This window comes from Methylobacterium sp. E-025, from assembly GCF_022829705.1.
Taxonomy (GTDB): Bacteria; Pseudomonadota; Alphaproteobacteria; order Rhizobiales; family Beijerinckiaceae; genus Methylobacterium.
Map to the genome: position 1 here is coordinate 1 of NZ_JAKSYR010000081.1, position 223,720 is coordinate 223,720.

Below are 223,720 nucleotides of genomic sequence, written 5' to 3' on the forward strand. Positions count from 1 at the left end.
CCTGACCGCCGTGTTCGACCTCGTCGAGGAGGTGGCCTTCGCACCGCTGGAACAGAGGCTTGCGCGACGCCTGCTGGTCGAAGCCGATGCGGACGGCATCGTCTGGAAGACGCACCAGCAACTCGCGTCCGACGTCGGGAGCGTTCGCGAGGTCGTCAGCCGCCTGCTCGGGGAATGGGCCGATACCGGTCTGGTCGAGATCCGCCGCGGGCAAGTCCAGGTCATGGACCGGGCCGGCCTGGCCGCCGGAAGGTCGAACTGACGGCTCTCCGGGCGCAGCCATCGACGGCGCCGAGGCCGACGTTCACCCCGTGAACAGGACTTGGTCGTCGCTGCAGACGGCCAGGAGCGTCGTGACGACATCGTTGGCGGACCGGCACCACCAGTATCCCTCCTCGGCGTTGAAGCCGTGGATCGGGAACGTCGCGACGAATTCCTCGACGTAACCGGCGGCCTCCTCGCGGCTAGCGAAGCCACCCTTGTGGACGCCCGCCCAAGAGACGGGCTGTCCGGGTCCCAAGGGTCGCTCGAAACGATGCACGCACGCCATCGGTCACCTCTGCGTTCCGGGCGAGCCAGACCTTAGACGATCCCCCGACCGTCGCCAGCGACCGAACGGGGCATCTTAAGTGCCATCCACCACGGCAGTACCCCGCGTCGCACACCGCCCCTGCCGGTTCCGGATGCAGGCGACGAGCGCGTCGTGGCCGGGCCGCCCCCGGTGCTGCAGGCGCGATGCGACGTCATCGAGGATCAGGATGAGGTCCCCTCTCCGGCACACCGTGGCTTCCAACCTGTCCATCAGGTCGTCGAGCTTGTCCGCATGGCCAGGCTCGCCCGGCTTGAGGCTTTCGAGCTTGTCCGCCCAAGCCTTCACTATCGCGTCCATCGTTCACCTGCGGTCCCATGACCGAAAAACGCGATCACCGACGACCTGAACGGAAGCTCCCCGGAGACGATTGACCGAAGGGGATCATTCCCTCCCTCGGTTCGGTTGCAAGCACAGGGTCTGATCCCGGGAGCGAACGTCATGGGCTGGACGACATCGTCACTGAATCGCCGCGGGTTCGCGAGCCTGATCGGTTCCGCCGCCAGCCTGGTCGCCTGCGCCTGCGGATGCGCCCAGGCGCAGCAGCCGGCGGAACACGGAGGGCACATCCCCGGCGACGCCAAGTCGACGAAGAGCACGATGCTCGGCGCGGGCGCCGACCTCCTTCAGAGCAAGGGGCCGGTGAACGACATCGACATGTACCTGAACGGGTTCCACTTCTACGCCGACGACATGGGGCGCCAGATCGAGGCGCATCACTACTGCACCCACGTCAACGAGGATTTCTTCCAGTGCGTGATCTATGACGGCAACCAGTCCGGCGCGCGTCTCATCGGCATCGAGTACATCGTCTCCGAAAAGCTCTTCAAGACGCTGCCCGAGGACGAGAAGCCCCTCTGGCATAGCCACCGGCACGAGACCACGTCCGGCGAGCTGATCCTGCCGCGCATTCCCGGAGCCGTGGAGCATACCGCCATGGCCACGTTGGCGACGACCTACGGCAAGACGTGGCACACCTGGCAGGTCGACGTGCATTCGAGCCTGCCCCTCGGCATTCCGCAACTGATGATGGGCTTCACCCAGGACGGGCAGCTCAGGCCCGAGATAGTGGCGGACCGCGACAAGCGGCTCGGCCTCTCCACGGCGGACGTCAAGAAATCGCGGGAGGACCTCGCCGCTTCGGCACCACCCGTCCAGCCCGGCGCCGACGGCTGGCTCGGGGGTGAGCCGAGCCAACTCGTCCTCCAGAAGACGACCCTGAGGAACAGGCGCGGTTGAGGCCCCGGGGCGGAACCGGGCCCCGATCGCCGACGCGTCCTACGGATGGACGTAGGTGAAGCCCATCCCCTGGAGCCTGACCAGCTCGGCGACCCCGCTCGGGACGATGTCTTCCTCCGTCACGCCGTGGAGTTCGTGCCAGTCGATCTTCCGCTGGGTCAGGGTGTTCCTGCAGATCAGGAACTTGACGCCCTGGGCCTTCAGGGCGTCGATCTGGCCCGCGAGCTTGGGGTCGTTCGAGGCCATCTTGAACAGGTCGACGCCATCGCCGAAGTCGACCACGCGGACCTGGATGTGGTCCTTGCCCACGGCCTCGATGTGGTTTTTCATGTTGCCGAGGATATGCTTGAAGTACGTGGCGTTGTCCGGCGCGCCGCCGTCGTTCTGGTAGACGACCTTCTGGTCTGGGTAGTACCCCGCGGGCACCTCGCTTGCCGCCATGGCAGGGGCCGCCATCAAGGCGAGAAGGGACAGGGCCGCGGCGAACGTCCGGCGTCTCATGGGCATCTTCCTTCCGATGGTCATGGTGTGGTGGATCAGGCGGCGGCCTTCGGCTTGGCCATCCACTCCCGCCCCTTGAGCATCCCGTTCCAGTAGATGGGCGGAAGCATCCGTTCCTTGAGGAACCAGGCCGCGGGACTCGGTTTCGTGCCGTCGATGAACCAGGACGGGAAGCTCGGGAGGAGCTTGCCGCCGTAGCCGAACTCGGCGAGCAGGATCTTGCCCCGCTCGACCGTCAGCGGGCACGAGCCGTAGCCGTCATAGACGGCCTCGGGCTCCTTCACGAACCCCATCTCGCCCAACAGATTGTGAGCGACGACCGGAGCCTGCATGCGCGCGGCCGCGGCGGTCTTAGCGTTGCGCGCGCTGCACCAAGCTCACCCGAAGCCCGTTCCGAGAGCGACAAAGGTCAACCTCGCAGGAGGCTGACCTTTGTGAACTCTAGGTTGATTGAGCACGGATCTTTGGGTGCGAAAAACGTATCTTTGGGTCGGCTATCAACTCACGCATGCGCCAGGATCGCCAGCAGCAGCAATGCGATGATGTTGGTGATCTTGATTGCCGGGTTCACCGCGGGGCCGGCGGTGTCCTTGTAGGGGTCGCCGACGGTATCGCCGGTGACGGCCGCCTTGTGCGCGTCCGAGCCCTTGCCGCCGTGATGGCCGTCCTCGATGTACTTCTTCGCGTTGTCCCAGGCGCCGCCGCCCGAGGTCATCGAGATCGCCACGTAGAGGCCGGTGAGGATCACGCCGAGCAGGCTCGCGCCGACCGTGGCGAAGGCCTGGGACTTGCCCGCGACGAGCTGGATCGCGAAGAACAGCACGATCGGCATCAGCACCGGCAGCAGCGAGGGCACGATCATCTCGCGGATCGCCGCCCGCGTCAGCATGTCGACGGCGCGGCCGTAATCCGGCCGGTCAGTGCCGGCCATGATCCCCGGCTTCTCCCGGAACTGGCGGCGGACCTCCTCGACCACGGCGCCGGCCGCCCGGCCCACGGCCGTCATCGCCATGCCGGCGAACAGGAACGGGATCAGCCCCCCGATCAGCAGGCCGACGACGACGTAGGGGTTGGACAGCGAGAAATCGACCGTGACGCCCTTGAAGAAGCGGTACTGCGTGTCGCTGGCGTTGGCGATGAAGTAGTCGAGGTCCGAGGTGTAGGCGGCGAACAGCACCAGCGCCCCGAGGCCGGCCGAGCCGATCGCGTAGCCCTTGGTGACCGCCTTGGTGGTGTTGCCGACGGCGTCGAGGGCGTCGGTGGACTTGCGGACCTCGGAGGGCAGGCCCGCCATCTCGGCGATGCCGCCGGCGTTGTCGGTGACCGGGCCGAAGGCGTCGAGCGCCACGATGAAGCCGGCGAGCGCCAGCATCGCCGTGACCGCGATGGCGATGCCGAACAGCCCCGCCAGCGCATAGGTGGAGATGATGCCGCCGACGATCACGAGGGCCGGAAGCGCGGTCGATTCGAGCGAGACCGCGAGGCCCTGGATCACGTTGGTGCCGTGCCCGGTGACCGAGGCGTCGGCGATCGACTTCACCGGGCGGAAGTTCGTGCCGGTGTAGTACTCGGTGATGACCACGATCAGCGCGGTGATCGCGAGGCCGATCACCGCGCAGCCGAGCAGGCCGCCCGACGTGAAGCTGACGCCGGTGGAGGTGGTGAAGCGCGTCGCGAAACCACCGAACAGGGCGAGGTTGACGGCGGCGATGGCCCCGACCGAGAGCACGCCCGCGGTGATCAGGCCCTTGTACAGCGCCCCCATGATCGACTGGTTCGATCCGAGCCGCACGGCGTAGGTGCCGGCGATCGAGGTGAGGATGCAGGCCGAGCCAATGGCCAGCGGATAGATCATCATCGCCTCGAGCACGTTGCGGCCCGCGACGTCGACCTGCCCGCCGAAGAAGATCGCCGCGAGCACCATCGTGGCGACGACGGTGACGGCGTAGGTCTCGAACAGGTCGGCCGCCATGCCGGCGCAATCGCCGACGTTGTCGCCGACGTTGTCGGCGATGGTGGCGGGGTTGCGCGGGTCGTCCTCCGGGATCCCCGCCTCGACCTTGCCGACGAGGTCGCCGCCGACGTCGGCGCCCTTGGTGAAGATGCCGCCGCCGAGGCGGGCGAAGATCGAGATCAGAGAGGCGCCGAAGCCGAGCGCGACGAGCGCGTCGATGACCTCGCGGCTGGCCGGCGGCAGGCCGGCCCCGCGGGTGAGATAGAGGTAGTAGAAGGCGACGCCGAGCAGCGCGAGCCCCGCGACCAGCATGCCGGTGACGGCGCCCGACTTGAACGCGACCTCGAGGCCGCCGCCGAGCGACGTCGAGGCCGCCTGCGCCGTGCGCACGTTGGCACGCACCGAGACGTTCATGCCGATGAAGCCGGCCGCCCCGGACAGGACCGCGCCGATGAGGAAGCCGATGGCGACCTTGATCCCGAGGAAGAAGGCCAAAGCCGCGAACAGCACGACGCCGACGAGGCCGATGGTGGCGTATTGGCGCTTGAGGTAGGCCTGCGCGCCCTCGGCGATCGCGGCGGCGATCTCCTGCATGCGCTGCGTGCCGGCGTCCCGTCTCATCACGTCGTTGATCGTCACGATGCCGTAGGCGACGGCGCACAGCCCGCCCAGGATGATCAGCAGCAAAGCGGTCATGCACCCGTCCCTTGTTCTCGTGATGCCTGGCGTCGGCTTGATGTTGTCGAGCTTGGCCCTTGGGCCCGGACGAACGGCTCGGATTCGGCATTCCTTCCCAGAAGTGCGAGACTTGATTGCCAAACTTCGCGGTCGAGCGCAAACGCCACTTTTGTATTTCGACACGAGATCTTGCTGCAACGCAGCAATGAGCATTGAATTCTGATTTGCGGCCGGACCGCTCATCGTTGGCCGGGTTTTGCGCGTGGTCCGATCCGGACCCCGCGACGCGCCGCGGGATGCACGTTTACCGGCCGTTAACGATGACGAACACTACCTTAGGTTGCATCAACGAAGGGTGCTCGACGATGAGTGGCGATCAGGTGGCGAAGCTCGCAGCGACGATCGAGGTGCTGACGAACGCGGTGCAGTTCCTGGTGGCGGAACGCGTCAGCATGCAGCCGCCGTCCGTGCACGGCGCGCTGCTTCAGGTCCTCCAGCGCTCGCTCTCCGCCCCGGCGGAGCGGGACGATGCGCATCCCGGCGGCACGGCGGTGCAGCGGGCCGACCTCGCCCATTGGACGCCGGTCATCGCCGCCACCCTGATCGACGACGTCCGGCGCCAGCTCGGCCGCGAGCCCGAGGGGTTGCCGCACGACGCGGCGCCTCAGGTTCGGACGGTCTCCGAGACCTTCTCAGAAATGGCTGAACGCGCCCGCCGCGAAAACGCGCGTGGCTCCGTCGACACCCTGAAAGCCGGGCCGTCCGCTGCCTGAGGCGACGGTGCCGAGGACCGCGACCGGCACGCCCGCGAGCGAGGCCGCCTGGCGGAACGCGTCGAGGTCGTCGGGCGCCACGGTGCAGAGGATCTCATAATCGTCGCCGCCGGTGAGGGCGACGTCGAGGAGGTCGGGCCTCCCATCGACGACGCGGGCGGCGGCTTGCGAGAGCGGGACCGTCGCGGTGTCGATCGTCGCCGTCGCGCCGGCACCGGCCAGCATCTTGGCGAGGTCGCCGGCGAGCCCGTCGGACACGTCCATCGCCGCGGTCGCGAAGCGCAGCACCGCGTTGGCGAGGGCCAGCCGCGGCCGCGGGTGCAGGTAGCGGTCGGCCAGATGGCTGCGCGATGCGCCATCGAGCGCCCGGACCCATTCGGCATCCGGCTCGAGCCGCATCCGCAGGCCGAGCGCCGCGTCGCCGATGGTGCCGCTGACGCAGATCCGGTCGCCGACCCGCGCCGTGGTACGGCGCACGATGCGCCCCGCGGGGACTTCGCCGATCGCGGTGACGCCGATCAGCGCCGGACCGCCCGACCGCACCGTGTCGCCGCCGAGCAGCGGGCAGCCGGACGCCCGGCTCGCCTGCCCGAGCCCTTCGGCGAAGGCGGCGAGCCACGCCTCGGTCCAGTCCGCCGGCAAAGCCAGCGTGAGCAGGAAGCCGCGCGGCGCGGCGCCCTTGGCGGCGATGTCGGAGAGGTTCACCCCGAGCGCCTTGCGCGCGAGCGAGCCGGGCGGGTCGTCGGGAAAGTAGTGGACGCCGGAGACGATCGCGTCGGCGGTGAGCACGAGGTCGTGGCCGGGGCTCGGCGCGAGGCTCGCCGCATCGTCGCGCAGGCCGTCGGCGCCGGGACCGGCGAGCGGCGCGAAGTAGCGCGCGATCAGCGCATCCTCGGTCGGGCGCGATGCGCTCACCGGACGCTCACCCCTGCTTGGCGCCGGCCAGTTCCGCCGCGCGGGTCTGGCGCGCGACCTTGTCGAGGACGGCGTTGACCATGCCCGGCTCGTCGCCGGTGTAGAAGCTGTGGGCGACGTCGACGTATTCCGAGATGGCGGCACGGGCCGGAACGTCGCGGCGGAACATCAGCTCGTAGGTGCCGGCGCGCAGGATGGCGCGCAGCACCACCTCGATGCGCTTGAGCGGCCAGCCCTGGCTCAGCGCCTGGTCGATCTGCGGATCGATCGCGCGCTGCTCCTCCACCACGCCGCGCAGCAGGTCGCGGAAGAAGGCCGGCTCGGCCGCCGGGTGCAGCACGCCGTCGATCTCCTTGCCGAGCCAGAAGGTCTCGAACTCGGCGAGCGCGTCGAGCACGCCCTTGCCGGAGATCTCCATGTCGTAGAGCGCCTGCACCACGGAGAGCCGGGCGCCGCTGCGCGGATTGATCTTGGTCATGATCGTCAGGCTCTCATGCAGCGGCGGCCGCGCGCTTGAGCGCCAGCACCGCGAGTGCCGCCTCGGCCGCGCCGCCGCCCTTGTTCATCTCGGAGACGCGGGCACGGGCCTGGGCCTGAGCCTCGTTCTCCACCGTCAGGATGCCGTTGCCGAGCGGCAGGCGCAGGTCGACGGACAGGTCCATCAGCGCGCGCGCGCTCTCGCCGGCGACGATGTCGTAATGCCCGGTCTCGCCGCGGATGACGCAGCCCAGAGCCACCACGGCGTCGTAGGGCGTGCCGGCCGTCTCGGCCGCTGCGAGCAGGATCGCCACCGTCGCCGGGATCTCGAGCGCGCCCGGCACCGTCACGACCGTCGCCTCGGCCTCGGCCGCCGCGATGGCGGCGCGGGCGCCTTCGAGCAGGTCGTCGGACAGGCCGTCGTAGAAGCGCGCCTCGACCACGAGGACCCGGGCGCCGGGCGTTTTCGGGGACGCGGGCGCGTCCTTGCGTTCGATGTACATGGGACTCGTGGGACTCCGGCGGACCCGCCGCGCGGGCGGCGGGCGCTGACCGACGCGCCGTCTCCGGCCGTCTCGCATCCAGGGTGTTCGGGGCAGCGAGGGTTAGACCGAAGCGGCCGCCGCCACAAGCGCGCCCGCACGGGGCCGCCTGCGGGCAGGGCATCGCTTCCATGCGCCCGGGTCCATGCGACCGAGTGCATATGCCCGATTCCCCGGGCCCGAGCGCGACGCGGCAGGCGGCGCATCGTTTTCCCGGCATCGGCGTGGCCGGGATGGCCCGCGGCTTGCTCCCCGGTTTCGCCGCAGGGGTGCCGGGCGAAGGAACCGCATGAACGTCGAGCTGATCGGGCTGACCAAGCGCTACGGCGCGACCCTCGCCGTCGATGCGATCGACCTGAAAATCCCGTCGGGCGCCTATTGCTGCCTGCTCGGCCCGTCGGGCTGCGGCAAGACCACGACGCTGCGGATGATCGGCGGCCACGAGGCGGTCAGCGCCGGCGAGGTCGTGATCGGCCCGCGCGCCGTCGGTGACGCGCCGCCCGCGGAGCGCGGCACGGCGATGATGTTCCAGAGCTACGCGCTGTTCCCGCACCTGACCTGCCGGGACAACGTCGCGTTCTCGCTCAGGATGCGCGGCGTCGCGAAGGCCGAGCGCCGCGCCAAGGCCGACGCGATGCTCGACCTCGTGCAGATGGGGCACCTCGCCGACCGGCTTCCGGCGCAGCTCTCGGGCGGGCAGCAGCAGCGCGTGGCGCTCGCCCGCGCGCTGGTCACCGGACCGAAGGTGCTGCTCCTCGACGAGCCGCTTTCGGCCCTCGACCCGTTCCTCCGGGTGCGGATGCGGGTGGAGCTCAAGCGCATCCAGGCCGAGCTCGGCCTCACCTTCATCCACGTCACCCACAGCCAGGAGGAGGCGATGGCGCTCTCCGACCTCGTCGTGGTGATGAACGGCGGCAAGATCGAGCAGGCCGGCGACCCGCGCACGGTGTTCGAGCGGCCGGCCTCGGCCTTCGTCGCCCGCTTCATCGGCGGCCACAACGTCATCGCCCTGCCCGAGGGCAAGGTCGCGGTGCGCGCCGACCGGATGCGGCTCGGGGCCGAGGCCGGCGACGGCGCCGTGCAGGCCCGCGTCCTCGCGGTCGAGTACCAGGGCGCCAACGTGCAGGTAGCGCTCGAGGCGGACGGGATGACCGAGCCGGGCGGGCTGAGCGCGGTCGTGGACGACGCGACCTTCGCCGGCCGTCCGCTGGCGCCGGGCGACCGCGTGGCGCTCGGCTGGGACCCCGCCGCCGCGCACCGCCTCGACGCCTGACGCGACCGGCATCAAGAAAAGAAAGGGACGACGATGACCAACGGCATCAGATTCACGCGGCGCACGCTGCTCCAGGGAGCCGGCACCGCCCTCGCGGCCGGGCCGATCACCGGGTTTCCCGCCGTCCACGCGGCCGAGCCGGTGACGCTGCGCTACCTCGGCACCGCCGTGAACCAGTCCGGCGACATCGCCCGTAAGGTGAAGGAGGATCTCGGGATCACGATCGAGTACATCCCGGTCGTCACCGACGAGGTGACGAAGCGCGCGGTGACGCAGCCGAACTCCTTCGACCTGATCGACACCGAGTTCTTCAGCCTGAGGAAGATCGTCCCCTCGGGCAACATCCTCGGTATGGATGCGCGCCGGATCAAGAACGCCGACAAGATCACCCCGATTTTCACCAAGGGCGAGATCGCCGGCAAGGCGATCGGCGACCAGGGCACCGCGCCGAAGAAGGTGTTCTACCTCGAAGGCCAGACGGGCAAGACCTTCGCGTCGTCGCCGACCGAGTGGATCACCCTGATCCCGACAACCTACAACGCCGACACGCTCGGCATCCGCCCGGACCTGATCAAGCGCCCGATCACCAGCTGGAAGGAGCTGCTGAACCCGGAGTTCAAGGGCCGCGCCTCGATTCTCAACATCCCCTCCATCGGCATCATGGACGCGGCGATGGTGGTGGAGGCCACCGGCGACTACACCTACGCCGACAAGGGCAACATGACGAAGGCGGAGATCGACCGCACGATCAAGCTGCTGATCGAGGCCAAGCGCGCCGGCCAGTTCCGCGCCTTTTGGCAGGACTTCAACGAATCCGTGAACCTGATGGCGTCCGGCGAGACGGTGATCCAGTCGATGTGGTCGCCCGCCGTCACCAAGGTGCGCACGCAGGGGGTCGCCTGCACCTATCAGCCGCTGAAGGAAGGCTACCGCGCCTGGGCCACGGGCTTCGGCCTGCCGAAGACGCTGACCGGCCGCAAGCTCGACGCGGCCTACGACTTCGTCAACTGGTTCCTCTCCGGCTGGGCCGGCGCCTACCTCAACCGCCAGGGCTACTATTCCGCCGTGCCCGAGACCGCCAAGACCCAGATGGAGCCCTACGAGTGGGCCTACTGGATGGAGGGCAAGCCCGCCGAGAAGGACATCCACGGCCCCGACGGCGGCCTGCTCGAGAAGGCCGGCGCCACCCGCGACGGCGGCTCCTTCGAGGCCCGCATGGGCGCGGTCGCCTGCTGGAACGCGGTCATGGACGAGAACACCTACATGGTCCGCAAGTGGAACGAGTTCATCGCGGCGTGAGGACGATGGCTGCGCCGCGCCCTTCGTTCGCCGAGGCCATGGTGCTCACGCACTTCGGCATGTCGTCTATGCACGGATCGTTCGAAGCACCGCCCTGCCCCCTCTCCCGAACGGGAGAGGGAACCCGCGATTCGAGGACAGGCGCCGTGGAACCGGTCGCCCGCGGACGCGGAAGGGAACGGCGCCCGCTGCATCGGTCGGAGGGCTCGCGATGAGCGACGTTGCGCTTCCTGCCCTCGCCGACGTGCCGGCGGATTCGGTTCGGGCCGAGGCCGCCCCGGCCCGCCGCCGGCGGCCCCTCGCCTATTTTCAGGCCGCGCCGATGGCGCTGGTGTTCCTGGTCTTCCTCGCGATCCCGCTCCTGCTGACGCTGATGGTCAGCTTCTGGGAGTACAACGAGTACGAGATCATCCCGGCCTTCACGCTGCAGAACTACCGCGACGTGTTCGAGGGCTGCGGCAACCTCGCCGACCCGTGCACCACGGCGCGGACCTATCTCTCGACCCTCAAGTTCTGCGCGCTGACGCTGGCCTTCACGCTGCTGATCGGGTTCCCGGTCGCGTACTTCCTCGCCTTCCACGTCCGCTCGCGCACCGTGCAGATGGGGCTGTTCCTGCTGTGCACGATCCCGTTCTGGACCTCGAACGTGATCCGCATGATCTCGTGGATTCCGCTGCTCGGGCGCAACGGCCTCGTCAACGACACCCTGCAGGGGATGGGCGTGATCGGGAGCCCGATCGAGGGTCTGCTGTACTCGGACTTCTCGGTGACCTTGGCTTTCGTGCACCTCTACACGGTCTTCATGATCGTGCCGATCTTCAACAGCATGGCGCGGATCGACCGGTCGCTGATCGAGGCGGCCTACGATGCCGGGGCCACGGGGTGGCAGACGCTGTGGAGCGTGATCGTTCCCCTGTGCAAGCCGGGCATCGCCATCGGGACGATCTTCGTGCTCACCCTCGTGATGGGCGACTTCGTCACCGTCGGCGTGATGGGCGGCCAGCAGATCGCGTCGGTCGGCAAGGTGATCCAGGTGCAGATGTCGTACCTGCAGTTCCCGGCCGCGGCCGCCAACGCCGTGGTGCTGCTCGCCGCCGTGCTGATGATGATCCTCGGGCTCACTCGGGTGATCGACCTGCGGCGGGAACTCTGACCATGACGGAGCCTTCGGCGTGAGCGATCGTCCCCGAGGCCTGGCCTTCGCCGCGCTGGCCGCGTTCTTCGCGCTCTACGTGCTGTTCCTCTACGGCCCGACCCTGACGATCCTGGCGCTGAGCTTCCAGGGTCCGCAGGGCGGCCTGACGTTTCCGATGAACGGCGTCTCGACGCACTGGTTCGCTAAGCTCTGGGCCGGCGGCGGCATCGTCGACATCTGGGCGGCGTTCGGGCGCTCGCTCCGCCTCGGCTTCGTGGTGATGGCGCTCACCGTCGTCCTGGCGTTCTTCGCGGGCCTCGCCTTCCGCAAGGGCTTTCGCGGCGCCAACGCCCTGTTCGCCATCGCGGTCGCCAGCCTGATCGTGCCCTCGATCGTGGTCTCCCTCGGGATCGGCCTCGAGTTCCGTCTGGTCGACGACGCGATCAACGCTTCGGCGGCCGCCACCGGCTGGGGATGGCTGCAGGACCACGGCACCGCCATGGGGCTCTACACCTCGGCGCTCGGGGCGCACCTGACCTGGACGCTGCCCTTCGGCCTTCTCATCATGTTCGCGGTCTTCAACCGGTTCGATCCGGCCTACGAGGAGGCCGCCCGCGACCTCGGCGCGACCGGAGCGCAGACGCTGCGCCACGTCGTGGTCCCGATCCTGGCGCCGGCCCTGGTCGGCGTCGCCCTGTTCGGCTTCACCCTGTCCTTCGACGAGCTCGCCCGCACCAGCCAGGCGATCGGCGGGCGCAACACCCTGCCGCTCGAGCTCCAGGGTCTCACCACCACGGTGACGACGCCGGAGATCTACGCGCTGGGAAGCCTGACGACGGCGGTGTCGGCCGTGGTGATCGGCACGGCGCTCGCGGCGAGCCTGTGGCTGCAGCGCCGCCGGGCCCGCCGCAGCCTGGCGCTGCCGTAGCGGCTCGTCCGCGATCGCGCGATGCCTTCGGGATCGTACGTTCAGCCCCCGCGAACGCGACGCGCGGGCTTGCTGATACGTCCGGCCGCTCCGATCGCGCCAAGGGCCGATCAGTCGGTGCCGGCCGGCTCCTCGCCGGAGCCGACGAGCGTCAGGCGCGGGGTCGAGGCCTTGCGCTCGGCGGTCTCGATCAGGCGAAGGCTCGTCGCCTGGCGGCTCTTCTTCAGGTCCTCGGCGATCTCGCTCGTGTTTCCGGAGATCCGCTTGGCGCGCTTGTCGTATTCCGCCATCGAAACGACGGAGGAGTCACCGGTCTCGGGGATGCGCGCCATGTCCACCTCGAAGGAAGAGACCGTCCGCACGAGCGCGTGGCGGGCATGACCCGAGCCTAGCACGCTTTCCCGCATTCCCGCCGAACGATTTGCCGTCGACCCACCGTGCGGTTCTCGGATCGAGACGCACGCTTTCGTGTTTGTCGCACGCGGTGTTTGCTAAATGTCGCCGAGTGTGCAAAAAGTACAACATCGATCTCTGGCCAGATATCCGGCCGTTCCGTCCGTAATGGACGTGCGCTGATTTTCTCCCACATTTCGACGACCCGCGACCTGGCGCGTGATTCACATGCGCCGGTCGAATTATGACGACTGATAAGATACGGAATTTTCTATGAGCACCGGCACCGTCAAGTGGTTCAACGATCAGAAGGGCTTCGGCTTCATCCAGCCGGATGACGGCGGCAAGGACGTCTTCGTGCACATCTCGGCTGTGGAGCGCGCCGGAATGCGCGGCCTGACCGAAGGCCAGAAGATCTCCTACGAGATGGAGACCGATCGTCGTAGCGGCAAGCAGTCCGCCGGCAGCCTCCAGGCCGCCTGAGCACCGAGTTCGCCTCGGATCGTCGTCGAAGCCGTCCCACCCGGGACGGCTTCGCGCGTTTTCGGAGCGTTGCGACCGAAGCGCGATGAGCGAGTCTCATCGCCGACCGCGTCCCGCCACGGCGGGGCGGCCGCCATCCGCCGAGCGTCATGGGCCGCGAGCCTTGCGATTCGGTCCGACCTGTCTGACCGCAGCCGGCATGGGGCCGGTGGCGCATAAGGATCTTGTGTGAATCAATCCAAGGACAACCAGTTCTCCGACCGGCTCGAGACCGCTGCGAAGGCGCGGGAAGCGATGCTGGCGCGCTATCGTTCGCGGCCGGCCGCCGATGATCCCGCCGTCGTCGCCCGCCAGGCCGAGCGTCAGGCCGTGATCGAGGCCCGCGAGGAGCGCAACAAGGAGCGCGAGGCCGCCCGGATCGCCGCCGAGATCCAGCGCGTCGCCGAGGCGAAGGCCCAGCGCGAGTTCGAGGCCGCCGAGGTGCTGCGCATCGCCGCCGAGAAGGCCGAGCGTCAGGCCGCCCTGGCCGCCGAGCAGAAAGAGGCGCGCGACGCCCGCTTCGCGGCGCGCAAGCTGCGCGCGCGCAAGTAGGCCCGCAGCCGAGCCCCGGCGACGATCCGACCGACGCGGCTCAGGCCGCGGCGGGCGGGCCGGCGCCACCCGACCCAGCCGAATCCGTCACTTCGAACGTCGCACCCGCCCCGGGTCCGGCAGCCGGCGTCGCGGCGATCAGGAGTGATGTACGATGTCCCACAAGTTCAAGCTCGGCCAGCGTGTCCGTCAGTCGCGCGGCGGCTTCGGCTCCGTCAAGGACGATGCCTCGGGCCTGCTGTGCGAGATCGTCCGCCTGATGCCCGAGGACCGGACCGGCGAGCCTTGCTACAGGATCAAGTCCTCGGCCGGCGAGCGCGCCGCCAACGAGAGCGAGCTCTCCCTCGCCGGCTGATGCGCCACGGCGGCTGCGAACGGTCGCCGCACACCGCCCCAACGCCTTCGGCGTCTCGCGCGCGGACGTCTGCAAGGCGCGCGGACGTGCCGTGCGTTGCCAAACGCGCGGACCTGCGCCATCTCAACCTCGATGCCGGCCGTGGCCCTTCTCGCCAGCCGCATGCGGCTCCCGCTGACGGGCCGGGTGGCGTCTCCCGCCCCGGTCCGCCCATCGATCGGGAGCCGTTCCATCCCTGGGCGGCGTTTCACGTCGACCCCAACCCCAAGCAGGCAATGAGTAAGCGCACCAGGCAAAGGCCGCAGGAGCGAGGCTCCGTGCTGTTCGACGTCGTCTACGAGGACGGTTCGCAAGCCTCGAACCGCCGCGTCCCGATGGAGATCCTCGGTGGTCTCGACGGCGACGAGCCAGCCCGCGAGGTGATCTCGGCGCAGGACGAGGAGATCGCCCAGAAGTCGGGGCGTCCGCAGCGGACGATCCTCAGTCTCTCGCGTTCGCCGATCCCCGAAGCGAAACCGAAGCCGCCCCGCGTCGCGTAAGGGAGCGCGACAGTGGGAGAGCACGACATGGGCCACAAGTTTCATCTCGGGCAGCTCGTGCGTCGCCGCGACCTCGCGGCGGCGCGAAACGGCAACCGCATCTTCGAGGTGATCGGCCTGTTGCCGGCCGAGGCGGGCGCGCCGAATTATCGGATCCGCAGCACCGAGGCCGGTACGCACGAGGTGCGCGAGGACGGCCTGACGGCCGCCTCGTGCTGCTCGGCGCCGGCATCCTGATCGGCGTCGGACCGAGCGCGCGTTGGAGCGGCGCGTCGGCAGTGGCATAAGACGGACGTCCCGCTTCCGGGGCCTCCGCCCGGACCTTCGCCCGATGCGCCGCCTCCCGCCGGCCCCGACATTCCCCGGCACGATAGCACCCCGCCCCGCACGGTGCCCGGCATGACCGCGCCGGACCTCGCGGCCGTGCGTCGCCCGGCCCAGCGCCGGCTGGGCGGCCCGCGCACCCTGTGGAAGCGGCTTGCCCGCGCCATCGGCGACCTGCTGCCGAAGGGGCTCTATGCCCGCTCGCTGATCATCATCATCGCCCCGGTGGTGCTGCTGCAATCGGTGATCGCCTACACTTTCATGGAGCGGCACTGGCAGCTGGTGACCAAGCGCCTGTCCTCGGCCGTCACCGCCGACGTCGCGGCCCTGATCGACATCTACGAGGTCTATCCCCAGGACAAGGACGCCGAGACGCTCTCGCGCATCGCCGGCGAGCGGCTGAACCTCGACCTCGACATCCTGAAGGGGGCCAAGATCCCGCCGCCGGGGCCGCGGCCGTTCTTCTCGATCCTCGACGAGGCGCTGTCGGACGAGTTGAAGCGGCAGATCGGCCGGCCGTTCTGGATCGACACCGTCGGGCGCTCGAACCTGATCGAGATCCGTGTCGCGATCCCCGACGGGGTGATGCGCATCACCGCCCGCCGCTCGCAGGCCTACGCCTCGAACTCGCACATCTTCCTGGTCTGGATGATCGGCTCGTCGATGGTGCTGCTCGGCGTGGCGATCCTGTTCCTGCGCAACCAGATCAAGCCGATCCTGCGGCTGGCCGCGGTGGCGGAGGGCTTCGGCAAGGGCCGCGAGATCGAGTTCCGCCCCCGCGGCGCCCGCGAGGTCCGCCAGGCCGGCCACGCCTTCATCGAGATGAAGCGCCGCATCGAGCGGGCGATGGAGCAGCGCACGACGATGCTCAACGGCGTAAGCCACGACCTGCGCACCATCATCACCCGGTTCCGCCTCTCGCTCGCCCTGATCGAGCAGACCCCGGAGATCGACGAGCTCTCGCGCGACGTCGACGAGATGAGCCGGATGCTGGAAGGCTACCTCGCCTTCGCCCGCGGTGATTCGGCCGAGAACGCGGCGCCGACCGACATGCGCGCCCTGCTGGAGGACCTGCGCACCGACGTCGAGCGCCTGGGCGCCCAGGTCTCGGATTTCGAGCTGGCCGGGTCGCCCTCGGTCACCGTCCGGCCGGACGCGTTCCGGCGCTGCCTGTTCAACCTCGCCGCCAACGCCGCGCGCTACGGCGAGACGGTGGCGATCTCCGGCCGGGCCGAGGCGCGGGCGTTCTTCGTCTCGATCGACGACGACGGCCCGGGCATCGCGCTCGAGAGCCGCGAGGAGGTGTTCAAGCCGTTCGTGCGCCTCGACGATGCGCGGCAGGATGCCGGCGGCTCGGGCCTCGGCCTGTCGATCGCCCGCGACATCGCCCGTGCCCATGGCGGCGACGTCTCGCTCCACGACAGCCCGCTCGGCGGCCTGCGGGCGACGGTGCGGGTGCCGGCGTGACGGCGGCGCCGCCCGAGGCTCGTCAGCGGGCGCGTTCCTGGATGTGCGTGATCTCGAGACGGGCGCTCGTGAGGAGGTATTCCAGGGTCTTCAGGTCCAGGCCGGCCTCGTGGAAACGGACCTGCAATCCTGCCTCGCCCCTCCAGTCGTACCCGGCGTCGGAGGGAAGATATTTGAGCAGCATCGCGCTGGCGACGTTCTTACGGACGTAGCCGCGATGACGGACCAGCCTGCCGATCTGCAGCACCAGCGCGTCAATCTGCGCGCGATCCGACATGATCGAGCGCGGCTTCGACACAGGTGAGCGCATCAATTCGGTTTCCCCTTGTTAGGGGCGAACATAGACGCCGAGACTTGCGTCTTTCTTAGCAACGCCAATCGATCTCGTAAAAATGTCCGCGTTGCTACCCCGCCGATATTTGTCGATCTCAGCTGCGGCCAGGCTCGATCGCGCGGCAAAAAAACGGTGCGCCGGGTGTCCCCACGGCCACGTCGGGATGCTAAGGACGAGCGATCCGTCCAAGCGCGAGGGCTGCGCCGCCGCCCCGCACGACCTGAGTGCCGTTCATGAACCCGCTCGTTCCGCTCTTCATCCTGATCTCGCTGCCGCTCGCTGCGATCGGCCTCGTGCTCTACACCGACACCGGCATCGAGCCGGCCCTGTTCTACGCGTCGGTGAAGACCTTCGTGATCCTGGCCGTCATCGCCGTGGCGCTGTCGTTCGGCGCGAGCAAGCTGGCCGAGCGCTCCAAGAACTGAGCGCTGCGTCCCTCCCGGCACGCGGCGTGCAGGGAGCAGGCTTCGTTCCGGGCAGGACGGCGCGTCGGGCACTCGCGAGGCTCGGCTGCGCGAATCACGAGGGCGTTTCCATGATGCAGATCGTTCCGGCCTTCGGACGCATCGGCGAGGAGAACGCCTTCGCCGTTCTCGCGCGGGCCAACGCGCTAGCGGCCCAGGGGCGCGACGTCATCAATCTCGGCATCGGCCAGCCCGACATGCCGACCCCGGCCCACATCGTCGAGGCCGGCATCCAGGCGTTGCGCGACGGCCATCACGGCTACACGCCGGCCACCGGCATCCTTCCCTTGCGCGAGGCGGTCGCCCGCGACATCCACCGGCGCCACGGCGTCGAGGTCTCACCCGAAAGCGTGATGATCGTGCCCGGCGGCAAGGTCACCATGTTCATGGCGATCCTGATGTTCGGCGAGCCCGGCGCCGAGATCCTCTATCCCGACCCCGGCTTCCCGATCTACCGCTCGATGATCGAGTTCACCGGCGCGACGCCGGTCCCGGTGCCGATCCGCGAGGGCAACGGCTTCGCCTTCTCGGCCGAGGAGACCCTGGCGCTGATCACGCCGAGGACGCGGCTGCTCATCGTCAACTCGCCGGCCAACCCGACCGGCGGCGTGACCCCGAAGGCCGAGATCGACGCCCTCGTGAAGGGGCTCGCCGACCACCCCGGCGTGGCGGTGATGTCGGACGAGATCTACGGCACCATGACCTACGACGGGCAGGCGCATCACTCGCTGCTCAAGTACGAAGCGATCCGCGACCGGCTGATCTATCTCGACGGCGCCTCGAAGACCTACGCGATGACCGGTTGGCGGCTCGGCTGGTCGGTCTGGCCGAAGCCGCTCTACGAGGCGGCGCGCAAGCTCGCGGTCAACGCCCATTCCTGCGTCAACGCGGCGACGCAGTGGGCCGGCATCGCCGCCCTCGACGGGTCGCAGGATTGCGTGGCCGAGATGGTCGCCGAGTTCGACCGGCGGCGGACGATCGTGGTCGACGGGCTCAACGACCTGCCCGGCGTCTCCTGCATCGTGCCGAAGGGCGCGTTCTACGCGTTCTCGAACGTCGGCCGCACCGGCTGGAAGGCCAAGGCCCTGGCCTCGACCCTGCTTGAGGAGGCCGGCGTCGCCGTCATCGGCGGCCCGGATTTCGGCGTGCACGGCGAGGGCTACATCCGCCTGTCCTACGCCAACTCGGCCGAGAACATCCTGCGCGCGCTCGAGCGAATGAAGACGTTCCTCAGCGAGCGCAAGCCGGGCTGAGGCGACGGTCGGACGCGTACCCTTCCCTCCCCCGCAAGGGGGAGGGAAGACCAGAGCCCCTCAGGCCGCCATCGCCTGCGCGTTCGGCTCGGCCGCGCGCACGTCCGCGTCGACGTGCTGCTCGAAGCGCTTGAAGTTCTCCTTGAACATGCCGACGAGCCGGTTCGCCGTCTCGGCGAAGGCGGCCTTGTTGGCCCAGGTCTTCACCGGCTGGAGGATGTGCGGCTCGACGCCGGGCACCGAGACCGGCACCGCGAAGCCGAAATACGGGTCGCGCCGGAACTCGGTCTTCGACAGCGAGCCGTCGAGCGCCGCCGTGAGCAGCCGGCGGGTGACGCGGATCGGCATCCGCCGCCCGGTCCCGACGCCGCCGCCGGTCCAGCCGGTGTTGACGAGCCAGCAATCGACGTCGTGCCGGGCGATGAGGTCGCGCAGCAGGTTGCCGTAGGTGCTCGGGTGGCGCGGCATGAACGGCGCGCCGAAGCAGGTCGAGAACGTCGCCTCGGGCCCGGTCAGCCCGCGCTCGGTGCCGGCGACCTTGGCGGTGTAGCCGGAGAGGAAGTGGTACATCGCCTCCGCACCGGTGAGCTTGGCGATCGGCGGCATCACGCCGAACGCGTCGCAGGTCAGCATCACGATGTTCTTCGGGTGCCCGGCCCGGCCGGTGTCGCTGGCGTTGGCGATGAAGTCGAGCGGGTAGGCGCAGCGGGTGTTCTCGGTGAGCGAGGCGTCGTCGAAATCCGGGATCCGGGTCTCGGGGTCGATCACCACGTTCTCCATCACCGTGCCGAAGCGCTCGGTTGTGGCGTAGATCTCGGGCTCGGCGTTGCGCGAGAGCCGGATGGTCTTGGCGTAGCAGCCGCCCTCGAAGTTGAAGATCCCGTCCGAACTCCAGCCGTGCTCGTCGTCGCCGAGCAGCTTGCGCGAGGAATCGTTGGAGAGCGTGGTCTTGCCGGTGCCCGACAGCCCGAAGAAGATCGCCGAGCCGCCTTCGGCGTCGAGGGCGGCGTTGGCCGAGCAGTGCATCGGCATCACCCCGGCGCCCGGCAGGATGTAGTTCAGGTAGGTGAAGACCGACTTCTTCATCTCGCCGGCATAGGCCGAGCCGCCGATCAGCACGATCCTGCGGGTGAAGTCGATGGCGATGACGGTCTTCGACCGGCAGCCGTGGCGGGCCGGGTCGGCCTGGAAGCTCGGCAGGTCGATGATCGTCATGTCCGGGACGTAGGCCGCGATCTCGGCGCGCGGCGGCCGGATCAGCAGGTTGCGGATGAAGAGCGAGTGCCAGGCGAATTCCGAGAACACCCGCGCCTTCACCCGGTGCGCCGGGTCGGCACCGCCGTAGAGGTCCTGCGCGAACAGCTCGCGGCCTTCGGCGTGGGCCTGGAAGTCGGCGAGCAGGGCGGCGAACTGGTCGGGCGTGATCGCGCCGTTGTTCTCCCACCAGATCTCGTTCTCGGTGCTCGCGTCGCGCACCACGAACTTGTCCTTGGGCGAGCGCCCGGTATGGCTGCCGGTGGTGGCCACCAGCGCGCCGCCGCGCGCCAGGCGGCTCTCGCCGCGGGCGAGGGATTCCTCGTAGAGGCGCGGGGCCTCGAGGTTCCAGTGCACGGCCTTCAGGTTGCGCAGGCCGATCGCCTCCGCGCCGTGGGCCGCGTTATGATCGCCGATGTTGCTCAAGGTCTCTCTCCCGGGCCCCTGCTCGCGCCGCGTCGCTGCTCCGGGCGCGCCAGGCGCCGGATCATGGGAGCGTCCGTGCGGTCGTACAGGACCGCCGCACGCAGGTTCGCCGCTCCCGGCTCGTCTTGGATAGGCGGCAAGCTTTCGCCGTCAACTTGGACGAAGGGCGGTGGGGGACAGACGAGGGCCGCTTGTCAGGGCCCCGGAAACCGTTCACCCGAGCGCATCGCATCGCCGCCGCGTGGGACCCCACGCCGCCTTCATCCCGGCCGCGTTCGGCGGTATCGCATGGGCGCTCCCGCCCCGACCCGGCCCCGCCCAGGCCCCGCCCAGGCCCCGCCCAGGAAAACGAACCGTTCATGCCGCAAGCCGTCGCCGGCCCCGAGATCGAGCGCCTGATCCAGCTGCTCGCGCGGATGCCGGGCCTAGGGCCCCGCTCCGCCCGGCGGGCGGCCCTGCAGCTCATCAAGAAGCGGGACACGCTGCTCGCGCCGCTGGCCGACGCGATGCGGGTCGCGGTCGAGCGCATCGTCGTCTGCCGCGAATGCGGAAACGTCGACACCTGCGATCCGTGCACGATCTGCAGCGACCCGTCGCGCGACCCGACGCTGCTGGTCGTGGTCGAGGACGTGTCCGATCTCTGGGCGCTGGAACGCTCGGGCGCGGTGCAGGCGCGCTACCACGTGCTCGGCGGCGTGCTCTCGGCCCTCGACGGGGTCCGGCCCGAGCACCTCAACATCGCCAGCCTCGTGGAGCGGGCGGCCCGACCGGAGGTGAAGGAGATCATCATCGCGCTGAACGCCACGGTCGACGGGCAGACCACGGCCCACTACGTCACCGACGCGATCAAGGACCTCGGCCTGACGGTGACGCGGCTCGCCCACGGCGTGCCGGTCGGCGGCGAGCTCGACTATCTCGACGAGGGCACGCTGACGGCGGCGATCCGCAGCCGCACGGCGTTCTAGGACCTGCCGCGGCGGCGGCGGCGCGGGCATTTGACCGCCCTCCCCCCGCATCCTATTCCGGCGACACGCCCGCCCCGCCACCTGCCCCGTCACCCGGTCGAGCCATGACGATCCGTCCCCTCGTGATCCTGCCCGATGCGCGCCTGCGCCTGCCGTCGGAGCCGGTCGGCCCCGTGACGAAGGAGATCCGCACCCTCGCCGACGACATGCTCGAGACGATGTACGACGCGCCCGGCGTCGGCCTCGCGGCGATCCAGATCGGCGTGACGAAGCGGATGGTGACCATCGACACCTCCAAGGAGGAGGGCGTGCGCAACCCGCAGATCTTCCTCGATCCCGAGATCGTCTGGGCTTCCGAGGAGACGCGGGTCTACGACGAGGGCTGCCTCTCGATCCCGGAGGTCTACGGCGAGGTCACGCGGCCGGACAAGGTGCGGGTGCGGTTCCGCGACCTCGACGGGGCGGTGCAGGAGATCGAGGCGTCCGGCCTGCTCGCCACCTGCATCCAGCACGAGATCGACCACCTCAACGGCGTGCTGTTCATCGATCACCTGTCAAAGCTCAAGCGCGACCGGATCGTGAAGAAGTTCACCAAGGCGGCCAAGCGCGACGCGGCCTGATCGGACACCGGACATGCGCGTCGTCTTCATGGGCACCCCGGATTTCGCGGTGCCGACGCTCGCGCGTCTTTCGGAGGACGGCCACGCCATCGCGGCGGTCTACACCCGCGCGCCGGCGAAGGCCGGGCGCGGCATGGCGCTGCGCCCCTCCCCCGTCCATGCGCTCGCGGACCGGCTCGGCCTGCCGGTCCTGACCCCGTCGACCCTCAAGGACGCCGAGGCCGCCGAGGCCGCCGAGACCTTCGCGCGCCACCGGGCCGACGTCGCCGTCGTCGTCGCCTACGGCATGCTTCTGCCGCAGGCGATCCTCGACTCGCCGCGCCACGGCTGCCTCAACCTGCACGGCTCGCTGCTGCCGCGCTGGCGCGGGGCGGCGCCGATCCACCGCGCGGTGATGGCGGGCGACGGGATGAGCGGCGTCGGCGTGATGCGGATGGAAGCCGGCCTCGACACCGGGCCGGTGGCGCTGGAAGCCCGCATCCCGATCCGCCCCGGCATGACCACGGGCGACCTGCACGACGCGCTGATGCCGGCGGGCGCCGACCTGATGGCGCAAGCTCTGCGGGAGCTCGACGCCGGCACCCTGACCTTCCGGCCGCAGGCCGAGGACGGCGTGCTCTACGCCAGGAAGATCACCAACGACGAGGCGCGGATCGACTGGGCCCGGGATGCCGCCGCGGTCGCGGCGCAGATCAACGGGCTGAGCCCGTTCCCGGGCGCCTACTTCGAGGTGGACCTCGGGAAGGGCGCCGAGCGGGTGAAGGTGCTCCGGGCTCTGCCCGCCACCGGATCGGGCGTCGCCGGAACGCTCCTCGACGCCGACGCCACGGTCGCCTGCGGCTCGGGCGCCGTGCGGATCCTGGAGGTCCGACGCGCCGGGAAGGGCGGCAGCGCCAGCGGCGCGGAGTTCCTGCGCGGGGCGCGGGTGATTGCCGGCGCGCGTTTCGGATGAGGGAAATCGACAACCGCCCCTTCCCTCCCCCCTCTGCGGGGGAAGGTACCCTGCGCCGCAGGGGGGGAGGGAAAGGCGCGTCCTCCGCTCGCCTGCAGAGCCCACCCTGATGCCGCGTTACAAGCTCGTCATCGAGTACGACGGCGGGCCCTTCTGCGGTTGGCAGCGGCAGGCCGACGCGCCGAGCGTGCAGGGCGCGATCGAGACGGCGGTGACGCGGTTCTCGGGCGAGACGCAGGGGCTGACCTGCGCCGGGCGCACCGATTCCGGCGTGCATGCGACGCATCAGGTCGCCCATCTCGATCTCGCCAAGGACTGGCGGACGGACGTGGTGCGCGACGCGCTGAACGCGCATCTGCGCCGGGTGCCGGTCTCGATCCTCTCGGCGGAGATCGTCCCCCCCGACTTCAACGCGCGGCATTGGGCGATCCGGCGGCACTATCGCTACCGCATCCTCGACCGGCGCAGCCCGCCGACCTTCACCGGCGGCCAAGTCTGGCACGTGCCCTGGGCGCTCGATGCGGCGGCGATGCACGCGGCCGGGCAGAGCCTGCTCGGCCTGCACGACTTCACCGCCTTCCGCGCCGCCGAGTGCCAGGCCAACAGCCCGGTGCGAACCCTCGACCGCCTCGACGTCGCCCGCCGTGCGATGGGATCGATGGAGGAGATCGTGGTCGAGACCCACGCCCGCTCCTTCCTGCACCATCAGGTCCGCAGCATGGTCGGCACGCTGATGCTCGCCGGAAGCGGGCGCCTCGATGCGGCCGGCCTCGCCGACATCCTCGCCTCGCGCGACCGCAGCCGCTGCGGACCGATGGCGCTCGCCTGCGGGCTGTGCTTCGTCGGCGTGGATTATCCCGCCGAGGGCCCACCCGTCTGGCCCGACGCCGGAAAGTAGGCGTCGAGCATCCGGCCGTAGATCGCCGTCAGGCGGTCGAGGTCGGCGACCGGCACGCACTCGTCGACCTGATGCATGGTCTCGCCGACGAGGCCGAACTCGATGACCGGGCAGAAATCCTTGATGAAGCGCGCGTCCGAGGTGCCACCGGTGGTCGAGAGCTTCGGACGCAGCCCGGTCTCGGCCTCGATCGCGTCGGAGACGAGCGCGATGAAGGCGTCGGGCTGGGTCAGGAAGGCCGGAGAGTTCGAGGGCGCGAGGTCGAGGGCGTAGCGGACCGTGCCGCCGGCGGCCGCGTCGAGGCGGCGGCGGATCTCGGCGGCGAGCGTCTGCGCGTCCCATCCCTCGTTGAAGCGGATGTTGAACACCGCCCGCGCGTCGGCCGGGATGACGTTGGTCGCGGGGTTGCCGACGTCGATCGTCGTGAACTCGAGGTTCGAGGCGTCGAAATGCGCGGTGCCGCCGTCAAGCGGGTCCGCGGCCAGCGCCGAGGCGAGGCGCAGCATGCCCGGGATCGGGTTCTCGGCCCGGTGCGGGTAGGCGACGTGGCCCTGCCGCCCGTGGACGGTGAGCTTGCCGGTGAGCGAGCCGCGCCGCCCGATCTTGATCATCTCGCCTAGGGTGCTCGGGTTCGTCGGCTCGCCGAGCAGGCAATGGTCGAAGCGCTCGCCCCGGGCCTTCGCCCAGTCGAGCAGCTTGACGGTCCCGTTGACCGCCGGTCCCTCCTCGTCGCCGGTGATCAGGAAGGCGATCGAGCCGGGAAGACCCGGGCCGCGCGCCTGCAGGAACCGGAGCGTGGCGGCGAGCATGCAGGCGATGCCGCCCTTCATGTCCACGGCGCCGCGCCCGTAGAGAACGCCGTCGGCGACCGCGCCCGCGAACGGGCCGCTCCGCCACGCGGCGGCGTCTCCCGGCGGCACCACGTCGGTATGGCCGGCAAACAGCAGGCAGGGCGCGCCGGTGCCGATCCGGGCATAGAGGTTCTCGACGTCCGGCGTGCCGGACTCGGAAAAGACCGGCCGCGAGACGGCAAACCCGGCCGCGGTGAGGATCCGGTCGAGCAGCGCAAGCGCCCCGCCCTCCTCCGGGGTCACCGAGGGGCAGCGCAGCAGCGCCTGCGCCAGGTCGAGCGGGCTCGCCTCCGCGCTCACGCCGACATCCTGACGATCACCGAGGCCTCGCCCGCGGAGCTACCGTGGCGGTGTGGATCCGTCGGCGCGATGGCGGAGGACGGCGGCTGCATCTTCAACCCTTCTTGAGAAACCGAGCTTACGACAACCCGGAGCAGGAACAGGCACCGCACCGCAAGGGCCGCGGAAGGATAGGAGCATCGCGGCATGGTTGCGAAGGCGTGGTCCGAGCTCGCCGCTTCCCGCAACCATCTCAGCCTGATGGAGCCTCCGCCGGAGAAGCGATCGGGCGGGGGCCGCCACACGGTGATGATCCCGGCGACGATCACCTGTCCCGACGGGACGACCCATGCCTGCGTGATCCGCGACATGTCGGTCGCGGGCGCGAAGCTCGCGATCTCGCGCCGCCATCGCCTGCCGCCGGGCTTCGCCCTCACCGTGCCCGGGTACGACCATGCCTATCCGGTCGCACGCAAGTGGCAGCGCGGAGACTTCGCCGGCGTGGTGCTGACGCTTCCGAAGCCCGACGGCGAGCCGCATCCGGAGTGATGCGCGGCTGCGCGAGGCGACCGCCGCCTCGCGCTCCGAGACCCGCGCGCGGCGGCTACTTCAGCACCGCCACCTGTGCGTCGCCGAGGCGACGCGTGACGCTGACGGTGACGTCGCCGCCGTGGCGTTGGAACCGCAGGTCGACCCGCGAATCGCCCAGGCGCACGTTGTAGAGCGAGACCCCGTCGAGGAACGCCGGCAGGATCGGGTTGCGCAGGCGGACGCGGTTGCGCGCGTGATCGAGCTCCAGCCCGAGGCAGGCCGAGAGGAAGGCGAACGGCGCCGCCGCGGCCCAGGCCTGCGGGCTGCACGCCACCGGGTAGGAGACCGGCCCGCGCTGGCGCCGGCGCATGAAGCCGCAGAACAGCTCCGGCAGGCGCTTCTGGTCCTGGTACAAGGCGGTCTCGAACATGCCCTGGAAGATGCGCGCGGCCTCGTGCTTGAGGTCGTAGCGGGCGAGCCCCATCGCGATGATCGCGTTGTCGTGCGGCCAGATCGAGCCGTTGTGGTACGACATCGGGTTGTAGCGCGCCTCGCCGCGGGCGATCGTGCGCACGCCCCAGCCGTTGAAGCCGTCCTTCGACAGCAGCGTCGCAGCCACCTGCGCCGCCCGCTCGGGCTTGGCGATGCCGGTGAACAGGGCGTGGCCCGCATTGGACGAGCGCACGGCGCATTGACGCTTCTCGCCGTCGAGCGCCAGCGCGTAGGTGCCGATCTCGGCGTTCCAGAACGCGGCGTCGAACTTTTCGCGCAGGTCGTTCGCCTCGAGCGTCAGGCTCTCGGCCATGGCGTCGTGACCGAGCATCGCAGCGAGCTTGGCCATGCCGTTCTTGGCGGCGTAGACGTAGCCCTGGACCTCGCACAGCGCGATCGGGCCCTTGGCCAGATGCCCGTCGGTGTGGAAGATCGAATCGTGGCTGTCCTTCCAGCCCTGGTTCTCCAGCCCCTTGTCGGTGTCGCGGGCGTACTCGACGAAGCCGTCGCCGTCGCGGTCGCCGTACTCGTTCATCCAGGCCAGCGCGAGCTCGAGCGCGGGCCAGATCCGGGTGATGGTCTCGCGGTCGCCGGTGACGGCGTAATAGTCCCAGGCCAACATCACGAAGAGCGGCGTGCCGTCGATGGTGCCGTAATAGTGCCGGAACGGCACCTCGCCGAGCATCGCCATCTCGCCGCGGCGGGTCTCGTGCAGCACCTTGCCCGGCTGCGCGTCGGCGGCCGGATCGACGGTCTTGGCCTGCGTCACCGCGAGGTAGCGCAGCACGCCCTTGGCGAACTTCGGATCGATCCACAGCGCCATCATCGCGGTGATGATGCCGTCGCGCCCGAACACCGTGGAGTACCAGGGGATGCCGGCGAACGGGTAGATGCCCTCGGGCGTCCGGCTCGCCAGCATGTAGAGGTCGGCGGTGGCGCGGCAGGCGGCCTCGTTGAATTGGTCGTTCGACGAGATGATCGTGGTGATGCCGGCGGTCAGCTCGCGCAGGTCGCGCCGCGCGTCGCGGTAGGCGCGGGCGAAGACCATGCCTTCGTAGAGGCCCTTCGGCGGCCGCACCGCGGTGCTGCCCGAGGCGAGCGAGAGCGCGGCGGCGGCATCCTCGCCGGTCTTCTCGGCGGACGGCGCGCTGGTGAAGGCGCGATGCGCCTCGCACACCACGCGGACGAACAGCGAGGCACGGCCCTCGGGCGCCAGAGTCACCTCGAAGACGGCACGGCCGGGCTCGAGCAGCTTGGGCTTGGGCCCGAAATGCAGCGCGGTGGTGCGCACGATCTCGTCGAGGCCGACGTAGCGGAACTGCACCTCCTGGTCGCTCGCGACCTGCACTGCGCGCTTGCCGCGGCTGGTGCGCGCGGTGCCGCGGACCTCGAACAGGTCGCGGTAATCGGCATCGAACGTCACTTCGATGCGCAGGGTGCGCTGGCGGGAATCGTAGGAGCGCAGGCCGATCCGGTCGTAGCAGGCGCCGCGGAACAGGAATTTCGTGCGCTCGATCGCGATGATCTCGCGCGCCAGCGTGATCTCGTCGCCGCCGTCGAGGCGGATGTCGGGGGTCGTCATGTCGACCGAGAGTGCGCCGTTGTCGTCCTGCATCACCGAGGACAGCATCAGCGGGCGCTGGCCCTCGATGGTGAAGTGCAGGCGCGACAGGTAGCGCGTATCCTGAAAGTACAGGCCTTCCGGGCCGGGCTGCACGCCGATGTCGCCGAACGAATCCAGCACGGCGAAGGCCTCGCCGAACTTGAGCGAGCGCAGCGGCCGGTCCACCAGCGAGGTCTGCGCCTCGATGTGGTACTGCGGAAGCACCTCGTCGGCATCCTGGAAGCCGCGCGGAATCTTCTGCTGCGCCTCGCTGCCGGGCTGCGCCTTTGCCGTCATCGTGTCCGCCATGCGTGACCTGCTCCGCGCATCCTGGAGTGCGAATCGAAAGGGCCGCCGGATCGCGCCTTTGCGATGCGGCGGCCCTGGTGACCGTCTGATTGAGCCGTTTGTACGACGGGGCGAGGACGGAGAAAACCCTGCCCGCGCCGCTTCGACGGCTCTTGGACGGCCCTTGCAAGCCGAATGCCGGATGCGGCGGCGGGCGAGGCCCGCCGCGACCGGATCAGGCCGGCATCGCGGCGATCGAGATCGCCGGGCGGGCCGAGCCGTTCATCTCTCCGTAATGCGGGGCGAAGGCGGAGGCGGTCGGCAGGGCGATCACCGACTCGCGGGCGGCGAGCAGTTCCTCGTAGGCCGCGACGTACTTCTTGACCATGCACTCGGCGGTGAACGCGGTCTCGAAGTGGCGGCGGACGCCGGCGCGGCTCATGGCCTTGACCTTGGCCACCGCAGCGACCGCGTCGTCCATGGTCTCGCACAGCACGCCGCTGACGCCGTCGGCGATCACCTCCGGCACGGAGCCGTTGCGGAAGGCAATCACCGGAGTACCGGCCGACATCGCCTCGATCATCACCAGGCCGAAGGGCTCCGGCCAGTCGATCGGGAAGGCGAGCGCCAGGGCGTTGCCGAGGAATTCCTTCTTCTGCTCCTCGTTGATCTCGCCGATATATTCGATCAGCGGGTGGTGGATCATCGGCTCGATGACCTCGTCCCAGTAATCCTGATCGGCCTTGTCGACCTTGGCGGCGATCTTCAGCGGCGTGCCGGAGCGGATCGCCATCTCGATGGCGCGGTCCGGGCGCTTCTCCGGCGAGATGCGGCCGAGAAAGGCGAGGTAGCCACCCTTGGCCTCGGGGGAATACGGGCAGTTCTGGGCCGGCAGGCCGTGATGGATCGTCGACAGCCAGTTGACGTTCGGCGGCATCGGCTCGCGCTGGTTGTCGGAGATCGACACCAGCGGCATCCCGGTGAAGGTCCTGTAGACGGGCATGAAGTCCGGCACGTCGAGGCGGCCGTGCATCGTGGTGATGCACTTGTGGTTCAGATCCTCAAACATGGGATACTGCAGCAGATCGATGTGAAAATGCAGGATGTCGAACTCGTGCGCCCGTCGATGAACCTGGTGCAGCATCGCGAGATGGCTCGCGGTATGATCGCGATAGCCCAGAAGACGCAGACCTTCGGGCGTGCAGGCCGCGAGCTTGGCGGACGTCTCGGAATCGCCGCTCGCGAACAAGGTGACGTCGTGGCCCTGGCGGACCAGTTCTTCGGTGATCCAGCTGACGACGCGCTCTGTGCCGCCGTAGAACTTGGGCGGTACGGCTTCCGAGAGCGGGGCGATCTGGGCAATGCGCACGAAAGGTCTCCTGAGTAGCCTGCGTTTCGGGGATCTAACCCGACCCGGGCTGAGTGGGACATGAACGAAACCCACGGCCAAGGTTATGGTTCCTTGTGCGGTGCAAAGGCAGCGCTTCGTCGTCTTCACCGGGACTTGTCCCCGGTATCCTCGACGACCGGTCGGCCCGCGATGCCCGATCGAGCCGCGAGCCCCGTGGACCGGGACGCCGGCGGACATGGCGATCCGCGGCGCGCACTAGAATCGAAATCGTAACGAGCAGCTTTGAAGTATTACAAATCAATGTTGTGGCCTTTCGGCGACGCCTCCGGAAGGATCATATCCGTCGGCCGCTTTCCGCGTTGAGATCATTGCAAGCACCGCACGCTATCGCTCAAGGATTGCGCGGAGCCGATCAGCTTCGAATATGCGAGCGCGAGCGAAAACCATGGTCGGTGATGGTGGAGATGCGAGACGGCCCCGTCATGAAACCATCGGTTGCTTTCTCGCCGCGGTGGCCTGCCTGCTGGCGGGTGTCGCATCCCCGGTCCCAGCACTGGCCGGCCCGGCCACGGACGAGGTCGTCCTGTCGGAGCTGAGCGTGACCGGCACGGGCGGCGAGCGGGCGGGCGGACCGGTGGTCGGCTATCGCGCCACGCGCTCGGCGACGGCCACGCGCACCGATACGCCGCTGGCCGATACGCCGCAATCCGTCCAGGTGGTGCCGCGCGACGTGTTGGTGGATCAGCAGGACGTTCGGCTCGGCGACGCGCTGCAGAACGTCAGCAACGTGCAGCCGGGCGGCACCCTGCAGGGCCGCAGCGAGACCTTCATCATCCGCGGCTTCGCCACGCAGACCTACGCCATCGACGGCATCCTGTTGAACCAGGCGAGCAACTTCTACACCGTCCAGCGCGACCTCGCCGACGTGGAGCGCATCGAGGTGCTGAAGGGACCGGCCTCGGTGCTGTACGGCCGCGGCGAGCCCGGCGGCCTGATCAACATCGTCACCCGGCAGCCGACGCTCGTCCCGTCCGGCGACCTCAGCATCCAGGGCGGCAGCTTCGGCTTCCGGCGCGTGCAGGGCTCGGTGTCGAGCGCTATCCCGGGCGTCGAGGGCCTGGCGGCCCGCATCAGCTTCGCGGGACAGTCCGACCCGACCTTCCGCAACTACGGCGATCGCGACAATGCCCGCACCTTCGTGGCGCCGGCCTTCGCCTGGAACCCGTCTCCCGACACCCGCGTGTCGTTCGTCGGCGAGTTCACCCGCACCGACACCCAGTACGACGAGGGACTGATCGCCCGGAACGGACGCGTCCTCCTCGACGACATCGGCCGCTACTACGGCGAGCCCTTCAGCCGCTACAACGCCACGGCGAATTTCGGCGTGCTCCGCATCGAGCACGACGTGAACGAGTCCATCACCCTACGCGAGGTCTTCAGCGCCCAGGGCGGCGCCTTCGATCTCGTCGCGACCCGTGCGACGGGCCTGACCGACGACAACAGGACCGTGTCACGGCGCGAGACCGCGGTCCGCTCGGCCTATGCCTCGATCGACAGCCAGACCGAGATGGTCGCGAAGTTCGACCTGTTCGGGCTGCGCAACACCGTGCTGGTCGGGTTCGAGTACACCGACGGCTTTCGCCATTCCTACACGACGCAGAGCACCGGCTATCCGTCGGTCAGCTTCCTCACGCCGACCTTCGGCTCGCCCATCGTCGGCACGGCGCTGCAGGGCGACCTCCGCCAGAGTAGCGAACTCTACGGCCTCTACCTCCAGGATCAGGTCGACCTCGGCTACGGCCTGCAGGTGCTGATCGGGGTCCGCTACGACACCGGAACGCAGTTCTACTTCAACCGGACGCCGACCTCGCGCACGATCCCGCCGGACCTGGCGTTGTCCGGGACCTCGCCGCGGGTCGGCCTCGTCTACCGGCCGTTCGATCCGCTGACGCTCTATGCGAGCTACACGACGTCGTTCAAGCCGCAGACCGCCAACGTCCTCAACGTCTCGAACCCGACGCCCGAGACCGGGGACCAGGTCGAGGTCGGAAGCCGCCTCGACCTCACGCCGGACCTGACCCTGAGCGCGGCCGCCTTCCGCATCACCCGCCAGAACGTGGCCGCCGCCGACCCCGTCAACACCGGCTTCTCGGTGATCACCGGCGAGCAGCGCTCGCAGGGCGTCGAGGCGGATCTGGCCGGCCAGATTCTGCCGGGCTGGAAGGTCATCGGCAGCGTCGGCTACCTCGATGCGCGGATCACCAAGGATGACGTCTACGTCGTCGGGAACCGCCTGATCGGCGTGCCGAGCTTCAGCACCAGCCTGTGGTCGACCTACCAGTTCCAGGAGGGCCCGTTGCGCGGCTGGACCGTCGGCGGCGGCATCACCTATGTCGGGCGGCGCACCGGCGACCTGAACAACAGCTACTCCGTCGGCGGCTTTGCGCGCCTCGACGCGGCCGTGTTCTACGATATCGACGAGCACGCCCGCTTCTCGCTGAATGCCCGCAACCTCACCGACCGGCGCTACATCGAGCAGCCGTTCAACCAGTTCAACAACGCCCCGGGCGCGCCGCTCTCGGTGCTCGCCACGATCACGGCCAAGCTGTGAGCCGAGCCCCGGACGCGTCGCTCGGGACGGCGGGGCCGATCGGGCATCCGCGAAGGCATTGAAGCGGCGCGCGGTTTCTGCCATAAGCCGCTCCGCGTGGAACCGCCCGGCCGGTTAGGGCTGCCGTGGCGGTTCATGCTGCTCCACCAGAAGCATCCATCGAGCGCACCCCTCCGGCCATCGTCGGACGGCTGGGGTTTCGCGCAGCGGAGAGCCAAATGCCCAAGCTGAAGACCAAATCGGGCGCCAAGAAGCGCTTCAAGATCACCGGGACCGGCAAGGTCATGTACGCCCAGGCCGGCAAGCGCCACGGGATGATCAAGCGGACGACGAAGCAGATCCGCAACCTGCGCGGCACCACCACCCTGTTCGAGGGCGATGCCGCCAACGTGAAGAAGTACTTCCTGCCCAACAGCCGGTAAGCCCTTCACGACCGCCGAGACTGCTTTTTTCGATCCAGGAGATACACCATGGCCCGCGTCAAACGCGGCGTGACCAGTCACGCCAAGCACAAGAAAGTCCTCAAGGCCGCCCGTGGCTATTACGGCCGGCGCAAGAACACGATCCGCATCGCCAAGCAGGCGGTCGAGAAGGGCATGCAGTATGCCTACCGCGACCGCAAGAACAAGAAGCGCACGTTCCGCGCCCTCTGGATCCAGCGCCTGAACGCTGCCGTCCGCGAGCACGGCCTGACCTATTCGCGCTTCATCGACGGCCTGGCGAAGTCCGGCATCGCGGTCGACCGCAAGGCCCTGTCCGACCTCGCGATCCACGAGCCGGCGAGCTTCGCCGTCGTGGTCGAGAAGGCCAAGGCCGCCCTGCCCGCTCAGTCCGCCAAGGCCGCCTGAGCCTCATCCGAGCGACGAACCGGCGAAAGGCGCGGGGCTCCCTCGGGGAGCGCCGCGCCTTCGTCATGTTCGCACACCCTGTGACCACGAGCCTGCGCGCCGACGGCGCCGGGCGGTGAACCGCACGCGATGGGACAGCGATGACCGATCTCGACACCCTCGAACGCGACCTGCTCGCCCAGGTCGCGGCCGCCGCCGACGAGGCGTCGCTCGAGGCCCTGCGCGTCGCGGCGCTCGGCAAGAAGGGCAGCGTCTCCGAGTTGCTGAAGACGCTGGGCGCGATGAGCCCGGAGGAGCGCAAGCAGCGCGGCCCGCTCATCAACGGCCTGCGCGACCGGGTGCAGGGCGCGATCGCCCAGTGCCGCGACGCGCTCGCCGAGGCGGCCCTCGAAGCGCGGCTCGCGGCCGAGCGCATCGACGTAACCCTGCCGCTGCGCGAGGCGCCCGAGTCCCGCGGCCGCATCCACCCGATCAGCCAGGTCATCGACGAGATCACCGCGATCTTCGCCGACATGGGGTTCTCGGTCGCCGAAGGCCCGGACATCGAGACCGACGAGCTGAACTTCACCGCGCTGAACTTCCCGCCCGGGCATCCGGCGCGGGAGATGCACGACACCTTCTTCCTGGCGCCCGACGCCGAGGGCAAGCGCAAGGTGCTGCGCACGCACACCTCGCCGGTCCAGATCCGCACCATGCGGTCGCAGACGCCGCCGATCCGGGTGATCATCCCGGGCCGGACCTACCGGCACGATTCCGACCAGACCCACACGCCGATGTTCCATCAGGTCGAGGGGCTGGTGATCGACAAGGCGGCCAACATTGCCAACCTAAAATGGGTGCTCGAGGCGTTCTGCAAGGCGTTCTTCGAGGTCGACGCCGTCAAGATGCGCTTCCGACCCTCGTTCTTCCCCTTCACCGAGCCCTCGGCGGAGGTCGATATCCAGTGCTCGCGCAAGGGCGGCGAGATCCGCTTCGGCGAGGGCACCGACTGGCTCGAGATCCTCGGCTGCGGCATGGTGCACCCGAACGTGCTGCGGAATTGCGGCCTCGACCCGAGCGAGGTCCAGGGCTTCGCCTTCGGCGTCGGCATCGATCGCATCGCCATGCTCAAGTACGGCATGCCGGACCTGCGGCCCTTCTTCGAGGCCGACCTGCGCTGGATCGAGCATTACGGCTTCCGCCCGCTCGACGTGCCGAGCCTGATCGGCGGCCTGACGGGGTGACAACGCACGAGGTCGAAGCAATGACCGAACAGGAATTGACGACGCTCGCCAACGACATCCTTCGCGACGTTCTGGCGCCGCACGGCTTCGAGCACGCGGACATGATCGCCGGGTCCGATCACGACGGAGAACCGTCGCTCGTGGTGATCGCGCATTTCAAGTCGGATGCGGGCGTCACCGACGGTGCCGTATCGACGAAGGCCCTATCGCGGCTCCGGCAGGGATTGCTGGATCGCGGAGAAACCCGTTTTCCCTACATCCGCTACGACTATCCCGGAGACGAAGTCCTCGGCGACGATGTTTCCGACGAGGACCACCACGACGTCGGGATTGCCGGCAAAGGTGCGCCGGACCGACTGCCGGGACACGGCTGATGCCGCGGCTGGGCAACCCGATCGTCTACGATCTGTTGGACGTCGCTTTCGGGCTTGCCGAGACGCGCGGTCGGCCCAACCTGCGCAAGGCTGCGCATCGGCGAGCGGTCAGCAGTGCCTACTACGCCGTGTTCCATGCGTTGTGCTTCGTCTGCGCGAGCGAGCTGCTCGGGTGGACGCAGCCGAACACCTTGGTGGAGCCCGTCTACCGCCTGCTCGACCACGGTGCTGCCAAGCAGCGCCTGAAAGGCCGAGGCGCCTTGGCAATCGGCCCGCAGATCGTCGATATCGGCAACAATTTCATCGACCTGCAGGAAGCGCGAAACCTCGCCGATTATAGTCCGCCCGGACTCCTGGTCCGTCACGACGAGACGCTGCGATTGATCGCTCTCGCCGCTCAGACCGTCACGCTCATCGAGCAATTGCCCACAACCGATCGCAAGCAGCTTGCGGTTCTCCTCATCGCGAAGCCCCGCCTGGCTTGAGCGGAAGCATTCAAACATGAAATTCACCCTCTCCTGGCTCAAGGACCACCTCGACACCGAGGCGTCCCTCGACGTGATCGCCGAGACGCTCACCCGCATCGGGCTCGAGGTCGAGGGCATCGAGGACAAGGCGGCGGCGCTGAAGCCCTACGTGGTGGCGAAGATCCTCACCGCCGAGCAGCATCCCAACGCCGACCGGCTCAGGGTCTGCAGCGTCGACGCCGGGGACGGGCAGCCGCTCCAGGTGGTCTGCGGCGCGCCGAACGCGCGCGCCGGCCTGCTCAGCGTGTTCGCGCCGCCGGGCACCTACGTGCCGGGCAAGAACATGACCCTCTCGGTGGGCAACATCCGCGGCGTCGAGAGCCGCGGCATGCTGTGCTCAGGGGCCGAGCTCGGCCTCGGGGACGACCACGACGGCATCCTCGAGCTGCCGGCCGACGCGCCGGTGGGCACGCCCTACGCGCTGTGGGCCGGGCTCGACGATCCGGTGATCGAGATCAACCTGACGCCGAACCGCCCGGACTGCGCCTCGGTCCACGGCATCGCCCGCGACCTCGCCGCCACCGGCATCGGTGCCCTGAAGCCCCTGGCCGAGCCGCCGATCCGCGGCGAAGACCCCTGCCCGGTCGCCGTCGCCCTCGACATTCCCGAGGCGGCGCGCGACCTCGCCCCGCACTTCGCCCTCCGCCGCGTGCGCGGCGTGCGCAACGGGTCCTCGCCGGACTGGATGCAGGCGCGGCTGCGTGCGATGGGCCTTCGCCCGATCAACGCGCTGGTCGACATCACCAACTACATGACCTTCGACCAGGGCCGGCCGCTGCACGTGTTCGACGCCGCCAAGGTGGCCGGCGGCCTGACCGTCCGGCTCGCCCGCGAGGGCGAGACCCTGAAGGGCCTCGATGGGCGCGAGCACGCGCTCGGCGGCGAGATGGTCGTCATCGCCGACGACAACGGCGTCGAATCCATCGCCGGCATCATCGGCGGGGCGGCCTCGGGCTGCGACGCCTCCACCACCGACGTGCTGATCGAATCGGCGCTGTGGAACCCGGCCAACATCGCGCAGACCGGACGGCGGCTCGGCGTGATCACCGATGCGCGCTACCGCTTCGAGCGCGGCGTCGACCCGGCCTCGACGCTGCCCGGGCTCGACCGCGCGACGCAGCTCGTCCTCGACCTCTGCGGCGGGATCCCGTCCGAGGCGACGATCGCCGGCGCGATGCCCGAGACCGACCGCGTCGTCGACTTCCCCTGGACCGAAGTGCGGCGTCTGGCCGGGATCGAGCTGTCCCGCGCCGAGATGACCGTCACGTTGGAGGCGCTCGGCTTCCAGGTCTCCGGCACCGGCGACCGGGCGAAGGTGCTGCCGCCGTCGTGGCGGCCCGACATCGAGGGCGAGGCCGACCTCGTCGAGGAGATCATCCGCATCGCGGGCCTCGACCGGATCGAGCCGAAGCCGCTGGCGCCGCTGGCCGGCCTCGCGCGCCCGACGCTGACGCTGATCCAGAAGCGCACCCGCCGCGCCAAGCGCGCGCTGGCGAGCCGCGGCCTGATGGAAGCGGTGACGTGGTCGTTCATCCCGCACGACGACGCGGTGCTGTTCGGCGGCGGCGGCGCCGACCTGGTGCTGGCCAACCCGATCGCCTCGGAACTCTCCGACATGCGGCCGAGCCTGGTGCCGGGCCTGCTGCGCGCGGCGCAGCGCAACGCCGACCGCGGCTATCCCGATGCCGCCCTGTTCGAGGTCGGGCAGTGCTTCGCCGACGACACGCCGGAGGGACAGACCATCCGCGCCGCGGCCGTGCGCCGGGGAACGGCCAACCTCGCGGGCGGCGGGCGCCACTGGGACGGCACCGCGCCGACCGTGGACGCCTTCCAGGTCAAGGCCGACGCGATGGCGATGCTGGCCGCCCTCGGCGTTCCGACGGGCGGGCTCCAGGTCGTGGCGGGCGGCCCGGACTGGCTGCATCCCGGCCGCTCGGGCACGCTCCAGTTCGGCCCGAAGAACCCGGTCGGCTTCTTCGGCGAGGTGCATCCGCGGGTGATGAAGGCGCTGAATCTCAAGGGCACCCTGGTGGCGTTCGAGATCGTCCTCGACGCGATCCCGGCCCCGAAGCTGAAGCCGACCAAGACCAAGGGCGCGGCGACGCTCTCGGACTTCCAGCCGCTGTCGCGCGACTTCGCCTTCGTCGTCGGCCGCGACGTCGCCGCCGGCGAGATCGTCAAGGCGGCGGCCGGCGCCGAGCGCAAGCTCGTCACCGGCGTCGACGTGTTCGACGTCTACGAGGGCACCGGCATCCCGGACGGCTCGAAATCGGTGGCGATCGCGGTGCGGCTGCAGCCGCTGGAGCGGACGCTGACCGATGCGGAGATCGAGGCGGTGAGCGCCCGGATCGTCGCCGAGGTCGGCCGCAAGACCGGCGCGACGTTGCGCGGCTGAACCCCGCGCCCCGACGACCATACCGGCGCGCGACCTGCACGCGACGCGATCGGCACGCAACGAGGGCGACCCGACCATGACCGACGCCGAAGCGCTCAACCAGGCACTGTCCCTTGCCGAGACCCTGCCCGAGCCGCTGCTGCGTCGCGCCCTGGCCGAGCCGGATCTCGTCGCGGACGAGACCCTTCGCCTCCTCGCGGGGGCGGCCGAGGGCGCCGAGCTGACGCCGGAGCAGGAGAACCTGCTGTTCTGGGGGCTGCACGTGCTCGCCCATGCCCGCGATCCGCGGCTGCTCGCCCCGCTCCTGCGCTTCCTGCGCCAGGACGAGGAGAGCGTGGACGCGGTGCTCGGCGACGCCGTCACCACGACGCTCGCCCGCATGATCGCGAGCCTGTTCGACGGGCGGACCGACGGGATCTTCGCGCTGATCCTCGACAGCACGGTCGACGATGCGGTGCGCCAGGCGCTGCTGTCCGCCTGCGTCTTCCTGGCGATCGAGGGTCGGATTCCGCGCCAGACCCTGCGCGACCTGCTGGTCCGCTTCGACGACGCGAAGGCCGCCGTCGAGGAGGCGGTCGGCTGGATCGCCTGGGAGGAGGCGATCGCCTATCTCGGCCTGCGCGAGCTCGCCCCGCGGGCCGAGGCGGCCCGGCGCGACAAGCGCATCACCGACGAGTTCAGCGATGCCGCGTGGTTCAAGGAGACCCTGCGCGAGGCCGAGCGCAAGCCCAACGACCAGTCGCGCCTCGACGCGTGGAACCACGGCTACCTCGACGACCCGATCGTTCAGCTCGCCTGGACCAAGGCCGGCTACGGCCTGCCGACGGTCAACCCGTTCAAGGACGTCGGCCGCAACGATCCCTGCCCGTGCGGCAGCGGCAAAAAGTTCAAGAAGTGCTGCCTCGGCAAGGTGGATGCCGAAGCGGAATGGACCCCGCCATCAGGCTTGTGACGGCACCGCGCCGCTGAGCGGGTTCGCCTCGTCCCAGGCGTAGCCCAAGGTCTCGAACCGCATCGCGCGGGCATCGACCATCAGCAGCCGCCCGACCAGCGGCTCGCCGAAGCCGGTCACCGCGCGGATCACCTCCATCGCCATCAGCGAGCCCATCACGCCGGCGAGCGCCCCGAGCACGCCGGCTTCCGCGCAGGGCGGCACGGTGCCGGGCGGCGGCGGGTTCGGGAACAGGCAGCGGTAGGTCGGGTTCGGGTCGCCGTCCGGCCCGGTCTCGTGGGCGCGGATCGTCGTCAGCGTGCCGTCGAAACGGCCGAGGGCGGCGGTGACCAAGGGGCGGCGCGCCCAATAGCAGGCGTCGGACACGGCGTAGCGGGTCGCGAAGTTGTCCGAGCCGTCGGCGACGACGTCGTACGCGGCGGCCAAGGCTTCGGCGGATGCGGCATCGATCCGGATCGGATGGGCGACCACCGTTACGTTCGGGTTGAGGCGGGCGACGGCGTCCGCGGCGCTTTCGACCTTCGGGCGGCCGAGATCAAGTGTGCCGTGGATGATCTGGCGCTGCAGGTTCGAGAGCGAGACCGTGTCGTCGTCGACGATGCCGATCGTGCCGATGCCGGCGGCGGCTAGGTACTGGATCAGCGGGGCGCCGAGCCCGCCGGCACCGATCACGAGCACGCGCGCCGCCTTCAGCCTGCCCTGCCCGGGGCCGCCGATCTCCGGCAGCACGAGGTGGCGGGCGTAGCGTTCGATCTCGTCGGATGTCAGGGCCATGCGCAGCAGATAATCCGCGCGACCGGCCGGTGAAAGCGCGACGGCCCGTGAAAGGCGCATAGTCTGGGAATGGCGACGCGCGACCGCATCATGAAAAACGCTGCCTCGCGGAGCGAGACGGCGTTTTGAAATTTCACGGGCCTCGGCGGAGCGATCAGCGCGGCGCCAGGATCATGATCATCTGGCGGCCTTCGAGCATCGGCTCGCTTTCCACCTTGGCGATCTCGGCGGTCTCGGTCTTCACCCGCTCGAGCAGGCGTAGGCCGATATCCTGGTGCGCCATCTCGCGGCCGCGGAAGCGCAGGGTCACCTTGACCTTGTCGCCCTCCTCGAAGAAGCGCTGCACCGACTTCATCTTGGTGTCGTAGTCGTGCTTGTCGATGCCGGGGCGGAGCTTGATCTCCTTGACCTCGACCGTCTTCTGCCGCTTGCGGGCCTCGTTCTGCTTCTTCTGTTCGTTGAAGCGGAAGCGGCCGTAATCGAGCAGCTTGCAGACGGGAGGAACGGAGTTCGGTGCGATCTCGACGAGGTCGAGGCCGGCCTCTTCGGCCAGGGCCAGAGCATCGAAGAAGGCGACGACGCCCCGGTTCTGGCCGGTGTCGTCGATGAGCTGCACTTCGCGCACGCCGCGGATATCCCGGTTGGCGCGAGGCCCGTCCTTCTGCGGGGCCGGCATGGCTCTCATGGGTCTACGAATGGCGGTGTTCTCCTGATGCAACGACGAAACGGCGGCCCCTGGCATCCCGTTCCAGGCTGCCCAGACCACCGATCGCTCCGGCCTATCCCGGACAGCTTACCTTGGCCGAACCGTGCGGCAAGTCAACACATGCCGCCGTTTCGACGCAAAACCATACCGGCTCCCGCGATGCGAAAACCTTTTCCCCGATGTGAAGCCTGCAGGCCAAAAGAACAAGCCCCCATCGCGACGCGGGGTCAGGCGGGCTCCGATCGGCCGAGCAGCTTGGCGTAGATCGCCAGCGTGTCGCCGACCATGCGCTCCAGGGAGAAGTTCGCCTCCACATGGGCGCGCTCGCGGCGGGCCAGCGCGTCGCGCGCGCTGGCGCCGAGCGACAGCGCCTCCGTGAGTGCCGCCGCGAGCGCCGCCGCATCGCCGGCGGGAACGCGCCAGCCGGTGCGCTGGCCGGCCGACACTTCGGGCGGGCTCAAAACGGTTTCGGGGACCGCGCCGAGATCGGACACCACCACCGGCGTGCCGAGCGCCTGGGCCTCGACGGCGGAACGGCCGAACGCCTCCGGCTCGACGGAGGGCACGGCGACGACCGAGGCGGCCCGGAAGGCCGCCGGCATATCGGTGCAATGCCCGACGCGGCGGACGACGCCCTCGAGCCCGCGCGCCACGACCAGCGCGTCGAGCTCGCGCTCGTAGGCGACCCTGCCCTGGGGGTCGCCCGCGAGCACGATGGCGAAATCGGCGACGCCCTGCGCGCGCATCAGCGCCGCCGCCTCGATCAGGATGCGCTGGCCCTTCCACGCGGTGAGGCGGGCCGCCAGCAGGACGACGCGCTCGTGCGGGGCGACGCCCCAGACGCGGCGCAACGCCTCGACCCGCGCGGCGCCGACCGCGACGGGAGTGAAGGCGGAGAGGTCGGTTCCGCGGTGGATCACCTGAACCCGGTCGCCCGCCTGCTCGGCATGCAGGCGACGGATCAGGTCGGCGGTGTAGTGCGAGTTGGCGATCACCACGTCGCCGCGTGCCATCACCGAGTTGTACAGCACCTTCACGCCGGTACGGCCGGAATAGCTGCCGTGATAGGTCGTGACGAAGGGCAGCTTCAGCCGTCGCGCGGCGCCGAGCGCGACCCAGGCCGGGGCGCGGGACCGCGCATGGATGATCTGCACGCCCTCGCGCCGGCACAGGCGCGCCAGGCGGCCGACGTTGAGGGCCATCTGGACGGGGTTCTTCGACGCCGCCGGGAACGGCAGGCAGATGCCGCCCTTGGCCTGAAGCTCGCCGACGAGGCGCCCGCCTTCCGTCGCGACCAGCGCACGCGCACCTGCTGCCGCGAGGCCGGCCGCGATGTCGACGGTGGTGCGCTCGGCACCGCCGGCGTCGAGCTCGGGAATGATCTGGAGGACGCAGGCACCGGCCAGCGGCGACGCGTCGCCGGGGAAGCCGACCGACGGACGGGAATCGCCGTTCATCGGCGGCTGCGCGGCGAGAGGGCGCAGGCGGGCCGCGGCCGCAGGGAAGCGTTCATTGTCATAGGATCACGGGTACGCTTTACGGTCTGGTAAACGGCGGCTGAAGACGCGGCGTTCAGGTCGGGAACGCGCGGGCCGGGCGAATCGGGAGAGCGGGATGCGGGACGGGACGACGTTGGAGCACGTCGACGTCGGCGAAGGAGCGGACCGACGCCGGATCGCCGTGCGCGTGCGCGACGGGGCGGGTCCGGCGATCGTCTGGCTCGGAGGCTTCCGCTCGGACATGGGCGCCACCAAGGCGATGGCGGTCGACGCCTGGGCCGCCGCCGAGGGGCGGCGCTTCGTGCGGTTCGATTATTCCGGCCACGGCGAATCCGAGGGCGAGTTCTCGGCCTGCACGATCTCGACCTGGCTCGCCGACGCCGAGGGCGTGCTCGCCGCGCACGCGCCGGAAGCGCCGGTGCTGATCGGATCCTCGATGGGCGGATGGATCGCCTGCCTCGCGGCGCGAAACCTCGCGGCGCGCGGGGCGTCGGCGCCGACCGGCCTCGTGCTGATCGCGCCGGCCCTCGACTTCACCGAGGACCTGATGTGGGATCGGTTCCCGCCGGAGGTGCGCAGCACGCTGGAGCAGGACGGCGTCTGGCTGCGCCAGAGCGCCTACGCGCCCGAGCCCGACGCGATCACCATGGCGCTAATCGAGGATGGCCGGCGCAACCGCCTGCTGACCGGTGCCCTCGACCTGCGCTGCCCGGTCCACATCCTCCAGGGGATGAACGATCCGGACGTGCCGCACGCCCACGCCTTCCGCATCCTGGACCGGCTGCCGTCGGCGGGCACGGTCCTCACGCTGATCGCGGACGGCGACCACCGCCTGTCGCGGCCGCAGGATATCGCGCGGCTGCTCTCGGCGGTGGCGGAGATGGCGAGACCGGCTAGTGCAGGCTGAGCGGGAAGAGGTCGTGCTCGGCGGCGTTGGCGAGGATCACCTCGCGCGAGTCCGCGAGCAGGATCGGCGCGCCGCTGGCCGACAGGAGCGCGAACAGGTCGAGGCCGGGCGTCAGCTGCGGCGCCTGCGGGAACAGCCGCATCACCTCGTCGGAGCGGATCGAGCGGACGTAGGCGATGTGCCCTTCGCCCAGGGCCGCGAGGTCGGCGGCGTTGAATTCGGCCGGATCGAGGTCGGCGGCCGTCAGCGGGGAGGTGTTGAGGTCGGTCATGTCGTGCCCTCCTTTCGAGGCAGAGCAATCGGCCCGGAAACGATCCCGTCTTGATCGAACCGATCCGGCGATCGTGGGCCTGATCCTGATGTGGGGTGCTTTTCCCGCGGATCAATCGCGCTCGAGGATGGCGATGCGGCGCACCACCCGCTCGGGCTCGGGCCGGGCCAGATCGATCGAGAGCAGCCCGTTCGACAGGTCGGCGCCGAGCACCTCCATCCCGTCGGCCAGCAGGAACGCGCGCTGGAACTGCCGCGCCGCGATGCCGCGGTGGAGGAACAGCCGCTCCTTGTCGTCGACCTGACGGCCGCGGACGATCAGCTGGTTCTCCTCCAGCATCACGTCGAGCTGGTCGCGCGTGAAGCCGGCCACCGCCAGGGTGATCCGCAGGCGGTCCGGCTCCCGGTCGGTGCGGGCCAGACGCTCGATGTTGTAGGGCGGGTAGCCGTCGTTGGCGGCCTTGGAGACCCGGTCGAGGGCCTGCTCGATCTCGTCGAACCCGAGCAGGAACGGGTGTCCGAACGGAGATGGACGGGTCATCGGCGGCAACACCCCTGTGGAGGCCCCGTGCCCGAATGCCGGTGGGCGCCTCGTCGCGGGGCCCGCTGGCGGCAGCGCCCCTTCCGGCCCAGCGGCCCGGCACGTCAAGATATGGACGAGGCGACCCGGCCCATCAAGGGACGCCGCGCCGCGCCGAAGGCGGGACGCACGGGCAGAAGCGGCAACGGACGGCGGGATCTTTCGGCAACAGACGACGGCCGAGAACAGGGATGTATTCGTAACAGTTTGGAACGGCTCTGATTTTCGGCCGTGCTCTTGATCCTTGCCCTCCACCTCGGATACTTCCGCCCCGCAGGCACAGTGCGGTCCGTTTCAGCGTGACGAGGCGGTGCGGCAGGCACTTTCCGGAGGCCGAATGTCCGCACCGATCCTGTCGAAGCATGCGCCGATGCCGCGGGTGGCGGAGGTCTGCGGCGACGACGCGGAGGTGCTGGCGCTCTCGGTCGCCCGGTTCGTGGCCGCGGGCTACATGACGCGGGACATCGCGTGCTGGGATGCGGCGTTCGACGGTGGGAGACGCTCCTCGGCGCCGAGGCCGTCGGCCGCTTCGTCTCCGGGATCGTCGGGGTCGTCCGCGCGTTGCGCGCCGAGCGGGCGGATGACGGGCCGTTCATGCCGGCGACCTGCTGCCGGCTGACCGGGCACGAATGCGCGCTGGTCGGCCTGATCGGGCGCGGCCGGCGCAGGCTCTGGGGCGAGGTCGAGCGCGGCGCGGCCGCGATCACCGGCCGGCCCGAAGCGCCGCGCCTCGTCGCCGCGCTGCGTGCGGCGGTCGGACCGATCGACGAGGCCGCGGGGCGTCTCGGAGCCTCGAAGCGCCGGCCGGTTGGTGCGGCCCTGCACTGACCGGACGGAGCCGGACCCGACCGGATCCTTCCGGGGCGAACGAGATCGATGCGGCGCAGGGCGCCGGGAGACCGCCGCGGGGCGGAGGATGGAAAGCGAGTCGATGGCTGAACAGATGCTCGGGCGAGGCGTCCCGCTCTACCGGCGCCGGATCGGGCGCCTCGCGCTCGACACGGCGGCCAGTTCCGGGCTGTCGCTCGTGCTGGCGGCCTCGCTCGTCGTGTCGGCGACGGCGCAGGACGCCGGATCCGCCGACAAGGTCGCGCCGATCAAGCTCCAGCTCAACCGGCTCGAGCCCGCCGACGATTCGTGCCGCGCGACCATCGTCGTCGACAACAGCCGTGGGACGGCCCTGAAATCCTACAAGCTCGACCTGTTCGCCTTCGACACCGACGGGATCGCGCAGAAGCGGGTCGCCGCCGAGCTCGGCCCGATCCCCGCCCGCAAGACCACCGTCAAGATCTTCAACTTCCCCGGGATCGCGTGCCCGAAGCTGAGCCGCGTGCTGCTCAGCGACGTGCTCGCCTGCGAGGGCGGGGACGCCACCCGCGAATCCTGCCTGGAGCGCACCGAGACCGAGACCAAGGCGAACGTCCCGTTCGATCGCTGAGCCGACCTCGCCGGCGGGCACGCCGGCGAGACCTCGTGAGAACCGACCCGTCCGACGGCCCCGCGCCGCCGGGCGGCCCGCGGCCGTTGCCGCATCCGAATGACACCCGAGGGAACCCGCAATGGATCCGACTTCCGCCCCGATCGACGCCGGTCACGACTTCTCGTTCGTGGGCCTGTTCCTGCAGGCCGACCCGATCGTGAAGGGGGTGATGATCCTGCTGGTGGTCGCCTCCCTCGCGTGCTGGACCGTGGTGTTCGAGAAGATCGTCCGGCTCGCAGCCGCCCGGCGGCAGGCCAAGGCGTTCGATGCGCTGGTGCGCTCGGGCGGCAACCTCGAGACCGGGATGAAGGGCATCGCCGGCCACGTGGTGAAGGCGGCCCTCGACGCCTGGCGCGACCAGGACGCCTCGGAGACCCGCGCCGAGCGGCGCGACCGGATCGAGCGGGCCATGCGCGCCGCGCTGACGCTGGAGGTCAAGCGCCTGCAGAACGGCCTCGCGCTCCTGGCGACCTCCGGCTCGACGGCGCCGTTCGTCGGCCTGTTCGGCACGGTCTGGGGCATCATGAACTCCTTCTCGTCGATCGCCCGCAGCCAGGACACCTCGCTCGCGGTGGTGGCGCCGGGCATCGCCGAGGCGCTGTTCGCCACCGCGATCGGCCTCGTCGTCGCGATCCCGGCGGTGATGGCCTACAACAAGCTCGCCAACGACGTCGGGCGGATCCAGAGCACCTTCGTCTCCGGCATCGGCGTGCTCGGCAACCGCCTCGCCCGCGACCGCGGCGTCCAGCACCGCGCTGCCGCCGAGTAGCGCCCCCCGGCGATCTCACGATGCGCGAGCCCGGCCCCACGAAGGGCGGCCGGGCCTTCCATTCCCGCAGCGGCCGCCCTCGAGGGCCGGGCCGCCGATCCCGGAGGACGCCGCATGGCGATGGGTTCGATCCGCGCGAGCGGTTCCGACGACGACGATCTCGACACCGCACCGATGTCGGAGATCAACGTGACGCCGATGGTCGACGTCATGCTGGTGCTGCTGATCATCTTCATGGTCGCGGCGCCGCTGATGACGACGGGCGTGCCGGTGCAGCTGCCGAAGACCTCGGCCGCCAAGGTCGCGCAGTCGCAGAAGCCGGTCGAGGTGACGATTGACAAGGACGGCAAGCCGTCGATCGCCAAGGAGATCTTCACGAACGAGACGCTGATGCCGCGCCTCCGCGCCATGGCGGCCGAGAACAAGGACCAGGTGTTGCTGGTCCGCGGCGACAAGGACGTGCCCTACGGCAAGATCATGGAAGTGATGGGCCTCGTCGGACAGGCGGGCTTCACCAAGGTCTCGCTGATCGCCCAGTCGCCCGGCGGTGCCGCGCCCGGCGCGTCTCCGGCGGCGCCCTCAGGTGGGGCGGCCAACGGGGCGGCTCGGTAAGCCATGTCCGTCATCTCCGACACCGGGGCTCCCGAATCCCGCACGTCCGGGCTCGTGCCCGCCTTCCTCGTCGCGCTCGTGCTGCATCTCGGCGCGCTGGCCGGCCTCGCCCTGTTCAAGCTGACCCCGCCGGCTCCCCCCGGCGAGCAGCAGATCTCGATCGACCTTGCCCCGCTGATGACCGACGCGGACACGCAGGCGCCGAGCGAGACCCAGGCGAGCGAAGCCGCTCCGCCGGAAACCAAGCCGGTCGAGGACCCGGCCGAGGCGGAGCCGACCAAGCCGCCGCCGGAGGTGGCCGAAGCGAAGCCCGACGAGGCCGTGGTCGCGCCGCCGCCGCCCGCGTCCGTCGCGGAGGTCCCGCCCGACGCCGTCGCGGTCGAGCCCGAGAGCCAGATCATCACCTCCCAGGCCGAGCAGGCCGAGCCGCTGGCGCCCCCGCCGCCGGTGGTCGCGCAGGCGCCGGAGCCCGAGAAGCCGGCCGAGCCGCAAAAGCCGAAGGTCGACCTCGCCAAGCTCAAGGCCGAGCGCGAGGCGAAGCTCCGGGCGCAGAAGCGCCGGGAAGAGCTCGAGGAGGCCCGCCGCGAGGCCATCGAGGAGCGCAAGGAGGCGGTCCGCGAGGCGAAGGCCAAGGCCGCCCGCGAGGCCAAGGCGAAGCAGGCCCAGGCCCGCGCGGGCGCGGAGAGCCGGAGTTCCGCATCGTCCTCCCGCGAGAACGCGTCGGGCCGGGCCTCGGCCGGGAGCGATCCGAGCGCCATGCGGCAATGGACCGGGGCGATCAGCTCGGCGATCCATGGCCGGATGAACCCCGGTGCCGCGAGCGGCACGGCCGGCGGCACGGCGATGGTGCGCTTCACCGTGCTGCGGTCCGGCCAGGTGACGAGCGCCGGCCTCGCGCGCAGCAGCGGCGTCAGCCAGATCGACAGCGCGGCGCTCGGCGCCGTGCGCGGGAGCCTGCCGGCGGCGCCCGCCGGCGTGACCCAGTCGAGCCTGTCGGTGACGATCCCGCTCAATTATCGCGTGCGCTGAACCGACGTCCGAGCCGCCGGCGGAAGGTGCCGCCGGCGGTCATACGTTCGTTCGTCGAAGGTTAGGCTACGGCTGCACGGGAAAAGTCGCCGTGACTTGCCTTCGACCAGGCCGCGGCATTCGCCATCGGGGCCTCCGGCGTGCTACACAATCACTCGTTCCGCACGCCGCGACGTGTTCGCGGTGGATCGGCGGAGACGATGCGAACCGGCCGCCCACCTGTCCTCGGGTTGCGCCGAGCCTGCCCATCCCGACGCAACGGCGCGCTCCTGCGGAGCGTGGAGCGCCCTTGTCGTGACGGGACCCGGACGGGACGAAAGGAATATGATGAGCGACGAGATCGATACGGGCGCGGACGCCGAGGACGAAGTCCGGACGCCGGAAGAGGAAGCCAAGCACAAGGCCGAGGAGCGGGCCGAGCGCGCGGAACGGGCCGAGCGCATGCAGCGCGAGGGCGCCCAGGCCATGGCGGAGCACATCGCCTCGATCAAGGCCGTCGACGAGCGCACGGTCCGCCTGCGGGCGCTGCGGCTCGCCAAGGAGGCCGCCGACGCGCAGGCCAAGGCCGCCGAGGTGAAGCCGCTGACGAAGGCGGCCGCCGCGAAGGCCAAGGCTGCGGAGAAGGCCGCAGACAAGGCGGCCGACAAGGCCGTGGCGGAGAAGGCGGCCGCGAAGAAGAGTGCGGCCAAAGCCGCCAAGAAGGCCTGAGGCGCGACCATGGCCTTCGACCGCACGCGCCGCATCACCGATCCGCGTCAGGCGGCCGAGGCCGCCTTCAAGGCGGCCACCACCGCCAAGCCCGCCCCGGCGGCCGCACCGCCGGCCCCGCGCCAGCCGCAGGCCGCCCCGGGGGCGCGGGAATCGGTGACGCTCCGCCTCGACAGCGCCGTGCTCGCGCATTTCCAGAAGGACGGCCCGGGCTGGCAGGACCGCCTCAACGACGCGCTCAAGGCGCTCGTCGCCGGCTGACGCGCCACGCCGTCAGGTCGAGCCGCGCCGGATGCGGTTCACCGCACGGTCGAGGGCGCCGAGGAACTCGGACCGGTCGCGCGCCGAGAACGGGCGCGGCCCGCCGGTGATCGCGCCGGCCTCGCGCAGGTCCTGCATCAGGTTGCGCGTCGCCAGCGCCATGCCGATCGACGCGTCCGAGAACGGCTTGCCGTTCGGCCCGATCACCGTCGCGCCCGCCTTCACGCAGCGGCTGGCCAGCGGCACATCGGCCGTGACGACGATGCTGCCCGGCCCGGCACGTTCGGCGATCCAGTCGTCGGCGGCATCCATCGCGTCGCCGACCACCACGCGCTCGATCCAGGGCTCGCGCGGCACGTTCAGGAAGCTGTTGGCGACGACGTAGACGTGCAGCCCGTAGCGGGCGGCGACGCGATAGGTCTCGTCCTTCACCGGGCAGGCGTCGGCGTCGACGTAGATCGCCGTCGAGCCGGTCATGACGGCCGCCTCGCGGCGGCGCGCCGCTCCGCCGTCGCTCTCGGCCGACGGGCCTTCGGCACCAGGCGCGCCGAGAATCCCGCGACCATCAGGAGCACGCCAAGGGCGAACTGCGCCTTCGAGATCTCGCCGCCGATCGACAGCACGATCGCCCGGCCGACCACGACGATGCCGGCGAGCGGCAGGCCGTAGCGCAGCAGCATGCGCAGGGCGGTGAGCCAGCGTCCGCTCATCGCGCGACCCGAAGCGCCGGCCGCTCCGCCTGGATCGGCTGGGGCATCTCGGGGGCCGGCCGCTCCAAGGTCGCCACCGAGAGCGGCTGGCCGCGCCCGCGCAGGGCGTGGGCTCCGAGGGACCGCGCCGCGATCCCGGGCGGCAACCCGCCGAGGCGGGTGAGCAGGTCCTGCGAGATCAGGATGTTCACGCCGAGCGGCCGGCACAGCGCCTCGATCCGCGAGGTGACGTTCACCGCGTCTCCGAAATAGGCGATCTTGTGCCGGTCGACGCCGACTTCCGCCGTGACCACCGATCCGCCGTGCAGGGCCGCGCGCAGCCGCGGCACCGTGCCGAAGCGCGCGGTCCACGCCGGCGCATCCGCCTCGATCCGGTCGAGCACGTCGAACACGCAGGCGACGCAGCGCGCATCCTTGAGGCCGCGCGCCATCGGCCAGGTGATCATGGCGAGGTCGCCGATGTAATCGTCGGTGGAGCCGGCGTTGCGCCGCACCGGCTCGGCCAGCGTCGCGAAGATCGCGCCGAGATATTCCTGCGCCCGGAGGTCGCCGTGGGTCTCGGCGAAGGCGGTGGAGCCGACCACGTCGAGGAACAGGAAGATGCGCTCCTCCCGCACCGGCTTGTGGTAGCGCCCGACGAGAAAGTTCACGAACACCTCGCCGCCGATCAGGTCGCGCATCCGCACGACGAAGACTAGCAGCGCCGAGACCGCGAGCGAGTAGGCCAGCACCCGCGGCGTGATCCGGACCGCCGCCGACAGGCTGTCGGCGGTGAGCCCGAGCGACCAGACCACAAGGCCGCCGAGCGCGCAGCCGAGCGCGATCATCAGCACGTAGAGCAGCTCGGCCGAGGGCACGTACAGCATCGCCGGGAGGCGGCGCAGGCGCGTCTGAAGCCCGGAGAGAATCAGCCCGCGATCGAACGACAGCACCGTCACGCCGACGGCGAGACCGTAGATCAGGCCGGCGGCGAGCGAGGTGCCGCCGACGAACAGGAGGTTGTAGAGAAGGCCGGCCCCGCCCGATGCGACGACGATCAGGGCCCAGAACCAGCGATGCTGCGGCAGCATTCAGCGATCCGCCTGGGCGGGGAGCGGGACGGGAGGCGGACAGGCAGCGTGCACGAAACCGATCCTGAAGCGTTCTCGAACCGGAGAAGGACGTAGCCCGCGGGACGGCGCCCCGTTTCGGAAACGGGACATCGTCCAAAGTCTAGGTCCGGACCCCGTGCCGAGCCATTGCTCAACGTCCCATGATGGCGCGATTAAGGCGCGGGCGCCATCCGTTCGCCGATCGGGCGGCCGCGCCGCAGACATCGGACCTTCGGGGCGCGCCGCGCGCCCCAGCGAGACAGGATCCACGCGATGCACGCCAGACCCTTCGGCTCGACCGGCCTCAACGTCCCGGTCATCGGGCAGGGCACGTGGCACATCGATGCCACGGCCCGCGACGGCGCGGTCGCCGCCCTGCGGGCGGGCATCGATGCCGGCATGACCCACATCGACACGGCCGAGATGTACGGCGACGGCGAGGCCATCGTCGGCGAGGCGATCCGCGGCGTGCGCGAGGAGGTCTTCCTCGTCTCCAAGGTGGTTCCGGGCAACGCGACGCGGCGCGGGGTGGCGCGGGCCTGCGAGCAGTCGCTGCGGCGGCTCGGGACAGACCGGCTCGACGCCTACCTGCTGCACTGGCCCGGCAGCCATCCGCTGGAGGAGACCATCGCCGGGTTCGAGGACCTGCGGCAGGCGGGCAAGATCCTGGCCTGGGGCCTGAGCAACTTCGACGTCGACGACCTCGACCGGGCGCTGCGCATCGCCGGCCCCTACCGCATCGCCTGCAACCAGGTGCTGTACCATCTCGGCGAGCGGGCGATCGAGCACGCGGTGCTGCCATGGTGCGCCGCGAACGGGGTCGCGCTCGTCGGCTACTCGCCCTTCGGCAGCGGCGACTTCCCGAACCCGTCGAGCGCCGGCGGCCGCGTGCTCGCCGGCATCGCCGCGGCGCACGGGACGACGCCCTACGCCGTGGCCTTGGCGTTCCTGACGCGGATCGAGAACACCTTCACCATCCCGAAGACCGGCCGCGCATCGCGGGCGATCGAGAATGCGGGCGCGGCGAAGCTTCATCTCAACGCGGCCGAGATCGCGATGATCGAGGCGCAGTTTCCGCGCGGGCCGCGGCCGCGAACCCTGCCGATGCTGTGAATCGCGTGCGGTCGGCGCCGCCCTGTCGCGCTACCGTCAGCGATCCCGGGCTATCGGTCGTCCTGGGCACGGGCGGGGAGCTCTCGGAGACGATGATGGCGAAGCGGTCGATCGCGCGGCGATGCCTGGCCGCCATGCTGGCCGGTGGTGCGGCTGTCGCCGCCGGCGGCGTCGCGGCCGCGCCGCTGGCCGGACCCTACGGCGAGACGCTGACGATCGACGACAAGGGCATCACGCTGCGCTTCCCGGACGACGCGGCCCAGCTTCGGATCGGCGGCAAGCTGCAGCTCGATTTCGGGGCGGCCGGCATCCGCCAGCCGGGGTTTGCCGAGCCGTTCTCCGACAACGTCGGCGTCCGGCGCTCGTGGATCGAGAGCTACCTGACGCTCGGCAAATCCATCGAGATCGCGTTCCAGTACGATTTCGCCGACCCGATGCGGCCGATCAACGATGCGGCGATCGCCTGGAAAGGCATCCCGGATATGATCCTCACGGTCGGCAACATGAAGGAGCCGTTCAGCCTCGATCAGCTGATCAGCGACAACAACACCGTCTTCACCGAACGCTCGCTCGCCGACGCGTTCGCGCCGGCCCGCAACTTCGGCTTCGCGATCGGCCGGAGCGGGGCGGACTGGAGCGTCGTCACCGGCGTCTTCGGCGGCAACGCCAACACCGGCATCCGCAGCGAGGGCGTGGCCTCGACCACCCGCGCCACCTTCGCGCCCATCCACACCGACGACGCGGTGCTGCATCTCGGCATCGCCGGGAGCTATCGCAGCCTGCCGCGGGACGAGACGCCGCTCGCCCTGTCGAGCCGCTCCGAGGCCTTCCTGTTCGCCCGCCCGTTCGTGAACACCGGCGACATCCGCGATGCGGCGAGCATCGGCCGGATCGGGCTCGAGGCGGCCTACCGCACCGGACCGCTGCTGATCCAGGCCGAGTACATCCGCACCGAGGTGTCGCGCTTCGACGGGGCGCGATCGGTCGCGTTCCAGGGCGGCTACGTCGAGGCGAGCTACGTGCTCAACGGCGCCGGCCGCGCCTACGCCGTGACGCCGAAATACGGCACGACCTACGCGATCTTCGAGGGCGTCAAGGTCGGCGAGGACGCGCGGGTGAGCCGCGGCGGGATCGGCGTGTTCGAGGTCGCCGCCCGCGTCAGCGCGATCGACCTCGACGACGGCACGGTCCGCGGCGGGATCGAGCGCGACGTCAGCGTCGGGGTGAACTGGTACCCGGACCGCAACGTGCGGATCATGGCCGACTACGTCCGCTCGCGGACCGCGCCGTCGGCGCTCCAGGGCGGCCGCGCCGTCGACGCCGACGTCTTCATCGGGCGGTTCCAGCTTTACTGGTGACGCCGACGCCGCGCGGCCGGTGCGCGCGCTCAGCCGGCGAAGAACGCGCCGATGCTGTCGACCATGTAGGCGATCGCGTCCGGCGAGATCCCGGGATAGACGCCGATCCAGAAGGTGTCGTTCATCACCCGATCGCTCGCCGAGAGGTATCCGACCGTCCTGAAGCGCCGCTCCAGCATATAGGGCTGGCGAGTGAGGTTGCCGCCGAACAGCAGCCGCGTGCCGATCCGGTGACGGTTGAGGTGCTTCAAGAGGTCGTTGCGCCGGCCGCTCTCGCGCAGCGTCAGGGGGAAGCCGAACCAGGACGGCTCGCTCAGCGGCGTCGCCTCGGGGAGGATCAATCGGTCCTCGAACCGGCGCAGCCCGTCCCTCAGCAGCGCGTAGTTGCGCTTGCGCAGCGCGATGAAGCCGTCGAGCCGGTCGAGCTGGGCGACCCCGACCGCGGCCTGCATGTCGGTGATCTTCAGATTGTAGCCGAGATGCGAGTACGTGTATTTGTGATCGTAGCCGTGCGGCAGGTCGCCGAGCTTCCAGTCGAAGCGCTTCTTGCAGGTGTCGTCCTGGCCCGGCGCGCAGTAGCAATCCCGGCCCCAGTCACGCAGGGATTCCAGCGCGCGCTTGAGCCGGCTCGACCCGGCGAAGACCGCCCCGCCCTCCCCCATGGTGATGTGGTGGGCCGGATAGAAGCTGAGCGTGCCGACATCGCCGAAGGTGCCGACCATGCGGCCGTCATAGGTGGCCCCTAGCGCGTCGCAGCAATCCTCGACGAGGAACAGGTCGTGCGCCTTGGCGAAGGCCGTGACGGCGCCGAGGTCGAACGGGTTGCCGAGCGTATGGGCGACGACGATCGCCCGCGTCCGCGGCGAGAGCGCAGCCTCGAGCGCGCGGACATCGAGATTGTAGGTCGGGATCTCGACGTCGAGGAAGACCGGGACGAGGCCGTTCTGCAGGATCGGGTTGACGGTGGTCGGAAAGCCGGTGGCGCAGGTGATCACCTCGTCGCCGGGCACGAGCCGCCGGTCGCCGAGCAGATGCGAGGTCAGCGCGGTCACCGCGAGGAGGTTGGCCGAGGACCCGGAATTGCAGGTCAGGCAGTAGCGGGCGCCGATGAAGCGCGCGAGGCGCCCCTCGAACGCCGCGTTGAAGCGGCCGGTGGTCAGCCAGAATTCGAGCGCGGAATCGACGAGCAGCCGCATCTCCGGGGCGCCGTAGACGCGGCCCGAGACCGGAACCGGCGATGCGCCGGCCTCGAACGGGCGCGGTGCATGGGCCTTCGACGCGTAGAGATCGACGAGGCGCAGGATCTCGTCGCGGATCCGGTCCGCGCTGGCCGTGGCGTCGAGAGTGGGCGCTTCCGTCCCGTCACCGTCCGCCATGCACCGACATTCCCCATTCCTGTCGCACGGGCGGCTGTTCGAGGCCCCTGCATCGCGCGAGAGCCGCGCGCGAGCTATCGTCCGGTATGGTTAACGGAATGGAAACGCCCTGACACTACGGGGTACCGTCGAACCGGTGCGGGCAGGGTGGGAGCACGGCACTCATGAAGGTCGTCATTTTGGCCGGCGGCCGCGGCACACGGCTCGGCGAGGAGACCATGATCCGGCCCAAGCCGATGGTCGAGCTCGGCAACAAGCCGATCCTTTGGCACATTATGAAGTACTACTCGTCCTTCGGGCTGACGGAATTCGTGATCTGCCTCGGGTATAAGGGGTACATGATCAAGGAGTTCTTCTCGAACTATTTCCTGCACACATCCGACGTGACGATCAACCTGAAGAACAATTCGACCGTCATCCACAACAGCGTCGCCGAGCCCTGGCAGATCACGCTGGTCGAGACCGGCGAATCGACGATGACCGGCGGCCGCCTGCGCCGCGTGCGCAACTACGTCGGCGACGAGGACTTCTGCATGACCTACGGCGACGGGCTGTCGGACGTCGATCTCGACGCGCTGCTCGCCTTCCATCGCGCGCACGGGAAGCGCGCGACGGTGACGGCCGTGTCGCCGGCGGCACGCTTCGGGGCCATGGCGCTCGACGGCGAGCGCGTGGCGGTGTTCCAGGAGAAGCCGGCCGAGACGAACGACTTCATCAACGGCGGCTTCTTCGTGCTGTCGCCGCAGGTGCTCGACCTCGTCGAGGGCGACGACGTGATGTGGGAGCAGGAACCGATGGAGGCGCTTGCCGCGCAGGGCGAGCTCGCCGCGTTCCGGCACCACGGCTTCTGGCATCCGATGGACATGCTGCGCGACAAGATCCATCTCGACGGGCTCTGGGCCGACGGCACCGCGCCGTGGAAGCGGTGGTGATCGCCGGCGCCCTGCCGAGCCCCGCCTTCTGGCGCGGGCGCCGCGTGCTGCTGACCGGCCATACCGGCTTCAAGGGCGCGTGGCTCGCGCACTGGCTCGGCGCTCTCGGCGCCGTCGTGACGGGCTTCTCGCGCGATCGCCTCGAAGGCCGGAGCCTGTTTCGAGACGCCGGGCTCGGCGACGGTCTCCTCGACCGCAGGGGCGACGTGCGCGACCTCGCGGCGGTCCATGCCGTGATGGCCGAGGCGGAGCCGGAGATCGTCCTCCATCTCGCCGCGCAATCCCTGGTGCGGCGCTCCTACGCGGATCCGGTCGAGACCTACGCGACCAACGTCATGGGCACGGTCCACGTGCTCGAATCGGCCCGCCGGCGCGGGAACGGCTGCCTCGTCCTCGTGGTCACCAGCGACAAGTGCTACGAGAATCGCGAATGGCCCTGGGGCTACCGCGAGAACGAGGCGCTCGGCGGCCACGATCCCTACAGCGCGAGCAAGGCCTGCGCCGAGCACGTCGCTTCCGCCTACGCCCGGTCGTACGGACCCGGGGCCGGCCTGCGCACCCTGACCGCGCGCGCCGGCAACGTCTTCGGCGGCGGCGACTGGGCGCCGGACCGGTTGATCCCGGATCTGGTGCGGGGCTTCCGCGATGCGCGGTCTGTGGCGATCCGGAACCCGGATGCGGTCCGTCCGTGGCAGCACGTGCTGGAACCGCTCTGCGGCTACCTGGTGCTGTGCGAGCGCGCCCACGACGCGCCGGACCTGCTCGGCCAGGGCTGGAACTTCGGCCCGACGGCGGGAGGCGAGGTGTCGGTCCGCCACGTCGCCGATGCGGTCGCCAGGCTGTGGGCGGCCGACGCGCGCTGGCACGAAGCCGGTGTGCCGGGGCAGCTCCACGAAGCCGGCTTGCTGCGCCTGGATTCGACGCGGGCCCATCGGATCCTCGGCTGGCATCCGCGCTGGAGCCTGGAGCAGGGCCTGGCGGCGAGCGTCGCGCTGTATCGCTCGGACCTGACCGGCGCGCCGCTGCGCCGGCTCCTGTCGAGCCAGATCGCGCGCTACACGGGGATGCCGGCATGAAGATCGCGAAAAGCTGCGTCTGCTGCGATGGGACGGCGCTGCGCCGCGTCCCGGCGGTGCTGATGCCGTTCCTCGCACATCGGATCTTCGGCTGGGACAGCGTCGAGATCACGCCGGACTGGGCGATGCGCGATTTGACGCTCGGCCGCGCCTACAGCGTCTGCAACACGCTGGCCTGCGAGGGCTGCGGCCTGCTCTTTCTCGACATGCGCTTCGACGACGCGGAGATGGCCGCGCTCTACGCCGACTATCGCGGCCCCGCCTATCGTGCCCAGCGCGAGCGCTACGAGCCGGGATACGGCGCCCGCAACGACATCCTGCTCGGCGGCAGCGCCTACATCCCGGCGATCGAGGCGATCCTCGCCGATCACGTCGCGGCGGCGCCGCGCGTGTTGGATTGGGGCGGCGATACCGGTGTGAACACGCCGTTCAAGGACCGAGCCTCGCTCCACCACGTCTACGACATCTCCGACAAACCGGTCGTTTCCGGCGCCGAGCGGGTGACCCTCGATCAGGCTCGGACCGGACCCTACGACCTCGTCGTCTCGAGCAACGTGCTCGAACACGTGCCCTTTCCGCGCGAGCAGCTTCGCGAGATCGCGGCCGCGATGAATCCGAAGACGATCTTGTACCTCGAGGTCCCGCACGAGGACATCGTCCGCCTCGTTCCCGCCTCCGGGGATCGGGCGGCGGCGAAGCGGCACTGGCACGAGCACGTCAACTTCTTCACGGAGGAAGCGATCGACGCGATGATGGAGCAGGCCGGCCTCGAGACGCTGACGCGGATCTCCCATCCGGTCTCGGCCGGCGGCAAGGGCAGCCATGTCTTCTCGATCGTCGCCCGCTCGCGTCGCCCGCTTGAGACACCCACCCGACCACCCCTATGATCGCCGGGAAGATTCGCGGTGATCGCCAGACCCGCGCCGGACGACGCCCCGGAGGCGAGCACCGGCGCGTCCGCGGCGTCCGCTCGAGCGTCGCGGACGTGCCGGCGCAGCGAACGACACACCGAAGCGCCCTGCTGAACGAGACCAACCCCATGTCACTGTCGCGGACGTCGCCTGTCGCCTCTCTGATCCCGGAGCGCCTGTTCATCTTCGAGCTCGCCAACAACCACATGGGCGACGTCGAGCATGGGCTCCGCATCATCGACGAATTCGCAGCCCTGGCCCGCGGCTACGATTTCGCCTTCGCGATCAAGCTCCAGTTCCGCGAGCTCGACACCTTCATCCACCCGGATTTTCAGGGTCGGACCGACATCAAGTACATCAAGCGGTTCTCCGAAACCCGCCTGGACCGCGCGCAGACGCGCCGCCTGGTCGCGCGGATCAAGGAGCACGGGCTGATCGCCATGTGCACGCCCTTCGACGAGGCCTCCGTCGATCGCATCGTCGCGGACGGCTTCGACATCCTGAAGATCGCGAGCTGCTCGTTCACCGACTGGCCGCTGATCGAGGCGATCGGGCGGACCGATCTGCCCGTCGTCGGCTCGACCGCCGGGATCGAGCTGCTCGACATCGATAACATCGTGTCCTTCATGCGCCACCGCGAGCGCGATTTCGCGCTGATGACCTGCGTCGCGCAGTATCCGACGCCCGCAAGCGACCTGCAGCTCAACCAGATCGATCTCCTGCGCGCGCGCTATCCCCACCTGCGCATCGGATACTCGACGCACGAGGACCCGAACGAGACGCTGCCCGTCGCGATGGCGATCGCGAAGGGCGCTACGCTGTTCGAGAAGCATGTTGGCGTCCCGACCGAAACCTACGCGCTCAACGCCTACTCCGCATCGCCCGCCCAGGCGCGGGCCTGGCTGGATTCGGCCCGGAAGGCCTATGCCTGCGCCGGGGTGACGGGAGAGCGGGTCGAGCCGTCGCGGGAGGAACGCGACGCCCTGCGCGACCTGCGCCGGGGCGTGTTCGCGAAGCGGCCGATCGCCAAGGGACAGCGGCTCAAGGCCGAGGACGTGTTCTTCGCGATCCCCGCGCAGCCGGGCCAGGTCACCGCCAACGACTGGTCGAAGTACACGCACTACACCGCGACCGACGACATCCCCGCCGCGGCCCCGGTCACGTCCGCCGCCACGCGGCGAGAGGAGGTCCGGGCACGGATCCTGTCGATCGTCGAGCGCGTGAAGGCCCTGCTCAGCGAGAGCCGCGGGGTGGTGCCGGGCGAGGCCGAGCTCGAGATCTCGCACCATTACGGTCTCGACCGGTTCGATCGGGTCGGCATCACGATGGTGACCGTGGTCAACCGCGGCTATTGCAAGAAGCTCATCGTCGTCCTGCCGGGGCAGTCGCATCCCGAGCAGTACCACGCGCGCAAGGAGGAGACCTTCCACATGCTGCACGGCGATCTCGTCCTGCGGCTCGACGGCGAGGATCAGGTCTGCCGGCCGGGCTCGGTGGTGACGATCACGCCGGGCACGCGGCACGCCTTCGAGAGCCGGACAGGGGCGGTGTTCGAGGAGATCTCCTCCACCCACGCGATCGACGACTCGTTCTACACTGATCCGGCGATCGGGCAGAACCCGGATCGCAAGACCTTCCTGCGCTACTGGCTCGCCTGACCGACGCCCCCGGCCGATCTCCGAGCCTGCCGCACCACCGAGAGACCCACCCGCGATGACCACCCATCTCCGGCGCCTGGCCGATTACGTCGCGGAGTTCGTGGCCGCCCAAGGGGTCGGCTGCGTCTTCCTCGTGCCCGGCGGCGGCGCGATGTACCTCGTCGATGCCGTCGGCGCCTGCCCCGCCCTGACCTACGTCCCGAACCATCACGAGCAGGCCTCGGCCATCGCGGCCGAAGCCTATGCGCGGGTGAACGGGCGCCTCGGCTGCGCCCTGGTGACGACGGGCCCGGGGGCGACGAACGCCATCACCGGATGCGCCGGCGCCTGGATCGAGTCCGTGCCGCTGCTGATCATCTCGGGCCAGGTGAAGCGCGACGACCTCATCGGCGCGAGCGGCGTCCGGCAGATGGGGCCGCAGGAGGTCGACATCGTCTCGATCGTGCGGCCGATCACCAAATACGCCGCGACGGTGATGGAGCCGGCGGCGATCCGCCGGCATCTCGAGGAGGCGGTGCATCGCGCGACGACGGGGCGGCGCGGGCCGGTCTGGCTCGACATTCCGCTGGACGTGCAGAACGCGACGATCGACGTCGCCGCGCTCGCCGGCTTCGCGCCGCCGTCGCCCGACGCGAGCACCGGCCCGACCGAGGCGCAGCTGGATGCTGTAATGGGCATGGTGGCGCGGGCGGAGCGGCCGATCATCCTGGCGGGGCACGGCATCCGCCTGGCGGAGGCGGCGGGCGCGTTCCGCGAGCTCTACGAGACGTTGCAGATCCCGGTGGTGACGACGTGGAACGCCGCCGACCTGATCCCGGCGGCCCATCCCCTGAGCGTCGGCAAGCCCGGCACGGTGGCGCTGCGCGCGCCGAACTTCGCGGTCCAGAACGCCGACCTCGTGATCGCGATCGGCGCGCGCCTCGACAACGTCGTCACCGCGCACAACCCGGCCAAGTTCGGCCGCCACGCGCAGAAGGTCGTCGTCGACGTCGATGCCGCCGAGCTGGCCAAGTTCTCGGAGAATGCCGGCTTCTCCTTGAGGATCGAGGCCGACGCGCGCGACTTCATCGAACGGCTCCTGCCGCGGGCGCGCGAGGCCGCGCCGGTCGACCGGTCCGGCTGGCTCGCGCGCTGCGCCGACTGGAAGCGGCGCTATCCGATCAACGACGGCGCGCCCTTCCCGACAGAAGGGCCGATCGGCCATTTCCACCTGACCCAGATGCTGTCCGAGGAACTGCCGGAGGACGGCCTGATCGTCACCGGAAGCTCCGGCCTGGCGGTCGAGTTCTTCCACACCGGCTTCCAGAACAAGCCGGGCCAGCGGGTGTTCCTGACCTCGGGCCTCGGCGCGATGGGCTACGGCCTGCCGGCGATGATCGGCGCCTACATGGCGTCCGACCGCCGGCCCTTCGTCGGGATCGAGAGCGACGGCTCGCTGATGATGAACGTGCAGGAACTGCAGACGATTGCCAGCCTCGGGATGCCGGTTCGGATGTTCGTGTTCAACAACAACGGCTACGCCTCGATCCGCACGACGCAGCGTACCTACTTCGAGGGCCGCTACGTCGGCAGCGGGCCGCAGGCCAAGCTCGACATCCCCGATCTCGTCGCGCTGGCCAAGACCTTCGGCTGGGACGCGTTCGCGATCTCGGACGTCGCCGACCTGCGCGACGGCATCCGGCGCGCGCTCGATCACCCGGGGCCGCTCCTCGTCGACGTGCGCGTGATCGAGACCGAGGCGCTGTTCCCGAAATCGGCGGCCCTGCCCCAGGCCGACGGATCGATGCGCTCGATGCCGCTGGAGGACATGTCGCCGCTGCTGCCGCGCGACGAGTTCCGCGCCAACATGATCGTTCCCCTCGATCCGGCCTCGGAGACCGTGCCCGAGCACCTGATCGTCTGGCGCGCACCCGCGTGAGCGACGACTTCGGCGGCATCGCCTCGGGCGATCTCGATGCGGTGATCGCCCGCGTGGCCCCGGCGCTCGCCGAACTCGATCGTGCCTCGATCTTCCTCACCGGCGGGACCGGCTTCTTCGGGCGAGGGTTGCTCGCGCTGCTGGCGCGCGCGCGAACCACGTTGCCGATCGATCTCACGGTCACCGTCCTCTCGCGCGATCCCGGCGGGTTCCTTCGCGCCTCGCCCGATCTCGCGCAACTCGACTGCGTCCGGCTGATCGCCGGCGACGTGCGATCCTTCGCCTTCCCGGCCGGACGCTTCACCCATGTGATCCACGCGGCGACGGACACGAGCGCGGCGGCGGATCGCGATCCGATGACGCTGATCGCGTCGATCACCGAGGGCACGCGGCGCGTCCTCGACTTCGCGACCGCTGCGGAGGTGGGCCGCTTCCTCTACGTCAGCTCCGGCGCAGTCTACGGCCGCCAACCGCCGGACCTCGCGGCGATTCCGGACGATCATCCCGGCGCCTGCGATCCGCTCGATCCACGCTCGGCCTACGGGCAGGCCAAGCGGCTCGCCGAGCAGATGTGCGCGATCGTCTCCGCCCGGACGGCGACGGCCGCCGTGATCGCGCGGGCCTTCGCCTTCGTCGGGCCGGGATTGCCGCTCGACGGGCATTTCGCCATCGGCAACTTCATCCGCGACGCCCTGGATGGGCGGACGATCGTCGTCTCGGGCGATGGGCAGCCGGTCCGCTCCTACCTCTACGCGGCGGATCTGGCGGGCTGGCTGACGACGCTCCTCGTGCGCGGCATGCCCGGCACGGCCTACAACGTCGGCTCGGACCAGCCGATCAGCATCGCCGACCTGGCGGCCGCGGTCGCCGCAGAAATTCCGTCGAGCCGCGGCATCGCGATCCGAGGCCTCCCCAGCGCCGGCGCCGACCGCAACCGCTACGTCCCGTCGATCGCCAAGGCCCGGCGCGACCTCGGCCTGGACGTCTGGACCCCCCTCGACCAGGCGATCCGCCGGACCGCCGATGCCGCACGCCGAACAGGATAGGCCGTGATGAGCGGAACCGCGTTTGCCGACCTTCGCCGGCGCCTCGCCGTCCCCGAGCAGGATTTCGCGGGTGTCGGGCGGGGCTGTCACATCTACGGCGCCGGCGGCTTCGGCAGGCGGATCGCGCGCGAACTCGTGCGGCTCGACGTACCGGTCCTGGGCTTCGTCGACCGGACCGGGCACGAGCGATCGACCGTCGACGGTCTACCGTGCCGCCATCCCGACGATCTCGGCGATGCCGAGATCGAAGGATCGGCCTACGTGCATGAGTTGATGAACCATTACGTGCCGTCGCGCTCCCTAGCAGAATGGGCCATTGCGCGCGGTTTCACCCAAGTCCTCTTCCCGACAGATCTGTATACGATACCCGGATTCTCGCTCGACAACTATTGGCTCGCACCACCCGCTGCGACGCTCGATCGGCTCGACGATATCGAAGCGCTCCACGATCGGCTGGGCGACGCCGAGAGCCAGGCTCTCTTGCTCGCCCTGCTCGACTATCGGCTTTCGACCGACCCACGGCGCCATCCCGAACTCTGCGCATCGGACGCATACGTTCCCGACTTCCTACCCATCTTCGATCGACCCATCACCTTCGTCGATGGCGGAGCCTATACGGGAGACACGCTGGAGACGCTGCTCGCGCACGACGTCTCCGTATCCGACTGGATCGCTTTCGAACCGGACGAGCGGAACATGGCAGCACTCGTCGAGACCGCCCGAAGGCATCGCGCAACGCTCGGCCGCTACACCTTGATCAAGGCGGGGCTTTCCAATGCGAACGAGACCGTTCAATTCACCGACGGCGACGGCGAAGCGTCGCGAGTCTTGGGCCCGCAGGACTTCGTTGCGGCAAGCACCTCTACGACGGACATCCAAGTGGTCAGATTGGACGACGCCGTCAGTTGCACCGGCGACGTCTACGTGAAGCTCGATATCGAGGGGGCGGAACGCGACGCCCTGCAGGGCATGGAAGAGCTTCTGGCGCGGCGGCCGACGATCGCCGTCAGCATCTACCATCGTCCCTCGGACCTATGGGACATCCCGCAAATCGTCGCCAACCTCTACCATCGCCCACGGTTCCGCCTGCGGCAGCATGGCCACCACGGCTTCGACACAGTCCTCTACGTCACGCCGAATTAAGACTCTAGGTTGCCGATCGGATCGGCGGGGGCAGGCGTTGAAGCGACCCAGCGCCGCCACATCATGCGCCAAGCCGCGACGACGTCGTCCGCCAGAAGACGATGATCCATGTGCGGACTCGCTGCGAAGCGGCCGCGAAGATCGTGGCGGATGGACCGCAACCACCCCGCATCCTCGGCCAAACGGCTGGCAAGATCCACATACGCGTCGACGGTCGGAGCGCTGAGTTCCAGAAGACCCGCATTCGTCAGGATCGAATGGCCCATCCGGGCCACGAAGTGGCTCCCTTCCAGGGCGATGAACGGCACGCCCATCCAGAGCGTATCGAGGCTCGATGTGCCGCCATTGTAGGGAAACGGGTCGAGGGCGATGTCGATCTGATTGTAGAGAACGTAGCGGTTGCTCGGCGAACGCGCCTTCAGGATCGTGCGGTCGAGCGGGACGCCGAGGCGCTCGAGCCGCGCCGCGACGTGGCGCGCGGTCGCCGGCTCGTCCACGTCGGCGATCTCGAGGAGCAGCTTCGAGCCCGGGACCCGGTGGAGGATGCGGCCCCAGGCTTCGAGCGCGGCGTCGCTGACCTTGGTGAAGCGGTTGAAGCAGCCGAAGGTGACGTAGCCGTTGTCTTCCGAGGGCGGATGATCGGCCAGCGGCAGCGAGGCCGCGGGGGCCTGGTAGCACGCGCCGGCGCGCGGGAGGCGCCAAAGCGCCTCGACGCTGAGGTCGTCGCCGACGCCGGGGGGTTCGGCGTGGAGATCGGTGAAGCGATAATCGATCGCCGACATGCCGGTCGTTCCGGGATAGCCGATCCAGCCGACCTGGATCGGGGCGGGCTTGCGGGCGAAGACGAGGATGCGGTTCTCGGCCGTGTGGCCGGACAGGTCGACGAGGATGTCGATCGCCTCCGCCTCGATCAGGTCTGCCGCCTCGTCGTCGGTGAGGCCGCACAGGCAGTGCCAGTGGGCGAAGCTCGCCTTGAGGCGCTCCGTCGCCGCATCCTCGTTCACCGTGTTGGAGAAGGCGAAGGTCTCGATCTGCGTCGTATCGAACCGGTGCAGCGCAGGCTCGAAGAAGTAGTTGACCGCGTGCTCGCGGAAATCGCCCGAGACGAAACCGACCCGCAGGCGGCGCTCGGGATCGCGATCGTTCGCGAACGGGCGGCGGCGCAGCAGCGGATCAGCGAACCGAAGGCCGAAGGCCTGGGCGTCGGCGAAGCGTTCCTCGGCGGTATAGTCGGCAGAGTACAGCTTGGTGAACAGGCGGTTGCTGTGGACGAAGGATAGGCTCGGGTCGATCCGCAGCGCCTCGTCGTAGGCGGCGATGGCCTCGTCGAGCAGGCCCATGTCCATCAGGGCGCTTCCGCGGTTGCTGTGGGCTTGCGCGAAGTCGGGGCACAGCCGAAGCGCCTCGTCGAAGCGGTCGATCGCGTCGCGGAGCCGGCCCTGCTTGCGCAGGGCGACCCCGAAGTTGCTGAAGGTGTTCGGGTTGTTCGGATCGATCTCGATCGATCGGTCGAAGCAGGCATTCGCCTCGCCGTAGCGTCCCTGGCGCGCGAGGATCGTGCCGAGGTTGCCCTTGATCACCGGCGCGTCGTCGTCGAGGGAGACGGCGATCTGCAGGAGGTCGACGGCGAGGGTCAGGCGGTTCGTCTGCGCGGCGATGCTGCCGGCCATGTGGAGCGCTTCGACGTGGCCCTCGTCGAGCATCACGATCATGTCGATCAGCGGCTCGGCGTCCTTGAACAGCCGGTCCTCGTAATGCTGGTGCGCCTCGGTGAACAGGTTGGCGATCAGCGCCGTCAGCGTCGCCTGGGTTTCCGCATCGGCGAAGCGCTTCTCGCGGAAGCGCTCGAGCACGGCGCGGGCGTCGCCGACCCGTCGGGCGCCGAGCAGCGCGGTGGCGAGCGAGAGCCAGAAATGGGGCTGATCCGGTCCGGCTTTCAGGGCCGCCGCGAAATGCGGCACCGCCAGCGCGGCGCGATCGGTCTGGCTCGCGATGATGCCGAGCTTGTAGTTGGCTTCGGCGTTCTGCGGGTCGGCATCCAGCACCCGGCGATACTGCCGCTCGGCCGCCGCAAGCCGCCCGGCGCGCTGCTCGAGCGAGGCATCCTTCAGCAGCCTCGCGGTCGAGGATCGTCGCTGGGACGCGACCGGCAGGTCGCGATGATTCGTGCGTCGGGCCATGATGCCTCCCCCGCGCGACTGTCGCGTTGCGATGGTTAACGAATCGTTCCGGCCTCGCCCCCGATCGCCGCCGGGCCTCACGCATGAAAAAAGGCCGGGGCGATGCCCCGGCCTCGCTCCGAACGCGCGTGGGCGCAGCCTACCGCAGGAGCTGGAGGATGCCCTGCTGCGCGGTGTTGGCCAGCGAGAGGGCCGAGATGCCGAGCGACTGGCGGGTCGACAGGGCCTGGGAGTTCGCGGCCTCCTCGTTCAGGTCGGCATCGGTGAGCTTGGAGGCGCCGGTGTCGAGCACGTTCTGGAGGTTCTTGGTGAAGTCCTGACGGTTCTGCACCACCGACAGGTTCGAGCCGAAGGTCGAGGCCTGCGAGCGCAGGGTCGAGGACGCGTTCGTCAGGCTGGTGAGCGTCGTCTTGACGTCGTTGTCGATCAGGAAGTTGCCCTGCCCATTCGAGGATGCACCGGAGTTGCCGGTGATCGCCGTTAGGCTGAGGCCGACCGAGGTAGCATCGACGCCCTGCACGTCGAGGTTCGAGGTGTCCTTCTCGTTGAACGAGATGTGCAGCTTGTTGGTGGTGGCGCTGCTCGACAGCAGGTTGGTGCCGTTGAAGCTCGAGTCCTTGGCGAGCTGGTCGATCTGCGTCAGCAGGCTGTTGTACTGCTTGGCCAGCGCCGCGCGCTCCTTGACCCCGGTCACCGTCAGGTTCGAGCTCTGACCCGCCGTCGAGGTGGTGCCGTATTGGGGACCGGAGTTGGCGGTGCCGCTGGTGAAGCCGAGCGCGGTCTGGTCGCCGGGCGTCGAGAACTCGAGGTCGGCGCTGGCGCTGACGACGATCTTCGTGCCGGTCGTGTCCTTGCTGAACGCGTTGCCCGCGCCCTGGGGACCGACCACCGCGTTCAGCTTGGCGATGGTCGTGTCGATGGTGTCGCTGGCGGTCAGCGTGGTCGAGACCGCGGTGCCGTTGACCTGCAAATTGATCGTGCCGGCGGCGGCGGAGAAGGCGGCACCGGCTGTTCCGCTCGTGTTGAGCTGCGTGGCGAGTGCCTGGTTGGCGGTCGACTTGGCCGAGTCCACGAGCTTCTGGATCGAGGTCAGGCCCTGGTTGGCCGCCTGGATCGTCTGCACACCGTTGGAGATACTGTCGAGCAGGGTGCCGAGATCCGAGGAGCGGTTCGACAGGCTCTGCGCAGTGAAGAAGTTGACCGGGTTGTCGAGGGCCGAGGAGACCTTCTTGCCGGTGGAAAGACGGTTCTGCGTCGTCGACGAGAGCGCCGCCGTATCCTGCAGCGAGAGCAGGTTCTGGCGCGTGGCGGCAGAGAGCGTGACTTCCGAGGACATGGGATGATCCGTCTTGCTTAGGCGATGTTAGGGTTAACTAAGCACGCCGTTCCTTGCATTCCGGTTAATGAAGTCTGAGATTTCGGTTGGCTGCGCGCGTGATTAGGGAAGATCGACGATCGAAGACGCATCGCGGACAGAAAATGAAAAAGCGGCCGGGGCGATGCCCCAGCCGCTTCGTCGCGTCGTGATGGTGGGCGGTGCTTAGCGGAGGAGCTGAAGCACGCCCTGCTGGGCCTGGTTGGCCAGCGAGAGGGCCGAGATGCCGAGCGATTGGCGGGTCGACAGGGCCTGGGAGTTCGCGGCCTCCTCGTTGAGGTCGGCATCGGTGAGCTTGGAGGCGCCGGTGTCGAGCACGTTCTGCAGGTTCTTGGTGAAGTCCTGGCGGTTCTGCACCACCGACAGGTTCGAGCCGAAGGTCGAGGCCTGCGAGCGCAGGGTCGAGGACGCGTTCGTCAGGCTAGTGAGCGTCGAGGTCACCGTGCTGTCGAGCAGGAAGTTGCCCTTGCCGTCCGCAGTCGCACCGGAGTTGCCGGTGATCGACGTCAGGCTGAGGCCGCCCGAGGTGGCATCGACGCCCTGCACGTCGAGGTTCGAGGTGTCCTTCTCGTTGAACGAGATGTGCAGCTTGTTCGAAGCCGCGCTGCTCGACAGCAGGTTGGTGCCGTTGAAGCTCGAGTCCTTGGCGAGCTGGTCGATCTGCGTCAGCAGGCTGTTGTACTGCTTGGCGAGCGCCGCGCGCTCCTTGACCCCGGTCACCGTCAGGTTCGAGCTCTGACCCGCCGTCGAGGTGGTGCCGTATTGAGGACCCGCGTTCGCGGCGCCGCTGGTGAAGCCGAGCGCGGTCTGGTCGGCGGGCGACGAGAACTCGATATCGGCCGTACCGTTGACGACGATCTTGGTGCCGGTGACGTCCTTGCTGAACGCGTTGCCCGCACCTTGGGCGCTGACGGCGGTGTTCAGCTTGGCGATGGTCGTGTCGATGGTGTCGCTGGCGGTCAGCGTGGTCGAGACCGCGGTGCCGTTGACTTCCAAGTTAACGGATCCGGCAGCGGCCGAGAAGGCAGCGGCGGCCGTTCCGGTGGTGGTGATCTGCGTCGCGAGTGCCTGGTTGGCGGTCGACTTGGCCGAGTCGCCGAGCTTCTGGATCGAGGTCAGGCCCTGGTTGGCCGCCTGGATCGTCTGCACGCCGTTGGAGATACTGTCGAGCAGGGTGCCGAGATCCGAGGAGCGGTTCGACAGGCTCTGCGCGGTGAAGAAGTTGACCGGGTTGTCGAGGGCCGAGGAGACCTTCTTGCCGGTGGAAAGACGGTTCTGGGTGGTCGAGGACAAGGACGCCGTATCCTGCAGCGAAAGCAGGTTCTGGCGGGTAGCAGCGGTGAGAGAGACGCCGGACATGAGGTGAGATCCATATTTGATCAGAAGACCGGCTTTCTGCCGGCCTCACGAAGAAACATGTCGCCACCTACCGACGCGTTAAATCGACCGGTCAAATCCGGCATATCGCGGGTGTGCAGGGTGTATTGCGCCCAATTACGCGATGAGAGTTCAAACAACATTAACAGATCGTGTCGATGGTCGTGGCGTCTCTAGAATGGAGTTGCCGGCATGGCCCTACGCATCGAGCTGAAGCCCGCGGAGCGGCTGATCATCAACGGGGCGCTGATCCGGAACGGCGATCGGCGGTCGGTCTTCCTCGTCGAGACCCAGTGCAAGTTCCTGCGCGAGAGCGAGATCATCCGCGAGGCGGACGCCGACACGCCGTGCAAGAAGCTCTGCGTGACCCTGCAGGTGATCTATCTCGCCGACGATCCGGCGGAGGCGGAGAACCTGTTCGTGATGCAGTCGACCGAGATCCTGAAGACGATCCCGGGCGCGGCCCCGTATCTCGTGGCGATCCACGACGCGGTCGCGGCCAAGCAGTACCACCTGGCGATCAAGACCGGGCGGAAGCTCATCGCCTACGAGGAGGAGCTGGCCGCCTGAGGGCGTCCGCCCGAGCGAGGCGTCGCGCAGCGCGACGCCTCGGGGGCCAAGTCCGCCGCGCGACGCGGGCGCCGGCCGAGCCGTCCGCTCACGTCACTCGCCGATGCCGAACAGCTTCTCGATGAAGTTGCGGTCGTCCGAGTCGCGGGCCGCCGGACGGCGGGCCGCATTCGGGCGGGGCGCCGGCGCCGGGGGCTCGCCGAAGATCTGGCCGAGGATGTTGCCCGGGCTCGGCGCGCTCGCCACCGAGGCGGTCGTCTCGGGCGCCTTGCGCCAGCGGTTGAGGCCGGGCAGCGGCACCGGCGTCTGGCCCTTCAGCGCGACGCTCATGTAGGTCTTCCAGATCTCGACCGGCAGGTTGCCGCCGGACGCCTTCTTGGTCGGCTCGCCGTCGTCGTTGCCGAGCCAGATCCCGGTGACCAGGCTGCCGGAATAGCCGATGAACCAGGCATCGCGGAAATCCTGGCTGGTGCCGGTCTTGCCGGCGAGGTCCCAGCCCGGGATGTCGCCCTTCTTGGCGGTGCCGATCACGAAGGTCTCGTGCATCATCGCGTTCATCATGCCGACGGCGTTCGGATCGATGACGCGGCCGAGGCCGCCCTCCCCGCGCTTGTACAGCACCTTGCCGTCGGCAGCCTTCACGCCGGCGACGACGTAGGGGATCACGCCGGTGCCGCCGTTGGCGAAGGCGCTGTAGGCGCCGACCATCTCCAGCGGCGTCACCTCGGAGGTGCCGAGCGCGATCGAGCCGTTAACCTGCAGCGCCGAGGTGATGCCGAGGCGCTGCGCCGTCTGCACCACCGCCTTGGCGCCGACCTCCTGGCCGAGGCGCACCGCGACGGTGTTGAGCGACAGGGCGAGCGCGGTCCGCAGCGTGACCGGGCCCTCGTACTGGTGCGAGTAGTTCTCCGGCTGCCAGTTGCCGATCTTGATCGGCGCGTCCTCCTTCACCGTGTCCGGCGTCGCGCCGCGCTCGACCGCGGCGAGGTAGACGAACGGCTTGAACGAGGAGCCGGGCTGGCGCTTGGCGGTGGTGGCCCGGTTGAACTGGCTCTGCGCGTAGTCGCGCCCGCCGATCAGCGCGCGGATCGCGCCGTCCGGCCGCATCGAGACCAGCGCGCCCTGGCCGACGTTGTAGCGGCGGCCCTTGGCGTTCAGCTCGTCGACGAGCGCCTTCTCGGCGGTCGCCTGAAGGTTGGTGTCGACCGTGGTCTGCACGACGATGTCGCCCTCGATCGTGCCGACGAAGTCGTCGAGCACGTCCATCACGAGGTCGGCGACGTAGTTCGCTGAGCCGCCGCCGCGGGTGCTCGCCGGCCGGGCCGGCTGGGCGAGCGCCACCTTCGCGTCCTGGGCGGTGATGAAGCCAAGCTCCTGCATCGCCGCGACCACCTGGGCGGCGCGCGCCTGGGCCGCCGGTAGGTTGCGGTTCGGCGCCAGCCGCGAGGGCGCCTGGACGAGGCCGCCGAGCATCGCGGCTTCCGCGACGCTGACGGTCTTGGCGGGCTTGCCGAAGTAGCGCTGCGCCGCCGCCTCGACGCCGTAGGCGCCGGCGCCGAAGTAGACCCGGTTCAGGTAGAGCTCGAGCAGCTCGTTCTTGCTGTACTTGTGCTCGAGCCACAGGGCGAGGATCGCCTCCTGGATCTTGCGCGAGGCCGACCGCTCGGGCGTCAGGAACAGGTTCTTGGCGAGCTGCTGCGTCAGGGTCGAGCCGCCCTGGGCGACGCCGCGGCGCGTCAGGTTCTGGCCGATGGCGCGCAGGATGCCGACCGGGTCGACGCCGAAATGGCTGTAGAAGCGCCGGTCCTCGATCGCCACGAAGGCGCGCGGCAGGTAGCTCGGCAGCTCCTTGATGCCGACGACGCGGCCACCGGTCTCGCCGCGGTTGGCGAGCAGCGAGCCGTCGGAGGCGAGAATCGCGATGTTTGGCGGGCGCTTGGGCACCGCCAGCTGGTCGATCGGCGGAAGCTGGGAGGCATGGTAGGCGATCAGGCCGGCGATCCCGACCACCGCCCACAGGCCGAGCACCCAGCCGGCGTAGACCACGCGCCCGAGCAGCGAGCGCCGCCGGACCTTCTTCGACGAAGCGCCACGCCGCGCGCCGCCCTTGGCGGCCGGCTTCGCCCGGCGGCTGCCCGCGTCCTCGCTGTCTCGGCTTCTGCTGGCCACGCCGCCTCCCGGGCGATCGGCCCGCGACAGGCGGAGGTCCGCGCCGCCCCGACCCGCGCCGCGCCCCTCGGGCACGTCGAAGTTCGGTTCGCCCCGGCCGTCCCGTCCGCGTCCGTTCGCCATGCGTCCCGTCTGTCCTGAGGCCTGTCCGAGATGCCCTGCAAAGGTGGTGCGGCGGCGATCGTTGGAGGCCCGGTTCCGCACGGTAAATGCGGCGGGTTTAAGGGATGTTAACCGCCGATTTTCAGAACCCGTTGACGATCAGGGACTTGGCGTTCGCGCTCCGCGATGCGGCCCGGCGTCGCCGTATCCCCGGGGTTTTTGGCGCCGGACGCGGCTTTTGCTAAGCGATTGCGGGCAAGATGCGCTCCGCCTTCGACCTTCGGGTGATGCCATGAGCGACAATCGACGCAGTACCCCGCGCAAGGACGCCTTCCAGGTCGCGAGCCTGATCGCGGACGAATGCGGGGAGCCCTGCGAATGCCTGGTCTGGGACGTCTCGGAGACCGGCGCGCAGATCGAGGTCGCGGCCGAGATCGTCGCCCCCGATCGGTTCACGCTGCGGGTGACCGCCTACGAGCCGCCGCGGCGCTGTCGCGTCGTCCGGCGCGAGGGTCGGCGGCTGGGAGTACGGTTCGAAGGCTGAGACGGACCGCGAAACCGGCGCGCGCCGGCTCAGGCCGGCTGCAGCGCCGGAGCGGGGGCCTGCCGGGCCCTCACGATGCGGAACGCCTTCGGGCGGGCGAACAGGAAGCGGAGGGCGGTGCCGCGCACCGCGCGCTCGAGCGCCAGCGGCACGATCACGGCGACGACCATCACCGTCAGGCTGGCGAGGCCGACATCGTCGATCAGCCCCACCTTGACCAGCAGCGTCCGCGTGACCGCCATCGGCAGGAAGAACGCGAGGTAGATCACGATCGAGCGTTGCCCGCAGGCGCGCAACGCCGCGGTGACCGGCCCCCCGGCCGACGTCAGCAGGGCGGCGCCGGCGACGATGGCGAGCGCGCCGGCGCCGCCGAGGATCAGGCTGACCAGCGGCAGGCTAGCGAGCGTCGGGTACCCCGGCAGTTGCGAGGGCGTGAAGGCGAGCCACGCCTCGATCCCCGCCCAGAGCATCAGCCCGGCACAGGCCGCCCCCGGGTTGCGCGCGACCCGGTCGGCCAAGGCGAAGATGCGCCCGGCGAACAGGTATCCGGCCACGAAGTAGACGTAGCGGGCGCAGAACTCCTCCGCGAGATAGGAAGGGGTCGCGATCGGCACGACCTGCAGCAGGGCGGCGCCGGCCAGGAGCACCGCCGCCGGCACGCGGCGCAGCAGCTTGGTCACCACGGAGAACACCGCGAGCAGGTAGATGAACCACAGCGTCGCGTACGGCTCGATCAGCGCGTGGACGAGATGGGCCGCGAAGGCGTCGGGCCCGGCCTCGCCGACGATCGCCGGATACTTCGCGAGCGACTGGACGACGACCCAGAGCCCGTAGAAGTAGGCGAAGTGGACGACACGCCGGTCGGCGAACAAGCGCCAGTCGCGGTCGATCACCCGGCCGACGAACAGGCCCGACAGCAGGAAGAAGTCCGGGATCCGGAACGGCTTCGCGAAGCTCACCACCGTGTGGAGGAAACCCTCGCCGTCCATCGCCTCGCCGGTGCCGAGGGTGGAATGCATCATCACCACGAGGAGGATGCAGATGCCCTTGGCGACGTCGACCCAGGCGAGACGCATCGCATCCCCCGGCCCCGCCGTGCCCGCCGCCCCCGCCATCACCGCCTCCGCCCGGTCGCCCCGTCGGCGCAACCCTTGGGCGGGATGCGTAAAGGCCGCCTGAGCCCCGCAGCGCCATCGCGCGGCATGGCGAACGCGGGGTGAATCCGCTCCGGGGCCCGGCGTCAGCTCTTGCGCTTGGCCGAGCGACGGTCCCGCGTCATCCGCGTGGCAGCGTGGAAGTCGTCGGGCTTTGTCCGCACCCAGGCGATGAAGCGCGCGATCTCCGGCTCGGCGCGGAGCGCGCCGACGTCGGCGAGGCGCCGGGCGAGCTCAGCTTCGCTGTGCCGGGCATGGATCGCCGAGTGGCAGACCTGGTGCAGCCGCACGGTGGTGCCGTGGGTGCCGCCCTTCAGCTTCGGCACGAGGTGATGCAGGCTCGAGCGGGCGCGGGGCGGGATCGGGCGCTCGCAGAGCGGGCAGATCACCGGCTCGGGGCTGCGCGCCTGCGTCTCGGGATCGTCCTCGCGCCAGCGCCGCTCGCGTCGCCCCACCGCCTCGCCTCCGTTCGCATCGGGTCCGACCGGCGATATGGGATTGCGGGAAAACCGCGGCGCGGCGTCAAGGCGTCGCTGCGGCGAGCGCCGGGCAGCCCGGCCGGACGCGGTCGCCGAACAAGGTTTCGGCCAGGCGATCGCGGGTTCCGAGCACCGAGACGTGGTCGCCGGCGACCGCCTCGAAGCGGGCGCTCGCGCCCGCCGCGGTGGCGAGGCGGCGCCCGAGCTTCACCGGCACGACGCCGTCCGCCGTGCCGTGGACGATGAGCACCGGCCCGCCGGCCCGCGCGATGCGCGCATCAGAGCGCCAGGTATCGCGCAGCAGGGTGGTCGGCGCGTAGGGGAAGGCGAGGCGCACGATGCCGGGCAGCGAATCGAACGGCGCCTCGAGGTAGAGCCCGAGATGCGGCACCCGCTCCGCCACGGCGACCGCGACCGCGGCGCCGAGGGAATGACCGTGCAGCAGGATCGGAGCGCCGGGCGCCCGCCGCGCGGCCTCGGCGACGGCCGCGAGCCCGTCGGCGATCAGCCCCTCCTCCATCGGCGTGCCGGTCGATCCGGGATAGCCGCGATAGGCGATCGCCAGCACGCCCCATCCGGCGCCGGACCAGGGCGCGGCGGCAAAGCGCGCGGCTGCGGGCTCGGGGCGCGAGCCGTTGCCGTGGAAGCTGACCACGACGCCGCAGCCGGGGCGCGGCGCCCGCCACAGGGCATGCAGGCGCTCGTCGTCGGCGGTGACGAGCGAGATCGCTTCGGTGCCCGGCGGCACCGGCAGGCGTGCGCGCGGGCCGGCGATGAAGGCGCCCGGGTAGATGAGGTTGCGCTGGAAGACGGCCAGCGCGGCGATGGGGCCGCCGAAGACGATGGCGGCGGCCGCCAGGACGAGCAGGATGCGCATGGGTCTCCGCCGGGTCTCGCGGCCGGACCCTAACCGTTCCGCGGCGACGCCAGCAGCCGTCCGTCCCAGCATGGTCTGCCGCACGCATTGACAAAGTCCGGCGGCACGCGGAGATTCGAACCATTCCGAGGGGGGCCCCGCAACCGGGGGCTGAGAGTGGACGCGACGTCCTGACCCTTGAACCTGATCCGGCTCGTACCGGCGGAGGGACGGGAACCTGCGGCGCCGATCCCGGCGTCTGCCGCTTCATCGCATCTCCATCGACGCGTGCCGGGTCGCCCCAAAGCCGGGAGACCCACTCGATGAACGCGCCCGTCCTGTCCAAAGACGTCAAGGGAAGTCCCGAGACCGTGACCACGGGTCCGGTGACCGGCTCGCGCAAGGTCTACGCGAGCGTGGCCGGCCGGGAGGACATCCGGGTGCCGTTCCGCGAGATCGTGCTGACCGACCCGAACGAGCCGGCGGTGCGGGTCTACGACCCGTCCGGCCCCTACACCGAGACCGACGCCCGCATCGACCTCGCCAAGGGCCTGCCGACCCTGCGCGACCCGTGGATCGCCAAGCGCGACTACGCCGCCGTGCAGCCGCGCATCGTGAAGCCCGAGGACAACGGCTTCGTGCCGGCCGACAAGCTGGTGGCCCCCTGCCCCGCCGAGCGGACGATTCGCAAGGCCGGACCGGGCCAGATGGTGACGCAGTACGAGTTCGCCCGCGCCGGGATCGTCACCGAGGAGATGATCTACGTCGCCCACCGCGAGAATCTGTGCCGCGAGCAGATGCTCGACCGGGCGCACGCGGCGCTCGCCGATGGCGAGAGCTTCGGCGCCTCGGTGCCGCCGTTCATCACGCCCGAGTTCGTGCGCGACGAGGTCGCCCGCGGCCGGGCGATCATCCCGGCCAACATCAACCACACCGAGCTGGAGCCGATGGCGATCGGCCGGAACTTCCTGGTGAAGATCAACGCCAACATCGGCAACTCGGCCGTCACCTCGTCGGCGGCGGAAGAGGTGGAGAAGCTGGTCTGGTCGATCCGCTGGGGCGCCGACACGGTGATGGACCTGTCGACCGGCCGCAACATCCACAACATCCGCTCGTGGATCATCCGCAACTCGCCGGTGCCGATCGGCACGGTGCCGATCTACCAGGCGCTCGAGAAGGTCGGCGGCGATCCGCTCAAGCTCGACTGGGAGGTGTTCAAGGACACGCTCATCGAGCAGGCTGAGCAGGGCATCGACTACTTCACGATCCATGCCGGCGTCCGCCTCGCCCACGTGCCGCTCACCGCGCGGCGCGTCACCGGCATCGTGTCGCGCGGCGGCTCGATCATGGCGCGCTGGTGCCTGGCCGGGCACCGCGAATCGTTCCTCTACGAGCGCTTCGAGGAGATCTGCGACATCTGCCGCGCCTACGACGTCTCGTTCTCGCTCGGCGACGGCCTCCGCCCCGGCTCGATCGCCGACGCGAACGACGCGGCGCAGTTCGCCGAGCTCGAGACGCTGGGCGAGCTGACCAAGATCGCCTGGAACAAGGGCTGCCAGACGATGATCGAGGGGCCGGGCCACGTGCCGATGCACAAGGTCAAGGTCAACATGGAGAAGCAGCTCGCCGAGTGCGGCGAGGCGCCGTTCTACACCCTCGGCCCGCTGACCACCGACATCGCGCCGGGCTACGACCACATCACCTCCGGCATCGGCGCGGCGATGATCGGCTGGTTCGGCTGCGCGATGCTCTGCTACGTCACGCCCAAGGAGCATCTCGGGCTGCCCAACCGCGACGACGTGAAGACCGGCGTCATCACCTACAAGATCGCCGCCCACGCCGCGGATCTGGCCAAGGGCCACCCGGCGGCGCAGCTGCGCGACGACGCCCTGTCGAAGGCCCGCTTCGACTTCCGGTGGGAGGACCAGTTCAACCTCGGCCTCGACCCGGACACGGCGCGCGCCTACCACGACGAGACCCTGCCCAAGGACGCCCACAAGGTCGCGCATTTCTGCTCGATGTGCGGGCCGAAGTTCTGCTCGATGAAGATCACGCAGGACCTGCGCGCCGAGGTGCTGGCGATGGAGGCCGCCGGCGAGGTGCTCAACACCGCGCCGATCCTCACCAGCGCCGAGCGCGAGGCCGGGATGGCGGAGAAGTCGCGCGAGTTCCTGGCCGAGGGCGGCAAGCTCTACGTCGACGCCGCCGAGTGACGGCGCCACTCCGGGACGCATGACCGAGCGCTCCGCCCCCGCCCGCCGACAGGCGCGCGGGGGCGGATCGCTTCCGAGGCCTCGCATCCGCTCGACCGGGCCCCGGGGACGCGGCGCATGCCGGGGCGAACCGTTAAAATTCGATCCGCGTCGTTGCCTGATTCTTCAGGATGATCCCGCTCAGTCGGGTACCGGGGCGGAGTCTTAAGAGACGATTCACGCGCCGCACGGCTTCTGGTCTCATGCCGCAACGGGACCCGTAGAGGTGCGCGATGAGTACCTTCGAAGTGACACCCCCGACGCCGACGCGCCTGAGCGCACCGCCCGTCGTCCAGCCTGCCAGACCCATCGAGGCGGCGGCTCCGGTGGCGCTCGATCCGGCCGTTCGCGTCGACATCGGCAGAAGCGATCGCAGCGGCGCTGCGGTCTCCGATGACGGACGGTCGCGCGGCGACGCCGCGTCGGATCGGACCAACGACGAGCGGCGCATCACCATCGACCGGGATACGAAGAGCGTCGTGTATCAGGTGCTCGATCCCGGCACCGGTGCGGTGCTGGTCCAGCTTCCGGACGTGTCGGTGCTGCGGTCGCGCGCCTACGCCGAGGCTCAGGCGGAGCGCAGGACGGCCGATAAGCCCGTCGATCGCGAAGCGTGAGCGGCGCCTCCGCCGGTCGTGACGCCGAGCGGAACGAAAGGGCCGGGGCTGTGCGCCTCGGCCCTTTTTCGCGTCGCCATGCCTGTCGAGACCGGGTCGCCGAAGCCGAGGCGACGGGACGCGCCGCGTCCCGTGCCCGGTCGCGTCCGCCGGTCCGGCGCGGCCTACGAGGAGCGCAGGCCGGCGGCGATCTGCTGGTTGATGTTGATCAGCGCCGAGAGCTTGTCGGCGCCCGGCTCGATCAGCGTGTCGATGATCCGCCGGAACACGAAGACCGAGAGCTGGCCGATGTTGTTCTTGATCGCGATCGGAAGCGGGCTCTCGGGCGCCGTCGCGGCGCCTGCCAGGAGCGTCCAGACCTTCTGATTGAAGTTCAGCGCCTTGTTCAGGTTGGCGGACTGGTTGGTCCAGTCGTCCTTGACCATCTGAAGCTGCTGCGCCGCCTTGATCAGCACGGCGGCTTCCGCCTCGCGCGGGCTGAGGACGCTGTTCGCGGTTCTCGTGTAGGCGTTGGCGGCGAAACTCATCGGTCTGACGCTCCACCCGCAGGCCGGCGGGCACGGGGTGGGGTTATGGCAGCGCGCGCCTTAACATAGGGTAAGCGCCGCGGACGAGAATTGCATCGGCCGCCCGAGCGATTGTTCAAGCACAGCGTCGGCCGGACGGCGCCGCGGCGGAACGATCGACTGTATTCGATCGTCCCTATCATGATCCCGCCTAAGGATCACGCAGCCCGCTTCTTGCCCTTCTTCTCGCGCCCCTGCCCCGGGGCGCTCTTGCCGGCGCGGGAGCGGTCGAGGACGAACTTCGCGTAGTCGTCCATGTCGCCGGGAAACGGCTTCACGGTGTTGTCCGCCGCGAGCCAGAGGCGGTCGGCCACGAGCTCCATCAGCGAGCGGTCGTGGGTGATGAGGATGACGGCGCCCTCGTAGTCGTTCAGCGCGTCGAGCAGCGCCCGGCGACTGTCGATGTCCAAGTGGTTGGTGGGCTCGTCGAGGATCAGCAGGTGGGGCGCCCGCATCGCCACGAGGTTCAGCAGCAGCCGCGCCCGCTCGCCGCCCGACAGCGCATCGACCGTCGTCTCCTGCTTCTCGTAGGCGAGGCCGAAGCTCGCGAGCTTGCCTCGGCGGGCCGACTCGCCGTCCTCGGGCCGCTCGCGGCGGATGATGGCCAGCGGCGTATCCTTCGGGTCCATCGCCTCGATCTGGTGCTGGTGGAACCAGCCGACCTGCACCCGCCCTTCGCGCGTCATCCGCCCCGAGCGGATGTCGAGCGCGCCGGCCGCCATCTTCGCGAAGGTCGACTTGCCGGCGCCGTTGACGCCGAGCAGGCCGATGCGATCGTCGATGTCGAGCGTCAGGTTCAGGCCGCGCAGGATCGCGGGATCGTCGCCGTAGCCGACCTCGACGTCGGTGAGGTGCATCAGCGGCGGCGCCAGCGGGCGCTTCGGCGACGGCAGATGGAACGGCGCGACGTGCTCCTCGATCGTGGTGGCGATCGGCTCGAGCTTGGCCAGGCGCTTGACCCGCGACTGCGCCTGCGCGGCCTTCGAGGCCTTGGCCTTGAAGCGGTCGATGAAGCTCTGCAGGTGGGCGCGCTCGGCGTCCTGCTTGGCCTTGGCTGAGAGCTGGAGCCTCGCCTTCTCGGCGCGGCGCCGCTCGAAGTCGTCGTAGCCGCCGGTGTAGAGCTCGAGCTGCCCGTTGGCGACGTGCAGGATCGCGTCGACGGAGTTGTTCAACAGCTCGCGGTCGTGGCTAATGATCAGCGCCGAGTGCGGGTAGCGCTTGAGCCGCGCCTCGAGCCAGAGCGCGCCTTCGAGGTCGAGATAGTTCGTCGGCTCGTCGAGCAGCAGCATCTCGGGGGCGGCGAACAGGGCGGCGGCGAGCGCCACCCGCATCCGCCAGCCGCCGGAGAACTCCGACATCGGCCGCTCGAGGTCGGCCACCGAGAAGCCGAGGCCGGCCAGGATCTCGCCGGCGCGGGCGGGCGCCCGGTCGGCGTCGATCTCGATCAGCCGGCCGTAGATCTCGCCCATGCGCTCGGGCTCGGCGGTCTCCAGCTCGGCATAGAGGCCGTCGCGCTCGACGTCGGCCGCGAGGATCGTGTCGATCAGGCTGACCGGCGTCGCCGGGTGCTCCTGGTCGACCGAGCCGATGCGCGCCGTCTTCGGCAGGAACACCGTTCCGGAATCCGGCTGGAACGCACCGAGGATGATCTTGAACAGCGTCGACTTGCCGACGCCGTTGCGGCCGACGATGCCGACCTTGGCCCCCGGCGGGATCGCCACGCTGGCCTTCGTGAAGAAGCGCCGCCCCCACATGTTGAAGGTGAGGTCTTCGATCTGCAGCATGATGGGGGGTCACGGGCCGGGAGCGGGGGCGCTCTCCCACTCCCTACCGCACTGCAGCACGATGTGCGAGCGCGCCGAGGCCTACCGGGTCGCCGCGCTGGCGATCGCCTTGGTCAGCGGCGCGGCCGGCACGGTGCTCTCCCAGAACCGCCCGGTCTTGGCGCGCTCGAAGCCGGCCTCGTAAAGGTTGCGCATGTAGGTGGTGTCGAAGCCGTCCGGCGTCGTCAGCTTGGGGCCGTCCTCGGGAATGTAGGTGAGGTTGAAGCCGACGCCGTTCTCGCGGGCGAAGGCGTAGGTCGCCGCCAGCGTCTGGCGGCTGCGGGCGCGGCTCGCCGTGGTGAACGAGCGCCCGACGATCGCCAGGGTGTTGTTCTGCGCCACGTCGAACTCGGGCTCGAGGCGGCCGTTGATGATCACGTAGATCCGGCCCTTCTGACCGGTCGCGAGGCGCTTGTCGCGCAGCAGCAGCGCCTGCGGCAGGGTGAAGACCGGCGTCACCACCGAGCCGTCGACGTGCAGCTCCTGGAAGGCGCGTCCCTCGGCCTGCACGTCGATGAGCTGGGGCGGGAACACCGCCGGGATGCTGGCCGAGGCGGTGAGCACGTCGCGGAACAGGTCGAGCGCGTTGGGCGCGCCGCTCGCGGCGATGGCGCCCATGTTCCAGATCGTGGCGCGCTGGCTGTCGAGGTTCGTCGTCACCACCAGCAGGCGTCGGCCCTTGGCGTGCTCGGCGGCGATGGCGGCGAGCAGGTCGGCGTTGACGTAGCGCCCGACGAGGTTGCGCAGGCGGCCGTCGCCGAACAGGCCGGAGCCGAACAGCACGTTCACGACGCTCGGGCTCTGCACCAGGGTGCTGGCGATGCCGCTGGTGTAGATGTCGGTGAGGTAGGAATCGTAGGACGAGCCGAGGAAGGCGAACGGCGCGATCAGCGACCCGGTGCTGACGCCGGAGACGAGCGAAAATTCCGGCCGCGTGCCCGAGGCCGACCAGCCGTTCAGCACGCCCGCGCCGTAGGCGCCGTCGCCGCCGCCGCCGGACAGGGCGAGGTAGCTGAAGCCCTGGCGCTTGTTCTGCGGCGTCGACGCCATCTCGGTGAAGGTCTCGACCGAGGCGTCCGAGAATACGCGGGCGCCGGGAATGCCCGGCACGCCCGCGACCGCCGCCTCGGCGGCGGTGTACGGGATCCTCGGCACCGAGGAGCAGGCGGCAAGCTGGGCCGCAACAGCGAGGGCGAGGCACCCGCGCAGCCAACCGTATCGACGCGACATCGTCAAAAAATCCCACGCCCGATCCGGGCCGTCACGGCATGCGAACGAGCTTGACCATACTAGCGTTCCGGCCGGGCGACCGCAACGCGGCCTTGCGGCCGGCGGTGATGCGGCTGGGTCACACCCGGCACGCGGGAACCGCGGTCGTCGCCGCCCGGACAATGGGCGGTGGACAGCCACGGCTCCGCTTCCGCCGGCCTTGCATCGGCGGAGAACGGTCCTGTAGGTTGCCCTCGTCGCCGGATGCCTCAGGGGGGGTATGGCGGCTATGACCAGCGGCGCGCACGACGGGCTTCGGACCGGCCTCGTCCCGACTTTCGGGACCAGCCGGTCAGCGGGGACAGGTCGCGCCCGATCCGCGCCTTGACTGCGGGGGACCGGGGCAGTCCGCGGGTCTAGATCGGGAGGGGCGAGACCATGGACACAATCTTGAGTTGGACGGACGAGCGCGTGACGCTGCTGCGCCAGCTGTGGGAAGACGGCCAGAGCGCGAGCAAGATCGCGGCGCAGCTCGGCGGCGTCACCCGCAATGCGGTGATCGGCAAGGTGCACCGGCTCGGCCTCTCGGGCCGCGTGATCAAGCCGGCCGAGGACGTCGCGGCCGCTCGGCGCAAGCCGGCGGAGGAAGTCGAGATCGAGACGGCGATCGCCGTGGTCGAGGCCGAGGCTCCCGAGCCGGTGGCGATCCTCGCGCACCGGCCCGCGCCGGACTTCCCGGTTCCGGCGGCCGCGCACGAGCCGGTGGCGCTCGCCGCCTCGCAGCGCGTGACGATCATGGATCTGCGCGAATCGATGTGCCGCTGGCCCATCGGCGACCCGACCACGCCGGAATTCGGGTTCTGCGGCGCCCGCTCAATCACCGGGCTGCCCTACTGCACGCATCACGCCCAGATCGCCTACCAGCCGGCGGCCGAGCGCAAGCGCGACCGCCGCGTGGCCGGCTTCCGCTAAGGTTTTCAAGGGCCGAGCAGGTCGATCAGGTAGGGGATCAGCGGTTCGTCGGCCGGCGGCATCGCGAGCTCGCGCAGGTCGCGCGGGCGCACCCACTTGATCGCCTGGCCCTCGAGCGGGCGCGGCGTGCCGTTCCAGCGCCGGCAGACGTAGAGCGGCATCAGCAGGTGGAAGTCCGGATAGGCGTGGCTCGCGAAGGTGAGCGGCGCCAGGCACGGCTCCTCCACGCGGATGTCGATCTCCTCGGCCAGCTCGCGGATCAGCGTCGCCTCGGGGCGCTCGCCCGCCTCCACCTTGCCGCCGGGAAACTCCCACAGGCCGGCCAGCTGCTTGCCGGGCGGCCGCTCGCTGACGAGCACGCGGCCGTCGTGATCGACCAAGGCCACGGCGACCACGAGCAGCAGGCGCACCGGCGCCGTCATGGTTCCACCGCGAACGATGCCGTGGCTTCGGCCTGACTCGCGATCAGCCCGGCCTCGATCGGCACACGCTTGGCGTCAAACCGCGATCCTGCGGAAAAGCGAAAGGCCTGCGCCGCATCCGGCAGCTGCCCATGGCCGACGGTGAGCTGGCAGAGGCCGCCGATCTTGGCGCCTGCCGCTTCCGCCAACGCCTGGGCCTGGGACCGCGCGTCGCGCGTCGCCTCCACCCGAAGGCGGTTCTCGACGGCCAGGGGATCCTTCAGCCCGAAGGTGATCGCATCGATCCTGTTCGCCCCCGTATCGAGAGCCTGTCGCAGCAGGTCGCCGAGGCGGCCCAGATCGGCGAGCTGCACGCTGACGCGGTTCGTCGCGCGGTAACCGTCCGGCTGCTCCTGCCGCGTACCGTCCGGTCGCGTCGCGGTCCGCGTCGCCGGTTCCAGCACGACGGCCGCGGTGCCGACGTCGCCCGTCGGCACGCCGAGTCGCCCGGCCAGCGCCACGACGCCGCCGACCGCCTGTGACGACGCATCAAGTGCCGCCGCGGCGTTGGGCGCCTTGGCCTCGACGCCGATGACGACGGTCGCGAAGTCGGGTGCCTGAGTGGCCTGCGCGCGCCCGGTCACGGTGATCCGGCGCGCGCAGGCATCGTCGGCGCGAGCCGGCGACCCCAGGAGGCAGAAGCCGGAAGTCAGGGCGATCGCGAGGCGCCTCACGAGCGGTAATCCCCGTTGATCTCGATGTAGCCCTTGGTCAGGTCGCAGGTCCAGACCCGCGCCTTGCCCGTTCCGAGCCCGAGATCGACGCGGACGGTGACGTCGGATTCGCGCATCACGGCGCTCGCGGCATCCTCGCTGTAATCCGGGTCGCGGGCGCCGGCCACCGCCACGCGCACGTCGCCGAACCAGATCGCGAGGCGGTCGCGGTCGGCGGGCTCGCCGGCCTTGCCGACGGCCATCACCACGCGGCCCCAATTGGCGTCCTCGCCCGCGACCGCCGTCTTCACCAGCGGCGAGTTGGCAATCGACATCGCGATGCGATGGGCGGAGGCGTCGCTCTCGGCACCGCCGACCTCGACGGTGACGAACTTGCGGGCGCCCTCCCCGTCCTTGGCCACGAGCTGCGCCAGCTCGATCAGGAGGTCGTCCAGCGCCGCGCGGAAACCCGCGAGCCGCGGGTCGGCGGCGTCCGCGACCGGCGCGGTCGCGGCCTTGCCGGTGGCGAACAGCATCAGCGTGTCGGAGGTCGAGGTGTCGCCGTCGACCGTGACGCAGTTGAAGCTCTTGCCCGTGCCCTCCGCCAGCATCGCCTGCAGCACCGGCTGCGGCAGCGCCGCGTCGGTGAAGACGAAGGCCAGCATCGTCGCCATGTCCGGCGCGATCATCCCGGCGCCCTTGGCGATGCCGTTGATCGTGACCGCGACCCCGTCGATCTCGGCGGTCCGCGTCGCGCATTTCGGGAAGGTGTCGGTGGTCATGATCGCGCGGGCGGCGGCCTCCCAGGCCTCGGCGCCCGGCACCGTGCGCCCGGCGCAATCGGCGAGCACGCCCTCGAACTTGGTAGCGTCCAGCGGCTCGCCGATGACGCCGGTGGAGGCGATGAACACCTCGGTCTCGGCGCAGCCGGCCGCAGCGGCCGCGATCCGTGCCGTGAGCGCGACCGCATCCCGGCCGCGCGATCCCGTGAACGCATTGGCGTTTCCGGAGTTCACGACCAGCACGCGCGCCGCGCCACCGGCGAGCGCCTCGCGGCACCAGTCGACCGGCGCCGACGGGCAGCGCGAGCGGGTGAACACGCCGGCGGCGGCGGTGCCGGCGTCGAGGCCGACATAGAGCACGTCGGTGCGGCCGGAATAGCGGATCCCGGCCTGCGCGGTGGCGAGGGCGACGCCGCGGATCGGGGGCAGCGCCGGCGTCGAGGCCGGCGCGAGGGGGGAGACGGGGGGCGATTTTGCGGACGACATCGAAACCATCTCCGTGCGCTCGCGGCGTCGCCCGCGACGCGGCCCTGTTGCCCCGCCGGCCCGGCCTCGGTCAACCGCCTGCCCGATCCCGGCGCATGCCTGCTTCCTGGGCGGGTGCGCTCAGAAATACGGCGCAAACGCGGCGTGGGGCTTGCGCGAACGCTGCTTCCCGGCCTAGCATGCTGCGATGCAACGCGAACGCCGAGTCGAACGCGGAATGCCGCAACCCACCAGCGGAACGACGCTCGTGAGCCCGACCCAGCCCGCAGGGGGCTGCTACGGGATCCAGGTTCTCGTCGCCGGCCGGCAGAAGCGCTGGCGTGACGAGGTCTCCAATCAGGTCCGCCGCGCGGGCTTCCAGGCGACGGCCTGCGACAGCGGCGTCGACGCCCTCACCGTCCTCGTCCTCGGCCTTCCGGTCGACGTGCTGGTCGCCGATGTCGGGCTCGAAGGCGCGCTCTGCTGCTCGCGGCTCGCGGTCGAGGCCCGCGCCCTGCGACCGGGCCTGCGCATCGTCCTGGCCAGCGATCTCTACGAGGAGATGTCGGGCGACGCCTCGCACCTCCTCCCCGACGCGATCCTGATCCCGCGCGACCTGCGCAACGGCTCCGTGGCGAGCACCGTGCGCGAAGCCCTGGCGAACCGGCCCGCCTGACGCGCCGTCACGGCCACAGCACGTAGGCGATCAGCGCGAGGTTGCTCCAGCCGTGGAGCGCGATGCACGGCCAGAGCCGGCCGGTGCGCCAGCGCAGCCAGCCCAGCATCAGCGCCAGCGGCGCCAGCGAGACCGGGCGGGCCAATCCCCAGGCCGAGACGTGCGCCATCGCGAACAGCAATGCCGTGACGAGGATCGTCGCGGCCGGCGGCAGGAAGCGGCGGGCGGCGGCGAAGCCCTCCCCGCGCATCAGCATCTCCTCGGCGGCGGGCGCCAGCACCACGACGTAGCCGAGCCACGCCGCTACGGCGGCCGGGCTCAGCATCGGCGACAGGCGCACGCCGTTGCCGAAGGCCGCGCCGAACGCCTCCGCGGTGCCGGTGACCCAGGCGATGTGCACGGCCGGCCACAGCAGCAGGATCAGCAGCAGCGTGCGCGGCCGCATCCCGTTCGGCCGCTCGCGATCGAGGGCGAGCCGTCTGCGCCACCCGGTGCCGTCGCGGCGCAGGGCGACCGCGACGACGAGGCCGGCGAGGAAGACCTGCCGCAGCACGTCGACGGCGAGTTCGCGGCGGGCGAGCTCGGTGGCGCCGAGATAGGGCCGCCGCGCCGCGTCGAGGAACGGATCGATCCCGGCGAGCAGGTCGGCGCCGACCCGGACCGCGGCCAGCGACATCAGGCTCGCCGCCGCGAGGTAGAGCAGGAGCATCCCGGCCAGCACGACCAGGTTCACGCCGAGGCGGCCGGCCGCGACCCATCGCCGGTCCGGTTCGGACGGTGCGGCGGCTTCGATGGGCGGGACACCATGATCGGGCTTCAAAACCGCGGCGATCCCCACTATGTTCTTCTCACCGGTCGAAAGGCCGGAACGGCGACGAACGGTCTTCGCGACGCGCCGGTCACTTCGAACCTATCGGATCCGTTCCGTTCGCCGTAGCCCCCCGCCCTCGGACACGATGGCGCTGCCGGGCGGGACGGCCGGACGGGTCCGCCGGCGCGGTGGTCGGCAGCCTGACGCGGTTCCGCGCGTCGGCCGCTCGATACCCGGCCTCCGGCGACGGAAGCCGCCTTCCTTCCTCATCCGATTTGGTGCGCGTCCCGCGCGACAGGTCGTCGGGCAGACCGCACAGAGCGACCGCAGATGGCAGACGACCTGATCCGCTACGATCTCCTGGTTCAGGACGCCCTCCGCGGCGTCGTGCGCAAGGTGCTCGCCGACGCCGCCCGCGAGGGCTTGGCGGGGGAGCACCACTTTTACGTCTCCTTCCGCACCGAAGCCCCGGGCGTGCGGATGTCCCAGGCCCTGCGCGAGAAGTACCCGCAGGACATGACGATCGTCCTGCAGCACCAGTTCTGGGACCTCGGCGTGACCGAGCACAGCTTCGAGGTCGGGCTGTCCTTCTCCGGCGTTCCCGAGCGGCTGCTGGTGCCGTTCGATGCGCTGTCGGGGTTCTTCGATCCGTCCGTGCAGTTCGGCCTGAAGTTCGACCTCAACGAGACGGCGGAGGCCTCCGGCGAGGAGCCCGCCCCGAGCAACGCGAAGGCCGGCCCGCGCGGCGCGGCCTCCGAGCCGACCGAGATGAAGCCAAAATCGGTGACGCCCGGCACCGGCCTGGCGGCGATCGGCAGCACCGCGCCGAAGACTATCCCCGCCCTCCCCGCTGCGCAGAACGGCGGCAAGGCGGACGAGAAGGAGCCGCGCGTCGCGGCCAAGGCGGCGAAGAAGGACGCCGACGGCAACGAGGCCAGCGCCGAGGTCGTCAGCCTCGACGCGTTCCGAAAGAAGAGCTGAGGCTCGACGCTTCGGGAGTCAGCCCTCGTCCGGAGGCGTCCGCGCGATCGGGCCTCGGACGGGGTGTCTGGAAAATCACGCGGCCTCCGGCGGGCGCCTTCGAGGCTTCCGCGTCCCCAAGGCCTCTCGGAACGCGGACCCGAACGGCCGGCCCCACGACCACGAAAAAAGGCCGGGGCCTGCTCGGCCCCGGCCTTTCCTCAGAGCGGCGACATCGATCCTTCGACCGACGTCCCGTTTTGTTGGTCGGAGTAGCAGGACTTGAACCTGCGACCCCCTGTCCCCCAGACAGGTGCGCTACCGGGCTGCGCTATACTCCGTCACGTCCGCTCTCGCGTCGGCATGCCGTTGGGCCGCCGACACCCCGAAGGGTCCGCGGGTCTTAGCTTTCCGCTCCGGGGCACGCAAGCCCCGTTCCGGCGCTTCGCCGAAACAGGGTGGGGTGTCGCACCGATCCCGACGCCCCTTGCGCGAGGCGGGCCGGATCGGACACGAGACCGCGTGCGGTCTGGCGCAGCGAGGCGGGCGGTGGCGGTCTATTTCACGAGCGATACGCATTTCGGCGACCCGCGCATCCTGCGGCTCGACCGCCGGCCGTTTCCCGACCTCGCCGCGCACGATGCCGCGCTGATCGCGACGTGGAATCGCGTCGTCGCGCCCGACGACACCGTCTGGCATCTCGGAGACTTCGCCCTCGGGCCGCCGCGGGAGCGGGTCCACGCGATCCTCGCCGGCCTGAACGGAGAGAAGCACCTGATCGTCGGCAACAACGACGGGCCCGATACGCTCGATGCGCCGGGTTGGGCCTCGATCGCGCATTATGCCGAGATCGCGGTGGACGGCCGCGGCCTGGTGCTGTGCCACTACGCCTTCCGCACCTGGAACGGCATCGGCCGCGGCGTTCTCAATCTGCACGGCCATTCGCACGGGCAGCTCCGTGCCGCGCCCAAGCAGTACGACGTCGGCGTCGACGCGCAGGGCTTCGCGCCGGTCGACCTCGCCGCGATCCTGGTTTCGCGCCGCGGCCGCAGCGCAGCAAAAGCGGAACCATCGGCCTAGCTCCGCCGTTGAGCGCACGTGACTGGGGGTTGAACGACACCGGTCGAATACTTTGCCTCTTCCAGCGTACCGCTCGCGTGATTGTCTTCACGGTGGCCCATGACCCGAACCAAGACCACGATACTGGCCGCGTTCGGCCTCGTTCTCTGCCTCGGCCCGGCATTCGCCGCGCCCTCCTGCTTCGAAGGCCGCGCCAAGGTCGATGAGGCGTCCGCCCTCCGCTACCAGGCCCGTCAGGAAGCCCGCCTCGGCAACCACGATCGGGTCTGCGACACCCTCGACGAGATCGGGGACCGCTACAACGAGGCCCGCGACGCCTTCGAGGATTGCGGTGCCGGCGTCGTCGCGATCGATCTTCGCACCGAGCTGCGAAACCTTCGCATCGCCAAGCAAGTCAACCGCTGCGACTGACCGGGTGCGCGTTCGCACCGCAAAGCTTCTCCGTTCCGAGCATCGTCCCATCGAACGCGACGCAGCACGTCGCCGACAAGGCCAGCCGTCATGACCACCGAAACCCAGACCTTCACCACCGCCACCGGCCCGTCCTTCGCCGCCGCCCTGTGCGGCTTCCTCAGCACCACGGCGGCCACGACGATCCTGATGTTCCTGCTGAGCAGCGTCTGAGCCGAGGCTCGCTAGCGAATGCGCACCGCCGGCCATCGCCGTTGGGTCAGGGCGCGACCGACCAGAACCGACGCTTGTTGAACAGCATGTCCTGCGTTCCGATGGTCGGCCCCACCGCGGGCGGAGGCGGGCAAATCGGCTCCGGCCGCTGAGGGGCCGCCATCAGCGTGATCGGCGCGGCCGGAAACAGGCCGAGCCGCTGCTGGATCTCCGGGTTCCGCGCCGCCGCGATCGCCGCGATGCCGACGATCAGCGCCCCGGCCACGGCTCCCAGAACGAAGTTCATCATCCCATCAGCTTTCAGCGGTCAGGCCGGCCTGCCGCCCACGGCTCGCGTGTGATCGCGCAAGCCGGCGGCATTGCGGCGGACGACCCCAGCCGTTGATAGCGGCGAACGGTTTATGAGCCCCTGGTATCGGGGCGGGATGCCGGCAGCGACCGTCGGGCCTCTTCCGTCCGGCCCAGGGCCGCGCCATATTTGGCACATGGCAATTCCCAAGAAGCCCCGGCACGTCTCAGCGACCGGGAAGGCCGACCGGCCGGACGTGCAGCCGCTCGATCCGTTCCTGGCGCAGCTGCTGAGCCCCGCCCTCGCCCGCACGCCGCAGGTCAAATCCGAGCGGCCGGCCGAGCTGCCGCGGCCGGGCCAGCGCAAGCCGGCGAAGGCCAAGGCGAAACCGCCGGCCAAAGGCGCGACGACCGAGCCCGCCGGCTTCGGCGAGGCGCCGCAGCGCGGCTTCACCATCGCACCGGGCGCCGAGGTCGATCCGGCGCTGGCCCAGGCCCTCGGGATGACCCCACCCGAGGACGGCCCCGCCCCCGAGGGCGAGCCGGACCAGGCCCCGCTCGCCGCCGACGGCGTCTCCGCCACGGTCGACGCCCTGCAGCGCCTGCTCGAGGAAGGAAACCCGCTGTTCCGCGACGGGCAGACCTGGGTGCCGCATCGGCCGGACCGCCCGGCGAAGTCCGAGGGCGGCAAGCCGTTCCGCCTCGAATCCGAGTTCACGCCGGCCGGCGACCAGCCCACCGCCATCGCCGAGCTGGTCAAGGGCGTGAACGCGGCCGAGCGCGACCAGGTGCTGCTCGGCGTCACCGGCTCGGGCAAGACCTTCACGATGGCCAAGATCATCGAGGAGACGCAGCGCCCGGCCCTGATCCTGGCGCCGAACAAGACCCTGGCGGCGCAGCTCTACGGCGAGTTCAAGAGCTTCTTTCCCGACAACGCGGTCGAGTATTTCGTCTCGTATTACGATTACTACCAGCCCGAGGCCTACGTGCCGCGCTCGGACACCTTCATCGAGAAGGAATCCTCGATCAACGAGCAGATCGACCGGATGCGGCACTCGGCGACCCGCGCCCTGCTGGAGCGCGACGACGTCATCATCATCGCCTCGGTCTCGTGCATCTACGGCATCGGCTCGGTCGAGACCTACACCGCGATGTCGTTCACGGTGACGCTCGGCGAGAAGATCGAGCAGCGCCAGCTCGTCGCCGACCTGGTGGCGCTGCAGTACAAGCGCATCCAGGCGGACTTCGCCCGCGGCACCTTCCGGGTGCGCGGCGACGTGATCGAGCTGTGGCCGGCCCACTTGGAGGACCGCGGCTGGCGCATCGGCCTGTTCGGCGACGAGATCGAGAGCATCGTCGAGTTCGATCCGCTGACCGGCAAGAAGATCAACGAGCTGAAGTTCGTGAAGGTCTACGCCAACTCGCACTACGTCACGCCGCGGCCGACGCTGCAGCAGGCGATCAAGGGTATCAAGCACGAGCTCAACGGCCGCGTCGAAGAGCTGACCCGGATGGGTCGGCTGATCGAGGCCCAGCGGATCGAGCAGCGCTGCACCTTCGACATCGAGATGATCGAGGCGACGGGCGCCTGCAACGGCATCGAGAACTATTCGCGCTACCTCACCGGCCGCAAGCCGGGCGAGCCGCCGCCGACGCTGTTCGAGTACCTGCCCGACAACGCGCTGGTCTTCACCGACGAGAGCCACGTCACGGTTCCGCAGATCGGCGGCATGTACCGGGGCGACTTCCGGCGGAAGGCGACGCTCGCGGAGTACGGCTTCCGCCTGCCCTCCTGCCTCGACAACCGCCCGCTGCGCTTCGAGGAATGGGACGCGATGCGGCCGCAGACGGTCAACGTCTCGGCCACCCCCGGCAAGTGGGAGATGGAGCAGACCGGCGGCGTCTTCGCCGAGCAGGTGATCCGCCCGACCGGCCTCGTCGACCCGGTGATCGAGATCCGCCCGGCCCGCTCCCAGGTCGACGACCTGCTCGGCGAGGTCCGCGAGGTGGCGCAGGCCGGCTACCGCACCCTGGTCACCACCCTGACCAAGCGCATGGCCGAGGACCTGACCGAGTACCTGCACGAGAACTCGGTGCGCGTGCGCTACATGCACTCCGACATCGACACCTTGGAGCGCATCGAGATCATCCGCGACCTGCGGCTCGGCGCCTTCGACGTGCTGATCGGCATCAACCTGCTGCGCGAGGGCCTCGACATCCCGGAATGCGCGCTGGTCGCGATCCTCGACGCCGACAAGGAGGGCTTCCTGCGCTCCGAGACCTCGCTGGTCCAGACCATCGGCCGCGCCGCCCGCAACGCCGATGCGCGCTGCATCCTCTACGCCGACCAGATCACCGGCTCGATGGAGCGGGCGATGGCGGAGACCGAGCGCCGGCGCCAGAAGCAGCTCGCCTACAATCTCGAGCACGGCATCACCCCGCAGAGCGTCAAGCGCGGGATCAGCGACATCCTCAGCAGCGTGTTCGAGCGCGATCACGTCCAGGTCGATACCGGGATGGCGGAGATCACCGTCGGCCACAACCTCAAGGCGGTGATGTCCGATCTCGAGAAGCGGATGCGCACCGCCGCCGCCGATCTCGACTTCGAGGAGGCCGCGCGCCTGCGCGACGAGCTGAAGCGGCTCCAGGCGACCGAGCTGATGATCTCCGACGACCCGATGGCGCGCCAGGCCGACGTCGAGCGCGATGCCGGCAAGTACGGCCGCAAGGCCCCGCGCGGCTCGGGCACGCGGATTTCGAAGCCGACCCTCGACAACATGGGGCCGGGCACCGACCGCGAGTTGCCGGCGAGCGCCGTCGCCTGGGTGGAGCGGCCGAAGCCACGCTCGACGCAAGGGCTCGGCGGCCAGAAGCCGAAATACAAGGGCGGCGGCGGCCGGCGCTGAGATCGGCCTCCTGCGTCGGACGGTTGCCGCGAGCGGGATCACGTCCCGCGCAGGGCGGCAGCGTCTGCTCGGCCGCCACGGCTCGCTCCCCGTCATCCCATCTCGTCCCGAAGCTCCTGCGCGCAAGCGGTCGCCGCGCCGAATGCGGACGGTCGGGCGCGCGCTGAACCCCCGCGAAGAAAAGCAACTCTCGGTTGTAACTTCAAACCCTCGTTAAGCATTCCCGCTCAGATTGCATGAGCCATGCAATGGATCTCGTGCGTTGTGTTCTCGGCACGATGCAGCCTCCCGGCGTGGTTCCCTGTCGGAGTGCCCCCATGTCTCGTCGCCAGAACCGCGCCTCCGCGCGCACGTCCCCCCCTGCGCCACGTCGCGAAGCGGCCCGCTCGCGCAGCTCGATCGCGATCCCGCTGCTCGGAGGCGTTCTGCTCCTCGGCACTTCGGGCCTGGCCGAGGCCCAGGTCCTGCGTGGGGCGCTCGATCCGGTGACCACGGCCGTGAACAGCACCGCCGGAAGCCTGGCGACGGTCGATGCGACCCTCGGCGGCGGCAACCTCGCGACCGTCGGCGCGACGGTCGGCGGCGGATCGGTCGCGAATGTCGGTGCAACCGTCGGTGGCGGATCGGTCGCGGATGTCGGCGCCACCGTCGGCGGCGGCACCGTCGCCAACGTCGGAGCGACGGTCGGCGGCGGATCGGTCGCGACGGTCGGTGCCACGGTCGGCGGCGGCACGATCGCCGGGGTCGGCGCGACCGTCGGCGGCGGCACCGTGGCCAATGTCGGCGCCACGGTCGGCGGCGGCACGATCGGATCCGTCGGCGTGTCGGTCGGCGGCGGAACCGGGACCACCGCCGGCACCGGAACCGGAACCGGCACGACGGGCGGCACCGCCTGCAATCCCTGCACGGGCGGCGGAGCCGGACCCGGCGGCGGCGGCGGCAGCACCCTGTACGACCCGGCCCGCATCGCGGCGATCGAGCTGCGGCTGTCGAACGCCGAGAACCTGCCGATCCGCGGCAACAACGTCAGCCAGTTCCCACTCCCGGTCGCCGGCGGCGCTGACGCGCTCGCGGCCGGCTACGGCGCCACGGCGGGCGGCGTGAGCGCGACGGCCCTCGGGACCGAGGCGAACGCGGCCGGCGACGGGTCCATCGCGATCGGCCGCAGCGCCTCGGCGACGCAGGCCAACACCATCGCGATCGGTCCCGGCGCGCAGACCACCCGCACGAACCAGGTCGCGATCGGCAACGGTTCGAACACCTATACGCTCGGCGGGATCACGTCGGCGCAGAGCGCCGCGGCCCAGAACGGCGCGACGCAGTTCGTGACCACCGACGCGGCGGGCAACCTCGCGACCTCCGGCTACGGCCCGAGCACCATCGCAGGCCTCGGCTCCCGCCTCGACTCGGCGGAAGGGCGGATCGGCGGCGTCGAGTCCCGCGTCGGCGCGCTGGAATCGCGCACGAACGCCCTGTCGCAATACACCACCGAGACCCGGCGCGAGGCACGCCAGGGCGTCGCCACGGCGCTGGCGATGCCGACCGCGTCGATGCCCTCGGCACCCGGCCGCACCACCTGGGTCCTCAACAGCGCGACCTATCGCGGCGAGTGGGCCGGCGGCGCGGCACTCTCGCACCGCCTGCCGACCGCCGTGCCGCTGGCGATCAACGTCGGCTACGCCTATGGCGGCGACGGCGGCCACGGGGTGCGGGCCGGGCTCGGCGGCGAGTTCTGAGCGCGCCTCCCGCCCGGCTCGGGCCGGGCGGGCTCGGGCCATCGCGCAAGTCCTGAGGCAGCCGACACGGCAGGCCAGGCCTCTGGGTGTCGGGCGTGCCCGTCATCCAGGGGTCGTGTTCGTCGGACCCCCATGCGATCGGACGCTGGGGCTCGTCTCCCGCATCGACTTGCGGACGGGTCGAATGTCGCCGAGCGGGGCGGCTCGTTCGCCAAACCCGACCCGTCATTCCGGGGCACCGAAGGCGAGCCCGGAATCCCGAACCGCCGAGCCGGCCCGAAAGGGCGTCGACGGTCGATTCGGACAGCTTCGCTGGCGGTTCTGGGTTCCGGGCTCGGCTGCGCGGCCCCGGACTGACGGGTCGGGTTTCAGGACGGTCGCGGTCAGGTCGTCGAACCGTGCTTCGCCGTTCGGGCACGTCGGCCGCCCGCGACCCCCTCACCGCGCTCCGCGATGAAGGTCCCCGTCGATCAGCAGCGCGCTCTTGCCGTCGAGGCGGGTGCGGTAGACCTGCAGGTTCTCCATCACCCGCTGGACGTAGTTGCGGGTCTCGGTGAACGGGATGCGCTCGACCCAGTCGATCGCGTCGACCTCGCCCTTGCGCGGATCGCCGTAGGCGTCGATCCACTTCTTCACGTTGCCGCCGCCGGCGTTGTAGGAGGCGAAGGCGAGGATGTAGGAGCCGCGCCAATCCTCCATCAGCTCGCCGAGATGGGCCTGGCCGAGGCGCGCGCTGTAGATCGCGTCGGTGCCGAGCCGGTCCGGGTCGTAGGCGGCCGAGACGCGTCGCGCGGTGCGCTGGGCGGTGGCCGGCATCATCTGCATCAGGCCGCGCGCGCCGACGCCGGACTGCGCCCGCGGGTCGAACTGGCTTTCCTGGCGCGCGATCGCGAAGACCATCGCCTTCTCGACCAGCGGCACCGAGCCGAACGCCTCGTAGGTCGGGATGCCGATGGTGGGGTAGGCGTGCGCGTCGAGCGGCAGGCCGCGCTGCACCGCGAGCTTGCCGACGGCGACGAGGGCGCGGGCGTCCTTCATCTCGACGGCGAGGTCGCCGAGGGCCTGCACCTCGCGCGCATCGGTGAGGCGCTGCGCGGTGTCGATGTAGAGCGGAAGCGCCAGCTCCTTCAGCGAGGCGGCCCCGAGCAGGCGCAGGGCACGGATGCAGAGGCGGTCGTCGAAGGCGGCGCGCGCCGGGCCATCGAGGTCGGCGGGCGCGCGCAGCGCGAGGCTGGTCTGGCCGAGCTTGGCCCGGGCGAGCTGCCCGTAATAGGCGATCGGCTGCAGCGCCGCGGTCTCGTAGAACCCCTTGGCCGCATCGGCCTGCCCGAGGGCTTCGGCCGCCCGGCCCTGCCAGTAGGCGGCGCGGGCGATCGAGATCGGCGTCTCGGCGATGCCGGCGGCCAGCGCGAAGTGGCGGGACGCGGCCTCCGGGTCGCTGCCGAAGCGGAGCGCGATCCAGCCGGCGTGGAACTCGGCCTCGATCCGCTTCTCGACCGTGCGGGCCGGGTTGGCGCTCGCCACCGCGTAGGCGGTCCTGGCGTCGCCGAGGTCGATCAGCTTGCGCGCGACGATGCGGCGCTCGACCCACCATTCGTCGCCGTCGACGAGCACGTCCGGGTTGCTCGGCGCGGTCGCCAGCACGGCCGCCGCCTCGGCCGGCTTGTCGACCCGGCGCAGGAACTGCGCCCGCGACAGGATGTAGGAGCTGTCGCTGCGCAGCGACGGCGGCACCGCGGCGAGGGCGGAGGCGGCCCCGGAGCTCTTGTCCTCGACGGCCCGGCGCGCCCGCACCAGGCTGGCATAGGCGCCGCCGGCATAGGTCGCGGCCCGGCCGGCCGCCTCCCAGTCTTCCTTCAGGAGCGCACGCTCCATGCGGTAGCGGTGATCGATGCGGGTGAGCACGCCCGAGAAGGCGTCGGCGACCCTGGCCTCGAGCGAGCGGCCGAAGGTCTCGGAGCGCCACAGGTCGCGGACGAGGTCGGCGGCGTCCGCATCGAGCCCGTCCGCCTTGAACGCCAGCGCCAGGGCGAACTTGCCCGGCGCGCTCGCCGGCCGGGTCGCACCGAAATAGGCGCGCACCGTCGCCGGATTCCTGCGCTCGGTGAGCAACGCCTCCTCGGCGCGGCGGCGAAGCAGCGGGCCCGCCGGCCAGTCCGGGTTGGCGCGGGTGAAGGCGACGGTGCGCTCGAAGCCGATGCCGGCGCCGGCGCGGATCGCGACCCATTCGAGCAGCGCCCGCGCCGCCGGATCGGAGAAGCCGTCGCGCAGGCGGTCGCCGTCGGCGACCTTGCCCTTGCGGTAGAAGTCGATCGCCTGGCGCAGCTGGGCGACGTCGGTGTCGCCGACGCGGGCGATCGGGCCGAGGCCCGGCACCTCCGGCACGGGGGCGGCCGGCGTCACGGCGGCGTCGGGCAGCGGGAAGGCGACGGGCGCGTCCGGGTCGGCCGAGGCGTAGGCGGCGGCGCCCGCCGGGAGCGCCTGCCCGGGCGGAAGCGGCTTGGCGGCCCCGGCATCGCCGGCGGCCTTCGGATCGAGCTTGAGCGCGTCGGCGGCGACCGGATCGATCGCGGTCCTGGCACCCTCGACCTGGCTGGCCGGCGCCGTGGCGTCGCTCGCCGGCGGCGTCGGCTGCGAGGCGGGCGGGGCCTGGACCCGCGGCAGGTCGACCGCCGGCGCGGCCAGCGCCACGCCCGCGGTCAGCGCGAGGCCGAGGGCAACGATCTGCGAGCGTGTGAGGGACGCCATGGATGCGGTCACTCTCTGCGATCCGGTTTCGACGGATGCCGGCAAAGGACAGCCTCGGCGCCGAGCGTTAAGAACGCATTAACCGCGTGCGCGAAGGGTTTGCGCGGGGGTGGCGGAAGCCCTATGTCTGCGCTGCCCGCAGCGCGGCGCCGGACCACCGGCCCAGGCCGGAGCGGGCAACGAGACCGGCTGGGACGCCCGAGATGACCGAGACCACTGCGCGCCGCCTTCGGGGCTCCATGACCGCCCTGGTGACGCCGTTCCGCGACGGCGCCTTCGACGAGGCGGCGTTCCGAAAGTTCGTGGCCTGGCAGATCGAGCAGGGCAGCCACGGCCTGGTGCCGACCGGCACCACCGGCGAGAGCCCGACGCTGACGCACAGCGAGCACGACCGCGTGGTCGAGGCCTGCATCGACGAGGCCGGCGGCCGCGTGCCGGTGATCGCCGGCGCCGGATCGAACTCCACGGCCGAGGCGGTCGAGCGGGCGCAGCACGCCGAGAAGGCGGGCGCCGACGCGGTGCTCGTGGTCACGCCGTACTACAACAAGCCGACGCAGGGCGGGCTCTACGCCCACTTCAAGGCCGTCAACGACGCGGTCGGCATTCCGATCATCATCTACAACATCCCTCCGCGCTCCGTCGTCGACATGAGCGTCGAGACGATGGCGCGGCTGTTCGAGCTCAAGAACATCGCCGGGGTGAAGGACGCGACCGCCAAGATCGATCGCGTCAGCCTCCAGCGGCAGGCCATGGGCGAGGGTTTCATCCAGCTTTCGGGCGAAGATGCGACCGCGCTCGGCTACAACGCCCATGGCGGCCACGGCTGCATCTCGGTGGTGTCGAACGTGGCGCCGCGGCTCTGCGCCGACCTGCAGGAGGCGACGCTGTCGGGCGACTTCGCCAAGGCGCTGCAGCTGCAGGACCGGTTGCTGCCGCTCCAGGTCGGGCTGTTCGCCGAATCCAACCCCTCGCCGGTGAAGTACGCCCTGGAACGCCTCGGCCACATGAGCGCCGACGTGCGCCTGCCGCTCGTGCCGGTCTCGGACGCGACCAAGGCGATCGTCGACGCCGCCCTGCGCCATGCCGGCCTCCTGGCCGGCTGACGCCAGGCACCGAAGAGACCGATGGCTCCCAAACCCGAACCGAACCGCCGCATCGTCGCCGACAACCGCGCCGCGCGCTTCCACTACGCGATCGAGGACACCCTGGAGGCCGGCATCTCGCTGACTGGAACCGAGGTGAAATCGCTGCGCAGCGGGCGCGCGACCATCGGCGAGGCCTATGCCGGCCCGTCGGGCGGCGACCTGATGCTGTTCAACGCCTACATCCCGGAATACGTCCAGGCGAGCCGCTTCAACCACGAGACCAAGCGCCCGCGGCGCCTACTGATGCACCGCCGCCAGATCGACAAGTGGATCGGCGCGACGCAGCGCCAGGGCTACACGGTGGTGCCGCTGAAGATCTACTTCAACGAGAAGGGCCGCGCGAAGGTCGAGCTCGGCCTCGGCAAGGGCAAGCAGGCCCACGACAAGCGCGAGGCCGCCAAGGAGCGCGACTGGCAGCGCGACCGCGCCCGGATTATGCGCGACCGGGGGTAGCTCCCGGACGGCCGCGCGGGTCGGCGCGACGATGCCCGGCCCGGGTTGCGAGAGTCCGATTGCGCCTTCCCTCCCCCCATTGCGGGGGAGGGTGGGCCTCGCGTGAGCGAGGGTCGGGAGAGGGGTGCGCCGTATCCGGCAGCGTCGCACCCCTCTCCCGACCCGCTTCGCGGGCCACTCTCCCCCGCAGAGGGGGGAGGGAAGCGACGCGCGGATGTTCGTTCAAGAAAGCAGATTTCGAGGCTGGAACGAGAGGTGGCGTGCGCGATGCCCCATCTCGTTGAATCGCCTGCTCGAACCGGAGCCGCGCCATGGACCCGAACCTCGCCCTGCCCGCCGACCTTCCCACCCCGATCGACGACGGTGCGGCGGCGCACCTGACCGGGATGAGGCTGCCGGACGTGTCGCTCGCGGCGACCGACGGCACCCGCGTCTCGCTGGCGAAGCTCGCCGGGCGGACGGTGGTCTTCGCCTATCCGCGAACCGGCGCGCCGGGACACCCGAACCTGGTGGCGGACTGGGACGCGATTCCCGGTGCACGCGGCTGCACGCCGCAAGCGTGCGGCTTCCGCGATCTCCATGACGACCTGAAGGCCCGCGGCGTCGCGCAGGTGCACGGGCTCTCGACGCAGACGGGCGCCTACCAGCGCGAGGCGGCGACGCGCCTGCAGCTGCCGTTCACGCTGCTGTCGGACGCCTCGCGCGCCTTCGCGATGGCGGTGCGGCTGCCGACCTTCGAGGCGGCCGGTACCATCCTGCTGTGCAGGCTCAGCCTCGTCGTCGACGACGGCGTCGTGACGAAGGTGTTCTACCCGGTGTTCCCACCCGATCGCAGCGCGGCCGACATCCTGGCCTGGCTCGATGGGGAGGGAACCGCGAAGGCCTAATCCTCGGCGGGGGCGTCCGGCGCTCCGTTCGCGCCCTGACGGATGCCGTAGCGGCTTTCCAGGCCCGGGTTGGCGCGGGCGGGCCGCTCGGCATAGTCGCGCGTCCGGTCGCCGGCCGGGCGAGCCTGCCGCTCGCTGGGGTCTCGCCCGACCTTGCCGATCAGCTGCACGAGGTCGACGAACTCGTCGGCCTGGCGGCGCAGGTCGTCGGAGATCATCGCCGGCTGGGTCTGGATGGTGGAGACCACCGTGACCTTCACGCCGCGGCGCTGCATCGCCTCGACCAGCGAGCGGAAATCGCCGTCGCCGGAGAACAGCACCATGTGGTCGATGTACTGGCTCAGCTCGAGCGCATCGATCGCAAGCTCGATGTCCATGTTGCCCTTGACCTTGCGGCGGCCGAGCGAGTCGGTGAACTCCTTGGCGGGCTTGGTGACGACGCGGTAGCCGTTGTAGTCGAGCCAGTCGATCAGCGGACGGATCGAGGAATACTCCTGATCCTCGATCATCGCGGTGTAGTAGAACGCCCGAATCATGTTGTCGCGGGACTGGAATTCTTTCAGAAGCCGCTTGTAGTCGATGTCGAAGCCGAGGGCCTTCGTCGTCGCGTAGAGGTTGGCGCCGTCGATGAACAGGGCGCTGCGCTGTAGTGCACTCATGGCACGATCCATTTCTAAAATATAACCAAAACAATCATGGCACGTACCGCCCGCGGAAAAGCAGGTGGACGACACGCATCAAGGTTACGGGTGCAAAGTCGGCCCAACGGAGGACAGTGGACGCTGCTTGTTCCAAAAATCGCCGGCGACGGTGCGCAATAGTGACCGTACGGCATGTGTGAAGCGCACGATGGAATGTGTCAACCTTCGACGGAAAACGTCCTTTCGACGATCGGTCGACACAACCTCGTCGATCTTTTTCTCATTCGCCCCGCAACAACAGCGAAACATCTGCTGCCGGGACGATCAAACGCGCGTGAGCCCGTCGGCCAGCGCTCAGGCCTGCGACATGACACGGCTGCCCGGCTTCACCGGAGGCAATGCGGCCAGCTCGGGCGGCAGCGCGTCGGGGGGATAGGCCGGGATGTCGAGTGTGACGAGCGAGAGCAGCGGCAGGCCGATCTCGCCGCGGCCGCCCGAGCGGTCGATCAGGCAGGCGGCGCCGACGATCTCGCCGGGCTCGCCCCGCAGCGAGGCGAGGCATTCGCGCGCGGACAGCCCGGTCGTGACGATGTCCTCGACGATCACCGCGCGCTGGCCGGCCGGGATGCTGAAGCCGCGCCGCAGGGTGAACGGGCCGCCGGGATCGCGCTCGACGAAGATCGCGCGCGCCCCGAGGTGCCGCGCGGTCTCGTAGCCGGGCACGATGCCGCCGATCGCCGGCGAGACGACGATGTCGATTGGGCCGAAGCGCGCCGTGATCACGGCGGCGAGCGCCCTGCACAGGCGCTCGGTGCGCGGCGGCTCGGAGAAGATCGCCATCTTCTGCAGGAAGACCGCCGAGCGCAGGCCGGAGCTCAGGATGAAGTGGCCTTCGAGCAGCGCGCCCGCATCGCGGAACTCCGCGAGAACCTCATCCGGACTCATGCGCACGGCTCCTCGCGGGGTGATGGCGAACGCTGCGCTTGTGGCAGCGGGAGCAGGTGGAGGCAAGCGGAAGGGGAAGCGTCGCGGCGCACCGCGTCTCGGCCGCTCGACCCTGGTTTCCGGCTCCGCGCCGTCGTTCCCGAGTGCAGAAGGCGAAGCCGGCATCCGGAGCCGCGGGTGCCGATCGAGACGGCGGTCATGGGCGGATCCAGCGTCCGGGCTGCGCTGTGCGGCTTCGGGATGAAGGCCGTGCGTCGATTGCGGGCGCGCCTCGTCCGCCGAGGCAGAAGCACGGATCGGAGGATGTTGCGCCGCCTACCCGTTCACCCGGTCGACCCGGCTCACCGTCCGCTTGCCGCGCAGCTCCGCGATGATCGCGTTCAGATGCTGCAGGTCCCAGACCGAGAGGTCGATGACGATGTCGGTGAAGTCCTGAGTGCGGCGCTTCATCGAGAGGTTGTCAATGTTGCCGTCGTGGTCGGCGATCACCTGTGCGATCTGCGCCAGCACGCCGGGCTCGTTGATCGATTGCGTGGCGAGCCGCGCGGGGAAGCGCTCGGTGGCGTCCGCCTCGATGTCCCAGCGCACGTCGAGCCAGCGCTCGGGCTCGTTGTCGAACGCGGCCAGGGCCGCCGACTGGATCGGGTAGATCGTCACGCCGACGCCGGGCGTCAGGATGCCGACGATGCGGTCGCCGGGCACCGCGCCGCCGTCCGGGGCGAAGCTCACCGGCAGGTCGCCGGCGAGGCCGCGGATCGGGATCGCGTCGGTTCCGTCCGCCGCGCCGCCGCCCGGGAAGGTCAGGCGCATGGTCTGGTCCTTCGACCGGATCAGGCGGCCGGCGCCGTTGACCACCGGTTGCGGCACCCCGGCCGGGCCCGATTTCCGCTCGTCCTTGTAGTCTGGGTAGACGCCGCGCACGACGTCGCCCGAGAACATCTCGCCGCGCCCCACCGCCGCGAACACGTCCTCGGCCGAGGCGCGGGCGAGGCGCGGGAGCGCGCCGCGCAGCTTGTCGTCGGTGAAGCTCTTGCCCGCGCGCTCGAACGCCCGATCGAGGATCTGGCGCCCGAGGCCGGCATATTGTCGACGCACCGCCGAGCGGGTCGCGCGCCGGATCGCAGCGCGGGCCTTGCCGGTGACGACGAGCGATTCCCAGGCGGCCGGCGGCGCGGCGCCGTCCGAGCGCGAGATCTCGACCTCGTCGCCGTTGGCGAGCTCGTGCAGCAGCGGCGCCATCCGGCCGTTGATCTTGGCGCCGACCGCCGAGTTGCCGACGTCGGTGTGCACCGCGTAGGCGAAGTCGATCGGCGTGGCGCCGCGCGGCAGGGCGATGAGCCGGCCCTTCGGCGTGAAGCAGAACACCTGGTCCTGAAACAGCTCGAGCTTGGTGTGCTCGAGGAATTCCTCCGGGCTGTCGCCCTCGGCCAGCAGCTCGATCGTGCGGCGCAGCCACTGGTAGGCGCCGCTCTCGGCCGCCAGCCGCGGGGCGACGCCGCCCTCCGGCTCGCGGCCGGCCGGCAGCTTGCCGGCCTCCTTGTAATGCGCGTGCGCGGCGATGCCGTACTCGGCGATGTCGTCCATCGCCCGGGTGCGGATCTGCAGCTCGACGCGCTGGCTCTTCGGGCCGATCACCGTGGTGTGGATCGAGCGGTAGTCGTTCTGCTTCGGCGTCGAGATGTAGTCCTTGTAGCGCCCCGGCACCATCGGCCAGGTGGTGTGGACGACGCCGAGCGCCGCGTAGCAATCGTCCAGCGTCTCGACGACGACGCGGAAGCCGAACACGTCCGAGAGCTGCTCGAAGGCGACGGACTTGCGCTCCATCTTCGACCAGATCGAGAACGGCCGCTTCTGGCGGCCGGTGACGGCGGCCTCGATCCCGCGGGCGGAGAGTTTTGCGGTGAGGTCGCGCTCGATGGTGTCGACCAGGCTCTCGGTCTTCGCGGTGAGGTCGGAGAGCCGCCGCGTGACGGTGGCGTAGATCTCCGGCTTGAGGTTGCGGAAGGACAGGTCCTCCAGCTCCTCGCGCAGCTCCTGCATGCCCATGCGCCCGGCCAGCGGCGCGTAGATGTCCAGTGTCTCCTGCGCGATCCGCTCGCGCTTGTCCGCGCGCATGTGCTGGAGTGTGCGCATGTTGTGCAGGCGGTCGGCGAGCTTGACCAGCAGCACGCGCACGTCCGCCGCCACGGCGAGCAGCAGCTTGCGGAAGTTCTCGCCCTGCGCCGCGCGCTTCGAGACGAGGTCGAGGCGCTTGAGCTTGGTCAGGCCGTCGACCAGCGCGCCGATCTCGGAGCTGAACAGCTCGCGGATCTCGTCGAGCGTCGCCGCCGTATCCTCGACGGTGTCGTGCAGCACCGCCGCGACGATGGTCGCGTCGTCGAGGCGCAAGTCCGTGAGGATCGCGGCGACCTCGAGGGGATGGGCGAAGAACGGGTCGCCGGACGCCCGCTTCTGCGTGCCGTGCGCGCGCATGGCGTAGACGTAGGCACGGTTGAGCAGCGCCTCGTTCGTCGCGGGGTTGTAGCGCTTCACCCGCTCGACGAGTTCGTACTGGCGCATCATCCGCCGGGAGACCCTTTCCGATCGCGAGGAGGCGCAAGTCTCACGCAAGCCGCGGCCGCGCGCCAGCCCCGAATGCGTCGCAGCCCGAGAAAGCCGAGGCGGCGCGCAAGCAAAAGGCCCGGCGTCTCCGCCGGGCCCGTGAAAGTCCGAAGTCCGGCGACGACGCCGAAGGCTACTCGCCCTCGTCGTCGGTCTCGACCGGCGGCGCCAGGTTCTCGAGGCCGCGGAGCAGGTCCTCCTCGCTCATGCGGTCGAACTGCGGCGCGGAATCGTCGCTCGCGGCGGTCGGCGAGACGGCGGCGGCGGTAGGCGAGCTCGACAGCAACGGCACGGCCTCGGCCTCCGGCTCGTCGACCTCGACGTACTTCTGCATCGAGTGGATCAGCTGTTCCTTGAGGTCGTCGGCGGTGATGGTCTCGTCGCCGATCTCGCGGAGCGCCACGACCGGGTTCTTGTCGCGGTCGCGGTCCACGGTGAGCGGCGCGCCGGCGGCGAGGAGACGCGCGCGGTGGCTCGCGAGCAGGACCAGCTCGAACCGGTTCTCGACCTTCTCGATGCAATCTTCGACGGTGACGCGAGCCATGCGCGGCGGCTCCTTCCAGCGGATACGGGGATGTCGGGCGGTGCCGGCTCATACACCGGTTGCGGTTTGGCAACAAGCACAGCGGTTTATTGCGTCGTGCATCCCCGCGAGACCGTGCCGCCGACGGCACGAATCGCCGAGCCGCGACGGCCCGGGGCGCAGGCCCCGTTTGTGCGCTGCATTGTTGACACCCGCGGCGGGTGGTGCGACTGCGCCGCCCTTTCCGACAATGGGTTAGGCGACGGAGCGACCGTGCGGGCACTCATCTTTCCGGGCCAGGGCAGCCAGGCCGTCGGCATGGGCAAGGCGCTGGCCGAGGCCTTCCCTCAGGCGCGCGCCGTGTTCGCCGAGGTCGACGACGCCCTGGGCCAGCCGCTCTCCCGCCTGATGTTCGAGGGCCCGCTCGACGCGCTGACGCTGACCGCCAACGCGCAGCCGGCGCTGATGGCCGCGAGCCTCGCGGTGCTGCGGGTGCTGGAGGCCGAGCGCGGGCTCGATCTCGCGCGCGACGTCGCCTTCGTCGCCGGGCATTCGCTCGGGGAATATTCCGCCCTCGCCGCCGCCGGCAGCCTCACGATCGCCGACACCGCGCGCCTGCTGCGCATCCGCGGCGAGGCGATGCAGGCGGCGGTCGCCCCCGGCGACGGCGCCATGGCGGCGCTGATCGGCGCCGAGGTCGAGACCGCCGCGGCGATCGCGGGGGAGGCGGCCGAGGGCGCGGTCTGCGACGTCGCCAACGACAACGGCGCCGGCCAGGTCGTTCTCTCGGGCGACCGGGCCGCGGTCGAGCGCGCCGTGGCGCTCGCGCAGGCGCGCGGGATCAAGCGCGCGGTGATGCTCAACGTCTCGGCACCGTTCCACTGCCGCCTGATGCAGCCCGCCGCCGAGGCGATGCGGGCGGCGCTCGACGCGGTCACGCTGAACCCGCCGGCCGTGCCGCTCTACGCCAACGTGCTCGCGGCGCCGGTCTCGGATCCGGATGCGATTCGCCGAAACCTCGTGGCGCAGGTGACCGGAACCGTGCGCTGGCGCGAGAGCATCGCGGCCATGGCGGCGGCGGGCGTCGACGCGTTCTCCGAGATCGGCTCCGGCAAGGTTCTGTCGGGCCTCGTCAAGCGCATCGCGGCCGGTGCCGCGGCGATGCCGGTCGGGACGCCGGACGACGTCGCCGCGTTCTCCGTGGCGTGATCGAGGCCCGCGCGCGCCTTCCTTCTCCCCTCTGCGGGAGAAGGTGGCCCGCGAAGCGGGTCGGATGCGGGGAGCGACGCCTCCGGATACGGCGCTCCCCTCCCCCGACCCCCGCTGACGCTGGGGCCACCCTCCCCCGCAGAGGGGGGGGGAGACGCGCGGAGCCGATACCAAGACTTCGACACCCACAGATGAGGTGATCCCCATGTTCGATCTCACCGGCAAGAAAGCCCTCGTCACCGGTGCCACCGGCGGGCTCGGCGGCGCCATCGCGCGGGCGCTGCATGCGCAGGGGGCGGCGGTGGCCCTGTCGGGCACCCGCGCCGAGGCGCTGGAGGCGCTGGCGGGCGAGCTCGGCGCGCGCGCGCACGTGCTGCCGACGAACCTGTCCGACACGGCCGCCGTCGAGGCGCTGGTGCCGGCGGCGGAGGCCGCGCTCGGCGGCCTCGACATCCTCGTCAACAACGCCGGCATCACCCGGGACAACATCTTCGTGCGGATGAAGGACGAGGAGTGGGACCAGGTCATCGCCGTCAACCTCACCGCCGCGTTCCGCCTGTCGCGGGCGGCGGTGCGGGGGATGATGCGGCGGCGGGCCGGCCGCATCGTCAACATCGGCTCGGTGGTCGGCACCACCGGCAACCCCGGCCAGGGCAACTACGCGGCGGCCAAGGCCGGGCTCGTCGGGCTGACCAAGGCGCTGGCGGCGGAGGTCGCCTCGCGCAACGTCACCGTGAACTGCGTCAGCCCCGGCTTCATCGCCTCGCCGATGACCGACGTGCTCAACGAGAAGCAGCGCGAGGGCATCCTCGGCCGGGTGCCGGCCGGGCGCCTCGGCGAGGGTGCGGAGGTGGCCGCCGCCGTGGTCTACCTCGCCTCGGCGGAAGCGGCCTACGTCACCGGCCAGACGCTGCACGTCAACGGCGGCATGGCGATGGTGTGACGCCGGGGCGCGCAGCCCGGCCATCCCGCGGAAAACGCGGCGGAATCGGCGCCCGGAGCACACCGATGAACGGTTCGTGAACCGGGCCTCGCCAGCGCCGAAACCCTGTGTTAACACCCCGGCTGCCGTGCAAGGGGTTGACGGTTCGGCGGGTTCCGAGTCCAAGGCCAACAGGATTTCAGGACCCAGCGCGTTCGGTCACCAGCCGCTCGAAACAGGACCGGCCCGAAGCAAGGGCCACGGCGGCAACGGCGCCATTCCTTTCACCCACGTAACGTGAAGACCGAGGACCAGCAACGATGAGCGATATCGCTGAGCGCGTGAAGAAGATCGTCATCGAGCACCTGGGCGTCGAGCCCGAGAAGGTGGTCGAGGGCGCCAACTTCATCGACGACCTCGGTGCCGACAGCCTCGACACCGTCGAGCTCGTGATGGCGTTCGAGGAAGAGTTCAACGTCGAGATTCCGGACGACGCCGCCGAGACCATCCAGACGGTCGGCGATGCGGTGAAGTTCCTGGAGAAGAACTCGGCCGCCTGATCGGCCAAAACGTCCTTCGGGTCGACGCGGCGCGGGCGGGGTGGAAACACCCGACGCGCCGCTGTCGTTGTTCAAGCGGAACGGGTTCGGGATAGCGCGATGCGGCGGGTGGTGGTTACGGGTCTGGGGATGGTCACGCCGCTCGGCAGCGGAGTCGAGCACACCTGGAGCCGGCTGATCGCCGGCGACAGCGGCGCCGGGCCGATCACCACCTTCGAGACCTCCGACCTCGCCTGCCGCATCGCCTGCACCGTGCCGCTGGGCGACGGCAGCGACGGCACCTTCGATCCCGACGCGTGGATGGAGCCGAAGGAGCAGCGCAAGGTCGACCCGTTCATCGTCTTCGCGATGGCCGCCGCGGGCCAGGCGCTCGACGATGCCGGCTGGCACCCGACGAGCTACGAGGACCAGTGCGCCACCGGCGTGATGATCGGCTCCGGCATCGGCGGCATCGGCGGCATCTACGACGCCTCGGTGACCCTGAAGGACAAGGGCCCGCGGCGGATCTCGCCGTTCTTCATCCCCGGCCGCATCATCAACATGGCCTCGGGCCAGGTCTCGATCGCGCACGGCCTCAAGGGCCCGAACAGCGCCGTCGTCACCGCCTGCTCCACCGGCACGCACGCGATCGGCGACGCGGCCCGCCTGATCATGCTGGGCGACGCCGACGTGATGGTCGCGGGCGGCGCCGAATCGCCGGTCGACCGGCTGTCGATCGCGGGCTTCGCCGCCTGCCGGGCGCTGTCCACCGGCTTCAACGACACGCCGACCAAGGCCTCGCGCCCCTACGACAAGGCCCGCGACGGCTTCGTGATGGGCGAAGGCGCCGGCGTGGTGGTGCTCGAGGAGTACGACCACGCCAAGGCCCGCGGCGCCAAGATCTACGCCGAGGTAGTCGGCTACGGCATGTCGGGCGACGCCTACCACATCACCTCTCCCTCGCCGGACGGCGACGGCGCCTTCCGCTGCATGACGGCGGCCGTGAAGCGCGCCGGCATCGACCCGGGCGCGATCGACTACATCAACGCCCACGGCACCTCGACGCCGATGGGCGACGAGCTCGAGCTGCGCGCCGTCGAGCGCCTGCTCGGCGCCTCGGCCCAGGGCGTCGCGATGTCCTCGACCAAGTCCGCCGTCGGCCACCTCCTCGGCGCCGCCGGCGCGATCGAGGCGATCTTCTCGATCCTGACCATTCGCGACGGCGTCATCCCCCCAACCCTTAACCTCGACGACCCGAGCGTCGAGACCGCCCTCGACCTCGTCCCGCACGAGGCCAAGCGCCGGCGGGTCGACATCGCGCTGTCGAATTCGTTCGGGTTTGGCGGAACGAATGCGAGCTTGGTGATGCGGCGGGTCTAACGTGCCGCGGCTCTAACCAGCAATTTCGTCCGCACGACCCTGAATTAGGGAAAGATGTGATCTAAAAATAAATGGGACCCAGAAGGTCGGGCTTTCCCTAGATCCTCTTTCTTCAAAAAATCCAAGATCGCGAAGCTTAAGCGCAATCGCTAACGCCTCAAGCTCCGTGACTGTCCAGATCCGGCCGAGAGATGCTGCGTTATGCTCGGACTTCTGGCGCTCTAACCCCTCTATATAAACCCGTAAGTCAGGATATTCCGCATAGAGTACTTTTGTAACTTTATATGCTGAAAGGGCAGGAAGAGCTTCTTTGAATACGAACCGATCGAACAAAATTGTTCCAGCCGGGGGAGATTCCCCACGTTCGAGCTTTTGATTCTGCAACTCGCAAACGCGGTTCAGGAACAGGATTATTTCTCTAGGATTATGCTTACCCGATCCGTCGGTAGTACGCTTCAAAAGCCAATCCAACGTAGTAGACTGATTCTCCCCTCTCTCGACCTGCATAGGAAATATCCGATCAAAAATTTGCTCTTGCTCGACAGAAGATTGGAGCACGCGCTGCTTGTCAATATTATAGAATGAGACGAGACGATCATTACTTAAGAGACGTCTGATAATGAGATTTTGTAGGCTTTGCTTAGTCCAAACCAATTGGAAGTCTCTAGTAATATGATTCGCTTCTCGGAATCCCTCATGTGTGATTCGATCCCAAATATCAGTTCTTAAAAATATTTTCAGCGATACGTTGCTAACATCACGAATATCGCGGTACACGCGAAAAAGTGCGCGCAACGCATTTTTTTCTAACTCCGCCGAGTCATCGAAGGCGACATCGAGACGATCTATAGTGATCCACGCATTGTAGTTTGCACTAGACAATGCCAATGCAGCTTTTCGAAATAACTCATCAACTGAAATCTCTCCCTTCCTAGCTTCCGTAATTGTAGGTTCGTCAAACCTAATTCTGGGCAATAATGTAGGCAGCGAGGTAGTTGGATCGACCGATATCTCCGCTGATATTTCAGTCGGATGAAATATCTTGTAAGCATAGTTTCGAACGGTTCGAAGAATTGAAATAAGTGTTGTTTCAGAGCTTGGTAAAAGTTCATGATCCTCCAACAATTTTATTAAATCTTTTGCTGAAGAACTTGTAATATCGTAGTCGCTTATGGTCCTACCGAGCAGCGTGACAAAGTACAATTTCCAAATTGCAATCTACTCGCGTTCGGTCTGAGGCGGATCGACCAACAATCCTTTAAACGCAGGAGAACTCTGAGGATTTTCCGCAGCTATAAGCAATATACCTTTGTCAAAAAGCGCATCGGCATGATCTTGAATAAGTACATAAATTGCACTCTTTCCTGATCCTTTCGGGCCATATACTACATCAACTTCTCCGGCATATACTCTTTCCCAGGCTTGGGTAACGACGAAATATTCTTGTAAATTTTCCCGTTCCTCTTCCGCAACTTGGTTTCCGAATGATATTTGCCGCACCAAATCTTTCTTTAAATTATTCAAGTCTGTGCTACTGCTCATGCTAAGTTCCCAGCTTGTGATTCCGGGAACTACCACCCCCGCCGTTCCCCCGCATCCGGCATCCGCCCCTGCGGCGTGAGCCCGTGGACCACCTCCGGCAGCACCTGAGACAGCTGCGACAGCAGCGAGTCCCGGTCCATCCCGGTCTGGCTCTGGAGCGCGCCGAGGGTGTCGGGGCCGAGCGCGCGGGCGAGGTCGTGGGGCTCGATGCTGCGGTTGCTGCCGTGACCGATCCACGAGTCGATCACGTCGCCGAGGCCGCCCTGGCGGAAGCGATCGACGAGGCCGTCGATCCCGCCGACCCGGCCCGATGTTTCATGTGAAACATTTCCTGAATGAGGAACATTGGCTCGGTCGCCGGGGCCGTCGAGCATCCCGGAGAGGTCGCTGAAATCGCCGGGCGGCAGTGGCGCGTCGCGGCGGCCGCCGTCCTGGTCGAAGCCGCCGATGTCGCCGGGATCCTGCGCGGAATCGTCGGCGGAGTGGCCCGGATCGCGGCCGTAGGGGCCGGCGCCGCCGGAGCGTTCGGTGTCCGGGCCGGGTTCCGGCCGGCGCTGGCCGCCGCCGAACACGTCGCCGAGGGCGCCGCCCAAGCCGCCGCTCGCGCCCTTGGCGAGCAGCAGCATCAGCAACGCCTTCACGATCGGCGACATCGCGCCGCCGGCCGCGCCCCCTGGGTTGCCGCCGCGTCCGCCGCCGAGCACCTGCCCGAGCACGCCGCCGATCACCGAATCGAGCAGACCCATGGTGGTTTCCTTCAATCAGGATGGACGGAGCGCACGAAAAAGCCCCCGCCGATCAACGGCGGGGGCCGGGCCGAGGTTGCGTCACGCCTAGCGGGCGGAGCGCGTGGCGTCGGGCAGGTGCTCTTTCGGGTTCACCCGCGCGGCGCCGACGGTGCCGGTGTCCATCACGTCGGTGCCGGGCGCGAGGGCGCGGGCCGAGGGGACGGTCCCGTTCGGCCGCCCTTCGGCGTCCGGCAGGGTCGCGGCGGTGGGCTGGTCGATGCGGCTGGCCGCCGACTGCGCGCGCGCCGGCTCGACGAAGTCGCCGCGCATTGCGAGCGCACCGGAGCCGGCGAGGCCGGCAGCGAGGAGCGCGGTGGCGGCGAGGCCGGCGCGCGGGCGCAGGGTGAGGCGACGGCGGGCGGAGCGATCGAGTCTCATGGTTTGGGGTCCGTTGCGTGTCTCCGGTGAGCCCGAAGGCTCTGTCTGGAGGGGCAACGCCGGACCGGGGCGCCTCGGTTCCGCGCCGGCTTCAGGTTGTGGGGGGCTCGCTCGGTCGCACCCCCGCGAGGCGCCGGGGGAGCCCGCCGAGCGCGCAGCCGGCGAGGTAGGGCGCCAGCATCGCGACCGCGCTCTCGAGCCAGAACCCGGCGACGCCGGGCACGATCCCCGCGAGGGCGATGCCGGCCAGCACCAGGGTCGCGATCCCGAGCGCGGCGGGAATCGCGGGGCCGGAAGGCAACCCGGCGAGCCGGCCGACGCCGAGCCCGAGCACCAGGGCGGCGAGCGATCCCGGCCACAGGCCGGCGAGGAGAAGCATCACGGGCGAACGGCCTCTTGACGGTCAGGGCAGCACGGCGAAGGCGATGCCCGGCCGGTCCGAGGGTTTGTCCGCGATGCTGAGCTGATCGACGCCGGCGCCGGCCTGGAGCAGGTACTCGACGACCACACCGGCGCGCAGCCGCGCCAGGTCGGGCTCGGGCGCTTCGGTCGCCTCCCTGGGCTTCGCGTCCTTCGGCTTGGCGTCCTTCGGCTTGGCATCCTTGGCAGGCTTGGCGTCCTTGGACGCCGGCGCGGCCATCTTGTCCGATGCCTTGGCGTCGGGCTTCGCCGCGTCGCTCTTGGCCGGATCGGGCTTAGCCCCTGCCTGCGCCCCGGACGCGTCGGCGACCTTCGCCTCGGGCGGAGCGGGCGCGGGCTTGGCCGGATCGCCGTGGCCGGCGACCGCGATGCGCAGCGCGGGGCAGGTTTTGGCGAGGTCGGCGAGACGATCGAGCACCGGATAGAAGATCGGCGCGAGCGCGCCCGAGCCGGGCGGGAAGCGCAGGCTGGTTCCGCCGACGAGCGCCGTCGCCTCGGCGCGACAGGCCTCGGGATCGCGCGTCGGCACGGGGGTCTTCGGCACCACCGCGACGGTGGCGCTCCAGCCCGGCGGCATCGCGGCCGGCAGTGTCCGGGCGACCCGTCCCGCGGCCTCGCGATACAGGCTCTCGCCCGACAGCGTCAGCGTGCGGTCGGCGACCGCGACCTCGCCGCTCGACAGGCTCGCCAGCACCGGCACCGCGGCGGACAGGGCGGCGGCGAGGTCCGGCGGCGCGCCGTCGGCGATGCGGGTGCGGTCGAGGATGCGCTCGCGGAAGAAGCGCGGCTTCACTACCGCGAGCAACCGGTCGCGCGCTTCCGTATCGGGCAGGTGGCCGGACAGGCTGACGCTGTCGGCCTCGCGCCGGATCGCGACGCGGTAGGGCGAGAGCGGCTTCACCGTGAGCGCCACCGCGCCGGCTCCGACCCCGGCGGGCCTGGCGTCGCGCATCACCGTCTCGATCTCCCCGACGGCCTGGCTGTCGACGGCGTCGCCCGCGACCGACACCCGCGCGCCGTCGAAGCGGGCGCCGCCGCTCTGCATCAGCCCGACGAGGCGGACCAGGAACCGGGCCAGCGCGTCCGGCTCGATGTCCTTGGCGAGGCCGCGGGCGGTGCGCATCCGGTCCTCGACCGCGACGCCGTCGGCGATCTCCGCGGCCAGCCGCCCGATCTCGGCCCGCGCCGCCTCCGAGACCACCGAGCCGGTGAGCACCACCCCGCCGCCGGGGTTTCGCGACACGGCCATGGTGAAGTCGTCGATCCGCGCCGGCAGGACGTCGACCCGGCCGAGCGTGTAGCCCGGCGGCGGCTCGGCGAGCGCGGCGCGCAGCGCGTCGTAGGCGGCGACGTCCACCGCCTCGCCCGAGACGGCGATCGCCATGTCCGTCACCGTGGCGATGGCGCCCGGCGCGAGGTTGCGCAGGCGCGCGACCGCGTAGGCCGCCGCCGCGGGGAAGTCGGGCGGTGCGCCGCGGGCGGCATGGGCCGCGTCGTCGATCGCCGTCTCGTCGGGGATCTCGGCGGCCAGGCGCGTCCGCAGGGCGGCGCGGCCGATCTCCGCCGGGCGGCTGCCGGAGACCGCGATGCGGTCGGGGGCGGTCCGGGTGGCGCTCCAGGCGAAGGGCGCGGCGGTCTCGATCAGCCCGATCTCGGGCACGATCCGGCGCGGCTCGGCCAGCGCCTCCAGCCGCGCGAGCGCCGCCGCGCGCGCGGCCGGCCCCGGCGCCTCGCCCTCGGCGACGATGTCGCGCCCGCGGACTGTGACGCGGAGCCAGGGCTCGGGCGATCCAGCCTCGGTCGCCTGCGCCACCGCCTCGCCGGCCTCGGCGATCCGCGCGCCGATCCCGGGCCCGGCGTACAGCGTGGTGCCGACCCAGATCAGCCCGACCACGGGCAAGCCGAGCAGCCAGCCCCTGGATCGCAGGCGTGGACGTTTCATGGCGGGGGGAAGGCAATGCGGCACGGGCAGCGATCCCGAGGGTTGCAGGGCGACGTGCACCGCCATCGCGGCATCATGAAGGCCGGCGGACGCTCACCCTTCGCGCAGCATCTCCAGCTCGAGCCAGCGCTCCTCGGCGCCGGACAGCTCGACCTCGGCCTGGGCGAGCATCGCCGACGCCTTGTCGAAGCGGGCCGCGTCGCGGGCGTAGAGGCCGGGATCGGCCAGCACCGTGCGCAGCTGCGCGATCGCGCCCTGCAGCTTCTCCATCCGCGCGGGCAGCGTCTTCAGCTCGTGCTGGTCCTTGAAGTTCAGCTTCGCCTTCGACGCGGGCGCCGCCTCGGCCCTTTCGCGAAGGTCCGCCTTTGCGCCGCTCTTGGCTTCGGCTTTTCCCTTGGCGCCGGCGCGCGCCTGCACGCCGATCCCGCGCTGGTTGACCATGTCGGAGTAGCCGCCGGCATACTCGACCCAGCGCCCCTCGCCTTCCGAGACCAGCACGCTGCCGACGACGCGGTCGAGGAAGTCGCGGTCGTGGCTCACCAGGATCAGGGTGCCGGAATAGTCGCCGAGCATCTCCTGCAGCAGGTCGAGGGTCTCCAGATCGAGGTCGTTGGTCGGCTCGTCGAGGACCAGAAGGTTGGCCGGCTGCGCCAGCGCGCGGGCGATCAGCAGCCGGTTGCGCTCGCCGCCCGAGAGCACCGACACCGGCGTGCGCGCCTGCTCGGGGGTGAACAGGAAGTCCTTCAGGTAGCCGACCACGTGGCGGCTGACGCCGTTGACGACGACGGAATCGCCGCTGCCGCCGGTCAGCACCTCGGTCACGGTCATGCTCGGCTCGAGCACCGCGCGGGCCTGGTCGAGCAGCATCATCTTCAGGTTGGTGCCCTGGCGGACGCTGCCGTCGTCGGGCTGCAGCTTGCCGGTGAGCAGGTTGATCAGCGTGGTCTTGCCGGCGCCGTTGGCGCCGACGATGCCGAGGCGGTCGCCGCGCATCACCCGCAGGGACAGGTCGGCGACGATCCGGCGCTCGCCGAAGCTCTTGCTCGCGTTCTTGGCCTCCATCACCAGCGTGCCCGAGGCCTCGGCCTCGCCGGCCTGCATCGTCACGGTGCCGACCGGGCGGCGGTCGTCGCGGCGCTCCTTGCGCAGCGCGTGCAGGTTGCCGAGGCGGCGCACGTTGCGCTTGCGCCGGGCAGTGACGCCGTAGCGGAGCCAGTGCTCCTCGTCGTTGATCTTACGCTCGAGCTTGTGCCGGTCGCGCTCCTCCTCCTCGAAGAACGCGTCGCGCCAGGCCTCGAAGCCGGAAAACCCCTGCTCGATCCGGCGGGTGACCCCGCGGTCGAGCCAGATCGTGGCGCGGGACAGGGCGGAGAGGAAGCGCCGGTCGTGGCTGATCAGCACCATCGCGGCGCGGGTGCCCTTCAGCTCGGCCTCGAGCCACTCGATCGCCGGCAGGTCGAGGTGGTTGGTCGGCTCGTCCAGCAGCAGCACGTCGGGCTCGGGCGCCAGCGCCTGGGCGAGCGCGACGCGGCGGCCCTCGCCGCCCGAGAGCCGCGTCGGGTCCTCGCTGCCGTCGAGGCCGAGGCTCTCGAGCAGGTAGCGGGCGCGATGATGCGCGTCGCCGTCGCCGAGGCCCGCCTCGACGAAGTCGAGGGTGGTGGCGAAGCCGGAGAAATCCGGCTCCTGGGCGAGATAGCGGATCGTGGTGCCGGGCTGGACGAAGCGGACGCCGCGATCCGGCTCGACGTGCCCGGCGGCGATCTTCATCAACGTCGACTTGCCCGATCCGTTGCGCCCGACGAGGCAGGTGCGCTCGCCGGGCGAGACGGAGAACCCCGCTCCCTCGATCAGCGGCGTGCCGCCGAAGGTGAGCGCGATGTCTTGAAGGGTCAGGAGCGGTGGGGCGGCCATGGCCGGGCTTATGGCAGCGCGGCCGCCTCACCACAAATGCCGATGCGCTCAGGCGACCGGGTCGGCGGGGCCGGTCGGCGTCGGCATGCCGGGCGTGGTCACGGGGACCTCGGCCGGGGTGATGCCGGGCGCCTCGCTCGGGGTTTCGCCGGGGATCTCCGGGCCGGGCGCAGGGCTCGGTACGGTCGGCGGGTCGTAGGGCGTGTCGGGGGCCGGCGTCGGGTTCGTCGGCACCTCGGGGATCGCGCCGGGATCGGCCATGGGAAACGCTCCTCGCTGGGGTCGCGGCGCGTCTTGGCGCGCGCCGCGTGACGAGCGTGAACGGCGCGGTCGCGCCGGGTGTTCCGGTGCTACTTCTTGGTCAGCAGCAGGTTGCCTTCCTTGCCGACCATCTTCTTCACCTTGTCGGCGAACAGCGCGAGCAGCAGCGGCAGGTGGCACTCGACACGCACGCTCTCCTGGCCGACGTCGATCTGGCCGTTCATGTTCTGCTTCATCGCCGAGATCGCGAAGTCGAGCCGGTCGCCGCTCCAGGCGAGGTTCTCGATGGTGACGCCGCTCTTGGCGAGCAAGGCGCGCCCCTGCTCGACGCCGGTCTCGATGCGGCGGCGCGCCTCGTCGCGGCCGAGGTCGTGCGGGATGTCGACGATGAGGGGTTTTGCCATGGCTTTTCGCGCTGCGTCTCCGGTTCAGGCTCGGAGATGGGGCCGGCCGGGGTGCAGGGCAACGCCGGCCGGCCTGCCCATCAGTTCACGACGTGCAGCGAGACGTAGGTGGTGCCGCCCATGCCGAGCGCCCGGGCCGAGCCGCGGGACAGATCGATGATGCGGCCATGGACGAACGGGCCGCGATCGTTGATCCGCACCACGACCGACCGGCCGGTGCGCCGGTTCTCGACGCGGACGCGGGTGCCGAAGGGCAGGCTGCGGTGGGCGGCGGTCATTCCGTTCGGGTTGAAGCGCTCGCCGCTCGCGGTGCGATGGCCGCTGCCGTACCAGGATGCGCCTCCGCTCTGGGCGGCGGCCGGCAAGGAGGCGGCGACGAGCGACAGGGCGGTTCCGAGGGTGACGGCGGCGTTTCTGGCGACGGGTCGGAAATGCATGCTTCGGTCCTTGGCTGTTGACGAGGGCGGCGCCAATCGAGACCGAACGGGGCTGAAATGAGACCCCCACATTTTGGGCAGCCGGATCACATTCCGGCCGAATTTCGAAGATGTCGTCCGCATTCGCCGCTGCAAGCAACGCGCAAGCATTGAAGACTTGTCTTTTTCTCGGTGCGAATGCCCGATTACGCTGCGGTATAGTCTTCATGCCCCCGCACAGGGACGCAGGAAGAACCGCCGTCGAGGTCCGAGACGTGCGCTCAGCGAAACCCTGCTGCCCACCCTGCGACTGAGCTTGGCCGTAGCGTGGGGCCGAGCCGGGCTCGTGGGCGCGGCGCCGCGGGCGCCTGCCTGCACCGCCGGGTCGTTCCGGGTCCACGACCGTGTCGGCGCACGACCCGGTCGCTGCGAGGCGCTTGGAGCGATCCATCCGGACATGCGAGCGCGGAACGCGACAATCGCCGCATCGGGTGCGGTGGATGCGGTCCCGGCAAGGCAAATCGCCGTGACGGGAATGGTTAAGGCGACGTGAACGCGACAGGCCGCGACGATCCAGAAAGAGATCGAAAGCAACGCCAGCCCCAAACCGGGACATGAAGTTCCACAAATCGGAAACGCGACCTTTACCTTAACGGGGCCATGGTCTGCCGGTCAGTCGCGTAACCGGTGTTTGCCATGGCTTCCCCGCGTACCGTGGTTGCCGACGCCGCCGCCCGGAAACATGTCTCGCGTACCGGGCGCGCTTCGTCGGCACCACGGATGGGTCTCGTACCCGCCGTCCAGCGCCTTCCCCTCGACGAGATCCTCGTCGGCGACTGCATCGCGGCGATGAACCGCCTGCCGGCGTCGTCGGTCGACTGCGTCTTCGCCGACCCGCCCTACAATCTCCAGCTCGGCGACGCCTCGCTGATGCGGCCGGACCAGAGTCGGGTCGACGCCGTCGACGACGACTGGGACAAGTTCGCGAGCTTCGCCAGCTACGACAGCTTCACCCGCGACTGGCTCACCGCCTGCCGCCGGGTGATGAAGCCGAACGCCACGCTGTGGGTGATCGGGTCGTACCACAACATCTTCCGCGTCGGCAGCGTGCTGCAGGATCTTGGTTTCTGGATCCTCAACGACATCGTCTGGCGCAAGGCCAACCCGATGCCGAACTTCCGCGGCAAGCGCTTCACCAACGCGCACGAGACCCTGATCTGGGCCTCCCGCTCGGCCGAATCGAAGGGCTACACCTTCCATTACGACGCGCTGAAGGGCGGCAACGAAGACCTTCAGATGCGCTCGGACTGGTTCATCCCGCTCTGCACCGGCGACGAGCGCCTGAAGGGCGCCGACGGCAGCAAGGTCCACCCGACCCAGAAGCCGGAGGCGCTGCTCGCCCGCACGCTGCTCTCGGCGACCAATCCCGGCGACGTGGTGCTCGACCCGTTCTTCGGCACCGGCACCACCGGCGCGGTGGCCAAGCTGCTCGGGCGTCGCTTCATCGGGTGCGAGCGCGAGGCGGTCTACGCCGACGCCGCGCGCCGGCGCATCGACGCGGTGGTGCCGCTGTCGCGGGCCGCGCTCCTCGTCGCGCCGACCAAGCGCGCCGAGCCGCGGGTGCCGTTCCTCGGCGTGGTCGAGGCCGGCCATCTCAAGGCCGGCGACGTGCTCACCGACGAGCGCCGCCGCTTCAAGGCGACGGTGCGGCCGGACGGCCAGCTCGACGTCGGCGTCGCCATCGGCTCGATCCACAAGGTCGGCGCCCTGGTCCAGGGCCTGCCCGCCTGCAACGGCTGGACGTTCTGGCACGCCGAGCGCGCCGGCAAGCTGGTGGTGATCGACACCTATCGCGCGAAGCTCCGCGCGGTGATGGGGGCGGCGGGCTAGAACCGCGCCCCCTCCCCCCCGACGGATCGCGGGCTTGCCCGAGATCCGCACCTCGTGTGCCCAAGTCGGGCAGGCCCGACTTGGGTGCGGCGGAGGGAATGCGTGCGCGCCGTCAGCGTTTCCGCGCCGGCTTGCGGGCGGGCGGCACCACCTCCGGCTCCCCTTCGAACATCTCATCCGTCGGCGCCGGCGGCTCGACGATGCGCGGCGTCGGCTTCGGCACCGGGCGGAAGCGCGGCGGGTCCGCGACCGTCTCGGGCGCTTCCCAGACCGCCAGCATCGGCATCGGCGGCGGATCGCGCTTCGGCCGGCCGCGGGGCTTCGCCTCGGATTCCGGCTTCGGATCGAAGGCGTGGGCCAGCACCTTCCTCATCACGCCGGGCAGCGGCTCCGCGTCGAGGTCGCGCCGCGGCGTGAAGCGCATCCCGGCCGGCGCCTGCGTCGACAGCGCGACGCGGGCGAGGAACACGGTCAGCTCCAGCGGGAAATGCGTGAAGCCGTGCCGCACCAGCCCCGGCAGCCGTTTCCAGCGCGCGTCGAGGGGCGCGTCGAGGAGCGCGCCTGCGGGGTCGTAGTCCGGTGCCCAGGCGCTCATCGGCGGCTCGGCCATGCTGCCGAGCAGGCCTTCCGGCGGCCGGGTGCGCAGCAGGACGGCCTCGTCGCCGGAGCGGACGACGACAAAGGCCGCGCCGCGCCGCAGGGGGCCCTTCACGGCCTTGAGCTTGCGCGGGTAGGTCTCCGGGTTGCCGGCCGCGCGGGCGCGGCAGGGCGCCATCCACGGGCAGAGCGCGCAGGCCGGGCGCTTCGGCGTGCAGATGGTGGCGCCGAGATCCATCACGGCCTGCGCGAAATCGCCGGGCCGGTCGAGCGGCACCAGCGCTTGCGTCACGCGCCGGATCTCGGGCCGGGCGCCGGGCAGCGGCGTCTCGATCGCGTAGAGCCGCGTCATCACCCGCTCGACGTTGCCGTCGACCGCCGCTTCCGGGCGGTCGAAGGCGATCGCCGCGACCGCGCCGGCCGTGTAGGCGCCGATGCCGGGGAGCTTGCGCAGCCCGTCGAGGGTGTCGGGGAAGCGCCCGGCCGCGGCCACCGCCTTGGCGCAGGCGTGGAGGTTGCGCGCCCGGGAATAGTAGCCGAGCCCGGCCCAGGCCGACATCACCGCCTCCTCCGGCGCCGCGGCCAGGGCGTCGACGTCGGGGAAGCGGGCGAGGAAGGTCGCGAAGTAGGGCTTCACCGCCGCGATCGTGGTCTGCTGCAGCATCACCTCGGAGAGCCAGACCCGGTAGGGATCGGGCCGCTCGCCGGGCAGCGCCCGCCACGGCAGCACGCGGCGGTGCCGGTCGTACCAGACCAGCAGGTCGGCGGCCTTCGGAAAGGGTTCGGACGCGGGCATCGCCGGCAGGCATAGCGGCCCGGGCTCTCCGCCGAAAGCGCTCCCTTTGCCGCCGGCCTTGCGCTATCCTCGCGCCCGCAACCGGCGGGATGTCCCAAGAACATGGCGCGCGTCAAACCGCTGGCGGAACTGATCGAGGGCTGCATCGGCCCGGCCTTCGCGGCGCAGGGCTTCGCCTCGACCGACATCCTCGCCGCCTGGCCCGACATCGTCGGCGAGCGGCTGGCACGATTCTGCCGGCCCTCGAAGCTCGAATGGCCCAAGCGCAAGCGCCGGACGGACGACGCGCCCGATTCGGGGACGCTGGTGGTGCGGGTCGAGGGCGTGTTCGCGATCGAGCTGCAGCACCTCGCGCCGGTGGTGATCCAGCGCATCAACGCCCATTACGGCTGGGCCTGCGTCGGCCGGATCGTGCTGCAGCAGGACCGGGTCGGCCGCAGCGCCCGGCGCCCGCCGGAGGCGACCGTCGACCCGGCCCGGCGCGGCGAGATCGCGCAGGCGGTCTCGACGATCGAGCACGACGGCCTGCGCGACGCCCTCGACCGGCTCGGGCTCGCCGTCGTCGCGACGTCGGCGAAGCGCTAGGCGCCTTGCCACGATGCGCCCGCGCCGTTACCGCACTCTCAACAAGACGACAGGACGGAACGCGGAGGCAGCCACGGCCATGATCACCCGGCGCGACGCTTTGAAAGCCACGGGCCTCGCCATCGGCGCCGCCCTCATCCTCCCCAGGCTGTCGATGGCCGCGCTCGCCGAGAGCGTGCCGGTCGACGGCCTGATGCAGCCGGGCCCGCTCGGCGACGTCTGGCTCGGGCCGAAGGACGCGAAGGTGACGATCATCGAGTACGCCTCGATGACCTGCTCGCACTGCGCCGCCTTCCACAAGATGACCTATCCGACGCTCAAGGAGCGCTACATCGACACCGGCAAGGTGCGGTTCACGCTGCGCGAGTTCCCGCTCGATCCGCTCGCCACCGCCGCCTTCATGCTGGCGCGCTGCGACGGCGAGGCGAAGTACTACCCGATCACCGACCTGCTGTTCGACCAGCAGCCGGCCTGGGCCTTCACCCCGAAGCCGGTCGACGCCCTGGAGCAGATGCTCAAGCAGGCCGGGTTCTCGAAGGAGAAGTTCGAGGCCTGCCTTAAGGACCAGAAGCTCTACGCGGCGGTCAACGGCGTGAAGCAGCGCGGCCTCGAGACGTTCAAGGTCGATTCGACGCCGACCTTCTTCATCAACGGCGAGCGCTACACCGGCGAGATGACGGTCGACGGAATCGAGAAGATCATCAAGCCGATCCTCGGTGCGTGAGGGTTCCGGGCGGGTCTCGCGCGACGCTGCGCACGCGCACGGCCCCGAGCGTAATTTTCTCAACGCCTGGAATGCCTTAAGCTCGACCTTTCGAGCCTTGACACCCCGGGGCGCCGAAACTAAGGTGCGCCGCGCTCGAAGGAGGCAATCCGCCCGGTTCCGTTCCTCTCGCCGATGTGAGTTCTCGCTGTGAGCGGCAACGACGCAAGGGACGAGGGAGAGACCGGACGGCCCACGCCGCCCGACAGCGAACTCTCAGCGAGGCTCCGACGCCTCGAGACGCAGATCGAACGGAAGCGGCCCCCGGCCCCTCCCGCTCATTCGTCGCGTTCGGGTTCGTCCGGAAGTCCGTCCTCCCTCGGGCAGGCCATGACGCTCTCCACGGAGTTCGTCGCCGGCGTGATCGCGGGAGGGGTGCTCGGCTGGATCTTCGATCGGATGCTCGGGACGAAACCCTGGGGTCTGATCGTACTTCTGATGCTGGGCTTCGTCGCTGGCGTCTTCAACGTGATGCGGGCATCCGGCTTCGCCGGCGCCCGTTCCGGACGGGACACCCCGCGGGATCCGTGAGGGCGACCGGTGTTTTGTGACCATCGATCCGGTTCGGCCATGCGGGCCGCCGGCAACGAGACGTGAGGGCGGAAGACGGCATGGCGGCCAGCATCGACCCGGGGCACTCCGTCGCCTTGCGACCGGATCCGATCCATCAGTTCGAGCTCAAGTCGATCCTGCCCTTCGGGCATCTCGGCCATCAGGAACTCGCGTTCACCCAGTCGGCGCTCTACATGTTCGCCGCCGTCGGCGTCATCGCGCTCCTGACGATCGTCGCCACCTCCAGCCGCTCGGTCGTGCCGGGCCGGATGCAGTCGCTGGCCGAGATCTTCTACGAGTTCATCGCCGACACCCTGCACCAAGCCACCGGCGACGGCGGCAAGCGCTTCATGCCGCTGGTGTTCTCGCTGTTCATGTTCGTGTTGATCCTCAACCTGTTCGGCATGATCCCCTACGCCTTCGCGGTGACCAGCCACCTCGTCATCACCTTCGGCCTCGCCGCCCTGGTGATCTCGGTCGTGGTGATTTACGGCGTGATGAAGCACGGCGCGCACTTCTTCGGCCTGTTCGTGCCGCAGGGCGTGCCCAAGCCGCTGCTGGCCCTCCTCGTGCCGATCGAGGTGATCTCGTTCATCTCGCGGCCGATCAGCCTGTCGGTGCGTCTGTTCGCGAACGTGCTCGCCGGTCACATCGCGATGAAGATCTTCGCGTTCTTCGTCGTCGGGCTGCTTTCCGCAGGCGCATGGAGCGTGCTATCGCCCCTCCCGCTGTTCCTGACGATCGCGTTGACGGCTCTCGAATTCCTCGTTGCGGCGCTTCAGGCCTACGTCTTCGCGACGCTGACGGCGATCTACCTCAACGACGCGCTTCACCCCGGCCACTGAACAGGCCGGCTCCACCCGCGGCAAACGACGCACTCTCAAGACACTTCAGGAGTTTTCTATGGATCCCGTCGCTGCGAAGTACATCGGCGCCGGCCTCGCCTGCCTCGGCATGGCCGGCGCGGGCATCGGCCTCGGCAACCTGTTCGGCCAGTTCCTGGCAGGCGCCCTTCGCAACCCCTCGGCCGCCGACGGCCAGCGCGCCACGCTGCTCCTCGGCTTCGCGCTGACGGAAGCGCTCGGCATCTTCTCGCTGCTGATCGCCCTGCTCCTGCTGTTCGCCGTCTGATCGACGCCGACACCGCCGCCGCGCCGTTCGAGGTCGCGGCGGCCGATCACCAGTGAGCGCTCCGCCCCTCGCGCGAGCGCTCCATCGTCTTTCAAGGTCATACGGACGGGGCCATGGCGCAGCCGAATTCCCTCACCACACCGCCCGCCGGTTCCGACGTCCACATGGTCCCGGCCGGTGCCGCGGAGCCGGCGCACGCCGCCGCGTTCCCGCCCTTCGAGACCCACACCTTCCTGGCGCAGCTGATCTGGCTCGCCCTCGCCTTCGGCCTGCTCTACTGGCTGATGGCCAACATCGCGCTCCCGCGCATCCAGGGCATTCTCCACGACCGCTCCGCGCGCCTCGCCGCCGACCTCGACCAGGCGCAGGCGATGAAGACGGAAGCCGACGCCGCCGGCGAGGCCTACGCCAAATCGCTGCGCGACGCGCAGGGCAAGGCCCGCGAGATCGCGCAGGGCACCCGCACCGAGCTCGCCGCCGCCGCCGAGACCAAGCGCAAGGCGCTCGAGGCCGAGCTCAACCAGAAGATCGCAGCCTCCGAGGCGACGATCCAGAGCCGGACGCAGGAAGCCATGGGCAACGTCCGCGCCATCGCCAGCGAGACCGCCTCCGCGATCGTCGAGCGGCTGACGGGCCAGGCGCCGGACCAGGCCAGCCTCGACCGCGCCCTCGATTCCACCGCGACCGCGCACTGAGACGGAAGAACCGACCATGTTGATGACAGCGGAATTCTGGGTCGCGGTCGCCTTCCTCGTCTTCATGGCGATCGTCTGGAAGGTCGGCGGCTTCGGGATCATGACCAAAGGCCTCGACGGCCGCGCCGTCCGCGTACGCCACGAGCTCGACGAGGCCAAGCGCCTGCGCGAGGAGGCGGCCGCCGTGCTGGCCGACTACAAGCGCCGCCGCGCGGAAGCGGAGCGCGAGGCCGAGACCATCATCGCGAGCGCCCGCGACGAGGCCGAGCGTGCCGCCGCCGAGGGCCGCCAGCGCCTCGACGACTTCATCGCCCGCCGCACTAAGTCGGCCGAGACCAAGATCGCCCAGGCCGAGGCCAAGGCCCAGGCCGAGGTCCGTGCCGCAGCGGCCGACGCCGCGGTGAAGGTCTCCGAGACGATCCTGCGCGAGCGCATGCAGGGCGAGGCCGCCCAGGCGCTGGTGCGTTCGAGCCTCGGCGAGATCCGCACCCGCATGCGGGCCTGACCCTTCCGGGCAGGACCGACCGATCAAGCCGCCTCCGGGCGGCTTTTTCGTGCGCGTGTCTTCGCTCGTCTCGCTCACGTGCCGGAGACCGAAGCGGTCCGGTGCCGATGATGGCGCTGGTGCCCTCTTCCACCCAACGACTGCGTCGATCTATTTCGGAAGAATGTCGGGGACGGCGTGCGCCTCCCCTCTCCCCTCTGCGGGGGGAAGGCACGGTGGGCGACGCTGCCCGAAAGATGGATCCGTCCCACGAAACGGAAGTGACGCGGATCGCCGCTCGCTCGATGTCGCCGCCTCGAGAAACAGAGCTGCAGGAGGTGCCATTCGACACCGCGCGCGTCGGCCGCCCGGTGGGCGGCCTGCTGCTCAACCGACAGATGCTATAGGGCACACCGTCCTCGCCTTGCCGGGCGGGCCATCCTCCACGGACTGCGATGTCGCCGATCATCTCCATCGACAATCTGTCGAAGACCTACGCCTCGGGCCTGTCGGCGCTGAAGACCGTGAACCTCGCGATCGCGCGCGGCGAGATCTTCGCTCTGCTCGGGCCGAACGGCGCCGGCAAGTCGACCCTGATCAACATCGTCTGCGGCATCGTCACGCCGAGCACCGGCACCGTCACGGTCGACGGGCACGACATCGGCTCGGGCTATCGCGGGGCGCGCAAGGCGATCGGGCTGGTGCCGCAGGAACTCACCACCGACGCGTTCGAGAGCGTGTGGAACACGGTGAGCTTCACCCGCGGCCTGTTCGGCCTGAAGAAGGATCCCGGCCATATCGAGCGGGTGCTGCGCGACCTCTCCCTGTGGGAGAAGCGCGATTCACGGCTGATGACCCTGTCGGGCGGCATGAAGCGCCGGGTGCTCATCGCCAAGGCGCTGTCGCACGAGCCCAAGGTCCTGTTCCTCGACGAGCCCTCGGCGGGCGTCGACGTGGAGCTGCGCCAGGACATGTGGCGCATGGTGCGGCGCCTGCGCGAGCAGGGCGTCACCGTGATCCTCACCACGCACTACATCGAGGAGGCCGAGGAGATGGCCGACCGGATCGGCGTGATCCGCAAGGGCGAGATCATCCTCGTGGAGGAGAAGGCCGAGCTGATGCGTAAGCTCGGGCGCAAGCAGCTCACCCTCCAGTTGCTGGCCCCCCTCGCCGCGCTGCCGGCGGATCTCGCCGACCGCGGCCTCGAGCTCGGCCCCGGCGGGCAGGAGCTGGTCTACACCTACGATGCCAAGGGCGAGCGCACCGGCATCACCGGCCTGCTCACCGATCTCGGCGCGGCCGGCATCCGGTTCAGCGACCTGCGCACCAGCCAGTCGTCGCTCGAGGACATCTTCGTCGATCTCGTCAGGGAACGCGCATGACCGCGGCCGCGGCGAGGTCCGAACCATCCATCCCCCGGCTGCCGGCAGGCGCGAACGCGCGTCGCCGCCCGGGGCGTCGGCATCGAGAGGCAAACCGATGAACTGGCCGGCCATCCGCGCGATCTACCGGTTCGAGATGAGCCGCTTCTGGCGCACGGCGATGCAGAGCATCCTGGCGCCGGTGATCTCCACCTCGCTCTACTTCGTGGTGTTCGGCGCGGCGATCGGCTCGCGGATGAGCACCGTGGACGGCGTGCCCTACGGCCTGTTCATCGTGCCGGGACTGGTGATGCTCGCGCTGCTGACCCAGAGCATCGCCAACGCCTCGTTCGGCATCTACTTCCCGCGCTTCGCCGGCACGATCTACGAGATCCTCTCGGCGCCGATCTCGCCGGTCGAGGTGGTGCTCGGCTATGTCGGGGCGGCGGCCTCGAAGTCGATCCTGATCGGGCTGATCATCCTCGCGACCGCCGCGCTGTTCGTGCCGCTGCACATCGAGCACCCGGTGTGGATGATGGCCTTCCTGGTGCTGACGGCGGTGACGTTCAGCCTGTTCGGCTTTGTCATCGGCCTGTGGGCCGACGGCTTCGAGAAGCTGCAGCTGGTGCCGCTCCTCGTCGTGACGCCGCTGACCTTCCTCGGCGGCAGCTTCTACGCGATCGAGATGCTGCCGCCGTTCTGGCGCACCGTCAGCCTGGCGAACCCGGTGGTCTACCTGATCAGCGGGTTTCGCTGGGCCTTCTTCGGCACGGCCGACGTCGCCATCGGCATCAGCCTGGCGATGACCGGCCTGTTCCTGGCGGTCTGCCTCGGACTCGTCGCTTGGATCTTCCGCACCGGCTACCGCCTCAAGAGCTGAGCCGCCGGCCCGGCTGCCTGGAGCCGTTCGAAAACGCATAAAGACATCTTTATGTCTTGATTGCTTCGTATCCGGCGCTCTGCTAGATGCCTCGGCGAGAGGCAACCCGCGACACGGAGCGAAGCGAAATGGCCCAGGATTACATCGTCAAGGACATCGGCCTGGCCGAGTACGGCCGCAAGGAGATCTCGATCGCCGAGACCGAGATGCCGGGCCTGATGGCTACCCGCGAGGAATACGGCCCGTCGCAGCCGCTCAAGGGCGCCAAGATCGCCGGCTCGCTGCACATGACGATCCAGACCGCGGTGCTGATCGAGACGCTCAAGGCTCTCGGCGCCGACATCCGCTGGGTCTCGTGCAACATCTACTCGACCCAGGACCACGCCGCCGCGGCGATCGCCGCCGCCGGCATCCCGGTCTTCGCCATCAAGGGCGAGACCCTCGAGGAGTATTGGGACTACACCTCGAAGCTGTTCGACTGGCATGGCGGCGGAACGCCGAACATGATCCTCGACGACGGCGGCGACGCCACCATGTTCGTCCACCTGGGCCTGCGCGCCGAGAACGGCGACACCGCCTTCCTCGACAAGCCCGAGTCGGAGGAGGAGGAGATCTTCTTCGCGCTCCTGAAGAAGAAGCTCGCCGAGAAGCCGAAGGGCTGGTTCGCCGGTCTCGCCGACGCGATCAAGGGCGTCTCGGAGGAAACCACCACCGGCGTCCACCGCCTCTACAACCTCGCCAAGGAGGGCAAGCTGCTCTTCCCGGCGATCAACGTGAATGACGCGGTCACCAAGTCGAAGTTCGACAACCTCTACGGTTGCCGCGAGTCGCTGGTGGACGGCATCCGCCGCGGCACCGACGTGATGATGGCCGGCAAGGTCGCGATGGTCGCCGGCTTCGGCGACGTCGGCAAGGGTTCGGCCTCCTCGCTGCGCCATGCCGGCTGCCGCGTGCTGGTCTCGGAGGTCGATCCGATCTGCGCGCTCCAGGCCGCGATGGAAGGCTACGAGGTCGTGACGATGGAAGACGCGGCGCCCCGCGCCGACATCTTCGTCACCGCCACCGGCAACAAGGACATCATCACCCTCGACCACATGCGGGCGATGAAGGACCGGGCGATCGTCTGCAACATCGGCCACTTCGACAACGAGATCCAGGTCGCCGGCCTGAAGAACCTCAAGTGGTCGAACATCAAGCCGCAGGTCGACGAGATCACCTTCGCCGACGGCCACCGCATCATCCTGCTGTCGGAAGGCCGCCTGGTGAACCTCGGCAACGCCACCGGCCACCCGTCCTTCGTGATGTCGGCCTCGTTCACCAACCAGACGCTGGCCCAGATCGAGCTCTGGACCAACCCGGGCAAGTACGAGAAGCAGGTCTACACCCTGCCGAAGGCGCTCGACGAGAAGGTCGCGCTGCTCCACCTCGAGAAGATCGGCGTGAAGCTCTCGAAGCTCCGCCCCGACCAGGCCGCCTATATCGGCGTTTCCGAGAACGGCCCGTTCAAGCCCGACCACTACCGCTACTGAGACCCTCGGCGCGGGGACGCGCCGGGCAGGACCGATGCGAGACAGGAGGGCCCGGCGGTTGCGCCGGGCCCTCTTCGTTTGTCAAGGCACCACCGCCCGGCCGGACTGTGTCTTCTGTGTGTCGTTCGCACGCGACCTGCCGACCCACGGTTACGGCCAAGCTAATTCCGCTTCCGGCGCAAATCCCCGACGCGTTAGACTGCCCCCGGTTCGGCAGGTCGTCAGGTCGTCGCGTCTCCCCTCCCCCCGAAACGGGGCGCGGGGAACCGGCGCCGCATGCGCCACGCATTCGTTCGCGTCGGTCCGACCGGCGGTTTTGGGAGACGGGACGGATCATGGAGGTCGATCGGGCGGCACGGCGCATCGCCGGAGCCGGCGCTCTCTTCGCCGTCGCGACCGGCCTCCCGGCTCCGTCCCTCGCGGCGGGCGCCGACCTTCCGGCCTGGGGATTCGGCTCGCACATGCACAACGTCGCGGCCGCCGCGATCTTCGGCGGCCTCGTCGCCTTCGCGACCATCGTCGCCCTGCTCTATTTGAGCGAGCGCTCGCGCTGGACCCGGCGGGAGCGCGAGCAGGCCGCGGCCCTCGACGCGCTCAGCGGCGCCCACGACCGCGCCGAGATGCTGCTCGCCGCCGAGCGCCAGATCATCGTGACCTGGGACGGGCGCAGCGAGCCGGTGGTCGAGGGCGACGTCGGGCTGGCCTTCGACGGCACGCGCCCCGCGATCGGCTCCGCCCGCCGCATCCTCGCCTTCGGCACGTGGCTGGTGCCGACCGACGCCGAGGCGATCGAGACCGCGGTCGAGGCTCTGCGCATCCGGGGCACGAGCTTCCGCACCACACTGCGCAGCCAGTCCGGCCGCAGCATCGAGGCGCAGGGCCAGGCGGTGGCCGGGCGCGTCCTGCTGCGCCTGCGCGAGACCACGGAGGATCGCCGCCAGATCTCGGAGCTGCGCGAGACCCTCGAGGATGCCCGCCGCGGCCTGTCGGCGCTGGCCGGCCTGCTCGATGCGATCCCGCAGCCGGTCTGGCGGCGCAACCGCGAGGGCGGCCTCGCCTGGGTCAACACCGCCTACGTCGCCGCGGTCGAGGCGGCGAACCGCGAATCCGCGATCCAGGCCGGGATCGAGCTGCTCGACCGCCCGGCCCGCGAGATGATCGCCCGCGAGGACGGCCAGCGCCGCCCCGCCGGCCAGCGCGCCGCGTTGCGCCTGTCGGCGGTGGTGGCCGGCGGCCGCCGCATCCTCGACGTCACCGAGACCGCCCTGGAGGGCGGGCGGGTCGGGATCGCGGTCGACGTCTCCGAGCTCGAGAGCGTCCGCGCCGACCTGCAGCGCCAGATGGATGCGAACGTGCGCACCCTCGACCAGCTGCCGACCGCGGTGGCGATGTTCGATGCCGGGCAGCGCCTGATCTTCCACAACGCCGCCTACCGCCAGCTCTGGGAGCTCGACCAGGGCTTCCTCGACGGGCGCCCGCTCGACGGCGAGATCCTCGACCATCTCCGCGCCCAGCGGAAGCTGGAGGAGCATGCCGACTTCCGCAGCTGGAAGCAGGGCGTGCTCGCGGCCTACCGCTCGGCCGAGGCGAACCCCGCCTGGTGGTACCTGCCCGACGGCCGCACGCTGCGCGTGCTGGCCGAGCCGAACCCGCAGGGCGGCCTCACCTACCTGTTCGACGACGTCTCGGACCGGATGAAGCTCGAATCCCGCTACAACGCGCTGATGCGGGTGCAGGCCGAGACGCTGGACACCCTCAAGGAGCCCGTGGCGGTCTTCGGCGCCGACGGCCGCCTGACCTTCGCCAACCGCGCCTTCGCCACCGCTTGGCGCCTCGACCCCGAGACGCTGGAGGCGCGTCCGCACGTCGAGGCGGTGATCGAGGCGTGCCGCGTGCTGGCGCCGGCCGACGAGCCCTGGCTCGACATCCGCGACGCGGTGGTCGGGCTCGAGTCCCGCACCGGCCTCGCCTGCAAGCTCGAGATGGTCGACGGCACCGTGCTCGACTGTGCCGCCCAGCCCCTGCCCGAGGGCGCGACGCTGATCACCCTGATCGACGTGACCGCGAGCGTGAACGTCGAGCGGGCGCTGACCGAGAAGAACGACGCGCTGGAGAAGGCGGCGCAGCTGCGCGACACCTTCGTCCATCACGTCTCCTACGAGCTGCGCTCGCCGCTGACCAACATCATCGGCTTCACCCAGCTGCTCGGCGACGAGACGGTCGGCGCCCTCAACGCGCGCCAGCGCGAGTATTCCGAACACATCATGCGCTCGTCGGGGGCGCTGCTGGTGATCATCAACGACATCCTCGACCTCGCCTCGATCGATGCCGGCTCGCTCGAGCTCCAGCGCGAGACCGTCGACGTCCAGGCGACCGTCGAGGCGGCCCTGCTCGGCATCGAGGACCGCCTCGCAGAATCCGACCTGAACCTCGTCCTCGACGTGCCCGACGACATCGGCAGCGTGTTCGTCGACGGCAAGCGCGTGCGCCAGATCCTGTTCAACCTGATGTCGAACGCGGTCGGCTTCTCCAGCGCGGGCCAGAGCATCACCGTTCGGGCGCGGCGGAATGCGGGCGACCTCGTGCTCAGCGTGCGCGACCAGGGCCGCGGCATGCCGCCGGAGATCGCCGCCCACGTGTTCGACCGCTTCGAGAGCCACACGCTGGGCACCCGCCACCGCGGCGTCGGCCTCGGCCTGTCGATCGTGCGCTCCTTCGTCGAGCTGCACGGCGGCCGAGTGTCGCTCGATTCACGGCCCGGGGCCGGCACCTGCGTCAGCTGCAGCTTCCCGATCGTCGCGCCGACGATGCCGTCGGCGCGCGACTCCGAGGCGGCCGAGTAGGCCGCTTTCCGTCAGCCGAGGGCCCGCGCCGCCTCCGCCACCGCCTGGACGCGGCCGTCCACCGTCCGCGAGGCTTCCGCGATCCCGTCCATGTTCAGCCGGACGCGCTGGACGCTCTCGGCCGCGTTCTGCATGTTGACCGACATGTCGCGCGTCACCGCCGCCTGCTGCGTCACCGCGGAGGAGACGCTGAGCGAGATGTGGCTGACCTGCCCGATCGTCTGCCCGACCAGCTCGATCGCCCGCACCGCCTCCGCGGTCGCCTCCTGGACGGCCGTGACCTGCTTGCCGATCTCCTCGGTCGCGCGCGAGGATTGCGTCGCCAGCGCCTTGACCTCGGCGGCGACGACGGCGAACCCGCGGCCGGCCTGCCCGGCGCGCGCGGCCTCGATCGTCGCGTTGAGCGCCAGCAGGTTGGTCTGGTCGGCGATGGTGCGGATCGTGGTGATCACGCTGCCGATCCGCTCGGCCGAGGCGGTGAGCCCGGAGATGATGGTGCGCGCCTCGTCGGAGCGGCCGACCGCCTCGTCGGAGGCCGTCTTGGCGTCGATCGCGTGCCGCGTCAGCTCCTCGATCGAGGTCGAGAACTCCTCGGCGCCGGCGGCGACCGCCTGGACGTTGCCGGAGGTCTCGGCGGCCGCGCGCGCGGTCTCCGTCGACTGCCGGCTCACCCCCGACATCTCCTGCATGATGTGGCCGAGGTCGACCTCGATCAGGCGCTGGCCTTCGGCGCGGCGGCGGCGCTCGTGCACCTGGGCGGTCACGTCGGTGGCGAACTTCACGACCGCGAAGGGGCGGCCGTCGCGATCGAGGATCGGGTTGTAGGCGCCGTGGATCCAGACCTCGTTGCCGCCCTTGCCCATCCGGCGGAACTCGCCCGCCTGGAAGGTGCCTCCGGCCAGCGCCTTCCAGAACGCGGCGTAGGCCGGGGAATCGGCCTCGGCCGCGTCGACGAAGATCCGATGGTGGCGGCCTTTGATCTCGTCGAGCCGGTAGCCCATCGTCGTGAGGAAGTTCGCGTTCGCGTCGGTGACGGTCCCGTCGAGGGTGAAGTGGATCACGGCCTGGGAGCGGTTGATCGCGTCGATCTGGCCCTGGCTGGTCGCGGCGGCCATGGTCTCGGCGGTGATGTCGGTGGCGAGCTTCACGATCTGCACCGGCTGGCCCCGCCGATCGAGCACGGGATTGTAGGATGCCTGCAGCCAGATCTCGCGACCGTCCTTCGCCACGCGCTTGAACGAGCGGGCCTGGGTCTCGCCGCGGGCCAAGGCTTCCCAGAAGGCGCGGTAGGCCGCGCTCTCGCGCTCGCTGCGTTCCATCAAGATCCCGTGATGCGCGCCTCGGATCTCGGAAAGCGTATACCCGAACAGGGTCAGGAAGTTCGCGTTCGCATCGATGATCCGCCCGTCGAGGCCGAAAACGATCCGCGCCTGAGACCGATCGATCGCATCGATCAGGGCGCTCATCTTCTGGTTGAAAATCGTCATCGTCAGTACCCCGCGGCGCGCGACATGACTTTTAGCTTGGCAGGCGAGGCTTAAAATTTGATCCACCGCGACTTTTAGCAGGACACGACTACGTGCTCGCGCCGCCCATTGACGAACTTCGGGACGCATTGAGGTCGTCGAGCACGCTGCGGTCTTTCTTGTCCGCAACACCTTCCGGTTGTTTCAGGCTGCAAGCTCAGCCGGAATATCGGGATCGGGCGTTCCGGACGCATCCGACCGATCGCTACGGCGACGATGAACATCCTGCGCTCGGTCCGGCCCCAGCTTGACCGGGCCTCGTTCGGCCGCCACGACGCTGGCGATGCCCGAGCACGCGCAATCCGGCTGGACCGTCTTCCGCAACGGCGATTTCCGCCTGTTCGGGATCTCCCGTTTCCTGACCGGTCTCGCCTACCAGATGCAGGCCGTGGCCGTCGGCTGGTTCGTCTATGACCTGACCCGCTCGGCCTGGGCGCTCGGGCTCGTCGGCCTGGCGGGCTTCCTGCCGGCGATGCTCGCCGCGCTGATCACCGGGCACGTCGCCGACACCTACGACCGCCGCCTCGTGGCGGCGGCGGCCTTCGCGGTGCAGGCGGCGACGAGCGCGGCGCTTCTCGCCTATGCCTGGAGCGGCGCGAGCGCGGTGTGGCCGGTCTACGGGCTCGTCGTGCTGATCGGGACGGCGCGCGCCTTCGCCAACCCTGCCCTGCAGGCGCTGCTGCCGACGCTGGTGCCGCGCGACCTCTTCGGCGCCGCGATCGCCTGGAACGCCTCGCTCTGGCAGAGCGCGTCGGTGCTCGGGCCGGCTTTCGGGGGCTTCCTCTACGCGCTCGGGCCGATGGTCGTGTTCGGCTCGGCGTCGGCCAGCTTCGCGCTGGCGGCGCTCGCGACCACGGCGATCCGCTATCGGCCGGCGGCGGTCACGGAGCGGCCGCCGGTGACCTGGGCGACGCTGTCGGCCGGGATCGGCTACATCCGCGCGCACCCGGTGGTGCTCGGCGCGATCAGCCTCGACCTGTTCGCGGTGCTGCTCGGGGGCGCCACCGCCCTGCTGCCGATCTTCGCCGCCGAAGTGCTGCATGTCGGCCCGCTCGGCCTCGGCGCACTGCGCAGCATGCCGGCCGCCGGCGCCGTGCTGATGGCGATCGTGCTCGCCTACCGGCCGCTGCGGCGCCATGCGGGCGTGCGGATGCTGCGCGCCGTGGCGGTGTTCGGCCTCGCCATCATCGTGTTCGGGCTCTCGACCTCGCTGCCGCTGTCGATGGCCTGCCTGTTCGTCACGGGCGCGGCCGACATGATCAGCGTCTACGTCCGCCAGACCTTCGTGCAGGGCGAGACGCCGGACGCGATGCGCGGCCGGGTCTCAGCCGTGAACACCGTCTTCATCGGCGCCTCGAACGAGCTCGGCGAGTTCGAGTCCGGCTCGGTCGCGGCGCTCATCGGCGCGGTGCCGGCGGTGGTCGTCGGCGGCGCCGCGACGGTGCTCGTCGCGGTGCTGTGGGGCCGGATCTTCCCGGCCCTGCGGGCCCGCGACCGCCTGCTGCGCGAGGGGTGAGGCCGGCGACCGACGGCAAACGGCCAAGCTAACCCATTCCGGCCAGGATGCGCTGCTCTACGGACGGCCGCCCGGCTGGTCCGGGTTCGTGGAGGAAGAAGACCTTGCTCGTCCGTACCGTCGTCGCGTTCGCCCTCACCACCACCGCCGCGCTCGCCGCGCCGAACGCGTCGGCCGTGCCCGACCGCGCCGCGCTGAAGCAGAACTGCACCGGCGACTACCTCGCCCTGTGCAGCGAGTTCGCCCCCGACAGCCTCGAGGTGCATGCCTGCTTCAAGCAGAACCGCGCCAGCCTGTCGCCGAACTGCCAGGCCGCGATCGGCAGCTACACGAAGGCGCAGAAGCGGGGCTGAGGCGGACCCGTCGTGCGGCCGTCGACGGATCGGGGTCCTGGAACGGACGACGCCCGTCACGTCGCGTCCTCGACGCTGCCGCGCGACCGATTATCCCTTCTGCATGCGTTCAGGCGCCGCGAAGGGATGATGGCAGGTTGATCAGGCATTCGGCCGTCGATCGAGCCCGTCGGACGGTGATCTGCGAACCGGTCGACCTCGCCTAGCGAGCGCCGCCGCTGACTTTCGATCCGGTCCCGCGGCGGCGCGATGCCGGCCACGCCGAACGCGCCGCGCTGCGCGATCGCGCAGCCGCGCTTGCCCGGGACGCCCCCTCGATGGAGGGTCGGGGCGATGTTCGAGCCCGACCGGTAGGTGGCCCCGGTGCCGAGGCCTACTTCCCCGAGAGCAGCGGCGACCAGGTCGGGTCCGAGGCGTAGGACGGCGTCGGGACCGGCGCCTCCACCTTGCCGGTGATGTCGACCATGTAGAGCTTGCCGCCGCCCTGGCCGCCGGGGTCGCGGAAGAACAGCACGTACTGCCCGTTCGGCGCGAAGGTCGGGCCCTCGTTGTGAAAGCCCTCGGTGAGCACGCGCTCGCCCGAGCCGTCGGGCTTCATCACGCAGATCGCGAAGCCGCCCTTGCGCTGGCGGGTGAAGGCGATCAGGTCCCCGCGCGGCGACCAGGCCGGCTGCGAGGCCGAGCCTTCGCCGAACGAGATCCGGTGCGGATTCGAGCCGTCGGCGCCCATCACGTAGACCTGCTGCGAGCCGCCGCGGTCGGATTCGAACACGATCTGGCCGCCGTCCGGCGAGTAGGTCGGCGAGGTGTCGATGGCGTTGCCGTTGGTGATCGAATGCTGCGCCTTCGAGGCGATGTCCATGGTGACGATGTCGGCGTTGCCGCCCTGCTGCACGCTCATCACGAGGCGGCGGCCGTCGGGCGAGAAGCGCGGGCTCGCGCTCATCGAGTCGAAGTTGCCCATCGCCGTCCGGCTGCCGGTCTCGAGGTTGATCACCTGCACCCGCGGCTGGTGGCCGGTGGCCTGGGCCATGAAGGCGATGTCCTGCGTCGCGGGCGAGTAGCGCGGCGCGACGATGGCGTTCTCGCCGGTGGTGAGCGCGCGGACGTTGGCGCCGTCCTGGTCCATCACCATCAGGCGCTTGCGGCGGTTCTCCTTCGGGCCGGACTCGTCGACGAAGGCGATGCGGCTGTCGAACCACGGACCGAGGCCGGTGATCTTGGTGTAGACGCTGTCCGAGATCAGGTGGCCGGCACGGCGCGCGTTGGCGGCGTCGGTGCCGTATTGCTGGCCTGTGATCTGCTGGCCGGAAGTGACGTCCCACAGGCGGAACTCGACCTTCAGCCGGCCGGAGCCGTCGCGCGAGACGCGGCCGGTGACGAGGCCCTGCACGCCCGCGGCGCGCCACTTCTCGAAGCCGGGGGCGGCATCGAAGTTCGGCGATTCCGGGAAGCGGCCCTTCTCCAGCGGCAGGAAATAGCCCGAGCGGCGCAGATCGTTCGTCACCACGCTCGAGACGAGGCCGCCGAGGTTCGGGTCGCCCGAGAAGTCGGTCACCGCGATCGGCATCGGCTGGAACGCGCCGCCGCCGATGCGGAGCTGAAGCTGGGCCTGCGCCGGCGCGGCGAGGCCGAGCGTCGCCAGCAGCAGCAGCGCGAGGCCATAGAGGGCGGCGGGCACGTGCCGGGCCCGGGTGAGCGATCGATGCAGCATGGGTCTGGTCCGGGAGCGTTGGAACGGGTGCCGGCGAGGTCCTGGCGTCAGGTCGTCAAGGCGGCGTCGGCGGTCAGGTCGCGGTGAACTCGAACTCCGCGTTGATCGCCTTCCAGTCGTTGTAATAGGGCTGGTACTGCGCCGGGATCTTGTAGGGCGCGCAGCGGCGCACCGCACGCAACGCCGCCTGCGCGATCGACTGGTCGACCGAGCTCGATCCGCCGCGCATGATCCGCGGCTCGGTCGAGAGCGAGCCGTCGGCGTTCAGGCGGATGTCGAGCACCGGCAGCACCACCCCCTGGGCGGCGCCCGGGGGCGCCGAGTAGCAGCGCTCGATCTGCTGCTGCAGCATGCCGACGAGCGCGTCGCGCAGCGACGGCGACAGGCGCTGGGCGGTGCCGGTGGCGGCGCCGAGCGAGGCCGTGCGCTGGACCTCGTGGCCGGTGGCGCCGGTGGATTGCGACGGCGCCTTCGAGGCCAGGATCGACTTGATGTCGCCGGCATTGAACTTGGCGGCCAGCTCGGCCTGCTTGCGCGCCTTCGCCTCGGCGTCGGCCTTGGCCTTCGCGTCGGCGACCGCCTTCGCCTTCGCCTTGGCGGCGGCCTCGGCCTTCGCCGCGGCGGCGGCCTCCGCCTTCTCCTTGGCCTCCTCGGCCTTGGCCTCGGCGATCTCCTTCTGGCGCTCGGCCTCGGCTTCCGCCTTCGCCTTGGCTTCGGCCTTGGCGGCCGCCGCCTTCTCGGCGGCCTTCGCGGCTTCCTTGGCCGCGTCCGCCTTGGCCTTCGCTTCGGCCTTCGCCTTGGCTTCCGCGGCCGCCGCCTCGGCCTCCTCGCGCTCGACCAGCTTGGCGAGCTGCTCGCGCTTCACGGCTTCGGCCTTGGCGGCCTCGGCGGCGGCCTTCGCTTCGGCCTTCGCGGCGGCGGCCTTCTCCGCGGCCGCGGCCTTGGCCGCTTCCGCCTTGGCCTCGGCCTTGGCGGCTTCGGCCTTCTCGGCGTCCGCCTTCTCCTTGGCCATCTTGGCGGCCTTCGCCGTCTCGGCGGCGGGATCGGGCTCGTTGACGCGCAGCGGCATCTCGTCGGCGTTGGCGAGCTTCATGTCGCTGGTGCGCGTCGGCGCGGTCGGAGAATCGACCTTGGCGTTCTCCGGCTCCTTCTCCTCGAACTTCTCGGCCTTCTTGTCAGCCCGCGGCTTGGCGTCCGACAGCGGCTTCTCGGCGTTGCGCTCGCCCTTGGTCAGCTCCGAGAACTGGTTCTCGGTGATCACCTCGACGGGCACGCCCTCCTGCGCCTCGGGAAGCGCGGGCGCAGCGACGCTGAACAGGGCGAAGACCAGCAGCCCGACATGGGTGCCGGCCGAGACCCAGAAGCCCGGTTCGCTGCGGAAGGAGGGAAGCCTCACAGGTCTGCTACCGCTGCTCGGGCTCGGTGACGAGCGCCACCTTCTTGAAGCCGCCGCCGGTGACGATCGCCATCACCTGGGCGACGCGGCCGTAATCGACTCGCTTGTCGCCGCGCACGAAGACGCGCTCCTCGAAGCCGGACTTGGCCTCCTGGGTCAGCTTCGGGATTATGGTGTCGTCGGTCAGCTCGTCCTCGCCGAGGAAGACTTGTCCCGATTGGCGGATCGACAGCGTGACCGGCTTGGTGTCCGAGTTCAGCGGCGAGGCCTTGGATTGCGGCAGGTCGAGGGGCACGCCCACCGTCATCATGGGGGCCGCCACCATGAAGATGATCAGCAGCACCAGCACGACGTCGATGAACGGCGTCATGTTGATCTCGTTGATCGGGCCGCCGCCGCGGCGTCCCCGCCGCCGCCGCTTGCCGCCGCCCTGCGCGCCCGCCGCCATGCTCATGTGTCGATCCCTTCGCGGATTTCGGTCAGGCGGCGAGCGACAGGCGCTCGTCGATCTGGCGCGACAGGATGGCGGAGAACTCGTCGGCGAAGCCTTCCAGGCGCGACTGCTGCTTGGCGACCGTGGCCTGGAGCTTGTTGTAGGCGAGCACGGCGGGGATCGCCGCGAACAGGCCGATGGCGGTGGCGAACAGCGCCTCGGCGATGCCCGGCGCCACGACGGCGAGCGAGGTGTTCTTCGAGGCCGCGATCGAGGTGAAAGCGGTCATGATGCCCCAGACCGTGCCGAACAGGCCGATATAGGGGCCGGCCGAGCCGATCGAGGCGAGGAACAGCAGGCGGCCCTCGAGGCGCTCGACCTCGCGCTGGATGGTCACGTCCAGCACCTTGTCGATGCGCTGCGACAGCGACTGGATCTGCCGGCCGGTGCCCTCGAACGAGCGCTTCCACTCGCGCATGGCGGCGACGAACAGCGCGGCGAGGCCGGTGGCCGGGCGGTCGTTGAACGAGCGATACAGCTCCTCGAGGGACCGGCCGGACCAGAACGCGTCCTCGAACGCATCCATCTCGTCCTTGGTGCGCCGGAACAGCAGCGTCTTGTCGACGATGATCGCCCAGCACCAGATCGAGGAGCCGAGCAGCCCGATCATCACGAACTTGACGACGATGTGGGCCTGAAGGAACAGCCCGAGCAGCGTCATGTCGGCGACGGGCGCGGCCTGCATCGCATCTGCGGGGTTCATGGGCTTTGGTCCTCGGACGTCTCGACGGCGGCGGCGCGACGACCCGGCGGGCCAGCGCGCTCCATCCGAAATCATCGAGCGAATTCAAAGGGAATCGCGTTCGAATCTGTCGAAAGTAAGGGCCGGGTGCGGTGCACGCGGGGCGTCGCTTTCCCACCGCATAAGCGGGCGGGTTGGTTAAGGAAGGGTTGCCGGAGCCAGAACGCGACGCAGGGCGTCGGGCAGGCGGATCGCCCGGCCCGCGCGGACGCAGGCGACCACCACCTCGGCGCGGACGAGGACCACGCCGTCCCGGCAGACCTCCTGGTGCAGGTGCATCGAGGCACCGCGCAATTCGCGAGTGCTGGTGACGATGGAGAGCACGTCGTCCATCCGCGCCGGCTTCAGGTAGTCGATCTCCATGCGGCGCACGACGAAGACGAGGCCGTCCGCCTCCCGGTGCAGCTCGGACTGGTCGCCCGCGAGCCCGCGCAGCAGCTCGGTGCGCCCGCGCTCCATGAAGCGCAGGTAGCTCGCGTGGTAGACGAAGCCCGAGAAGTCGGTGTCCTCGTAGTAGACGCGCACCGGCAGCGCTTGGGCATCGATCGATGACGTCACGGGTTCGATGTCCTTCTGCTGCCGCAGGGCGGTGCGGGACGGTGGCAAGGGCCGACGTCCCGTCGGGCACGGATCGGACGAGGGTCCTTCCCCACCCTCCCGTCATCGCGGGGCCGCGCGGCTCCGGGATGACGGGCAGACATGGCGACGGCATGGCGGGCGGAGGGAGTAGACGAGGCCCTCGCGAACGCGAAAAGGCCGCCCCTCGCAGGGCGGCCCTTCCGTCAGTGAATCCGTTTCGACGATGCCGAAGCGGGATCAGCCGCCGATGCGGTTGGCGAGCGAGGCCGAGTGGCCGTGCTCGTTGGCGATGTAGGGCAGCGCCTCGTTGGCGAACTGGCGGCCGGCGGCGTTGTCGCCGTTGCGCGAGTAGGTCTCGTAGAGCTCGAGCGTGCGGGCGTCCGAGCGGGCCTGCTGATCGATATATGTGCGGTCGAAGTCGCGGCCGTTGCGGGCCGACTTCAGGCGCTCGATCCGGTTCTGGCCATTCGGGCCGATCGCGACGCGGCGGCCGGGCTCGGTCGGGCTGTTGTCGATGATGCCGACGCCGCCGAGGACGCCGCCGACGATGCTGGTGCCGAGGTTGGCGGCGATGGTCACCGGGGCGAGCACGAAGCCCACCGGGTTGTCGATGCGGGTGTCGAAGCCCTGGCGATCCGAGACGACGGTGCCGCCGGAGGACAGCGACGTGCCCTCGGGCAGGAGCGCCTTGGTGGTGGCCTCACGCTCGGTGATTACGCGGTTGGCGTAGTTCCGGACCTGCGGGTTGCGCGAACGCTCCAGGGCGATGCGGCTCGACTCGATGCTCACGGCATCCGAGCGAAGGGCCTCGGCGCGGAACTCGGGAGTGTCGGTGCCGGCGGCGCCGACGCCGCGCTCGAACGGCGAGACGCGGATGGGAAGGGCGTTCTGGGCGAAGGCGGGGGCGGTCAGCGCGGCGAGCGAGAGACCGAGAACGGCGAGGGTGGCGGTACGCTTCATAGGAGAACGATCCTTTGTGGTTCGCCGGTGCGTCGAGGCCCCGGGCGATTGCGGGCACAACGGGTCGGATCGCCGCTCGTTCCGCACGTGCGAACTACGTAGCCACGCTTCCGGCACATGCTGAGCCGACGAACCGAGCCATCGCGGCGTTGTGAAGCGGTACGCGGAACATCGATTTTCTGATTATTCGCAATGCCTTGCTTTGTTTATGGCGGTGGCATGTGACAAGTTTCCGAACCGCGTCCTATGCCGACATGGCATAGCTGAACCGGTGGAACGGCATGCGTCGACGGCGTTGCGCCGCGGCGGAACTCGATGAAACGCGACTTCGTGTCCCGTCCTCGGACGGTCGCTTCGGCAATGCGACGGCACGGACTAGGTCTCGGGCTCGTCCTCGACGAAGAGACCGATCTGCGTGATCGGGTCGCGCTTGGGCATCGCGAAACCCATGTGCTTGAAGGCATGCTGCGTCAGCACCCGCCCGCGCGGCGTGCGCATCACGAAACCTTGCTGGATCAGGTAGGGCTCGATGATGTCCTCGATCGCGTCGCGGGGCTCCGAGAGCGCGGCCGCGATGGTCTCGATCCCGACGGGGCCGCCGCCGAAGGATTTCGCGATCATCGTGAGGTACTTTCGGTCCATCACGTCGAGGCCGACGGGATCGACGTCGAGCAGCTTCAGCGCCCGGTCGGCGATCGCCCGCGTCACGGTCGGCGCCTCGGCGACGACGGCGAAGTCGCGCACCCGCCGCAGTAGGCGGCCGGCGATGCGCGGGGTCCCGCGGGCCCGCCGGGCGATCTCGTTCGCGCCGTCGTCGGACATGCCGAGCCCGAGCACCCGCGCGCCGCGGCTGACGATCAGCTGCAGCTCGTCGATGTCGTAGAATTCGAGCCGGATCGGGATGCCGAAGCGATCGCGCAGCGGCGTCGTCAGCAGGCCCGCGCGGGTGGTGGCGCCGACGAGCGTGAACTTCGGCAGCTCGATCTTGACCGAGCGCGCCGCCGGCCCCTCGCCGATGATCAGGTCGAGCTGGTAATCCTCCATCGCCGGATAGAGGATCTCCTCCACCGCCGGGTTGAGGCGGTGGATCTCGTCGATGAAGAGCACGTCGCGCTCTTCGAGGTTGGTGAGCTGGGCCGCTAGATCCCCGGCCTTGGCGATCACCGGCCCGGAGGTCGAGCGGAAGTTCACGCCGAGCTCGCGCGCCACGATCTGCGCCAGGGTGGTCTTGCCGAGGCCAGGCGGCCCGACGAACAGGACGTGGTCGAGCGCCTGGCCGGTCATCTTCGCCGCCTGGATGAAGATCTCCATGTTAGCGCGCGCCGCCCGCTGCCCGATGAACTCGGACAGGCTCAGCGGACGGATGGTCTGATCGACGTCGTCGGCCCGCTTCTCCGGGTCGAGGATCGCGCTGGTCAGGGGTTTCGGCTTGCTCATGGAGCCTCGGCTGGGGATGCGATCCTCCTAACCCGCGCCCGCGGCGATGTCTAAGCGCGCCTCGCCGCCGTCGGATCGTCCGGCCAAGCCCGAAAAACAACCCTCGATTGTTTTTTCTTCGGCATGGTTGAGGTCGCGTTAATCGTTTCCCGGCCTCCTGGCCCCTGTCTTCACCGCCGCCCCGTGCCGTCGTTCCCGGCACCGGACCGACGACCGCGCCGTCGCGCGATCGCCGGATCGTCTCTTCGCGCCTTCGGATGGGCCGCATGCCGCACCTCGTATCCTGCCCGCCGCGCCGTCGCCTCCTCGCCACGACGGCGGTGCTGCCGCTGATCCTCGGGGCAGCGTCGATGGCGGCGCCCGATCCGGCCCGTGCGGCCTGCGTGGCGACCGCGACGGGCCTCGCCTGCGACGGGCCGGACGACGCGACGCTGGCGAGCCCGGTCGTCGGTCCCGGCGGCCTGTCGAAGGCCGGCACCGGCCGCGTCCTGCTCTCGGCCGCCAACACCTATGCCGGCGGCACCAGCCTCTCGGCCGGCACGCTCGCGACTTCCGCGCCCGGAACGCTCGGCGCGACCGACGGCGCCTTGCTGGTCTCGGGCGGGCGGCTCGACCTCGGCGGCACGGCCCAGGCCGTCGGGCTGGTGCGGCTCACCGGCGGCACCATCGCCGACGGGACGCTGCGCGGCTCGGTCTACGACGTGCAGTCCGGCGGCATCGAGGCCGCGCTGACCGGCCCCGGGCCGCTGGTGAAGACCGGCGCCGGCACCGTGACGCTGTCCGGCGCCAACGACTTCTCCGGCGGCACCCGCGTCGATGGCGGCACGCTGCAGCTGACCGGGAGCGGTCGTCTCGGCGCGGCGGACGCGGCCCTCGTGGTCGGGGGCGGAACGCTCGATCTCGGCGGCACCGCCTCCAGCGCCGGCCCGGTGGTGCTCACCGCCGGCACGATCCGCAACGGCACGCTGCGCGGCGCGATCTATGGCCTGCAGAGCGGCACCGTGGACGCGGTGCTGTCGGGCCCCGGGACGCTCGCCAAGAGCGGCGACGGCACCGTCCTGCTGACCCAGGCCAACAGCTACGCCGGAACCACCTCGGTCACCAACGGGACCCTGCGCGCCGGCATCGCGGGCGCCCTCCCCGCGGGCAGCGCGCTCCTCGTCGCCGGTGCCGGGACCTTCGACCTCGCCGGCTACGACCAGAGCGTCGCCGCGCTGAACGGCGACGGTCGGGTCTCGCTGGGCGGAGCCACCCTCACCGCCGGCTCGAACGGCACCGACGCGCTGTTTTCCGGCACGATCGACGGCACCGGCACCATCGTGAAGACCGGCGCCGGCCGCCTCGACCTCACCGGCGACAGCCCGTTCGCCGGCGGCGTGACGGTGGCGGAAGGCCGCCTGCGGGTCGGCGGCGACCTCGGCGCGGCCGATGTCGGCGTCGCCTCCGGCGCGACGATCGAGGGCATCGGCACGCTCGGCGGCCTCAGCGTCCGCAGCGGCGGCCGCGCGGCGCCGGGCTACGACGGGATCGGCACGCTGTCGGCCAACGGCAACGTGCTGTTCGAGGCAGGCTCGATCTTCCAGGTAAAGGCGGATGCGGCCGGCAACAGCGACCGGATCGCGGCGGGCGGCGTCGCGACCCTGCGCGGCGGCCTCGTCGACGTGCAGGCGCAGCCAGGCGCCTACAGCGCCAACACCACCTACACGATCCTCACGGCAGCGGGCGGCGTGCAGGGGCAGTTCGCCGCCGTCACCTCCAACTTCGCCTTCCTGACGCCGTCGCTGACCTACGCGGACGACGCGGTGCAGCTGCACCTGATCCGCAACGACCTCGGCTTCGACACCGCCGGCGCGACGGTGAACGGCGTCGCCGCCGGCCGGCGCGCGCAGTCGCTCGGTGCCGGCCAGGCGGTCTACGACGCGGTCGGCCCGCTTTCCGCCGCCCAGGCCCAGCAGGCCTTCGACGCGCTCTCGGGCGAGGTCCACGCGAGCGCGGTCACCGCGCTCGTCGAGTCCGGCGGGCTGGTGCGCGAGGCGATCCTCGATCAGATGCGCTGGTCGGACGGCGCCGGCCTCACCTGCACGCCGGCCGCGCCCGGCCTGCCGACAGAGCGTGCACCGATCGCCCGGGTGCCGCTGAACTCCTTGCCCGAATGCGGCACGGGCCTCGGCCCCGGCGGCCTCGACCAACGGATCGTCGGCTTGTGGGGCCAGGGCTTCGGCAGCTTCGGGCGCACCGGCTCGGACGGCAACGCCGCCGCCCTCCAGCGCAACACCGGCGGCCTCGTCATCGGCGGCGACGTCGCCGCGAGCGACCTGATCCGCGTCGGCGCCGCCGCCGGCTACACCGACACCGCCCTCGACATCCCGCTGCGCATGTCGAGCGGCAACGTCCAGACCGGGTTCGGGTCGGTCTATGCCGGCATCGGCCTCGGCGCGCTCGACCTGCGGATCGGCGGCCTCTACGGCATCAGCGACACCGAGACCCGGCGCGACGTCGCGTTCGCCGGCTTTCGCGACAGCGCCCGCGCCTCTTACGGCGGCAGCGTCGCGCAGGGCTTCGGCGAAATCGGCTACCGCATGGACCTCGCCGGCCTGACGCTGGAGCCCTTCGCCGGCGGTGCGGTGATCCGCGTCGGGCAGGACGCCTTTTCCGAGACCGGCGGCGCAGCGGCGCTCACCGGCGCGGCGCGCGACGCCACCGTGTCCACCGCGACCGCGGGCGTGCGGGCCGAGGCGCGGATCGACGGCTTCGTCGGCGGCCTGCCGATGCTGCTGCGCGGCCTCGTCGGGTATCGCGGCGCCTTCGGCGACGTCACCCCGAACGCGCTCCTCGCCTTCAATGCCGGCGGCGTCTCGGCGCTGACCCGCGGCGCGCCGGTCGACCGCAGCGCCGTGCTGCTCGAGACCGGGTTGAGCTGGATCGTCCTACCCTCGACCACCGTCGGCCTGTCCTATGCCGGGCAGATCGGCGCCCGCGCCCAGGACCACGGCGCCAAGGGCAACCTGACCTACCGCTTCTGACGCCGCCACCACGCGACGAGGGCGGCCCAGGTCCTCTCGATCCAGCGGGCGGCCTTCTCCAGCGGCACCTTCAGCCAGGGCACGTCCTGCGCCAGAAGCGCGAGGCCGAGCGGCAGCATCCACAGGCCGAGCACCGGCAGGATTGAGAAGATCCCGCCGAGGATGAGCAGCAGCGCGGCCCCCACCCGCAGCCACAGGCGCGACGGCTCGCGCAGCCAGCCGACGGCGCGCTGCAGCGGCGCGGGCAGCTTTTGGGAGAGGTGCGCGACGCGCTGGTCCCAATCGTCGGGTGTCGGGTTCATCCTCCAGGAACGCACCAGCGACGAAAACGTCGCCGGATTTTCTCGGTCCCGGTGTGCGGACGGGGCAGCGTCCGGCGCCGCTCAGTAGCCCAGCGCCAAGCCGGTGTTCCGGCGCGGGTCGTTCGCCCCGTAGAACCGGTTCGCCCCGACCGCCTTGCCGCCGAGCACCGGCGCGCCGATCAGGATCGCGGCGAGGTGGTTGGCCGGCTGCGGCCCGGCGAAATGGTGGCCCATGCCCTCGAGGATCCTGCGGGTGTCGGGCGAGAGCGCGAACCGCTCGACGTTGGTGACGTCGGGCAGCCACTGGTTGTGGATGCGGGGCGCGTCGGCCGCCTCCTGCACGTTCATGCCGTAATCGACGACGTTCAGGATGCTGTGCAGCACCACGGTGAGGATGCGGCTGCCGCCCGGCGTGCCGGTGACGAGGACGGGCTTGCCGTCCTTGGTCACGATGGTCGGGCTCATCGAGCTCAGCGGCGTCTTGCCCGGCGCGATGGCATTGGCCTCGCCCTGCACCAACCCGTAGATGTTCGGGACCCCGACCTTGGCGGTGAAGTCGTCCATCTCGTCGTTGAGCAGCACGCCGGTGCCGGGCACGGTGATGCGCGCGCCGAACCAGTCGTTCAAGGTGTAGGTCACCGAGACCGCGTTGCCGGCGCCGTCGACGATGGAATAATGCGTCGTGTTGCTGCCCTCGTGCGGCGGCACCCCCGGCTTGAGCCGGCTCGACACGCCGGCCTTGCCCGGATCGATCGCGCTCCGGATGGTCGCCGCGTAGGCCTTGTCGGTCAGGCGCGCGGTCGGGTTGTCGACGAAGTCGGGATCGCCGAGGTAGCTGTTGCGGTCGACGTAGGCGTGCCGCATCGCCTCGATCTCGTAGTGGATCGCCTGCGCCGAACCCCAGCCGAGATCGCCGAGGGGGTAGCCTTCAAGGATGTTCAGCATCTCGCAGATGACGACGCCGCCGGAGCTCGGCGGCGGAGCCGAGATCACGCGGTAGCCGCGATAGTCGCACTCGACCGGCTTCAGCTCGCGGGTGCGGTAGCGGTCGAGGTCGGCCTGGACGATCAGGCCCTTGCCGGCCTGGCTGGAGGCGACGATCGCGCTGCCGACTGGGCCGCCGTAGAAGCCGGCCGCGCCGTGCTCGGCGATCGTCCGGAGCGTTCCCGCGAGATCCTTCTGCACGAGCGTCCGGCCGGCCCGGAACGGCGCATCGCCGTCGACGAAGATCGCGGCGGAGGCCGGATCCCTGCGCAGGTCCGGGGTGGCGATGGCGAACATGTCGGCGTCGCCCTGCTCGAGGACGAAACCGCCCTCGGCGTAGGCGATGGCCGGGGCGATCAGCTCGGCGCGGGCCATCGTCCCGTAGGTCTCGCGCGCCGTCTCCAGGCCGGAGACGGTGCCCGGCACCGCCACGGCGAGGGGGCCGCTGACGCTCAGGCCCTTGATGACGTTCCCGTCCCTGTCGAGGTACATGTCGCGCGTCGCGGCCAAGGGCGCCTTCTCGCGAAAATCGAGGAAGGTCCGGCGCCCGTCGGCGAGCTGGACGGTCATGAAGCCGCCGCCGCCGAGGTTGCCCGCGGCCGGGTAGACCACCGCCAGCGCGTAGCCGACGGCCACCGCCGCATCGACGGCATTGCCGCCGCGCTTCAGCACGTCGACGCCGACCTGGGTCGCGAGGTGCTGCGCGGTCACGACCATGCCGTGCTCGGCCACCGCGGGCGCGATCGAGGCCGCTCGGGCCGGCATCGCGAGGGCGAGGATCGCGAGCATCGACGCGACGGCCCGGGCCGGCCTGCGGTGCGACCCAGCCGTCTGCGTCGGGCCAGGGCTGCCGTCCGTTCGATCCAGGCGCATCGTCGCTCCGAGGAAAGTTGGTGAGGCCGCGCTCGCGGCCCGGGCGGTGGAATGGGCCGCCAAGGTCGGCGCCGCGTCAACCGGCGCCGGGCGAAAATCGCGAAGGGCCGCCTCCCGCCCCGCAAGCCGCGTTCCGTGCCCGATCGCGGCGTGCGCCGACGGCGAAAAGCCCCGCCGGCTGGCCTCGGCCCCGGCCCTGCTGTTAAGAGGCCCCTCGACGGGCGGCCCGAAAGAGGCTCGGCCCGACGGAGGAACGATGCCTCGCTTTATTCTCCCCATCGCCGGAGCCGTGCTGATCGCCATGACCGCTGCCGCCAACGCCGACTACACCACCCTGCCCTCCGGCCTGAAGTATCAGGACGAAGTCGTCGGCACCGGGCCCGAGCCGAAGGCCGGCCAGAAGGTGACCGTGCAGTACACCGGCTGGCTCGACGACGCCGGCAAGAAGGGCAAGAAGTTCGACTCCTCGCGGGATCGCAACCAGCCCTTCACCTTCACCCTCGGCGCCGGCCAGGTCATCCAGGGCTGGGACCTCGGCGTCGCCACGATGAAGCAGGGCGGCAAGCGCACCCTGGTGATCCCGGCCGAGCTCGGCTACGGCGCCCGCGGCGCCGGCGGCATCATCCCGCCCGGCGCGACGCTGATCTTCGACGTCGAGCTTCTCGGCGCGAAGTAACGCGGACGGCTGCGCGAGCGGGAGTTCGAGACGATGCTGTTCGCGCAGCTTCCCGACGACCTGTTCCGGCCGCTGGCCTCGCCGAGCCGGGCCTTCAACGCTGCGCTGCTGCTGCACCTGCACCGCAAGGTGATGGGCACCAGCCCCGACCCGGTGCGCAAGGCGGAGCTGCTGGCCGCCATCGGCGACTTCTCCGCCGACTGGGCGCTCGACCAGCAATCCGACGACGAGCCGGTGCCGGTCGATCCGATCGAGCGGCGCTCGGCGCTGTTCCGGCGCTTTCTCGAGACCGGCTGGCTGATCGAGCGGCGCGAGCGCTACGTGCCGGTGGTCGATTTCGACCCCGAGGCGCGGCTGCTGCTCGAGGAGCTGTCGCGGATGGAGCGCGGCGAGACCCGCTCCTACGGCGCCGCGATCCTCGACGTGCTCGGAAGCCTGGAGAGCGCGATCGCCAACCCGGCCGACCGCTCCGAGGCGCTCGGCAACGCGGCCCGCGCGGCGCAGGCCTTCCTCGGGCACGTCCGCGGGCTGGCCGGCGCGATGCGCAAGATCGAGGAGCGCATTCTCCACGAGGAGGACATGCGCGCCGCCTTCCGCCTCTACTTCGAGGACTTCGTCGAGCGCCACCTGATCAGCGACTACCGGACGCTGCACACGCGCTACAACCCGTTCCGCTTCCGCTCGGCGATCGTGCGCGAGGCGGGCCGCGCGCTGCGCGATCCGCTGCTGATCCGCGCGCTCGCCGAGGCGATCCTGCGCGAGGGAAGGGCGGCGGAACTCCGCGTCGCCGAGCGCGGCGTGCGCGCCGACCTCACCCAGATCCTGTCGATCTTCGAAGGACTCGACCGCCACCTCGACGCCGTCGACGACGTGGTCGCGCGGATGGAGCGCCGGATCGCGGCCGCCGTCCGCTACATGGACCGGCCGGATTCGGCCGGGATCGAGCGCACGGCGGCGGCCCTGCGCGCGGTCGGCGCCGCGGCGGCCGCACCGGACGTGGCACCGGCGATCTCGCTGCTGCGCCCGCCGATCGGGACGCCGCACCTCGCGATCCCGCGCGGGCGAAAAGTCCCGATCGAAACCGAGGCGCTGCCGGATTTCGAGATCGATCCCGCGATCGAGGCCTTCGTCGAGGCGAAGGCGGCCTATCGCCGGCGCACCACCGTGACGGCGGAGACGATGACCGCCTTCCTCGACCGCCACCTCGGGCCCGACGGCACCCTGCGCGGCTCGGCGATCGCGGTCGCCGACGTCGACGCCTTCGTCGTGTTCCAGCGCCTGCGCGAGATCGACGTGCTGTTCGAGGGCGCGCTCGGCACGCGCTACACGATCGCCCGCGCGGAGGGCCGGCTCGCGAACGGCTGGCTCGACTGCCCGGACTTCGTCATCCGCCGCATCTCGGGCGACCGGCATGCTTGAGCCGTTCCGCGCCATCGTCGACGGCGAGGAGCCGCCCCCGCCCGGCGCCCGCACGCCCGACGTGGAGGAGCTGACCCGCGCGCTCGCGGTGCTGCTGAAGGGCCAGGTGATCTACGCGAACACCCCCGGCATCGGCCGCAGCTACGAGCTCGCGCGCCACTACGCCCCGTTCTTCACCGACTACTTCGCCTGCCTCGGCTACGCGCTGACCGTGTCGCACCGCGACCAGATGGTGTCGCTCACGCTGGCCCAGGACGGCCCGCGCCACGACATCGTCGCCGAGCGCCTGCGCAAGGACGAGACCCTGGTGCTGCTGGCGCTTCGCCTGATCTACGAGGAAGGCTTGCGCGATCACCGCGTCTCCACCGACGGGCTCGTCGAGTGCACCACCGACGACATCACCGAGCGCATCCGCACCGCCGCCCGCAGCGATCCGCCCGAGGAGACGCGGCTGATCGAGATCCTGCGCCTGATCGCCCGCCGCGGCGGGCTGCGGCTCGGCGAGCGCGACAGGGCCGAGCGCGTCACCCCGGTGAGCGTGCTGCCCGGCATCCTGGTGCTCGCCTCGGACGCCTGGCTCGACCGCCTGCGGGCGTGGTCCGAGGCGGCCGAGGGCTGAGTCAGGGCTTCGCCGCGCGTGGCGCGGGCAGCAGCGTGCGCAACGCCTCGAAATAGCGCCGACCGAGGACGCGCTGCGAGGCCGCGTCGAAATGGATCTTGTCGCCGGGGTTTCCGGTCAGCCCGTCGGCCGAGACGTCGACCGTCCGCGGCACCGTGTCGGCGAGGTGCGCGAGCGCGTCGAGGATCGCGGCCTGCGCGGGCGTCGGCTTCACCCATTCCGGCTCGAAGCGCCCCGTCACGAACGGCGCGTTCCGCGCGCCGCCGATGCGGGCGCGGAACGCGGCGACGGTGCGCGTGAGCCGCGCGGCGTAGTCCGAGCCGGACAGCGCGCCGACGTCGGCCTCGCCCTGGTGCCAGAGGATCGCGGCGAGGCAGGCGTTCGGCGCGGCGGCGAGCGCCGCGTTGGTGCGCTTCACCGCAGCCTCGAACAGGTCGTCGCCGGGGTTCCAGCGCCCGTTGGCGAAGCCGGTGCCGCCGACGGCCGCGGGCACGAGCAGGATCCGGCGGCCCGGCGGCCGCGCGGCGATGTAGGCGCGGGCGAAGCTCAAGCCGAGGCCGACCCGCCCCGCGGCGGGCCCCGGATGCAGGAGCGGATCGATCGCGGCCACGATCCGGCCACGGCCGCCGGCCTGGCTCCACTGCCCGATGCGCGGATCGGGCGTCCCGTCGAGCGCGGCGTCGAAGCCCAGGCCGAACCCGACCATGTTCGACTGCCCGGCGAGCAGCACCACGTCGGTGCCCCGCCCCCGATCGGTCGGCCTGCAGACCCCCGCCGCCGCGGGCGACGCCAGCGCGAAGCCGACGAGGGCCGAAACGCCGAGCCTCCTGGCCCGGCGAGGACCCGTGCGCTGCGTTCTCAAGATCATGGCTGCCGTGCCCGCGCCCCCGGGATCGCGGGGCTTCCGGCCCCCCTCTACACCGAAAACCCGCGGCGCCCCCGCCGTCCGTGCTCTGCGCGCCCTTGCGTCTGCCCGCGCGGTTGGCCAACTGGGCGCCCCCGCCTCACCCGGATCGGACCCGCCCCCGGTGTACCGCCTCACCGACATCGCCCTTTCGAACTGGTACCTCATCCGGCGCGAGCAGATCCGGATTCGGGGCGCGGCGGCGCTCGTCGGGCCGACGGGGGCCGGCAAGTCGACGATCTTCGATGCGGTCGGCACCGTGCTGGCCGGCAACAACGCCAGCCGGCTGGCGCTGAACGCCTCGGCCTCGGGCCGCAGCGCGCGCACCGTGCGCGACTACTGCCTCGGCTGGATCAGCGACCCGGCCGAGGGCGGGCGCCCGACGCGCGAGGCCTGTGAGACCGTCATCGCCCTGGTGTTCGAGAACGCCGAGAGCGGGCGCACGGTCTCCTTCGGGCTGGCGCTCGCCGCGCGGGCGACCGACCAGAAGGAGGAGGTGCTTTCCCGCTTCATCGCCACCGGGCACCGCTTCGAGATCGGCGACTACCTGCGCACCAATGCCGAGGGCAGCTTCACCGCGCCGTGGACCGAGATCGCCAAGGACCTGCGGCTGCGGGCCGAGCGCTTCGAGGAGTTCCGCTCCTCCGGCGAGCGCTTCACGGCGGAAGTGCTGGCGACCCTGCGCGAGGGTGCGCCGGCGCCGGACCCGCGCCACTTCCTGCGCACCTTCTCGAACGCGGTCGCGTTCAAGCCGATCTTCGATTCGAGCGCCTTCGTGCGCAGCTTCGTCCTCGACCCCGAGCCGCTCGACGTCGCCCGCGTCCGGCAATCGGTCGAGAATTGGCGCCGGCTGCTGGAGACGATCGAGGAGCTGGAGGTCAAGCTCGCGCGGCTGAAGCGTCTCGCCGGGCGCTACGAATCCTGGGCCGATGCGGTGCTCGCCTCCGGCATCCACGAGGCCCGGGCGGCCAGCGCCGAGCTGCGCCGCCGCTGCCACGATCTTGTGGCGGTGCGGGCCAAGCTCCGCGCCGGCGCCGAGCCGCTGCGGATCGCCCGCGAGAGCGTCGCCACGAGCCGCGGCTTCGTGCGCGACATCGACGGGGAGATCGCCGAGAAGAAAGCCCTCGTCGTCGGCGGCGCCACGGACGGGCGCCTGGCCGCCTCGACCATCGGCCTGTCGATGCTGGAGCGCGACCGGCGGGACCTGGCGGCCCGGGTCGCCGACCTCGTCGCCCTCGTCGGGCAGATGGGCAAGCTCCAGGCGGTCGCGCCGGTGCTGCGCCAGGTGGCGCCGCAGGCCGCGCGGCTCGCCGAGGCCTGCGCCCGCTCGGGGCTGCGCCGCGAGGCCCCGCCGGAGGAGACCCTGCGCCACGACGGGCCCCTCCCCGACCTGATCGAGGGCCTGCTGCGGCTGCCCGAGTTCGACGAGGCCCTGGACCGGGCCGCCGAGGACACGGCGCTGAAGGCCCGCGCGCAGGAGAGCGAGGCCGAGCGCTCGGCCCCTGCCCCGGCCGCAGGGCACGGCGCGCGGCTCTCCTCCGACACGGTCGCCTTCCGCGCCGAGCTGGCCCGGCGCAACATCGATGCCGTGCCGATCTGCGAGCTCGCCGAGATCGTCGATCCGCATTGGGGGCCGGCGCTCGAGGGCCTGCTCGGCCGGGCGCGCGAAGCCCTCGTGGTCGCGCCCGACCGGCTCGAGGAGGCGCTCGGCGTGCTCCAGAGCAACCGCGACCGCTTCAGCCGCTGCATCCTGGTGAAGACGACCGACACCGCCGGCCAGCGGGCGCGCCGCTTCGACGACGGCCCGCTCTCGGTGATCGAGACCGACGACCCGCACGCCGCCGCCTTCCTCGGCGTGCGGCTCGGCGGCTACGATCTCGCCCGCGACGACGCCGAACTGCGCCGGATGAGCCGCGCCGTGGCGCCGAGCGGGCGCACCACCGCCGGCATGGCCTACTCGGTGACCCGCTCGGTCGACCTGCTGATGACGCACGGCCAGCGCGGCCCCACCGCCGAAGGCCGGCGCAACCACGAGGTCGCGGTGGCGGAGGCCAAGCGCCTGCGCGGCGAGGCCGTGGTCCTGCGCGAGGCCGCGCGGACGGCGGCGGCGATCCGCGCGCGCATCGCCCGCGGCGTCGAGGATTGCGACGCCCTGCGCGAGGAGATCGACGGGATCGAGGGCCGCAAGCGCACGCTCGCCACCGAGCGCGAGGCGATCGAGAAGCGCGACACCGCCGGCCTCGCCGAGGAGATCAAGGCGCTCACCGCCGAGCGCATCGCCTACCTGCGCGAGCTCTCCGAGGTGCTGGAACCGAAGCTTGACGGCCTGCTCGCCGAGGAGGCCGGGTTGAAGGCGCGGCTCGGGGCCGGGCGCGAGGCGGCGCGCGCCGCCTTCGCCGCCCGCCGCAGCGCCCTGCATAGGCTCGCCAGCGGGGATTGCCTGCGCATCCGCATGGTGCGCGGGCAGGTGTTCTCGGCCGCCCCCGTCCACGCGATCCGCGCGGAATTGGCCGGGCTGGAGGCGAAGGCGATCTCGACTGCGGCGTCTGCCGAGCGCAGCCTCGCGCAGGAGGCGGCCGAGAGCGCGCGCTCGCACGGCCGCGCGGCCGAGCGCGACCTCGCCGAGTATTGCGCCCAGTGGCGGATCGACAACCCGCTCGGCCGCGGTGACGGCAACCGCGGCGACCAGCCGGCGACCTTGGGCTATGCCTGGGTCCGGCGCGAGCACGACGAGGTCGAGGGGCACGAGCTGCGCCGCTACCGCGCCCAGGCCGAGCGGGCGACGGACGAGATGCGCCGCCTGATGACGGAGGACCTGCTGACGCGGCTCGCCGACAAGTTCGAGCGGGTGCGCGCGCGGCTCGACGCGCTCAACGAGCGGCTCTCGACCCAGCGCTTCACCGGCCAGACCTACGCCTTCGAGGCCGTGGTCGACCGCCGCTACGCCGCCGTCCACGCGCTGGCGACCGAGGTGGCGCGCTCGCCCGACGCGGCCCAGGCGCTGCTGCCGGACGATGGCGAGGGCCCGATGGCCGCTGCGCTTGCCGAGGTCACCGCCCTGATCTCCGGTGCCGAGGACGCGGCACGCCTGGCCGACTACCGCAACTACTTCGTCTACGAGATCGGGATGCGGGACGGGGCGGGAAACCGCACCACGATGTCGAGCCGGGCGCTGCGCGGATCGGGCGGCGAGGCGCAGGCGCCGTTCTACGTGGCGATCGCGGCCTCGCTCGCCAGCGCCTACTATCCGGGCGACCGGCCGGGCGACGAGAATCCGGGCTTCGGCCTGTGCCTGCTCGACGAGGCGTTCTCAAAGCTCGACGTGCGCAACAGCCAGGCGCTGGTCGATCTCTACGCGGCGTGGGGGCTGCAGCTGCTCATCGCCGCCCCGGAGGACAAGCGCACCACGCTGACCGAGGTGATGGACACCATCGTCACCGTCTACAAGAGCCCGGATCTCGCCTCGGTGCGGATCGAGTCTGAGCACCCGCTGGAGGCGGCCAAGCGTGCGCTGCACGCGATCAATCCGGAGCGATACGACGACGATCGCGATGCGGCCGAGTAGGCGGCGCGATCGCAATTAGGCACCGCCGGCGCGAGAACGATCGGGAGAACGTCCGGCCAGCGGTGCCAGCCAGACGAGAGGGGGGAACTCATCGAGCCGATTACACCCTAGGGTTTGCTCGGCCGATCGCCATTCACATTTGTGAAAGTGCCGACGACAAAACTCCGGCGTGTCGGACTTATGCACCGTCGCGCATCGTGGGCGGCCGGCGGTCGGCAGCGCGACCGCGCCGCCGCATCGGGCCGGGCGCGGTCGCGTCGCGGAAGCGCCGCCCGTCCGGGGGCCGGCGCGACGTTTCAGTTCAGGTAGGTGCGGATCCAGTTCGGGGACAGGATCTCGCCCTCGTCCGTGATGATCCAGGGCTGCTTGGCCGGGTCGGTCAGCGCGCCGGCGGCGGCGGCGATCGCCTCGCGCAGGGTGCCGTAGCGCTTGGGCTGCGCCAGCGGCGAGCTTGCCGGCAGGGTGCGCCAGATCGTCAGATCGGCGGGTCGTTCGAGGGCCTCGGTTTCCATCTCACTCTTTTCCTTCCGAAACGGTATCGTCCGTTCAGGCGTCCACGGCCGGCACCAGGGCTGGCCGATCAGGAACGCAGCGTATTTGCCCAGACATCGAAGCATCTCTAAGGCAGCTTCACGATCATTGCGGCACCCTCGTCAGGAACCGGTCATGATTGCGTCGCAAATCGCCCGCGCCGGATTGCCGACCACCGGTGGCAGATCGGGCGCGAACACCTCAGGACTTCGTTTCGTCTTGTCGAAACTGTGGTCTTGAGGAATGACCATTCCGTTAGCGTCTCCGCCGCAGCGCGACGGTGCGGCGCCGCACCTTGACCATTCCCGTGCGAGAACGTTGAAGCGGGCAGGCTGAATGCCACGTTAAGGGTCGACGGATCGCGGGTCGGCCGCGTCGTCGTGCCCGTCGGTCGGAGATCGCGTCATCGTGCCGGATCGTTTCGCGCGCCTCGTGCTGGCCGCCATCCTGGTGCTGCTGGCGCTGTTCGTCGCACAGCCCTACGTCACCGCGTTCCTGTTCTCGCGGGAGGTCCCGCGCGCGGTGACCGCCCGCGGCGACCTCGCACCGGCGGAGGCGACCACCGTCGCGCTGTTCGAGCGGGCGAGCCCTTCGGTGGTGCACGTCTTCGCGCAAGGGGCGGCGCGCGGCGCCGACCTGATGAGCCTCGACGACGAATCCGAGCAGGGCCAGGAGGGCGGCCGGTCGGGCAACACCCAGACCGGAACCGGCTTCGTCTGGGATGCCGGCGGCCACGTCGTCACCAACAACCACGTCGTCCAGGCGGCGATCCAGTCGGGCGGGTCGATCTCGGTGCGCCTGTCCTCTGGCGAGGTGGTCTCCGCGACCGTGGTCGGCGCCGCGCCGGCCTACGACCTCGCGGTGCTGCGGCTCGGCCGGGTGGCGAAGGCGCCGCCGCCGCTCGCCATCGGCACCTCGGCCGACCTGAAGGTCGGGCAGTCCACCTTCGCCATCGGCAACCCGTTCGGGCTCGACCACACCCTCACCACCGGCGTGATCAGCGCGCTCCAGCGGCGCCTGCCGACGAGCGAGGGCCGCGAATTGTCCGGCGTGATCCAGACCGATGCGGCGATCAACCCCGGCAATTCCGGCGGGCCGCTGCTCGATTCCGCCGGCCGGCTGATCGGCGTCAACACCGCGATCTTCTCGCCGTCCGGGGCGAGCGCCGGCATCGGCTTCGCGGTGCCGGTGGACGTGGTCAACCGCGTGGTGCCCGATCTCATCCGCAACGGGCGCGTGCGCAACCCCGGCATCGGCATCATCGCCGGCCAGGAGGCGACCGCCGCCCGGCTCGGCATCGACGGCGTCGTGGTGCTCCGCGTCCTGCGCGGATCGCCGGCCGCCGGCGCGGGCCTGCGCGGGGTCGACCCGCAGACGGGGGCGATCGGCGACGTCGTCGTCGGCGTCGGCGACCGCCCGGTCCACCGCCTGGCCGACCTCACCGCGGCGCTCGAGGCGGCGGGTCTCGGCCAGCCCATCGACCTCGCGGTCGAGCGGGACGGGCGCACCCGCCGCGTGCGCATCACGACGGCGGACGTCGCGGAGAACCGGCCATGATCCCCACCCTCGCCGTGCTGATCGGCCTCGCCGCCGGCCTCTCGATCGCCGCCCCCCTCCCCGCGCCAGCCGCCGAGAAGCCGGCGCGCCCGCGGCTCTGTCCCGAGGACGCGCCGGAAGGCGTGCGCCTGCCGCCGCAGCCGGGCTGCGGATCGCGCGAGATCCCGACGCCGCGGCGCGATTCCGGGTTCCACGAGATCCTTCCGGGCACGGGCATCCGCATCAGCGGGCGCGCGAGTTCCAGCTTCGACACGCGGCGCTAGGCCGATGCTGCTCGTCCTCGGCTTCGCGGCGTGTTTCGGCCTGTGGTGGCTCGGCCGGAACGGCGGCCGGCTCGGGCCCAGGCTCACCCCGCGGTCGATCCGGCGTGCCGGCGCCTGGATCGCGATCGGGCTCGCCGCCATCCTGCTGCTGCGCGGCCAGCTCGGCCCGGCCCTGGTCGTCGGGCTCGGCGGCGTCTGGCTGCTCGAAGGGCCGGAGACGCTGGGTTCCCGGCTCAAACGGCTGCTGGCGTCGATGAAGCCGTCGCCGAGACGGCACCGGACGGCGCGGGTGGATTTCGTCCTGCGCGACGACGGCAGCGTCGGCGACGGCATCCTGCGCGGCGGCCCGCTCGGCGGCCGGCGTCTCGAGAGCCTCGGGCTCGCCGACCTCCGCGCGGTGCTGGCGGTCTGCCGGACGCAGGACCCCGCGGCGGTGGTGCCGCTAGAGGCGTATCTCGACCGCCGGCACGCCGGCTGGCGTGTAGACGCTGAGCGCGATCGCGACGCGGGGCCGCGCCGTCCGGCGCAGCCAGGGACGATGACGCAGGACGAGGCCTATCAGATCCTGGGGCTTGAGCGCGGGGCGACCCCAGAGGCCGTCCGCACGGCTCACCGGACCTTGATGAAGCGCGCCCACCCCGACCAGGGGGGAAGCGCCGAAGGGGCGGCCCGCGTCAACGCGGCCCGCGACAGGCTGACGAACCGACATCGCTGAGACTCCACGCGCGTTGCCAGGGGTGCAGGACGACGTTCGCCGAGGGCGGCGTCCGCCGTCGGCGTCGATGGCGACCGGGACGGCGAAGGCCGCCGGTCGCTGAAAGCCACGGTCGAACGGACCGCGGCGCGACGTGAGGGGGATCAGCTGCGGGTGGCGAAGCAGCTGAAGCCGCTGCGCTTCAGGGCGGAGCAGGCATCCTGCGCCGCGTCCTGCTCCTGGAAGCCGGAGAAGCGTGCGCGGTAGAGGGTGGCGCCGCTGTGCTCGACCTTCACCGTGTAGGGCGCGGCCTTCGAGAGGCTGCCGCCGCCCTTCGCCTTGGCGTCGGCCAGCATCGCCTTGGCCTTGCCCTCGTCGTCCATGGCGCCGAGCTGGATCACCCAGGCCGTCGGCACGATCTTCGGGCCGGCGATGGGCTTCGGCGCCTCGGCGCGGGCGATCGGGCCGTCGGCCGACGCGATGCGCTGATCGGATTTGCGTGCGCCGCCCGGAAACGCGGCCTGTGCCGTCGCGGGCGCGGCGTAGGCCTGCGCCGCCTTCGGCAGGGGCTGCGCGCCGGCTTTGAAGGCGCCGGCGCTGCCGGGGGTCGCGGTCGAGCGCCGCGGCGCGATGTCGAGGGGCTGGCCGGCATCGGTCGAGTTCGTGGTCTCGACCTCGTCGTCCTCGGCCGAAGCCAGCTGCGTCCGGGTCCGCGAGACCGCGTCGGCGACGACCGCCGGCCGGGCGCGCTCGGCGACCTCGACGGTCGGGGGCGCCTGGCGGGCGCCGGCATAGGCGCGCGGCAGGCTGGCGCGGACGAGGTCGGCCATGATCCGGTCGCGGCTGGCGCCCGACTTGCCGCCGAGCACGATCGCGACGATCTGGCGATCGTCGGACTTGGCCGCCGTCATCAGGTTGAAGCCGGAATCGCGGGTGTAGCCGGTCTTGATGCCGTCGACGCCCTCGACGTTGCCGAGCAGGTGGTTGTGGTTGCCGATCGTCCGGCCGCGGAAGGCGAAGGACCGGGTCTGGAAGTAGCGGTAGTAGCGCGGGAAGCGGTCCTGGATCGCGCGCGCCAGCACGGTGAGGTCGCGGGCCGTCGTCACCTGCTCGGAATCGGGAAGGCCCGAGGCGTTGGCGTAGTGCGTGCGGCTCATGCCGAGCGCGTGCGCCTTGGCGGTCATCAGCTCGGCGAACCGCTCCTCGGAGCCGGCGATGTTCTCGCCGATGGCGCAGGCCACGTCGTTGGCCGACTTGGTGACGATCGCCTTGATCGCGTCCTCGACGGCGATGGTCTGCCCAGGCCGCAGGCCGAGCTTCGACGGCGCCTGGGCTGCGGCATGGGCCGAGATCGTCAGCTCGGAATCGAGGGCGAAGCGCCCCTTCTCCATCTGCTCGAACAGCATGTAGAGGGTCATCACCTTGGTGATCGAGGCCGGGTGCCGGATCGCGTCCTCGTTCACCGCGTGCAGCGTGCGGCCGGACTTCACGTCGACCACCATCGCGGCGTAGGGCGGATTGTAGCCGCCGCCGGGGCGGACGTGGCGCCCGTGGCGGCGCGCCTCGGCGGGAGACGCCAGCGCGGTCAGGACCGCGGCGGCGGCGAGCGCGGCCGAGATCGGGGGCACGGTCCGGGAGCGACGGGAAACGCTACGCATCACGACTCATTGCCCTCGACAGACCGGCCACGGCCGGTTTGCATCGCACCATTCAGCTCGGACATGCCCTGCGGCGTGGCCCGATCACGTCTGTCAAACACGCTACGGCGATGCAGTTACGGCGCGGTTAATGGAGCCGACGACATTCGAGGCATGACTTTCGCGGCGCAGCACGGATTGACGGCGGATGCTGCAGTGCACAAATGTGGCGCGCCGTAGCCGTTCGGGCCGGACGACGGTGGCACCCCGATTATTCGCGGGCGCGCGGTCGAGGCCGTGGCGCCGCAGGAGATCCTTCATGACCCCATCCTACGCCCCGGCCGCCGACGCGGTCCGCAACGGCCTCGAAGGCGCGAAGGCCGGCGCCGCGGCGCTGAGCCAGAGCGTCGGCGCCGCCGCCCGCACCAGCCAGACCATCGGCATCGAGTGGATGGACTTCCTCAAGCAGGTCAGCGCCGAGGTCACCGCGACCACGGAGAAGGTCGTGAAGGCCGGCAGCCCCGCCAAGGCGATCGAGATCCAGAGCGCGTTCGTAAAGACCTCCGGCGAGCTCTGGATGGCGCGCGCGGCGACCTTCCGCGACCTCTACGCCACGCTGGCTCAGGACATGGCGAAGCCGTTCACGACGCTGGCCGGCCGGTCCGCCACGGCGGCGGCGGCGCGAACCCCCGCCTGACCCGTTTGCGGGTGCGGCGGCGCGCTCCCGGACAGTTGCGCGCAGACGACTGGCGAAACCGAATCCCGCCGCCTAGATTGGCTCAGACGCGGCCGGGCCCGTCGCAGCGACGCGACAAGCCCCGGCCGGCACGAAGGAGCCGGTTCCATCACGATGACAGACGTCCCGATGCGGGGCACCGCTCATCCCCACGACTCGACAGGCCGGCCTTCGCTCGAGGCGGTGCGGTTCACGCCGACCGCCTCGGACCCTGGGGACCCGGGCGGCGACGATCGCTCGAATACGGCGATCATCACCCGTACCAAGCCGAAGACCAAGCGGCCGAGCCTGTATCGGGTGCTATTGCTCAACGACGACTACACGCCGCAGGATTTCGTCGTGCTGGTGGTCGAGCGTTTCTTCAACAAGACCCACGAAGACGCCTACCAGATCATGATGCACGTGCATCATAACGGCGTCGGAGAATGCGGGGTGTTCACCTACGAGGTCGCGGAGACCAAGGTGACGCAGGTCATGGACTTTGCGCGCAAACACCAACATCCTCTGCAGTGCGTTATGGAAAAAAAGTAGGCTCACGCAGCACAAAGGCTCGAGCATTGCCCAGCTTCTCACGCAGCCTTGAACAAGCTCTCCACCGCGCCCTGGCGCTGGCCGGCGAGCGCCGGCACGAATACGCCACGCTGGAGCATCTGCTCCTGGCGTTGGTCGACGACCAGGACGCCGCCGCCGTCATGCGGGCCTGCAACGTCGAGATCGACACGCTAAAGCGCAGCCTCGTCGAGTACGTCGACACCGAGCTTTCCAACCTCACCGGCGACGGACGCCAGGACGCCAAGCCCACGGCCGGCTTCCAGCGCGTGATCCAGCGCGCGGTGATCCACGTGCAGTCCTCGGGCCGCGAGGAGGTCACCGGCGCCAACGTGCTCGTGGCGATCTTCGCCGAGCGCGAGAGCCACGCCGCCTACTTCCTGCAGGAGCAGGACATGACCCGTTACGACGCGGTCAACTACATCAGTCACGGCATCGCCAAACGCCCCGGCGCCTCCGAGGCGAAGCCGGTGCGCGGGGCCGACGACGAGGGCTCGAACGAGCGCCCGAGCGACGACGGCGAGAACCGCACGAAGAAGAAGGGCGACGCCCTCGACGCCTACTGCGTCAACCTCAACAAGAAGGCCCGCGACGGCAAGGTCGACCCGCTGATCGGCCGCGAGAGCGAGGTCCAGCGCACGATCCAGGTGCTGTGCCGCCGGCAGAAGAACAACCCGCTGCTGGTCGGCGATCCCGGCGTCGGCAAGACCGCGATCGCCGAAGGGCTCGCCCGCAAGATCGTGCAGAAGGAGGTGCCGGAGGTCCTGGCCGACGCCACCGTGTTCTCGCTCGACATGGGCACGCTGCTCGCCGGCACGCGCTACCGCGGCGACTTCGAGGAGCGCCTGAAGCAGGTGATGAAGGAGATCGAGGCGCACCCGAACGCGGTGCTCTTCATCGACGAGATCCACACCGTGATCGGCGCCGGCGCCACCTCCGGCGGCGCGATGGACGCCTCGAACCTGCTCAAGCCCGCGCTCGCCGCCGGGACCCTGCGCTGCATCGGCTCGACCACCTACAAGGAGTACCGCCAGTACTTCGAGAAGGATCGCGCCCTGGTGCGTCGATTCCAGAAGATCGACGTCGCCGAGCCGTCGATCCCGGACGCGATCGAGATCGTGAAGGGCCTGCGGCCCTATTACGAGGAGTTCCACAAGCTCAAGTTCACCACGGAGGCCGTGAAGGCCGCGGTCGAGCTGTCGGCGCGCTACATCAACGACCGCAAGCTGCCCGACAAGGCGATCGACGTGATCGACGAGACCGGCGCGTCGCAGATGCTGGTGCCGGAGGCGCGCCGCAAGCGCGTGATCGGTATCAAGGAGATTGAGGCGACGATCGCCACGATGGCGCGCATCCCCCCGAAGACCGTGTCGAAGGACGACGCGGTGGTGCTCCAGCACCTCACCGAGAACCTGAAGCGCGTCGTCTACGGCCAGCCCAACGCCATCGATGCGCTGACCTCGGCGATCAAGCTGGCGCGCGCCGGCCTGCGCGACCCGGACAAGCCGATCGGCTCCTACCTGTTCGCGGGACCGACCGGCGTCGGCAAGACCGAGGCCGCCAAGCAGCTGGCGTCGTCGCTCGGCGTCGAGATGCTGCGGTTCGACATGTCGGAATACATGGAGCGCCACACGGTCTCACGCCTGATCGGCGCACCGCCCGGCTATGTCGGCTTCGACCAGGGCGGCCTGCTCACCGACGGGATCGACCAGCACCCGCACTGCGTGCTGCTGCTCGACGAGATCGAGAAGGCGCACCCGGACCTGTTCAACATCCTGTTGCAGGTGATGGACCACGGCAAGCTCACCGACCACAACGGCAAGCAGGTCGATTTCCGCAACGTGATCATTATCATGACCACGAACGCGGGCGCGTCCGACCTTGCGAAGTCGGCCTACGGCTTCACCCAGGCCAAGCGCACGGGCGACGACGTCGAGGCGATCAACAAGCTGTTCGCGCCGGAATTCCGCAACCGGCTCGATGCGATCATCTCGTTCGGCCACCTGCCGAAGGAGGTCGTGGCCAAGGTCGTCGACAAGTTCGTGCTCCAGCTCGAGGCGCAGCTCGCCGATCGCAACGTCACGATCGAGCTGTCGGACGAGGCGCGCGCGTGGCTGGTCGAGCACGGCTACGACGATGCGATGGGCGCCCGCCCGATGGCGCGGCTGATCCAGTCGAGCATCAAGACGCAGCTCGCCGACGAGGTGCTGTTCGGCAAGCTGAAGAACGGCGGCGCGGTCCGCGTCATCGTGCGCAAGCCCGAGGATGCGGAGGCGAAGGCCGGCGGCAAGGAGACGCTGGGCTTCGAGTTCCCGGCCGGCCCCGTGGTGCCGAAGCCCGAAGCGGACGTGACCAACGCGGTCAAGAAGCACAAGCGCGCCAAGCCCCGGGCCGCGGCCCGCAAGAAGACGCCCAAGGACGACAAGGGCGGCAATTCGGGTGGCGGCGGCGTCCGCACGGTGCCGAAAGTCCCCCTCGTCCGGGCTTGACGCCGGAGTGACGTGAGCCCGATCGACCTGGCCCCGGAGCGCGCCTCGCGCTCCGGGGCCTTGCGCATGACGGCGAATGCGGCTTTCAGGTTCGCGGACGATTGCACCATGGACGCGGCGGCCGACCGTCGCCGCGAAGGATCGAGCGGGCGTGACGATGAGCGAACTGCATGAGGGCCCCCTCCTGCCCGTCGATCAGCCCACGGCGGCGCCCGCCCGACCGAAGCCCGTCACCCGACGCGAGGAGCGCCGCCGCCGCCGGACCCGCCGCCGCCGCGGCGAGGAGATCCTGGCCTGGGTGCTGGTGCCGCTGATCTGCCTCGGGATCTACTGGGGCATCAATGCCGGCTTCGAGTTCATGGGAACCTCGCCGGGCCAGGTCTGGGACCAGCTGATGCAGGTCAAGGCGATGATGGAGAAGCGCGCCTGATCGCGCCGCTCCAGTCGCCGCACGCACTCGCGCGAACGGAGCCGTCATTGTCCCTCACCCGTCGCGCCGCGCTGATCGGCGCCCTCCTCGCGGCTCCGGCCGTGAGGGCGGCCGGTCGCGACGGTCCGGTGATCGTCGTCGGCGCCGGCGCGGCCGGGCTCGCGGCCGCCGACATCCTGCGGCAGGCCGGGCGTCCCGTCACCGTGATCGAGGCGCGCGACCGCATCGGCGGTCGCGCCCATACAGAGCTCGGGCTCGGGCCGGACTGTCCCTTCGATGCCGGTGCCGAGTACGTTCACTGGGCCGAGCGCAATCCCTGGCGCGCCGTCGCCGAACGCGAGAACGTGCGGATCGCCGGGCAGGAAGGCTGGGCGCGGATCCTGTTCGTCGACGGGCGCCCGGCGACCGTGACCGAGCGCAACCGACGCCGCGCCGCCTTCTCCGGCCTCGACGCCGCCCTGAAGCCGGTGGACGGCCCCGACCGGTCGCTTGCCGAAGCCGCGGCCGCGGCCGGGCCGGACATGGCGCTGGCGGCGGCGGGCCTTGCCCGGCTGTCGCTCGGCGAAGAGCCCGAGCGCGTCTCGGTGCTCGACTACGACCGGCTGTGGTCCGGCACCGACCTGTGGCTCGACGGCTACGGCAGCCTGGTCCGGCGCCGCTTCGCGACGATGCCGGTCTCCCTCGGCACGGCCGCGACCGCCATCGATTGGACCGGCGAGGGCGTGCGGGTGACGACGCCCGGCGGCACGCTCGACGCCGCGGCGGTGATCCTCACCGTTCCGGTCGGCGTGCTGGCCGCGGGCACGATCCGCTTCACGCCGGACCTGCCGGCCCCGACGCGGGATGCGCTCGGCGGCCTCGGCATGGGCGCCTACAGCAAGGTCGGCCTCCGGCTCGATCCCGCCCGGATCGACCTGAAGGCGGTGGGGGACGCAGTGTCCGTGGCACACCGCGGCGACCAGGACCGGACGATCTACTTCGAGGTCTCGCCGTTCGACCGACCGCTCGCGGTGGCCAACATCGGCGGCGACGGATCCCGTGCCCTGTGCGAGCTCGGCGAAGCGGCGGCCGTCGCCGAGGTCACGGACCGGCTGGTGGCGATCCTCGGCACGCAGGCGCGCGGCGCCGTGACGGCAGGCAAGCTTGCCGGCTGGTGGACCGATCCGCATGCGCGCGGCAGCTACGCGATCGCCCATCCCGGCCATGCCGACGCCCGGACCGCCCTGCAGGCGGCGATCGGCGACCGCATCTTCCTCGCCGGCGAAGCCTATGCGGGCGGCGGCGCCATGACGGTCGGCGGCGCGACCCTCGACGGCGAACGCGCCGCGCGGGCCGTCCTGCGGATGCTGGGCTGAGGGGGATCGGACGCGGATCTCGCGTGCGGATCGGGGTGCAGGCCCTCTCCCATGCGGGAGAGGGGGTCGTGACGTGCGACGCTCTCGCGAGAACCGTCGAGCCGCCCCCTATCCCAAGCGCAGGGCATGCACCGAGAACAACCTCTCGGGATCGGTCCACACCGTGACCGGCGACCACCCGGCCTCCGCCGCCAAGGCGCGAAAACCGTCGAGCGTGTACTTGTAGCTGTTCTCGGTGTGGATCGTCTCGCCCTCGGCGAAGGCGAAGGCGTGTCCGGCCACCGTCACCGTCTGGTCGGCGCGGCTCACGAGATGCATCTCGATCCGCGAGGCCGCGCGGTTGAACACCGCCCGGTGTGCGAACGCGGCGGCGGCGAAGGTGCCGGACAGGTCGCGATCGATCCGGGTCAGCAGATTGAGGTTGAACGCAGCGGTCACGCCAGCCGCGTCGTCGTAGGCCGCCTCGAGCACCGCGGCGTCCTTGACGAGGTCGACGCCGACGACGAGCGTCGCGCCCTCCCCCAGCACGTCGCCGAACTGGCGCAGCAGGCGGGCGGCCTCCGCGGGCTCGAAGTTGCCGATGGTCGAGCCCGGGAAGAACCCGGCGCGCGGGGCGTCGCCGAGGTCGTGCGGAAGGGCGAAGGGCTGGGTGAAGTCGGCGGCGATCGGCGCGATGCGCAGGGCGGGATGATCACCCTGGAGCGCGGCCGCCTCGCTGCGCAGGAACGTCTCCGACACGTCGACCGGGACGTAGGCCGCGAGGTCCGGCATGTGCCGGAGCAGGCGACGGACCTTCACGGTCGAGCCGCTGCCGAACTCCACCAGCGCGGCGCCGCGCGGCAGGGCGGCGGCTATCTCGGCGCCTCGCATGTCGAGGATGCCGAGCTCGGTCCGGGTCGGGTAGTATTCCGGCAGCCGCGTGATCTGCTCGAACAGGTCGGACCCGACGGCGTCGTAGAAGTACTTCGCCGGCAGGGTCTTCTGCGGCTTCGCGAACCCGGCCAGCACGTCTTCGAGGAACGCCCGGTCGTCGGGCAAGTGGGCGAGCGGCGTCGCGTCTGCGAAGACGGGCTTGATGGTCACGCGCGGTACTCCGGGATGCGACGTCAGGCGCGGGACTGCGCGAGGCGCAGGCCCGTGAATTGCCAGCGCTGATGCGGATAGAAGAAGTTGCGGTACGGCAGCCGCGCATGACCCTCCGGCGTCGCCACCGACGAGCCGCGCAGCACGAACTGGTTCGACATGAACTTGCCGTTGTACTCGCCGAGTGCGCCCGGCAGCGGGCGGTATCCCGGGTAGGCGGTGTAGGCGCTGCGGGTCCATTGCCAGACGAGGCCGAACGCGTCGTCGAGCCCGCCGTCGCGGGCGGCGACCTCCCATTCGAACTCGGTCGGCAGGTCGCGCCCGGCCCAGCGGGCGTAGGCATCCGCCTCGTAGTAGCTGATGTGGGTGACGGGCTGCGCCGGATCGATCGAGCGGCGGCCGCCGAGCGTCATGCAGGTCCAGCCCGGCTCGCCCGGCTGCCAATAGCCCGGCGCCTCCCAGCCCTCGGCCTGCGCCGCGAGCCAGCCGTCGGACAACCACAGGTCGGGGCGGGTATAGCCGCCACCCTCCATGAAGCGCAGCCAGTCGCCGGTCGTGACGAGCGCCCGATCGATCGACACGGGCAGGACCAGGCTGTCGTGCCGGGGATGCTCGTTGTCGAACGAGAACCCGTCGCCGGCATGGCCGACCTGATGGATGCCGTGGGCCAGGTCGATCGTGCCGGAACGATTGGCCACCTTCGGAAAACGCCATTCGGCGTCGTAGACTGGATGCAGCGGGTTCTGCGCGAAGGCGTGCAGGATGTCGGTGATCAGCAGTTCCTGGTGCTGCTGCTCGTGGAACAGCCCGATCTCGAGGATCGGCAGGATCGCCTCGAGCGCGCCCGGCGCGGCCTGCGCCAGCAACGTCTCGACCGCGCGGTCGATGTGCGCGCGGTAGCCGGCGATCTCCTCGGTGGTCGGCCGGGTGATCAGCCCGCGCATCACCCGCGGCTGACGTGGGCCGGCGGCGACATAGTACGAGTTGAACAGGTAGTGCAGGCGCTCGTCATGGATGCGGTAGCCCGGCAGGTGCTCGCGCAGCAGGAACTGCTCGAAGAACCATGTCGTGTGCGCGCGATGCCACTTGGTCGGGCTGGCATCGGCCATCGATTGGACCTGCTGATCCTCCGGCGACAGCGGCGCGGCACGGCGCTCGGTCTCGGCACGGACGAAGCGGAAGGCGGCGATCCAGGCGTCCCGGTCCACCGGCCGGGCGGAGACGGGCGGCGGCGGGAAGGCCTGAGCGGGCGCGTCCGTCTCGCGAAGTGTCGCCGTCGCAGCCATGCTGGTCCTCCCGTCGTCCGTTGATCCGCCGGTCGCGGTTGATGGAGATATGGCCGAAGGCGCAGCCGACAACGGCAGCGCGACGATTCAGTTCGCAATAGGCTCACCGACGCCGGCCGACGCGCCGCAAGTCTGTGTAGAGCGGGGCCGCTCGACGCGGTTGATTGATCCCCGAGCCTTTTTGCAGCCGCAGTGAGATGGCCTTAACCCTCTCGTCTAAGACTGCGGGGCTCTGATGCTGGGGTACGCGTTCTGATGCGGATCGATCTGATGGCCGGAGCGAGCCTGTCGGCGGCGGCTTCGCGCGCGGCGCCCGAGCCCACCATCCTGGTGTTCGACTCGGGCCTCGGCGGCCTGACGGTGCTGGAGCAGGTGCGCCGAGCCCGGCCCGACGCGCGCTACGTCTACGCCGCGGACGACGCGGCCTTCCCCTACGGCCGGCTCTCGGAATCGGTCCTGGTCCAGCGCGTGCTCGACGTGATGGCGCGCCTGATCGCGACGCACCGGCCCGACCTCGTCGTCATCGCCTGCAACACCGCCTCGACGCTGGTGCTGCCGGCCCTGCGCCAGCGCTTCCCGACGCCGTTCGTCGGCGTGGTGCCGCCGATCAAGCCGGCGGCCGAGACCAGCCGCTCACGCCTCATCACGCTGCTGGCGACCCCCGGCACCGTCGCGCGCTCCTACACGCGCGACCTGATCATGACCTATGCCGAGGCCTGCTCGGTGACCTCTGTCGGCTCGGCGAACCTCGCCAACTACGCCGAGGCGGAACTCGCCGGCACGCCGGTGGACGACGCGGCGATCGCCGCCGAGATCGCACCGTGCTTCGTCACGGCCGAGGACGGCCGGCGCACCGACGTCGTCTGCCTCGCCTGCACCCATTACCCGCTGCTGCGCGCCCGCTTCGAGCGGCTCGCGCCCTGGCCCGTCACCTGGATCGATCCGGCGCCCGCCATCGCGCGCCGGGTGACGCAGCTTCTCGGCAGCACCCCGCGCGATGCGCGCTCGGACGAGGGCCCGGTGCTCGGCGCCTTCACCGGCGGCGCGACGCTCACGGATGCGCTGCGCGCCTCGCTCGACCGGCGCGGCATCCCGTCGATCGGCGTCGACCCGATGCCGCTGACGCTGCAGTAGCGCCGCGCCGCCGCCTGGCCGGCGAGACCGGCGGGGCGCGCGACCGCAAGTAATCCGTCGATCAGTGCTGCGCCGCCACGGCGCCGGGCCGCGGTCGCTCGGCGAGCGGTCGCCGGCGCAGCCCCGCCGCCTTGTAGGCCGCGAAGGCGAAGGCGGCGCCGAGCCCGAGCAGCGTGAGATCGAACCCGTAGAACGCCGCGTCGCCGGCCCGCATGCTCGCGAGCAGGTGGCGCCCGGTGGCGAGCCCGCCGACGACCGGCACGGCGGCGAGCAGCGCGGCCGCGGTCGCGAGCATCGCGGTCCATCCGGTTCGCGGCGGCAGGGCCAGCGGCACCAGCGTGGCCAGGATCCAGGCGCCGAAGAAGACCGTCACCTCGGCCTCCTTGCGCTCCGCCATCCCGAGCGGGAGCAGGCGGTTGGCCAGGAAGTAGCCGGCGATGGCGATCGGCAGCCCGGCGATGGTGCCGACGTTGAGCGCCTGCACCAGCCGCATCCCGAGATGCGCCCGCGTCGCGGTGCCGGGCTTGGGCACCCGCTCCACCGTCCAGAGGATCATCCCGGTCGCCACCATGGCCGCGCCCATCGCGCCGCTGAGGAAGAACAGCACGCGCAGGGCCGGCCCGGCGAAATGCGCCTCGTGCAGGCCGACCATCGCGGTGAAGGTGCCGGCGGCGGGCTTCATCGCGCCCAAGGTCTCGATCACCGCGCCGCTGGTGCCGTCGAACGCCACCTGCGGATGGCGGTGCCTCAGGCCATGCGGCTCCTCGAACACCGCGACGACCGTCGCGTTGGCGTCGCCCGGGTTCTGCACGGTGATCCGCTCCAGCGGCTCGGCGTTCATCGCGAGCGCGCGCTCGACCATCGGGCCGAACGGGGCGAGCGGCGCGGCGCGTCCGGCGGGCGGGCGGGCGGCGGTGATCTGGCCGGATTCGACGAAGAAGGCCTGCGCGTCGCCGCGATAGGCGGTGGTGACGCCCCAGGGCATGTACATCAGCGCCAGCGTCACGATTCCCGTATAGGTGATCATCAGGTGGAACGGCAGCGCCAGCACCCCGGTCACGTTGTGCGCGTCGAGCCAGCCGCGCTGCGCCGACTTGGCGTGACGGCGGAAGGTGAACAGGTCGACGAAGATCCGCCGGTGGGTGACGATTCCGGAGACCAGCGCGACGAGCATGATCATCGCGCAGATTCCGACGATCCAGCGGCCCCAGAGCGGCGCCATGCTGAGCTCGAAGTGGAAGCGGTAGAGGAAGTCGCCGCCGCGGGTGTCGCGGACGGCGACCGCGGCGCCGGTCGCGGGATCGAGCATCGCCTGGCCCGGCGGGGTGCCGGGCTTGCGGCGCCAGAACAGGTCGAGGGTCGGCCGGTCCGGGCTCGGCAGGGTGATGAACCAGCTGCGCGCGCCCTTCGCCTGCGCCTCGAGATGGGCGCGGGCGAGGTCGGCGGCGTGCCCGAGGGCGGCCGGGCTCAGCGGAGCCCCGGCCCTCAGTTCCGGCCGCATCCACTGCGAGATCTCTGAGCGGTAGTAGCTCGCCGTGCCGGTGACGAAGACGGAGAACAGCACCCAGCCGACGACGAGGCCGGACCAGGCGTGCAGCCACGCCATCGATTGCCGGAAGCCGTTGCGCATGGTTTCGCGTCCTACCAGCGGTAGCGAAGCGTGGCGTAGACCGTGCGCGGCAGCCCGTAATAGCAGCTGGTGTAGCCGTTGCAGCCGCTGACGTAGGTGTCGTCGAGCAGGTTGTTGGCGTTCAGCTGCATCGAGAAGCCGGCCAACGTCGGGTCGAGGTTCTTTAGGTCGTAGGAGACCACGGCGTCGACCAGCACGCTTTCTGGCACCTTGAAGGTGTTGGCCGCGTCGCCCCAGGACGGGCCGAGATAGCGGACGCCGCCGCCGACCTCGAGGCCGAGCATCGGCCCGTCGAGGAAGCGGTAGGTCGCCAGAAGCGAGGCGGTGGAATCCGGCACCAGCACCGGGCGGCGCCCCTGCAGCGGCACCGTCTGCCCGGGCGCGAGGTCGTTGGCGGTCCGGCCGTCGTCGCGGACGTTGCGGATGTCGAGGAGCGAGAAGCCGCCGATCAGGGTCACGCCTTCGGTGAGGTTCGCCCGCGCCTCGAACTCGACGCCCTGCACGCCGACCTCCCCGGTCTGCAGCACGAAGCCGGTGGGGCGGCCGAGCGTGGTGTCGGCCGTCGTCCGGTTCGACTGGCGGATGTCGAAGAATGCGGCGGTGAGGAGGATGTCGGTGCCCGGCGGCTGGTACTTGATGCCGGCCTCGTACTGGTCGCTGAGTTGCGGGTCGGGCACGCGCCCGACGGTGCCGAAGGCGGTGTCGAACACCCGGCCGGCGACGATCGGCTCGAAGGCCTGGCTGTAGGACACGTACGGCGCGACGCCGGACTGGAACAGGTAGAGCAGGCTCGCCCGGCCCGTGAAGGCGTCGGAGGCCGCGTCCTGCAGCGTCAGCGTGCTTCCCGTCGCGGTGAACGACCGGGTCGGGCCGGTCTGGCGGGCGACGTCGTAGCGCCCGCCCAATGTCAGGATCAGGCCGTCGACCTTCATCTGATCCTGGAAGTAGACGCCGGTCTGCTGCGCGTCGACGCGCGAGGTCGTGTTGATGGCCGGGAACGGGATGTTCATTTCGTAGTTCGGCGCGAGCGCGTTCAGGTCCGGCGCGTTCGGGAACGGCGTCCCGCTGGCGCGCGTGCTGAAGGTGCGGTGGTCGACGCCGAGGAGCGCCGTGTGGGCGATCGGGCCGGTGTCGAAGTTGGCCACGACGTTCGAATCCATCGTGTAGGCTTCGGCCGCGACGATGTTGCCGATGACGGCGCGCGGCAGCAGCGGGCCGGTGGCGAACGGGCCGTTGCGGGGGCTGAACGCGCTGTAGACGCTGCGGTAATCGCCTTGCGTCCGCAGGTAGCGCCCGGCCGAGTGGAAGCGCAGGTTCTCGTTGAAGCGGTGGTCGAAGAGGTACTCGATCGACGCTTGGGTCCGGTCCGAGCGCTCGATGTTGCGGTCGCCGTCGTAGAAGTTCACCGGCAGTCGCCCGATCACGCCGCTGCCGAAGTTGCGCGGTAACACGGTGCCCACCGCCGGGAAGCCGCCGTAGAAGCCGGAGAACGGATCGCGCTGGTAGTTGCCGATGATCGTCAGCTGGGTGTCGGTGGAGGGCCGCCAGGTGACGCTCGGGTTGATCAGGGCGCGCTCGACCCGCGTCGTGTCCACCGGGCCGTCCCCGTTCCAGCCCGCGCCGACGATGCGGTAGGCGAACTGGTCGGCGAGCCAGGGCACCTCGGACTGGATCGGGCCGCCGACGTCGATGCCGCCGCGCACCTCGTTGAAGCCGCCGCCCTGGACGAAGACCTCGCCGTGGCGGACGAATTGCGGGACCTTCGAGACGAGGTTGACGATGCCGCCCGGCCCCGACTGCCCGTAGAGCACCGAGGCGGGCCCCTTGATCACGTCGACCCGCTCGAGGCGGTAAGGATCGATCGTCGCGTTCGCGTCGCGGCTGGCGATCAGCGCCATGCCGTCGAGGAAGACCGGCGCGTTGAAGCCGCGGATCAGGAACTGCTCGAGCCGGGTCGAGCCGGCGCCGCCGCGCTGCTCGGTCGTGACGCCGGGCGTGTAGCGCAGGGCCTGGTTGATGGTGAGCGCGTTCTGATCCTCGATCTGCTTGCGCCCGATCACCGAGATCGACTGCGCCGTCTCGACGATCGGCGTGTCGGTCTTGGTGGCGACGGTGCTGCGGCTGGCGACGTAGCCGGGCACGGCACCGGACGCGCCGCCGGGACCGTAGAGCGATCCGCCGAGGCTGCGGCCGGCGCCCTCGCCGGTGACGCTCAGCTCGCCGAGCTCGATGTCGGTCGTCTGCGCGGGCTGGGCCGAGGCGGAGGACGCGACCGAAATCGCGCATGTCGTCGACAGAAGAGCGACGATCAGAGCGCTGCGGCACCGACGTGCGGACGCGGACCGCACGACGGACGGACAGTAATGAATCATCTTGCCGACCCTAGACGCGACACGAAACAGCAGAGACCCGCCGCGTGGACTTGCGCATCACGGCGGCGTGATCGGGTTATCGGTAAGTTCTCGCGGCAACACAATTTCTATCTTATGGAAACATTCCAGGGTAACTTCGAAACGTTCCAGGCTGGAACGGGGTGTCGGGCGGCGGCCAGCATCACGCCCCTAGGGGAACAGCCCGTTTCGGCACCGTTTCCATGGAGGAGACCAGCGGCACCGCGCCACAACTCACGATGAAAACCGAGCGGCCGTTGTGACCGATCGGTAACACCCCACGGTTGCGACGCGGCGAAGGATCGGGTCAGGCCGGGACCGTCATCCGGCTCGGATCGACCCAGGCGCCGAGCGTCTCGGTCCGGTCCTGCGACAGGATCTCGGGGGGCACGTCGGAGACCGGCACCGCTTCGGGGCGTTCGGCGCCGAAGGCCGCGAGCGCCGCGCGGGTCTCCGGATCGTGGCAGGCGCGGTCGAACGCGGCGCGGTCGAGGCAGGCGAGGTGCCCCGCCTCGAAACGGGCATAGACCCGGCCCGAGCCGGCCTCGGCGAAGCGGACCGAGCGCAGCCGCCGGGCGCATTGGCGCAGGAAGCCGGTGTTCCGTTCCGGCGCCAGGGCTGCGGCGTCGGGATAGACCTCCGCCGGCGAGAGCGCGTCGATGTTGATCTTGGTGTAGCGCGCGATGTCGATGAGGCAGCCGGCATCGAGCACGGTGAGGTCGCCGTTCTCGCCGAAGGCGACCGTGCGCGGGCGCTCGCCCTGCGGCACGCTGTTGTCGAGGAACTCGTAATGCACCTGCTTGCCGGCCTTGGCCGCCCAGGTGAAGAACAGCTCCGGCATCCCGGTGAACGCCTCGACGTTGTGGGCGAGAAGATCGTCCACCGCCTTGTAGCGGCCGAAGATCCGCCCGCGGATCCAGGCGCGCTCGACGGTGGCGTCGGGCGGCGTGATCATGAACAGCATGAAGACGCGGTGGCCGAAGCGGGTCAGCAACTGGCTGCCGTCCTGCGTGCGCGAATCCGCGTTGAAGCTGTCGAACCGGAACCGGTCGATCAGCAGATGCGACATCCGCCCCTCGCGGGCCTTGCGCGCCATGTAACGATCGAGCTTGCGGTCGACGATCTCGACCTCGTGGCCCGTGAGCGTGCCGGCATAGCCGATCGCATCGCCGATCGAATCGTAGTCGAGCAGGAACTTGCGCCAGATGTCGGGGGTGATCACCGCGAAATCCGACCAGGATTCGCCGAGCCGCCGGGCCAGCGCCCGCTGGAGCGGACGCATCGTGCTCTTGCCCGAGGCGGAGGCGCCCTTAACGTTCATCACGATCGGCGCGGCCTGCGCACGGACCGGAACGTAGCCCTCCCGCGCCACGGCCTCGGCGAACCACGGCTCGATCAGGCAGCCAATCCGGCGGCTGCCTTCGTCGTTGGCGACGAGCGTCGTCGCGAGGTTCGCGAGCAGGGCGCGGTCGCCGACGAGCTTGCCGCGATGCCGGACGATCCCCGACGCGACCTTGTGCAGGGCGGCGCTCGCCGCAAGCTCGAGCGCGTTTTCGCTGGCCGCGGCGCGGACGCACCATGCGGCGCAATGGGCGAGCGCGCGCTCCTCCGGGGATCGCGCGTCGTCGGCGACGGGGGCCGGCGGCGCCGCGAGGCCGAGCACGTGCCGCCAGTTTCTCGGCGGAGGGGGCGGCGGCGCGGCCGGCGCGAAAGCCGCGTCGAGTTCCACGGCGATCCGGGCGCGCGCCTCGTCCGCCACGGCGCGAAGGGTCTCGGCGATCCGGTCCGCATGCGGCGCGATCGCGGTCGCGAGGATGTGGGCGACGATCGCGCGGAAGTTGACGCCGAGATCGCCGTAGGTCTCGCCGACGGGGACCGAGAGGTCGGCCATCACCCGGATCAGCAGCTCGTGCACGACGAGGCGATCCGGCCGGAAGGCGACGATCTCCGGCATGAGCAGGCCCGAGAAGGCGGAAAGCTCCATCGCCACGGCGAGGGGCGTCGCGACGTTCTCGGGGCGGTACAGGGTCGTCAGCGGCAGGAAACGCCGCGGCAGCGTCGATTCGATGCCGGGATTCCACGGCCCGCGCCCGACGAGGCCGTCGTCCGGCAGGGCGTAGCCGGCCGGTGCCGCCGAAGCGCTCATCGCATCACGACGCGGGTCCGGCTCAGGCCGCCTCGGCCGGGGCCCGGAACAGGCTGGCGCAGCCGGAGCCGCGATGCATGCTCAGGATCGAGGCCCGGTCGATCTCGGGATGCGCCGCGAGCACGTGCCGGACGCAGTCCACGACCTTTTCGTACTGTGCCGCCTCGTAGTTCCGCTCGAGCGGGCTCACGGCGATGTAGGTCTCGACCACCAGCACGCGCTCGGCGCGCTCCTGCGTGACCTCGACGGCGATCCAGGACGACTTGATGAGGCGGGAACTCGAAAGCATGGGCGTACCTCCGTTGGTCTTCGCTCGTTGATCGAGCGTCGTTTGACCGGGAGGATGAACCCGTATCCTGCCCGTGCCAAGTGCCTTGCCGGAAAGACAGGTGGGCGGCTGCGAACGTCGTCGGCCTGCGCGATGAATGCTGCGACGAGGGCCGCCAGATCAATCGAGCTCGCCGGCGGCCGAGATCGCCTGATCGAAGCCCGCCTGATCGCCGAGCCATACGATCATCGACAACACGAGACCGAGGCCGACGAGGTAGAGGATCGCGAACGCATCCCCGTTGCCCCGGCGCGTCGACAGCGCCAGCCAGGCGAACGGGAGCGATTGGATCGCCAAGGCGGCGGGAACATTCATCGTGTCGATCCGTCGGACGACGCAAGATGCCCTGCGCCGCCTGCGCCGACAACAACAATCGGCCCGCGTGAATGCGGAATTCGATCGGATTCAGGATCGACATCTTGCGGTTGCACAAGTCGAGGCGGATCGTAAATTTGGTCGGCTCGCCCGATCGGTGGGCCCAGCATAGCGGAAATCGGGGCAACCGACGCCTTCGTTTGGCATATTGCATGCCATTCCATCTTCGGTCATCTTGCCGGCAACGGTCGACAAGGCCGACGTCGAGCAAGGCAACAGGGATGGAGCGTCGCAATGCCCCTCGGGCGTGATGAGGGCCTTCGGGCAGCCGCGGCCGGACCTGCGCGCTCGGACGCCCCGCACCGGGTCGGCGCATGCGTGACCCTGCGGCAAGCCGGGCTTGGCCGGCACCGGACTTTTATTGACTTGACGATGCGCGAGCGCACCCGCCAGGCATGAGGCCTGACGGGATCGCGGCGCGACACCTTCGAAGCCGGGCGGCATCGCCGGCATCCCGATCCACCGGACTCGAGAAGATCAGAGACAGACCATGAGCAAGGCCCTGGAAGGCGTCAAAATCCTGGACTTCACCCACGTCCAGTCCGGCCCGACCTGCACGCAGCTGCTCGCGTGGTTCGGCGCCGACGTGATCAAGGTCGAGCGTCCCGGCGCCGGCGACGCGACCCGCGCCCAGCTCCAGGACCTGCCCGACGTGGACAGCCTGTATTTCACCATGCTGAACCACAACAAGCGATCGATCACGCTCGATTCGAAGACGCCGAAGGGCAAGGAGGTGCTCTGGCGCCTGGTGAAGGAGTGCGACGTGCTCGTCGAGAACTTCGCCCCCGGCGCGCTCGCCCGCATGGGCCTGACCTGGGAGAAGATCCACGAGGCCAACCCGCGCATGATCCTCGCCTCGGTCAAGGGCTTCGGGCCCGGCCGCTACGAGGAATGCAAGGTCTACGAGAACGTCGCGCAATGCGCCGGCGGCTCGGCCTCCACCACCGGCTTCCGCGACGGCATCCCGATGGTGACCGGCGCCCAGATCGGCGATTCCGGCACCGGCCTGCATCTCGCGCTGGGCATCGTCACCGCCCTGTTCCACCGTACCGTCACCGGGCTCGGGCAGAAGGTCGACTGCGCGATGCAGGACAGCGTGCTCAACCTGTGCCGGGTCAAGCTGCGCGACCAGCAGCGCCTCGATCACGGCCCGCTCACCGAGTACAGCCAGTTCGGCGAGGGCATCCCGTTCGGCGACTCGACCCCGCGCGCCGGCAACGATTCCGGCGGCGGCCAGCCCGGCCGCATCCTCAAGTGCAAGGGCTGGGAGCACGATCCCAACGCGTACCTGTACTTCATCACCCAGGCCGCGGTCTGGGCGCCGATCTGCGACATCATCGGAGAGCCGGGCTGGAAGACCGATCCGGGCTACGCCACGCCCAAGGCGCGGCTGCCCCACCTGAACGAGATCTTCACGCGCATCGAAGCCTGGACGATGAAGCACGACAAGTTCGAGGCGATGGACATCCTCAACGAGTACGACATCCCCTGCGGCCCGATCCTGTCGATGAAGGAGATCGCCGCCGACGAGTCGCTGCGCAAGACCGGCACGATCGTCGAGGTCGAGCACCCGACGCGCGGCACCTACCTGACCGTCGGAAACCCGATCAAGCTGTCGGCGAGCCCGAGCGAGGTGACGCGCTCGCCGCTGCTGGGCGAGCACACCGACGAGATTCTGCGCAGCGTCCTCAAGTACACCGATGCCGAGGTCGACGAGATCGCCCATTCGGGCGCCGTCGGCCGGATCGAGAAGATCGCGGCGGAGTAGGCCCGCGGATCGCATCCGACCATCGCGGCGGAAGCGGGCCAACCCGCCTCCGCCCGTCATCCCCGGGGCTGCGTCGCAGAGCCCGGGATGACGGCGAGCATCCCGGGGCGGCCGAGGTCGCCCGTGCATCCGGCATCCTCCTGGACGAACGGGTCGAGGCGGACCATCCCACCGAAACGACGAGGATCCCATGCGCATCGCCTTCATCGGTCAGCAGGATTTCGGCAAGGCGGTGCTGGAGGCCTTCCTGAAGCGCGGCGACACGGTGGCCGGCGTGTTCTGCGCGCCCGAGAAGGAGGGCGCCAAGCCCGACGTGCTCAAGACCGCGGCGCTCGAGCAGGGGCTGCAGGTGTTCCAGTTCCCGAGCCTGAAGAGCGCCGAGGCGGAGGCCGCGATGCGCGGGCTCGACGCGGAGATTGGCGTCATGGCCTACGTGCTGCAGTTCGCGCCGCAGGACTTCGTCACCATCCCGAAGCACGGCACGATCCAGTACCATCCCTCGCTGCTGCCGCGGTATCGCGGGCCGTCCTCGATCAACTGGCCGATCGCGAAGGGCGACACGAAGACCGGGCTGACGATTTTCCGCCCGACCGACGGCCTCGACGAGGGCCCGATCCTCTTGCAGAAGACCTGCGACATCGGCGCCGACGACACCCTCGGCGACGTCTACTTCAACAGCCTTTTCCCGATGGGCGTCGCGGCGATGCTGGAGGCGGCCGACCTCGTCGTCGCCGGCCGGCACATCGAGATCGACCAGGACGAGGATGCCGCGAGCTACGAGGGCTGGTTCCGCGCCCGCGAGGCGGCGATCAACTGGGGCGCCCACGCCAACCAGATCTACGACCTGATCCGCGCCGCCAACCCCGCGCCCGGCGCCTGGACCACGGTGAACGGCGCCAAGCTGCAGATCTTCGATGCCCGCCTGCACCCGGTGCGGACGCTCGGCGGCGTGAAGGGCAAGGTCGGCGAGGTGATCGCGATCGGCGACGACTCGATCCGCGTCACCGCGCAGGGCGGCCAGATCGAGATCTTCAAGGTGAAGCCCGAGGGCGGCAAGAAGGTCTCGGCGGTGGAGTTCGCGCAAGGCGGCGGCGTGAGCGTCGGCACGATCCTGGGCGGCTGAGCCTCGGAACGAGGACCCGAGCGCGCTGGCGATCGGCCGACGCGTCGATCGCGTCAGGCCGTCGGCCGAGGCCCGTAGCTCCTGAACTTCTCGATGTTGCGCGCGATCTCGTCGTCGGGCAGCACCACCGGCGTGCCGACCTGCAGCGCGATCGCGTATTGCCGACAAAGGGTCTCGATCTCGACCGCGAGCCACAACGCCTTGGCGAGGTCGGGGCCGGTGGCGATCATGCCGTGGTTGGCGAGCAGGCAGCCGTTGCGGTCCTCCAGCGCTTTGAGCGCCAGGCGCGAGAGCTCCTCGGTGCCGAAGGTGGCGTAGCCCGAGCAGCGGATCGTCGGGCCGCCCACGGCCGCGATCATGTAATGCACCGCCGGGATCGTCTGGCGGCACATGGCGAAGGCGGTGCCGTGGTCGGGATGCGCGTGCACCACCGCGTTCACCGCCGGCTTGTCCTGCAGGATGTCGCGATGGAAGCGCCATTCCGAGGACGGGCTCAGGGGATGGTTGAAGCTGCCGTCCATGCGGAGGAAGACCACGTCCTCCGGGGCCATCCGCCCGCTCGGGATGCCCGACGGCGTGATCAGCAGGCCGTCGCGCCAGCGCAGCGAGACGTTGCCCGAGGTTCCGCGGTTGAGGCCCTGCGCATCGAGGCCGCGCGCGGCCTCCACCACCGACGCCCGCGTCCTGGTCTCGTCGGCGTCCATCCGCAATCCTCCGGTTCCCCTCCCCCCGATATGCGCGAAGGCCCGGCACCGTAAAGACGGTGCCGGGCCTCGTCGCGTTCGGACCTGTCGGTGGGGTGGTGCCCTCAGGCGGCCACGACCCCGCGGGTGGTGGTGGCCTCGGGCGCGGCGAGCATCGCGTTGGCGACCACGCGCTTGCGCCAGGGCTTCAGCACCGCGATCGCGAGGATCGAGGCCAGGATGTTGGCGCCGGCGGCCATCAGGAACACGCCGTCCCAGCTGCCGGAGCTCTGCTGCAGGTAGTTCGCCGCCGGCACCAGCAGGGCCGCCGTGCCCTTGGCGGTGTAGAGCAGGCCGGCATTGGTCGCCGCGAACTTCGAGCCGAAGGTGTCGGTGCAGGTCGAGGGGAAGAGCGAGTAGATCTCGCCCCAGGCGAAGAACACGAAGCCCGAGAGCAGCACGAACCACAGCGGATCGTGGCCCCAGAGGTAGAGCATGTAGATGCCGAACCCTTCCATCGCGAAGGCGATGAACATCGTGTTCTCGCGGCCGATCTTGTCCGAGACCCAGCCGAAGAACGGCCGCGTCAGCCCGTTGAGCACCCGGTCGATGGTCGCGGCGAAGGTGATCGCTACCATGGTCACGCCGAGGATCGTCACCGGGATCTTGTCGACGCCGATGTCGGCGGCGATCGGCTTCAGGTTGGCGGTGATCATCAGGCCGCCGGCGCCGACGATGACGAACATGAAGTACATCAGCCAGAAGATCGGCTGCCTCGCGACCTCGCCGGGCGCGTAGTTGCGCCGGGTCTGGATCACGTTGGCGTTCACGGCGGCCTCCGGCACCTGGCCCTTCTTCGGCGAGACCAGGAAGAACGCCAGCAGGCAGACGACGAGGCCCTGGCCGAGGCCGAACCACAGGAAGGCGGCCTGGAAACCGTTCTCGGCGATCATCCACTGGATCGGGGCGACGGTGAAGGCCGAGCCGGCGCCGAAGCCCGCGGCGGTGATGCCCGCGGCCAAGCCCCGCTTGTCCGGGAACCACTTGAGCGCGCTGCCGACGCAGGTTCCGTAGACCGCGCCCGCGCCGATGCCGGCGATGACCTGGCCGAGATAGAACATGTTGAGCGAGGTGGCGTAGGAGTTGATCACCCAGCCGATCCCGCAGAGCAGGCCGCCGAACAGCACGACCACGCGCGGGCCGTACTTGTCGACGAACCAGCCCTCGACCGGCACCAGCCAGGTCTCGAACAGCACGAACAGCGTGAACGCCCACTGGATGGCGGCGCGGTCGAAGCCGAACTTCTTCTGGATGTCGGGCACGAAGAACGTCCAGCCGTACTGGAGGTTCGCGATCATCACCATGCAGATCACGCCCAGCGCGAGCTGCATCCATCGATATCCGTCGGACACCCGTCCGATCGCCGGCCGTTCTTCGTGCATCATGTCATCCTCCCAGAGGTCTCGCGTAAGGCCGGTTGTCCGGCACGTGGCGTGTCGTCTGCGTTGACCGCAGCGTCGTCGTGTGGCGGCCGGCGTCCGAGCCGGCCGTTAGACGGCGCGCCATGGAACGCCGACGCCCTTCAATCCTCGATGTCGTCGCGCGAACACCGTCGTTCACGCGCGAACCGCAATGTCGGCATGATCCTGATGCCGCGTTCCGGCCTCCGATGCAGCTTCAATTGCACGGCTCATCTCGGAAAAACTTTTGGCACCGCAACAAGAAAAAGTCAGCGCCTCAGCCGGCCAATCTCTGGTCTACGGTATGCCAGAATTATCGTGCGTCATACTCGCGGAACCTGTCAACGAGAGTGGAATAAAAATACAGAAATTTCGCCGGGATTACCGAGAAGGTTCGGACGTGCGCGCGGTCGGGCGGTGCTTTGACGATCCTGACGCCGAGCCGCCTTGGTCCCGCCCACGACGCGCCGAGCGGTGCCTGTGTGGAGCGCACGGGTGCCATCTAGGCTGGCGCCGAGGTTTGGGTTACTTCGGCGGTCGGTCGCGCGTCGAACACAAACCGAAGAACGCGGACCGACGGGTACGGCATGTCGAACTCCGAGTCGCTCAGCATCAAGCCGATCGTGGTCAGTTCGAGCCTGCGGACCTTGGCCTACGAGGCGTTGAAGACGTTCATCACCAACATGGACATCTACGGGCGCCCCGACGAGGTCCGTCTCGACGAGCGCAAGCTGTCGCAGGATCTGGGCGTCAGCCGGACGCCGGTGCGCGAGGCGCTGACGGTGCTGGAGCAGGAGGGCTTCGTCCGCTCCGAGGCCCGGCGCGGCGTGTTCGTGATCAAGAAGACCAAGAAAGAGATCGTCGGGATGATCCATGCCTGGGCGGCGCTCGAGAGCATGGCCGCCCGGCTCGCCTGCACCCGCGCCTCGGACGCCGAGCTGCGCTCGCTGCGCGAGGCCTTCCCCGAATTCTACGACGGCCGCCCGGCCGAGCACATCGACGAGTACTCCGACGCCAACATCCGCTTCCATCAGAAGATCATCTCGCTCGGGCAATGCGCGATGATCTCGGAGCTGTCGAGCAACCTGCTGATGCACGTGCGCGGCATCCGCAACACCGCCCTGCGCCAGGGCGACCGGGCGGAGAAGTCGATTCGCGAGCACGTCGCGATCATCGACGCGCTGGAAGCGCGCGACGTCGAGCTCGCCGAGCGGCTGGTTCGCGACCACGGCATCGGCCTCGCCGACCACGTCGACGCCTACGGCGCCTATCTCGACTGACCTCAAGGATCGTTCGGAGGCTCCGAGCCGGATCGGCGGAACATATCGGCCGAGCCTGAGCGCATGCGTGATTCGCATATTTGGCATGTGGCGTTTGGCATACCAGAATGCAGCGCAGCATGAGATCTATTGCGTCGCAACACGCAACCGGATCCCGCCATGCTGACCTCGTTCCTCGCCGTCTTCGCCGCCCTCGCCAGCGTGCAGGTGCTGCTCGTCGTGAAGCTTGCCGATTTCCTTACCGACGGCGCCGAGGCGCGCGGCGCCCGTGCGATCGACGCCGACGTCCACGGCGCGACGGTCGCCTGAATCGACGACGGGCGCATCCCGTGCGCCGGCGACCTGCGCACTCTGCCCGCTGACGGACGAGGTGAACGCCGACGCCGAATCGGGCATTAGCGTGGCGTCGCCGAAATATCCGGAAACGGTTCACTCACGAAGTTCGGTTTATCGTCAAAGAAGCGTTGACGACGACAACCGAGGATTTCCGGCATTGGCTCAGGGCGCCCAGTTCCCGGCCGCGGAGGACGCCTTCGTCCTCCTGATCACCGATCATGCCGACCTGCGGCGCCCGCTGGCGCGCGGGATCGATCTGGTGATGCCGTGCCGCACGGCGGCTGCCTGGCCGCTCGGCGGCGGACGCCCCGCCCTGGTGGTGCTCGATCTCGCACCGCCGATCGCCGACGCCATCCTCGCCGAGACTCCTTGGATCCCGACGCTGGTGCTGCGCCGCGGCGGCCCGCAGCGTCCCTCCTCCTCGCCGATCGTGAGAAGCCTGCCCGCGACGGCCGCGCGCGAGACGATCCTCGCCGGCGTCTTCGCGATGATCGAGGTCGGGGCGAACCGGACGCGGCGTCTCGAGGCGCGCAGCGCGGCCGCCACCGGGATCGTCACGGAGATCTTCGATTCGGCGGCGCTCGGAGCCGGGTTCCAGCAGGCCGAGATCGACCGCGGCACCGACCTCGTCCTCGCGGCGGTATCCGAGGCCGGGATCGGCGACTGGCTCGCCACCGTCTGGCGGCACGATGCCGGCGTCTACCAGCATACGCTCGGCGTGGCCGGCTACGCTGCGGCGTTCGGCGCGCTGGTCGGCCTGTCGCGTGCCGACCAGCATCGCCTCACCAAGGCCGCGCTGCTGCACGACATCGGCAAGGCGCGCATCCCGGTCGAGATCCTGAACAAGCCCGGCCGCCTGACGCCGGAGGAGATGCGCCTGATGCGGCGGCACCCGGAGATCGGCGCCGGGCTGCTGGTCGCGCAGGGTGGTTTCGAGCCGGAGATCGTCGAGGTGGTGCGCCACCATCACGAGAAGATGGACGGCACCGGTTATCCGGCCGGCCTGCAGGACGGCGCGATCACCGATCTCGTGCGCATCGTCGCGATCTGCGACGTGTTCTCGGCCCTGACCGAGCGTAGGACCTACCGCGATCCGATCGCGGCGCCCGAGGCGCTGGCGACGATGGACAGGATGAAGGGCCATCTCGACGGCGCGCTGATGCGGGCCTTCGCGCCCGTGGCGCTCGGCCGGGCGATGGCCGCCGCCTGATCAGGCCCGCCGGCGCCGCCGGCCGAAATCCCGCCGGGCCGCCATCAGGGCGAAGACGACGCCGAGGCCTCCGACCACCGCGTACAGCGCGACGAACGCCAGCCCGATCCCGTCGGTGCCGAACACCCGGTCGTTCAGGAGGCCGAGCAGCGCCGGCCCTGCGCCCAGAGCCACGAGGGTCACGAAGGCGATGAACACGCCGCTGACCCGGCCCCGCAACGCGACCGGCGTCAGGAACTGGATGCCGGCCAACCCCGGGGGGCTGCAGAAGCCGAGGGCGACGACGAGGGCGGCGAACCCAGCCAGGGACGGCCCGAGGCCCGGCGCCAGAGCCATCGTCGCGGTGGCGGGGAGCGCGAAGAGGAGGCCGAGGCCCAGCATCAGCGGCGCGGCCCGCGGATTGGTGCGCCGGACCCGGTCGAGCACGATCCCGCCGACGACGTGCCCGATCGGTGCGGTGACCAGAACCACGAGACCGAGGACCAGGCCGCTCTCGGCCGGCGTGACGCCGTGGGTGCGCACGTAGAAGGTCGGCGCCCAAGCCGTCAGCGTCTGGCCCATCAGGATCGCGGCGGTCGCCGCCGCGGCATGCGGCAGGTAGGCGCCGCGCCGGCGGATCATCCATCCGACGACGCGCGACCATTTCGGGCGGGCGACCGGCACGGCGGGCTGCGAAGGTTCGGCGATGCGCCAGATGAGGGCCAACAGCACGAGGTTCGGCAGGGCCGCCAGCACGAACAGGGCCTGCCAGGGTGCCAGCGTGCCGAACCCGGGGATCGCGATCCCGGCGCGTCCCGTGAGCCAGCCGAGGGTCGCGCCGCCGACGAGGAAGGCGAGACTTCGCCCGAGCGTCCCGCCGGCGGTCAGGAGCGAGATGCCGCGCCCGAGCTGCGCGCGCTCGATCCTAACCGCCAGGAGGGACAGGGCCGCCGGGGTGATCCCCGACTGCCCGAGCCCGAGGAGCACGCGGCTCGCGAACAGCGCGGCGAAGGAACCGGACAGCCCGCAGGCGATCGTCGCGATCGTCCAGGTGACGAGGGATGCCAGCAGCACCATCCGCCGGTGCCCACGATCGGCGATCGCGCCGAACCCGGGCAGCGCCCCTGCGTAGAGCAGCGCGAAGGCGGAGCCCTGGAGCAGGCCGATCTCGGCGTCGCTCAGCATCAGGTCGTGCTTGAGCGGCGTGGCGATGACCGTGATCAGGAAGCGGTCGCTGAAGGCGAAGAGCTGCGTCGAGGCCAGGAGCAGCATCAGCGGCCGGCCCGAACGTCCTGCGCTGCGATCCGCGGTCGGCAAGGGGGCGGGCGAACGGACGGATCTGTGCGGGACGCCCGGATCAGTAGAGTTCACAAAGCCACGCGGCGAGCTGCGACCGGTCTTCGGCGATCCTCGCCCGGGAGGCGCGCGCCCGCTGCAGATCGGCACGGAACTGGCCCGGCGGTTGCCCGAATGCCGCGTGAAACGCGCGGTTGCAATGACTTTCGCTGCCGAAGCCGCAGGCGAAGGCCAGGGCTGCAATCGAGCGGGTCTCGGTCGGCCGCCTCAGGCAGGCGCGCAGGCTCTCGAGCCGCCGAAGCCGCAGGACGTTCCCGACGCCGCCTTCGCCCGAGAACGAGCGATACAGGATGCTGCGGGAGACGCCGATCCCGCGCGCGATCGTCTCGGCGTCGAGGGCCGGGTCCGACAGGCGCGCGGCGATAAAGGCCTCGGCGCGCTCGCGCCTGAGACGCATCGACTGCTCGTCCATGTCCGCGTCGAGGCCGGCGACGGACCGGTCGCCCAGCGCCCCCGCCAACAGCATCGCGAGCGCACGCCCCGCCCCGGCCGCGGCCTGCGGGTCGACCGCGGCACCCCTGCGCGCGAGCGAGACCATCAGGTCCGCGAGCAATCCGGCGGATGCTTCCGGAAGCACCGCGCCGTGGAAGGCACGGAACGCACGCAGCGGACCCTCGACCTGATCGCGCGCGAGCGCGATGGTGACGACATGCGCGTGCTCGGCCCGGCTCGATTGCGGTCGCGTCGTATCGAACAGCAGGATCTCGCCCGGCGCGACCCGCCCTTCGTCGCCGGGCACACCGCCCCACAGCGTGCCGGCGAGCAGGAGATGGAGGTTGACGTGATCGAAGCCGTCGCGGCGCACCCGCGTCGCGTCGCGGCTGTGCACCAAGCCGTGCAGGAACCGATCGAACACCACCATGCGCGGGAAGCGATGGGCCCGGAAGCGGGCGTAGAACCGCTCGCCCGCCAAGGCCACGTTGGAGCCGTGGGCATAGAGATCGTGATAGGCGCCGAACCCGTCGGGGGCGTCAGGCTCCTGCGCAGCGAAGGTGAAGGATTGCAGCGTCACGGTTCGGCCGGCGATGATGTTCGACGCGCGGGCCGACTCCTTGTTCATTATTCATCGTGCGAAGGCGCATGCAAGCTGCGGCCGAGCCGCGGCCATGCGGGAACGAGGATCGATCGTCCCCGATCGACAGCGCCGAATACCGGGTGATCGTTTCCGTCACGGGCCGGCAAGGTGCCGAGCCGCCCGCGTCTGCTCGGCCCCGGCCGTCGGGACCCCACGCAAGCTGAGCCCCGGGGTGCGTTGGATCGGCGCATCGACGGCCACCGTCATAGTGCTAGCGTCGTCGCCGCGCGCCGTAGGGCAGCGGCTCTCGGAGGATCGCGATGACGGGCGTGTTCTTTCTGTACTTCACCGCGTGCATGGCGAGCGCTCCCGAGACCTGCGAGGCGCGCCGCATGCCGCTCGACGTCGCCACGCCGCGCGCCTGCCAGCACGTCGCGCAGCCGCAGCTCGCCCGCTGGGTCGTCGAGCATCCGGAATACCGGATCACCGGCTGGCGCTGCGGGGCGCCGCTGCGCGATCCCGGCACCCGGATCTGAGGATGGGCGTGGCGTCGCGGGCACAGGCGTCCGCCCTTGCGTCGTGCGGGCGTCCGCGCGCCCCGGTTTCGCCGCATCGGCCGGGCCAAGGCGACGGCCCGTCCCGCCAGCGAACCCTTTTCCGATGACCCACCGCGCCAGCCGCCACCGCAACGCCTTCGCCGGCCTGGGCCTCCTCGCCCTCGCGCTCTCCGCCTGCGGGACGCCGACGATCCTCGAGAGTCCCGGCCCGGTGAGCCCCGTGATCCTCGACGAGACCGCCGCCGCCGCCGCGATCTCGCGCTACCGGGCGCAGCACGGGCTCGGACCGGTGACGGTCGACGCGGGGCTGGTCACGGCGGCGGCGTTCCAGGCCGGCAACAACGCCCGCACCGGCCAGCTCAGCCACGAGGCTGGCGGCAGCTTCACGTCGCGGATGGCGTCGGCCGGGCTCGGCCGCACCTGGTCGGCCGAGAACCTCAGCGCCGGCTCTGAGACCTTCGATCAGGTGCTGGCCCGCTGGAAGGCCTCGCCCGAGCACAACAAGAACATGCTGATCCCGCAGATCCGCCGGATCGGCATCGCCCGCGTCGACGCGCCCGGCACCCGCTACAAGCGCTTCTGGGCGCTCGTGATGGCCGGCGGCTGAGGCCGGATCACTCGCTCGTGTTCGGCTCGACGACGTTGCCGGTGCCGCCGTCGGCATCGTCGCGGCTGCTGCCGAACGGGTAGCCGGCATCCTGGCCGCAATAGAGCCGCCATCCGCCGCGGGAATTGACGACGATCGCCGTCGACCCGAACAGGCCGCCGCCGCCGGTGAAGACGTTGCCGGTGATCACGTTGTCCGACGGGCTCTGGTGGCGGACCGTCCCGCCCTCCCCGCAATTGCGGTAGAGCCGCACGCCGCCCTGCCCGTGCTGGGCGATGCGGTTTCCAGTGATGCGGTTGCGCGCCGAGCCGTCGACGGCGATGGCCTCGCGCCCGATCGCGACATCGATGGTGTTGTCGGCGATCACGTTGTCCGCGCTCTCGGCGTCGAGGTAGATCGCGTCCGCGCCCGAGCGCCCGTTCAGGGTCGAGCCCTGGAGGGTGAAACGGGTGACCCCGGGAGCGAGGTAGATCGGGATGTGCCCGAGCGCGGTGATCGTCGAATCGCGGATCGCGACCTGCGTCGGCGCGGCGGCCTGTGCCCGCTCGGTATGGCCGAGGCTGTGCGAGGACGCCTTCACCGCGAGCCCCTGGCCGTTGAGGCCCATGCCCCAGACGCGAATGTGGCCGAGGATGCGGCAGTTGCGCAGGGTCACGCCGCTCGGCCGCGACCAGATCCCCCCCGCTACGGTCGGCGCGCGCGAGCGGATCTCGACCGCGAGCTCCGCGAGCGTCGGCGCCGGCTCGGCCCGGCCGATCGTCGCGCCGCCGCAGTCGATCTCCGTGCCCGAGGCCTCCGCCCCCTCGATCACGACCCGGCGCAGGACGTGGTCGCCGGGGCTCAAGCCGATCGAGCATGCGAGGCTGACGGTCTCGTCGCCGGGGCTCGGAGGCGACAGCAGGCGGGCGCGCGTCGCGGCATCGCAGGGCCGGGCGGATGCAGGTTCGACGAGGGCGGGCGGGGCCGGCGGCAGGCTGACGATCATCGCCGGGAGATGACGGGCGACGACGGCATTTTCAGGATGAGGCCGCGCAGGTCCGAGATGCCGGCCCCGGCGGTTCCGCTCGCGGGCGAAGGGTTCTAGACCTCCGGTGCGCCGAGGTCCGATCCGGCGCTGGAGCCGAAGGTTGGCAGACCCCGTCCCGAGCATGCCGAAGCAGACCGCGAAGCGGACGGTCGTGCGCCTGCGCCGCCGCCGGGTCGCGGGCGGGCGCGGGAGCCTCGGCCGGCCCGGCTCCGACCTGACGCGGCTGCCGGTGGCCCTCGACCCGCGGGGCCTGAGCCTCGTCGAGGGCGTGCGCGCGGCCTTCGCCTTCGCGATCGTGCTGCTGGCCAACGAATGGATTCAGTGGCCGCCGCTCCTGACGATGGCGCTCGCGGCCAACCTCACCTGCTTCTGCGACACCGGCGGCCCGATCCGCATCCGCCTGCGCGTGCTCACCGCCTTCTCGGTGCTCGGCGCCCTGATCTGGGGCGTGTTCGGGCTGATCCAGCCCTACGGCCCGCTCGTGGTCGTGCCGGCCGCCTGCGCGGTGATCTTCGCCTGCGCCTACGCCCGCGTCTGGAGCGTGCAGGCCCAGGCCGCGGGCAACGTGCTCGTGGTGGTGCTCTGCATCGCCATGGACCGGCCCTTGAGCCCGCAGGAAGCCGCGATCATCGCCGCGATGTTCCTCGCGGGCGGGCTGTGGGCGACCGTGCTGGCGCTGGTGCTGTGGCGGCTGCACCCCTACCGCGCGGCCCATCGCGCCATCGCCGAGGTCTGGCACGCGCTCGCGCGGCTGACCGGCGATCTCGAGAAGCTCGCGGCCGCGCCCGAGACGGTGGCCGCCGCCTTCGACGGCCATGCCCGCGCCCACCGCCGCGGCGTCCGCGCCGGCATCGAATCCGCACGTGCGCTCCTCCTCGACCTCGCGCGCTCCCGCGAGCGCGTCTCCGAGCGCACGGCGCAGGCGCTGCTGCGCCTGGAGACGGCCGAGCAGCTGTTCTCCGGCCTGATCGGCATCGCCGAGCTGATCGAGAGCGCGCCCGAGCCGCACCGGCGCGCCGCCGCCAAGCTGTTCCTGCGACGCCTGCGCCCGCTGCTGATCGCCATCGCCCGGGCGATCCGCGACGACGTCGACCTCGACCTGCCGCGCCTGGAGCCGGCGATCGCCCGCGCCACGGAAGGGCTGGAGGCGACGCCGATCCTCGCGCGCCTGGCCGAGCGCATCATCGAGCGCGTCCGGATCGGGGCCAAGCTCTCGACGCCGGAGGGCTACCGCCCCGGCGGGGCGCTCTCCGACGGCGGCAGCCTCGACTGGCGCACGCGGTTCTTCGGGCCGCTGCGCACCAACTTCACCCTCGCCTCGGCCAACCTCCGCCACGCGGTGCGCGCCAGCGCGGTCTGCGCCCCGGCGCTCGCGGCGACGCTGATCTGGGCCGGCCCGTTCTCGCATTGGCTGGTGATGACCGTGGTCCTCACCATGCAGCCGTTCTACTCGGCGACGTGGCAGCGGGCGCTGGAGCGGATCGGCGGCACCGTGCTCGGCGGCCTCGTCGGCGCGCTGCTGGCGCAGATGGCGACGACGCCGCTGATGCAGATCGCGCTGATCCTGCCGTTGAGCATCGTCGGCTTCGCCGCGCGGCAGGTCAGCTACGGCGTCTTCGTCGCCTGCCTGACCCCGCTGATCGTGCTGCTGATCGAGGTGATCACGCCCGGCCATTCCTCCTGGGAGGTGGTCGGCATGCGTGCGCTGTTCACCATCCTCGGCGGGCTGATCGCCGTGGTCAGCTGCCTGCTGCTGTGGCCGATCTGGGAGCCGGACCAAGTCCGCAAGGAACTGCGCCGCGCGCTCGCGAGCCATGCCGCTTTCGCGGAAGCCGCCTTCGCGGAGACGCCGCTTTCGGAGCGCGAGGCGAAGCTCTCGACCTGTGCCCGGAGCGCCGGCCTCGCGCTCAACGACCTCGAAGCCGCCCTGTCGCGCGCCCTGCAGCAGCCGCGCGCCGGTCACCACCCGGAGGTCGAGGCGGCGATGGTCGCCGACGCCACGCTCCGGCGGATCAGCGCCCGCCTCACCGTGCTCCGCCATGCCGGCGCGCCGGCGGGCGCGGAGGACGGCCCGTGGAAGGCCTGGATCGCGGCGACGCTCGCGGCGCTGGCCGAGCACCGCTATCCGTTGCCGGACCGCCCCGATGAGGCGCGCAGCCCGCAGCTACAGCGCCTCGTCGCCCAGGTCGACCTGCTCACCGGCACCCTGCGGCCGGGGCAGGTGCGGGAGACGCCGGTGGGCGCGGCCGCATGACCCGCACCCGACCGGCTCAGTTCAGCGCCTGCGGCTCGGCCTCCTGAAGGAAGGCTGCGACCTCGCGGAAGAACTGCATGCGGTTCTTCTCCATCATCACCGTATGCGTGCCCTCGCCGAGCTCGACGAAGCGCTTGTAGGGGGCGTTCGTCAGCTGGGTGAAGTATTCCTGCGCCTGGTAGCTCGGCAGGTCGGCGTCCCATTCAGCGTGGATGATCAGGGTCGGGACGCGAATCTCGCCCGGGTCGTAGAGCGGCTTTCCCGCCTGCCAGTAGGCCTGCGAGTCGGCGACGACGCCGTTCGGCGCGCGCAGCACCGGCGGCGACGAGGCCGCGCCGGCCGCGTCGGTGGCCCAGGTCGCATCCGCCCATTGCTCGAACCAGCCCGCCGGGATCAGGTCGGCGCGCTTGTCCCCGGCGACGCCCTTGAGCCAGCGGTCCCGGGCGCTGTCGCGGGTGACGGTGCGGTAGGCGCCGAGCGGCCCGGAGGTGCCGAGGTTCGGCGGCGCCTTGGCGATCCATTGCGGCGCGTAGAGCACGAGGCGGTTGACCCGGTCGTTGTGGGTCGTGGTGTAGAGCCCCATGGTCGAGGTGCCCCAGGACCATCCCATCAGGTCGAGTTTTTCGACGCCGCGCCGCTTCAGGATGAAGTCGACGGCGACGCCCACGGCCTTCGCCGCGTCGGCGGTGCGCATGAAGGGCGGGTTGTCCGCGGCCGGCCGGTCCATCTGCTTCGGGCGGCTCGAGAACCCGTAGCCGGGCAGGTCCACGAGGTAAACGTCGAAGCCGAGGCCGGCCAGGTAGTCCATCATCGACAGGCCGGCGAGCGGCAGGTCGAACGCCGTCGAGGCCGGGTAGGTCGCCCCGTGGACGTAGAGCAGGATCCGGTCGGCGGCGAAGCGCGCCTGCCCCGCCGGGTGCTTGTTGCGGACGTAGAGCTCGATCCCGTCCTCGCCCGTCGGCACGCGGAACTCCTCGCGCGCGATGGCGGGTGCCGCCGGCTCGCGCGCCAAGGCCGGCGTCGCCGCCAGACCGAGGCCGAGGGCGGCGAGGCCGCGGAAGACGTCCCGGCGCGGCACGGCGCCGAGGTCCGGGTCCGCCGCGTTTCGGCCTTCGGCCGGCGGTTTCGGCTTCGATGGTGCGGGCATCGTTCTCTCCCATGCGGATCTGGCGTCCGATGCAGGAGATGAATCATTCCCGCGGCGCCCAGGCAACGGAGATCGCAGCGCAGCACGGACGATCATCGGCGATCGTCGCCCGACGATCGGCCATCCCTATCGCGCTCACGGAAAAAACACGCTGCCGCGTCCGCGCGCATCGCGCCGTTTCCCGTATATCGGCGCGGGACATCGAGAGCGGACACGACCTTTGGAAGACGCGTTGATCCGGTGGCTGCAGTCCACCGCACATCTGAGGGCCGACGTCGCGGCCGTGATCGGCACCGTGCTGGCGCTCGGCGTCACCCTGCACGCGCTGCTGCGCAAGCGCCGGGTCAGCGTCGCGGTCGGCTGGATCGGGCTCGCCTGGCTGTCGCCGGTGTTCGGGACGTCCCTGTACCTGCTGTTCGGGATCAACCGGGTCGAGCGCCGCGCGCGCAAGTTCCAGTCGAAGCCCTCCGCGGCGCCCGGCGCGCCGAGCACCGAGGACGCCATCGTCCCCGAGGTGATGTGGCCGCTGGACAGGGCGGTGCGCCGCATCTCCGGCCTGCCGGCGCTGGCCGGCAACACGATCCGCCTGTTCCGCAACGGCGATGCGGCCTATCCGGCGATGCTGGCGGCGATCGGCGCGGCGCGAACCAGCATCGCCCTGTCCAGCTACATCTTCCGCGACGATCCCACCGGACGGACCTTCTGCGCGGCGTTGAAGGAAGCGCAGGACCGCGGCGTCGCGGTGCGGGTGATCATCGACGGCATCGGCGGCGGCTACTTCCGCGCCGCGGCCTTCCGGCGCCTGCGGGCCGCGGGCGTGCCGGCCGCCCTGTTCATGCATTCGGGCCTGCCCTGGCGCATGCCGTTCCTGAACCTGCGCACCCACAAGAAGCTGCTGATCCTCGACGGGCGCGAGGCCTTCACCGGCGGCCTCAACATCTCGCAGCCGAACCGCCTGCGGACGCGCCCGGACCACCCGATCCGCGACACCCATTTCCACGTCGCCGGCCCGGTGGTCGAGCAACTGATGCTGGCCTTCTCGGCCGATTGGGCCTTCGCCGACGGCGGTGCGCTCGAAGGGCCGGACTGGTTCCCCGACCTCCAACCGGTCGGGCAATCGATCGCGCGGGTCGTCGTCTCCGGGCCCGACGCGGACGTCGAGAAGATCGAGTTCGTGATCCTGCAGGCGCTGGCCTGCGCGCGCAGCTCGGTCCGCGTCGTCACCCCCTACTTCCTGCCGGACGAGGTGGTGATGAACGCCCTCATCCTCGCCAGCCAGCGCGGGATCACGGTGGACATCGTCATCCCGCGGATCAGCGACCATCACTTCATCGATTGGGCGACGCGGGCGCACATCGCGCCGCTGCTGCGCAACGGCGTGCGGATCTGGCTCGACGAGCCGCCCTTCGACCATTCCAAGGCGACGGTGGTGGACGGGGCCTGGTGCTTCGTCGGCAGCGCGAACTGGGACATGCGCAGCTTCCGGCTGAACTTCGAGCTCAACGTCGAGATCCACGACGCGGATCTCGCCGCGCAGCTCGAGAGCTTCATCCGCGCCAAGATGGAGACACCGTTGACCCTGGACGCGATCAACGCGCGGGTCTTACCCGTCCGTTTGCGCGACGCAGGCGTGCGACTGCTGCTGCCATACCTCTGAAGCGCAGGCGCGGCGCCTCGCCGGGCGGGGCCGGGCTGAGATGGACGACGATCGGGCGGTGGTCTGAGGGCCCGCGCGGCAGCACCGCGTGCTCGCGGCAGACGAGGCCGCGCACCAGGCAGCGGTCGAGGCGCAGCGGCACCATCTCGACCATCGCGTGCGTCGGCCGGCGCGGGCCGACGTCGCGGAATCCCGGCACCAGCGCCGGCCCGACGATGTTGTAGTCGCCGAGGATCGCCGAGCGCTCCGGCAGCATCCCGACGATCCGGCGCAGCTGGCGCCGGTTCAGCATCTGGCCGTGCGACAGGTGCACGTTGGCCACGCCGAAATCGCCGAAATCGAGCACCTGGCAGACCCGGTGCACGACCGCGCCGGACGGCAGCTTGACGACGGTCGGCGTCTTCGCCCACGGGGTCGGGCACCACATCGCCAGGCCGTGGATGCGCCCCGGCAGCGGCACCCAGGCATAGGATCCGCCGACGCGATCGGTGATCCCGGCGATCTCGCGGGTCGCCTCCTGCATCAGCAGCAGGTCCGGCCGCTCCTGCTCGATCAGGGCGACGACGTCCTCGACCGCCGCGCCCGTGCGCCGCAGCAGGTTCCAGCTGACGACCTTGCGCGACACCGCCGCGGCATCCGCCTGGCGGATCGGCGCCGGCGCGACCAAGTCGAGGCCGAGGGACGCCGGGGAAACCTGGATCGTTGCCATGCGGGCCGTTCGTGCTCCTGACGGCGCTCGCCTGACAGCCCCGGGCAGGCGCGAGACCGGGACGGGGTGCGGGGGTATCACGCCCGCGTCCCAACGCGCGACCGATGATCCCGTTGCCCTGTTGACGCAACCACCCTCGACCCTTGAGCCTCGCGGCGCGAGCGCCCAGAACCCATCTCGATCCGTTCGGACCTGCCGCGGGGCAGCGCTCCGGATCCCGAGGACCCAGATCACGGGGACCATGACGCGTTTCACGTTCATCCACGCCGCCGACCTGCATCTCGGCAGCCCGCTCGCCGGGCTCTCGGCGCGGAACGCCGAGATCGCCCAGCGCTTCGCCTCCGCCGGCAGGCGCGCGTTCGAGGACCTGGTCGGCCATGCGATCGAGGCGCGCGTCGCGTTCCTGATCGTCGCCGGCGACGTCTACGACGGCGACTGGGCGGACCACTCGATCGGCCTGTTCTTCGCCCGCCAGGTCGCGCGGCTCGACCGGGCCGGCATCCCGGTGGTCTTGGTGCGCGGCAACCACGACGCCGAGAGCGTGATCACCAAGGCGATCACCCTGCCGGACGCGGTGCGCACCTTCTCGACAAAGAAGCCCGAGACCCTTCGCCTCGACCACCTGAAGGTCGCGCTTCACGGGCAGAGCTTTCCCAACCGGGCGGTCGACGAGAACCTGTCGCTGGCCTATCCGGCAGCCGTGCCGGGCTGGTTCAACGTCGGCGTGCTGCACACCTCCTGCACCGGGCACGCCCAGCACGCGACCTACGCGCCCTGCTCCGTCGCCGACCTGCGCGCGCGCGGCTACGACTACTGGGCGCTCGGCCACATCCACGAATATGCCGAGCTGTCGCAGGATCCCTGGATCCTGTTCCCGGGCAACCTCCAGGGTCGCAGCATCCGCGAATGCGGCCCCAAGGGCGCCGTCGTGGTGGAGGTCGGCGACGGGCAGGTCACGGCGGTGCGCCGCCTGATCGTCGATCATGCGCGCTTCCACAGCCTCACGGTGGCGGTCGACGCGGCCGAGAGCGAGAGCGAGGCGGTGGCCCTGGTCGAGGCGGCTCTGCGCCCGCTGGCGGCCTTGGCCGAGGGCCGCCTGCTCGCGGTCCGCGTGCACCTCACCGGCGTCACCGCCGCCCACGACCGGCTCGCCGCCGACCGCGAGAACCTCACCGCCGAGATCCAGGCAGCCGCCGACCGCGTCCACGAGGACATCTGGCTGGAGAAGCTGAGGATCGACACCGCCCGCCCGAGCAGCGGCCCGCGGGAGAACGTCGTCGACGCCATCGACCCGGCGACGCTCCTCGCCGAGATCGACCACGACCCGGAGTTTCGCGCGCGCGCGACCGCCGCGCTCGCCGAGATCGCCGCCAAGATGCCGGCGGCCGAGGACGGCGACCTCGCCGCCGATCTCGATACCCTCTGCGCCGAGGCCGAAGCGATGATCCTCGGCCGCCTGACCAAGCGCGCATGCTGAGCCGCGCGACTTCACCGGACGCTCGCCGAAGCCCGGCGGAGCGGAGACACCCATGCGCCTGCTGAGCCTCGACCTCGAACGCTACGGCCCCTTCACCGGCCGCCGGGTCGACTTCCGCGCCGATGCGCGCCTGCACGTCGTGCTCGGCGCCAACGAGGCGGGAAAATCCTCGGCGCTCGCCGCGGTGACCGACCTGCTCTTCGGCATCGGGACACGGACCGCCTACGCCTTCCTTCATGAGATGCCGCAGCTGCGGATCGGCGCCGAGATCGGCGGCGCCGACGGACGGACGCTCTGCTTCCGCCGCCGCAAGGGCAACCGCAACACCCTGGTCGACGCCGACGACGCGCCCCTGCCGGAGACCGTGCTCGCGCCCTTCCTCGGCGGCTTGACCCGCGAGGTGTTCTGCCGCGCCTTCGGCCTCGACGCGAACAGCCTGCGCGAGGGTGCCAGGGAGATGCTGCTCGCCGAGGGCGAGCTCGGCGCCAGCCTGTTCGCGGCGGCCTCGGGCCTGCGCGGCTACAGCGACCTTCAGAAGAGCCTCGAGGCCGAGTCCGACCGGATCTACGGGCCGCGCAAGCGCCAGGACCGCAGCTTCTACCAGGCGTTCGACCGCTACGAGGACGCTCGGAAGGCGATCCGCGACACCGGACTGCGCGCCGGAGACTGGCGCGACCTCAACGACAGCATCGCCACGGCCGGGAACGCGCTCGACGCGATCAAGGCCGAGCGGATGCGGATCGCGGCCGAGCAGGCGCGCCTCACCCGCCTCCGGCGCGTCGGCCCGCTGCTCGCCGAGATCGACGGGCTCGCGGCGCGGGACGACGCCGAACCCGGGCTGGTCGAGGTTCCCGACGCCTGGGTCGACCGCCTCGGGGAGGCCTGCGCCGCGTTGCGCGCCCGGCAGGCGGACGCCGCGCGCATCGATGCGGCAGCGGACGCGGCCCGGGCGGCCTTCGCCGCCGTCGCCGTCGATGCCGGGCTCGTTGGGCGAGCCGAGGAGATCCTGGAAGGTTTTCGCGGGATCGACCGCTTCGACAAGAACGGGGTCGACCTGCCCCGCATCCAGGGCGAGGCGGACCAGTTCGACGCCGAGCTCGCCCGGCTCGCCGTGCGGGTCGGCCTCCCCGACGTGGAGGCGCTGACGCGGCGCCAGCCCTCGGACGCCGTCCGCGCCCGGGTCGAAACCCTGATCCGCGATGGGCAGGAGGACGCCGCCGCCATCGCCCGGCTGGAGCGCGACCTCGCCGCCGCGCGTACCGAGCACGAGGGCCTGCTGCGCGACGTGGCCGAAGGCGGCACGCCGGTCGATCCGACCCCCTTCCGCGAGACGTTACGCCCGCTGGCGGCGATCCGCGGCGTGATCGCCGAGCGCGACGCCCTCGATGCCACGGTGCGGCGGGCCGAGCAGGTGCTGCGCGGGCAGGCGGCCCGTCTGTCGCCACCGGTGGCCGACGTCGCGGCCCTCGCCGCCGCGCCGCTGCCGACGGTCGAGACGGTGGCGCGCTTCCGGGCCTTGCTCGACGGCAAGGAGCGCGAGCGCGTGCTGGCGGTCGAGCGCCGCGACGCCGCCCGGCGCCAGGTCGCGACGCGGCGGGGGCGCCTGCGTGAGCGCGAGGCCGGCCGGCCGATCGCGACGCTCTCCGACCTGTCTGCGCTTCGGGCCGAGCGCGACGCCGCCTTCGCGCCGCTCCGCGAAGCCCTGAGCGAGGGGGTCCGGCGAGCGCCGGGGGATATCGCCGCCTACGAGCGCCTGGCGCAGGCCGCCGACCGGCTCGCCGACGATCTCGCCGCCGACGCCGCACGCGTCGCGGAGCACGCCGCCGACCGGCTGCGCCTCGACGCCGAGCTCGCCGAGACCGAGGCCGCCGACGCGATCCTGAGGGAGATCGAAGCCGAGGTCGCGGAAGGCCATGCCGCCTGGGTCGACCTGTGGCGCCCCGCCGGCATCGCGCCCTCGACCCCGGCGGAGATGACAGCGTGGCTCGGTGAAGCCGAGACCCTGATCGAGGGCAAGGGCGATCTCGACGAGCGGCACATCGATCGCGCGCTCCGCACCGAGCGGATCGAGGCGGCACGGGCGCCGTTGCTGGATATGGCCGAAAGGATGGGACTGACCGACCTCGCCGGCCTCGACGTCGGCCTGATCCTCGGCCGCCTGGAAGAGCGCGTTGCGGCGATCGCGTCGCGATGGGAGGCGACCCGCGAGGCGAACGCGCGGATCGGCGCCGCCGCGATCGGCATCGCGCGGTCCACGACGGCGCTCGCCGACGCGAAGGCGAAGCAGGCGGCCTGGCGCAATGCCTGGGACGACGCGGTGCGGGCGATCGGGCTCGACGGCGCGGCCGGGACCGAGATGGCGACGAGCGCCCTCGCCGCCTGGCAGGCGGTGCCGAATGCGCTCGCCGAGCGCGAGAACCGCCGCGCGCGCGTCGCCGGCATCCGCCGCGACATGGAGGCCTACCACGCCGCCGTCACGCCGCTGATCGCGGCGCTCGCCCCCGACCTCGCCCACATCCAGCCGAGCGCCGCGATCCGCAGCCTGCAGACGCGGCTGCAGGAGGCGCAGGCGAGCGAGACCCGCCGGCGCGAGCTCGCGAAGCGGCGCGACGAGGCGGAGCGGGAGGCCGGAGCGGCGATGCGCGCGCGCGACGACGCGCTCGGCCATCTCGCGGGTCTTCTGGCCGACACGGTGCCGGACCTCGGCGCCGACGCGCAGGACGCGGTCGAGGCGCTGCACGGCCGCCTCGTCGCCCGGCGCGCGTTGCGGGCGGAAGCGCTCGCGCGGCGGGTCGAGCTGGCACGCGCCGCAGACGGCGTTCCCGAAGACGCGCTGCGTGCCGACCTCGCCACCATCGACGCCGATGCGATCGAGGCGCGGCTGCGCAGCCTGGCGATGGAGGACGAGGACCTCGACCAGCGCGGCAAGACGGCCTTCGCCGAGCGCGATCGCAGCGAGCGCCGGCGCGAGGCCCTGGAGGGCGGGACCGGGGCCGAGCTGGCATTGGCGCAGAAGAAGGCGGCCGAGGCCGAGCTTCACGCGAGCGCCCGGCAATGGGCCGTGCTCAAGCTCGCGAGCCTAATGCTCGGCACCGCCATCGCCCGCCAGCGGACGGGGCAGCAGGACCCGTTGCTGATCCGGGCCGGCGCGATCATGGCGGCCCTGACGGGGGGCGGGTTCTCCGGCCTCGCGCAGGATTACGACGAGGCCGACAAGGCGCTGATCGTCGCCCGCCGCGCCGGTGGCGAGACCGTCCACGTCCAGGGCCTCAGCGAGGGCACCCGCGACCAGCTCTACCTCGCGCTGCGGCTGGCCTACCTGGAGGATTACGCCGGCAAGGCCGAGCCGGCGCCCTTCATCGGCGACGACCTGTTCTCGACCTTCGACGACGCGCGCACCGGCCACGGCCTCGAAGCGCTCGCCGCGATCGGCGGCACCGTGCAGCCGATCCTGTTCACCCACCACCGCCACGTCGCCGACCTCGCGCAGGCGCGTCTCGGCTCGGCGGTGGACATCATCCCGCTCTAGGTCGCGGACTCATAAAGTCCTGAGCCAGACGCGGACGGCTGCGAGCTTGACGCTGGCCAGGAAGTTTTCCGGGTCCTTGTCGTACCGTGTTGCGACCGCACGGAAGTGCTTGATCTTGCTGAAGAACCGCTCGACCAGATTGCGGTACTTGTACAGGAAGGCACTGAAGGCCGGCACGTTCTTGCGGTTGGGCATCGGCTTCACGTTCGCCCAGGCCCCCTGCTCGGCCAAGCGCTCGCGCCGCGCGTCGCTGTCGTAGGCCCGATCCCCCAGGAGGGTCTGTCCAGGTCCCAGATCGCCGAGCATGTCGTCGGCGGCCCGACCGTCATGCGCTTGGCCTTCGGTGATCTTGAGGGCGATGGGTCGGCCCTCGGCATCCACCAGAGCGTGGATCTTGCTCGTCAGGCCGCCGCGCGAGCGACCCATGCCACGGGATCGGTCGTCTTTTTTTGGCGCAGCCCGCATGCTGATGCACCCGCACGCTGGTGGCATCGATCATCTGCAGGTCACCCTCGTAAGCCTCTGACACGGCTTTCAGAAGACGATCCCAGATCCCACGCTTGCGCCAGCGCCGAAAGCGGTTGCCGCACGTCGTGTGCGGACCATAGCGCGCCGGGATGTCGGCCCAGGGCGCGCCCGTGCGCAACCGCCAGAAAATGCCGTTCAGCACCCGCCGGTCGTCCACCCGATCCTTGCCGCGCACATCCGTCGGCAGAACCGGCTCGATCGCCGCCCACTCCGCATCCGTCAGGTCAAACCGCGCCATTCACAATCCTCCATGCTGGAGGATCAACGATCAGGGCGAGCGACCGTGCCAGCCGTTATGAGTTCGCGACCTAGAGCACTTCCCGTGATCCCTGGATCACGGGAAGTGCTCCATCTTATTGTGAGATCGCGTTTCCTTCACGCGAGCCGGGATCCACTTCGCATGAAAATGCTCTAGCCGATCCGTAGCGCGTTTCGAGGTGGGCGAGGTAGGCCTCGGTTCCGAGCGGGCGGCCGGTCGCCTGCTCGAGCAGCGCATCGGTGGGCAGGCGGCTGCCTTGCTCGTGGACGTGGCGGCGCAGCCAGCCGCGCAGCGGCGCGAAATCGCCCGCGGCGAGGCCCGGCAGGATCCCCGGCTCGTCGCGCTTGGCCGCGGCGAAGAGCTGGGCGGCGGCCATCGCGCCGAGCGTGTAGGTCGGGAAGTAGCCCCAGGCGCCGCTCGGCCAGTGGATGTCCTGCAGACAGCCGAGGCGGTCGTTCGGAACTTCGAGCCCGAGCAGGTTGCGCATGCCGTCGTTGAACGCGCCCGGCAGGTCGGCCACTGCGAGGTCGCCGGCGATGAGGGCCGATTCGAGGTCGTAGCGGAGCAGGACGTGCGCCGGGTAGGTCGCCTCGTCGGCGTCGACCCGGATGAAGCCGGGCTCGACCCGGGTGTGCAGGCGGTGAAGGTTCTCGGGCATGAAGGCGGCCCCGTCGCGCCCGAATTCCGTACGGACCAGGGGCGCCAGGAACGCGAAGAATTCGCGGCTGCGGCAGGCCTGCATCTCGACGATGAGCGATTGGCTCTCGTGCAGGCTCATGCCGCGGGCCTTGCCGACCGGCTGGTTGCGCCACGCGGCCGGGCGGCCCTGCTCATAGAGCGCGTGGCCGGTCTCGTGCAGCACCCCCATCAGCGCACGCCCGAAATCGGCGGCGTCGTAGCGCGTGGTGATCCGCACGTCGTCGGTGGCGCCCCCGCAGAACGGGTGCAGACTGATGTCGAGGCGCCCGCGCGCGAAGTCGAAGCCGAGCGCACGCATCAAGGCCAGCCCGATCCGCCGCTGCGCCTCAACCGGGAACGGGCCGTCGAGCGGCAGCGGCGCGGGCTCGCGCGCCTGCCGCTCGCGTGCCTCGGCCACCAGCCCGGGAAGCCGGGTGCGCAGATCGGCGAAGAGCGGATCGATGGTCGCGCGCCGCATGCCCGGATCGTACTCGTCGAGCAGCGCGTCGTAGGTGCCGAGCCCGAGGGCCGCCCCCTTGATCGCCCCGATCTCGCGCTGGAGTCGCAGCACCTCGGCCAAGTGCGGCAGCAGCATCCTGAAATCCGACTGCGCGCGGGCCTCGCGCCAGACCATCTCCGCCTTCGAGATCGCCCGCGAGCTCGCCTCGACGAGGTCGCCCGGCACCGCCGCGGCATGGGCGTGGAGGCGGCGCATCTCGGCGAGGTTCGCAGCCCGCCACGGGTCGAGGGCGGTCTCGTCGGCAGCCGACAGCGCGTCGGCGGTCTCGGGCGCCGTCAGGATCTCGTGGGCGATGCCGCGCAGGACCGCGAGCTGGTCGGCGCGGCCGTCGGCGGCACCGTCCGGCATCAGGGTCTGGGAGTCCCAGCCGAGGATGCCGGCGGCGGCGCCGATCGCGTCGAGGCGGGCGAAGCGGCGTTCGAGGCTGGAATAGACGTTCACGATGCGAAGGCCCCGCGGTGACGATCCGGCCGCGAACGGCCGGGATGGGTGCTCTCGTCATAGGCGGCCGTCGGCGCTGCGAACACCCCGACCGGGGCCGAAGACGCTCGCGAGCGCATATCGGCGAGCCCGGCCGCGCCTTCCGAGCCGAAAACCCCATATGGTCGCGATGCGCCGCAGGCGTCGCCGACACCGGAGCCGTTTCGTGGATCGCCGCGCCTTTGTCGCCGCAGCCCTGGCCTGCACCGGCCTCGTCGGAGGATCGGCGGCAAGCACCGCACCCGAACCTGCGGCGATCCCGGACGGTCGCCCGGTGCGGATCGCCATGCTACTGTTTCCGGGCATGACGGCGCTCGACGTCGTCGGGCCGCAGGAGATCCTAGCGGGCCTCGCACCGGGAAACCTGCATCTCGTGGCACGGGCGGCAGGTCCCGTGGCGAGCGACACCGGGCTCGCCCTCCTCGCCACCGCCGACTTCGAGACCTGCCCGCGCGACCTCGACGTGCTGTTCGTTCCCGGCGGGGACGGCACGCCCGACCAGATGCGCGACGCCGCGACCCTCGCCTTCCTGCGCGATCGCGCCGACCGGGCCGCCTGGGTCGCCAGCGTCTGCACCGGGTCGCTGATCCTAGGAGCAGCGGGATTGCTCTCGGGGTACCGCGCGACCTCGCACTGGTGCGTGCGCGACGCCGTGCTGCCGCTGCTCGGCGCGGTGCCGGTCGACGAACGCGTGGTGTTCGATCGCAACCGCGCCACCGCGGCCGGCATCTCGGCCGGGCTCGATTTCGCCCTGGCGCTCGCGGCCAAGCTCCGCGGCGAGGCCTATGCCCGCACCAGCCAGCTCGTGGCGGAATACGCGCCGCGCCCGCCCTTCGATGCCGGAAGCCCGTCCGCGGCCGGCCCCGCGATCACCCGCGCGGCGGACGCAATCCTCGCGCCGCTCGTCGCGGGCGCACTGGCTGCGAGCCGCAACCGGTGAACCGCCCCGCAGCGCACGCCTCCGTGAACGGGCGCGCCGGAACGGCAACCACGGGTAAGCATTCTGGCAGGTGAAGCCGTCGCGAGGCGACGGCCGCCATCCTGGACCACTACGCCGGACCTGCCATGATCCTCGGAATGCTCGTCTCGGCCGTCATCGCGGCGCTCGGCCTGCTCATGGCGCTCGGCCGGATCGGCCATCCGATCGACGGGCAGGTGCTCACCAATTTCGGCTGGAGCGGCGTGATCATCGGCGTCGCGCTGTTCGGCTTCTTCGCCTACCTGATGCGCGGGCGCCGACGCCCGGTGGCGTGAGCCGTGACGGTGTCAGGCGATGCGGATCAGCGGCTCGCGACGCAGCGCCGGCGTCGCGCCGACCTCGACGCGCTGGCGCTCGCGGGCGATGTAGGCCGTCGGCATGATCGCCTGCATGTCCGCCTCGACCGCGCGCAGGGTCGCGTCGGAGTGGCATGGATGCAGGTGGATGATCGCCAGCGCCTTCACGCCGGCGGCCTGCGCCAGCTCGACGCCCTTCTGCCAGGTCGAGTGGCCCCAGCCGCGGCAGGTCGGGTATTCGCAGTCGGTGAACATGCCGTCGTAGACGATCAGGTCGGCATCCTCGACGAAGCGCATCAGGGCTGCGTCCGGCCAGGGATCGGTGTGCTCGATGTCGCTGATGATGCAGAGCCGTTTCCCGTCATGCTCGAACCGATAGCCGACAGAGCCCTGGGGATGGTTGAGCAGGATCGTGTCGACGGTCGCGCCGTCGGAGAAGGTCAGGGTCTCGCCGGCGCGGAAGCCGTGATGCTTGAGCGTGCAGGGCAGGACGTCGAGTGTAACCGGGAAGAGCGGCGGCGCGTATAACCGACCGAGCGTGTCCTCGGCCGACTGCCCGCTGAGGTTCCCGCACCAGGTGTGGACGGTCCGCTCGGGATCGAACACCGCCGGCTTGAAGAACGGCAGTCCGCCGGTGTGGTCGAGATGGAGATGGCTGAAGAGAAGATCGACGTCCTTCGGCAGGTCCTGCCGGTTGTGCTGGCCGCACGCGTAGAGGCCGGAGCCGGCATCGACGACGAACAGGCGCTCGCCGCAGCGCACCTCCATGCACGGGGTGTTGCCGCCGAACTCGGCGTATTCCGGGCCGCTCACCGGCGTCGAACCACGCACGCCCCAGAAGCGCAGCGTGAGACCGCCGTCCGATACTGGACTTCTCGACATCGTCATCACGGGTCGTTTTCGTTCGGATGGTCCGATCGCCTTCGATCTGGAACCGTTCTCCGCTTCGCCGTCAATGCGACCGAGGCGGTGGGCGGACGGTGGTTTTCTCATCGCCGCTCTCTGACAGGGGTTGAGATGGGTGGCCGCCGCACGCTGCGATGTGCGAGCCCGCACATGGGATAAGTCCCATCCACGCCTCGCGTTTCGGAGATCACGGGCGTTCGGCGAGGGCGAGCGGACCGGTCGGAGCCCGAACGGGCACCGTCGGATCGCCGGCGCCGGCCGCCCGGACGAGCCGCGGAAGCCGGTCCCGGTAGCGGGAATCGAGGCCGTCGAAGCGATCGGCCTCGCGCTCGTAGGACGGCACGAAGCCGGCCATATGGGTCGGGGACAGGGGCGAGCCCGGCGCCGCCCAGGCGGCCCAGGTCGCCTCGGGCACCGGTGGCGCGCGCCGACGGGCGGGGATGACGATCGTCTCCAACCCGGCATAGGCCAGCGCCTCAGGGCGGCTGACCTCGCCGAGCGACGTGCCCTTGGCGGCGAGCGCCGCCCAGAAAGCGTGTTGGCTGCCGTCGGAATAGCTGGTGCGGATCGCGGCCGCCCCATCGTCGACGAAGGCGGCGATGCGGGCCTCCTCCGCCGCCCGGCGGGTGACGACGGCGGCTTCCTTGGCCGGGTCCTTCGACGGCGCGAAGACGTAGCGGCCGCCCTCGACGCCGACCTGCAGCTCGTCGCCGGTCGCCTCGAACCGGTCCGCGCCCGCCTTGAGCTCGCGCCAGAACCCGATGTTCGGATCGGTGCGATAGCGCGCCATGTTCTCCGCGGTCATCCGGAACGGATAGGCCTGGAACTGGAACGCCGCCTGCCCGCCCTTCAGCGCGTCGCGGGCGATCGCGTAGATCTCGCCGACGGTGTGGTCCATCATCGCGAAGCAGCCCATCGACGAGCACACGCCGTGCACCATCACCGCCGAGCCGGTTCCGCCATGCGCCCGGTCGTAGGCGTTCGGGTAGCCGACGTCGAAGGACAGGTAGTAGTGCGAGTTCGGGTTCATCTGGCGCTGCGGCACCATGTAGAAGCCCTCCGGCGTCTGCCGGTCGCCGTTCTTGCGCTTGGGACCGAGCTGGCCGGACCACCGGCAGATCGGGAAGGTCTTGAGGTAAACGAAGCGGCCGCCGGCGGCCTTCTTCCACACCTCGATCTCGGAATCCTTCTTATAGGCCCGGAACAGCACCGGCGCCTGCGGGCTCGTGCCCTTGGCCGCCATCAGCGCGAGGGTGGCGGCGGGGATCGGCGCCTCGGCCTTGGCGTTCTGCGCCGACGCGTCGCCCGCGAACAGCAGGGCGAGCACGACGGCGAAGCCGGTCGGGACCAGACCTTTCAGACGGTGGGCGGGAGGCATCGCGGGGCCGGGGCGGGAGGGTCGCGCGACGCCGCGGCCGACACGGCCGCGCACGGGACGGGCACGCGGCCCGAACCTGTGCGGCCAATACGGCGTCCGTATGGCTTCATGCCGGCTCGAGCGCGCGAGCGGGCTTCGCCGGCACCGGAACCACGGTGCTGTTCTCCACGGCGATCACCGCATCGAACGGGTCGAGGACGTCGAGGTCGGCGGCGTCGGGGACGCAGACGATGAGGCCGCGGCCGGCCCGGGCCGCGCGCAGGCGGGTGATCCGCGCCGCGATCTCGGCGGGCTTGCGCTCGTCGAGCAGGATCGCGACGACCACGATGTCGGGCTGGCGGATCAGGCAGCGGGCGAGGTCGATCGCGATCCGGGTCTCGACCGGGATCGCGCCCTCGCCGAGCACCGAGCCGGTACCGGCGCTTCCGGGCTCGACCCGGCTGTCGAGGCCGAACCGATAGACCGAGGCCTCCAGGCCCTCCTCGGTCAGCACACGCCGGACGATCGCCCGCACCCGCGGCTCCGCCCCGGCCTCGCCGAGGCTGACGCGACCGAACAGCAGGTTCTCCTCGACGCTGGCCGCCGGGTTGATCCGCGTGGGATCGTGGAACTCGACCGCGGCGGCGAGATGCGCCGGCAGCATCCGCGCGAAGGAGTGGCGGGCGGCGACGAGCCGCTCCTCGAACGCGGCGTCGATCAGCCCGAAGCGGTGGCGGGTTTCGCTGTAGCGCAACGCCAACCCGATGAGCCGCTCGCGGTCGCGCTGGCCCGCCGGGCCGCGACGCAGCGCGACCGCATTCGGCTGGCGCACCACCAGATCCTCGAAGTAGCCGCGCTCGTCGGCCGGAAAGAGGGAGAACGCGTCGAACAGCGGATGGTCGTTGGGCAGATCGGCGAAGATCTCGACGGTGCTGCGCGCGACCGCGAGGCCAATCTCCGTGAGCGGGCGGACGAGGTCTTCCGCCTCCAGCACGGCGCGCATGTAGGGATGGCGAGCGAGGCGCTTGGGCGCGAAGGTCTGGCCCACGGGCTCGCCGAACAGGATGTTCTCGCCGACCGTGGCCTGATGGTTGTAGCGGGCGGGATCGAACGGCTCGACCAGGCGCTCCGCCCCTTCCGCCTTCAGCATCGTCCGCATCGTGACGCGGGCGGCCACCAAGGCGCGGGCGAAGTCGGGGGCGGCGACCGGATCGACCCGGGCGAGGAGGCCGCGGGAATAGGCGAAGGCATCGAGCCCGGTGATCCGCAGGATCTCGACGAAGGCGGGCTGATCGGGGGCGGCCGCGGGATCCGCGCCGTAGAGGATGTTGGCGCGGAGCGTCCCCTCGACCAGGATCGCCTCGCCGGCGGCGAACGCGATCCGGCGGGCGCGATCCGCGGCGTCGAACGCGCCGAGATCGTGCCCGGCATAGGTGACGTTGCCCGCCGTCGGCGCGACCTGGCCCGCGAGGATCGCCGCGAGCACCCGGGCGCCGCTGCCGCGGATGCCTGTGATCGCGACGTGCGAGGGCATCGCCAGCGTGAGGTCGACTCCCGAGAGCCGTTCGCCGGTCGCCGCGTCGTAGGCGCCGACGCCCCGCGCCGCGAGATCGCCGGCGCGGGGGACGGCGAGCCCGCCCTTGCGCCCGCGTCGCCCCTCCAGGGCCGCGATCGTGCGGGCGGTCTCGCGGAAGATCGGCTTCAACCCCTCGCGCAGACGCCAGAGGTTGAGCGTCAGGGCGATCAGGATCGCCGCGATCGCGAAGGCGCCGGCCGCCGCGACCAGGGCGGCGGGGTCGACGTCGCGGGCGGGCGGCGCACCGTTGCCGCCGCCGCGCCACAGGGCGGCACCGGCGGCCATCGCCGGCAGGATGATGGCCAGCGCCAGGGAGGGCGCACGGGCATAGGCGAGCTTCGCCTCGGCGCTCGCCAGCGCCGCGCGGGTGGCCGCGGCCTTCTCGGCGATGCGCGCGCGCTCCAGGGTCGCCGAGCCGTGGATCCGCACCGCCGGCATCCGTCGGACCAGATCCCCGAGCGTCCGCTCCGCAAGCGCGCTCGAGCGCAGGCGCAGAGCGCTCCGCGAGGCCGAGCGGCGAAGGATCAGCTCGCGCGCCATCGCGGCCGCGAACAGGCCGACCGCCGCGGGGGGCACCAGCCGCGGGGCGGCCAGGGCGGCGAAGCCCAGGGCGACGAGGATCGCGCCGAGCGCCATCGCCGGCACGAGGATGCCGATGGCGAGCAGGCCGTCGACCCGGCCGAGCGCCTGCCCGAGGAGGCCGGCGAGGCCGCGCGCCTCCTCGCGGGCACCCGGCGGCGCATCGAGGATCGCCCCGGTCGCGGCCTCGCGCATGCGCAGGACCGCACGGCTCTGGGCCGAGAAGCTCAGGGCGGCGACGAACCAGCCGAGGCCGGCGAGCGCCAATGCGCAGGCGGAGAGACCGAAGAAGGCCGCGCGTTCGAGGTCGAGCGGCGCCAGGCTCCAGCCCGGAACTAGGACGAAATCGTCGGCCGTGCGGGCTATGGCGACGCGCAGGAAGACCAGTGCCGTCGCCTCGTCGTGGCCCAGGGTATGGACGAGGTCGCGCAGGCAGAGCAGGGCGAGGATGCAGAGCGGGCCGCCGAGGCCGAGCGCCAGCGCGACCGCGGCGAGGTGGCGCCCGCGCGCCGCGCGCCAGGCGAGAACGATCGGATCAAGCTCCATGGCCGCTCACGTGATCGAAGGCTTTCGCATCGGCCGGTCCCGGGCGGCCGCCGGATCGCACGCCGCCTCCCAGCGCATAGGCGCTGTTCGGTCCCGCGAAAAGCGCGCCACCACACGCCGCGCTCGTCGGCGGACAACGCGGCCAATCGCCCCCTGTCGCTCAGCTTGGAATTCTTCCATAGCGCGTGGCATCGGCCGGGCAAGAGCGAACCTCCGTCGCATTGCTTTGACGGTGCAGACCGGGTCAACCTTGCGGGACCGGGCTGCGGGCATGGCGAGGCAGGGTCGAACATCTTGGTGACGCTCTCCACCGACGACATGCGGCGGTCTCGGCGCCCGCGGGCCATCGCCTGATGGCGCAGCTGTTCTCGCCGGGCGCCGACGCGATCTACCGGCTCGCCCTGCTCACCGGCGTGGCGTGCCTTGCCGGCATCCCGATCGTCGCGGCGGGGATCGTGCGCTCGGATTACGTCACCGGCGTCGGGGTCGCCCCGGCCCAGCCGGTGCCGTTCAGCCACAAGCATCATTCCGGCGAGCTCGGGGTCGACTGCCGCTACTGCCACACGACGGTGGAGACCCAGGCGACCGCCGGCATTCCGCCGACCCACACCTGCATGACCTGCCATTCGCAGATCTGGACCGGGTCCGACATGCTGAAGCCGGTGCGCGACAGCTTCGCGCGCGACGAGCCGCTCCAATGGGTGCGCCTGAACAAGCTGCCGAGCTACGTCTACTACAACCACTCGGTCCATGTGACGAAGGGGATCGGCTGCTCGACCTGCCACGGCGACGTGACCAGCATGCAGATGACCTACCGCGCCAACGCCTTCGAGATGCAGTTCTGCCTCGACTGCCACCGCGATCCGGCGAAGTACATCCGCCCGCAGGAGCAGGTCTGGAACATGACGTGGAAGCCGCCCGAGAACCAGGCGACCCTCGGGCCCGAGCTCGTCGCCAAGAACCACATCCGGGGGGGCGAGCGCCTCACCGAATGCGCGATCTGTCATCGCTGATGGGGACGGACCGCACATGACCGGGCATCACGACATCGGCGCGATCCGCGCGCGCCTGGCGTCCGGCGACGGGCCGGCCTTTTGGCGCAGCCTCGACGCGGTCGCCGACACGCCCGAGTTCCGAAGCTACCTGGAGGCCGAGTTTCCCGCCGCGGCGCGGCTCGCGGCCTCGCCGGAGCGGCGCGGCTTCCTGAAGCTGATGGCCGCCTCGTTCGCGCTTGCCGGATTGTCCGCCTGCGACTCGAGCGACGGGCGGCACTACGAGCTGCCCTACGTCAACGCGCCCGAACGGGTCCTGCCCGGCGCGCCGCTCAGCTACGCCTCGTCGGCGCTGCTCGACGGGTTCGCCAACGGCATCCTCGTCACCACCCGGAACGGCCGCCCGCTGAAGATCGAGGGCAACCCCGACCATCCCTGGAGCCTGGGCGGCACCGACGTGCTGGCGCAGGCCTCGGTGCTCGGCCTCTACGATCCGTTCCGCTCGCAGGCGGTGCAGCATATCGGGCGGCCGAGTTCGTGGGCCGCCTTCCAGGGCGCGATGCTGGCGCAGATGCCGGCCTGGCAGGCGAAGGGCGGCGAAGGCCTCGCCCTGCTCACCGGACCGGTGACCTCGCCGTCGCTCGAGGCCGAGATCGCGCGGATGCGGAAGACCTATCCGGCGATGCGCTGGTACGTCAGCGCAGGCGTCGCGCGCGACGGCCTCTACGAAGGAGCCCGGCGCGCCTTCGGCCGGCCGGTCGAGACGCTTCCCGAGTTCGCCAAGGCGCGAACCATTGTGTCCCTCGACGGGGACATGCTCGACCTCGGCCCCGGGCAGGTCGGGCTGGCGCGGCGCTGGAGCGACGCGCGAAAGGCATCCTACGCGGCCGGCAACCTCCTCACCCTCCACGCCGCCGCGGCGACGCCGACGCTGACCAGCGCCAAGGCGGACTACGGGATCGCGGTCGCCGCCTCGCGGATGGAAGCCCTGGCGCGGGACCTGCTGAGCCTCGCCGAGGGCGGAACGGCACCCTCCGCCGACGACGCGTCGGCGGCTTGGCTCGAGCGTGCATCCGCTGCGCTGAACGCGGCCCGCGGCGCCGGCCTCGTCACCACCGGGCTCAGCGGCTCGCCGGCGTTGCATGCGCTCGTCCACCGGCTCAACGGCGCCTTGGGCAACGCCGGCACGACGGTGCGGCACACCGCACCGGCCCAGGCGATCGGCGCCGGGACGCTCCGCGACCTCAGCACCGCCATGGCGGAGGGCTCGGTCGAGACCTTGATCGTGCTCGGCGTGAACCCGGTCTACGAGGCGCCGGGCGCCCTCGACTTCGCGCAGGCCATGGAGCGCGTGCCGCTGAAGATCCATGCCGGCCTCTACTACGACGAGACCGCGGCCCATTCCGATTGGCACCTGCCGCTGGCGCATCCGCTCGAATCCTGGGGCGATGCCCGCTCCCTCGACGGCACCGTCGGCCTGATCCAGCCGACCGTCGCGCCGCTCTACAACGGCCGCTCCTCCAACGAGCTGTTGGGATTCCTCGACCGGGGCACGATCGGCAACGGCCTCGATCTGCTGAAGCAGCGGATGCGCGGCGAATCCGAGACCGACGCCACGTTCCAGGCCCGCTTCGAGGAGTCCCTGCGCAGCGGCTTCCTGCCCGACAGCGCGGCCAAGCCCGAGACGACGGTGCTGACCGAGGCCGCCTCGGCGCCGGCGAAGCCTCCGGAAGCGCCGCAGGAGACCATCGAGGTGGTGTTCCGCCCCGACCCCACCATCTGGGACGGGACGCTGGCCGATCTGGGCTGGCTGCAGGAACTACCCAAGCCCCTGACGAAGATCGTTTGGGAAAACGTCGTCGGTGTCAGCCCGAAGCTCGCCGAGCGACGCGGGCTCGCCAACGGCGACATCGTGCGCATCGCCGCAGACGGGCGCGCGATCGAAGGTCCGGTCTGGATCACGCCCGGGCAGGCCGAGAACACGGTCAGCCTCGGGCTCGGATACGGGCGCAACGTGCCCGACCACCTCGCGAAGGGCCTGGGATACGCCGCCAACGTGCTGCGGCCGGCGATGGACCCATGGCTGCTGGAGGGCGCGACGCTCGCCGCGACCGGCCACCGCCGGATGCCCGCGACAACCCAGGATCTCGGCACGATGGAGGGGATGGATCTCGTCCGCGTCCAGCACCAGGGCGCGAAGCCGGTCGGCGATGCCAAGGCCTACGAGCTGGCCTCGTTCTACCCGAAGCCCGCAGCCGCAGAACGCGGCGCGGAGGCCGCCTGGGCCATGGCGATCGACCTCGATTCCTGCATCGGCTGCAACGCCTGCATCACCGCCTGCCAATCCGAGAACAACATCCCGGTCGTCGGGCGCGAGGAGGTCGAGCGCGGCCGATGGATGGGCTGGCTGCGGGTGGACCGCTACTTCTCCAGCACGCTCGATGCGCCCGAGACGCATTTCCAGCCCGTGCCGTGCATGCATTGCGAGAACGCACCCTGCGAGGTCGGCTGCCCGGTGGAGGCGACGCTGCACGACAGCGAGGGCCTGAACCTGCAGGTCTACAATCGCTGCGTCGGCACGCGGACGTGCCAGAGCTATTGCCCGTACAAGGTCCGGCGCTTCAACTATCTCGATTATACCGGCGACATGCCGGTGGTGGCGCAGCAGCAGCGCAATCCCGACGTGACGGTGCGCGCCCGCGGCGTGATGGAGAAGTGCACCTACTGCGTCCAGCGCATCGCCGCGGCCCGCATCGACTCGGCCAAGGACGCGCACGCGCCGATCCCGGACGGTGCCGTCGAGACCGCCTGCCAGGGCGCCTGCCCCACCCGCGCCATCACCTTTGGAAACCTCTCGGACCCCGGCAGCCGGATCGCCGCGGCGCGGGCGGACGGCCGCAACTACGCCCTGCTCGGCGAGCTGAACACGCGCCCGCGGACGACCTATCTCGCGAGCCTCGCGCCGCCGGCGAAGGAGGGCTGACGCCATGTCGGGAGCCACACTCCAGCCACCATCCGGCACCGGCCTGATCGGCCCCGACGCGACGCTGCACGGCATCGGTCGCGCCGTCGCTTCGGTCCCGCTGACGCATCCGTTGAACCGCCGCTGGTGGATCGCCTTCGCCGGCGCGCTCGCCCTGCTCGGCCTGTTCGGCGGGGTGCTGTGCTACCTGCTCCTGACGGGCGTCGGCATCTGGGGCAACAACAACGCCGTCGTCTGGGCGCTCGACATCGCGAGCTACGATTGGTGGATCGGCGTCGCCAGCGGCAGCCTCCTCGTCTCCGCGGTGCTGCTCCTGCTCGGGGCGGAATGGCGCGGCGCCGTCAACCGGGTCGCCGAGACGGTCGCCCTGCTCTGCACCTGCGCCGCCGGCCTCTACCCGATCATCCATCTCGGCCGGCCGTGGTTCTTCTTCTGGAACCTGCCCTATCCGAACACCTACGACCTGTGGCCGCAGTTCCGCTCGCCGCTCCTGTGGGACGCGATCGACATCGTGTCCTACCTCGTGGTCTGCGTCAGCCTCTGGTACATCGGGTTGCTGCCAGACCTCGCGTCGTTGCGCGACCGCGCCGTCGAGGATGCGCTGGCGCAGGAGAAGGCCCACGGCCGCCCTCGGAAGCGGTCGCTCCTGAAGGCGCAGGCCTACGGGATCGTCGCGTCGGGCTGGCGCGGATCGGCGGCGCATTGGCAGCTCTGGTCGCAGGCCTACCGCACCATCGCGCTGCTCGGCGTGCTGCTGGTGGTCTCGCTCCAGACCGGCGCCTCGGTAATGCTCGCGGGCTCGATGATGCCGGGCTGGCACGACACGATCCTGCCGGTGACCTTCCTCGTCAACGCCGTGTTCTCGGGCGTCGGCGTCACCGCCGCGATCGTGGTGCTGATCCGCTCGGTCTACCGACTCGACGGGCTGATCTCGGCACGGCACCTCGAGATCCTCGCCCGGCTGATGCTCTGCCTCGGATGCGCCAGCCTGTACTGCTACGCCACCGAGTTCTTCTCGACGTGCCTGCACGGCGACCAGCAGGAACGCGACGTGCTGATCCGGCGGATGACGGGCGCCCATGCCTGGGCCTTCTGGACCGTCGTCGCGTGCCTGCTGATCCCGGCACAGGCGTTCTGGTCGGCCCGCCTGCGCCGGTCGCCGCGCGCGGTCGCGCTGATCGGCGTCCTGATCGCGATCGGCGCCTACGCCGACCACGTCATGGTCCTCGTGGTGACGCTGGCCCAGGATTTCCTGCCCTCCTCGCGGCTGGCCTACAGCGAGACGATCTGGGGCGTCGCCACCTTCGCCGGTTCCGTCGGCCTGTTCCTGACGCTGCTGCTGCTGTTCCTGCGCTACCTGCCGGCGGTCTCGATCACCGAGAGCCGTCGCCTGGCGCTCGCCGTCGTGCCGGCCGCGGCCGCGGCCGAGCGGAGGGCGGTGAAGGAGGCCGAGGCGCGGCCGCTTGCCAGCGAGCGGGACGGGACGGAGGACGCGCCGCTCTGGGGCGTCAGCGCCGCCTTCGCCTCGGAAGCGGACCTCGCGGCCGCCGCCACCGCCCTGTCCGGCCGCAACGACGCCCACGTCCACCTGGACGCGCACGGCCCCGTGCCGATGCCGCGCGTGCTCCGCACCCTCGGGATCGCCGGGCGCTCGATCCGCGCCTACGCGATCCTCGGCGCGCTCGCGGGCGGCGCCGCCTTCTTCGGGATGTGCGTCTACGCGACGGCCTACGACTACGTGTTCCTGATCGGCGGGCGTCCGCGCTTCTCGTGGCCGTCCTTCGTGGTGCCGAGCCTGTCCTTCGCGATGATGAGCGGCACGATCGCGGTCCACCTTGCCTTGCTGATCCTGAACCGGTTGCCGCGCTTGAACCACCCGGCGTTCAACATCCCGGGGTTCCTGCGCGCGACGGACGACCGCTACTTCCTCTCGGCCGAAGCCCAGGGCGAGCGCTTCGACGCCGACCGCGTCGTGCGCAAGCTGGCGTCCCTGCCCGCGGAAGCCGGCCGCCCGCTCGACATCCGCCGGGTGCCGCGATGAGGCGTCTCCTGGCCCTGCTCGCCGTCCTGCCGCTCGCGGCCTGCGGCGAAGCCGACATGAGCGATCAGCCGCGTGCCAAGACCTGGGACAGGAACGGCTTCTTCCCGCAGGCGATGACGATGCGCCATCCCGTCGCCGGCACCGTGCCGCGGAACGATCCGGCCAAGCCGGCGGTGCAGCCGGCGAGCATCACCGAGACCCTGCTGGCGCGCGGGCGGGAGCGGTACGGCATCTACTGCACCCCGTGCCACGGCGCCTCGGGCGACGGACGCGGGATCATCGTCGCGCGCGGCTTTCCCTCGGCCGGTCAGCTCACCACCGAACGCCAGCGCACGGCGTCGGCCGACGACCTGTATCGGGCGATCTCGGAGGGGCACCGGGCGATGTACGGGATGGGCCAGATGATCCCCTCCGCGGATCGCTGGGCGATCATCGCCTATGTCCGCGCCCTGCAACGGAGCCAGGATACCGAGGTCGCGGGCCTGCCGCCCGAGGATCGGGCCAAGCTGGAGGCGTCGCGATGATGGCCGCTTACGCCTCTGCCGCACGGCGCCGTCCCGTCGCGGCGCTGCTCCTCGGCGCCGGAGCGTCGATCCTCGCCGTGCTGGCGGGTGGCTGGCGCGGGGCGGCCACGTCCTATCTGGCGGCTTGGCTCTCGCTGCTCGCCCTGCCGGTCGGCGCGCTTCCGATCGCCATCGCGCTCGAGCGGTTCGGCCTGCGCGAGCACGACCGCGGCGAGGGCGAGCTTTCCAAGTCCTTGCGTCGCCTCGTCGGGCTGATGCCGGTGGCAGCGATCCTGGGCGTGCCCGTCCTGTTCGGCATCGGGCAGATCTATCGATGGACCGACGCGCCGCCCGCGACGCCGCTGGCCGCTTTGTGGTTCACGGTGCCGCTCTTCGCCCTGCGGGTGATCGCGTACCTCGCCGCCTGGGTCTGGCTCGCCGCGCGGTTCGTGGTCCCGGGCGAAACCCGCGACGGACGCACGATCTCCGGGGTCGCGCTGCATGCCGTCGTCGGAACCCTGGCCGTCACCGACCTCGTCGGATCCCTGGACCATCGGCTCGGCTCCAGCCTCGAAGGTCTGCTCGTGCTGACGGCCTGGAGCGGCTTGGCCCTGGCCGCGGCGATCCTCCTGGCACCGGAGGAGCCGACGCCGATCGGGCGCGGGCGTGCGGTCCCCGGGCAGGACCGGCTGGTGCCGCTGGTGGTCCTGCTGAGCCTCTGGGCCTTCCTGCACTTCGTGCAGTTCCTGATCGTCTGGTCGGCGAACCTTCCTCAGGAAGTCTTGTGGTACTTCGCCCGCGGCGGCTGGCTCGGCCGTGCGTTCGCGAGCCTCGGCGGGGCCGTCGTCCTGCTCGGCGCGCTGGCGACGCTTCGGCCGGGGCGCCCGACGACGCGGGTCTTGGCGGCGCTGGTGCTCGCGCTCCACGCGGTCGAGATGCTCTGGTTCGTGACGCCCGCTCTGCGCGACCGCTTCGTGATCGGCTGGAGCGACGCCCTCGCCGCGATCGCCGTCTGCTGCCTGGCCGTGGCCCTGCTGCCGGTGGCGCAACGCCTGATGCCCGTTCTCTCGCCCCGGCGCCGGCGGAGCGCGGTCGCATGAGCACCGAGCGCACGCAGCACCGGTTCGGCTTCGTCTCGTCGATCATCTCCGGCTTGGCGATCTTGCGCCGCCGTCCTTCCTCGCCCGGGACGGCGAAGGCATCCGGCGAGGCCGGATCCTCGGACGGGCCGGGCTACGAAACCTCCGACGTCCATGTCGGCAACACGGCCCGCGTGATGGCCGGGCTGATGGTGACAGCGCTCGCCGTGATCGGAGCGATGATCTGGCTGGAGACGATGGTCTCGACCGATCAGCGCCAGGCCCTGCCGAGCCTGACCGCGCAGCAGACCGCGCGGCTCGTTCCCCCGCCACCGAACCTTCAGGCCGACCCCTACGCCGACCTCGCTGCCGAGCGTGCGGCCGAAGGCCGGCGGCTCGACGGCTACGCTTTCCTCGACGCCTCGCGGCAGCGCGCGCGCATCCCGATCGACCGTGCCATGGCGCTGACGGTCGGCCGAACGCTGGACCCGTGAGCCGATGACGCCGAAGCACGCAGCCCTCGAGCTCTGGCCGGCGGCGGCCTCCGCCGTCGCGGTCGAGACCGACTACCTGATCCTCGCCTTCACGGTGCTCACGCTGGTGCTCACCGTGCCGGTGTTCCTGGCGATCACCTGGTTCGCGATCCGGTACCGCGACGGCCAGGAGGCCAACCGCGACACCAGCGGCATCCGCTCGAACCTGATCGAGATCAGCTGGATGCTGATTCCGTTCCTGCTGACGCTGATCTTCTTCGTCTGGGGCGCGCGGCTCTTCGTGATCTCGAAGAACCCGCCGCCCGACGCGATGGTGATCGAGGCGATCGGTCGGCAATGGATGTGGAAGTTCCAGCACCCGACCGGCCAATCCGAGATCAACGACCTGCATGTGCCGATGGGCCAGCCGATCAAGCTGCGGATCATCAGCCAGGACGTGATCCATGCGCTCTACCTGCCGGCGCTCCGGGTGCAGATGGCGGCCTTGCCCGACCGCTACACCGAGCTGTGGTTCAAGGCCGACAAGCCCGGCACCTTCCATCTGTACTGCTCGGAATATTGCGGCACCGACCACTCGGCGATGGAGGGCAGCCTGACGATCCTCAGCCAGGGGGACTACCAGGACTGGCTCACCCATTCCGGGGCGCAGCAATCGAAGGTCGCGGCCGGCAAGGCGATCTACAATGCCTACGGCTGCGGAACCTGCCACGACGATGGGTCGACCGTGCAGGCGCCGAAGCTCGCCGGCCTCTACGGACGGGCGGTGCGACTGGCGGACGGGCGCACGATCACGGCCGACGAGGACTACCTTCGCGACAAGATCCGCAACCCCAACGGCAACCGGCTCGCCGAGGGCTACAAGCAGATCATGCCGAGCTTCGCCGGCGTGATCCCGGAGGACGACCTCGGCCGCCTGATCGACTTCCTGAAATCGAACACCCGCACCGTGGGCGACGCAGCGTCCGGAGAGGCCACGCGATGAGCGCATCGGGCACGATCGACAGCGGGATCGCGAACCGCGAGCCGCACGCGCCGGAGGCGACGCTCGATCGTCCGGCCGACTATCTCCACGCCCAATCGACCCTGCGCTCGTGGTTCCTCACCACCGACCACAAGCGCATCGCGATCCTCTACCTCGCCTCGATCACCGCGTTCTTCATCATCGGCGCCGTCGCCGCGGGCGTGGTGCGGCTGGCCCTCGTCGTGCCGAACGGCGCGGTGATGGCCAACGACACCTACAACAAGGCCTTCACCATCCACGGCGTGGTGATGGTGTGGTTCTTCCTGATCCCGTCGATCCCGGCGACCTTCGGCAACTTCCTGATCCCGCTGATGATCGGGGCGAAGGACCTCGCCTTCCCCAAGCTGAACCTCACGAGCTGGTACGTCTTCATGACGGGCGCGCTCTTCACGATGGTGTCGGTGGTGCTCGGCGGCATCGACACGGGCTGGACCTTCTACGCGCCGCTCTCCACCGCGTTCTCGAACGGCTGGGTCCTGCCGGCGCTGATCGGCGTGACGATCGTCGGGTTCTCGTCGATCCTGACGGGCCTGAACTTCGTCGTCACGATCCACACCATGCGCGCGCCCGGCATGACGTGGTTCAAGCTGCCGATCTTCGTCTGGACGCACTACGCCACCAGCCTGATCTTCCTGCTGGCGACGCCCGTGATCACCACGGCGCTGATCCTGCTGATCATGGAGCGCGCCTTCCACATCGGCGTGTTCGATCCGGCCTATGGCGGCGACCCGGTGCTGTTCCAGCACCTGTTCTGGTTCTACTCGCACCCGGCGGTGTACATCATGGTCCTGCCGGGCATGGGGGTGATCTCCGAGATCATCCCGGCCTTCGCCCAGAAGAAGCTCTTCGGCTACCGCTTCGTCGCCTACGCCGCGATCGGGCTCGCCTCGGTGACGTTCTTCGTCTGGGGCCACCATATGTTCATCAACGGGCAGAGCGATCTCGCCTCGCTCGCCTTCTCGGCGCTCTCCTTCGCGGTCGCCGTGCCCTCGGCGGTGAAGGTCTACAACTGGACCGCGACGATCCATAAGGGGAAGCTCCGCCTCGACACGCCGATGCTCTACGCGATGGGCTATATCGGCCTGTTCGTGCTCGGCGGCCTCACCGGCCTGTACCTGGCGACGCTGGCGATCAACCAGCACATCCATGCGACCTACTTCGTGGTCGCGCACTTCCACTACATCATGGTCGGCGGCACGGTGCTGGCCTTCCTCGGCGGGCTGCACTTCTGGTGGCCGAAGTTCACCGGCCGGATGTACAACGAGGCCTGGGGGCGGATCTCGGCGCTGCTGATCTTCCTCGGCTTCAACGTGACGTTCTTTCCGCAGTTCATCCTCGGCTACCTCGGCATGCCGCGACGCTACGCGACGTACCCGCCGGAATTCCAGATGCTGAACGTCCTCTCCTCGGCCGGCGCGACGATCCTGGCGGCGGGCTACATCTTCCCGATGCTCTACCTCGTCTATTCCCTGTGGTTCGGCAGGAAGGCGCCCGTGAATCCCTGGGACGCCAAGGGGCTCGAGTGGGAGACGACCTCGCCGCCGCCGACGCTCAACTTCGCGTCGCCGCCCGAGGTGCCGAGGGTTCCGTACGACTACCCGATCCAGGAGCAGGAAACCAAGGCGCAGCATCGATGAGGCAGCAGCGATGAGCACGGGTCTCGCCGACGGCGTCGGCATCAAGCGCGCCCACCATTTCGAGACCGTCGCGCAGCAGCGCTATGCCGCTACGCTCGGGATCTGGGCGTGGCTGATCACCGAGCTCCTGCTCTTCGCGGCCCTGTTCCTGGTGGCGCTGATCGTGCGGATCCAGCACCCGGAGGCGACGCAGGAGGCGGCGCGCCACCTGAAGTTCTGGATCGGCGCCGTCAACACGGTGGTGCTGATCGTCTCCAGCCTCACCATGTCGATGGCGATCGAGTTCTCGCGCATTGGCTGGCAGCGGGCGATGGTGCGAGCGATGCTGGCGACCGCCGCTCTCGGCAGCCTGTTCCTCGTGCTGAAGGGCTACGAGTACTACGCCGACTACGAGGAGCACATGATGCCGTTCCTCGGCTCGCGCCCCTACGAGCTGACGGCGAGCCCGGCCTCGCGCCTGTTCGTGAACCTCTACTACGTCGCGACGCTGTTGCACGGGCTGCACCTGCTGACCGGCATCTCGCTGCTGCTCGGCATGACCTGGATCGCGTCCAAGGCGGGGTTCCTGTCGCGGCACCAGAACTGGATCGAGATCTACGGCCTGTACTGGCACTTCATCGACCTGATCTGGATCATGGCCTTCCCGATCCTCTACGTCGTCAACCGGTAGCCCGATGCGCAGCCCGCTCGCGACCCTCTCCGACACCGACCGCGCGCTCCTGAAGGATCGGCTGCGCAAGCCGGTCCTGACCTTCCTCGCGCTGATGGGCCTGCTCGCGGTCAACGTCACCCTCGGCGCGACGCTGCCGTTCGAGCATGTCTGGGCGCTCGAGCTCGTCGTCGTCGCGGCGATGGCGCTCGTCGTCCTCCTCGTGTCGATGGAGGTGCTCCACGAGCCGCCGCTGGTGAAGCTGTTCTCGGGCCTCGGCTTCTTCTGGGTCGCGATCATGGTCGGCATGACGCTGACGGATTACCTCGGCCGCTGACGCGCGGTGCGGTTCACGGTTGTTCGCCGTCCGAAACGCACCTAAACCGAAGTGGACATCCGGGCGGCGGACGATCCGCGCCGAGGCCCCGCCCGATCAGGTAAGTTTCCGAGACGATGTGCGAACTGCTCGGCATGAGCGCGAACGTGCCCACCGACATCCGCTTCTCGTTCGCGGCGTTGGCGCGGCGCGGCGGCGAGACTGGTCCGCACGCGGACGGATGGGGCATCAGCTTCTACGAGGGCCGCGGCTGCCGCAGCTTCCACGAGCCCGAGCCGAGCGCGAAGTCGGAACTCGCCCGCCTGCTGCGCGACTACAAGATCAAGAGCCGCATCGTCATCGGACACGTGCGCAAGGCCAATCGCGGCCGCGTCAGCCTCGAGAACACCCATCCGTTCTCGCGCGAGCTCTGGGGCCGGCGCTGGACCTTCGCGCATAACGGTCAGCTCAAGGGGGTGAAGAAGCTTCCGCTCGGCGGGTTCATGCCGATCGGGTCGACGGACAGCGAGTACGCCTTCTGCTGGATGCTCGGCCGCCTGCAGGGGCGCTTCTCGGCCCTGCCCAAGCCCGCGCTGCTCGACCGCGCGGTGGCCGACCTCTGCGCCGAGTTGCACGCGCTCGGCGTGTTCAACATGCTGCTCTCCGACAGCCGAACCCTCTACGCCCATTGCGGCAAGCGCCTGTGCTACCTCACCCGCCGGGCGCCCTTCGGCACGGCGACGCTGATCGACGAGGATTGGCGGGTGGACTTCGCCCAGGAGACCACCGAGCGCGACGTCGTGTCGGTGGTGGCGACGCAGGCGTTGACCCGCGACGAATGCTGGACCGACCTCGCGCGCGGTGACGTCATCACCCTGCGCGACGGCGCGATCCGCCTGCTGAAACCCGGCGCGCCGGCGGCGGCCACCGTCGTCGTCGCGCCGAAGCCCTGTTGAGGCGAGGCGCGACGCACTTGGATGTGACGGTCGCGAAGGTGCAAGCGCGGCCGCGATAGGCTAAAGACACGGAACAACTCGAACGGCTCAGGCGCGAGCCGGACACGTTCCGCCTCGCGGCTTCGGACCACCCGCGAGCCCGCAGAAGACCGTAGATTGCGACGCATCATGACCCGCGACGAGACCGACACCCTTCCGAGCCAGTCTGGAAACGGCGACAAGGATGCGCGGCCGAACCTGTCGCACACCATCCGCTCCCATCTCGGCGACCATCTGCGCAGCGCCTACGACACGTTGGGCCAGACCGAGCTGCCGAGCCGTTTCGCCGAGCTGATCGCGAAGCTCGAGGCGGCGCTCAAGGCCCGCGGCGAGGCGATCGAGCCGGAGTTCCGCAACGGCCTGCTCGCGGCCGTGCCGAGCCTGCGCGCCTTCGCCCTGTCGCTGACCTCGAACCCGGCCCGCTCCGACGACCTCGTGCAGGATACGCTGATGAAGGGCTGGCAGCATCGCGCCCGCTTCCAGCCCGGCACCAACCTGAACGCGTGGCTGTTCACGATCCTGCGCAACATCTTCTACTCGGACCACCGCAAGCGGGTCCGCGAGGTCGAGGACCAGGACGGCTCCTACGCCGCGCGCCTGGCCACCGCCCCGCACCAGGGCGACCGTCTCGACGTCGAGGACCTGCAGACGGCGCTCGCCAAGCTCCCGCCCGACCAGCGCGAGGCGCTGGTGCTCGTCGGCGCCGAGGGCGTCTCCTACGAGGAGGCGGCGACCATCATGGGCTGCAAGGTCGGCACCGTGAAGAGCCGCGTCAGCCGGGCCCGGGGGCGGCTCGCCGAGCTGCTGGGCTACGACGAGGAAGACCTCGGCTCCGACCGGTTCATCCAGTCGGCGATGCCCAAGGACGCCTGAGAGAACGCCCGACGATCGGTCTTTTTTGACGCATCCGTTTCCGGGGGTCGTGCGTTACCGGCCCGACACTCGCACGGCGCCGGTTGGCGCGGCGAGCATCGGAAGACGGAGCTTTGCCATGCAGTTCAAGACCCTTCTGGCCGCCTCGGCCCTCGTTCTCGCCCTGCCGCTCGCCGCACAGGCGCAGGGCACCATCCGCGGTGCCGAGCGCGGCGCCGAGACCGGCTCCGATATCGGCGGCCCGATCGGCGGGATCGTCGGCGGCGCGGTGGGCGCGGCGACCGGCACCGTCGGCGGCATCCTCGGCGTCGACATGCAGCCGCGCTTCCGCAGCTACGTCCGCGAGCGCAACGTGCGCTCCTACGATTACGACGGCCGCGTCGCCGTCGGCACCACCCTGCCGGGCGACGGCGTGACCTACTACGACGTGCCCGACGAGTACCGCGTCCAGCCGGGCACCCGCTACACCGTGATCAACAACCGCCCGGTCCTCGTCGATCGCGGCCACCGCATCGTCGAAGTGATCGACTAGGCGTTTCATCGCCGCGCGACGTGCGAGGGCTCCGGGGCGACAGGCTCCGGGGCCCTTTTCCTTGGCGCCCACCGCACGCTCGGCCGCCCATGCAACGCTTCGCCGCATCGCCCGTTATGGCTCTGACGGCGAACGGGAATTCCCACCATGAACGACGACGCCATCGATCCGAAGGCCGGGCTTCCGGAGCCGGTCCGCGACCATCTCGGCCAGCAGCTGCGCTCGATGCTGTCGGTGGGCCAGGAGAAGCCGCGCTTCCTCGGCGACGATCCCGCGCCCGACGCCACCTTCGCGCCGCAGCTTCAGCGCCTGGAGACCCGGCTCAAGACCCACGAGGAGGGCACGGGCGCCGTCGAGCACGCCCTCGACCGCATCCTCGATGCCTTCGGCGTCACCCCCGACGACGGCAAGCCCGCCGGCACCAAGCCGACGGCCTGAGGGTCAGACCTTCGGGCGCGTCGCGAGCAGGTCGCGGATCTCGCCGAGGATCTTCACGTCGGCCGGCACCTCGGCGACGGCCTCGGGCTTGGCCTCCTCCTTGGTCACGAGCTTGTTCATCGCGCGGATGACCAGGAACAGCACGAAGGCGACGATCATGAAGTTGATCGCCACGGTGATGAACTGGCCGTAGCCGATCACCGCACCCTGCTTCTTCGCCTCGGCATAGGCCGCGCCGGCCTGCACCTTCGACGACAGCGGCAGGTAGTAATTCGAGAAGTCGAGCCCGCCGGTGATCGCGCCGATCATCGGCATGAACACGTCCTGCACCGCCGAGGTGACGATCGCCCCGAAGGCGGCGCCGATGATCACGCCGACGGCGAGATCGACCACGTTGCCGCGCAGCGCGAACTTCTTGAACTCTTCGAGCATGGCGGGTCCCCAGCCTTCAGGTGCATCACGCTACGCGTGGCGGCGGGGGCCGCCAAGCGCACGCGGGCCGGCATCCACCGTCAGATCGCCGAGGCCGGGTCCTCGCCGGCCTCGATGCGGGCCGCCGGCTCGAGCCGGGCGCGGCGGCGGTACTGCGCGGCGCCGATCGGCAGGCCGACGATGTAGGCGGCGCTGATCGCCACCAGCGATTCGAACGGGAACGAGATCAGCAGGCCGAAGGCGGCCACGCCCGCCAGGAAGATCGGCAGCACCCACCCGCGCGGCACGCGCTTGCCCATGGTCTTGCCGGAGAAGGTCGGCACGGTGGAGACCACGAGCAGGGCGATGCCGAGCACGTAGACCAGGATCGCCGGCGCGGCCCAGGCCTCGAAGCCGAAGCCGAGGAAGTGCAGGTAGAGCGGCAGCATCGCCGTCATCGCGCCGGCCGGGGCCGGCATGCCAACGAAGTAGTCCTTCTTCCATTCCGGGCGGTTCGGGTCGTCGAGCATCGCGTTGAAGCGGGCGAGCCGCAGCGCCATCGCGATGGCGAAGATCAGCGCCACGATCCAGCCGAGCGATTTCAGGTTGTGGAGCGCGAAGCCGTAGAGGATCAGCGCCGGCGCGCAGCCGAAGTTGACGAAGTCGGCCAGCGAATCGAGCTCGGCCCCGAAGCGCGAGGTGCCCTTCAGGAGCCGCGCCACGCGCCCGTCGATGCCGTCGAGCACGGCGGCCGCGATGATCGCGATCACCGCCGGCTCGAACTTGCCCTCGAAGGCCAGGCGGATCGCGGTCAGCCCGAGGCAGAGCGCCATCAGGGTGATCATGTTGGGCGCGATCATCCGGAACGGCACCGGCTTGAACCGGCGCGGCCGCGGCTCGTTCGCGTCCGGCTCGAAGGGCGGGAAGAGATCGTCCATCGCCCCCTCCCTTCAGATCCGGCGGAACGAACGCTCGGGCCCGCCGCCGAGGTCGGCGAGCACGGTCTCGCCGGCCACCGCCTTCTGGCCGAGGCCGACCAGCACGCGGGTGCCGACGGGCAGGTACACGTCGACCCGCGAGCCGAAGCGGATCAGCCCGAAGCGCTCGCCGACCGCGAGCTGGTCGCCGGCCGAGACGAAGCCGACGATGCGGCGCGCCACGAGGCCGGCGATCTGCACCACGCCGACCCGCACGGGCTGGCCGCCGTGCAGGGTCTCCATCACCATCCCGTTGCGCTCGTTGTCCTCGCTCGCCTTGTCGAGCTCGGCGTTGAGGAACAGCCCCGGCGTGTAGTGGATCTGCCCGATCTTGCCCGTCACCGGCACGCGGTTCACGTGGCAGTCGAACACGTTCATGAACACCGAGACCCGGGTCATCGGCACCTGGGGCAGGTCGAGCTCGGGCGGCGGCAGCACGGTCGAGATCAGGTTCACCCGCCCGTCCGCCGGCGAGACCACGAGGCCCTCGGCCACCGGCGTCACCCGCTCCGGGTCGCGGAAGAAGTAGCAGACCCACAGGGTCAGGATCAGGAACACCCAGCCGAAGAACTGCGAGAAGGTGCCGGCCAGCACGGTGAGCACGATCCCGATCACGATGAAGGGGTAGCCCTCCTTGTGGATCGGGACGAGCGTCCGGCGGATCGTCAGGAGAAGGTCGTTCATGCGGTCTTTCGGAAGGGGCGCGCGAAGGGCGCGGGGCCAACGGGATTTTGACCCGCGCGATGGCAGCCCAGGGCGCGAAGGTCAACCGCCGGCGCCGTCGCGCGGGGGTCTGGCCGCCCCATCGGACCGACACCCGCCCCGTCATTCCGGGATGCCGAAGGCGAGCCCGGAACCCAGAGCCGCCGACGCGAGCAAGGTCCGGCACCCTCGGCGCGTCTGGATTCCGGGCTCCGCTGCGCGGCCCCGGAATGACGGTCGTTGGCATCCGATCGTCCAGGCACGCCAAAACGACCCCGCGCGGAAAGCCGCCGGCGGCATGGCCCCGACATCACGGACAGGAGACGCGGGACGCCGCGGAACCCTGTGATGATGCGCACTGAGCCGGTTCCCCGGCGCCCCGCGGTGCCGGGCCCCGAGAACGCGGGCACCCGGCGCCGATTTGTCGTCGCGGCTTTACGTACCGCACGGCCCCGCCGCCGCGGCCCGCGCGACGCGGGCCCCGGTCACGTATCCGGCCACGTAGGGCCGGGTCGCCTCGGCGACAGCCGGAACGGGCGATCCCCGCACCCTCCCTAACGTCGGGACGGGCTCAGGTCTCTTCTGAGAGCGCTCCGCTTGCGGGCGACAGCCCGCCGCTCAGTGCGCCCCGCGCCGCGCATTATGGACGCCGTATCGCGGCGGGTTGATCGACCCACCGCGCAGGACCGCCACGCTGCCGACCGCCCCGTCGATCACCGGGCCGGCTCCTGACGGGGGCCCCGGGACGAAACGCAGCCCCGGCACCGTGCAGCGCGTGATGGGGTTATAGGCATATTATAGGATTTTTGTCAAGCAAATTCAATTAGGGGGTCTTTCGAACAACTTGAAATTCGATGGTGTGTGACCCACCGGACGAGAAAGTGCCCTGGCAAATAGACAGAGCGCAACTTTAGCGATAGCTAGTGAAGGCCATAGGCGGGCTGCACTAAAAAAAGGCGATCAATGCCAGTCGCGGATTTCGTTGCCCCAGGGCTTTCTCCACAAATCAAAGAGCAGCTGCTCGAATGGAAGATTGAAGATTTTACCGAAATACAACAGCTCGCGCTAAAGGCAAGCGTAGCAGATGGCAAAGGCCTTGTTGTATGTGCGCCGACTTCGTCGGGGAAAACTTTGGTCGGAGAGATTGCAATTTGTGCGGCACTAGAACGTGGGTGCCGTTGTCTCTATCTGGTTTCTCACCGAGCACTTGCAGATCAAAAATTCATCGACTTCGAGCAGAGGTTCGGGAACAATTCGTCCAGGCCGATTGCAACAGTAGGTCTTAGCACCGGAGACCGAGAAGAAGGCGATGCTTCTCCACAGATCATGGTCGCGACATACGAAAAGTGTTTAGGTCTTTTACTTTCTGGACAAATAGATACTAGTGACATTCTAGTAGTTGCCGACGAACTCCAAATTTTGTCGGAAGAATCCAGAGGGCCAAACATTGAAACCTTATGCTCAATATTTCGCTAACGAGGTGTGAATCAATTTGTTGCCCTTACTGCCACGGTCGGTAACGCACAGGAACTAGCAGATTGGCTGATGTGCAATGTAGCTATAAGCTACAGTCGTGATGTTGATCTCTATCAAGAAATCTGGCGGCCGGAGGGTGGGTATAGAGTACGTTTTGGCGACGCTGAGGGTGAAGAGTGTCACGCAGGGAAGGCACTTGCAAGAGACGGCATAACTGCAGCTAAACAATTGATTGAAATGGGCCGGGGGCCAGTTCTAGTATTTGTTGAGTCGAGAAATGAAGCCGTAGATTTATCGACAAGTTTCAGCAGATCGGCTGTCAGGACAGTTAACGGTATCGAGATAGCAACGCAACTTGAACTTTTCTCGGAACCAACCGAGTCCTCGCAGCAGCTTCAACAAAATGCCCAGAGAGGAGTTACGTTCCATTCCGCTGATCTCACGGCACAGGAACGACAAGTAATAGAAAAAGGCTTTGTAAGCTCTGATTTCAATGTCTGCTTCGCAACTTCAACCTTAGCGGCCGGGGTAAACTTTCCTTTTCGCAGTGTCGTTTTCCCAAAGTTAACTTACGAGTGGGGAGACCGCCAGGGGCAGATGATTACCCTATCTGATTATCGCAACATGTCTGGCCGAGCTGGGCGACTCGGCATGCACCCAGACGGCTTTGCCGTCTTGATACCTCGAAATACGACCGAACTCGCTCACGCCAATCGGCTCGTGAGCCCAGAAAATCAGAATCTTGAGTCAAAGATGGTTCGCTTGAGCATGCGGCGGACGGTACTATGCCTGATTTCTTCGCGGGTTGTGGACAGGCGTGATAATCTAACGGCGTTTTTTCAAAACACCTTCTATTGGCATCAAGTACGAGAAAGAAATCCAAGGAAACTGGATGATATTATGGATTCTGCCCTAAAAGCTGTTGCGTGGCTGGTAGAGAAAAATTTTATTGAAGAAGATTACGAAATTCTTATTCCAACTCCATTGGGTAAAGCTGTCGCGGGGTCGGGTCTTCTGCCGATAGTCGCGGTAAACTTTTTAGATATGCTTGTAGAAAAGCAGGCATTGATCGAGGAAAATTTTGAGAAATACATAGTTGGACTTATACATTGGATTTGCCAGTGCGATGAATTCCAAGCTGAGAATTTATCTCGCTTCTTGCCCTATCCGACAAGTCGGCCACCTGTGCATTCAGTTGGGGTTTTGCAGGGGCATAAGTTGCTTGCTCCGCTAGATCGAACCCAGTCGCGGATAAATCAAAGTGCCCACGCCTTGGCTTTGTTTATTCAAGGAGAAAATGAGAGAAACATCCGTCATCAAACAAATATATCCTCTGGACAGGTCCATCGCCTCGCTAACGAGGTCGCATGGGTATTTGATGGACTACGTCGCATAATAAGTGTTCCTGAACTTGGGTACCCTCAAGTGCTAACAAATAAAATGTCCTTAATTGCGCGACAAGTGCAATGGGGCACTCCGACTGAAGCTTTGGATATTTTAAGGGTTGCTCAGAGAGAAGGCGTTCCTGGATTTGGTCGCCAACGGGCGATGGCACTGTTGCGTCGCGGGATTGAAACGTTCGACCAACTTCTGACTACGACGAGAGAGACATTGCACGCGGCTATTGGCCATGAGGGGCGGGCGACCGCATTGATTCGCGCCATTACTACTTGTGTTGGCCTGCCTTCTATTAAATACCAGAAGACACACCTGGAACTTGCAGCCAAACTTGGATTTAAGGATTTAGTTCAGAAATGTACAGATACACTTGGAACAAGTTATGAAGCGGCGATTAAGGAATTACTAGAAATCGAAAAAAGCTGGAAAGTGTATGCCCCCGACGATGGCGTGCAACAGAATGTTTCAGACCTGTTAATATCATATCCCGGTTTTTCGATCATAATCGAATGCAAAACAACCACTAAGAATCCTCCGCTGATTAAGAAGGAGGACGCGTTCGCTGTTATACAAAAATCTATTGATTACGAATCAAGCATTCATCGAGTCACACTGGGTAAACCACACTTCGACGAGCATTCCAAGAAAAAGGTACACTCCGCTACAAGCCTGACGCTCATCTCGCATGACATATTTATGGAAGGTCTTTTGAGAGTCCATGCCAAATCAACGACTCCTGAAGATTTCCTGCAATGGCTTTCAGTGCCAGGAGTTACAGAGATCGAACGTTTGGAGGGCCGGGCGAGTTACGATCTGTTGCGGGACAAAAACTAATCTACTCCGCGACTAATACGTCCTTCCGCCCAATGTGCACCTCAACCCGCACCCGCTCCGCCTCCTCCTCAGCCCG

The 223,720-nt window shown here is 70.1% G+C and carries 213 protein-coding genes, 1 tRNA gene, 1 pseudogene and 1 riboswitch (1 of these 216 cut by a window edge); of the genes and pseudogenes, 122 read left to right on the forward strand and 93 right to left on the reverse strand.

The genetic code is table 11. From position 1 onward, the window contains the following. Positions 1-262, forward strand: a 262-nt coding sequence (locus tag MKK64_RS08955; RefSeq protein WP_243933731.1) for a Crp/Fnr family transcriptional regulator, incomplete at its 5' end; no start/stop codon positions are given. A gap of 42 nt (positions 263-304) precedes the next feature. Here MKK64_RS08955 and MKK64_RS08960 read toward each other — a convergent pair. Next, on the reverse strand, positions 305-520 hold the full coding sequence (locus MKK64_RS08960; RefSeq protein ID WP_243933733.1) for a hypothetical protein: 216 nt from the start codon (positions 518-520) through the stop codon (positions 305-307). A 105-nt stretch (positions 521-625) separates the two neighbouring features. Continuing rightward, positions 626-889, reverse strand: coding sequence for a hypothetical protein (locus MKK64_RS08965; protein WP_243933735.1), 264 nt, complete (start codon positions 887-889; stop codon positions 626-628). A gap of 141 nt (positions 890-1,030) precedes the next feature. On the opposite strand from MKK64_RS08965, the gene MKK64_RS08970 reads away from it, so the two are divergent. Further along, positions 1,031-1,828, forward strand: a complete 798-nt coding sequence (locus MKK64_RS08970; RefSeq protein WP_243933737.1) for an OBAP family protein — start codon at positions 1,031-1,033, stop codon at positions 1,826-1,828. Positions 1,829-1,867: 39 nt separating this feature from the next. On the opposite strand, the gene MKK64_RS08975 is transcribed toward MKK64_RS08970, so the two are convergent. From MKK64_RS08975 to MKK64_RS08985, 3 genes and pseudogenes are all read right to left on the reverse strand, one after another. Further along, on the reverse strand, positions 1,868-2,329 hold the full coding sequence (locus MKK64_RS08975) for a DsrE family protein (protein ID WP_243933739.1): 462 nt from the start codon (positions 2,327-2,329) through the stop codon (positions 1,868-1,870). 35 nt (positions 2,330-2,364) lie between these two features. Beyond that, positions 2,365-2,700 (reverse strand): annotated as a pseudogene (locus MKK64_RS08980) (NAD(FAD)-dependent dehydrogenase); the annotation flags it as partial. A gap of 131 nt (positions 2,701-2,831) precedes the next feature. Continuing rightward, the gene (locus MKK64_RS08985; RefSeq protein ID WP_147727576.1) at positions 2,832-4,979 is read right to left on the reverse strand and encodes a sodium-translocating pyrophosphatase; all 2,148 of its coding nucleotides are present in this window, start codon (positions 4,977-4,979) and stop codon (positions 2,832-2,834) included. Between the two features lie 347 nt (positions 4,980-5,326). Here MKK64_RS08985 and MKK64_RS08990 point away from each other — a divergent pair, with 347 nt between their 5' ends. Further along, complete coding sequence (locus MKK64_RS08990) at positions 5,327-5,734, forward strand: hypothetical protein (RefSeq protein WP_243933741.1); 408 nt, start codon at positions 5,327-5,329, stop codon at positions 5,732-5,734. Here MKK64_RS08990 and thiL read toward each other — a convergent pair. Genes thiL through ribH form a run of 3 tightly spaced genes read right to left on the reverse strand, consistent with a single transcriptional unit; the run spans position 5,654 to position 7,629 of the window. Then, on the reverse strand, positions 5,654-6,649 hold the full coding sequence (thiL, locus tag MKK64_RS08995; RefSeq protein WP_243933752.1) for a thiamine-phosphate kinase: 996 nt from the start codon (positions 6,647-6,649) through the stop codon (positions 5,654-5,656). The two genes, MKK64_RS08990 and thiL, sit on opposite strands and share 81 nt — an antisense overlap. A 7-nt stretch (positions 6,650-6,656) precedes the next feature. Beyond that, the gene (gene nusB / locus MKK64_RS09000; protein WP_147859651.1) at positions 6,657-7,127 is read right to left on the reverse strand and encodes a transcription antitermination factor NusB; all 471 of its coding nucleotides are present in this window, start codon (positions 7,125-7,127) and stop codon (positions 6,657-6,659) included. Positions 7,128-7,140: 13 nt separating this feature from the next. Then, positions 7,141-7,629, reverse strand: a complete 489-nt coding sequence (gene ribH, locus MKK64_RS09005; RefSeq protein ID WP_147727573.1) for a 6,7-dimethyl-8-ribityllumazine synthase — start codon at positions 7,627-7,629, stop codon at positions 7,141-7,143. 328 nt (positions 7,630-7,957) lie between these two features. Between ribH and MKK64_RS09010 the strand changes: the two genes are divergently transcribed. From MKK64_RS09010 to MKK64_RS09025, 4 genes are all read left to right on the forward strand, one after another. After that, positions 7,958-8,941, forward strand: a complete 984-nt coding sequence (locus MKK64_RS09010) for an ABC transporter ATP-binding protein (protein ID WP_243933754.1) — start codon at positions 7,958-7,960, stop codon at positions 8,939-8,941. A 33-nt stretch (positions 8,942-8,974) separates the two neighbouring features. Further along, positions 8,975-10,240: a PotD/PotF family extracellular solute-binding protein gene (locus MKK64_RS09015; protein WP_243933756.1), complete on the forward strand. Its 1,266-nt coding sequence runs from the start codon at positions 8,975-8,977 to the stop codon at positions 10,238-10,240. Positions 10,241-10,451: 211 nt separating this feature from the next. Next, a complete protein-coding gene (locus MKK64_RS09020; protein ID WP_243933758.1) occupies positions 10,452-11,393 on the forward strand; it encodes an ABC transporter permease in 942 nt (313 codons plus the stop codon). 19 nt (positions 11,394-11,412) lie between these two features. After that, positions 11,413-12,303 (forward strand): ABC transporter permease, encoded by an 891-nt coding sequence (locus MKK64_RS09025; protein ID WP_147726898.1) that lies wholly within the window; start codon positions 11,413-11,415, stop codon positions 12,301-12,303. A gap of 110 nt (positions 12,304-12,413) precedes the next feature. On the opposite strand, the gene MKK64_RS09030 is transcribed toward MKK64_RS09025, so the two are convergent. Beyond that, complete coding sequence (locus MKK64_RS09030; RefSeq protein WP_147726900.1) at positions 12,414-12,635, reverse strand: hypothetical protein; 222 nt, start codon at positions 12,633-12,635, stop codon at positions 12,414-12,416. 334 nt (positions 12,636-12,969) lie between these two features. Between MKK64_RS09030 and MKK64_RS09035 the strand changes: the two genes are divergently transcribed. From MKK64_RS09035 to MKK64_RS09060, 6 genes are all read left to right on the forward strand, one after another. After that, the gene (locus MKK64_RS09035; RefSeq protein WP_147726903.1) at positions 12,970-13,179 is read left to right on the forward strand and encodes a cold-shock protein; all 210 of its coding nucleotides are present in this window, start codon (positions 12,970-12,972) and stop codon (positions 13,177-13,179) included. A gap of 228 nt (positions 13,180-13,407) precedes the next feature. Continuing rightward, the gene (locus tag MKK64_RS09040; protein WP_243933760.1) at positions 13,408-13,770 is read left to right on the forward strand and encodes a DUF6481 family protein; all 363 of its coding nucleotides are present in this window, start codon (positions 13,408-13,410) and stop codon (positions 13,768-13,770) included. Positions 13,771-13,924: 154 nt separating this feature from the next. After that, on the forward strand, positions 13,925-14,125 hold the full coding sequence (locus MKK64_RS09045) for a hypothetical protein (protein ID WP_147842575.1): 201 nt from the start codon (positions 13,925-13,927) through the stop codon (positions 14,123-14,125). A gap of 275 nt (positions 14,126-14,400) precedes the next feature. Then, entirely contained in the window at positions 14,401-14,664 is a 264-nt protein-coding gene (locus tag MKK64_RS09050; protein WP_147726909.1) for a hypothetical protein, read from the forward strand. A 27-nt stretch (positions 14,665-14,691) separates the two neighbouring features. Then, positions 14,692-14,901: a hypothetical protein gene (locus MKK64_RS09055; RefSeq protein ID WP_147726911.1), complete on the forward strand. Its 210-nt coding sequence runs from the start codon at positions 14,692-14,694 to the stop codon at positions 14,899-14,901. 162 nt (positions 14,902-15,063) lie between these two features. Continuing rightward, positions 15,064-16,455, forward strand: a complete 1,392-nt coding sequence (locus tag MKK64_RS09060; RefSeq protein WP_243933762.1) for an ATP-binding protein — start codon at positions 15,064-15,066, stop codon at positions 16,453-16,455. Positions 16,456-16,477: 22 nt separating this feature from the next. On the opposite strand, the gene MKK64_RS09065 is transcribed toward MKK64_RS09060, so the two are convergent. After that, positions 16,478-16,753 carry a hypothetical protein gene (locus MKK64_RS09065; protein ID WP_243933764.1) on the reverse strand — a complete coding sequence of 92 codons (276 nt, stop codon included), beginning with the start codon at positions 16,751-16,753 and terminating at the stop codon, positions 16,478-16,480. Positions 16,754-17,022: 269 nt separating this feature from the next. Between MKK64_RS09065 and MKK64_RS09070 the strand changes: the two genes are divergently transcribed. Together MKK64_RS09070 and MKK64_RS09075 are read left to right on the forward strand one after the other, a co-directional pair. Continuing rightward, a complete protein-coding gene (locus MKK64_RS09070; protein ID WP_147726916.1) occupies positions 17,023-17,214 on the forward strand; it encodes a hypothetical protein in 192 nt (63 codons plus the stop codon). A gap of 110 nt (positions 17,215-17,324) precedes the next feature. Continuing rightward, entirely contained in the window at positions 17,325-18,506 is a 1,182-nt protein-coding gene (locus MKK64_RS09075; RefSeq protein ID WP_243933766.1) for a pyridoxal phosphate-dependent aminotransferase, read from the forward strand. Positions 18,507-18,566: 60 nt separating this feature from the next. On the opposite strand, the gene MKK64_RS09080 is transcribed toward MKK64_RS09075, so the two are convergent. Further along, entirely contained in the window at positions 18,567-20,186 is a 1,620-nt protein-coding gene (locus MKK64_RS09080; RefSeq protein ID WP_147859656.1) for a phosphoenolpyruvate carboxykinase, read from the reverse strand. Between the two features lie 359 nt (positions 20,187-20,545). Between MKK64_RS09080 and recR the strand changes: the two genes are divergently transcribed. The 4 genes from recR (at position 20,546) to truA (ending at position 23,621) form a co-directional block, all read left to right on the forward strand. Further along, complete coding sequence (recR, locus tag MKK64_RS09085) at positions 20,546-21,151, forward strand: recombination mediator RecR (RefSeq protein WP_147730063.1); 606 nt, start codon at positions 20,546-20,548, stop codon at positions 21,149-21,151. A 104-nt stretch (positions 21,152-21,255) separates the two neighbouring features. After that, the gene (locus MKK64_RS09090; protein WP_147859132.1) at positions 21,256-21,771 is read left to right on the forward strand and encodes a peptide deformylase; all 516 of its coding nucleotides are present in this window, start codon (positions 21,256-21,258) and stop codon (positions 21,769-21,771) included. Positions 21,772-21,784: 13 nt separating this feature from the next. Continuing rightward, positions 21,785-22,723 (forward strand): methionyl-tRNA formyltransferase, encoded by a 939-nt coding sequence (gene fmt, locus MKK64_RS09095; RefSeq protein ID WP_243933773.1) that lies wholly within the window; start codon positions 21,785-21,787, stop codon positions 22,721-22,723. A gap of 109 nt (positions 22,724-22,832) precedes the next feature. Continuing rightward, positions 22,833-23,621, forward strand: a complete 789-nt coding sequence (gene truA, locus MKK64_RS09100; RefSeq protein ID WP_243933777.1) for a tRNA pseudouridine(38-40) synthase TruA — start codon at positions 22,833-22,835, stop codon at positions 23,619-23,621. Here the strand turns inward: truA and dapE are convergent. Beyond that, positions 23,576-24,772 carry a succinyl-diaminopimelate desuccinylase gene (gene dapE, locus MKK64_RS09105; protein ID WP_243933779.1) on the reverse strand — a complete coding sequence of 399 codons (1,197 nt, stop codon included), beginning with the start codon at positions 24,770-24,772 and terminating at the stop codon, positions 23,576-23,578. The genes truA and dapE overlap by 46 nt on opposite strands. A 186-nt stretch (positions 24,773-24,958) precedes the next feature. Between dapE and MKK64_RS09110 the strand changes: the two genes are divergently transcribed. Continuing rightward, entirely contained in the window at positions 24,959-25,300 is a 342-nt protein-coding gene (locus MKK64_RS09110) for a PilZ domain-containing protein (RefSeq protein ID WP_147859128.1), read from the forward strand. Between the two features lie 55 nt (positions 25,301-25,355). Here MKK64_RS09110 and MKK64_RS09115 read toward each other — a convergent pair whose 3' ends face one another. Then, positions 25,356-27,674, reverse strand: a complete 2,319-nt coding sequence (locus MKK64_RS09115) for a glycogen debranching N-terminal domain-containing protein (RefSeq protein WP_243934169.1) — start codon at positions 27,672-27,674, stop codon at positions 25,356-25,358. Positions 27,675-27,900: 226 nt separating this feature from the next. Then, positions 27,901-29,034 (reverse strand): glycosyltransferase family 4 protein, encoded by a 1,134-nt coding sequence (locus MKK64_RS09120; protein ID WP_243933781.1) that lies wholly within the window; start codon positions 29,032-29,034, stop codon positions 27,901-27,903. A gap of 427 nt (positions 29,035-29,461) precedes the next feature. On the opposite strand from MKK64_RS09120, the gene MKK64_RS09125 reads away from it, so the two are divergent. The 8 genes from MKK64_RS09125 to MKK64_RS09160 all read left to right on the forward strand — a co-directional run bounded on the left by MKK64_RS09125 (position 29,462) and on the right by MKK64_RS09160 (position 37,946). Continuing rightward, positions 29,462-31,627 (forward strand): TonB-dependent siderophore receptor, encoded by a 2,166-nt coding sequence (locus MKK64_RS09125; protein WP_243933783.1) that lies wholly within the window; start codon positions 29,462-29,464, stop codon positions 31,625-31,627. A 218-nt stretch (positions 31,628-31,845) separates the two neighbouring features. Next, complete coding sequence (rpmI, locus tag MKK64_RS09130) at positions 31,846-32,049, forward strand: 50S ribosomal protein L35 (protein WP_018044555.1); 204 nt, start codon at positions 31,846-31,848, stop codon at positions 32,047-32,049. Between the two features lie 48 nt (positions 32,050-32,097). Next, a complete protein-coding gene (gene rplT / locus MKK64_RS09135; RefSeq protein ID WP_147725894.1) occupies positions 32,098-32,475 on the forward strand; it encodes a 50S ribosomal protein L20 in 378 nt (125 codons plus the stop codon). Between the two features lie 140 nt (positions 32,476-32,615). Further along, entirely contained in the window at positions 32,616-33,698 is a 1,083-nt protein-coding gene (gene pheS, locus MKK64_RS09140; protein WP_243933785.1) for a phenylalanine--tRNA ligase subunit alpha, read from the forward strand. Between the two features lie 20 nt (positions 33,699-33,718). Continuing rightward, positions 33,719-34,072, forward strand: a complete 354-nt coding sequence (locus tag MKK64_RS09145) for a hypothetical protein (RefSeq protein ID WP_243933787.1) — start codon at positions 33,719-33,721, stop codon at positions 34,070-34,072. Further along, positions 34,072-34,557, forward strand: a complete 486-nt coding sequence (locus MKK64_RS09150) for a hypothetical protein (RefSeq protein WP_243933789.1) — start codon at positions 34,072-34,074, stop codon at positions 34,555-34,557. Before MKK64_RS09145 ends, MKK64_RS09150 begins: the two co-directional genes overlap by 1 nt. 16 nt (positions 34,558-34,573) lie before the next feature. Further along, positions 34,574-36,994, forward strand: coding sequence for a phenylalanine--tRNA ligase subunit beta (gene pheT / locus MKK64_RS09155; protein WP_243933791.1), 2,421 nt, complete (start codon positions 34,574-34,576; stop codon positions 36,992-36,994). Positions 36,995-37,070: 76 nt separating this feature from the next. After that, on the forward strand, positions 37,071-37,946 hold the full coding sequence (locus MKK64_RS09160; protein WP_243933804.1) for a DUF1186 domain-containing protein: 876 nt from the start codon (positions 37,071-37,073) through the stop codon (positions 37,944-37,946). On the opposite strand, the gene MKK64_RS09165 is transcribed toward MKK64_RS09160, so the two are convergent. The 3 genes from MKK64_RS09165 to MKK64_RS09175 all read right to left on the reverse strand — a co-directional run bounded on the left by MKK64_RS09165 (position 37,935) and on the right by MKK64_RS09175 (position 40,883). Then, positions 37,935-38,720, reverse strand: a complete 786-nt coding sequence (locus MKK64_RS09165; protein WP_243933806.1) for a HesA/MoeB/ThiF family protein — start codon at positions 38,718-38,720, stop codon at positions 37,935-37,937. The two genes, MKK64_RS09160 and MKK64_RS09165, sit on opposite strands and share 12 nt — an antisense overlap. A gap of 154 nt (positions 38,721-38,874) precedes the next feature. Beyond that, positions 38,875-39,396 carry a translation initiation factor IF-3 gene (infC, locus tag MKK64_RS09170; RefSeq protein WP_243933822.1) on the reverse strand — a complete coding sequence of 174 codons (522 nt, stop codon included), beginning with the start codon at positions 39,394-39,396 and terminating at the stop codon, positions 38,875-38,877. A 257-nt stretch (positions 39,397-39,653) separates the two neighbouring features. Further along, positions 39,654-40,883, reverse strand: a complete 1,230-nt coding sequence (locus MKK64_RS09175; RefSeq protein ID WP_243933830.1) for a glycosyltransferase family 4 protein — start codon at positions 40,881-40,883, stop codon at positions 39,654-39,656. Positions 40,884-41,040: 157 nt separating this feature from the next. Between MKK64_RS09175 and MKK64_RS09180 the strand changes: the two genes are divergently transcribed. Continuing rightward, positions 41,041-41,832, forward strand: a complete 792-nt coding sequence (locus MKK64_RS09180; RefSeq protein ID WP_243933832.1) for an alpha/beta hydrolase — start codon at positions 41,041-41,043, stop codon at positions 41,830-41,832. Here the strand turns inward: MKK64_RS09180 and MKK64_RS09185 are convergent. Then, positions 41,819-42,103 carry a DUF1150 family protein gene (locus tag MKK64_RS09185; protein WP_243933838.1) on the reverse strand — a complete coding sequence of 95 codons (285 nt, stop codon included), beginning with the start codon at positions 42,101-42,103 and terminating at the stop codon, positions 41,819-41,821. The genes MKK64_RS09180 and MKK64_RS09185 overlap by 14 nt on opposite strands. 111 nt (positions 42,104-42,214) lie before the next feature. Then, positions 42,215-42,643, reverse strand: a complete 429-nt coding sequence (locus MKK64_RS09190; RefSeq protein WP_147729168.1) for an Hsp20 family protein — start codon at positions 42,641-42,643, stop codon at positions 42,215-42,217. A gap of 507 nt (positions 42,644-43,150) precedes the next feature. Here MKK64_RS09190 and MKK64_RS09195 point away from each other — a divergent pair. The 7 genes from MKK64_RS09195 (at position 43,151) to MKK64_RS09225 (ending at position 47,541) form a co-directional block, all read left to right on the forward strand. After that, positions 43,151-43,510, forward strand: a complete 360-nt coding sequence (locus MKK64_RS09195; RefSeq protein WP_243933840.1) for a hypothetical protein — start codon at positions 43,151-43,153, stop codon at positions 43,508-43,510. Between the two features lie 115 nt (positions 43,511-43,625). Continuing rightward, a complete protein-coding gene (locus tag MKK64_RS09200; protein WP_409567926.1) occupies positions 43,626-44,120 on the forward strand; it encodes a Tat pathway signal protein in 495 nt (164 codons plus the stop codon). 121 nt (positions 44,121-44,241) lie between these two features. Beyond that, on the forward strand, positions 44,242-44,931 hold the full coding sequence (locus MKK64_RS09205; protein WP_147729001.1) for a MotA/TolQ/ExbB proton channel family protein: 690 nt from the start codon (positions 44,242-44,244) through the stop codon (positions 44,929-44,931). A gap of 114 nt (positions 44,932-45,045) precedes the next feature. Beyond that, entirely contained in the window at positions 45,046-45,543 is a 498-nt protein-coding gene (gene tolR, locus MKK64_RS09210) for a protein TolR (RefSeq protein ID WP_243933855.1), read from the forward strand. Positions 45,544-45,546: 3 nt separating this feature from the next. After that, positions 45,547-46,572, forward strand: coding sequence for a TonB family protein (locus MKK64_RS09215; RefSeq protein ID WP_243933857.1), 1,026 nt, complete (start codon positions 45,547-45,549; stop codon positions 46,570-46,572). A gap of 327 nt (positions 46,573-46,899) precedes the next feature. Next, complete coding sequence (locus MKK64_RS09220; protein ID WP_147842349.1) at positions 46,900-47,280, forward strand: hypothetical protein; 381 nt, start codon at positions 46,900-46,902, stop codon at positions 47,278-47,280. A 9-nt stretch (positions 47,281-47,289) separates the two neighbouring features. Beyond that, entirely contained in the window at positions 47,290-47,541 is a 252-nt protein-coding gene (locus tag MKK64_RS09225) for a BrnA antitoxin family protein (RefSeq protein ID WP_147842350.1), read from the forward strand. A 12-nt stretch (positions 47,542-47,553) separates the two neighbouring features. On the opposite strand, the gene MKK64_RS09230 is transcribed toward MKK64_RS09225, so the two are convergent. Genes MKK64_RS09230 through MKK64_RS09240 form a run of 3 tightly spaced genes read right to left on the reverse strand, consistent with a single transcriptional unit; the run spans position 47,554 to position 49,321 of the window. Continuing rightward, positions 47,554-48,018 carry a YaiI/YqxD family protein gene (locus MKK64_RS09230; RefSeq protein ID WP_147729255.1) on the reverse strand — a complete coding sequence of 155 codons (465 nt, stop codon included), beginning with the start codon at positions 48,016-48,018 and terminating at the stop codon, positions 47,554-47,556. Beyond that, positions 48,015-48,251, reverse strand: a complete 237-nt coding sequence (locus MKK64_RS09235; protein WP_243933859.1) for a hypothetical protein — start codon at positions 48,249-48,251, stop codon at positions 48,015-48,017. The genes MKK64_RS09230 and MKK64_RS09235 overlap by 4 nt, the downstream gene beginning before the upstream one ends. Further along, complete coding sequence (locus MKK64_RS09240; protein WP_147859117.1) at positions 48,248-49,321, reverse strand: adenylate/guanylate cyclase domain-containing protein; 1,074 nt, start codon at positions 49,319-49,321, stop codon at positions 48,248-48,250. The genes MKK64_RS09235 and MKK64_RS09240 overlap by 4 nt, the downstream gene beginning before the upstream one ends. Before the next feature lie 294 nt (positions 49,322-49,615). On the opposite strand from MKK64_RS09240, the gene MKK64_RS09245 reads away from it, so the two are divergent. Beyond that, positions 49,616-50,455, forward strand: a complete 840-nt coding sequence (locus MKK64_RS09245) for an aldo/keto reductase (RefSeq protein ID WP_147729258.1) — start codon at positions 49,616-49,618, stop codon at positions 50,453-50,455. Positions 50,456-50,550: 95 nt separating this feature from the next. Beyond that, complete coding sequence (locus MKK64_RS09250; protein WP_243933866.1) at positions 50,551-51,813, forward strand: OprO/OprP family phosphate-selective porin; 1,263 nt, start codon at positions 50,551-50,553, stop codon at positions 51,811-51,813. A 29-nt stretch (positions 51,814-51,842) separates the two neighbouring features. On the opposite strand, the gene rfbH is transcribed toward MKK64_RS09250, so the two are convergent. Further along, positions 51,843-53,189 (reverse strand): lipopolysaccharide biosynthesis protein RfbH, encoded by a 1,347-nt coding sequence (gene rfbH, locus MKK64_RS09255; RefSeq protein ID WP_243933873.1) that lies wholly within the window; start codon positions 53,187-53,189, stop codon positions 51,843-51,845. 164 nt (positions 53,190-53,353) lie between these two features. Here rfbH and rfbF point away from each other — a divergent pair, with 164 nt between their 5' ends. The 7 genes from rfbF to MKK64_RS09290 all read left to right on the forward strand — a co-directional run bounded on the left by rfbF (position 53,354) and on the right by MKK64_RS09290 (position 61,873). Next, positions 53,354-54,121: a glucose-1-phosphate cytidylyltransferase gene (rfbF, locus tag MKK64_RS09260; RefSeq protein WP_147726170.1), complete on the forward strand. Its 768-nt coding sequence runs from the start codon at positions 53,354-53,356 to the stop codon at positions 54,119-54,121. Next, complete coding sequence (gene rfbG / locus MKK64_RS09265; RefSeq protein WP_243933881.1) at positions 54,118-55,197, forward strand: CDP-glucose 4,6-dehydratase; 1,080 nt, start codon at positions 54,118-54,120, stop codon at positions 55,195-55,197. Before rfbF ends, rfbG begins: the two co-directional genes overlap by 4 nt. Then, a complete protein-coding gene (locus MKK64_RS09270) occupies positions 55,194-56,084 on the forward strand; it encodes a class I SAM-dependent methyltransferase (protein WP_243933883.1) in 891 nt (296 codons plus the stop codon). Before rfbG ends, MKK64_RS09270 begins: the two co-directional genes overlap by 4 nt. A gap of 152 nt (positions 56,085-56,236) precedes the next feature. Next, the gene (locus MKK64_RS09275) at positions 56,237-57,766 is read left to right on the forward strand and encodes an N-acetylneuraminate synthase family protein (RefSeq protein WP_243933884.1); all 1,530 of its coding nucleotides are present in this window, start codon (positions 56,237-56,239) and stop codon (positions 57,764-57,766) included. 55 nt (positions 57,767-57,821) lie between these two features. Next, a complete protein-coding gene (locus tag MKK64_RS09280) occupies positions 57,822-59,684 on the forward strand; it encodes a thiamine pyrophosphate-binding protein (protein WP_243933886.1) in 1,863 nt (620 codons plus the stop codon). Next, positions 59,681-60,730 carry an NAD-dependent epimerase/dehydratase family protein gene (locus tag MKK64_RS09285; RefSeq protein ID WP_243933888.1) on the forward strand — a complete coding sequence of 350 codons (1,050 nt, stop codon included), beginning with the start codon at positions 59,681-59,683 and terminating at the stop codon, positions 60,728-60,730. Before MKK64_RS09280 ends, MKK64_RS09285 begins: the two co-directional genes overlap by 4 nt. 6 nt (positions 60,731-60,736) lie before the next feature. Then, positions 60,737-61,873 (forward strand): FkbM family methyltransferase, encoded by a 1,137-nt coding sequence (locus MKK64_RS09290; protein WP_243933890.1) that lies wholly within the window; start codon positions 60,737-60,739, stop codon positions 61,871-61,873. Here the strand turns inward: MKK64_RS09290 and MKK64_RS09295 are convergent. From MKK64_RS09295 to MKK64_RS09305, 3 genes are all read right to left on the reverse strand, one after another. Continuing rightward, on the reverse strand, positions 61,870-64,053 hold the full coding sequence (locus tag MKK64_RS09295; protein ID WP_243933892.1) for a tetratricopeptide repeat protein: 2,184 nt from the start codon (positions 64,051-64,053) through the stop codon (positions 61,870-61,872). The genes MKK64_RS09290 and MKK64_RS09295 overlap by 4 nt on opposite strands. 139 nt (positions 64,054-64,192) lie before the next feature. Beyond that, positions 64,193-65,389: a flagellin gene (locus MKK64_RS09300; RefSeq protein ID WP_147842360.1), complete on the reverse strand. Its 1,197-nt coding sequence runs from the start codon at positions 65,387-65,389 to the stop codon at positions 64,193-64,195. A gap of 204 nt (positions 65,390-65,593) precedes the next feature. Continuing rightward, a complete protein-coding gene (locus tag MKK64_RS09305) occupies positions 65,594-66,787 on the reverse strand; it encodes a flagellin (protein ID WP_243933894.1) in 1,194 nt (397 codons plus the stop codon). 210 nt (positions 66,788-66,997) lie between these two features. Between MKK64_RS09305 and MKK64_RS09310 the strand changes: the two genes are divergently transcribed. Next, positions 66,998-67,375 carry a flagellar biosynthesis repressor FlbT gene (locus tag MKK64_RS09310; protein WP_147729760.1) on the forward strand — a complete coding sequence of 126 codons (378 nt, stop codon included), beginning with the start codon at positions 66,998-67,000 and terminating at the stop codon, positions 67,373-67,375. Positions 67,376-67,468: 93 nt separating this feature from the next. Here MKK64_RS09310 and MKK64_RS09315 read toward each other — a convergent pair whose 3' ends face one another. Then, entirely contained in the window at positions 67,469-69,667 is a 2,199-nt protein-coding gene (locus MKK64_RS09315) for a transglycosylase domain-containing protein (protein ID WP_243933896.1), read from the reverse strand. A gap of 271 nt (positions 69,668-69,938) precedes the next feature. On the opposite strand from MKK64_RS09315, the gene MKK64_RS09320 reads away from it, so the two are divergent. Continuing rightward, complete coding sequence (locus MKK64_RS09320; protein ID WP_147729070.1) at positions 69,939-70,190, forward strand: PilZ domain-containing protein; 252 nt, start codon at positions 69,939-69,941, stop codon at positions 70,188-70,190. Positions 70,191-70,219: 29 nt separating this feature from the next. Here MKK64_RS09320 and MKK64_RS09325 read toward each other — a convergent pair whose 3' ends face one another. From MKK64_RS09325 to MKK64_RS09335, 3 genes are all read right to left on the reverse strand, one after another. Continuing rightward, the gene (locus tag MKK64_RS09325; protein WP_243933898.1) at positions 70,220-71,305 is read right to left on the reverse strand and encodes an acyltransferase family protein; all 1,086 of its coding nucleotides are present in this window, start codon (positions 71,303-71,305) and stop codon (positions 70,220-70,222) included. A 125-nt stretch (positions 71,306-71,430) separates the two neighbouring features. After that, positions 71,431-71,799 carry an HNH endonuclease gene (locus tag MKK64_RS09330; protein ID WP_147842303.1) on the reverse strand — a complete coding sequence of 123 codons (369 nt, stop codon included), beginning with the start codon at positions 71,797-71,799 and terminating at the stop codon, positions 71,431-71,433. A gap of 67 nt (positions 71,800-71,866) precedes the next feature. Then, a complete protein-coding gene (locus MKK64_RS09335) occupies positions 71,867-72,700 on the reverse strand; it encodes an alpha/beta hydrolase (protein ID WP_243933900.1) in 834 nt (277 codons plus the stop codon). Positions 72,701-72,818: 118 nt separating this feature from the next. Continuing rightward, positions 72,819-72,927: riboswitch (TPP riboswitch) on the forward strand. 75 nt (positions 72,928-73,002) lie between these two features. Here MKK64_RS09335 and thiC point away from each other — a divergent pair. Together thiC and MKK64_RS09345 are read left to right on the forward strand one after the other, a co-directional pair. Beyond that, positions 73,003-74,892, forward strand: coding sequence for a phosphomethylpyrimidine synthase ThiC (thiC, locus tag MKK64_RS09340; protein WP_147727249.1), 1,890 nt, complete (start codon positions 73,003-73,005; stop codon positions 74,890-74,892). A 365-nt stretch (positions 74,893-75,257) separates the two neighbouring features. Then, positions 75,258-75,548, forward strand: a complete 291-nt coding sequence (locus tag MKK64_RS09345; protein ID WP_147727250.1) for a hypothetical protein — start codon at positions 75,258-75,260, stop codon at positions 75,546-75,548. A gap of 164 nt (positions 75,549-75,712) precedes the next feature. On the opposite strand, the gene flaF is transcribed toward MKK64_RS09345, so the two are convergent. The 3 genes from flaF to MKK64_RS09360 all read right to left on the reverse strand — a co-directional run bounded on the left by flaF (position 75,713) and on the right by MKK64_RS09360 (position 79,167). Beyond that, positions 75,713-76,075, reverse strand: coding sequence for a flagellar biosynthesis regulator FlaF (gene flaF / locus MKK64_RS09350; RefSeq protein ID WP_147727251.1), 363 nt, complete (start codon positions 76,073-76,075; stop codon positions 75,713-75,715). Positions 76,076-76,272: 197 nt separating this feature from the next. After that, complete coding sequence (locus tag MKK64_RS09355) at positions 76,273-77,898, reverse strand: ABC-F family ATP-binding cassette domain-containing protein (protein ID WP_147859688.1); 1,626 nt, start codon at positions 77,896-77,898, stop codon at positions 76,273-76,275. A gap of 81 nt (positions 77,899-77,979) precedes the next feature. Further along, positions 77,980-79,167, reverse strand: coding sequence for a patatin-like phospholipase family protein (locus MKK64_RS09360; protein WP_243933902.1), 1,188 nt, complete (start codon positions 79,165-79,167; stop codon positions 77,980-77,982). Positions 79,168-79,584: 417 nt separating this feature from the next. Between MKK64_RS09360 and MKK64_RS09365 the strand changes: the two genes are divergently transcribed. Continuing rightward, the gene (locus MKK64_RS09365; protein WP_243933906.1) at positions 79,585-80,118 is read left to right on the forward strand and encodes a GcrA family cell cycle regulator; all 534 of its coding nucleotides are present in this window, start codon (positions 79,585-79,587) and stop codon (positions 80,116-80,118) included. A 5-nt stretch (positions 80,119-80,123) separates the two neighbouring features. On the opposite strand, the gene MKK64_RS09370 is transcribed toward MKK64_RS09365, so the two are convergent. Genes MKK64_RS09370 through argJ form a run of 3 tightly spaced genes read right to left on the reverse strand, consistent with a single transcriptional unit; the run spans position 80,124 to position 82,500 of the window. Continuing rightward, complete coding sequence (locus tag MKK64_RS09370; protein WP_147727255.1) at positions 80,124-80,540, reverse strand: (deoxy)nucleoside triphosphate pyrophosphohydrolase; 417 nt, start codon at positions 80,538-80,540, stop codon at positions 80,124-80,126. Then, positions 80,537-81,253, reverse strand: a complete 717-nt coding sequence (locus MKK64_RS09375) for an SIMPL domain-containing protein (RefSeq protein WP_243933907.1) — start codon at positions 81,251-81,253, stop codon at positions 80,537-80,539. Before MKK64_RS09375 ends, MKK64_RS09370 begins: the two co-directional genes overlap by 4 nt. Continuing rightward, positions 81,250-82,500, reverse strand: a complete 1,251-nt coding sequence (gene argJ / locus MKK64_RS09380) for a bifunctional glutamate N-acetyltransferase/amino-acid acetyltransferase ArgJ (protein WP_147842296.1) — start codon at positions 82,498-82,500, stop codon at positions 81,250-81,252. The genes MKK64_RS09375 and argJ overlap by 4 nt, the downstream gene beginning before the upstream one ends. Before the next feature lie 217 nt (positions 82,501-82,717). Between argJ and MKK64_RS09385 the strand changes: the two genes are divergently transcribed. Further along, entirely contained in the window at positions 82,718-83,155 is a 438-nt protein-coding gene (locus MKK64_RS09385; RefSeq protein WP_147729923.1) for a histidine kinase, read from the forward strand. 7 nt (positions 83,156-83,162) lie between these two features. On the opposite strand, the gene MKK64_RS09390 is transcribed toward MKK64_RS09385, so the two are convergent. Then, on the reverse strand, positions 83,163-83,975 hold the full coding sequence (locus MKK64_RS09390; protein ID WP_243933911.1) for a CPBP family intramembrane glutamic endopeptidase: 813 nt from the start codon (positions 83,973-83,975) through the stop codon (positions 83,163-83,165). Between the two features lie 321 nt (positions 83,976-84,296). Here MKK64_RS09390 and MKK64_RS09395 point away from each other — a divergent pair, with 321 nt between their 5' ends. Then, positions 84,297-84,947 (forward strand): SspB family protein, encoded by a 651-nt coding sequence (locus MKK64_RS09395; RefSeq protein ID WP_243933914.1) that lies wholly within the window; start codon positions 84,297-84,299, stop codon positions 84,945-84,947. 243 nt (positions 84,948-85,190) lie between these two features. On the opposite strand, the gene MKK64_RS09400 is transcribed toward MKK64_RS09395, so the two are convergent. Next, positions 85,191-85,267 (reverse strand) — tRNA-Pro (locus MKK64_RS09400). Between the two features lie 208 nt (positions 85,268-85,475). Between MKK64_RS09400 and MKK64_RS09405 the strand changes: the two genes are divergently transcribed. From MKK64_RS09405 to MKK64_RS28065, 3 genes are all read left to right on the forward strand, one after another. Next, complete coding sequence (locus MKK64_RS09405; RefSeq protein ID WP_243933916.1) at positions 85,476-86,006, forward strand: metallophosphoesterase; 531 nt, start codon at positions 85,476-85,478, stop codon at positions 86,004-86,006. Positions 86,007-86,105: 99 nt separating this feature from the next. Next, a complete protein-coding gene (locus tag MKK64_RS09410) occupies positions 86,106-86,417 on the forward strand; it encodes a hypothetical protein (protein WP_147842294.1) in 312 nt (103 codons plus the stop codon). A 90-nt stretch (positions 86,418-86,507) separates the two neighbouring features. Continuing rightward, positions 86,508-86,630 (forward strand): hypothetical protein, encoded by a 123-nt coding sequence (locus MKK64_RS28065; protein ID WP_279593107.1) that lies wholly within the window; start codon positions 86,508-86,510, stop codon positions 86,628-86,630. Positions 86,631-86,676: 46 nt separating this feature from the next. Here MKK64_RS28065 and MKK64_RS09415 read toward each other — a convergent pair whose 3' ends face one another. Next, positions 86,677-86,916 (reverse strand): hypothetical protein, encoded by a 240-nt coding sequence (locus tag MKK64_RS09415; RefSeq protein ID WP_313898900.1) that lies wholly within the window; start codon positions 86,914-86,916, stop codon positions 86,677-86,679. Positions 86,917-87,115: 199 nt separating this feature from the next. Between MKK64_RS09415 and uvrB the strand changes: the two genes are divergently transcribed. Both uvrB and MKK64_RS09425 read left to right on the forward strand, forming a co-directional pair. Continuing rightward, a complete protein-coding gene (uvrB, locus tag MKK64_RS09420; RefSeq protein ID WP_243933918.1) occupies positions 87,116-89,824 on the forward strand; it encodes an excinuclease ABC subunit UvrB in 2,709 nt (902 codons plus the stop codon). Positions 89,825-90,141: 317 nt separating this feature from the next. Next, positions 90,142-91,560: a hypothetical protein gene (locus MKK64_RS09425; protein ID WP_243933924.1), complete on the forward strand. Its 1,419-nt coding sequence runs from the start codon at positions 90,142-90,144 to the stop codon at positions 91,558-91,560. A gap of 438 nt (positions 91,561-91,998) precedes the next feature. Here the strand turns inward: MKK64_RS09425 and MKK64_RS09430 are convergent, their stop codons facing one another. Then, complete coding sequence (locus MKK64_RS09430) at positions 91,999-94,308, reverse strand: transglycosylase SLT domain-containing protein (RefSeq protein WP_243933938.1); 2,310 nt, start codon at positions 94,306-94,308, stop codon at positions 91,999-92,001. Positions 94,309-94,511: 203 nt separating this feature from the next. On the opposite strand from MKK64_RS09430, the gene dapA reads away from it, so the two are divergent. The 3 genes from dapA to MKK64_RS09445 all read left to right on the forward strand — a co-directional run bounded on the left by dapA (position 94,512) and on the right by MKK64_RS09445 (position 96,793). Continuing rightward, on the forward strand, positions 94,512-95,411 hold the full coding sequence (gene dapA / locus MKK64_RS09435) for a 4-hydroxy-tetrahydrodipicolinate synthase (protein ID WP_147727736.1): 900 nt from the start codon (positions 94,512-94,514) through the stop codon (positions 95,409-95,411). A 21-nt stretch (positions 95,412-95,432) separates the two neighbouring features. Next, positions 95,433-95,906, forward strand: coding sequence for an SsrA-binding protein SmpB (gene smpB, locus MKK64_RS09440; protein WP_147727737.1), 474 nt, complete (start codon positions 95,433-95,435; stop codon positions 95,904-95,906). A gap of 311 nt (positions 95,907-96,217) precedes the next feature. Continuing rightward, on the forward strand, positions 96,218-96,793 hold the full coding sequence (locus MKK64_RS09445; RefSeq protein WP_243933946.1) for a peroxiredoxin: 576 nt from the start codon (positions 96,218-96,220) through the stop codon (positions 96,791-96,793). Here MKK64_RS09445 and MKK64_RS09450 read toward each other — a convergent pair. From MKK64_RS09450 to rpoZ, 4 genes are all read right to left on the reverse strand, one after another. Then, the gene (locus tag MKK64_RS09450) at positions 96,790-97,452 is read right to left on the reverse strand and encodes an NYN domain-containing protein (RefSeq protein ID WP_243933947.1); all 663 of its coding nucleotides are present in this window, start codon (positions 97,450-97,452) and stop codon (positions 96,790-96,792) included. The genes MKK64_RS09445 and MKK64_RS09450 overlap by 4 nt on opposite strands. A 336-nt stretch (positions 97,453-97,788) precedes the next feature. Beyond that, complete coding sequence (pyrE, locus tag MKK64_RS09455) at positions 97,789-98,379, reverse strand: orotate phosphoribosyltransferase (RefSeq protein ID WP_243933954.1); 591 nt, start codon at positions 98,377-98,379, stop codon at positions 97,789-97,791. 315 nt (positions 98,380-98,694) lie between these two features. Then, positions 98,695-100,941 (reverse strand): RelA/SpoT family protein, encoded by a 2,247-nt coding sequence (locus MKK64_RS09460; protein WP_243933956.1) that lies wholly within the window; start codon positions 100,939-100,941, stop codon positions 98,695-98,697. A 172-nt stretch (positions 100,942-101,113) separates the two neighbouring features. Next, on the reverse strand, positions 101,114-101,524 hold the full coding sequence (gene rpoZ, locus MKK64_RS09465; protein WP_147727742.1) for a DNA-directed RNA polymerase subunit omega: 411 nt from the start codon (positions 101,522-101,524) through the stop codon (positions 101,114-101,116). A 252-nt stretch (positions 101,525-101,776) separates the two neighbouring features. Here rpoZ and fabD point away from each other — a divergent pair, with 252 nt between their 5' ends. The 4 genes from fabD to fabF all read left to right on the forward strand — a co-directional run bounded on the left by fabD (position 101,777) and on the right by fabF (position 105,553). Continuing rightward, positions 101,777-102,712 (forward strand): ACP S-malonyltransferase, encoded by a 936-nt coding sequence (gene fabD / locus MKK64_RS09470; protein ID WP_313898901.1) that lies wholly within the window; start codon positions 101,777-101,779, stop codon positions 102,710-102,712. A gap of 205 nt (positions 102,713-102,917) precedes the next feature. After that, on the forward strand, positions 102,918-103,655 hold the full coding sequence (fabG, locus tag MKK64_RS09475) for a 3-oxoacyl-[acyl-carrier-protein] reductase (protein ID WP_243933013.1): 738 nt from the start codon (positions 102,918-102,920) through the stop codon (positions 103,653-103,655). Positions 103,656-103,954: 299 nt separating this feature from the next. After that, a complete protein-coding gene (locus MKK64_RS09480) occupies positions 103,955-104,194 on the forward strand; it encodes an acyl carrier protein (protein ID WP_243933959.1) in 240 nt (79 codons plus the stop codon). A gap of 99 nt (positions 104,195-104,293) precedes the next feature. Next, complete coding sequence (gene fabF, locus MKK64_RS09485; protein WP_243933961.1) at positions 104,294-105,553, forward strand: beta-ketoacyl-ACP synthase II; 1,260 nt, start codon at positions 104,294-104,296, stop codon at positions 105,551-105,553. A 12-nt stretch (positions 105,554-105,565) separates the two neighbouring features. Here the strand turns inward: fabF and MKK64_RS09490 are convergent, their stop codons facing one another. The 10 genes from MKK64_RS09490 to MKK64_RS09535 all read right to left on the reverse strand — a co-directional run bounded on the left by MKK64_RS09490 (position 105,566) and on the right by MKK64_RS09535 (position 113,636). Next, on the reverse strand, positions 105,566-106,756 hold the full coding sequence (locus MKK64_RS09490; RefSeq protein ID WP_243933963.1) for a P-loop ATPase, Sll1717 family: 1,191 nt from the start codon (positions 106,754-106,756) through the stop codon (positions 105,566-105,568). Positions 106,757-106,771: 15 nt separating this feature from the next. Beyond that, positions 106,772-107,095 carry a hypothetical protein gene (locus tag MKK64_RS09495; protein WP_243933965.1) on the reverse strand — a complete coding sequence of 108 codons (324 nt, stop codon included), beginning with the start codon at positions 107,093-107,095 and terminating at the stop codon, positions 106,772-106,774. 29 nt (positions 107,096-107,124) lie between these two features. Beyond that, positions 107,125-107,841 (reverse strand): YidB family protein, encoded by a 717-nt coding sequence (locus MKK64_RS09500; protein WP_243933967.1) that lies wholly within the window; start codon positions 107,839-107,841, stop codon positions 107,125-107,127. 87 nt (positions 107,842-107,928) lie between these two features. After that, positions 107,929-108,261, reverse strand: coding sequence for a hypothetical protein (locus MKK64_RS09505; protein WP_243933975.1), 333 nt, complete (start codon positions 108,259-108,261; stop codon positions 107,929-107,931). A gap of 91 nt (positions 108,262-108,352) precedes the next feature. Continuing rightward, entirely contained in the window at positions 108,353-108,640 is a 288-nt protein-coding gene (locus MKK64_RS09510; RefSeq protein WP_279593116.1) for a hypothetical protein, read from the reverse strand. A gap of 24 nt (positions 108,641-108,664) precedes the next feature. Further along, positions 108,665-110,623, reverse strand: a complete 1,959-nt coding sequence (locus MKK64_RS09515) for a BON domain-containing protein (protein WP_243933979.1) — start codon at positions 110,621-110,623, stop codon at positions 108,665-108,667. A 93-nt stretch (positions 110,624-110,716) separates the two neighbouring features. Further along, complete coding sequence (locus MKK64_RS09520; protein ID WP_243933981.1) at positions 110,717-112,534, reverse strand: ATP-binding cassette domain-containing protein; 1,818 nt, start codon at positions 112,532-112,534, stop codon at positions 110,717-110,719. Positions 112,535-112,582: 48 nt separating this feature from the next. After that, on the reverse strand, positions 112,583-112,795 hold the full coding sequence (locus MKK64_RS09525) for a hypothetical protein (RefSeq protein WP_147729106.1): 213 nt from the start codon (positions 112,793-112,795) through the stop codon (positions 112,583-112,585). 89 nt (positions 112,796-112,884) lie between these two features. Further along, the gene (locus MKK64_RS09530) at positions 112,885-113,199 is read right to left on the reverse strand and encodes a polyhydroxyalkanoic acid system family protein (RefSeq protein WP_243933983.1); all 315 of its coding nucleotides are present in this window, start codon (positions 113,197-113,199) and stop codon (positions 112,885-112,887) included. An 80-nt stretch (positions 113,200-113,279) separates the two neighbouring features. Beyond that, the gene (locus MKK64_RS09535) at positions 113,280-113,636 is read right to left on the reverse strand and encodes a septal ring lytic transglycosylase RlpA family protein (RefSeq protein ID WP_243933022.1); all 357 of its coding nucleotides are present in this window, start codon (positions 113,634-113,636) and stop codon (positions 113,280-113,282) included. Between the two features lie 675 nt (positions 113,637-114,311). Between MKK64_RS09535 and MKK64_RS09540 the strand changes: the two genes are divergently transcribed. Continuing rightward, positions 114,312-115,505 (forward strand): site-specific DNA-methyltransferase, encoded by a 1,194-nt coding sequence (locus tag MKK64_RS09540; RefSeq protein ID WP_147842975.1) that lies wholly within the window; start codon positions 114,312-114,314, stop codon positions 115,503-115,505. A 112-nt stretch (positions 115,506-115,617) separates the two neighbouring features. Here the strand turns inward: MKK64_RS09540 and mutY are convergent, their stop codons facing one another. After that, the gene (gene mutY / locus MKK64_RS09545; protein WP_243933998.1) at positions 115,618-116,898 is read right to left on the reverse strand and encodes an A/G-specific adenine glycosylase; all 1,281 of its coding nucleotides are present in this window, start codon (positions 116,896-116,898) and stop codon (positions 115,618-115,620) included. Positions 116,899-117,000: 102 nt separating this feature from the next. Between mutY and MKK64_RS09550 the strand changes: the two genes are divergently transcribed. The 12 genes from MKK64_RS09550 to MKK64_RS09605 all read left to right on the forward strand — a co-directional run bounded on the left by MKK64_RS09550 (position 117,001) and on the right by MKK64_RS09605 (position 127,721). Further along, entirely contained in the window at positions 117,001-117,483 is a 483-nt protein-coding gene (locus MKK64_RS09550) for a DUF721 domain-containing protein (RefSeq protein ID WP_147727167.1), read from the forward strand. Positions 117,484-117,562: 79 nt separating this feature from the next. Continuing rightward, positions 117,563-118,207 carry a DsbA family protein gene (locus tag MKK64_RS09555; protein WP_243934000.1) on the forward strand — a complete coding sequence of 215 codons (645 nt, stop codon included), beginning with the start codon at positions 117,563-117,565 and terminating at the stop codon, positions 118,205-118,207. Between the two features lie 189 nt (positions 118,208-118,396). Further along, complete coding sequence (locus tag MKK64_RS09560; RefSeq protein WP_147727169.1) at positions 118,397-118,777, forward strand: AtpZ/AtpI family protein; 381 nt, start codon at positions 118,397-118,399, stop codon at positions 118,775-118,777. 80 nt (positions 118,778-118,857) lie between these two features. Further along, positions 118,858-119,643: a F0F1 ATP synthase subunit A gene (locus MKK64_RS09565; protein ID WP_147727170.1), complete on the forward strand. Its 786-nt coding sequence runs from the start codon at positions 118,858-118,860 to the stop codon at positions 119,641-119,643. A gap of 58 nt (positions 119,644-119,701) precedes the next feature. Next, positions 119,702-119,929: a F0F1 ATP synthase subunit C gene (locus MKK64_RS09570; protein ID WP_007566773.1), complete on the forward strand. Its 228-nt coding sequence runs from the start codon at positions 119,702-119,704 to the stop codon at positions 119,927-119,929. Positions 119,930-120,042: 113 nt separating this feature from the next. After that, a complete protein-coding gene (locus MKK64_RS09575; RefSeq protein ID WP_147727171.1) occupies positions 120,043-120,624 on the forward strand; it encodes a F0F1 ATP synthase subunit B' in 582 nt (193 codons plus the stop codon). A 19-nt stretch (positions 120,625-120,643) separates the two neighbouring features. Then, positions 120,644-121,129: an ATP F0F1 synthase subunit B gene (locus MKK64_RS09580; protein ID WP_187274714.1), complete on the forward strand. Its 486-nt coding sequence runs from the start codon at positions 120,644-120,646 to the stop codon at positions 121,127-121,129. A gap of 215 nt (positions 121,130-121,344) precedes the next feature. Further along, a complete protein-coding gene (locus MKK64_RS09585) occupies positions 121,345-121,515 on the forward strand; it encodes a hypothetical protein (RefSeq protein WP_243934001.1) in 171 nt (56 codons plus the stop codon). Between the two features lie 48 nt (positions 121,516-121,563). Further along, positions 121,564-122,490, forward strand: a complete 927-nt coding sequence (locus MKK64_RS09590; protein ID WP_243934003.1) for an ABC transporter ATP-binding protein — start codon at positions 121,564-121,566, stop codon at positions 122,488-122,490. A 97-nt stretch (positions 122,491-122,587) separates the two neighbouring features. Beyond that, on the forward strand, positions 122,588-123,349 hold the full coding sequence (locus MKK64_RS09595; RefSeq protein ID WP_147727174.1) for an ABC transporter permease: 762 nt from the start codon (positions 122,588-122,590) through the stop codon (positions 123,347-123,349). A gap of 128 nt (positions 123,350-123,477) precedes the next feature. Then, complete coding sequence (gene ahcY, locus MKK64_RS09600) at positions 123,478-124,878, forward strand: adenosylhomocysteinase (RefSeq protein WP_147727175.1); 1,401 nt, start codon at positions 123,478-123,480, stop codon at positions 124,876-124,878. 335 nt (positions 124,879-125,213) lie between these two features. After that, complete coding sequence (locus MKK64_RS09605) at positions 125,214-127,721, forward strand: PAS domain-containing sensor histidine kinase (RefSeq protein WP_243934012.1); 2,508 nt, start codon at positions 125,214-125,216, stop codon at positions 127,719-127,721. Between the two features lie 11 nt (positions 127,722-127,732). Here MKK64_RS09605 and MKK64_RS09610 read toward each other — a convergent pair whose 3' ends face one another. Next, on the reverse strand, positions 127,733-129,208 hold the full coding sequence (locus MKK64_RS09610; protein WP_243934014.1) for a PAS domain S-box protein: 1,476 nt from the start codon (positions 129,206-129,208) through the stop codon (positions 127,733-127,735). A gap of 322 nt (positions 129,209-129,530) precedes the next feature. Here MKK64_RS09610 and MKK64_RS09615 point away from each other — a divergent pair, with 322 nt between their 5' ends. Beyond that, positions 129,531-130,763, forward strand: a complete 1,233-nt coding sequence (locus MKK64_RS09615) for an MFS transporter (RefSeq protein WP_243934016.1) — start codon at positions 129,531-129,533, stop codon at positions 130,761-130,763. Positions 130,764-130,867: 104 nt separating this feature from the next. Continuing rightward, positions 130,868-131,116, forward strand: coding sequence for a hypothetical protein (locus MKK64_RS09620; protein WP_243934018.1), 249 nt, complete (start codon positions 130,868-130,870; stop codon positions 131,114-131,116). A 373-nt stretch (positions 131,117-131,489) separates the two neighbouring features. On the opposite strand, the gene tolB is transcribed toward MKK64_RS09620, so the two are convergent. From tolB to ruvB, 7 genes are all read right to left on the reverse strand, one after another. Further along, positions 131,490-132,830 (reverse strand): Tol-Pal system beta propeller repeat protein TolB, encoded by a 1,341-nt coding sequence (gene tolB, locus MKK64_RS09625; RefSeq protein WP_147726881.1) that lies wholly within the window; start codon positions 132,828-132,830, stop codon positions 131,490-131,492. A gap of 73 nt (positions 132,831-132,903) precedes the next feature. Then, the gene (gene tolA / locus MKK64_RS09630; RefSeq protein WP_147726883.1) at positions 132,904-134,226 is read right to left on the reverse strand and encodes a cell envelope integrity protein TolA; all 1,323 of its coding nucleotides are present in this window, start codon (positions 134,224-134,226) and stop codon (positions 132,904-132,906) included. Between the two features lie 7 nt (positions 134,227-134,233). Then, entirely contained in the window at positions 134,234-134,680 is a 447-nt protein-coding gene (locus MKK64_RS09635; protein ID WP_187274707.1) for an ExbD/TolR family protein, read from the reverse strand. Positions 134,681-134,705: 25 nt separating this feature from the next. Then, complete coding sequence (gene tolQ / locus MKK64_RS09640) at positions 134,706-135,422, reverse strand: protein TolQ (protein WP_147726885.1); 717 nt, start codon at positions 135,420-135,422, stop codon at positions 134,706-134,708. Positions 135,423-135,599: 177 nt separating this feature from the next. Then, the gene (ybgC, locus tag MKK64_RS09645) at positions 135,600-136,028 is read right to left on the reverse strand and encodes a tol-pal system-associated acyl-CoA thioesterase (RefSeq protein WP_243934173.1); all 429 of its coding nucleotides are present in this window, start codon (positions 136,026-136,028) and stop codon (positions 135,600-135,602) included. Positions 136,029-136,277: 249 nt separating this feature from the next. Further along, positions 136,278-137,000, reverse strand: coding sequence for a DUF4142 domain-containing protein (locus tag MKK64_RS09650; protein WP_243934019.1), 723 nt, complete (start codon positions 136,998-137,000; stop codon positions 136,278-136,280). 375 nt (positions 137,001-137,375) lie between these two features. Next, complete coding sequence (gene ruvB, locus MKK64_RS09655; protein ID WP_147843182.1) at positions 137,376-138,437, reverse strand: Holliday junction branch migration DNA helicase RuvB; 1,062 nt, start codon at positions 138,435-138,437, stop codon at positions 137,376-137,378. A 266-nt stretch (positions 138,438-138,703) separates the two neighbouring features. Here ruvB and MKK64_RS09660 point away from each other — a divergent pair, with 266 nt between their 5' ends. Continuing rightward, positions 138,704-141,460 (forward strand): autotransporter domain-containing protein, encoded by a 2,757-nt coding sequence (locus tag MKK64_RS09660; RefSeq protein WP_243934021.1) that lies wholly within the window; start codon positions 138,704-138,706, stop codon positions 141,458-141,460. On the opposite strand, the gene MKK64_RS09665 is transcribed toward MKK64_RS09660, so the two are convergent. Both MKK64_RS09665 and ggt read right to left on the reverse strand, forming a co-directional pair. Then, entirely contained in the window at positions 141,448-141,762 is a 315-nt protein-coding gene (locus tag MKK64_RS09665) for a hypothetical protein (RefSeq protein ID WP_147728504.1), read from the reverse strand. The genes MKK64_RS09660 and MKK64_RS09665 overlap by 13 nt on opposite strands. 81 nt (positions 141,763-141,843) lie before the next feature. Next, on the reverse strand, positions 141,844-143,535 hold the full coding sequence (ggt, locus tag MKK64_RS09670; protein ID WP_409567927.1) for a gamma-glutamyltransferase: 1,692 nt from the start codon (positions 143,533-143,535) through the stop codon (positions 141,844-141,846). Between the two features lie 340 nt (positions 143,536-143,875). Between ggt and MKK64_RS09675 the strand changes: the two genes are divergently transcribed. The 3 genes from MKK64_RS09675 to MKK64_RS09685 are packed head-to-tail and all read left to right on the forward strand — an operon-like array spanning position 143,876 to position 146,333. Continuing rightward, positions 143,876-144,295: an FKBP-type peptidyl-prolyl cis-trans isomerase gene (locus tag MKK64_RS09675; protein WP_147728502.1), complete on the forward strand. Its 420-nt coding sequence runs from the start codon at positions 143,876-143,878 to the stop codon at positions 144,293-144,295. Positions 144,296-144,328: 33 nt separating this feature from the next. Further along, entirely contained in the window at positions 144,329-145,714 is a 1,386-nt protein-coding gene (locus MKK64_RS09680) for a Wadjet anti-phage system protein JetA family protein (protein WP_243934023.1), read from the forward strand. After that, on the forward strand, positions 145,707-146,333 hold the full coding sequence (locus MKK64_RS09685) for a DUF4194 domain-containing protein (protein WP_243934030.1): 627 nt from the start codon (positions 145,707-145,709) through the stop codon (positions 146,331-146,333). The genes MKK64_RS09680 and MKK64_RS09685 overlap by 8 nt, the downstream gene beginning before the upstream one ends. Position 146,334: 1 nt before the next feature. On the opposite strand, the gene MKK64_RS09690 is transcribed toward MKK64_RS09685, so the two are convergent. Beyond that, positions 146,335-147,201: a sialate O-acetylesterase gene (locus MKK64_RS09690; RefSeq protein ID WP_243934032.1), complete on the reverse strand. Its 867-nt coding sequence runs from the start codon at positions 147,199-147,201 to the stop codon at positions 146,335-146,337. Positions 147,202-147,361: 160 nt separating this feature from the next. On the opposite strand from MKK64_RS09690, the gene MKK64_RS09695 reads away from it, so the two are divergent. Continuing rightward, on the forward strand, positions 147,362-150,802 hold the full coding sequence (locus MKK64_RS09695; protein WP_243934034.1) for an SbcC/MukB-like Walker B domain-containing protein: 3,441 nt from the start codon (positions 147,362-147,364) through the stop codon (positions 150,800-150,802). A gap of 296 nt (positions 150,803-151,098) precedes the next feature. Here the strand turns inward: MKK64_RS09695 and MKK64_RS09700 are convergent, their stop codons facing one another. After that, positions 151,099-151,314, reverse strand: a complete 216-nt coding sequence (locus MKK64_RS09700) for a hypothetical protein (protein ID WP_147729791.1) — start codon at positions 151,312-151,314, stop codon at positions 151,099-151,101. Positions 151,315-151,455: 141 nt separating this feature from the next. Beyond that, positions 151,456-151,584, reverse strand: a complete 129-nt coding sequence (locus MKK64_RS28070; protein ID WP_279593108.1) for a hypothetical protein — start codon at positions 151,582-151,584, stop codon at positions 151,456-151,458. Positions 151,585-151,741: 157 nt separating this feature from the next. On the opposite strand from MKK64_RS28070, the gene MKK64_RS09705 reads away from it, so the two are divergent. From MKK64_RS09705 to MKK64_RS09715, 3 genes are read left to right on the forward strand one after another with little or no spacing between them, the layout of a single operon-like run. Beyond that, positions 151,742-152,890: a S1C family serine protease gene (locus tag MKK64_RS09705; protein WP_147858609.1), complete on the forward strand. Its 1,149-nt coding sequence runs from the start codon at positions 151,742-151,744 to the stop codon at positions 152,888-152,890. Next, positions 152,887-153,153, forward strand: coding sequence for a hypothetical protein (locus MKK64_RS09710; protein ID WP_243933040.1), 267 nt, complete (start codon positions 152,887-152,889; stop codon positions 153,151-153,153). The genes MKK64_RS09705 and MKK64_RS09710 overlap by 4 nt, the downstream gene beginning before the upstream one ends. Before the next feature lie 4 nt (positions 153,154-153,157). Next, entirely contained in the window at positions 153,158-153,868 is a 711-nt protein-coding gene (locus MKK64_RS09715) for a J domain-containing protein (protein WP_243933041.1), read from the forward strand. A 143-nt stretch (positions 153,869-154,011) separates the two neighbouring features. On the opposite strand, the gene MKK64_RS09720 is transcribed toward MKK64_RS09715, so the two are convergent. Beyond that, complete coding sequence (locus MKK64_RS09720; protein ID WP_243934048.1) at positions 154,012-155,505, reverse strand: D-alanyl-D-alanine carboxypeptidase; 1,494 nt, start codon at positions 155,503-155,505, stop codon at positions 154,012-154,014. 102 nt (positions 155,506-155,607) lie between these two features. Then, the gene (locus MKK64_RS09725) at positions 155,608-155,805 is read right to left on the reverse strand and encodes a hypothetical protein (protein ID WP_243934050.1); all 198 of its coding nucleotides are present in this window, start codon (positions 155,803-155,805) and stop codon (positions 155,608-155,610) included. Here MKK64_RS09725 and MKK64_RS09730 point away from each other — a divergent pair. The 5 genes from MKK64_RS09730 to MKK64_RS09750 all read left to right on the forward strand — a co-directional run bounded on the left by MKK64_RS09730 (position 155,804) and on the right by MKK64_RS09750 (position 161,043). Then, on the forward strand, positions 155,804-156,181 hold the full coding sequence (locus MKK64_RS09730; RefSeq protein WP_243934052.1) for a phasin family protein: 378 nt from the start codon (positions 155,804-155,806) through the stop codon (positions 156,179-156,181). The two genes, MKK64_RS09725 and MKK64_RS09730, sit on opposite strands and share 2 nt — an antisense overlap. Before the next feature lie 153 nt (positions 156,182-156,334). After that, complete coding sequence (clpS, locus tag MKK64_RS09735) at positions 156,335-156,751, forward strand: ATP-dependent Clp protease adapter ClpS (protein WP_243934054.1); 417 nt, start codon at positions 156,335-156,337, stop codon at positions 156,749-156,751. A 26-nt stretch (positions 156,752-156,777) separates the two neighbouring features. Beyond that, complete coding sequence (gene clpA, locus MKK64_RS09740) at positions 156,778-159,258, forward strand: ATP-dependent Clp protease ATP-binding subunit ClpA (protein WP_147727264.1); 2,481 nt, start codon at positions 156,778-156,780, stop codon at positions 159,256-159,258. A gap of 157 nt (positions 159,259-159,415) precedes the next feature. Further along, positions 159,416-159,688: a hypothetical protein gene (locus tag MKK64_RS09745; RefSeq protein WP_147727263.1), complete on the forward strand. Its 273-nt coding sequence runs from the start codon at positions 159,416-159,418 to the stop codon at positions 159,686-159,688. A 47-nt stretch (positions 159,689-159,735) separates the two neighbouring features. Further along, positions 159,736-161,043: a flavin monoamine oxidase family protein gene (locus MKK64_RS09750; RefSeq protein WP_243934056.1), complete on the forward strand. Its 1,308-nt coding sequence runs from the start codon at positions 159,736-159,738 to the stop codon at positions 161,041-161,043. A gap of 108 nt (positions 161,044-161,151) precedes the next feature. On the opposite strand, the gene egtD is transcribed toward MKK64_RS09750, so the two are convergent. Next, positions 161,152-162,126, reverse strand: a complete 975-nt coding sequence (egtD, locus tag MKK64_RS09755; protein ID WP_147858613.1) for an L-histidine N(alpha)-methyltransferase — start codon at positions 162,124-162,126, stop codon at positions 161,152-161,154. 23 nt (positions 162,127-162,149) lie between these two features. Further along, on the reverse strand, positions 162,150-163,412 hold the full coding sequence (egtB, locus tag MKK64_RS09760; RefSeq protein ID WP_243934058.1) for an ergothioneine biosynthesis protein EgtB: 1,263 nt from the start codon (positions 163,410-163,412) through the stop codon (positions 162,150-162,152). Between the two features lie 255 nt (positions 163,413-163,667). Here egtB and murI point away from each other — a divergent pair, with 255 nt between their 5' ends. Further along, on the forward strand, positions 163,668-164,546 hold the full coding sequence (murI, locus tag MKK64_RS09765) for a glutamate racemase (RefSeq protein WP_243934060.1): 879 nt from the start codon (positions 163,668-163,670) through the stop codon (positions 164,544-164,546). 61 nt (positions 164,547-164,607) lie between these two features. Here the strand turns inward: murI and MKK64_RS09770 are convergent, their stop codons facing one another. The 5 genes from MKK64_RS09770 to MKK64_RS09790 form a co-directional block, all read right to left on the reverse strand. Next, complete coding sequence (locus MKK64_RS09770; RefSeq protein ID WP_243934062.1) at positions 164,608-166,176, reverse strand: PepSY-associated TM helix domain-containing protein; 1,569 nt, start codon at positions 166,174-166,176, stop codon at positions 164,608-164,610. An 11-nt stretch (positions 166,177-166,187) separates the two neighbouring features. Next, positions 166,188-168,548 carry a TonB-dependent siderophore receptor gene (locus tag MKK64_RS09775; protein WP_243934064.1) on the reverse strand — a complete coding sequence of 787 codons (2,361 nt, stop codon included), beginning with the start codon at positions 168,546-168,548 and terminating at the stop codon, positions 166,188-166,190. 325 nt (positions 168,549-168,873) lie between these two features. Beyond that, entirely contained in the window at positions 168,874-170,712 is a 1,839-nt protein-coding gene (locus MKK64_RS09780) for a zeta toxin family protein (protein ID WP_243934066.1), read from the reverse strand. 22 nt (positions 170,713-170,734) lie between these two features. Next, on the reverse strand, positions 170,735-171,001 hold the full coding sequence (locus tag MKK64_RS09785) for a hypothetical protein (protein ID WP_147726388.1): 267 nt from the start codon (positions 170,999-171,001) through the stop codon (positions 170,735-170,737). A gap of 159 nt (positions 171,002-171,160) precedes the next feature. Then, on the reverse strand, positions 171,161-171,355 hold the full coding sequence (locus tag MKK64_RS09790) for a hypothetical protein (RefSeq protein ID WP_147726389.1): 195 nt from the start codon (positions 171,353-171,355) through the stop codon (positions 171,161-171,163). Positions 171,356-171,905: 550 nt separating this feature from the next. On the opposite strand from MKK64_RS09790, the gene frc reads away from it, so the two are divergent. Both frc and MKK64_RS09800 read left to right on the forward strand, forming a co-directional pair. Further along, the gene (gene frc / locus MKK64_RS09795) at positions 171,906-173,183 is read left to right on the forward strand and encodes a formyl-CoA transferase (protein WP_147726390.1); all 1,278 of its coding nucleotides are present in this window, start codon (positions 171,906-171,908) and stop codon (positions 173,181-173,183) included. Positions 173,184-173,373: 190 nt separating this feature from the next. Continuing rightward, entirely contained in the window at positions 173,374-174,306 is a 933-nt protein-coding gene (locus tag MKK64_RS09800) for a methionyl-tRNA formyltransferase (protein ID WP_147726391.1), read from the forward strand. Positions 174,307-174,359: 53 nt separating this feature from the next. On the opposite strand, the gene MKK64_RS09805 is transcribed toward MKK64_RS09800, so the two are convergent. Together MKK64_RS09805 and oxlT are read right to left on the reverse strand one after the other, a co-directional pair. Then, the gene (locus MKK64_RS09805) at positions 174,360-175,010 is read right to left on the reverse strand and encodes a class II aldolase/adducin family protein (protein WP_243934068.1); all 651 of its coding nucleotides are present in this window, start codon (positions 175,008-175,010) and stop codon (positions 174,360-174,362) included. Positions 175,011-175,114: 104 nt separating this feature from the next. Then, positions 175,115-176,380: an oxalate/formate MFS antiporter gene (gene oxlT / locus MKK64_RS09810; protein WP_243933060.1), complete on the reverse strand. Its 1,266-nt coding sequence runs from the start codon at positions 176,378-176,380 to the stop codon at positions 175,115-175,117. Between the two features lie 656 nt (positions 176,381-177,036). Here oxlT and MKK64_RS09815 point away from each other — a divergent pair. From MKK64_RS09815 to MKK64_RS09825, 3 genes are all read left to right on the forward strand, one after another. Continuing rightward, positions 177,037-177,729 carry a GntR family transcriptional regulator gene (locus MKK64_RS09815; protein WP_147726394.1) on the forward strand — a complete coding sequence of 231 codons (693 nt, stop codon included), beginning with the start codon at positions 177,037-177,039 and terminating at the stop codon, positions 177,727-177,729. Positions 177,730-177,888: 159 nt separating this feature from the next. Further along, entirely contained in the window at positions 177,889-178,038 is a 150-nt protein-coding gene (locus tag MKK64_RS09820) for a hypothetical protein (RefSeq protein WP_187274712.1), read from the forward strand. A 184-nt stretch (positions 178,039-178,222) separates the two neighbouring features. Next, positions 178,223-179,275: an HD-GYP domain-containing protein gene (locus tag MKK64_RS09825; RefSeq protein WP_243934077.1), complete on the forward strand. Its 1,053-nt coding sequence runs from the start codon at positions 178,223-178,225 to the stop codon at positions 179,273-179,275. Here the strand turns inward: MKK64_RS09825 and MKK64_RS09830 are convergent, their stop codons facing one another. Both MKK64_RS09830 and MKK64_RS09835 read right to left on the reverse strand, forming a co-directional pair. Further along, entirely contained in the window at positions 179,276-180,526 is a 1,251-nt protein-coding gene (locus MKK64_RS09830) for an MFS transporter (RefSeq protein ID WP_243934079.1), read from the reverse strand. It abuts the gene before it with no gap. A gap of 85 nt (positions 180,527-180,611) precedes the next feature. After that, entirely contained in the window at positions 180,612-181,670 is a 1,059-nt protein-coding gene (locus tag MKK64_RS09835) for a helix-turn-helix domain-containing protein (protein WP_243934081.1), read from the reverse strand. Positions 181,671-181,945: 275 nt separating this feature from the next. On the opposite strand from MKK64_RS09835, the gene MKK64_RS09840 reads away from it, so the two are divergent. Next, positions 181,946-182,161: a hypothetical protein gene (locus tag MKK64_RS09840; RefSeq protein WP_147842420.1), complete on the forward strand. Its 216-nt coding sequence runs from the start codon at positions 181,946-181,948 to the stop codon at positions 182,159-182,161. Between the two features lie 124 nt (positions 182,162-182,285). Beyond that, the gene (locus MKK64_RS09845) at positions 182,286-182,789 is read left to right on the forward strand and encodes a CAP domain-containing protein (RefSeq protein ID WP_147726398.1); all 504 of its coding nucleotides are present in this window, start codon (positions 182,286-182,288) and stop codon (positions 182,787-182,789) included. A 7-nt stretch (positions 182,790-182,796) separates the two neighbouring features. Here the strand turns inward: MKK64_RS09845 and MKK64_RS09850 are convergent, their stop codons facing one another. After that, positions 182,797-183,774 (reverse strand): right-handed parallel beta-helix repeat-containing protein, encoded by a 978-nt coding sequence (locus MKK64_RS09850; protein WP_243934083.1) that lies wholly within the window; start codon positions 183,772-183,774, stop codon positions 182,797-182,799. Between the two features lie 163 nt (positions 183,775-183,937). Between MKK64_RS09850 and MKK64_RS09855 the strand changes: the two genes are divergently transcribed. Further along, complete coding sequence (locus MKK64_RS09855) at positions 183,938-186,070, forward strand: FUSC family protein (RefSeq protein ID WP_243934183.1); 2,133 nt, start codon at positions 183,938-183,940, stop codon at positions 186,068-186,070. 16 nt (positions 186,071-186,086) lie between these two features. Here the strand turns inward: MKK64_RS09855 and MKK64_RS09860 are convergent, their stop codons facing one another. Beyond that, positions 186,087-187,217, reverse strand: a complete 1,131-nt coding sequence (locus MKK64_RS09860) for an alpha/beta hydrolase (protein WP_147842416.1) — start codon at positions 187,215-187,217, stop codon at positions 186,087-186,089. A 220-nt stretch (positions 187,218-187,437) separates the two neighbouring features. Between MKK64_RS09860 and MKK64_RS09865 the strand changes: the two genes are divergently transcribed. Beyond that, the gene (locus tag MKK64_RS09865; protein WP_147858622.1) at positions 187,438-188,874 is read left to right on the forward strand and encodes a phospholipase D-like domain-containing protein; all 1,437 of its coding nucleotides are present in this window, start codon (positions 187,438-187,440) and stop codon (positions 188,872-188,874) included. On the opposite strand, the gene MKK64_RS09870 is transcribed toward MKK64_RS09865, so the two are convergent. Continuing rightward, positions 188,807-189,583: an endonuclease/exonuclease/phosphatase family protein gene (locus tag MKK64_RS09870; RefSeq protein ID WP_243934091.1), complete on the reverse strand. Its 777-nt coding sequence runs from the start codon at positions 189,581-189,583 to the stop codon at positions 188,807-188,809. The two genes, MKK64_RS09865 and MKK64_RS09870, sit on opposite strands and share 68 nt — an antisense overlap. 241 nt (positions 189,584-189,824) lie before the next feature. Between MKK64_RS09870 and MKK64_RS09875 the strand changes: the two genes are divergently transcribed. Next, positions 189,825-191,060: an exonuclease SbcCD subunit D gene (locus MKK64_RS09875; RefSeq protein WP_243934093.1), complete on the forward strand. Its 1,236-nt coding sequence runs from the start codon at positions 189,825-189,827 to the stop codon at positions 191,058-191,060. 52 nt (positions 191,061-191,112) lie between these two features. After that, complete coding sequence (locus MKK64_RS09880) at positions 191,113-194,589, forward strand: ATP-binding protein (RefSeq protein ID WP_243934095.1); 3,477 nt, start codon at positions 191,113-191,115, stop codon at positions 194,587-194,589. A gap of 9 nt (positions 194,590-194,598) precedes the next feature. Here MKK64_RS09880 and MKK64_RS09885 read toward each other — a convergent pair. Then, positions 194,599-195,355 (reverse strand): IS5 family transposase gene (locus MKK64_RS09885; RefSeq protein WP_409567925.1). Its coding sequence is split into 2 segments (ribosomal slippage): positions 194,599-195,040 and positions 195,039-195,355, totalling 759 coding nucleotides; the frame shifts between segments, so codons are not numbered across the junction. Positions 195,356-195,470: 115 nt separating this feature from the next. Continuing rightward, the gene (locus tag MKK64_RS09890) at positions 195,471-197,015 is read right to left on the reverse strand and encodes a carboxypeptidase M32 (RefSeq protein WP_243934099.1); all 1,545 of its coding nucleotides are present in this window, start codon (positions 197,013-197,015) and stop codon (positions 195,471-195,473) included. A gap of 325 nt (positions 197,016-197,340) precedes the next feature. Between MKK64_RS09890 and MKK64_RS09895 the strand changes: the two genes are divergently transcribed. Continuing rightward, entirely contained in the window at positions 197,341-197,994 is a 654-nt protein-coding gene (locus tag MKK64_RS09895; RefSeq protein WP_243934192.1) for a DJ-1/PfpI family protein, read from the forward strand. Positions 197,995-198,119: 125 nt separating this feature from the next. Then, a complete protein-coding gene (locus MKK64_RS09900) occupies positions 198,120-198,308 on the forward strand; it encodes a hypothetical protein (RefSeq protein WP_243934100.1) in 189 nt (62 codons plus the stop codon). Between the two features lie 12 nt (positions 198,309-198,320). On the opposite strand, the gene MKK64_RS09905 is transcribed toward MKK64_RS09900, so the two are convergent. From MKK64_RS09905 to MKK64_RS09915, 3 genes are all read right to left on the reverse strand, one after another. Beyond that, entirely contained in the window at positions 198,321-199,217 is an 897-nt protein-coding gene (locus tag MKK64_RS09905; protein ID WP_243934102.1) for an MBL fold metallo-hydrolase, read from the reverse strand. A gap of 205 nt (positions 199,218-199,422) precedes the next feature. Continuing rightward, the gene (locus tag MKK64_RS09910; RefSeq protein WP_243934104.1) at positions 199,423-200,613 is read right to left on the reverse strand and encodes a murein L,D-transpeptidase family protein; all 1,191 of its coding nucleotides are present in this window, start codon (positions 200,611-200,613) and stop codon (positions 199,423-199,425) included. A 106-nt stretch (positions 200,614-200,719) separates the two neighbouring features. After that, positions 200,720-203,293: an ABC transporter ATP-binding protein gene (locus MKK64_RS09915; RefSeq protein ID WP_243934106.1), complete on the reverse strand. Its 2,574-nt coding sequence runs from the start codon at positions 203,291-203,293 to the stop codon at positions 200,720-200,722. A 353-nt stretch (positions 203,294-203,646) separates the two neighbouring features. On the opposite strand from MKK64_RS09915, the gene MKK64_RS09920 reads away from it, so the two are divergent. The 14 genes from MKK64_RS09920 to MKK64_RS09985 all read left to right on the forward strand — a co-directional run bounded on the left by MKK64_RS09920 (position 203,647) and on the right by MKK64_RS09985 (position 217,846). After that, a complete protein-coding gene (locus MKK64_RS09920) occupies positions 203,647-204,306 on the forward strand; it encodes a cytochrome c3 family protein (protein ID WP_243934108.1) in 660 nt (219 codons plus the stop codon). Positions 204,307-204,322: 16 nt separating this feature from the next. Further along, the gene (locus MKK64_RS09925; RefSeq protein WP_243934116.1) at positions 204,323-207,268 is read left to right on the forward strand and encodes a TAT-variant-translocated molybdopterin oxidoreductase; all 2,946 of its coding nucleotides are present in this window, start codon (positions 204,323-204,325) and stop codon (positions 207,266-207,268) included. 4 nt (positions 207,269-207,272) lie between these two features. Beyond that, the gene (locus MKK64_RS09930; protein WP_243934118.1) at positions 207,273-209,309 is read left to right on the forward strand and encodes a quinol:electron acceptor oxidoreductase subunit ActD; all 2,037 of its coding nucleotides are present in this window, start codon (positions 207,273-207,275) and stop codon (positions 209,307-209,309) included. Further along, positions 209,306-209,833, forward strand: coding sequence for a c-type cytochrome (locus MKK64_RS09935; RefSeq protein WP_243934125.1), 528 nt, complete (start codon positions 209,306-209,308; stop codon positions 209,831-209,833). Before MKK64_RS09930 ends, MKK64_RS09935 begins: the two co-directional genes overlap by 4 nt. After that, positions 209,830-210,912, forward strand: coding sequence for a hypothetical protein (locus tag MKK64_RS09940; protein WP_243934127.1), 1,083 nt, complete (start codon positions 209,830-209,832; stop codon positions 210,910-210,912). Before MKK64_RS09935 ends, MKK64_RS09940 begins: the two co-directional genes overlap by 4 nt. Further along, complete coding sequence (locus tag MKK64_RS09945; protein ID WP_243934128.1) at positions 210,909-211,385, forward strand: hypothetical protein; 477 nt, start codon at positions 210,909-210,911, stop codon at positions 211,383-211,385. The genes MKK64_RS09940 and MKK64_RS09945 overlap by 4 nt, the downstream gene beginning before the upstream one ends. Before the next feature lie 4 nt (positions 211,386-211,389). Further along, positions 211,390-212,367 carry a cytochrome c oxidase subunit II gene (gene coxB, locus MKK64_RS09950; protein ID WP_243934130.1) on the forward strand — a complete coding sequence of 326 codons (978 nt, stop codon included), beginning with the start codon at positions 211,390-211,392 and terminating at the stop codon, positions 212,365-212,367. Then, on the forward strand, positions 212,364-214,043 hold the full coding sequence (locus MKK64_RS09955) for a cbb3-type cytochrome c oxidase subunit I (protein ID WP_147726019.1): 1,680 nt from the start codon (positions 212,364-212,366) through the stop codon (positions 214,041-214,043). Before coxB ends, MKK64_RS09955 begins: the two co-directional genes overlap by 4 nt. Positions 214,044-214,053: 10 nt before the next feature. Next, positions 214,054-214,713 (forward strand): cytochrome c oxidase subunit 3, encoded by a 660-nt coding sequence (locus MKK64_RS09960; RefSeq protein ID WP_147726018.1) that lies wholly within the window; start codon positions 214,054-214,056, stop codon positions 214,711-214,713. A 4-nt stretch (positions 214,714-214,717) separates the two neighbouring features. Next, positions 214,718-215,029, forward strand: coding sequence for an oxidase (locus MKK64_RS09965; RefSeq protein WP_147726017.1), 312 nt, complete (start codon positions 214,718-214,720; stop codon positions 215,027-215,029). Positions 215,030-215,145: 116 nt separating this feature from the next. Then, positions 215,146-215,964 (forward strand): class II glutamine amidotransferase, encoded by an 819-nt coding sequence (locus tag MKK64_RS09970; protein ID WP_147726016.1) that lies wholly within the window; start codon positions 215,146-215,148, stop codon positions 215,962-215,964. Between the two features lie 168 nt (positions 215,965-216,132). After that, on the forward strand, positions 216,133-216,876 hold the full coding sequence (locus tag MKK64_RS09975) for a NepR family anti-sigma factor (RefSeq protein ID WP_147726015.1): 744 nt from the start codon (positions 216,133-216,135) through the stop codon (positions 216,874-216,876). Positions 216,877-216,994: 118 nt separating this feature from the next. Next, a complete protein-coding gene (locus MKK64_RS09980) occupies positions 216,995-217,408 on the forward strand; it encodes a DUF1236 domain-containing protein (RefSeq protein WP_147726014.1) in 414 nt (137 codons plus the stop codon). A gap of 147 nt (positions 217,409-217,555) precedes the next feature. Continuing rightward, a complete protein-coding gene (locus tag MKK64_RS09985; protein ID WP_147726013.1) occupies positions 217,556-217,846 on the forward strand; it encodes a hypothetical protein in 291 nt (96 codons plus the stop codon). Positions 217,847-217,849: 3 nt separating this feature from the next. Here the strand turns inward: MKK64_RS09985 and mscL are convergent, their stop codons facing one another. The 3 genes from mscL to MKK64_RS10000 all read right to left on the reverse strand — a co-directional run bounded on the left by mscL (position 217,850) and on the right by MKK64_RS10000 (position 219,918). Continuing rightward, on the reverse strand, positions 217,850-218,278 hold the full coding sequence (gene mscL / locus MKK64_RS09990; protein WP_147726012.1) for a large conductance mechanosensitive channel protein MscL: 429 nt from the start codon (positions 218,276-218,278) through the stop codon (positions 217,850-217,852). A gap of 80 nt (positions 218,279-218,358) precedes the next feature. After that, positions 218,359-219,195 carry a CDP-diacylglycerol--serine O-phosphatidyltransferase gene (gene pssA, locus MKK64_RS09995; protein WP_243934132.1) on the reverse strand — a complete coding sequence of 279 codons (837 nt, stop codon included), beginning with the start codon at positions 219,193-219,195 and terminating at the stop codon, positions 218,359-218,361. 12 nt (positions 219,196-219,207) lie between these two features. Continuing rightward, a complete protein-coding gene (locus tag MKK64_RS10000) occupies positions 219,208-219,918 on the reverse strand; it encodes a phosphatidylserine decarboxylase (RefSeq protein ID WP_243934145.1) in 711 nt (236 codons plus the stop codon). A 981-nt stretch (positions 219,919-220,899) separates the two neighbouring features. On the opposite strand from MKK64_RS10000, the gene MKK64_RS10005 reads away from it, so the two are divergent. Together MKK64_RS10005 and MKK64_RS10010 are read left to right on the forward strand one after the other, a co-directional pair. After that, positions 220,900-221,412 (forward strand): DEAD/DEAH box helicase, encoded by a 513-nt coding sequence (locus MKK64_RS10005; RefSeq protein WP_243934147.1) that lies wholly within the window; start codon positions 220,900-220,902, stop codon positions 221,410-221,412. Positions 221,413-221,418: 6 nt separating this feature from the next. Beyond that, positions 221,419-223,644, forward strand: coding sequence for a DEAD/DEAH box helicase (locus MKK64_RS10010; protein ID WP_243934149.1), 2,226 nt, complete (start codon positions 221,419-221,421; stop codon positions 223,642-223,644). Between the two features lies 1 nt (position 223,645). Here MKK64_RS10010 and MKK64_RS10015 read toward each other — a convergent pair whose 3' ends face one another. Then, positions 223,646-223,720: the 3' portion of an ABCB family ABC transporter ATP-binding protein/permease gene (locus MKK64_RS10015; protein ID WP_243934151.1), read on the reverse strand. It continues 1,845 nt past the right edge of the window; 75 of the gene's 1,920 nt are visible here — the last part of the coding sequence; the start codon falls outside the window, past its right edge; the stop codon is at positions 223,646-223,648.

Bases quoted from the DNA above. Each gene is read 5' to 3' on its own strand.
- MKK64_RS08965 (WP_243933735.1), bottom strand. From the start codon at position 889: ATGGACGCGATAGTGAAGGCTTGGGCGGACAAGCTCGAAAGCCTCAAG.
- MKK64_RS08970 (WP_243933737.1), top strand. From the start codon at position 1,031: ATGGGCTGGACGACATCGTCACTGAATCGCCGCGGGTTCGCGAGCCTG.
- MKK64_RS08975 (WP_243933739.1), bottom strand. From the start codon at position 2,329: ATGAGACGCCGGACGTTCGCCGCGGCCCTGTCCCTTCTCGCCTTGATG.
- MKK64_RS08985 (WP_147727576.1), bottom strand. From the start codon at position 4,979: ATGACCGCTTTGCTGCTGATCATCCTGGGCGGGCTGTGCGCCGTCGCC.
- MKK64_RS08990 (WP_243933741.1), top strand. From the start codon at position 5,327: ATGAGTGGCGATCAGGTGGCGAAGCTCGCAGCGACGATCGAGGTGCTG.
- nusB (WP_147859651.1), bottom strand. From the start codon at position 7,127: ATGACCAAGATCAATCCGCGCAGCGGCGCCCGGCTCTCCGTGGTGCAG.
- ribH (WP_147727573.1), bottom strand. From the start codon at position 7,629: ATGTACATCGAACGCAAGGACGCGCCCGCGTCCCCGAAAACGCCCGGC.
- MKK64_RS09010 (WP_243933754.1), top strand. From the start codon at position 7,958: ATGAACGTCGAGCTGATCGGGCTGACCAAGCGCTACGGCGCGACCCTC.
- MKK64_RS09015 (WP_243933756.1), top strand. From the start codon at position 8,975: ATGACCAACGGCATCAGATTCACGCGGCGCACGCTGCTCCAGGGAGCC.
- MKK64_RS09020 (WP_243933758.1), top strand. From the start codon at position 10,452: ATGAGCGACGTTGCGCTTCCTGCCCTCGCCGACGTGCCGGCGGATTCG.
- MKK64_RS09030 (WP_147726900.1), bottom strand. From the start codon at position 12,635: ATGGCGCGCATCCCCGAGACCGGTGACTCCTCCGTCGTTTCGATGGCG.
- MKK64_RS09035 (WP_147726903.1), top strand. From the start codon at position 12,970: ATGAGCACCGGCACCGTCAAGTGGTTCAACGATCAGAAGGGCTTCGGC.
- MKK64_RS09045 (WP_147842575.1), top strand. From the start codon at position 13,925: ATGTCCCACAAGTTCAAGCTCGGCCAGCGTGTCCGTCAGTCGCGCGGC.
- MKK64_RS09050 (WP_147726909.1), top strand. From the start codon at position 14,401: ATGAGTAAGCGCACCAGGCAAAGGCCGCAGGAGCGAGGCTCCGTGCTG.
- MKK64_RS09055 (WP_147726911.1), top strand. From the start codon at position 14,692: ATGGGCCACAAGTTTCATCTCGGGCAGCTCGTGCGTCGCCGCGACCTC.
- MKK64_RS09060 (WP_243933762.1), top strand. From the start codon at position 15,064: ATGACCGCGCCGGACCTCGCGGCCGTGCGTCGCCCGGCCCAGCGCCGG.
- MKK64_RS09070 (WP_147726916.1), top strand. From the start codon at position 17,023: ATGAACCCGCTCGTTCCGCTCTTCATCCTGATCTCGCTGCCGCTCGCT.
- MKK64_RS09075 (WP_243933766.1), top strand. From the start codon at position 17,325: ATGATGCAGATCGTTCCGGCCTTCGGACGCATCGGCGAGGAGAACGCC.
- recR (WP_147730063.1), top strand. From the start codon at position 20,546: ATGCCGCAAGCCGTCGCCGGCCCCGAGATCGAGCGCCTGATCCAGCTG.
- MKK64_RS09090 (WP_147859132.1), top strand. From the start codon at position 21,256: ATGACGATCCGTCCCCTCGTGATCCTGCCCGATGCGCGCCTGCGCCTG.
- fmt (WP_243933773.1), top strand. From the start codon at position 21,785: ATGCGCGTCGTCTTCATGGGCACCCCGGATTTCGCGGTGCCGACGCTC.
- truA (WP_243933777.1), top strand. From the start codon at position 22,833: ATGCCGCGTTACAAGCTCGTCATCGAGTACGACGGCGGGCCCTTCTGC.
- MKK64_RS09110 (WP_147859128.1), top strand. From the start codon at position 24,959: ATGGTTGCGAAGGCGTGGTCCGAGCTCGCCGCTTCCCGCAACCATCTC.
- MKK64_RS09115 (WP_243934169.1), bottom strand. From the start codon at position 27,674: ATGACGGCAAAGGCGCAGCCCGGCAGCGAGGCGCAGCAGAAGATTCCG.
- MKK64_RS09125 (WP_243933783.1), top strand. From the start codon at position 29,462: ATGGTCGGTGATGGTGGAGATGCGAGACGGCCCCGTCATGAAACCATC.
- rpmI (WP_018044555.1), top strand. From the start codon at position 31,846: ATGCCCAAGCTGAAGACCAAATCGGGCGCCAAGAAGCGCTTCAAGATC.
- rplT (WP_147725894.1), top strand. From the start codon at position 32,098: ATGGCCCGCGTCAAACGCGGCGTGACCAGTCACGCCAAGCACAAGAAA.
- pheS (WP_243933785.1), top strand. From the start codon at position 32,616: ATGACCGATCTCGACACCCTCGAACGCGACCTGCTCGCCCAGGTCGCG.
- MKK64_RS09145 (WP_243933787.1), top strand. From the start codon at position 33,719: ATGACCGAACAGGAATTGACGACGCTCGCCAACGACATCCTTCGCGAC.
- MKK64_RS09150 (WP_243933789.1), top strand. From the start codon at position 34,072: ATGCCGCGGCTGGGCAACCCGATCGTCTACGATCTGTTGGACGTCGCT.
- pheT (WP_243933791.1), top strand. From the start codon at position 34,574: ATGAAATTCACCCTCTCCTGGCTCAAGGACCACCTCGACACCGAGGCG.
- MKK64_RS09160 (WP_243933804.1), top strand. From the start codon at position 37,071: ATGACCGACGCCGAAGCGCTCAACCAGGCACTGTCCCTTGCCGAGACC.
- MKK64_RS09165 (WP_243933806.1), bottom strand. From the start codon at position 38,720: ATGGCCCTGACATCCGACGAGATCGAACGCTACGCCCGCCACCTCGTG.
- infC (WP_243933822.1), bottom strand. From the start codon at position 39,396: ATGCCGGCCCCGCAGAAGGACGGGCCTCGCGCCAACCGGGATATCCGC.
- MKK64_RS09175 (WP_243933830.1), bottom strand. From the start codon at position 40,883: ATGAACGGCGATTCCCGTCCGTCGGTCGGCTTCCCCGGCGACGCGTCG.
- MKK64_RS09180 (WP_243933832.1), top strand. From the start codon at position 41,041: ATGCGGGACGGGACGACGTTGGAGCACGTCGACGTCGGCGAAGGAGCG.
- MKK64_RS09185 (WP_243933838.1), bottom strand. From the start codon at position 42,103: ATGACCGACCTCAACACCTCCCCGCTGACGGCCGCCGACCTCGATCCG.
- MKK64_RS09190 (WP_147729168.1), bottom strand. From the start codon at position 42,643: ATGACCCGTCCATCTCCGTTCGGACACCCGTTCCTGCTCGGGTTCGAC.
- MKK64_RS09200 (WP_409567926.1), top strand. From the start codon at position 43,626: ATGCTCGGGCGAGGCGTCCCGCTCTACCGGCGCCGGATCGGGCGCCTC.
- MKK64_RS09205 (WP_147729001.1), top strand. From the start codon at position 44,242: ATGGATCCGACTTCCGCCCCGATCGACGCCGGTCACGACTTCTCGTTC.
- tolR (WP_243933855.1), top strand. From the start codon at position 45,046: ATGGCGATGGGTTCGATCCGCGCGAGCGGTTCCGACGACGACGATCTC.
- MKK64_RS09215 (WP_243933857.1), top strand. From the start codon at position 45,547: ATGTCCGTCATCTCCGACACCGGGGCTCCCGAATCCCGCACGTCCGGG.
- MKK64_RS09220 (WP_147842349.1), top strand. From the start codon at position 46,900: ATGAGCGACGAGATCGATACGGGCGCGGACGCCGAGGACGAAGTCCGG.
- MKK64_RS09225 (WP_147842350.1), top strand. From the start codon at position 47,290: ATGGCCTTCGACCGCACGCGCCGCATCACCGATCCGCGTCAGGCGGCC.
- MKK64_RS09230 (WP_147729255.1), bottom strand. From the start codon at position 48,018: ATGACCGGCTCGACGGCGATCTACGTCGACGCCGACGCCTGCCCGGTG.
- MKK64_RS09235 (WP_243933859.1), bottom strand. From the start codon at position 48,251: ATGAGCGGACGCTGGCTCACCGCCCTGCGCATGCTGCTGCGCTACGGC.
- MKK64_RS09240 (WP_147859117.1), bottom strand. From the start codon at position 49,321: ATGCTGCCGCAGCATCGCTGGTTCTGGGCCCTGATCGTCGTCGCATCG.
- MKK64_RS09245 (WP_147729258.1), top strand. From the start codon at position 49,616: ATGCACGCCAGACCCTTCGGCTCGACCGGCCTCAACGTCCCGGTCATC.
- MKK64_RS09250 (WP_243933866.1), top strand. From the start codon at position 50,551: ATGGCGAAGCGGTCGATCGCGCGGCGATGCCTGGCCGCCATGCTGGCC.
- rfbH (WP_243933873.1), bottom strand. From the start codon at position 53,189: ATGGCGGACGGTGACGGGACGGAAGCGCCCACTCTCGACGCCACGGCC.
- rfbF (WP_147726170.1), top strand. From the start codon at position 53,354: ATGAAGGTCGTCATTTTGGCCGGCGGCCGCGGCACACGGCTCGGCGAG.
- MKK64_RS09270 (WP_243933883.1), top strand. From the start codon at position 55,194: ATGAAGATCGCGAAAAGCTGCGTCTGCTGCGATGGGACGGCGCTGCGC.
- MKK64_RS09275 (WP_243933884.1), top strand. From the start codon at position 56,237: ATGTCACTGTCGCGGACGTCGCCTGTCGCCTCTCTGATCCCGGAGCGC.
- MKK64_RS09280 (WP_243933886.1), top strand. From the start codon at position 57,822: ATGACCACCCATCTCCGGCGCCTGGCCGATTACGTCGCGGAGTTCGTG.
- MKK64_RS09290 (WP_243933890.1), top strand. From the start codon at position 60,737: ATGAGCGGAACCGCGTTTGCCGACCTTCGCCGGCGCCTCGCCGTCCCC.
- MKK64_RS09295 (WP_243933892.1), bottom strand. From the start codon at position 64,053: ATGGCCCGACGCACGAATCATCGCGACCTGCCGGTCGCGTCCCAGCGA.
- MKK64_RS09300 (WP_147842360.1), bottom strand. From the start codon at position 65,389: ATGTCCTCGGAAGTCACGCTCTCTGCCGCCACGCGCCAGAACCTGCTC.
- MKK64_RS09305 (WP_243933894.1), bottom strand. From the start codon at position 66,787: ATGTCCGGCGTCTCTCTCACCGCTGCTACCCGCCAGAACCTGCTTTCG.
- MKK64_RS09310 (WP_147729760.1), top strand. From the start codon at position 66,998: ATGGCCCTACGCATCGAGCTGAAGCCCGCGGAGCGGCTGATCATCAAC.
- MKK64_RS09315 (WP_243933896.1), bottom strand. From the start codon at position 69,667: ATGGCGAACGGACGCGGACGGGACGGCCGGGGCGAACCGAACTTCGAC.
- MKK64_RS09320 (WP_147729070.1), top strand. From the start codon at position 69,939: ATGAGCGACAATCGACGCAGTACCCCGCGCAAGGACGCCTTCCAGGTC.
- MKK64_RS09325 (WP_243933898.1), bottom strand. From the start codon at position 71,305: ATGGCGGGGGCGGCGGGCACGGCGGGGCCGGGGGATGCGATGCGTCTC.
- MKK64_RS09335 (WP_243933900.1), bottom strand. From the start codon at position 72,700: ATGCGCATCCTGCTCGTCCTGGCGGCCGCCGCCATCGTCTTCGGCGGC.
- thiC (WP_147727249.1), top strand. From the start codon at position 73,003: ATGAACGCGCCCGTCCTGTCCAAAGACGTCAAGGGAAGTCCCGAGACC.
- flaF (WP_147727251.1), bottom strand. From the start codon at position 76,075: ATGAGTTTCGCCGCCAACGCCTACACGAGAACCGCGAACAGCGTCCTC.
- MKK64_RS09355 (WP_147859688.1), bottom strand. From the start codon at position 77,898: ATGCTGCAGATCGAAGACCTCACCTTCAACATGTGGGGGCGGCGCTTC.
- MKK64_RS09360 (WP_243933902.1), bottom strand. From the start codon at position 79,167: ATGTCGCGTCGATACGGTTGGCTGCGCGGGTGCCTCGCCCTCGCTGTT.
- MKK64_RS09365 (WP_243933906.1), top strand. From the start codon at position 79,585: ATGGACACAATCTTGAGTTGGACGGACGAGCGCGTGACGCTGCTGCGC.
- MKK64_RS09370 (WP_147727255.1), bottom strand. From the start codon at position 80,540: ATGACGGCGCCGGTGCGCCTGCTGCTCGTGGTCGCCGTGGCCTTGGTC.
- argJ (WP_147842296.1), bottom strand. From the start codon at position 82,500: ATGTCGTCCGCAAAATCGCCCCCCGTCTCCCCCCTCGCGCCGGCCTCG.
- MKK64_RS09385 (WP_147729923.1), top strand. From the start codon at position 82,718: ATGCCGCAACCCACCAGCGGAACGACGCTCGTGAGCCCGACCCAGCCC.
- MKK64_RS09395 (WP_243933914.1), top strand. From the start codon at position 84,297: ATGGCAGACGACCTGATCCGCTACGATCTCCTGGTTCAGGACGCCCTC.
- MKK64_RS09410 (WP_147842294.1), top strand. From the start codon at position 86,106: ATGACCCGAACCAAGACCACGATACTGGCCGCGTTCGGCCTCGTTCTC.
- MKK64_RS28065 (WP_279593107.1), top strand. From the start codon at position 86,508: ATGACCACCGAAACCCAGACCTTCACCACCGCCACCGGCCCGTCCTTC.
- MKK64_RS09415 (WP_313898900.1), bottom strand. From the start codon at position 86,916: ATGAACTTCGTTCTGGGAGCCGTGGCCGGGGCGCTGATCGTCGGCATC.
- uvrB (WP_243933918.1), top strand. From the start codon at position 87,116: ATGGCAATTCCCAAGAAGCCCCGGCACGTCTCAGCGACCGGGAAGGCC.
- MKK64_RS09425 (WP_243933924.1), top strand. From the start codon at position 90,142: ATGTCTCGTCGCCAGAACCGCGCCTCCGCGCGCACGTCCCCCCCTGCG.
- MKK64_RS09430 (WP_243933938.1), bottom strand. From the start codon at position 94,308: ATGGCGTCCCTCACACGCTCGCAGATCGTTGCCCTCGGCCTCGCGCTG.
- dapA (WP_147727736.1), top strand. From the start codon at position 94,512: ATGACCGAGACCACTGCGCGCCGCCTTCGGGGCTCCATGACCGCCCTG.
- smpB (WP_147727737.1), top strand. From the start codon at position 95,433: ATGGCTCCCAAACCCGAACCGAACCGCCGCATCGTCGCCGACAACCGC.
- MKK64_RS09445 (WP_243933946.1), top strand. From the start codon at position 96,218: ATGGACCCGAACCTCGCCCTGCCCGCCGACCTTCCCACCCCGATCGAC.
- MKK64_RS09450 (WP_243933947.1), bottom strand. From the start codon at position 97,452: ATGAGTGCACTACAGCGCAGCGCCCTGTTCATCGACGGCGCCAACCTC.
- pyrE (WP_243933954.1), bottom strand. From the start codon at position 98,379: ATGAGTCCGGATGAGGTTCTCGCGGAGTTCCGCGATGCGGGCGCGCTG.
- MKK64_RS09460 (WP_243933956.1), bottom strand. From the start codon at position 100,941: ATGATGCGCCAGTACGAACTCGTCGAGCGGGTGAAGCGCTACAACCCC.
- rpoZ (WP_147727742.1), bottom strand. From the start codon at position 101,524: ATGGCTCGCGTCACCGTCGAAGATTGCATCGAGAAGGTCGAGAACCGG.
- fabG (WP_243933013.1), top strand. From the start codon at position 102,918: ATGTTCGATCTCACCGGCAAGAAAGCCCTCGTCACCGGTGCCACCGGC.
- MKK64_RS09480 (WP_243933959.1), top strand. From the start codon at position 103,955: ATGAGCGATATCGCTGAGCGCGTGAAGAAGATCGTCATCGAGCACCTG.
- fabF (WP_243933961.1), top strand. From the start codon at position 104,294: ATGCGGCGGGTGGTGGTTACGGGTCTGGGGATGGTCACGCCGCTCGGC.
- MKK64_RS09495 (WP_243933965.1), bottom strand. From the start codon at position 107,095: ATGAGCAGTAGCACAGACTTGAATAATTTAAAGAAAGATTTGGTGCGG.
- MKK64_RS09500 (WP_243933967.1), bottom strand. From the start codon at position 107,841: ATGGGTCTGCTCGATTCGGTGATCGGCGGCGTGCTCGGGCAGGTGCTC.
- MKK64_RS09505 (WP_243933975.1), bottom strand. From the start codon at position 108,261: ATGAGACTCGATCGCTCCGCCCGCCGTCGCCTCACCCTGCGCCCGCGC.
- MKK64_RS09510 (WP_279593116.1), bottom strand. From the start codon at position 108,640: ATGCTTCTCCTCGCCGGCCTGTGGCCGGGATCGCTCGCCGCCCTGGTG.
- MKK64_RS09515 (WP_243933979.1), bottom strand. From the start codon at position 110,623: ATGAAACGTCCACGCCTGCGATCCAGGGGCTGGCTGCTCGGCTTGCCC.
- MKK64_RS09520 (WP_243933981.1), bottom strand. From the start codon at position 112,534: ATGGCCGCCCCACCGCTCCTGACCCTTCAAGACATCGCGCTCACCTTC.
- MKK64_RS09525 (WP_147729106.1), bottom strand. From the start codon at position 112,795: ATGGCCGATCCCGGCGCGATCCCCGAGGTGCCGACGAACCCGACGCCG.
- MKK64_RS09530 (WP_243933983.1), bottom strand. From the start codon at position 113,199: ATGGCAAAACCCCTCATCGTCGACATCCCGCACGACCTCGGCCGCGAC.
- MKK64_RS09535 (WP_243933022.1), bottom strand. From the start codon at position 113,636: ATGCATTTCCGACCCGTCGCCAGAAACGCCGCCGTCACCCTCGGAACC.
- MKK64_RS09540 (WP_147842975.1), top strand. From the start codon at position 114,312: ATGGCTTCCCCGCGTACCGTGGTTGCCGACGCCGCCGCCCGGAAACAT.
- mutY (WP_243933998.1), bottom strand. From the start codon at position 116,898: ATGCCCGCGTCCGAACCCTTTCCGAAGGCCGCCGACCTGCTGGTCTGG.
- MKK64_RS09550 (WP_147727167.1), top strand. From the start codon at position 117,001: ATGGCGCGCGTCAAACCGCTGGCGGAACTGATCGAGGGCTGCATCGGC.
- MKK64_RS09555 (WP_243934000.1), top strand. From the start codon at position 117,563: ATGATCACCCGGCGCGACGCTTTGAAAGCCACGGGCCTCGCCATCGGC.
- MKK64_RS09565 (WP_147727170.1), top strand. From the start codon at position 118,858: ATGGCGGCCAGCATCGACCCGGGGCACTCCGTCGCCTTGCGACCGGAT.
- MKK64_RS09570 (WP_007566773.1), top strand. From the start codon at position 119,702: ATGGATCCCGTCGCTGCGAAGTACATCGGCGCCGGCCTCGCCTGCCTC.
- MKK64_RS09575 (WP_147727171.1), top strand. From the start codon at position 120,043: ATGGCGCAGCCGAATTCCCTCACCACACCGCCCGCCGGTTCCGACGTC.
- MKK64_RS09590 (WP_243934003.1), top strand. From the start codon at position 121,564: ATGTCGCCGATCATCTCCATCGACAATCTGTCGAAGACCTACGCCTCG.
- MKK64_RS09595 (WP_147727174.1), top strand. From the start codon at position 122,588: ATGAACTGGCCGGCCATCCGCGCGATCTACCGGTTCGAGATGAGCCGC.
- ahcY (WP_147727175.1), top strand. From the start codon at position 123,478: ATGGCCCAGGATTACATCGTCAAGGACATCGGCCTGGCCGAGTACGGC.
- MKK64_RS09605 (WP_243934012.1), top strand. From the start codon at position 125,214: ATGGAGGTCGATCGGGCGGCACGGCGCATCGCCGGAGCCGGCGCTCTC.
- MKK64_RS09610 (WP_243934014.1), bottom strand. From the start codon at position 129,208: ATGACGATTTTCAACCAGAAGATGAGCGCCCTGATCGATGCGATCGAT.
- MKK64_RS09615 (WP_243934016.1), top strand. From the start codon at position 129,531: ATGCCCGAGCACGCGCAATCCGGCTGGACCGTCTTCCGCAACGGCGAT.
- tolB (WP_147726881.1), bottom strand. From the start codon at position 132,830: ATGCTGCATCGATCGCTCACCCGGGCCCGGCACGTGCCCGCCGCCCTC.
- MKK64_RS09635 (WP_187274707.1), bottom strand. From the start codon at position 134,680: ATGAGCATGGCGGCGGGCGCGCAGGGCGGCGGCAAGCGGCGGCGGCGG.
- tolQ (WP_147726885.1), bottom strand. From the start codon at position 135,422: ATGAACCCCGCAGATGCGATGCAGGCCGCGCCCGTCGCCGACATGACG.
- MKK64_RS09650 (WP_243934019.1), bottom strand. From the start codon at position 137,000: ATGAAGCGTACCGCCACCCTCGCCGTTCTCGGTCTCTCGCTCGCCGCG.
- ruvB (WP_147843182.1), bottom strand. From the start codon at position 138,437: ATGAGCAAGCCGAAACCCCTGACCAGCGCGATCCTCGACCCGGAGAAG.
- MKK64_RS09660 (WP_243934021.1), top strand. From the start codon at position 138,704: ATGCCGCACCTCGTATCCTGCCCGCCGCGCCGTCGCCTCCTCGCCACG.
- MKK64_RS09665 (WP_147728504.1), bottom strand. From the start codon at position 141,762: ATGAACCCGACACCCGACGATTGGGACCAGCGCGTCGCGCACCTCTCC.
- ggt (WP_409567927.1), bottom strand. From the start codon at position 143,535: ATGCTCGCGATCCTCGCCCTCGCGATGCCGGCCCGAGCGGCCTCGATC.
- MKK64_RS09675 (WP_147728502.1), top strand. From the start codon at position 143,876: ATGCCTCGCTTTATTCTCCCCATCGCCGGAGCCGTGCTGATCGCCATG.
- MKK64_RS09680 (WP_243934023.1), top strand. From the start codon at position 144,329: ATGCTGTTCGCGCAGCTTCCCGACGACCTGTTCCGGCCGCTGGCCTCG.
- MKK64_RS09685 (WP_243934030.1), top strand. From the start codon at position 145,707: ATGCTTGAGCCGTTCCGCGCCATCGTCGACGGCGAGGAGCCGCCCCCG.
- MKK64_RS09690 (WP_243934032.1), bottom strand. From the start codon at position 147,201: ATGATCTTGAGAACGCAGCGCACGGGTCCTCGCCGGGCCAGGAGGCTC.
- MKK64_RS09700 (WP_147729791.1), bottom strand. From the start codon at position 151,314: ATGGAAACCGAGGCCCTCGAACGACCCGCCGATCTGACGATCTGGCGC.
- MKK64_RS28070 (WP_279593108.1), bottom strand. From the start codon at position 151,584: ATGGTCATTCCTCAAGACCACAGTTTCGACAAGACGAAACGAAGTCCT.
- MKK64_RS09710 (WP_243933040.1), top strand. From the start codon at position 152,887: ATGATCCCCACCCTCGCCGTGCTGATCGGCCTCGCCGCCGGCCTCTCG.
- MKK64_RS09715 (WP_243933041.1), top strand. From the start codon at position 153,158: ATGCTGCTCGTCCTCGGCTTCGCGGCGTGTTTCGGCCTGTGGTGGCTC.
- MKK64_RS09720 (WP_243934048.1), bottom strand. From the start codon at position 155,505: ATGCGTAGCGTTTCCCGTCGCTCCCGGACCGTGCCCCCGATCTCGGCC.
- MKK64_RS09730 (WP_243934052.1), top strand. From the start codon at position 155,804: ATGACCCCATCCTACGCCCCGGCCGCCGACGCGGTCCGCAACGGCCTC.
- MKK64_RS09725 (WP_243934050.1), bottom strand. From the start codon at position 155,805: ATGAAGGATCTCCTGCGGCGCCACGGCCTCGACCGCGCGCCCGCGAAT.
- clpS (WP_243934054.1), top strand. From the start codon at position 156,335: ATGACAGACGTCCCGATGCGGGGCACCGCTCATCCCCACGACTCGACA.
- MKK64_RS09745 (WP_147727263.1), top strand. From the start codon at position 159,416: ATGAGCGAACTGCATGAGGGCCCCCTCCTGCCCGTCGATCAGCCCACG.
- egtB (WP_243934058.1), bottom strand. From the start codon at position 163,412: ATGGCTGCGACGGCGACACTTCGCGAGACGGACGCGCCCGCTCAGGCC.
- murI (WP_243934060.1), top strand. From the start codon at position 163,668: ATGCGGATCGATCTGATGGCCGGAGCGAGCCTGTCGGCGGCGGCTTCG.
- MKK64_RS09770 (WP_243934062.1), bottom strand. From the start codon at position 166,176: ATGCGCAACGGCTTCCGGCAATCGATGGCGTGGCTGCACGCCTGGTCC.
- MKK64_RS09775 (WP_243934064.1), bottom strand. From the start codon at position 168,548: ATGATTCATTACTGTCCGTCCGTCGTGCGGTCCGCGTCCGCACGTCGG.
- MKK64_RS09780 (WP_243934066.1), bottom strand. From the start codon at position 170,712: ATGAGCGCTTCGGCGGCACCGGCCGGCTACGCCCTGCCGGACGACGGC.
- MKK64_RS09785 (WP_147726388.1), bottom strand. From the start codon at position 171,001: ATGCTTTCGAGTTCCCGCCTCATCAAGTCGTCCTGGATCGCCGTCGAG.
- MKK64_RS09790 (WP_147726389.1), bottom strand. From the start codon at position 171,355: ATGAATGTTCCCGCCGCCTTGGCGATCCAATCGCTCCCGTTCGCCTGG.
- frc (WP_147726390.1), top strand. From the start codon at position 171,906: ATGAGCAAGGCCCTGGAAGGCGTCAAAATCCTGGACTTCACCCACGTC.
- MKK64_RS09800 (WP_147726391.1), top strand. From the start codon at position 173,374: ATGCGCATCGCCTTCATCGGTCAGCAGGATTTCGGCAAGGCGGTGCTG.
- MKK64_RS09805 (WP_243934068.1), bottom strand. From the start codon at position 175,010: ATGGACGCCGACGAGACCAGGACGCGGGCGTCGGTGGTGGAGGCCGCG.
- oxlT (WP_243933060.1), bottom strand. From the start codon at position 176,380: ATGCAGCTCGCGCTGGGCGTGATCTGCATGGTGATGATCGCGAACCTC.
- MKK64_RS09815 (WP_147726394.1), top strand. From the start codon at position 177,037: ATGTCGAACTCCGAGTCGCTCAGCATCAAGCCGATCGTGGTCAGTTCG.
- MKK64_RS09820 (WP_187274712.1), top strand. From the start codon at position 177,889: ATGCTGACCTCGTTCCTCGCCGTCTTCGCCGCCCTCGCCAGCGTGCAG.
- MKK64_RS09830 (WP_243934079.1), bottom strand. From the start codon at position 180,526: ATGCTGCTCCTGGCCTCGACGCAGCTCTTCGCCTTCAGCGACCGCTTC.
- MKK64_RS09835 (WP_243934081.1), bottom strand. From the start codon at position 181,670: ATGAACAAGGAGTCGGCCCGCGCGTCGAACATCATCGCCGGCCGAACC.
- MKK64_RS09840 (WP_147842420.1), top strand. From the start codon at position 181,946: ATGACGGGCGTGTTCTTTCTGTACTTCACCGCGTGCATGGCGAGCGCT.
- MKK64_RS09845 (WP_147726398.1), top strand. From the start codon at position 182,286: ATGACCCACCGCGCCAGCCGCCACCGCAACGCCTTCGCCGGCCTGGGC.
- MKK64_RS09850 (WP_243934083.1), bottom strand. From the start codon at position 183,774: ATGATCGTCAGCCTGCCGCCGGCCCCGCCCGCCCTCGTCGAACCTGCA.
- MKK64_RS09855 (WP_243934183.1), top strand. From the start codon at position 183,938: ATGCCGAAGCAGACCGCGAAGCGGACGGTCGTGCGCCTGCGCCGCCGC.
- MKK64_RS09860 (WP_147842416.1), bottom strand. From the start codon at position 187,217: ATGCCCGCACCATCGAAGCCGAAACCGCCGGCCGAAGGCCGAAACGCG.
- MKK64_RS09870 (WP_243934091.1), bottom strand. From the start codon at position 189,583: ATGGCAACGATCCAGGTTTCCCCGGCGTCCCTCGGCCTCGACTTGGTC.
- MKK64_RS09875 (WP_243934093.1), top strand. From the start codon at position 189,825: ATGACGCGTTTCACGTTCATCCACGCCGCCGACCTGCATCTCGGCAGC.
- MKK64_RS09880 (WP_243934095.1), top strand. From the start codon at position 191,113: ATGCGCCTGCTGAGCCTCGACCTCGAACGCTACGGCCCCTTCACCGGC.
- MKK64_RS09895 (WP_243934192.1), top strand. From the start codon at position 197,341: ATGCTACTGTTTCCGGGCATGACGGCGCTCGACGTCGTCGGGCCGCAG.
- MKK64_RS09900 (WP_243934100.1), top strand. From the start codon at position 198,120: ATGATCCTCGGAATGCTCGTCTCGGCCGTCATCGCGGCGCTCGGCCTG.
- MKK64_RS09905 (WP_243934102.1), bottom strand. From the start codon at position 199,217: ATGACGATGTCGAGAAGTCCAGTATCGGACGGCGGTCTCACGCTGCGC.
- MKK64_RS09910 (WP_243934104.1), bottom strand. From the start codon at position 200,613: ATGCCTCCCGCCCACCGTCTGAAAGGTCTGGTCCCGACCGGCTTCGCC.
- MKK64_RS09915 (WP_243934106.1), bottom strand. From the start codon at position 203,293: ATGGAGCTTGATCCGATCGTTCTCGCCTGGCGCGCGGCGCGCGGGCGC.
- MKK64_RS09920 (WP_243934108.1), top strand. From the start codon at position 203,647: ATGGCGCAGCTGTTCTCGCCGGGCGCCGACGCGATCTACCGGCTCGCC.
- MKK64_RS09925 (WP_243934116.1), top strand. From the start codon at position 204,323: ATGACCGGGCATCACGACATCGGCGCGATCCGCGCGCGCCTGGCGTCC.
- MKK64_RS09930 (WP_243934118.1), top strand. From the start codon at position 207,273: ATGTCGGGAGCCACACTCCAGCCACCATCCGGCACCGGCCTGATCGGC.
- MKK64_RS09935 (WP_243934125.1), top strand. From the start codon at position 209,306: ATGAGGCGTCTCCTGGCCCTGCTCGCCGTCCTGCCGCTCGCGGCCTGC.
- MKK64_RS09940 (WP_243934127.1), top strand. From the start codon at position 209,830: ATGATGGCCGCTTACGCCTCTGCCGCACGGCGCCGTCCCGTCGCGGCG.
- MKK64_RS09945 (WP_243934128.1), top strand. From the start codon at position 210,909: ATGAGCACCGAGCGCACGCAGCACCGGTTCGGCTTCGTCTCGTCGATC.
- coxB (WP_243934130.1), top strand. From the start codon at position 211,390: ATGACGCCGAAGCACGCAGCCCTCGAGCTCTGGCCGGCGGCGGCCTCC.
- MKK64_RS09955 (WP_147726019.1), top strand. From the start codon at position 212,364: ATGAGCGCATCGGGCACGATCGACAGCGGGATCGCGAACCGCGAGCCG.
- MKK64_RS09960 (WP_147726018.1), top strand. From the start codon at position 214,054: ATGAGCACGGGTCTCGCCGACGGCGTCGGCATCAAGCGCGCCCACCAT.
- MKK64_RS09965 (WP_147726017.1), top strand. From the start codon at position 214,718: ATGCGCAGCCCGCTCGCGACCCTCTCCGACACCGACCGCGCGCTCCTG.
- MKK64_RS09970 (WP_147726016.1), top strand. From the start codon at position 215,146: ATGTGCGAACTGCTCGGCATGAGCGCGAACGTGCCCACCGACATCCGC.
- MKK64_RS09975 (WP_147726015.1), top strand. From the start codon at position 216,133: ATGACCCGCGACGAGACCGACACCCTTCCGAGCCAGTCTGGAAACGGC.
- MKK64_RS09980 (WP_147726014.1), top strand. From the start codon at position 216,995: ATGCAGTTCAAGACCCTTCTGGCCGCCTCGGCCCTCGTTCTCGCCCTG.
- MKK64_RS09985 (WP_147726013.1), top strand. From the start codon at position 217,556: ATGAACGACGACGCCATCGATCCGAAGGCCGGGCTTCCGGAGCCGGTC.
- mscL (WP_147726012.1), bottom strand. From the start codon at position 218,278: ATGCTCGAAGAGTTCAAGAAGTTCGCGCTGCGCGGCAACGTGGTCGAT.
- pssA (WP_243934132.1), bottom strand. From the start codon at position 219,195: ATGGACGATCTCTTCCCGCCCTTCGAGCCGGACGCGAACGAGCCGCGG.
- MKK64_RS10000 (WP_243934145.1), bottom strand. From the start codon at position 219,918: ATGAACGACCTTCTCCTGACGATCCGCCGGACGCTCGTCCCGATCCAC.
- MKK64_RS10005 (WP_243934147.1), top strand. From the start codon at position 220,900: ATGCCAGTCGCGGATTTCGTTGCCCCAGGGCTTTCTCCACAAATCAAA.